The following is a 230,686-nucleotide window of genomic DNA, read 5'->3' on the forward strand; positions in this document are numbered from 1 at the left end:
AAAAACCTGAGCCCGGTGGAATACCGGACGCAGGTTCTAAAGGTCGCCTAACGAAACTATTTAGTGTCTAACTTTTTCGGTTCAGTTCAAATGTGTCGACCTTTTTTTCATTCACCATCCGAATCGGCGTTATCTTCAGCTGATTGATCGGCTTCTTGTTGGGCCTCTTCTTCAGCTTGAGCCTCTTCTTCAGCTTGAGCCTCTTCCTCAGCTTTTTTCTTCGCTTCTTCTTCCGCTTTTTTCTTGGCAGCAGCATCAGCTTCAGCTTTTCGTTTAGCTTCTTCTTCGGCTTTTTTCTTCGCTGCAGCATCGTCAGCAGCTTCTTGTTTCTTCTCTTCAGCTTCTTTCTTAGCTTCCTCAGCCTTTTTCTTGGCTTCTTCTTCTTTTTTCTTCTCTTCCTCTTCTTTTTCTTTCTCTTCTATTTTCTTCTTCTCAGAGAATGAACCAGAATCTGTGAAGTCTTTTGCAGAGACGCTTGAAGGTTGCGAGAAGCGTGCGCTGACGTTTAGTGCTTTAGGGTTATCTGCATATACACGATTCATCGTTTGTGACCAAATGCGTTGCGTTCGCTGATAGTAACGCCCATATTCCCAGCTGTCTAGCATCGAGGCAAGTTGTGAATCATAACCAGACCAGACAGCGAGTGTGACGTTCGGGTTCGATCCAACTAAATAAGAATCGCGTTGAGCGTTCGTTGTACCGGTTTTACCCATCCAGTCGCCAGGGACGTTGAGTAAGGATTGTGCGTATGTCGCAGTACCTGACGTGTAAACATCACGCAACATATCGAGCACGAGATAAGAGGTACGTTCCGTGAAAATACGAGTTTTCTTCGGTTTCGCTTCGTAAATCACTTCACCTTGATATTCGATTTCTTGGATGAAGTAAGGCTCTACATGCTCACCGTAGTTAGCGAGCATCGCATACGACGCTGCCAAATCGATTGGCTTTACTTCTCCTGTACCGAGGGCCATTGCTGATGCGTAACGATTTCCTTCGGATACAGGAATCCCCATATCCACTAGTTTCTGTGTATCGGCAGGTTTTTGATTACGTTCCTCATAAATTTTAACGGCCGGAACGTTCAATGAAAGCTTGAGTGCATCGCGCACTGTGACGACTCCGCGATACGTCTTCCCTTCGTTTTGAACTTGTTTTTTCGGTTGTCCCGGACCAGTGAACTGATAGTAATATTCTTCGTCAATAATTTGAGTGGCTGGTGTGATCATGCCAGCTTCGATTGCGTTTGAATAGACGAGAATTGGTTTTGCAGTCGATCCGATTTGACGTTCAGCCCAGAAAGCACGGTTCAAGTCATCCGTCTTACCGTTGATATATCGACCTCCGACGAATCCAAGTACTTTCCCAGTTTTGTTTTCAATCATAACCGAAGAGGTTTGTTCAGGAAGTGTACGGTCCTCTTCTTCGACATATTGATTCGGACCAAAGTTTCCGGCATTTTTAGCCGGTTGTTGCATCGCTTCGTGCACTTCTTTATCGAGTGTCAAACGGATGTTGAAACCACCTTGACGCAACATGTTATGCGCACGCTTGGCATAAGTGGATTGGACAGAGTCTTTTTCTTTAGAACTCAATTCATCAATTTCAATTCCATCTTGCTCCAATAAATAATCTGTCACAATCTGACGTGCTTGTAGTTCCGCTTCATCAACAACATACGGATATTTGTCACGGGGCTTCGTCTGTGTCTGCATGAAGTCTTGCGTAATGTCATAGTTGTAAGCTGCATCATACTCTTCTTGCGTAATCTTCCCGGCGACGTACATCCGGTTCAATACCGTTTTCATTCGATTGACTGCACCCGATACGTCTTCTTTAATGACACCACCTTGATAGTAGGGTGTATAGAAGAACGGGTTTTTCGGAATCCCGGCAAGAAAGGCGGCTTGAGGGAGCGTTAACTTCTCTGCCGAAGTATTGAATACACCACGAGAAGCTGCTTCAATTCCGGAGATATTGCGTCCCATCGAGTTACGACCGAAAGAGACGACGTTCAAGTAGGCATTTAAAATTTCATCCTTATCCATCGCTTTTTCAAGTCGTAGGGCAAGTAAAATTTCTTTTGCTTTTCGTTCGAACGAAACTTCATTCGTCAACATTTGGTTTTTGATCAATTGCTGGGTGAGGGTTGAACCACCCGTACGATCTTCTGATCCGGTTGCTTCTTGTAAAATCGCGCGTAATGTTGCTTTCGGAACGACTCCGTCGTGCTCGTAGAACTCGACATCCTCTGTCGCAAGAAGCGCGTCGACGACGTAAGGGGATACTTTCTCTACCGGAATCGGGATTCGGACTTCATCGGTCGTATAGTTCCCGATGCGTTCCCCGCTCCCGAAGAAAATATTTGAGGTCGATGTGTACGTATTGATTTGTGACGTCATCGTCTTGTATGCAGGGGTAGGCATATCTTTGACAAGGGATGCGAAATATCCGACACCGATTCCAGCACCTAAAAACCCGATTAACATAACAGAAATGATGGTCAGAAGCAGAACGTTCCACGACACATCATACATAACATTTGCATAGCGACGTACTTTCAATGACGTCGGATTATTCCATAAGTCTCGAATCTTCTGCAGCATGACAGCCTCCTTAAATATGGTGTAAAACTATTTTAGACAGTAATATATTCGATTATAGCACAATTCAACCTACACCTTACCGTGAAACCGATGTCTCGTGCAAGTTTCGATATGGGAGTTGACAAGTCGAAAACGATGCTTATAAAATGAATAACATAGTCAACAATATCATGACGCCTTGAAGAAAGCGAAGTAGTCGGTCGGCCTCTTGTCCAGAAAGCTAGTGGTTGCTGTGAACTAGCCAACGCCAAACGATGAATTACACTTTCAGAGCGTGCCATTAGGCCGGTTCGAGACCGTTATCTCTCGCTCAAAGCGGTCGCATCATATTGCGACAAGTAGGGTGGTACCACGGAATCTCCGTCCCTTCTCATATTGAGAAGGGACGTTTTTTTATGTCAATTGAAGGAGTGGAACAAATGGAACTATTAAAAGATTTAGAGTTTAGAGGGCTTGTCAACCAAATGACAGACGAAGAAGGATTGAAGGAACAACTCAAGGGTCCGACGACGTTGTACACGGGATTTGACCCGACAGCGGATTCGCTTCATATCGGGCACTTATTGCCGATTTTGACGTTAAAACGTTTCCAACAGGCAGGTCATCAGGTCATCGCGCTTGTCGGTGGGGCGACAGGTATGATTGGAGATCCGTCCGGGCGTTCAGACGAGCGTTCTCTTAACACATTGGATACGGTCAAACTCTTTTCGGATCGTATCAAAGACCAGTTAAGCCGATTCCTCCCGCTTGAAGGAGAGAATCCGATCACAATCCGTAACAACTACGAATGGACAGAAGAGATGTCGATTATCGACTTCCTTCGCGATATCGGTAAACATTTCCCGATCAGTTACATGTTAGCGAAAGATTCGGTGGACTCGCGCATGGAGAGCGGGATCTCTTACACTGAATTTTCATACATGTTGCTGCAATCATACGATTTCTTGAAATTATATGAGACTGAAAAATGTCGTCTTCAAGTCGGAGGCAGTGACCAGTGGGGAAACATCACAGCAGGTCTTGAATTGATCCGTCGCTTCGGCCATTCGGAAAAAGCGTTCGGACTCACGGTGCCGCTCGTCACGAAGTCGGATGGTCAGAAATTTGGGAAGACGGCCGGCGGTGCAGTTTGGTTGGATGCTGACAAGACTTCACCGTACGAGTTCTACCAGTTTTGGATTAACGTCGACGATGCCGATGTCATCAAGTTCATCAAATACTTCACGTTCATGTCTCATGAAGAAATCGAAGCACTTGCAGCTGAAGTGACGGAAGCACCGGAGAAACGTGTGGCACAGCGACGTCTCGCAGAAGAGATGACGAAGCTCGTCCACAGTGAAGCAGGGCTTGAGCAAGCTGAACGCATCACGAGAGCATTCTTCAGTGGTGATCTGACATCACTTCAACCGGAAGACATGGAGGACGCATTCAAAGGAATGCCGCAATTTGAACTTGACGGGGAACGTAACCTTGTCGACCTCCTCGTCGAAGCGAAGATTTCACCATCGAAACGTCAGGCACGAGAAGACGTGACGAACGGGGCGATTTACTTGAACGGCGAGCGTGAACAGGCACTTGATAAAGTCATCACGCGTGCTGACACACTCGGCGAATTTACAATCATTCGTCGTGGTAAGAAAAAATACTTTGTGATTCGTCACGTATAATCATCATGTCCGTCCGTTCCTTTTTTGTTGAGGAATGGACTTTTTTAACCCTTTTTCAGCTATGGTGATTTGATAAAATGATGAGGTAGGAGGGATGATAATGGAAATAGAAGAGTTTTTCGGTGATCAGTTCCATCAATGGCGCGAACATTTTCGATACTATGAGATGGCCATCACAGAACTTGAGAGCGACCTCGGGATCATCGACTTAGATTGGCAGACGCGACTCGGGTATTCACCGATTGAACATGTGAAGACGAGGATGAAGACGTTGCCGTCCATCGTACGCAAGATGAGGCGCAAAGAATTGCCGTTAGAAATCGAGGCGCTTTGGGAACATGTGCATGATGTAGCGGGAATACGGATTGTTACGAGCTTCCGAGATGATATATATGCGATTTTACGTCATTTAGAGGCGCGGGATGATTTGGAGATTATCGAAGTCAAAGATTATATCGAGCATCCGAAGCCAAGCGGGTATCGCAGCTTACATCTCATTGTGAAGACAAAAGTCTATTTGGCCGAACGAATTATCTGGGTGCCGGCCGAGATTCAGATTCGGACGCTCGCCATGGATTTTTGGGCAGCGACGGAACATAAGCTTCAATACAAATATCAGCATGCGATACCGGAATCGTCCAAAGAAGAGCTCATTGAGGCTTCTTTTATGGCCGATGCCCTCGACACACAGATGGGACGTATTCGACAAGAAATCTTAAAGAAATAAAAAAATCCCCTTCTCGAAGAAGGGGATTAAAAGCATTAACGTGAGTAGTACTCGACGATGAGTTGCTCTTTGATTTGGTCGTTAAGTTCAGCGCGTTCTGGGAGACGTACGAATGTACCTTCGAGTTTCTCAGCGTCAAACGATACGAAGTCTTTTGTAGCTGGTGCTACTTCAAGAGCTTCAGCGATTGCTTTAACGTTTTTCGATTTTTCGCGAACTGCAATAACTTGACCAGGTTTTACGCGGTAAGACGCGATGTCTACGCGTGATCCGTCAACTGTGATGTGACCGTGGTTGACGAGTTGGCGTGCTCCACGACGTGTGCGAGCGAGACCGAAACGGTAAACGAGGTTGTCAAGGCGTGATTCGAGCAAGAACATGAAGTTCTCACCGTGGATGCCTGGCATTTTACCAGCATCGTTGAAGATGCGGTTGAATTGCTTCTCGTTCACTCCGTACATGTGACGAAGTGCTTGCTTCGCTTGAAGTTGAAGACCGTATTCTGAGATTTTCTTACGACCATTTCCGTGTTGACCTGGTGCGTAAGGACGTTTTACTAATTCTTTACCCGTTTCGCTAAGCGAGATGCCTAAGCGACGCGAGAGTTTCCAAGCTGGACCTGTGTAACGAGCCATGTTTGGACTCCTCCTTGTTGTTCATGTATTTTGCACAAAAGAACAACGGTGTCAAAGACGAGTAACGCCCCTTTCAAGGTGCAAGCACCTTCACTTGATAGCGAAGCTACGAGATGCCCCTCCGACTAAGTCGAGGCCCGAAAGGTGGATACGTTTGTCAGTGACTGCTATCGTCATTTCATGCACAAAGATGAGTATACGATGAAACGTGATGCTTGTCAATCAAATATAGTGAAGTAATGTCTCACAAAAATGTTCGAGTCCTTGACGATCGACTTCGGAGAATCGATTAAATTCAGGGCTGTCGATATCGAGGACGCCGATTGTTTTACCGTCGCGCACGAGAGGGACAACGATTTCCGAGTTTGAAGCTGCATCACAAGCGATATGTCCCGGGAATTGATGGACATCGGCCACAAGCTGAGTTTTTTGTGTAGACGCTGCCGTTCCACAAACGCCTTTTCCAAATGCGATGTGCACACAGGCCGGTAGCCCTTGGAAAGGACCTAAGATGAGACTCTCCTCAGAATTTGTCACATAAAATCCAACCCAGTTGATGCGATCTAAAAATTGATTCAGTAAAGCACTCGCATTAGCTAGGTTAGCCACTTCATTTGTCTCACCTTCTAATAGTGCAGCGAGTTGCTTATTTAATAGTTCATAACCTGCAGCTAAATCACCTGAATACGATGTCGTTTGGAACATAGCAAATCCCCTCCGTCTTTCATGTTTTTAGAATTTAGCATTATGGTACACGCAAATTAGTGATTTGTCTTGCGGAAAAGTTCTGAAAAAATGAACAATCTCCATTGAAACCATTGGAAAACCTATGCAAATCATTGGTTCTATAATATGATTAAGTATATCTATTCTTATAAAATACTTCTTTTTAATATAAGGTACATAAGTCCACGAAAGCGGCTTGGAGGTTGTGACAAAGATGGATTACGGAATTTATGGATTGATCATTGGAATCATCGTCGTCGTATTAGGCGGTATGTTGGGCAGTATGCTCATTCGAAGGAACTTTTATCAAAAAATTGATGACTTGGATATGAGGAAACAAAGTGTGCTCAGTGCGAGCGTACCTGTTGAACTCCAAAAGTTCAAACAATGGCCGATGGAAGGGGAAACAAAGGAAAAGTTTGATCGTTGGCATCAGTCTTGGGATGAGCTGGTCAGTGTGCATACAGGTCAAATTGATGAAGCGTTATATGGAGCTGAAGAAGATCTTGATAAATATCGCTTTATGAAAGTGAAGACCGACTTAAATGCAACAGAGCAACTCATCGAAGAACTCGAGGCGATGGTACACGCCATGCTCGATGAGATGGATGAGTTTACAACACACCACACTTCGCTAATGGATATTGTGAAGCAAGATGAGAAAGAACTGTATCAGTTCCGCAAAACATTGAACTCTCAAAACCATGCATTCGGACCGACTTATGCTCTTGTCGAACAAGAGATTGCAACCGCTGAGGCGAAGCGAAGTGAGATGATCAATTTAAAGCAAGTCGGTCAAGTATCTGAAGCATTTGAAACCGGACAAGCACTTTCGGACAAAGTCGGACATATCCGTGAGTTGATTCGAATCATTCCCCAATTTGTACGAACGGTTCAAGTTGAGTTAAAACAACAACTTCAACAGTTGCGGGCTGGACATAAAGAAATGCAAATGGACGGATATGCGCTCGAACCGCTCGGGCTGATGGATGAAATCGACCAAGCGGAAGAACGTCGTGAGGAACTGATGACTCGAATCGAGCGATTGGAATTCGATCATTTCGAAGAGGACATGCAACAATTGAGTTCGGATATCGACCAACTATTTGAAGCATTCCGAACGGAAGTCGATGCTCGTCAATACGTGAAAAAAGAATTTGCAGCGATTCAGGAACGAGAACGTCAATCCACTGAAATCATGAACAACCTACAAACTGAAATGTCTCGACTCGTCAGTAATTATGAAATCAATGCCCGCGTCGGTGAAGAGTTTGAACAACTAGAACGTGAACTGACGGAGCTTACGGCCAACGTCCTTGATATCGAACAAGCTCTTGTCGCTCAAATGTTGCCGTTTAGCATGATTAAATCTAAAGTGCAGGAAGCGAAACGATCACTCGACCAATTCAATGCGATGCACGAACGGTTCATTGACGACACGAATTCATTAAGAAAAGAAGAACTTGAAGTACGACACAAGCTAGAGACGTGGAAGAAAGAATTGTCTGGCCACCGACGACTTTTGGCAAAAAGTGCGATGCCGGTTGTACCAAGCGACTTGTCGAACGACTTACGTCAACTTCAAAAAGGTGTCCAGTCGTTAGATGAACAGTTCGATAAGGCGCCGTTCAATATGACATACATCGTAGGGCTCAGTCATGACGTGGAAGAAATGATGGACCATTTCCGTGACCGTGTACATGCCCTCATTCGCCAAGTGACGTATGCCGAACAGTTATTACAGTATGCGAACCGTTTCCGTCGTCGTGACAACGAAGTGCACATTGCTCTGACGCTTGCAGAAAATAAATTTTTGCATGGTGAGTACGGTACTGCCGTTGAAATCGGTGAGCGGGTGCTTGGGCGATTTGAAGAAAACGGGGCGCATGAAATTCGTCAACGTGTGGATAAAGGGTTAGAGCAACAAGAGTTACTAAAAAAATAATCGATGCATGAAGATTGACGGAAACGGGAAAAACGTAGACGTCAATCTTTTTTCAATCAAGGAGGAATCGTCAGATGGGTACGTTATGGGTCAATGGGAACATCTATACGTTAAATAAACCAGGTGAGATGATGCGAGCCATGTTTGTAGAGCATGGTCGGGTCTTAAAAATGGGAGAAGAAGGACATCTTCGTCGTACATACGCCGGTCGGATTGAAGAGATTGTGAACTTGGAAGGGAAAAGTGTATATCCAGCCTTCACTGACTCACATATCCATCTCGTCGGCTACGGAGAAGCGTTAGAACGTGTCGATGCAAGCGAAGCGACCAACCTTCGAGAATTACTTGAGACGATGAAACAACAAGGGTCTGGGGACGAATGGATTGTAGCCGAAGGGTTTGATGATCGTTTGCTTGGCGAAATGCCGACGCGAGACATGATTGATGAAGTCATCTCGGATCGTCCTGTCGTCTTGAAGCGTGTCTGTCGTCATGTGGCGGTTGTGAACTCGAAAGGACTTGAACGCCTCGGTTTGATTCATCATACGGTCATCGAAGGTGGGAAACTCGGCCGAGACGAGGAAGGAAAGTTGAACGGCGTCTTATATGATACTGCCTTAGACCTTCTTTATAAAGAACTGAGTGGGAATCGAAAGAAAAATGCTACCTCGCTCCGTCGCGCAATCGATTCATTATTCTCGCATGGCATCGTGGGTGCTCACACCGAAGACTTATTTTATCATGGAGACCCACTTGAGACGATTCAAGCGTACGAGGATGTTTTAGAAGACCTCCCGTTTCAGGCGCATCTTCTCGTTCATGAGCAGGCGGTGGACCGTATTATTCAACAGGATGCGATGACAAAGCGAAAACGGTTTGATTTTGGGGCGATGAAGTTGTTTGTGGACGGTTCGTTCGGTGGACGCACCGCTCTTTTATCCGTTCCTTATGCGGATGATCAAAGTCAGCGCGGAATCGAAGTGCATCGACCGGACCATCTCGAAGCGCTCGTGAAAAAAGCGCGGACGTACGGAATGAATGTGGCGGCACATGTGATCGGGGATGCGGCGGTCGAACAGTTTGTCGGTTTACTCGAAAAATATCCTGCTAAAAAAGGAACGAGAGATCGAATTATTCACGCTTCGCTATTAAATGATTCACTCATCAACCGCATCAAATCGCTACCCGTGTTGATTGACGCACAACCTGTATTTTTATCGGATGATTTAGATATGTTATTCGAACGGTTAGGGAATGAACGCGTTCATGATGTGTATCGGTTCAAATCATTACTAGATACGGGGGCCCTCTTATTAGGAGGAAGTGATGCTCCGATTTCATCCGTCGATGTTCGAAAGGGGTTGTTCGGTGCAGTGACGAGACAGTCGTTCAAAGGGTCGAGCACGCTAAATCCAAACGAACGCCTATCGATGTATGAAGCACTCCGTAGCTTCACTTATTCACCTCATGTTGCAACCGGTACACATGGTAGGAATGGGCTGTTGATTCAAAGTTACAATGCCAATTTCACAGTATGGGATGAGGATTTCTTTAAATTAAGCGGAGAAGACATTCTTCATAATCGTCTCGTCATGACGGTCGTCGAAGGAAAGCCGGTATACGAGGCAGAAGTCATCACATCGTAAACTATTAAAGAGGAGTCGATTCATCCAGGTCGGATGAATCGACTCCTCTTGTTTATTAGAAGAATGAACGTTGTACTTTGTGCCAGAACGAGTTGGTCCGGAGTTTGACGGTCTTGATGACTTGGTCTGAAAGCTCGATATCAATTCGGTCTGTATATTTTAAACTAAGTGCCTCGTTATCCATACCGATGATCGGATAGTCATTTCCGTCTTCGACGATACGAAGCGATAGCTTACGTGAGTCGTGGACGATGAAAGAAGAGCCAAGCGTACGGTATCGATTATTGTTGACCGATGCGATTTCGCTCACTTGCATGCAAGGGATGAGTGGATCGACGACCGCACCGCTCAATGATTTGTTATAGGCAGTCGAACCGGTCGGAGTCGAGACCACCATTCCGTCCCCACGGAATGTTTCGAAATGTAAGTCGTCGATATATACCTCGATGGCAAGTGATTTGATGATACTAGATTTAATCGAAGCTTCATTTAAACAGAGAAGCGGTTTCGATTCGTTGATTGATGAAGAGAGAAGCGGATACTTCCGTACTTCGATGCCTTCTTCGATCCGTGTCGAGTTGTCTGAGAAGAGTCGGTCAACTTCATCGAGTTTATGTATATCAAAATCACAATAAAACTCGTTCAATCCGCGTCCGAATCCGACATAAATGGCATCTTGACGGAAACCGGTGTAACGAACAGCCTGCAAGAATGCGCCGTCCCCGCCGACTGCTGCGATAATGTTCGCGTCCTCAGGTTGATTCACGATGTTAAATCCGTGTTTTTCTCCAATTTCTTTTAACTTTTTCACTTCTTTAGTGAATTCGTTGACGTTACGATGGTACAAATAGACGTTGTTTCTCATCTGAGTCATCCCCTTTGTCAATGGTGTCTCCTTTATTATAACGTGTTTCTTCTGACCAATATAGGGAAAACTGAAACAGAGCCAAAAGCAGGAAGTTTGTCAAAGGCTCGAATTCATCGATATGATGAACAAGTAACTACAACAAAGGGGATGAGTTTATGCCAACATTTAAAGGGAACAACGTGACATTACAAGGGAATCCAGTGAAAGTGGGAGACGAAGCTCCTGATTTCCGTGTTTTAACGACCGCTTTAGAAGAAGTGACATTAGCAAGTTACCCGGGTAAAAAACTGATCAGCGTCATTCCTTCGATTGATACAGGCGTATGTGACGCACAAACGCGTGAATTCAATGAGAAAGCTTCTTCACTTGGCGGAACGGTCTTGACCGTGTCGAACGACTTACCATTCGCACAGCGCCGTTGGTGTTCAGCATCTGGTCTAGATAACGTGGTCACACTCTCCGACCACCGCGATCTTTCATTCGCGAAAGCGTACGGAGTCTTAATTGAAGAAATGCGTCTTCTCGCACGTTCTGTGTTCGTCGTCGATTCAAATGGAACTGTGAAGTATGTTCAATATATGGATGAAATGACAGATGAAGTCGATTTTGAAGCGGCATTACAAGCGTTCGAACAAGCGAATTGATTCGTTTGGCGAAATTGATTAAAATAGCTTACACTAGTATGTGAACCGACCGGTCCTCTTATGGGGGCCGGTTTTGTATGGAAAGGATGAACGAAAAATGGAACGTTTTGAACAACTGTATCGTGATTGGAAAACAGAAGCGAAAAAGCTCGTCAACGACTTAGATGTATTACCGATTGAGGCGCTTGTACAAGTGTTTGACCACGTCGAAATTGAAAAAGAAAAAATGGATGATGTGCGCAAAGCCATCAGCTTGCTCGTGCTTGAAGAAACGACACAACTTCCGCTGAACAATCAACCGACACCAGATGCGGTCAGTTTGTTCATAGGCTACTTGGCAACAAAGCTACTTAAGGACGAGGCGACAATCCTTGATCTTGGTAGCGGAACGGGTACACTATCGCATGCCGTCCTTTCTCAGTTGAAAGATGCGACAGCGCAAGCAGTCGAAGTCGATGAATTGTTACTCCGCCTTTCCTATTCTATAAGTAACTTATTAGGGGAGCCGGTATCGTACTTCCATCAAGACGCCCTCGCTCCTCTATTTGTCGAGCCGAGCGATCTTTCGATTGCCGACTTACCAATCGGGTATTATCCGAACGATGAAGTCGCCGCCGAATATGATATGGAGCGAGAAGAAGGTCATTCGTACTCTCATTTTCTTATGATGGAACAAGCGATTCGTCATACGAAACCGGGTGGTCATGGATTGTTTGTCATTCCGAACAATTTGTTTGAACAGGATGATGAAGGGAAATTAAAACAATGGATGGACCGCGAGGCCGTCGTCAAAGGGGTCATCCAGCTCCCGACAACGATGTTTAAAGATGAACGTTATGCGAAAAGTTTGTTGCTCCTTCAAAAAGTAGGGGAAGGCGTCACGCGTCCGAAACAAGCACTATTTGTTGAACTTCCATCGTTCACAGATGTAAGAGCAGTTGCCAATGTGGTGAAACAGATTGACGAATGGTTCAAAACAACACAAAAATAATGGACAAAATACTTGAAAAAGGTATGCAAAATCAAGTATCTTCATTATGATACAGTTATCAGTTTTAAATTGAACAGATAAATAAAAGCGTTTAAAACGAAAGTTAAGAGGTGTATGACATGACGAAAATTATGGCAGTCAATGCTGGTAGTTCATCGCTCAAGTTCCAGTTACTCGAGATGCCTTCTGAAGAGTTGCTCGCAGTCGGACTTGTTGAGCGTGTAGGGAAAGAAGATGCAATTTTTACAATCAAGTATGGTGAAGGACAGAAGTTCAACGTGGTCACGCCACTTCACACACATAAAGAAGCGGTTGAATTGGCGTTGGAGAAATTAATCGAACTCGATATCATCCAATCGTTCGACGAGATTTCTGGCGTAGGTCACCGTGTGTTACACGGAAAAGAGTTGTATGCTGATTCGGTCGTCATCGACGAAGAAGTGATGAAGAATATCGAGTCTTTCACAGAGCTCGGACCACTTCACATCCCGCCGAACTTGACTGGGATTCGTGCTTTCCAAACAATCTTGCCAAATGTTTCACAAGTTGCAGTGTTCGATACGGCATTCCACCAGTCGATGCCAGAAGAGAACTTCTTGTACAGTCTTCCGTATGAATACTACACAGAACACGGTGTTCGAAAGTATGGTTTCCACGGTACTAGCCACAAGTATGTCACACAACGTGCGGCAGAACTTCTCGGCCGTCCGCTCGAAGATTTACGTTTAATCTCATGTCACCTAGGTAGCGGTGCATCAATCGCAGCCGTCGCAGGTGGTCGCTCAATCGATACAACAATGGGCTTCACACCACTAGAAGGAATTACAATGGGAACTCGTTCAGGTTCATTGGACCCTGCGCTCATTCCCTTCTTGATGCAAAAAACAGGGAAGTCTGCTGAAGATGTGTTGAATGTCATGAATAAAGAGTCCGGTGTTTATGGTCTTTCTGGTATTTCAAGTGACTTGCGTGACATCGAGCAAGCTGCTGCAGAAGGTAACCATCGTGCAGAAGTTTCGTTGAAAATCTTCTCGAACCGCATTCATGGTTATATCGGACAATATGCCGCTGAAATGAATGGTGTCGACGCCATTATCTTCACAGCAGGTGTCGGTGAGAACTCTGACGTCATCCGTGAGCGTATCCTTCGTGGTCTTGAATTTATGGGAGTGTACTGGGATCCTTCACTTAACAGCGGTGCACGTGGTAAAGAATTGTTCATCAACTATCCACACTCGCCAGTTAAGGTCATCATCATCCCGACAAACGAAGAATTGGTTATCGCACGGGACACGGTTCGCATCGCGAACCTCGTCGAAGAACACGCATAAAATAAATCTGCCCCACGTTACTTCAAGTAATGTGGGGATTTTTTTAGGTCTTTTTTCCTAATTAAACGAAGCGTGAATAGGAAAAAGGATTTTTTGTATGTAACATAAGGCGTATTATTTTGATTGTTTTGTAATGTTTGAGTCATGAACGAACCATTTATTGGATGTTAATTATATAAAAATCTCTCTTTCGTTACAGACGGTCGGTTCAACGTAACAAATCGTTCGTTTTGACATCAATTTGTAATGTTCGTGTCACTCAAATGAACAGGAAGTGTAACGGCACTAACGGATATTTCATCATATAGTTATTTGGACGAAATATTCATTAGAGCACAAAGTTCATCTGTCATATAAGTGATGATATCGAATCTTAAACAAATTGACGAAGAGAGGACGAAAAACGTATGTTGAAAAAAATCATGACGCTATTACTTCTCGCCATCGCCGTGTTTGCATTTGCCTTACCAACTTCACCAGTGGAAGCAGCTACAAAAAAAGTATATGTTGCAACGAAATCAGGATCGAAATTGGTATATGCAGAGGGGAAATCGAATGCACGAGTGATTGGGAAGATTAAGGCGAGTGATCGTCTTCAACGAACGGGCTCTCGAGGTGCTTGGATTCGCGTGAACTATAATGGGAAGGCCGGATGGATCCCGACAAAAAACTTACGGACGGTGAGTGCTCCAAAACCAATCAAACCAGCAAGCGTTAAAACATATACGATGAAAGCATCGGCATATACTCCGTATTGCAGGGGATGTTCTGGTAAAACGGCACTCGGTTGGAATGTCCGCACTCAAAAGCGTAACGTCATCGCAGTGGACCCTCGTGTCATTCCACTCGGTACTAAAGTTCAAGTATACGTGGGAAGCAAGTTGTTAGGCACATATACAGCGGCTGACACAGGCGGCGCGATTAAAGGGAATAAAATCGATATCTTAATGTACTCACACAGTGCTGCGATTCAATTTGGTCGCAAAACGGTTACCGTAAAGGTGCTATAATTCCACATAAAAAGGGTCTTGCGATTGCGCAAGACCCTTTTTAAAATAAATGAACAGTTATTGGCGGACGATGAGAACGTCACACTTCGCATAACGGACGATGCTCTCAGATACGCTTCCGATAAAGAATCGTTCGACCGCGTTCAAACCGGTCGCGCCACAAATAATAAGGTCAATATCATGGTTAGGCGCAATCTTTTTAGAGATAGTTACTTTAGGGGAACCATATTCTATTACGGTTTCAACTTCTTTTACACCACGTTCTTTAGCTCGATTCACATAGTCTTCAAGCAATTCTCTGGCATATGTCTCAGCACGTTCAGTGATTGTCCGATCGTATGCTTCGACAGTCGCAAACGTTCGTGTATCAATGACGTGACCGACGTACAGTTTTCCTTCGTTACGAATCGCGACATCGATTGCTGTCTCAAATGCGCGTTCCGCCTCTTTAGAGCCGTCAACGGCAGATAAAATGTGTTTGTATACAATTGCCATGTGAATCCCAACCTTTCGCTCGAAATATACGTTCGGCTTACATATATAGTATACCACTTCTTTCAGTTTTCACGCTTTTTCGTTATGAAAATGAGTGAATTTTTTCATGATGTCGTTCACGACATGTCCAAGTTTGGAATTCGTGTGTTAGAACGGGTAAAATAAGGCGGAGGAGGTAAGGCGATGAAACATGTGATGATTACATCTGGTGCGAAAGGAATCGGTCGCGTCGTGACAGAACGTCTTATACAAGATGGTTGGTACGTCAGCATCTTGCAACGAAACCCAATCGACTGGGAGCACGAACATATACATATGATCGAGGCGGGATTGACGGACCGCGAACAACTGCTCTCGGCCTATGAGGAAGCGGTCGAACGCTTTGGTGAACCGGACGCCTTGATTTTAAATGCAGGTCCATACATCTTTGAGCGCAAGCCGCTCGTTGAGTTGACGGATGAAGAGTGGGACGAAGTGCTCACCGGCAACCTATCTGCCTCATTTTGGTTGATGCGACGTGCGATTCCTTCAATGCGAACGAATCGGTTCGGACGCATCATCTCTTATGGTTTTCCGGAGAGTGGGTCGGCACCTGGTTGGATTCATCGTTCTGCGTTCGCTGCTGCAAAGACGGCGCTCGTCAGCTTGACGAAATCGGTCGCGTTAGAAGAGGCCCCGTTCGGAATTACGGCGAACATGGTCAACCCGGGAAATATCGTCGGGTCTCAAAAAGAGATGCGAATCGAGGAAGCTGAAGTGGATGAAGGAACGCCAGTAGGCCGGCACGGTACGGGAGAAGATATCGCCCGTCTGATTTCCTTCTTGTTACAAGAAGAATCGGATATGATCACTGGTGCCGTCATCGATGTGACAGGCGGGGTCAACGTCGTGCATCAGTATCGGAAGTGAGGAGTAGAAGGATGAAGATTGGGATTGTGACGGATGTTCACGGAAATCTAGAAGCGTTACAGGCGGTGCTTCACGCAATGGATGCACAACGAGTTGACGTCGTTTGGTCACTTGGTGATATGATTGCGATGGGACCGGACTCCAATGCGGTCATGGAGCGATTGCTGGAACGGGGAGCGCATATGATTTCTGGAAATCATGACGAAGCAGTCATCTCGCTTTTGGCTGGACACGGTCACCCAGACAGTTACGCCCATACGCGTCCTCATCATGAGTGGGTCGCGCGTCACCTTGATACGAACTATATGGACGTATTGGAGTCGCTACCTCGAACGATCACTACCGAGTTAGCGGGGCAAACGGCATTCGGTATCCACTACCACATCCCTAATGAGAAGTGGGAAGCCACGATCGTCGAAGAACCATTTCACGATATTCTTGAACCAACACTTGAAAATATGCAACGACTATACGGTGAATACGCTGGAGATGTCATCTTATTCGGACATCACCATCCCGTTCATTTGTTTGAAGATGATACGAAATGCTATGTCAATCCCGGTGCGCTCGGTGTTGCGCGGGATGAACTTGCTCGCTTTGCTATATTGTCAGAAGGAGAGACCGGAATCCGACTTGATTTAAAAGCAGTCCCCTACGATAAACGTACATTTTTAGAAAAGATGGAACGCCATGAGGTTCCTCAACGAGATGTCATGATGCGCTTATTCTATTAAAAGAAGTCATGTAAAAAAGTGCGATCCTTGAATGGACCGCACTTTTTGTCATTCAATCTCTTGCAGTGTTTTGGGATAGCTCGTCAATGTGATCGGACCGCTCTCGGTCATAACGAGGTCATCTTCGATGCGGACCCCGCCGACTCCTGGTAAATAGATCCCTGGTTCGACTGTGAAAGTCATACCGACTTGGGCGGTCGTGTCATTGTTCGCTGCCATCGATGGGTGTTCATGCACTTCGATTCCGATTCCGTGGCCAATTCGATGGGTGAAGTATTCGCCATATCCGGCAGATGTAATGACTTGACGGGCTGCAATATCGATTGCACCGAGTGTCGTTCCGACATTCGCCATCTCGATTGCTGCTTCTTCAGCTTGTAGAACCGTTTCATAAAGTTCACGTTGTTTCTTACTCGCTTCGCCGAAAACGACTGTACGTGTGATATCGGAGCAATATCCTTGCCAGACGACACCGAGGTCAAACAATGCGAAATCTCCTTTTTTCAAACGGTTATTGCCCGGCACACCATGAGGGTCAGCGCTATTCTCGCCGAACAATACGAGCGTATCGAATGACATTTCACGAACCCCTTGCTGTTTCATGGCGTACTCGATGTCGGCGATGACTTCGAGCTCAGTCACGCCTTCGCGCAGGGAGCGAATCCCAGCTTCGATTGCCATATCTGCTAGCTCAGCAGCCCGTTTCATAACGCGAACTTCATCCGGTGATTTGATCATACGTAACGTTTGAAGTTCGTCAGTCAAATCAATGATAGACAAGCCGGCAAAACCGGCGCGGAGTTGTTCGACTCGATTGAATGTCAAATGCTCCCCTTCGATACCGATTCGTTCAGGAACGATTTGGTTGTCGAGGAATAACTTAACGATTTTGTCCCATGGATTCTCATGATCCATATACGTCACGATCTCACCTGACCAGTCACTCGCTTCGACGATCCCTTTTTCAAGAGCAGGGCAGATAATGGCAGTTGTCCCGTTCTTTAAGACCAAGACGGCGATTAATCGTTCATGGGCTTCCGCATATACTCCCGAGAAATAAAATACGGACGCTTTCGATGTAATAAATGCCGCATCTAAGCCTTTTGTTGCTAGAGATTGTGCAATTTGATTAGTGCGTTGATTCAAGATGAATCCCTTCCCTTCTACCTCTTACGTTGACTTCTCGTCTATTATAGCTGTTTCGGAAACAGAAAGGAAATGTTCCAATTTTATTGGTACAGTTTGAACATGTTTGACTGATACAGTATAATGAACATAGTAGAAAATGTATTGAGAGAAGGGACTCCGCGTATGACCACAAAACATGAACAGATCATAGCACATATCGAATCACTCGATGTTGGGTCAAAAATATCGGTCCGTCAAATTGCAAAAGAATTGGCTGTGTCTGAAGGTACGGCTTACCGGGCCATCAAAGAAGCTGAGAACCTGGGCTTCGTTTCTACCATTGAACGTGTGGGGACGATTCGAATCAAGCGTAAACAAAAAGAGAATATCGAGAAACTCACATTTGCTGAAGTCGTTAATATCGTGGATGGACAAGTGTTAGGTGGACGGAACGGATTGCACAAGACGCTATCAAAATTTGTTATCGGTGCTATGAAGCTTGAGGCGATGATGCGATATATCGACGTCGACTCGCTTGTCATCATCGGGAACCGAGAAAAAGCGCATGAACTTGTCTTACAATCAGGCGGGGCTGTGTTGATCACGGGTGGGTTTGATACGACGGACGAAGTGAAGCGAATGGCAGATAAGTACGACATGCCTGTGATTTCTACATCGTATGACAGTTTTACCGTCGCTACGATGATCAACCGCGCCATTTATGACCGACTGATCAAGAAAGAGATTTTACTTGTTTCGGACATTGTCATCCCACTCCATGACACGTTTTATTTGAAGGCTGATGACACTTTGAAACGTTGGCATGAATTGAACGAACGGACGAAGCATAATCGTTATCCGGTCATCGATGAACAGATGAAAGTGGTCGGTGTGATTACTGCGAAGGATGTGATTGACAAATCACATGATCATGATATCGAGAAGGTCATGACAAAAAGTCCGATTACGGTCGGGGTGCAGACTAGTGTGACCAATGCGGCGCACCAGATGGTTTGGGAAGGGATTGAGATGCTTCCTGTCGTCGATAACTACGGGCGCCTCCTCGGCATCATCAGTCGTCAGGATGTACTGAAGGCGTTGCAGCTGGCGAACCGTCAACCGCAAGTCGGCGAAACGTTCGATAATATGATCACGAATCAACTAAAGGAAGACCCTGCATCGAACGGAACGGCCTTCACGGTTGAAGTCGCACCACAAATGACGAGTCATATGGGGACCGCCTCTTCTGGTGTGTTGACGACCTTGTTGGTAGAAGGGGCGACGCGTAGTCTGCGTCACATGAAAAAAGGGGACCTGGTGGTGGAGAACATCACAGTTTATTTCATGAAACCAATTCAGATTGAAAGTCAGATTCGGGTGTCTGCGAACGTCTTCGACCTTGGGCGAAAGTTCGGGAAAGTCGACGTAGAAATGACACAAGGTACACAACTTGTTGCCAAGGCACTCGTCACGGCACAATTGATTGATCGTTAACGAAAAGAGCACCTGCTACATTTGTAGCGGTGCTCTTTTTATGAAGGTGTATTCGTAGGTTCTTCCGCGGCGTGCGGATAGATTTTTCGGTAACGTATAAATCCGACAATCGCATTACCCAAGCCAACGACCAACATGACGATACTGACAATCCAACCGACAGTCGAATTCAGTCCGAATCCACCAACCATTTGGTTCGCAGCGAATAACGCAAGGAATAAACTTAACCAGATTAAAGCTTGTGTGTTGAACAAAGCCTTACGGTTTGGCGTCTTTGTCAAAAAAGCACGGCGCTTGAAGACAAGGTACGCTCCGAGCGCGAACAAAATGAGTCCAATCATGACAAGTTGCAAGTGAAGGAACCCCTTTCTATCTCATAATCTGTTATCATCATACCATAATAGTGTGTAGGAAAGTGAGGAATCATCATGACGCAATGGCACGAAGCGGATACAATCAAATCCGAAATAGAGAAGGCAAGCACCATTTTCATTCACCGCCACGTCCGACCGGATCCTGATGCATTAGGGAGTCAGCTTGGGTTACAGCGTATTTTAAAATCGGTTCATCCGGAAAAACAAATTTATGCGGTCGGTGGTATGGTTCCTGACCTCGAGTTTTTAGGGAAGATGGAGCACGTCGAGGAAGAGATGTACCGGGACGCGCTCGTCCTCATTTTGGATACGGCAAATCAAGAGCGAATTGATGGACCTTTTGCGTTGAATGGTAAGTCGATCATCAAAATAGACCACCACCCTGATGAAGACCCGTATGCGATGACACAAATTGTAGACACATCGGTCAGCTCAACGTCTGAAATGATTGTGGAGCTTGCCAATCTTTGGGGTTATCCAATCGATCAAGAAGCGGCATTTTTACTTTATGCCGGAATCGTGGGCGACACGGGGCGCTTCCAGTTCCGAAATGCAACGGCGCGAACGTTTGAAATTGCTTCGTCGCTCATTGCAAAAGACATCGACACAAACAAGTTGTATCGCCAAATGTATAAGACCAACTTAGCGACTCTTCAATTACAAGGTTACGTGCTACAGCATGTCAACGTCACTGATGAAGGTGTCGGTTATGTGAAGATTGACAAGGATGTACTAAGGGCGTTTCATGCTTCCCCAGAAGCGGCGTCTCAACTCGTCAATAGTTTTTCGGGTCTTGAAGGATTGAAATGTTGGGTCATGTTCGTAGAGAACAAAGAAGAGATTCGTGTTCGGATTCGTTCTAAAGGCCCTGTCATCAACGAAGTGGCTAAACGATACCGTGGAGGTGGCCATCCGATGGCGGCTGGAGCTACGGTTGATACGTGGGAAGAGATGGATGACGTCATTGCTGCTCTGAATGAAGTAGCGGACGGATTCACGTTTGAAGAAAATGAAGAGAGCTGACCGCGGTCAGCTCTCTTCATTTGTCTCCATTTTCTTTTGGAATGAACCATGTGCCGCGGTCGGTCACGTCTTCGACGACATCGAGTTGATACTCTGTAATATACTTTCGAAGCCGGTCGATGATTTCCGGACTGTCCGCAAAAACGGTTTGGCCGTTCTGTAATTTCTCTAACTTATCGCGTGCAATCTGTCCCCGATTGATAATCATACGCTTTTACCCCCTTTTGTCGTGAGTTTTGTCTATAATTATTGTATCAGAGAAGTGATGAATTGAGTTTGACAATTCAATTGATATAGAAAGGAGGACAACGATGATTCATCTGAATGTCAGAACTGCTTATAGCTTACTACAAAGTACAATTCGACTAGAACAATACGTCTTGCAGATGACCGAGCGTGGAAGTCGTTCAGTTGCGATTGCAGATGATGCCTTTTATGGTGTCCCGACATTTTTATCCTATTGTAAACGATATGGGGTGAAACCGCTCATTGGACTGAGGACAATCCTCCGTTTAGACGGACTAGATGTTTCGGTGCTTGCATATGCGTCGAACGAAGCAGAGCTTCAGGAACAATATCGAATCATCAAAACGGGAGGAATTGAAGACCGAACGACGATGCCGCTCATTATCCTTCCTGAAAATTGGAAGGCGAATGATCCGGTTCATCGGCGTCGCCTTTATCATCAACTGCTCTCCTATGTAGATGAAGATAAGCTCTGGCTCGGACTCCCAGCACCTCAGACGACTGAGCAAGTGCAAGTGTTGAAGCAACTTCGTCTCATGCGCGAAGAGCTTGCTGTTCAATTGATTCCTGCCCCTGAAACAAGGTATATGCGACCGGAGGATATAGAAGGGTTTCGAGCCGTCTCTGCCATTCGTGAGGGGGATGTGATGTCGAATGAAGACGTGCGACAAAAAGGGTTACATGTCCGTCTTCCGAGCGAGATGAACGACTGGTTCACAATAGAAGAGTTAGCGGAACTCAATCGATTTGAATCACGTATTCAACTCGATCAACTTCCTCGTGCGGAAGGGGCGATTCCAGAACTGCCTGATGCTGATCAAAACTTGAATCGACTGGTGGGTGAACGTCTGAAATCGATGGAACTCTTAAAGGAACCTTATATCGAGCGTGCAAAGTTCGAACTGGATGTCATTGCAAAGACCGGATTTTCTTCCTATTTTTTGATTGTCGAAGACATCATTCGATTCGCCCGAGAATCTGGTATTGAAGTGGGACCGGGTCGGGGATCGGCGGCAGGTTCACTCGTTAGTTTTGCCCTCCATATTACAGAAGTCGACCCGGTTCATTACGGATTGTTATTTGAACGATTTTTAAATCCTGAACGCGTGTCGATGCCAGATATTGATTTAGACTTTGAAGATGAGCGTCGAGAAGAAGTCGTATCGTACGTGTTGTCAAAATACGGGGAAACGCATGCGGCACAAATCGGGACGCTCGCGACGTTTGGAGCAAAGGCAGCGATTCGAGACGTCGCCAGAGCGCTCGGCATGACATTAGAAGAAGGGCAGGCTGCGAGTAAACAAGTGAAATCGGGTGGGTTAGACGAATTGATATCGAACCCGAAACAGATGAAATGGTTCGCTGGTAGTCAAAAGCGGCAGCAATTGTTACAAATTGCGAAGCAGTTAGAAGGTTTGCCTCGCCAATCATCGGTTCACGCGGCCGGTATCGTTCTTAGTCGCCAGCCGATTGAAGAAGTGACGCCGCTCCAACCTGGAATAGAAGAGTATGTAACACAATATAATATGAAGGATTTGGAAGAGGTCGGGCTGCTGAAAATCGATTTACTCGGGTTGCGGAACTTGAGTCGCTTACGAAAGATGGAAGATTTGATTCGAGAAAGTGATGCCCTGTTCTCACTGAAAACCATTCCGTTACACGATGCCCGGACATATCGTTTGTTAGCTAAAGGAGAGACAAATGGCATCTTCCAGTTCGAGTCGACTGGGATGAAACAAGCGCTTCGGCAAGTGAAGCCAACTGAGTTTGAAGATATCGTTGTGACGATGTCACTCTATCGCCCGGGACCAATGCAGTTCATCGAAACGTATGCCAAACGAAAGCATGGTTTGCCTTACCAACAAATTCATCCAGCCGTAGAAGACGTCATGAAACCTACGTACGGGGTACTCGTTTATCAAGAACAGGTCATGAGACTACTTCGAAAGCTTGGAGGTTATTCATACGCTGAGGCGGATTTGGTCAGACGAGCGATTGCTAAAAAAGATATTGGCACGATTGAGCGAGAACGGGAACGATTTTTAAAACAGGCAGAAAAGAATAACCGGGATGTGTTGACGCAAATTTTTTCTTGGATTGAAAAGTTCGCGGGATATGGATTCAACCGATCCCACGCTGTCGCCTACAGTTTGATCAGCTACCGGTTGGCTTATGTCAAAGCACATTTCCCTCGTGTCTTTCATGTGGTGACATCGGAAAAGACGAGTGAACTCGTCAGATTGTTGCGAAAAGATCAAATTCCGGTGTATCCACCAGACGTCTTACACGGTCACGCCGAGGCGACGCTTGAAGGACCTGGCGTCCGACTCGGGTTAAAAGCAATCCAAGGCTTGACCAAACGTGATGTCGAACGTCTGATTGAGCTGAATGGGCAATTGAAAGATGTCAGAACTCTTCAAGAAGCTATGGAGTGGAAGAATAAAGACCAGTTTAAATTACGTCGTTTACTTGGTGCGGGCGCGCTCGACCGGATGTATCACGGCGACCGGACAAGTGCTTTTGAAGCAGTCGAACGTTTGCGAGAAGAGGCAGGAACGCATTTTTTGCCCGACGAACTGTCATCGCTTGGACTCAAACAGAAGAAAGTAAAAGAACCAAATTGGTCTGAAGAAGAGAGGGAAGCGCTCGGAACATGGGTGGTGCACTCTCCACTGACCGCTATTTCGAATGTTGGGATTGAACCGTCTACAATTGACAACATCATAAACGGGACGAATGGTTACCTTATCGTTTACGTAGATGACGTACGCACATTTCTAACAAAAAAGCAGGAACGAATGGGAATCATCATGGTTGACGATGGTATGACACAAGAAGAAGTCGTCGTATTTCCACGAACATTTAGTCAATTCGGACGCTCCCTTTATGTCGGTAATATTTTATTGCTTGAGGTTCATACGAATGAACGCGATGGACGAAAACAACTGATTGTCGAACGGATACGTCCGTTGCATGGGCAGGCATTGTTTGTAAGGCTTACATCAGATCGATTCCCCGAACTCGAAGAGTGGATACAACGTGCTCAGGGAGATGTCCCGGTTGTCTGTCGATTCACGGATTCAAAGGAAGTGAAACAGTTGGCGTCAGCCTACTCAATCAACCCGAATGAGGAGTACGTGGCTGAGGCGAAGAAAAAATTCGGCGAAGAAAATGTTGTGTTAAAACGAATCGATACGAAAATGGATGGTCCGAAAACTAGTACCAAGTCCTAAAAAGTGATATAATCGTACTAATTGGTCTGACCACTTGAGTGTGATAAGTGATTCAAAAAGGGAGTTGAACGGTCAGATGCATGAAAAATACGCATCCTCATTTCACGAAAATATTTCAAAAATACGAATGTTAATCGTTCAATCGTCTTTAGTTCCAGGTGATCGGCTTCCGTCCGAACGTGAACTCGCCGAAACACTGTCGATTAGCCGTGCTTCTGTTCGCGAAGCGTTACGAGCATTGAGCTTTTTAGGCATCGTGGAGACGAGACGTGGTGGTGGCACATTTTTATGTGAACAAGACCGACACCGTTACATTGAGATTTTATCAGAGTTCATTGTGACCAAACAGACGAAAGAGTCCGATATTATCGAGATGCTTCGCTTGTTAGAACGAATGGCGTTTTCAGAAGTTGAACCGACAATGGAACGGCTGACTCAATTAGAAGCCGTGATTGATAATGATCGATCGTTTCGTCAGCAAATCATCTTTCAATTAAAGAATGAATTGTTTATTCGAATTTGGAGCGAACTCAATCGATTTTTTGACGGACTAGACGCTGGAGATCTATATACCCTCGAGGAACGAAAACGATTTCTCGAGATGTGGCGTGGAATGGGGATGCCGGAATGAACGAGGGGGAAGCGATGACTGCTTTTTTCAAGAAACCAAAACGATACATGCCATTGCGTCAAAGAGAGCCAAAGATTGACGCACCACAGGGATTAATGACGAAATGTCCATCTTGTAAATATATGCACTATACAAAACAGTTAAATGAAAATCATAAAGTATGTGACTGTGGTTATCATTTTCCGCTTCATGCACAAGAACGGATTGATATGCTTGTCGACAAAGGGTCGTTTGAACGTTTTGCAGGACCTTCTGTCAAAACGAATCCGCTCAATTTTCCTGACTATGAAGAAAAGTTGGATAAAGACCGGGAACGGACCGGAATTGAGGAGGCAGTCATTTGTGGAAGGGCGACGATTGATGGACTACCGCTTGTCATCTGCGTAATGGATGCCAGATTCAGAATGGGGTCAATGGGGGCCTACGTGGGAGAAGCTATCGCTTCCGCTGTCCGTACAGCAACATCTCTCGGTCTACCGGTTGTCTTATTCACGGCGTCAGGCGGAGCTAGGATGCAAGAAGGAATGGTCAGCTTGATGCAAATGGCGAATACATCCATTGCATTAAAAGAACATGATGAGGCCGGGCTTCTATATATCGCGTATTTGACACATCCGACGACAGGCGGCGTCTCAGCAAGTTTCGCGATGCTCGGCGATTTGAACGTCGCAGAACCAGGAGCGCTGATCGGGTTTGCAGGACGCCGAATCATCGAACAGACGATTCGGGAAAAACTCCCGGAGAACTTCCAGACAGCAGAGTTTCTACTCGAGTCGGGGCAACTAGATGCGGTTATTCATCGCGAACAGATGCGTTCGTTCTTGCTGAAAATGATTGGATTACACGATGGGGGTGTTCGTCATGTTTGACCCAATCAAAGAAGTGACTGAACAATTAAATAAACTACGTGAAACGGCCGAAACAAAAGGTATCGATCTGTCCCGTGAGATTCGCCATCTCGAGTTAAAGCTCGACCGATTAGAAAAAGATATTTATGGGAATATGAAACCGTGGGACCGCGTTCAACTGGCTCGAAACCCGAAACGACCGACAACGCTCGATTATATTCAGCATCTGTTCCCTGATTTTTTGGAACTCCATGGAGACCGGCATGGGTATGACGATGCAGCGATTGTTTCGGGACTTGCGACATTTGAAGGGGTGCCGGTTACGGTCATCGGTCACCAGCGTGGTCGGAATACGAAAGAGAACATGAGGCGGAACTTTGGGATGCCACATCCGGAAGGATACCGAAAAGCATTGCGTTTTATGAAGCAAGCTGAGAAGTTCAATCGCCCGATTTTAACATTTATCGATACGAAAGGGGCTTACCCCGGAAAAGCCGCTGAAGAACGCGGTCAAAGCGAAGCAATTGCTCGAAACTTGTTTGAGATGGCGACGCTGAAAGTGCCGATCGTGTCCGTCGTCATTGGAGAAGGTGGTTCTGGAGGCGCACTTGGAATTGGCGTTTGCGATCGTTTATTGATGCTTGAGAATAGTACGTATTCGGTCATCTCGCCAGAAGGTGCAGCGGCACTTCTATGGAAAGATGCGAAGCAAGCGGAACGCGCGGCAGAAACGATGAAAATTACAGCGCAAGATTTGCTCAACTTAGGGATTGTAGATGAGGTTGTGGGAGAAGTGTATGGGGGTGCACATGTTGATGTGTCATTACAGTCATCGCTCTTAAAGACTGTATTATTACAGCATATGAATGAGTTGCTCGGTCAGTCGACTTCTCAACTGATTCAAGGGCGGGCGACCAAATATCATCAAATTGGCACAATTAGTGAGTGAAAACGGTATCAATGGCTTTGAATATGGCTTTATTCATTCATGAAGTGACTGCTTTATAACATACCCTATGCATTTTTTTCACATACTTGTGTTGTAAAACAAAGGTCAGACATGGTATTTTATTTTCAGATTTCGTTAAAACACATAAGAGGTGAGTGACGTGAATTTAAAACGTATTGCGGTATTAACAAGCGGAGGAGACGCTCCTGGAATGAACGCAGCTGTCCGTGCAGTGACTCGAAAAGCGATTTTCGAAGGTCTTGAAGTATATGGTGTATATAACGGCTATCAAGGATTAATCGAAGGTGATCTAGTCGAGTTAAACCTTGGATCAGTCGGCGACATCATTCAACGTGGAGGTACGTTCCTTCGCTCTGCACGCTGTCCTGAGTTCAGAACAGAAGAAGGTCGAGCAAAAGCAGTTGAACAGTTGAAGCAATTCAACATCGATGCTCTCGTGGTCATCGGTGGAGATGGCTCTTATCGTGGAGCTCAAAAATTAACAGATCTTGGATTCCCAACAATCGGCCTTCCGGGTACAATCGATAACGATATCCCGGGAACGGATGCGACAATCGGTTTTGATACAGCGCTCAACACAGCACTTGATGCGATTGACAAAATTCGTGACACGGCTTCATCTCATGAACGTACGTATGTCATTGAAGTGATGGGTCGCGATGCTGGTGATATCGCACTCTATTCTGGTCTTGCTGGTGGTGCAGAGTCGATTCTCGTTCCAGAACGTCCAGAAGATTTGAGCGCAATCGTGGAACGAATTAACCACGGAATTGCACGCGGTAAGAAGCACTCAATCGTCATCGTTGCTGAAGGTGCGGGAAGTGCGGAAGAAATCGGTAAATTGATTGCCGAGAAGACGAACTCAGAAACACGCGTCACGATTCTTGGACACATTCAACGTGGTGGTTCCCCAACTGCTGCTGACCGTGTACTTGCAAGTCGTATGGGCGCATACGCTGTTGAGATTTTACTTGAAGGAAAAGCGGGCCGGGTCGTCGGAATCCGTAACAACAAGATGATGGATCTTGACATCGATGAGGCGCTCGACAACAACAAGCACACGATTGATATGCAATTGATCGACCTTGTCAATCAGTTGTCGATTTAAACGATTCACCATGTAGGGAGACGGGAACCGGTCAAAGGCTCCCCGTTTTCCATATGTAAGTTGCACCATATCCCCTAGGAGGTTTTTATATTATGCGTAGAACGAAAATTGTATGTACGATTGGACCCGCTTCAGAGAAGCGTCTTCCTGAAATGATTGAAGCTGGAATGAATGTTGCCCGTCTCAACTTCTCACACGGTGACTACGAAGAGCACGGCGCACGTATCCGTGACATCCGTGAAGCTGCAAAAACTGCTGGTAAAGTGGTAACAGTCCTTCTTGACACAAAAGGTCCAGAAATCCGTACTCATACGTTTGAAGATGGAAAAGCACTTCTCGAAAAAGGAAAAGAAGTCACAATCGTCTCAACTGAAGAAATCGTCGGAACGAAAGATCGTTTCTCTGTGACGTATGAAGGACTTTACGATGATGTAGAAATCGGTTCGCACATCATGCTCGACGACGGTCTCATCGGACTCCGTGTCGTTGAAAAACTTGAAAACCGTGACCTCCGCTGCGTCATTGAAAACGAAGGAATCATCAAGACGAAGAAAGGTGTAAACTTGCCAAACGTCAAGGTAAACCTTCCTGCCCTTACAGATAAAGATATCGCGGACATCGAGTTCGGGATCTCACAAGATATCGACGTCATCGCAGCATCGTTCGTACGTCGTGCATCAGACGTGGTAGAAATCCGTCAACTTCTTGAAAAACATAATGCATCACACATCAAGATTTACCCGAAAATCGAGAACCAAGAAGGTGTTGACAACATCGAAGAAATCTTGGCAATCTCTGATGGTTTGATGGTTGCCCGTGGTGACCTCGGAATCGAGATCCCGACGGAAGAAGTAACACCGGTTCAAAAAGAACTAATCAAGAAGTGTAACGACCTTGGTAAACCTGTTATCACAGCGACACAAATGCTCGATTCGATGCAACGTAACCCGCGTCCAACGCGTGCGGAAGCATCAGACGTAGCAAACGCAATCTTGGATGGTACAGATGCGGTCATGCTTTCTGGTGAGACAGCAGCAGGTGACTACCCAATCGAGTCAGTTCAAATGCAAGCGGCCATCGCTGAGCGTACAGAACGCATGCTCGACTACAAAAACTTGTTGAAAGATCGTCAGAAACGCAGTGAGCACACGGTGACGGATGCAATCTCACAAGCGGTTGCCCACACAGCAATCAACTTGAACGCAAAAGCAATCTTGACGCCGACACAATCAGGCTACACGGCTGCTCGTACGGCGAAGTATCGTCCTGAAGCGAACATCATTGCGGTAACTGAATCTGAGCGCGTAGCACGTCAATTGAACCTCGTATGGGGCGTATACCCAATCGTGGCTGAGACGATGCCAAACAACACGGATGAAATGTTGGTTCAAGCATCTGAAGCAGCTCGTCACGAAGGATTTGTTACTGACGGTGACCTCGTTGTCATCTCAGCCGGAATTCCTGCGGCAACAGCTGGTACGACGAACATGATGAAAGTCCACATCGTCGGTCATGCTCTTGCTGACGGACGTGGTATTGGCGAGCGCGGTGTGGTCGGTGAAGTCGTGGTCGCGAATAATGCGGATGAAGCAAACGCAAAAGCGAAAGACGGAATGATTCTCGTCGCACCATTCACAGATAAAGAAATGATGCCTGCAATCGAAAAAGCGGCTGGAATCATCACAGAAGACGGTGGATTGACGAGCCATGCAGGTATCGTTGGACCATCACTCCGTAAACCGGTCATCGTAGGTGTAGAGGCAGCAACATCTTCACTTCGTGACGGTCAAATGATTTCAATCGACCCACTTACAGGTAAAATCTACAACGCATAATTGAACGACAATCGAACCGGCCTTCTTCAAAGGTCGGTTTTTTTCCGTTCAAAGAAAGGAAACATAATGAGTGCTTATCTTTTTTTATTGATGCTCGTATTAATCGGTGTCATTTCAAATAATCAATCGGTTATTATCGCAAGTAGTGTTTTGCTAATTATTAAAGCGATCGGTTTCGGAGATCAATTATTCCCCACACTCGCATCCAAAGGAATCAGTTGGGGCGTGACCATCATAACGATTGCTGTCCTTGTTCCAATTGCAACCGGAGACATCGGGTTTAAAGAATTGTGGAATAGTATTAAAGGGCCGGTCGGAATCGTGGCATTTGCTTCAGGAATGTTCGTCGCCATTGCAGCGGGACAAGGTGTGCAGTTGATGCGTGTCGATCCTGTCGTTACGACAGCCCTCCTCGCAGGTACGATTCTAGCGGTTGGATTCATGAAAGGGATACCGGTCGGACCGCTTGTCGGAGCTGGGATTGCAGCATTGATTTTAGGTGGATATCAAATCATTGAAAAATGGTTTTGATATTTTCTGACAACTGAAGCCGCTTACATTTCTTTTTTGCAATAAATTGTTTATACTATATAAAGGACAGGGTAAACGGAGACTGGGCGAATGAAGGGGAAAGGCCCATCCCGTATCCTTATTCCCTACAAACAGACTGTTTTTACGGTCGATCACTTTTAAACAAGACTGAGGGGGAGTTATGAATGTCAACGACAAAAGGGTTAGAAGGTATTGTGGCAGCAGCCTCAAAAGTCAGCTCAATTATTGACGGTCAATTGACTTATGGAGGATACACCATTGATGATTTAGCGGACCACGCCACATTTGAAGAAGTAGTTTTCTTATTGTGGAACAACCGCTTACCAAATGCAGAGGAATTGACAGCGCTATCAGAATCGCTTGTAAAAGAAGCGACATTACCTGAAGAGGTGATTGATACGTTAAAACGTGCACCGAAATCAGCCAATGCGATGGCGACGATTCGTACAGCACTCTCACAACTCGCTCTATATGATGAAGAATCTGAAGACATGAGTGACGAGGCGAACATGCGTAAAGCGATTCGTCTGCAAGCTCAAGTTGCGACAATCGTGACAGCTTTCGCTCGTCTTCGTAAAGGGGAACAACCGGTTGCCCCCAAACAAGGTCTTTCTTATGCGGGTAACTTCTTGTATATGCTAAACGGGGAAGAGCCGAACGAAGTAGCAGAAAAAACGATTGATAAGGCACTCATTTTACATGCAGACCATGAATTGAACGCCTCGACATTCACAGCACGCGTTTGTGTGGCGACACTATCAGACATGTACTCTGGCGTCACGGCGGCGATGGGAGCACTCAAAGGACCACTTCACGGTGGGGCGAACGAAGCAGTTATGAAAATGCTTCACGAGATTGACTCGGTTGATCGAGTTGAAGAATATGTTCGTGGTAAATTCGAGCGCAAAGAAAAAATCATGGGCTTCGGTCACCGTGTTTATAAGGACGGCGACCCGCGCGCGAAGCATTTGAAAGAAATGAGTCGCCAATTGACTGCTCAAATCGGCGAACCGAAATGGTATGAGATGTCTGAGAAAATCGATCATCTCGTCGAAACAGAAAAAGGATTGAAACCGAATGTCGATTTCTATTCAGCTTCGACGTATTATGCGCTCGGTCTTGAAGAAGATTTATTCACACCAATCTTCGCTGTATCTCGTATGTCTGGATGGATCGCACATATCCTTGAGCAATACGCGGACAACCGTTTGATTCGTCCACGTGCGGAATATGTCGGTGAAACGAGCCGTAAATATGTTCCTGTGAACGAACGTTAATTCGGGACACATTTTAGACAAAAGTTTGGTAAACTAACAAGTGACGTAGGTCGGCGCACGCGTCGACCTACAGTAATGTACTTAGGGGGATTCATTATGTTGACACAAGGACAAAAGATTACAGTTGAAAACGGTGTATTGAACGTACCAAACGTACCGACCGTACCATTTATTATCGGTGACGGCACGGGCCCTGACATTTGGAATGCGGCTGTTCGTGTATTTGACGCTGCAGTTGAAAAAGCATACGGCGGCGACAAGAAAATCGAATGGATGGAAGTATACGCTGGTGAGAAAGCATATAACGAAAAAGGCGAATGGCTTCCGACAGAGACACTCGATCAAATCCGCGAGTACTTGATTGCGATCAAAGGACCACTCACGACACCAGTCGGTGGTGGGATTCGGTCATTGAACGTTGCGCTTCGTCAAGAACTTGACTTGTATACTTGCCTTCGTCCAGTTCGTTACTTCACAGGTGTACCATCACCAGTAAAACGTCCTGAAGATACAGACATGGTCATCTTCCGTGAGAACACAGAAGATATTTACGCGGGAATCGAATACGCTTCAGGAAGCGATGAAGTGAAAAAGCTCATCAACTTCTTGCAAGATGAGATGAACGTCAATAAAATTCGTTTCCCAGAGACATCAGGGATTGGCATCAAGCCGGTTTCTTCTGAAGGAACAGAACGTTTAGTCCGTGCTGCAATCGAGTATGCGATTGCGAACGACCGTAAATCCGTTACACTCGTTCACAAAGGGAACATCATGAAGTTCACAGAAGGCGCATTTAAAAACTGGGGCTATGCTCTTGCTGAAGCGGAGTACGGCGACAAAGTCTTCACATGGGCACAATACGACCGCATTAAAGAAGAGTCTGGTGAAGCGGCTGCGAACGAAGCACAATCAAAAGCAGAAGCTGAAGGGAAAATCATCGTCAAAGATTCAATCGCTGATATCTTCCTTCAACAAATCTTGACACGACCACGTGAGTTCGATGTCGTTGCGACGATGAACTTGAATGGTGACTACATTTCAGATGCCCTTGCTGCACAAGTGGGTGGAATCGGGATTGCACCTGGTGCGAATATCAACTACATCACAGGACATGCAATCTTCGAAGCGACACATGGTACGGCTCCGAAATATGCAGGTCTTGATAAAGTAAACCCATCGTCAGTCATCCTTTCTGGTGAGATGATGCTCCGTCATATGAACTGGAACGAGGCGGCTGATCTCATCACCCGTTCGATGGAGAAAACAATTGCTTCGAAAGTCGTCACGTATGATTTTGCTCGTCTCATGGACGGAGCGACAGAAGTGAAGTGTTCTGAGTTCGCTGATGAATTAATCAAAAACATGTAAGTCATTCGAAAGAGTCAATTGAGGGGGAGAGCTCATGATTCGTCGTAACAAAATTTCTGTAATTGGAAGTGGCTTCACCGGTGCTACTACTGCACTGTACTTGGCTCAGCGCGAGCTAGGGAATGTCGTTCTGCTCGATATGGAAGAAAAAGTTGGACCGACGAAAGGAAAAGCGCTCGACATGCAAGAAACGGCTCCGATTCAAGGGTTTGATGCTTGGGTCACAGGGACATCAGATTACGCCGATACGGCCGATTCAGACGTGGTCGTGATTACTGCAGGGATTGCCCGCAAACCAGGGATGAGCCGGGACGACCTCGTCGCAACGAACGCAAACGTCATGCGCTCGGTTGTGAAAGAGATTGCCATCCATTCTCCAGAAGCCATTCTGATTGTTCTGACCAATCCCGTCGATGCGATGACGTATGCTGCGTTTAAAGAGTCGGGGTTCCCGAAAGAACGTGTCATCGGACAATCTGGGGTTCTGGATACGGCTCGTTTCCGTACATTTGTAGCACAAGAGTTAAACGTATCCGTCAAAGATGTATCGGGGTTCGTTCTCGGAGGACATGGGGACGATATGGTTCCTCTTGTACGCTACTCATACGCTGGGGGAATCCCGCTCGAAAAACTCATCTCAGATGAACGAATCGAGCAAATTGTGGAGCGAACGCGCAAAGGCGGTGGCGAGATCGTCCAACTATTGGGGGATGGCTCGGCGTATTATGCGCCAGCTGCTGCTATCGTGGAGATGGTCGAAGCGATTGTGAAAGATCAGCGTCGGATTTTACCTGCCATAGCATACCTTGAAGGGGAGTACGGATTCAATGACTTGTATCTTGGTGTCCCGACGATTCTTGGTAAACATGGAATTGAGCAAGTGCTTGAGCTCGAATTGACAGATGAAGAAAAAGCAGCACTTTCGAAGTCTGCTGACTCTGTCCGCTCGGTATTAGGCGTCTTATAAGAGGAAGATGCTTCCTGCAAATATGCAGGAAGCATTTTTTTTTGCGTTTTGTATCTTGTAGGGCATGCTACACTGAAAGTGGATTTGTTTTGTTTTTGTAAAGATTTGCTTTGAGGTTGGTCGTATCAAGGTTTGATTTGTAAAATAGAGAGTGACATTTGATGGATCAAGAGGAGGAAGAAGTGTGGCTGATAAAGTAATTGTTGTCGACGATGAAGTATCAATCGCGACGTTATTAAAATTTAATTTAGAACAAGCTGGCTTTGAAGTAGAAACGGCACATGATGGAAAAACCGGGTTGGAACTGGCTGAAAAAAAGGACGCCGTGCTCATTGTGCTCGATTTGATGCTCCCAGAAATGGACGGACTTGAAGTTTGCAAGCGACTTCGACAACAAAAAGTCAATACACCGATTTTGATGCTGACGGCAAAGGACGATGAATTTGATAAAGTCCTCGGTCTTGAGCTTGGCGCAGACGATTATTTAACAAAACCGTTTAGCCCACGTGAAGTGGTCGCCCGTGTCAAAGCGATTTTACGACGTTCAGGCCCACAAGAGGCGGTTGTTGAAGAGGATGTCATCCAAATCGGTGACGTTAAAATCGTAGCTTCAAACTACGAAGTGTTCAAACAAGGAGAACGACTCGAATTGACGCCGAAAGAGTTTGAACTGTTAGCCTATCTGGCAAAAAACAAGGGTCGTGTGCTGACACGGGACCAATTACTATCGGCCATTTGGAATTATGACTTTGTCGGTGACACGCGGATCGTCGACGTCCATATTAGTCACCTTCGTGAAAAAATTGAACCAGTGACCAAGAAACCAACCTACATTAAAACGATTCGCGGACTCGGGTATAAGATGGAGGAGCCGATTTCGGAATGAAGACGTATCGTTCTAGATTCATGACGACACTTATTCTGCTCGTCACGGGCGTCCTTCTTATGCTCGGCATCGTGCTCGGACAACTGTTCAAAGACTTCTATTTAGATTCCGAACGAGACCGATTGAAAGAGGACGCTCAGCTAGCAGCCCTTTATCTAGAAGACGGAGAACTGGATGAAATACGTGAGTATGTCGGTCAAATCGATGATGGGAGTAGTTTTGATATTTTACTCCTTAACAGCAGGATGGAAGTAATTGCAGGAACACCGTTTCGTGTCGGTACAATCGATTATCAAATTGATCCGAATTTAGTACCGGATGACGGAACATTTGGTGAGGCGGATGAAGATGCATTGATTCAATTCACGAAACCGATTGATCTCGCTACAGGTGATACCGTATACCTGACATTTATCCGTTATGTGTCTGACCTAGAAGGGGTATATGATCGGATTTGGTTGACGATTGCGCTCGCGCTCGTCTTCTCGTTCTTCATCATCTTGTTCGTCCTACAGCATTTGACGAACCAATTCATTCGACCGATTGACGAGGCGACCATCGTCTTACGAGAGTTAGCGGATGGGAATTATCGCGCTCGTGTGTATGAACTGCGAAATGATGAGGAGACTGGCAGTCTGGCAGGTTCCATTAACGTCCTTGCCCGAAGTTTAGAGTCTATCTCCCTTGGAGAATCGGTTCAACGGGCGAGACTTGAGTCGCTCATCGAATATATGGGAGCGGGGCTTCTTCTAGTTGACGAACGCGGCATCGTCACATTAGTCAACCGATCGTATCGGGAGATGTTCCAATACGATGATTTATCAATTGGACAATTTTATCATGGGATATTGCCGAGTCCTGATGTCGAATCGCTCATTGAGGATGTCTATCTGACAGAAGAGGTTAACCGTCGTCAATTGTCGATTCGAACAGGTTTCAATCAGAAAACGTATATGGTGTCCGCTGCACCGATATTCAGTGACACAGGGATGCTTCGCGGGACAACGTTACTATTCAACGACATCACAGAGCTAAAGCGGCTCGAGAAGATGCGGAAAGATTTTGTGGCGAACGTCAGTCATGAACTGAAGACACCCCTTACGTCCATTCGTGGATTTAGCGAAACGCTTCTTGACGGGGCAAAAGAAGTACCTGAACTTCGTGACCAGTTCTTAGACATCATTCAAAAAGAAGCGACGCGAATGCAGATGCTTGTCGAAGATCTCCTTGAACTTTCGAGATTGGAGCGAGATGATTTCCAAATGGAGCTGGTGTCCGTCGATTTGAATCAACTCGTCGACGAAGTGTGTCTCCTACTCAGTCAAAAGGCGAACAAGAAGTCGATTCATCTAGAGACACAACACAATGGAGAAGTTGTATTGCAGGCTGATTTGAACCGAATGAAACAAGTGATCATGAATTTGGTCGCCAACGCGATCAACTATTCACCGGAAGGAAGTCGCGTTGAGATTTCTGTAGAGGCGAATCCGGATTCATACAAACTTCGAGTGCGAGACAACGGAATCGGAATTGCCGAAAAAGAAGTGAGTCGAATCTTTGAGCGCTTCTATCGTGTCGATAAGGCGAGAAGTCGCAACTCCGGTGGAACCGGGCTCGGGCTTGCCATCGTGAAGCACATCATCGATTTGCATCATGCGACCATCGATGTCGATAGCGTTGAGGGCAAAGGAACGACGTTCACCATCACGTTTCCGCGGGTTTAACGATTCCTTTATCGTTCATTCATATTTACTTTACAAAACCTTGCTATTCTATGAGTGAGACCTCTTCATCATCTCGTGACTCGATCGGTGCTCATCTCCACATGGTCGAGAATTTGGCCCTTTTCTATTCGTAGAAAAGGGCCTTTTTTTTCGAACGCATGTACCCGTATGGTATGATGGACGAAGAGAAGAATGGAGGTCGATTGGATGAATAAACTACTAATCCTGGATGGGAATTCCTTAACATATCGTGCATTTTTCGCACTGCCTCCGATGTCGGACGCGTCGGGTCGGAATACGAATGCGGTGTATGGCTTTACGATGATGTTGTTAAAATTGATGGAGGACGAACAACCTACGCATTTCGCTGTTGCGTTCGATGCGTCGAAAAAGACGTTTCGTCATGATACGTTTGCTGAGTATAAAGGTGGACGTCAAAAAACTCCTGGAGAATTACGAGAACAGTTCCCGCTCGTACGTGACGTCTGTCGCGCGTTCGGCATCTCTGTCCTTGAGCTTGAACAATATGAGGCGGATGATATCATCGGGACACTCTCGAAAGATACATCATTTGATCAAGTGACGATTGTGACGGGAGATAAAGATTTACTACAGCTCATCAATGAGCGAGTGACCGTTTATTTGACGAAGCGGGGCATCACGGATGTCGAGAAAATGAACGAGGCGGCTTTCCAAGAGCGATATGAAGGTCTACAGCCGATTCAGATGATTGACTTGAAAGGATTAATGGGCGATAAGTCCGATAATATTCCCGGTATTCCAGGTGTTGGGGAGAAGACGGCGTTGAAGTTGATTTCAACGTATGGCACGGTCGAAGCCCTTTACGAACATACGGATGAGCTAAAAGGGAAACAAAAAGAAAAAGTTGAGGCGAACGAGCGAGAAGCAAAAATGTCAAAACAGTTGGCAACGATTTATACGGACGTTCCATTGAATGTGTCTGTAGACGATCTCGTCTTTAAATCGTATGACGCTTCCGTCGTGAAGCCTTTATTCATGGAACTCCAATTCAAATCGTTAATCGGAAAACTGTCGGACAGCGCTACAGAAGAAACGGTCGAAAAAGAAGCGCGGCCGACAATCGACCTTTCTGAACAAGATTTGTCTCGAGCGGTCCTGTTTCTTGAGCAACTGCACGATGATTATTTCGAAGAAGAAATTGTCGGGGTGGCGATTGCATCAGAACGTGGGGTGACGATTGGTGACGTGACTTTGTTACAAGAAGAGCCGGTCAAGGAATGGATTGAAGATGAATCTAGGGCGACGGTTTGTCTCGATTCCAAACAGACAATCATTCAGTTGAAACGTCAACAGCTATCGCTTCAAGGGTACGAGGATTTACTCGTTGCCGGATACTTACTAAATCTATCTGGTGGAACGTCACTTAGTTCGATCGCTTCTCATTTCGCCTATCATCTTGAAGAAGATGAAATGGTTTATGGGAAAGGTGCAAAAATTAAAGTTCCTGAGGAAGATGCGTTCCATTCACATCTCGCTGAAAAAGCACATGCGATTTATACGTTATTTGAACGTGTCCTCTCCGAGTTGAAGGATAATGAACAGACAGAACTGTATGAGGCACTCGAAAAACCGCTCGTGTCTGTTTTAGCAGAAATGGAATGGGCAGGCATACATGTTAATATCGAAACGCTTCAACATATGGAGGCGGACCTTCGAGAACGTCTTAGTACGCTTGAGGTGACGATTCATGAGTTGGCCGGAGAACCATTCAACATCAATTCACCAAAGCAACTAGGGGTCATCTTGTTCGAAAAATTAGCGCTTCCTCCCGTGAAAAAAACGAAGACGGGATACTCGACAGCGGCTGATGTGCTTGAAAAGTTAGCGCCGCTCCACCCGATCATCGAGAAAATCATGCATTATCGAGAACTTGGTAAATTGCAGTCGACCTATGTCGAGGGATTACAGAAAGTCGTGAAGGAAGACGGCAAGATCCACACCCGATACACACAGACGTTGACGCAAACTGGACGACTCTCGTCGGTCAACCCGAATCTTCAAAACATCCCGATTCGATTAGAAGAAGGACGACGCATCCGCAAGGCGTTCACTGCAAGTGAACCAAACTGGGTACTCTATGCGGTCGATTATTCGCAAATCGAACTTCGCATCATGGCGCACATGTCTCAAGATGAAAAAATGATTGCGGCATTCTTACACGACGAGGACATCCATACATCGACGGCGGCGAACGTCTTTAAAGTCTCGAAAGAAGAAGTGACTTCGCTTATGCGTCGTCAGGCGAAAGCAGTTAACTTTGGAATCATCTATGGAATCAGTGATTATGGACTTTCGCAAAATCTTGGAATTACACGTAAAGAAGCACAAACGTTTATTGATACGTATTTCGAACAGTTCCCTGGTGTAAAGACATTCATGGATGCGGCTATTGAACGTGCTCGAGAACACGGATTTGTTGAAACGATGTTAAAACGCCGTCGAAACATACCGGATATTCACTCTCGTAATTTCAACTTGCGTGGATTTGCTGAACGTACTGCCATCAATACCCCGATTCAAGGAACGGCAGCCGATATTATCAAAAAAGCGATGATTGATGTCAATCATGCCCTCAAAACGTCGCACCTTCAGTCAAAACTATTGTTACAAGTACACGATGAATTGATTTTTGAGGGTCCTGCTGAAGAGATGGAAGCATTAGAAAAACTGGTGACCGAAGCGATGGAACATACGGTTACACTCGATGTACCATTACGCGCTGACGGTGCAGTAGGAACCACTTGGTTCGATACGAAATAAGAGGATAGGAAGGTAGTAAGTATGCCAGAATTACCAGAGGTTGAAACAGTCTGTCGTCGACTGCGACCTGTCGTTTCAGGAAAGACGATTCAGGCTGTCGATGTGCTCGACTCTAAAATTATTCGTGGACTCGATGCAGAAGAGTGGGTTCACCACTTGGTTGGAGAGACCATTATGGATGTAGAAAGGCGAGGGAAATTCATCTTGTTTAAATTAACGAACGGGTACCTCGTCTCACATCTACGCATGGAGGGGAAATTCTTTCCGTACGAGACATTCACAGAACCGGTGAAACATACACATATCGTCATCACATTCACTGACCAATCTACCCTGCATTATAATGATGTACGTAAGTTTGGTACGATGGAGTTGCGGACAAACGAAACGATTCATACAACACCGCCACTTTCATTGCTTGCTTACGAGCCGTTTGACGAGCGTGTGACCGGAGAGGCACTACATCAGCGTTTAGGGCGGATGAAGTCCCGTGCCATCAAGACCGCCCTCCTCGATCAATCGATTTTTGTTGGATTGGGTAATATTTATGTAGACGAAACGTTATTTCGTGCTGGTATTCATCCGATACGAACGGCCGCGAGTCTATCAGGTGAAGAAGTAGAGCGTGTACGGGTAGAAGCGGTCGCCGTCCTAACAGAGGCAATCGAGCGTGGGGGAAGTACGATACGTAGTTATACGAACCCCGACGGTGTGACTGGAACGTTCCAAGAGAGGCTGTATGTATACGGGCGAGCCGGTGAGCCGTGTCGTCGTTGTGGTCATGAAATTGAAAAGATGAAACTAGGCGGGCGTGGTACGCATTTTTGTCCGAACTGTCAACAACGTTAAGGGGTGGGCGAATATGTTGAAAATTGGATTAACGGGTGGGATTGCAACCGGAAAGTCCACAGTGTCTCGATTGTTTCGAGAGCGAGGGATTCCGATTATCGATGCTGATTTGATTGCGAGAAAGGTCATTGAGCCTGAGGGAAAGGCAATCGAAGGTGTAAAGGCGGCATTCCCGAAATGTTTTGATGGTGATCTATTGAATCGCCCTGCATTAGGACGTGAAATCTTTCATGATGAAACGAAGCGTCAGCAATTAAACCAACTAATGCATCCTGCGATTCGCGAAGAGATGAAAGAACAGATGCGAACACACGAGACAGCCGGTGAACCGGTCGTCATTTTTGACATTCCCCTTTTATTCGAAGGAACAATGCTTGACCTCGTCGACTATTCGGTTGTCGTCTATTGTCGCGAAGAAATTCAATTGATGCGTCTCATGGAACGGAATGGGTTGACAAAAGAAGAGGCGCTCGCACGCATCCATTCGCAAATCCCGATTGAAGATAAAAAGCATCAGGCTGATTATCTTGTGAATAACAACGGGGCATTGGGGGAGTTACCTTCCCAAATTGACCGCTTAGTCGATCAATTTAAATCCATACAAAAAAAAGCCGAATGATTGAAGGCGCTGAAAAATCCTAAATGATTCTAAACAGAGGAGCGTCGTCCCAATCAGGGATGACGCTCCTCTGTATTCCTTGCTTTTTCTCTGTTCCTGTAAGGCAAGAGCAGAGGTTTTTCAGTGCCATCGAATGATCGCCTTTTTTTAATTCAAAGGGTCGGATTCAGGCGATCCTTTTTTCCATGTATCATAAATCGCTCGGCCGTCACTTGGGTGACCACTTGAATAATAAATTGGATAGAGAGAGAAAAAGATATAGTAGAACGAGAAATAGGCGAATTGATACGTGTAAAGAGTAGGCTCGATTTCTTGTTGAAGAATAAATCCGTTTAAAATGAGAATGCTCGCCAAGTTGAAAATTGCGCCCCCACCGTAAACGAGAGAGCGAGTAACTTTATTGCTCCACTTCAAATCTGAAAACTGACACCATGCATCATAAAAGTAGACACGATTCACTTGTAGATGCCCTATTTTGAACAATTTTTTTCCGGTCCCGATTTGCATATCGAGAGTGCCTCCGAATAATCTTGCGAAGAAATAATGTCCTAACTCGTGAATCAACGTCACAATCGGTAAAATGATGAAGAACGAAATGAAAAATTTATCGATATCTCCCCAATCAAACATCACGACGCCTCCTTTCTCTTTTGCTTTACGAGAAGAAATTTCCCTCATTTTCAAAAAATAAACAAAGAAAAGTGAAAGAAATGTGACGATTCATAGTGAAAACGCTTACAAGTATCCGTTATAATGAAACCGTAATGTAGAAAAAGGGGGATCTAGCATGGGGACAAAAGTGGCGATTAATGGATTTGGTCGAATTGGGAGAATGGTATTTCGGAAATTGATGATCGAGGGGCGTCATGAAGTGGTGGCGATTAACGCAAGTTATCCGGCGGAAACACTCGCGCATCTCATCAAACATGATTCTATACATGGACCATTTGAATTGACCGTTCGCGCGCATGGGGATACGCTCGAAGTCGATGGGAAACGAATTGAACTGATTTCAGAACGCGATCCGTCATGTTTGCCTTGGGCGGACCTTGAAATCGATATCGTGGTTGAAGCGACAGGGAAGTTCAACTCTGATGTCGGAGCTAGACTTCATCTGGACGCAGGGGCAAAAAAAGTGATTTTGACTGCGCCGGGTAAAGGAGATTTGCGTACGATCGTGATGGGGGTCAATGATCGTGATTATCGTCCTGAAGAAGACCATATTATTTCAAACGCATCGTGTACGACGAACTGTCTCGGACCGGTCGTGAAAGTCTTGCATTCGACGTTCGGTATTGAGACGGGACTAATCACGACCGTACACGCCTATACGAATGACCAAAATAATATTGATAACCCGCATAAAGACTTACGGCGGGCGCGTGCTTGTGGTAGTTCGATTATCCCGACATCGACGGGAGCGGCGAAAGCGATTGGGCTCGTATTGCCCGAACTTCAAGGGAAATTGAACGGAATGGCGCTCCGTGTTCCGACTCCGAACGTATCACTCGTCGACTTGGTCGTGGAACTCCACCGAGATGTAACAATCGATGAAGTCAATAAAGCGTTCGAACGGGCAGCGTTCGGAGAAATGACGGGTATTTTAGGTGTTTCCCAAGAACCGCTCGTCTCCATCGACTTTAACGGGGACGACCGCTCATCGATTATCGACATGGATTCGACGATGGTCCTCGGAGGAAATCATGTCAAAGTACTCGCATGGTATGACAATGAATGGGGCTACTCATGCCGTGTCGTGGACTTATTAGACATGGTGGCTAGCTATCTACAAATTGGACAACGAGAAACACACGTATAAAAAATATTACGGACAAAAAAATATTTCTAATTTTTTTAATCAAATGTCTTGTAACGATGTCCTAAACACGTTACACTCAGTTTCGTGAACTTCAATTGGTCTGACAAACGCAACTTAAAGGGTTAGGACCTCTTAGGACTAACTTTCCCCCGTGGTTGTGGGCGATTCAGGCACAAAGTGAGTGATCATCAACTACTTTGAGACCATTGATGTAAAGGGGGATCCACTAATATGGATACTATGGGACGTCACATTATTACAGAACTTTGGGAGTGCAATCCCGACAAATTAAATGATATCGACTACATCGAGCGTTTGTTCGTCGATGCTGCTCTTCGTTCGGGCGCTGAAGTCCGCGAAGTCGCATTCCACAAATTTGCGCCGCACGGCGTGAGTGGGGTCGTCATCATTTCAGAATCACACTTAACGATTCACAGTTTCCCTGAACATGGGTACGCGTCAGTTGACGTGTTCACATGTGGAGATCGAATCGATCCGGCTACGGCATCGCAGTATATCGCCGAAGGCTTGGATGCAAAAGTACGTGAAGATGTTAAACTTGAACGTGGAATGGGACCAATTCGTGTTCCTGAAGCACAAGTTGCATTAACTAAATAATTCTGAAGAACCTTTTGAGGCTGGCCGTTTGACGGTCAGCCCTTTTAAATGTTTTGTTGTCGCCTTAATTTTGATATGCTTAACGTATATAACTCAAGCGTTGAGGTGAATTATGGGACTGTTAGATAAGTTACAAACACATATTGAAACGAAAGACACTCATAAAAACGAGTCATTGCAGACACGCTACTATGCGGCATCTCCGAATGCCATCATACAGTGGCTAGAAGAACTCATTCAATCAAAAGGTCAGTTGGTACGTCGAATCGATACGAACCGTGGAGAACTTTCATTCATCGGAGAAGGATGGGATGGACTCGTCACAATCGTACAAGTTGACGGCGGGCGTACAGCGGTTGACTTCACTCTGAATCGTGAACAGCGACTCGGTGTAGACCTTGCACAAATTGTAGCTCACTATTACGAGGCACTCTCACAGCAATTCCCGCTACGTGCTATAGGAAATAAAACTGTCGAACGATAAGGAGGCTTGAGCATGCGTTGTCCGAAATGTGATCACAATGGAACGAGAGTGCTCGATTCCCGACCGGTGCAAGACCATTATTCGATTCGACGTCGTCGTGAATGTGAAAAGTGCGGTTATCGGTTTACGACATTTGAGACAGTCGAACAGACACCTCTCATTATTGTAAAGAAAGATGGAAATCGTGAAGAGTTCAGTCGTGAAAAAGTACTCCGCGGCATCATTCGGGCGTGTGAAAAACGACCGGTTACCTTAGAACAACTTGAAGGAGTTGTGACAAAAGTAGAACAGCAACTTCGAGCCCTCGCGCAGTCAGAGATTCCGAGTGAGCAAGTGGGGGAGCTGGTGATGAATGAACTGGCGCGTGTAGATGAAGTCGCATATGTTCGATTTGCCTCAGTTTATCGCCAATTTAAAGACATCACGGTGTTCTTTAAAGAACTTGAAGATTTAATGAAGCAAGAAAATTCGACCAACTAAAGGGCGGCCTGCTGGTCGCCCTTTTTCAAGGGAGAGAGCCATGGAGAAAGAACGTACAATTTTTGGGACAGACGAACTATTGATTATGAGTACGGGTCTTGTCGACCGTGAATCGTATCAGTCCCTCTATCACCTATATCAACCGGTTATCGGGGTGAAGGCGCTCGCGCTTTATCAGACGCTATGGAGCGAATTGAAGCCCGGTAAAATGAAATCGAACTATATGTCACACAGTGCATTGTGTGAGATGTTAGAGTACTCAATCAATGAATTGACCGATAGTTTATTCCGGCTAGAAGCAATCGGATTAGTACGTACCTACAAAACGAAAGATGCCCGATTAACTCAATACGTTTATCAGTTGCGAGTTCCGCTCGCACCGCACACGTTTTTAAATGATGGGCTGTTATCAAGCTTCCTTTTTTATAAAGTTGGAGAAGTGCGTTTTAAGCAACTGCAAGGACGTTTTACAATCGACCCATTGCCGGCCGGTATCGTCGAGGTGACGAAAGACTTCAATGAAGTGTTCGACGTCAAAGGAGTCAATCACCGGGCGTTCACTCAAAAAAATTACGAAAAACCGGATCGTGCGAAGATTGAAATTAACTATTCGTTCGATATGGGCATTGTGAAAAAACTGACGAATTTCCCAGTTGGCTTTTTTACAAAAAAATTAGATGAAACAATTACGAAACTTGCGTATGTTTCTCAACTCGATGAAGAGACGATGGCTGAGATGTTGAAAGAATATTTTGTCCACGAAGCATATCTTCCGCTCAGTGAACAAGAAAAACGGGACGGCTGTCGTCAAATGGTATTGCAGCTGAAGAAGAAACAGACCCGTCACCGAAAAGAGAAAACGGTGGAACTTGAGGAGACGAAGCTTGGGGATCTTCATGACCCAGAGGTGATGGAGTCCGCGCACCCTCATCAATACGTGTCTACTTTACGAAAGACGCCACAACTCTCTAAAAGTGATGAGCAGTTAGTCATCGAACTTGTCGATACACTCGGTCTCGCTCCGGGTGTCATCAACGCGCTCTTCTATTATTGCATTGAAGTGAAGAAGCAGACTCGTCTGAACGAGAACTACGTCCTTCGCATTGGGACAAGCTGGAAGACAGCAGGCTATACGAATGCGAAAGAAGCGTTAGAGCGTGAAGAGACACAAGATGCACTGATTGAGAAGAAACAGCAAAAACGAGAAAATGGGCAACGAACGACTGTTGGGTCACGTCGTAAGAACCACCAAGGAGACATGCCGAAGTGGCTCGAGGATGAAGCGAAACAACAACGGTCTTACGATCAGGCAAGGAAGAAGGAACTCGAATCGTCCGTCCCAGATGATGCGGAGCTTGTGAAACTATTGAATGAATTGAAAGAGAAGGGGTGAGGGGATGGAACGAATCAACCAGTCGCTGTCTCAGTTGATGAATCGAAAAGAAGTACGTGAGGCGTATGAGTCGATTCGCAAACGAACTTTAAATCACCCGGGTGTGATTGCCTTTTTAAACGCTCATCCTGAGTTAGAGGAGAAAGCGATTGAAATCGGATTCACGAAACTGAGTGAGTATGCTGAACAGATGGATGGCAAAACGTTCATCGACGAACAGGCTGTCATCCCGGGTCATCAACCTGTGCTTTATGTCGATTTAGGGCAGATCGCGATTCGTTATGAAGAAACGGTCGCCCATCGGCAAGCAAGACGACAAAAGGAGATGGACCGGAAGTTTAAGAGTTTATTTTTGCCGGAGGAAGTGCGCGAGGCGAGCTTCGAATCATTTGATTGGGCAGATGATGCACGTAAAATCGCACTTCGTGAAGCCATGCGCTTCGTAACGGGAATGAAGTCGGGACAAAAAGTGAACGGCCTCTATCTACATGGAAGCTTCGGCGTAGGAAAAACGTATCTACTCGCAGCAATCGCCAACGAGTTGAAAGTGGCGGATGTCGAGACGATTTTGGTCCACGCCCCTGGCTTTGTATCAGAAGCGAAACGGAAAATCCGCACAGACTCGTTCGATTCGTTTTTAACATCGTTTCAACATGTTCCTGTTTTGTTGATTGATGATATCGGGGCTGAGGCGATTAGTCCTTGGGTACGTGATGAGCTGTTTGGGATCATTCTTCAATATCGAATGATGCATCGATTACCGACGCTCTATAGTTCGAATTTTAGTGGAGAAGAACTTGAAACACATTTTTCAATCGATGGGTCCGCGCAAAATAAAATGAAGGCGCAGCGTCTCATGCAACGGATTTCAACGACGACGACCCAAATTGAACTAAAGGGTGAAAATCGCCGTCGGTAAAGGATTGTATTTATTGGCCGAGTTGACTATACTAAGAACCATATAAGTGATGCATAGAAGAGGATATGAATCATTGAGACGAGTTTTAGCGAGGGAAGGGCGGTGCAAGCTTCCTAACGACGACGATGTATTTACTCCCTCCGAGCACCGTACGGGCTAATCGTGCGGCGATTCACACTCGTTATCGTGTGTTCGAGCCAAGCATATTGCTTGGGAACGAGGGTGGTACCACGAGAATCAAAGCTCGTCCCTTTTTGAGGGATGGGCTTTTTTTATATTCTTTTTTGAGAGGGGACAAGATGTACATGATTCAATTAGCATTTCCAGATGGCGCCGTAAAGGAGTTTGAGGCCGGTATCACAGCAGAAGACGTCGCAGGCTCAATCAGCCCGGGACTTCGTAAAAAAGCAATCGCAGCAAAGATTGACGGGAAACTCATTGATTACCGTCGCCCGATTGAACATGACGGAAAAATCGAACTCGTCATGCCAGATTCAGAAGATGGGCTCGATTTGATGCGTCACTCTTCAGCACACTTGATGGCACAGGCAATCAAGCGTCTGTATGGGGAAGACAACAATATCTATTTTGGAATCGGTCCAACAATTGAGAACGGATTCTATTACGATATCGAAATGGACCGTCGAATCAACGAGGAAGACCTTCCTGAGATTGAAAAAATGATGAAACGCATCGTCGATGAAAACTTAGAGATTACACGTGAAGTTGTCTCTCGCGATGAGGCGCTCGCTCGTTATAAAGAGCTCGGAGATCCACTTAAGATCGAATTGATTGAAGACATTCCAGCTGAGGAGACACTCACAATTTATCATCAAGGTGAATTCTTCGACCTTTGCCGAGGGCCACACGTCCCATCGACTTCGAAGTTGAAAATCTTTAAATTGATGAGCGTGGCCGGTGCATACTGGCGTGGTGACTCTGACAACAAGATGCTACAGCGTATTTATGGAACGGCTTGGGCGACGAAAGAACAACTCGCAGAACACTTGCGTCTTCTTGAAGAAGCGAAAGAGCGCGATCATCGTAAACTCGGAAAGGAACTCGACCTTTTCTTCGTCTCACAAGAAGTAGGTCAAGGTCTTCCAATGTGGCTTCCGAAAGGAGCAGCGATTCGCCGTACGGTTGAACGCTATATCGTCGATAAAGAACTTGAACTCGGATATCAACACGTGTACACGCCGGTTCTCGGTTCGGTAGACTTGTATAAGACTTCTGGGCACTGGGACCACTACCAAGATGACATGTTCCCGAAAATGGAGATGGACAACGAAGAACTCGTCCTTCGTCCGATGAACTGCCCGCATCATATGACGATCTACAAACACGAGCCACGTTCGTACCGTGAACTCCCACTCCGTATCGCTGAGCTCGGGGGAATGCACCGTTATGAGATGTCTGGAGCACTCACAGGATTACAACGTGTCCGTTACATGGTCTTGAATGATGGGCATACGTTTGTCACACCAGAACAGATGAAACAGGAGTTTAAAGACATCGTTCATTTGATTCAAGAAGTATATGCTGATTTCGGTATTAAAGATTATCGTTTCCGTCTCTCGTATCGCGATCCCGCCGATAAAGAGAAGTACTTCGATAACGATGCGATTTGGGAGATGGCGCAGAGCCAATTGAAAGAGACGATGGACGAGCTTGAGCTTCCGTACTTCGAGGCAGAAGGAGAAGCGGCATTCTACGGACCGAAACTTGATGTACAAGTACGTACGGCGCTCGGGAAGGAAGAGACACTCTCGACTGTCCAACTCGACTTCTTACTTCCAGAACGTTTTGATTTAACGTACACTGGTCCGGACGGGAAAGACCACCGTCCGATCGTATTGCACCGGGGTGTCGTCTCGACGATGGAACGTTTTGTTGCATACTTGATTGAAGAATACAAAGGTGCATTCCCAACGTGGCTTGCACCGGTTCAAGTGAAATTGATTCCTGTCTCGCATGTTCACGACGAATACGTCGCTGAAGTGAAGGCAGAACTCGTCAAACGTGGCGTCCGTGTCGAAACGGATCTCCGTGACGAAAAACTCGGCTATAAGATTCGCGAAGCACAAATGAAGAAGATTCCGATGACGCTCGTTCTTGGAGACAAAGAGCGTGATGAACGTGCGGTCAACATTCGCCGCTACGGTCAGCAGGAACAAGTTTCTGCGTCACTTGATGAATTCATCGCATCGCTCACAGAAGAGATTGCGAATCGTTCACGCTAAGTGAGGGACCACCTTTCCAACCAGAAAGGTGGTTTTTTTCGGTCTATAGACGGATGTGTATTTGGTCATCTACACGTATCGTAAACATAAGGAGTGATAATTGATGAATTATATGAAGCCGGTATTGGCACTTACCATCGGGACCATCGTCTTTACGGGTGCGCTTCCGAAAGTCGGGGCGGAAGCGATCGTCAACGACACGATTGTGACGCTTGGTGAATCTTTATCTTCAGAACAAGAGAAATGGGTACTTGAGCGCATGGAAGCACCAGAAGGAATCGAACCGATTATCGCGACTGCCGCGGATGAAGAGAAATATTTAGGAGACTCCGTCCCACAGGCGCAACGTGGGGGCGGCATGTATTCTTCGGCCCGAATCAAATTGACAGATGGGACCGGCCTCGATATTCAAACGGAGAATGTGACGTGGGTCACGAAAGATATGTATGCGAACGCCCTTGTCACAGCTGGTGTAACGGATGCGGATATCTATATCACGTCGCCAATTAACGTGACGGGTACGTCCGCATTGACAGGAATCATGAAGGCGTATGACCAAACTGCGGCCGAAACGGGGATCAAATTGTCTGATGAACGAAAAGAGCTCGCGCAAGAAGAACTTGCGGTCACGTCTGAAATCGGTAAGACGGTCGGTCAAGAGGATGTGGCCGGTCTCATGAATGACATTAAGGCTGAAATCGCGAACCAAATGCCGGAGACCAATGTTGAGATTCGTGACATCGTCATTCAAGTATTGAATCAAAATAACGTTCAGCTATCTGAAGGGCAGCTCGATCAATTGACAACCCTGTTCGAGAATATGCAACAAGCAAATTTAGATTGGTCATCAATCAGTAATGGATTGAAAGATGCGGGACAAGACGTTCAGGCTTTCCTCGAGCAAGAAGAAGTAAAAGGATTCTTTGCTCGTTTGTTTGAGGCAATCAGTAACTTCTTCAAATCGCTCACGAACTAAAGGGTATTAAAAAAAGGGCGTTGCCCTTTTTTAATACCACCGTTTATGAATATAATTTTGTGCCGACTCGTGATCATCGACGATTTTCAATGTGATACGATTCATTTCTTCTAATAAGTCCGTTAATACAGCTTGCAATTTTTCGTTCTCTAAGCCGTGTGCTTGCATTGTTTTACTGACAATCTGCTGAACTTGCTCGTGATAGTCATGTTCTCGCGAGACGTCTTTTCGCCAATTCATGTAAATCCCTCCTTTGATATTTGATTATTCCCTTTGAAAAGGTATTGCGAAACGAGAGAATGACTGGTATCATCATAAAAGTGTGAGCTACCAATTATTCATGCGCGACATCTTGACATCTTTTCCTGCTAGTGCTAAGATGACATAGTGATTAAAAACAACAAAGTAGAAGCACCCGCTTTTCACCTCGTCTGAGAGTCATCAGGCAGGTCCATCAAGTTCTTGGTTCATTCGGCGTCGTGTGCCGTTTTATGACCTCAACTGATGTGTGGGTGGGAAACTGCCGACGCTTTTTTTATTGCCATGTTGTCTTGTCAATCTAAATCTCGTGCAATTGCACGATGGAGGTGCTAACCATTAGCAAAGAGCTCTTTATCAACGAAAACATTCGTGCCCGTGAAGTACGTCTCATTGGCGCAGACGGTGCACAACTCGGTGTACAATCACGTAACGATGCGTTACGTTTAGCTGAAGAAGCGGAACTAGACTTGGTCTTAGTCGCGGATAAAGCAAATCCACCGGTCGCTAAAATTATGGATTACGGGAAGTACCGTTTCGAACTCCAGAAAAAGGAGAAAGAAGCGCGTAAAAACCAAAAAGTTATCCAAATGAAAGAAGTACGTCTCAGTCCAACAATCGAGGACAACGATTTCCAAACAAAATTGCGTAACGCACGCAAGTTCCTTGAAAAAGGAAATAAAGTGAAGGCTTCGATTCGTTTCCGCGGACGTGCCATCACACACTCGGAAATCGGGAAACGTGTTTTGGACAAAATGGCAGTGGAATGTGCCGATTTGGCAACAGTTGAACAAAAGCCGAAGATGGAAGGACGCAGCATGTTCTTAGTGCTGGCTCCGAACAAAGAAGATTAATCATCGATTCTCAGTGGGGAGGAAATACTCATGCCGAAAATGAAATCGCACCGCGGTGCTTCAAAACGTTTCAAACGTACAGCATCAGGTAAACTCAAGCGTTCACACGCTTACACTAGTCACTTGTTCGCGAACAAATCGACTAAAGCGAAACGTAAGCTCCGTAAAGGCGCTATCGTATCAGCTGGAGACTTCAAACGCATTCGCAACATGATCGCGAAGTAATACAGAAACAATTTAGGAGGGAATCCATATGCCACGCGTAAAAGGCGGTTATACGACTCGTCAACGTCGTAAAAAGCAAATTAAACTTGCCAAAGGATACTTTGGTTCGAAACACATTCTATTTAAAGTAGCAAAACAACAGGTCATGAAATCACTCATGTACGCTTACCGTGACCGTCGTCAAAAGAAACGTGATTTCCGTCGTCTTTGGATCACACGTATCAATGCGGCAGCACGTACAAACGGTCTCTCATACAGCCGTATGATGCACGGCCTCAAGCTTGCAGGAATCGACATCAACCGTAAGATGCTTGCTGAGCTTGCTGTGACAGATGCACAGGCATTCGCGTCACTCGCTGAAACAGCTAAATCAAAATTGAACGCGTAATCGTTCAATCGACAGCGCCGAGACACTCTCTCGGCGCTTTCTTTTTTCTTAAAAATTTTTTAGAATGAAGAGAAGGAGGAACGTTTATGAATCAATCGATTGTGGCAATCGTTGCAATTGCGCTCATCGTCTTGAACATATACACCTATATCCAAGCCAAACGGTATACGCACGGCAATGGCGATTTCAACGTACTATACGCTTATGCGGGAGGAGCCATTGGTGCCTTGTTCGGTCTTCATTTGACTCGCAAAAAGACTGTTCATGCCCCAAAATTGCTCCAATTACAAGTATTGATTTTAGCGGTGGGCTGGTCTTTAATGATTTTAGTACTGCTATAAGTTGAAATAGGGGAGGAACATCCGGTGAACTGGACAACATTGTTTGATCGACAGCGCGAATTAGACGAGCGGATCAAAGAACAACATGGATTAACCGGTAATCAATTCGATGAACGGTTAGTGGCGCTGCTTGTCGAGCTCGGTGAACTGGCTAACGAAACACGTAGCTTTAAGTTTTGGTCGAAGAAAGGACCGTCGCCTCAAGATGTGATCTTAGAAGAATATGTGGACGGTATTCATTTCTTATTATCACTTGGACTTGCGCTCGGATATGAACGAGACGTCTTTCCTGCAGGAAGCTCATATCTTGATGCGACTGATGCTTTTTTAGATATTTATCGAAAAGTGACGAACTTTGGTCTTTCGAAAACAGAAGCCATGTACGAGACGCTGATGGCAGCTTATCTTGAACTTGGTTATACACTCGGTTTTAATGAGCAACTCATATTAATGGCGTACATGAATAAAAACGAAGTAAACCATGAGCGACAAAATCAAGGATATTAATATAAAGGAGCGGATGGGTATGAATGAATCGTTACATATGTTAAAGCGTTTGACGGATGCGACGGGAGTCCCGGGAAATGAGGGGGAAGTTCGTCAATTGATGCGTGAATACCTCGAGCCGCATGTCGAGTCGTTTGAACAGGATGGGCTCGGCAGTCTGTTTGGACAAGTGACAGGAGACGCTGAAGGTCCGCGTGTCATGATTGCGGGTCATATGGATGAAGTCGGCTTTATGGTGACGCGTGTGGAAGAAGGCGGTTTCCTTCGTTTCCAGGCGCTCGGTGGCTGGTGGAACCAAGTTCTCTTAGCACAGCGAATGAATGTCGTGACACGTGCTGGTGAAAAAATTCCAGGAGTGATCGGTGCGAAACCACCGCATGTGCTTCCGCCTGAAGCACGTAAAAAGCCGGTTGAAATCAAAGATATGTTCTTAGACATCGGAGCAACGTCTAAAGACGAAGTAGCTGAATGGGGAATTCGTCCGGGTGACATAGTCGTTCCACATTGTGAATTCACAGTCATGAAAAATGAAAACTTCTTGATGGCAAAAGCATGGGATAACCGCATTGGATGCGCGATTGCGATTGAAGCTGCGAAACGGTTGAAAGAAGAATCGTTCCCAGGTGTCGTCTATACAGGGGCAACCGTACAAGAAGAAGTCGGATTACGTGGAGCCGTAACGGCGGCTAACTTGATTCAACCAGATGTAGCAATCGCAGTCGATACGGGCATTCCAAGTGATACGCCAGGAATGACGCAAGCAGAAGGCTTATCAAAACTTGGTGACGGGGTTCAAGTCATCTTCTTTGATGCGACTACTATAACGAACCCACGCCTTGTCGATCTCATCGTTGACGTGGCCAAAGAGCAAGACATTAAGTATCAATTGGACTTAACGCCAGGTGGCGGAACGGATGCTGGGCGATTCCACCTTTCTGGAATCGGGATGCCAACCATCGCATTGACAGTGCCGGTCCGCTATTTACACACGAACGTGTCAATCATCCATCAAGATGATTACGAGGCAGCCGTACAACTCGTCGTCGCATTGACGAAACGTTTAGACCACGAGACGGTCCAATGGTTGAAAGAGGGATAATATGACGAAGATTACGTCTACGAAGAGCGAGACGATTAAGCGATTAAAACGACTCATGACAAAAAAGGGTCGTCAAGAAACGGGTCAATTCCTTGTAGAAGGAGAACATTTAGTAGATGAGGCCATTCGTGCCGGTCGACTCGTTCAACTCATCATGGCTGAGTCGTATGCACCAAAAGGAACGTGGCGACTAGAAGATATGCCGGTTCTCGAGTTATCCGATCACGTCGCCGACCTTCTTTCAGAAACGGAGAAGACACAAGGTGTGTTTGCCGTTGTCAAGATGACACCGGTTGAACGGAAGATGAAGAAAGTACTCGTATTAGACCGAGTACAAGACCCGGGTAATCTCGGTACGATGATTCGGACGGCAGATGCTGCCGGGTTCGATACGGTGTTACTCGGGAAAGGGACGGTCGATCCGTTCAACGCTAAAGTTGTACGCGCCACACAAGGGTCCTTGTTTCACGTGAACGTGACCTCGGTCGACTTGCTTGAAAAATTGCCCGAGCTGAAAGAGGATGGATTCCACGTATATGGGACAGCCCTCTCAAAAGCGACATCGTATGAACAAGTTGCATTCGAAGACAAGGTGGCCCTAGTCATCGGGAACGAGGCGCAAGGTGTGCACAATGATGTGTTGTCACTCTGTGACACCCGTGTGCATATTCCGGTGCTCGGTGACGCAGAATCGCTCAATGCAGCGGTCGCTGCCGGTATTTTAATGTATCGCATCGCGTTACAATAATCTTGTCAGCGCGTGAAAAACGTGATAGGTTAAACACATCGATGAATAGGATATGACGTTGAAAGAACATAGTAAGCGAATGACCGATTCCGTTCAGGGAGCAATGGCCGTGACTGAGAGCCTTTGCCGGATTCGTCGCTGAATTCACTCTGGAGTCGTGTTGGAGACAACACCGGTTTGGCATCACGATATCGATGCTGTTCAAGTGGGCCATGAATTGGCCAAGTAGGGTGGTACCGCGATGATTCGTCCCTTCAGTCAACGACTGAAGGGACTTTTTTATGTAGAGGAGGAAGCAAACACATGAAAGAACAATTAGAACAGTTACAGGTGGAAGCGTTAGAAGAAATCAAACAGGCATCCACACAAAAATCATTAAATGATGTCCGTATCAAGTATTTAGGTAAAAAAGGACCGATGACTGAGGTACTTCGTGGTATGGGCAAGTTATCTGCTGAGGAACGTCCTGTCATCGGTGAGTTGGCCAATACAGTTCGTACAGCGATTCAAAGCACACTAGATGCTCGAATTGAAGAAGTGAAGGCGATTGAACTCGAAGAGAAACTAAAAGCGGAAACGCTTGACGTAACACTTCCAGGGCGTACATCGACTCCTGGACAAAGTCATCTCTTACAACAAATCATCGACGAAATGGAAGACTTGTTCGTTGGACTCGGGTATACAATCGCAGAAGGTCCTGAAGTCGAGACAGATCTTTACAATTTTGAAATGCTCAATTTACCAAAAGACCACCCGGCACGAGACATGCAAGACTCGTTCTACATCACGGAGGAGACGTTGCTCCGTACCCATACGTCACCTGTGCAGGCTCGGACGATGTTAGAGGCGAACGGGAAGCCAATTCGTATCATTTGCCCAGGCAAAGTGTATCGTCGTGATGAGGACGATGCGACGCATTCGCATCAGTTCATGCAAATCGAAGGACTCGTTGTCGATGAATCCATCTCGATGGCAGATTTAAAAGGGACGCTTGAAGTATTCGTGAAGCAGTTATTCGGTGAAGCGCGCGAGATTCGTCTCCGTCCGAGCTTCTTCCCGTTCACGGAACCATCGGTCGAAGTGGATATCTCTTGCTTCAAATGTGGTGGGAAAGGCTGTAACGTCTGTAAAGGAACCGGATGGATTGAAATTCTTGGAGGCGGGATGGTCCACCCACATGTACTAGAGATGGCCGGCTATGACTCATCAATTGTGTCAGGATTCGCATTCGGAATCGGGGTTGAGCGTATGGCGATGCTCAAACACGGTGTCGATGACATCCGCCATTTCTACACAAATGACTTACGTTTTATCGAGCAATTCTAAGGAGGAAGACAGATGTTACTTTCAAAAAAATGGTTGAATCAATATATTGATGTATCCGATTTAAGCGGAGAAGCGCTCGGTGACTTGATCACGAAGAACGGGATTGAAGTCGAAAGTGTGACGAATCGCGGAGAGGGACTTTCTGGTATCGTCGTCGGTCGTGTCCTTTCATGTGAGAAACATCCAGAAGCAGATAAATTAAATGTGACGAAAGTAGACATCGGGGAATGTGACCCTGTTCAAATCGTCTGCGGTGCACCGAACGTACGCGAAGAGCAACATGTGATCGTGGCCAAAATTGGCGCGCGCTTACCAGGACTTAAAATAAAAAAAGCCAAACTTCGTGGTGTCGAATCACAAGGGATGATTTGTTCACTCGAGGAGCTTGGATTCGAGAAGAAACAAATTCGGGAAGACGAGCAGGACGGGATTCATACATTCCGTGAATCTGTACAAGTCGGTGCGGATGTACTCGATTTACTAGACTTGAACGATGAGGTCATCGAACTCGGTTTGACTCCGAACCGTTCAGATTGCTTGAGCCTTTATGGAATCATTCATGAGGTTGCGGCCATCTTGGAACGTCCATACACGTTGCCGACAGCAGATGTCACATCGTCATCACCATCTGATGTGTCCATCGAACTCGCTACACCGAACTGTCCGTACTATGCAGCTCGTGAAGTGAAAGGAGTAACGATTTCAGAATCGCCACAATGGCTAAAAAACATCTTGATTGCAGAAGGTGTCCGTCCAATCAACAACATTGTCGATGTGACGAACTATGTGATGCTTGAAATCGGGCAGCCGCTTCACGCATTCGATGCGAAAAAACTCGGCAACTCGATTGTGGTCCGTCAAGCTGAAAATGGAGAAGAGATAATCACACTTGACGACGTGACACGCACGCTTGATTCATCGATGATGGTCATCACGGACGGGCAAGCCCCGGTCGCAATCGCAGGCGTCATGGGTGGTGCCAACACAGAAGTGGATGCCAAAACGACAGATATCGTCCTAGAGTCAGCATACTTTGATTCGGCATCCGTTCGTAAGACAAGCCGTACGCTCGGTCTTCGTTCAGATTCAAGTGCTCGCTTCGAAAAAGGGATAGACCCAGAACGTGTCATGCTCGCGCTTGACCGCGCTGCGCAATTGATTGTGGAACTCAGTGGAGGGACCATTCAAGATGCGGTACGTTCGGGTGAAGCAGAATCACGTGCCCGCCAAATCGAAGTGTCGATTGACTATATCAATAAGCGCTTAGGAATGTCACTCGATCGTCAGACGATTGTTCAAATCCTGGAGCGTCTCGGTCTCACGACAGAAGGGGATGACGTGTTGACGGTTCACATTCCTTCACGTCGTCCGGACTTAGAACTTCCGGCTGACATTACAGAAGAAGTGGCGCGTCTATACGGATATGATAGTCTCCCGTCGACGTTACCTGCCTCTCAATCGAAAGGCTACTTGCCAGCAATCAACGGATTGCGCAGACAGACACGTCGCTTGTTGCAAGGTGTCGGCTTATCACAAGCCATCACTTACTCGTTAACGAGTGAGGCACATGCGACACGCTTCGGAGGAGAAGCCAGTCAGCTTGTTCGTCTGGCGATGCCGATGAGTGAAGAGCGCTCTGTCCTTCGTACGTCGCTCGTTCCAGGGTTGTTGGAGACGGCACGTTATAACACGGCGCGTCAACAATCGAACGTCACACTGTACGAGACGGGACGAGTCTACACGGAGCATGGCGATACGTTACCGCGTGAAAAAGAAAGAGTGGCTGGCGTTGTCACAGGTCTTTGGATGGACCATCGTTCGCAAGGAACACGGGTCCCGGTTGACTATTTCGTCGCAAAAGGGATTGTCGATACGTTAGTCCAAACGCTTCGCCTTGATGTCACGTATGAGGCCGTAGCGATGCCCGATATGCACCCAGGCCGTACGGCGAACATCTTGATGAACGGAGAGGTCATCGGATATGTTGGACAAGTACATCCAGGAACTTCGAAAGACGTCTACGGTATGAAAGAAGTGTATGTATTCGAACTCGACCTGTTAGCACTTCGCGGGGACGAAACGCTTCTTTATCAAGACGTACCACGGTATCCATCGATTTCACGAGACTTGGCACTCGTCTTACCACGTGCGATTCCGGCTGGGACAGTGGAACAAACGATCCGCCAAGCGGCTGGGCCACTCTTGATTGACCTCGTCTTGTTTGACGTTTATACAGGTGAGAATGTTGGAGAGGATGAGAAGTCGATTGCCTTCTCACTCAAGTTCCAAGACCCGTCAAGAACGTTACAAGACGAAGAAGTAACGGCAACATATGAAACGATCGTTGAGGCAGTACGTGCTGAGCACGGGGCTGAACTACGAGCATAAAAAATAAGGAGCGTTGTCCACATGTGACAACGCTCCTTATTTTATTGGATTTCGAGTGCGAGGTTACCGAACTTCGTCCATATTAGCTCATTTTTAACGAGAGTGCTTGAATCTGATCATCGATAAAGTTCATCGACAATGTATTGAATTGATCGGGCTGATCTACGTTTACGACATGTCCAGAATCTGTAACAATCTCAACATTTGCCGTAGGCTGATGTTTTGCCGTTCGTTCGACAGCTTCGAGGAACATATAGTCCTCGTCCCCCATTATATACAGAATCGGTACGTTCGTTTGTATCGATGTGAACTGATTCAATAATGGGTTGATATTTTCCGTCATCTTGAACCAACGGATAAATTCACGCTGACACAAGTTCGCTGCGTCGCGAACGAACATCATCCGTGATTTTTTATGACGTTTTTTAGGAAGTAAAATCCACGCAAATAACTTGTATAACCACATATAAGGGACGAAATTTTGGACGAGACTGCCGAGACGGATGAGCATCGTGGAGCGGACATTGAATTTGACGATCGCTCCTCCGAGGATGACTGAAGCGATGCGATCCGGATAATGTTCGAACATCGCTTGAATCACAATCGTCCCTAAAGAGAGACCGACCATGTGACCTTTCTCGATATCTAAGTGGTCCATGACTTCGATTACATCTTTTGCAACGACATCAAATGTATAGGCGTTCAAGGGTTGATTAAGCGATTGTTCCTCATCATAAGAACCACCATGACCACGCAAATCGACGAGTAACACATTATATTTTTTACGGAATGGGCGAAGTTGACGATACCAATGTGACAAACTTCCACCGGCGCCGTGTATGAAGATGACCCAAGGATGGTCATCACTAATCGTATAGGTTTTATAATGCAACATGAACGCTATCCTCCAAAAATTTTAAGTTCATTTAACCGTAAAATGAGTATATCATATTTGATGCTGTACCTCTACAAGCGACGTTCGTTCAAGTTGATTGCTTTTTTTGTATTTGCAAAATGGACTTTGGCAATCTTTTGTAAATAGTCTTGGCCATGACGTTGGATGATTTTTGCGGCCACTTGATCGACTTTGGCGCCTGCTCCTTTGGGGAGAGTGACACCGACTTGTTTACTTAACTTGTCCATCTCTTTTAAGAAGAATGCACGAGCTAAAATCGAAGCGGCTGCGACCGAGACGTGAAGACCTTCAGCTTTCGTTGAAAAGTAAACATCATCGCGAACGACATCGTGTTCTGATCGCAGGTGTTGATAGTAAACCGGTTTTTCAGCAAACTGGTCGATTAAAATGGCATCAGGTTTTTGTTCGAGTTTTTCAATCAATGCATGAAGCGCAGCATTATGGGCAATTGCGGTTATCTTCCCTTGCGTCATTGTCCGTTGCATCTTGTTGTAGGTTGAATTATGAAGCGTAGCTTTCTGATAAGGAATCGTGGCGTGCAAATCTCTGGCGATGCGGATAATTTCCGGGTCAGATAACTGTTTCGAGTCTTTGACACCGAGTTCTTTGACGAGAGCGATTTGATTGCGTGAGACAAATGCTGACACGACCACGAGCGGTCCGAAATAATCTCCTTTTCCGACTTCATCGCTTCCGATGACTGACCAATCTGAAAATCCTTCAGGCAATATCGTGTTTGGTGCGGATGCTTTTTTCTTCTCGGCTGGCGTTCCCCATTTGACTGCCTCGGTCTCAGCATCTTTTCCTTGGAACATCACTTTACCCGACTGGTAAATCGTCACAACAAATCCGGGTGTCTTTGCACTGAATGTCGCATATGGTGGTGGCGTGACAGCATACTTATGATACAGATTTTTTAATTTTTCTTGTGATGCGGTTGATAGTTTAATGACTTGGTTGCCCAAAATGAGCACTTCCTTTCTTCCTGGCAAATTCATTTTACATTTTTTTATGTTTTTTTGAAACCGAAGATGAAGTTTTAACGTATATGAAAGTGATTAGAGAAAAGTGAGGTGAGGTGGACGTGTGGTGGCGCGATGACACGCATCAAGATGAGGTAGAGGAATTATACAAGCACATTCTCGAACTCGAGGCGAGGATTGCTAAATTAGTGGCTCATCAAGTGAGAGTGCGTCGGCTACTGATGCAAGATTCTTCTGAGGACGTGACGGAACAAGTTATTCAAGTTCAAAAAGAAGTTGAATATTTTTTAAACATGATGCGACTTGAACGTCAAGAACTTGTCGACCTTTACAATCGACGACGTATTGAACGGTCCATCGGTCGGGCTCGGGAAGCGAACGACTTATCCACGTCACCGCTTTCAGAATGGGATGCGATTGAAGATAAGCTCGCACTAGAAGTCGAACAACTTCGGCGTGTGTTGATGATGGAACGAAGACGTCGACAGGAGGAGTGGTAATGGAAGCAATCGATCAACTGTATTGGTGGGTGTTGATCATCGCTGGTTTTGGAACCTTTATTTACATGTTGTTCTCCGATGCGTTCGATATGTTTGAGGGATGGTTTAACCCTGCGGTTATCTTATCTTTCTTGGCGCTTGGAGCAGGAATCGGACTTATTTTAAATGCTTTGGCGCATGTCTCTCCGATGATTGGACTCGCTGTCGCGTTAGTTGGATCTTTCGCATTGACAACGCTGCTTTACTTGTTTGTCCTGTTACCACTATCAAATGCTGAAGAATCAATCGGTTTGACGGATGAGGCATTAATTGGACGAGTCGGTCGACTGACTGTCCCTATTCCTGAAGGGGGATACGGCGAAGTCATGATTGAGACGGTGACTGGATCTCTTTTGAAGACAGCCCAAAGTATGGACGGGACAACGATTTCGACTGATCATCGAGTAGTCATCATTGAAGTGAAAGGCAATATTGCAATCGTCATGATATATGACGAACCTACGATTCGAGAGGAGAAATAACACATGAATACGGCTATTTTAGTCAGCATCATCGTCGGGGTCATCATCCTCGCACTCGTGTTTGTATTCGTATTGAAATATCGCACAGTCGGACCTGATGAAGCTTTGATTGTAACAGGTAGTTATTTAGGCAAAAAAAATGTACATAGTGACGCATCCGGAAATCGTGTCAAAATTATTCGCGGTGGCGGTACTTTCGTCCTTCCCGTATTCCAACAAGCAGAACCACTCAGCTTGCTCTCGAGCAAATTAGAAGTCACGACACCTGAAGTATACACAGAACAAGGTGTACCGGTCATGGCGGATGGGACAGCCATCATTAAAATCGGCGGTTCAATCAGTGAAATTGCGACAGCGGCTGAACAGTTCCTCGGTAAACCTAAAATTGAACGTGAGAACGAAGCGCGAGAAGTACTTGAAGGACATTTACGTTCGATTTTAGGGTCAATGACGGTCGAAGAGATTTATAAAAATCGTGACAAGTTCTCTCAAGAAGTGCAACGCGTTGCATCACAAGATTTGGCGAAGATGGGATTGATCATCGTATCGTTTACCATCAAAGATGTTCGAGATAAGAACGGTTATTTAGAATCACTCGGAAAGCCTCGTATTGCACAAGTAAAGCGTGATGCCGATATCGCGACAGCGGAAGCGGACAAAGAGACGCGTATCAAACAGGCGGAAGCCATGAAAGATGCGAAGAAGGCAGAGCTCGAGCGCGCGTCTGAAATTGCTGAGGCAGAAAAAGAAAACCAGCTCCGGATTGCGGCTTACCGTCGTGAACAAGACGTCGCCAAAGCTAGGGCCGACCAGGCGTATGAGCTTGAAGAAGCACGTGCGAAACAAGAAGTTACTGAACAACAGATGCAAGTTCAAATCATCGAGCGTCAAAAACAAATCGAGCTCGAAGAGAAGGAAATTATGCGTCGTGAGAAGCAATACGATTCAGAAGTGAAGAAAAAAGCCGATGCGGACCGTTACTCGATCGAACAATCAGCAGCTGCGGATAAAGCGCGTCAAATCGCAGGCGCCGATGCAGAAAAATATCGCATTGAAGCCCAAGCGAAAGCGGACGCTGAACGTGTTCGGTTGGCCGGTCTTGCTGAAGCCGATTCGGAACGTGCGAAAGGTGAAGCGGAAGCTGAAATTATTCGCTTGACCGGTCTTGCTGAAGCGGAAGCGAAAGAGAAAATTGCCGAAGCCTTCTCTCAATACGGACAAGCTGCAATCCTCGATATGGTCGTCAAGATGCTTCCTGACTATGCGAAGGAGATTGCTGCGCCACTTGGTAACATCGATCAAATCACAGTCGTCGATACAGGCGGTGGTCAGAATGGTGGTGCTGGGAAAGTGACAGGATATGCTACCGATCTTATGGCATCGCTACAACAAACATTAAAAGCATCATCGGGCATCGATATGAAAGACTTGCTCGAAAACTTTGCCGGAAAAGGGAACGTTGCGAAGACACCAGTATCTGAGCAAGGGTTAGTCGATTCAACAGTCGCTGCATCAAAAGAATAAACAACATGAGTCATGGACAATGTCTATGGCTCATTTTTATTCCCACAACTTTTAAAAAAAAGCATGGAGAACAAAGCCCTCTCGGTCGATATAAGAGTTGTCAGACCAATAGAGAGGGAGAATGGAATACATGAAGAAAAACATAATGTTTAGTACGATCATGGCGAGTGCACTCTGGTTATCCGGCTGTCAGTCGGTAATTGACGACCCGAATGCCACTGTAGAGGAACGTCAGTCGATGGGTGTCGTCTTATCTGATGTGGGTCTCGGGGACCAATCATTCAGTGATGCTGCGATGCGTGGTATGGGCGAGTTACGTGAAACGGGCGGTTGGTTCGTTGATTATCGTGAATTATCAGAGACAGAGACGTATCAAGTCGGGTTCGAAGAGCTGGTAAAAGAAGGACATGATGTGATCGTCGGTCTTGGCTTTGCTTGTCAGGAAGAGCTAGAAACGGTAGCGGCAGAGCATCCGAATCAACAATTTGCTCTCATCGATGGCGTGTCAGCACTTCCGAACGTCTTGAACATCACATTTGAAGAAGGTGAAGGCAGTACGCTTGCCGGCGCAGTTGCTGGTCTTGAGACAGAGTCTGAGACAATTGGTTTTATCGGTGGGATGGATATTGAACTCATTCAGAAATTTGAAGCAGGATTTGAACGTGGGGCGAAATCTGTGAACGAGGACGTTGAGATACTCGTTGATTTCTCAAATGATTTTGCTTCACCAGAACTCGGTCGTGAACTTGCCGAGAAACAGATTGAAGAAGGAGCAGACGTGCTCTATGCTGCGGCCGGGTTGACAGGTGTTGGCGTACTCGAGACAGCTGAAAAATATGGGGTTAAAGCAATCGGGGTCGATAGTGACCAATCCATGATTGCCCCCGATGCGGTCGTCACTTCGATGTTAAAGCAAGTCGATTTGGCGATTGTAGAAATCGCTGGTCGTGTTACCGAAAAACCATTTAATGACCATATCATTCTTGGGATTGAAGAAGGCGGCGTCGGATTAGCCCCACTTCGCCGCATTCAGTGGGATGAGAAAGAAGCATCCGAGTATGAATCGGTAGAACGTCAGTTGAAGGAGGGGACACTGTAATGAGTTTGCGTAAACGATTTATCTTTTCAACCGTGTTCACTGTCGTCTTGATCGTACTTATGATGACTTATGTCTTGTCGACCTTGAACCGTTTACAGACTTACAATGAACAGTATGGAAGTCAAATGATTGAATTGTCCCAGCTAGAGACGTCGCTCTTACAGGAACAGTCGCTCTGGACGTCACTCGGAGAGCAATCGAATCAATCTACACTTACACAACTTGAACGCATCCGTGTGACGAACGCGGAGACGTTTGAAGACTTGAAACAATCTTACTTGATTCCGGCATTTTCGAATCATTTAGACCGTGCAACCATGAAGTATGAGAAAGCGAACGAAGATGTGGAATCTGCCCTTGAAGGGGGCATCGCTGCCCGAATTCAGGCAGCAAAATTGGAAGGCTTATTAAATGATGTGAATACGTTGATTGCGAAGAACGGTTCATTTTATGAAGCACTTCAAGTTGAAGCAGCAGATGAGACTGAACGTCTATTGTTGATTTCTGTTCTCCTGACAATCCTTGTCATCTTAACGCTCGGGATTTATAACTTCTTCTTTGCTCGTTCGATCACTCGACCGCTCAAGCGTAACGTGAAAGTGGCGGAAGCCATCGCAGCGGGACGTCTCGTCACGTTGCCTGAGTCTACTCGCAATGATGAAATTGGACGTCTAGAGCGTGCGATGCGCGATATGACGGCGTCACTTCAAACGGTAATCGGCTCCATTCGTGTCACGTCTATGAAAGTGAATGGCATGACAGAAACAGCAGCTTCTGAAAATGAAGCGGTCGTCAGTACGACCTCGAACATTACAAACGCGGTTGATGAAATGGCACACGGTGCGCAATCCATCGCCAATGAATTGCAGGAAACGCTCAGTTCAGTTCACACGATGGCGACTTCGTTTGAGACGAGTTTGAATCAAACGAAACAGACGACTGAAGAAACGTCAGAAATGACACGTGAAGTAGCGACGGGGATTGATACATTAACCGATCAAGAACAGATCTTAGACCGTTCAAGTGAACGAAATGAAGTGCTTGTCACGCGTATGGATCACTTTGCAAGACAAACAGCAGAGATTGAAGCGATGGCGAAGCTTGTCGAAGATGTCGCGGCTCAGACGAACTTACTTGCCCTCAACGCGGCAATTGAAGCGGCCCGTGCAGGTGAAGCGGGACGAGGGTTTGCTGTTGTAGCAAGTGAAGTGAAGAAGTTGGCGGAAGAGAGTAATAAGGCGACCCGTTCGATTTTCCATGTCGTTGAGACAATCCAACAAGAAGTTGTTCGTTTGACAGAGACGGTGAATGAGTCGAAGCGTGAGCAGGAAGCGCAACTCGAAGCGTTTGGATTGACGAAAGAAGCGTTCAATCGCATCCATGAACGTACAGATCATGTCGCTTCATTTGTCCGTACGATTGAACAAGAGATGCTCACATCAAGTAACGAAGTAAACAATGTCTTACGTCGTGTCGAAGAAGTATCTGGCGTGACGGAAGAATTGGCGGCTGGTAACGAAGAAGTGGCAGCCTCGATGAAAGAGCAACAAGCGAGCTTCGATCAAATCTTTACGTTAATGCAAGAGTTAGAAGGACAAGCAGCAGCACTCGCTGACCAGGTTCAGCATTTCGAAGAAGAATAATCATCCGTATGCAGAAGGACCGAAGACCACTCATTGGTTTTCGGTTTTTTGTTGTCTCGAATGTTTCGGGTCCTTAATTTATTGTAGTAAGAAAATGGATGATTATCTTTCAGATTGTATGAAGGTCGGGTACATAGCAGGCAGTCAAACGACTTTGTTGAGAATAGATTAATATCGAGAACGGGAAAAGTGTAGTCACTCTGGATTCGGCATACTAGATTCAATAGTCGAAACAGGGGGAGAATCGTCTTGGAAAAGTGGAAGCAGGTCATCATCGGTGTTGTCGTCGTCCTGTTTTTAGGTGTTGGTTATTTATTTTATAATAAAGAATCAGAAGAACGTGTCGTCGATGAATTCGTTGTAGAATCAGAAGAAGTGGTTCCGTCTGAGACAGTAGAGCGATTAGAAATCGTCGTCTATGTCACAGGCGCGGTCGAGTCTCCGAACGTCTATACCGTGCCAGAAGGCGCAAGAGTCGGGGATGTTCTCTCATTGGCAGTATTAACAGATGAAGCTGACCCGGAACAGTTAAACTTGGCGCAACTACTCGTGGACGGGGTGAAAATCATCGTACCGAAAAAAGGGGATGCCCCTGTTGCGCAAGAGGTACCAAGCACAGAGCTGGAACCAAATGGGGTACACGTGAATAGTGCCACGAAAGACGAGTTAATGTCGGTCCCTGGAATTGGTCCTGCTAAAGCAGACGCGATTCTGAACCACCTGAAAGAGAATGGTCCATTTAAATCATACGAGGACTTAGGTAATGTGAAAGGATTTGGAGAGAAGACATTAGAAAGTATGAAACCTTACTTATTGGTACCATGAGATGCCGTTATTTCCACTATTTGCGGTATTGATGGTGATCGGATTGACTGAAGGAGTCTACATCGTCACAATCGTCTCCGGTGTGTTATACGTTGCGTCACGAGGCGGACAACATCTGTACGCGAAACTCGGTGTTATTCTCTTCGTCCTGATTGCATGGTTGCACGCCGATACAGCGGAATGGACACCGACAGACAAAGTGGTGTTTTCGATTGAAAGTCGTAAAGAGAACGGGAAAACGACCCGATTATATGGGAACGTGGCAACTCATCAAGGTGTGTTGCGGGGGAGAGATCTCTCTATTGGTAGACCTGGTGAGACTTGTCTCGTAGAAATTGAACACGAACCGTTTCAGCCGCTACGGAACATCGGAGGATTTGACGAACAGAAATTGGCGGCAAGCGCGAACTTATCCTTTAAAGGAAAGATCAAGCGAATCGACGAGTGCCGTCCGACAGCAGGGATGGACGGTTGGATGCTGAGGTGGAAAGAAAGACGTCTCCAACAGATTGAACAACAATATCGCGGTGATGTCGCGCTATACATAGAGGCCTTATTGTTCGGTGAGAGTCGGATGCTTGATGAACAAACCTCTTTTTCATATCGAGTGACGGGTCTCCTGCATCTTCTCGTCATTTCAGGTTCACACATTGCCCTGCTGATTGTTGCCCTTCAAACAATGTTTCGACCAATCCCGATTCGACGAGAGACGAAGACGATGTTGACTCTATTGACGATTACGGCGTTCGGATGGCTGACAGGCTTCTCACCACCGGTCGCAAGAGCTGTCCTCGTGGCAGATGTGTTGCTAATCCTTTCTTTATTTGGTGTATCGGTAAGGGACCCAATCCGCCTGCTAAGTTGGTGCGCGACCGCCATGCTTGCCTTTCAACCACACCTTCTCTCAAACTTAGGGTTTCAATTAACGGTAGGCATGACTTTTTTCTTATTAGTCACGAGAAAAATCTGGACTGGGTTGTTGGAATTGTCTGTATTCGCGCAGTTGTTTGGTTTATTGGTCCTCTGGCAAGTTCAACCGATTTTATCTATCGTTGCACCGTTATTAAATATCGTGATGGCTTTTTGTATATCATGGGTAATGATACCTCTGGCTCTCGTCAGCTGGTTGGTTCCGAAGACCGCCCCTTTGTTCATGAGTGTTTTGGATGCGATAAACGGGATTTTCTCAATCCACAATGCTGGTCGACTGTGGACGCCGTTGCACGAACTCACATTCCCGTACCAAGTCGTTTTATGGGTTGGGATATGGATAAGCTTCATTATCATCGAACAAAAACGATGCATTGGATGGATAGTGGCGATTATGACGTGTGGATTAGTCGCTGGATGGTCCGACTGGTCAGAGTCTCCACGGGTGACATTTTTAGATGTCGGTCAAGGCGATGCGATTGTTGTAGAATCAGGGGAAACAATCGGTGTAATTGATGTCGGTGGAGTATTCCAAGACCCGAATGAGCAAAAGCGAACGGTATATGACCCAGGGGCAGACGTTGTAGCTCCTTATATATGGAAGCGAGGAGAGCGGTCACTCGATTTCGTCATGCTTACCCATGCAGACCATGATCACATCGGTGGTTTAGAGGGGTTATTAAAGTTCGTCCATGTTAAGGAAATATGGTTATCGAAAGAAGTGGTGAATGCAGAGAAACGTGAAGAGATTCTTCGGTTAGCGGCAAACTATGGATCGTCCATCCGCTATCTCGAGGCAGGAGATCGACCAATGTCTTGGATGTGGATTGTTGCACCGGATAAACCACATGAAGACGAAAACAGTCATTCGATCAGCCTTTATATGAACGTAGGAGGCATGAAATATCTATTGACAGGTGATTTGCCGATTGAGGAAGAGGAAGCACTACCAAAACTCGACGTCGATGTATTTAAGTTAGGGCATCATGGGTCGAATACGTCTTCAGGCGAAGCGTTGCTTGCACGCACCAATCCGGAATGGGTAATCGCGAGCGTCGGAGCAAACAATCGCTATGGCCATCCACATGAGGAGACGTTACAAAGGCTTGCGGGACGACGTTTATTACGAACTGACACAAATGGGATGATCGTCTGTGAAAAAAAGATGTGTCGGGGGATCATCGAGTAGCATGTGATTAAATGTGATACACTAAAAAACGATTGCTCCCCCGGGGCAATCGTTTGAAAACTTATAGGCTTAAGAATTTGATGATGACACCGATGAAGAAAATCGTAAAGAAAAATCCAAACGGGACGATGAAGCCGATCGCAGAGTCGATGGCGTCGTTACGTTTGCATTGAACGTCATTTTCAAACGGGTTTTCACTCGGTGGGCGAACTGAGTTAATTTGCATATTAGGTCCCTCCTTATCATACTTCCTTTATAAGTATAGCGAATCATGGGAAGATAATCTATGTTTAGATGAGAATAAATTGTGAAAGTGGTGTGTGTTTTGAATGAACCGTGGTTACATAATGGAAAACTGGCGAGCGTCTATGTTCTCCATGGCACCGAAAAATATTTGTTAGAGACGTGGGAACGTGAAATCATGAAGGCAGCCAACCCATCCGGTGATCAATTTGATGTCATGCAATTAGATCTTCAAGAGACGTCACTCGATACGGCACTTGATGAAGCGGAGACGGTCCCTTTCTTTAGTGAATATCGCACGGTTATCGTGAAAAATGCCCAGTTCTTGACGGGTACGAAAGAGAAGCAAAAGCAAAATGTTGATCGGCTGGCGGAATATGTTGTGCAACCGGCGACCTACTCAGTTCTTGTCTTGATCATCGAGTCGGAAAAACTCGATGAACGGAAGAAAATCGTGAAGCGTCTGAAAGAACGTGCCATCGTATTAGAAGCGAAAAAGCCGAGCCAAGCTGAATTGATGCGATACGTGAACGATGCTTTGAGTCGTGAACAACAAAAAATGGAGCGCGCGACAATGGAGCGACTTTTATTTTTATGTCAGGATGACTGGGGAAAATTAGTCCGAGAATTAGAGAAGCTACAATTGTATGCAGGGCCAGGAGCCATGATTCCGATTGATATCGTGAATGATTTGGTGCCAAGAACGCTAGAGGATAACGTGTTTCAGTTATCGGAGCTTCTCGTCAAACGTCGTGCCGATGCAGCACTTCGGTTAGTACGTGACTTAGAGAAGCAAGGGCAAGAGTTGATTGGACTTCTCGGCTTGTTGGCAAGACAATATCGAAACATGTACTTGGCGAAGCAGTTGACGGAAGCGGGGTACGGAGAGAAACAGATCGCATCAAAAATCGGTGCTCACCCGTACACCATCAAACTGGCGACACAAGCGAGCCGCGGCTTTTCTGAAGCGCAACTCGCCCAAGCCTTGACCTTGATCGCAGATGCGGACGAAGCGATGAAGACGGGTCGCGGCGACAAGCAAATCGTGTTCGATACGCTTGTTTGTCAGTTGGCTTTATTGTGAGGTGAGAAGATGGGATTCAAACAAGTAGCCATTGAGGATGTGATTCCGCTTCGGCATGTTGTGCTCAGACCAGGTAAAGGGATTGAGGCTTGTTATTTTGAAGGGGATGAAGCTTCGACGACTCGACATTTTGCTTGGGTGGTCGAAGGGCATGTACAGTCTGTTGCGACTGTCATGACGTCACCGAGACAAATTGATGGCGAATCGGTGCCGCTCCAGCTTCGCGGAATGGCGACAGATCCGTGTCTGGCAGGGCAAGGCATTGGCTCTCGTTTTTTACACGCTTTGCATGAAGAGTTAGATGACTCATGGTGGTGTAACGCCCGTGAAGTGGCCGTTCGTTTTTATGAGCGGAACGGTCTTGTGCGAATCGGAGAGGCGTTCGACATCCCTGGAATCGGTACACATTACGTCATGGTGTACAAAAAAACAGCCGGCTCCGGATAGGAGGCGGCTGTTTCGTGTGGTCTCTAATTAGAGAGCAGCGATACGAGCTGCGAGGCGTGATTTATCACGACCTGCTTTGTTTTTGTGGATAAGGCCTTTTGATGCAGCCTTGTCGAGCTTCTTCGTAGCGAGGACGAAAGCTTCTTGAGCAGCTTCTTTGTTTCCTTCGAGTACGAGAGCATCAACACGTTTTACTGCTGTACGCATTGCCGCTTTCTCATGTGAGTTTGCAACACGACGCTTTTCAGAAGTTTTTGCACGTTTGATTGCTGATTTGATGTTTGCCATTGTTTGTCACCTCCTGAAACAAGAAAGTGTATGTTCTTATTACTTCAAGTAATCATTCAACAGAACAAGCACAATTGTAGCAAACGGTTATATGAAAAGCAACCACTTGATGATTATTCTGAAAACTATCTGTGGTATTGTTGTAGTAGGTCGTACACATTACTTTAGGATTTTGATATAATGACACGGTATGTATGAGAAGGATAGGTGAACCCATATATGAACAAACAAGAATTAGAGAATCGTCAGAAGAAGATTCGTAACTTTTCCATCATCGCGCACATCGATCATGGAAAGTCGACACTCGCTGACCGTATTCTTGAGAAAACTGGTGCACTCACAGCTCGTGAGATGAAAGAGCAGACACTCGACGCAATGGATTTAGAGCGCGAGCGAGGTATTACGATTAAACTGAACGCCGTCAAATTGAACTATACCGCAAAAGATGGAGAAGAGTATATCCTTCATTTGATTGACACGCCAGGACACGTCGACTTCACGTATGAAGTGTCACGTTCGCTTGCGGCATGTGAAGGTGCGATTCTCGTCGTCGATGCTGCACAAGGTATTGAAGCACAAACACTTGCGAACGTTTACCTAGCACTCGATAACGACCTTGAAATCATTCCGGTCATCAATAAAATCGACTTGCCATCAGCGGATGTGGAGCGCGTTCGTCAAGAAATTGAAGATGTTATCGGACTTGACGCGAGTGATGCCGTCCCGGCTTCTGCAAAAGCAGGAATCGGAATCGAAGAAATCCTTGAACAAATCGTCGAACTTGTCCCACCTCCAACGGGTGACCCGTCAGAACCGTTACAAGCATTGATCTTCGACTCATACTATGATGCCTACCGTGGTGTTGTCGCTTCGATTCGAATCGTCAACGGCTCAGTCAAAGTAGGGGATAAAGTTCAAATGATGGCGACAGGGAAAACGTTCGAAGTGACTGACCTCGGTGTGTCGACGCCTAAGCCGGTCTCGGTCAAAGAATTGAATGTCGGTGATGTTGGTACGCTCTCTGCATCCATCAAAACGGTCGGGGATGTTCGGGTCGGAGATACGATTACATTGGCGAAGAACCCGTCAACCGAACAACTTCCTGGTTACCGTAAGATGAATCCGATGGTGTACTGCGGATTGTATCCGATTGATGCAGCCAACTACAACGACCTACGTGAGGCGCTCGAAAAGCTTCAACTTTCCGATGCGGCCCTCGAGTTTGAGCCTGAGACGTCACAAGCGCTCGGATTCGGTTTCCGTTGTGGGTTCCTCGGAATGCTCCACATGGAAATCATTCAGGAACGGATTGAACGTGAATTTGGAATTGACTTGATTACGACGGCACCATCGGTTATCTATCACGTGACGACGACTTCAGGCGAAGTCATCCATGTCGATAACCCATCAAAAATGCCGGAACAACAAAAAGTTGAATCGATTGAAGAACCATACGTCAAGGCAGCGGTCATGACACCGAATGACTATGTTGGTGCCATCATGGAGCTTTGTCAGAAGAAACGCGGGACGTTCATCGATATGCAATACATCGATACGACACGTGTTAAAATCACTTATGAGATTCCACTTAGTGAAATCGTTTATGACTTCTTCGATCAGTTGAAATCTAGCACGAAAGGCTATGCGTCTCTCGATTATGAATTGATTGGCTATCGTCAATCGCGTCTCGTGAAGATGGACATCTTGCTCAATAACGAAGTTGTCGATGCCCTCAGCTTCATCGTTCACCGCGACTTCGCTTATGAGCGTGGGAAGGTCATCGTTGAGAAGCTCAAGGCACTTATCCCGCGGATGCAGTTCGAAGTTCCGGTTCAAGCTGCCGTCGGTACAAAAATCGTGGCCCGTTCTACGATTAAAGCCCTTCGTAAAAACGTTTTGGCTAAATGTTACGGAGGAGATATCTCGCGTAAGCGGAAACTCCTCGAGAAGCAAAAAGAAGGTAAGAAACGCATGAAGATGGTCGGGTCGGTCGAAGTCCCACAAGAAGCGTTCATGTCTGTACTTTCCATGGACGAAGAATGATTATAGCCAGTCGCCTTGATCTCCGGATCAGGGCGTTTTTTTGTTTTAGGCAGGAAATAGCACTTCATTTAAGGAAGGTTACACCCTTAGACAGTCTATAGAGGAGGTAACACTGTGTCGACGTATACATATTCCGCGGGCCCAGGCATGCTACCAAAAGAAGTGATGCAAGAGGTGCAACAACATCTACTGACGTTTGAGCACGAAGGAATTTCGATTATTGAAACGAGTCATCGCTCCGAGTCATTTCAACAAATAGTCGACTCGCTTGAAGAGAGACTCAGAAGAGTCATGAAAATTCCTGAGAATTATGCGGTCTTATGGCTTCAAGGTGGGGCGACCCTTCAGTTTTCAATGATTCCGATGAACTTGCGGAAGCGAAATCGATTTGCCTATGTCGATACAGGCATCTGGTCTAAAAAAGCGATTAAAGATGCTCGACTCTTCGGACAGGTCGATCTCCTCTATCCACGTATAGACGAAACGGGTGAGATGTCATTTGACCAAAGTCTGGTTCAAGAGGTGGATTATCTTCATGTGACACTCAATAATACGATTGAAGGAACCCGGTTCACCGACATTCCGGAAACGAACGTCCCGCTCATCGCAGATGCGTCATCCAATATTCTCGCCGAACAGATCGACGTCGAACGTTTTGGCATCATATATGCCGGAGCCCAGAAGAATATCGGACCTGCAGGACTGACGGTCGTTATTATACGTCGAGATTTGATTCAATCCGCTGAATTACCAAGCTATCTTCATTATGCGTCGCATGTCGATACGTTATTTAATACACCGTCGACGTTCAGTATGTATGTGGCCGAACGTGTGTTGAAGTGGATAGAGGACTGTGGAGGCGTTGAAGCGATGGAACGATTGAACCGTAAAAAAAGCGAGACGCTCTATACGTTCCTTGAGCAATCGAATCTGTTTTCTTCTCTTGTGTCGGGGAAGCGTCGTTCGTTGACGAACGTCCCGTTCACGACAAGTGACAGTGAAAGTGATCGACGTTTCGAGCAATTTGCACGGGAACGTGGATTGCATGAACTGGGTGGGCACCGTTCCGTCGGTGGACTGCGCGCGAGTTTATATAACGCGATGCCAATCGAAGGTGTAGATCGCCTTGTCGAAGTCATGAAAGCTTTTGAGGAGGAGACGTATGTATCACATCAAAACATTTAACCAAATCGCTGCTGCCGGTCTGAAGCGTTTTGGGTCGAGTGAGTATGTCATCAACGCATCAGACCAAGCAGATGCCTGGGTGTTGAGAAGTCATAATGTACACGATGAAACCATTCCACCTCACTTGCTTGCCATCGCAAGGGCCGGGGCAGGTGTGAACAATCTTCCACTCGACCGACTCGCAAAACAAGGCATCGTCGCTTTTCATACACCAGGAGCGAATGCGAATGCCGTGAAGGAACTCGTCCTTGCTAGCATGGTTCTCTCAGTACGTCCCATTCTTAAGGGATTTACTTGGGTGAACGAACAAGTATCAGAGTCGCAATCTCAATTAGAGGAAGCGATGGAACGACAAAAGCGACAGTTCCTCGGAGCAGAGTTGAGGGGGAAAAAAGTAGGCATCATCGGTCTCGGAGCTATCGGTGCGTCACTTGCCAACGATCTTCTCCAACTTGGGGTCGATGTCATCGGATACGATCCCCATCTCTCGGTCGATGCCGCTTGGAATATCTCAAAACATGTAACACGTGCCAAACATTTGAGTGAGGTGCTCGGAGCGGTCGACTTGTTATCGATTCATATGCCATTGACAGAGGAGACGCGGTACAGCATTGATTTAAGTTGGTTTGAACGGATGAAACCAGGCATGACCGTCTTAAACTTTGCGCGTGGTGAGCTCGTGAAAGATGATGATCTACTAAAGGCGTTTCATCACCATGTCGGATTGTATGTGACCGACTTCCCGCGTCATGCGCTCATCGGTCATCCGCAAGTGATGGCACTGCCTCATCTTGGCGCATCGACAAGGGAATCAGAAGTTAACTGTGCAATTCAAGCCGCCGAAACGCTAAAATTGTATCTTGAGACAGGGAACATTCGATCATCTGCCAATTTCCCGAACGTTGAACTTCCGTATACTGGAAAACGTCGCCTTGGAATTTTACACCGGAATGTCCCGAATATGGTCGGTCAAATCACAGGTGAGCTCGCATCACACGGAGTGAATATTGATAATATGGTCAATCGCAGCCGTGGGGAAATGGCATATACGTTAATCGATTTAGACAACTTCGAACATGAACCGTTATCGATTCACGCACTGTACGAAATCAAGGGCGTCATTCGCGTCCGAGAATTTTAAGGAGGAAACTATGGTCGTATTTAAACCGTTCAGCCCATACATGCCAAAACATCCAGAAAATGTCGCCGCAGACCCGTATGATGTCGTATCGGTGGAAGAGGCACAAGCAATCCTTTCAAAAAACCGTGACTCATTTTTAGCTGTCGATAAGCCGGAAGCACTCCAGTCAGACCTTCCACTTGATGAATGGGGAAAACTTGCACGAGAAGAGTTAGAACGCTTGTATGAACACGAATTAACAGATCACCCAAACGGATTTTATGTGTATCGGCTGACATCAGAGCAGCATCAACAGACCGGGTTGGTCGCCACGTTTTCAGTGATGGACTACGAAGCGGGTCGAATCAAGATTCATGAACATACCCGTGAGACGAAGGAGCGGGAACGAATCGAGCATGTCCAGACGACAAAAGCACACACTGGACCAATTTTACTCAGCCATCCCTCTCACGCGAGCCTGAAACAGATTTTACATGGTGCGACAGAGGGTCCCCCGCTCTTTTCATTTACGGATGAGCGTGGTGTAAAACACGAAGGCTTCATGATTCCGAACCGCGAACTTGCGCGAGTCATGATGATTGGAGCGACGATTCCGTCCGTCTATATTGCAGATGGACATCATCGTGCGAAAGCAGCGGCAGTCGTGGCGGGGATAAATAAAGACGATGCGCAAAAAAACGAGCGGTCGCATTTCTTGGGTGTGCTGTTTCCGAGCGATGAGTTGATGATTTTGCCTTATCATCGACTGTTGTCGCATATTGCCCCAGAAGAAGTAGAGCATATGCTAGAAGGACTGTCATTTTCTTACGAGGTGAAGCCCGAGGATAGCCTTGTCCTTCCAAAGGAACACGGAGTATTTGGAGCTGCATATCGAGGGAAATTTTACAGGATAACGAAACGAAAAGAGGATGCGGCTCTCGATGTCGCAATCTTACAGCGTGATATCCTCACTCCATATTTCAACGTCGCAGATATTCGTACTGATGCCAGAGTCGACTTCGTTGGGGGGAACCAATCGATAACAGAGCTGGAGCAATTGGTGAAGTCACCAGATCGCTTACTCCTTACGTGTCATGAAACGACGATGTCTCAGCTGATGCGTGTGGCTGATGACGGGGGACAGATGCCTCCAAAATCGACTTGGTTCGAACCGAAATTGAAGAGCGGTCTGTTCATTCACCGATTCGATTGATGGTGCAGGCTGGAAAGAATGAACGAAAAGCGTTATAAATGGAATGAGAAGAAAGGGGTGGCCGTATTGGCTAAAGCCGTATATCTTCACATTCCATTTTGTGAACATATTTGTTATTACTGTGATTTCAACAAGGTGTTTTTGAAAAACCAACCTGTTGAGGAATATTTAGATGCATTAGAACGAGAAATGATGTTAACACTTGAAGCATTTCCGACAGAGCGAATCGATACGATTTTCATCGGAGGCGGGACACCGACCGCACTTAACGAAGCGCAGATGGTCCGGCTCATGGACATGGTCCGTCGACACCTGCTACCGCTCGCGTCGGATGACCTTGAATATTCGGTGGAAGCGAACCCGAATTTCGTAAGCGCGGAAAAACTTGATGCGATGAAAGCCGGGGGAGTCAATCGGCTTAGCTTCGGGGTGCAAACATTCGATGATGGTGGACTAGAACGAATCGGTCGAACACATCGGGCGGAAGATGTGTTTGAAACCGTGAACGAGGCGGCGAAACGCTTTGAGAATATCTCGATTGACCTCATGTTCGGCTTACCGGAACAGACGCTCGAGCAGATTGACCGCGATTTGACGTTAGCCCTTCAACTGCCGATTCAACATGTATCCTCTTATTCTTTGATTCTCGAGCCACATACCGTGTTTGCGATACAAGACCGAAAAGGCAAGCTCCGTTTACCGGGGGAAGACGTCGAAGTAGAGATGTATCTAAAGGTGATGGAGACGCTTGAGCGTCATGGGCTCAAGCAGTATGAGATTTCGAATTATAGTCTGCCTGATCGGGAGAGCCGTCACAACCAGGTCTATTGGCGAAACGAAGAGTACTACGGATTCGGTGCAGGCGCGCACAGCTACTTGAACGGGACGCGGCGTGCCAATATTGCCCCGATCCCTCACTATATTAAAGCAGAGGGAATCCCGGTGAAGCGGGCGAATGAGCTTGAAGAAGTGGAAAAAATGGAAGAAGAACTATTTCTTGGACTACGCATGCGCTCTGGAGTCTCGCTTCAGACGTTCGCCGAGAAATATGGTCGAACACTCGATGATGTGTTTGGTCACGTAATCGATGATTTAGTGAATAAAGCACTGATTGAGCGTACGGATTCACACATCCGTTTGACGGCGTCTGGTCTCCCGCTCGCCAATGAGGCATTCGCTGCCTTTATCGGGGAAGCGAAACTCGATCACGCCACTTCATAAAAAATGGACAAGTCCCTTATTTAAGAGGAACTTGTCCATTTTATTGTAGAATTATAAGACAAGGTCGCGATAGAGCGGTGTGAGTCGACCGAACGTATCTTCGACCAACGCAAGAAATGCATCCTCATTTTGAAGAATCGATGCATCGGCCGGTAGTTGTCGCCCGATTAAGAAATCAGCCTTTTTGACGTTTCCGAATCGTTCTAGTAATGCTTGAACGTCTTCATTTGACGTATCTTCAACGAGGAACGCCTCTTTTTTCATATGGTCTCCCGCGATGTGGAAATCGGGGAAAGTTGATTTGAAATCAACCTGCTGTAATCGCTTCGCAATCGCGTTTTTATTCGGCATCTCATAGATAAACGCGAGCCAGATGAACACACGATCGTCGAAGAGGCCGACTTGTAGGTGAGGATGCTTCTTGTAGCCGCGCTTATCATGGCAGATTGCCATCCATGTATCTTTTGGTGGATTCACAGTCCTGCGCGCATGTTTTGCGACATGCAAATAAAGAGGGATACCGATATCCGCCTCAAGCTCTGGCCCGACCTCGTCATAAATCCTGTGGAAAAGCGGTTGAATATCAGAACGAATTCCTGACATCCTCGAATCGAGTCCTTCACGCTTAAATACTTCAAATTGTTTTGTTGTAAACATTTTATCACCTCATATTCTATCATAACGAAACGGTTCTTCTTTTTCAGGTTTGCAGTCCAGAAAAAAGTGAAAAAATCGGAGTGTATGAATTGACAAATAGTGAGAACATGATAATATTTGAAGTGTGATTAGCACTCGTTAAATATGAGTGCTAATAAATCGAGGTAACTTTTATCAGAGAGGAGTGATGTTGTGCTGACAGATCGCCAATTGCTCATTCTTCGAGCAATTATTGACGATTACATTCAGACGGCTCAACCAGTCGGTTCACGTACATTGTCGAAACGAGACGACTTAACGTTTAGCTCAGCGACGATTCGGAACGATATGGCCGATTTGGAAGACATGGGGTTGATTGAAAAACCGCATACTTCTGCAGGTCGTATCCCGTCTGAAGTCGGATATCGATATTATGTGGACCATCTTGTTGAGAAGCGGATTATCGACGAGCGGGAGACTGGTCGTTTAGAAGAACGTTTAAAACAATCTTCAAAAGAGTCTGAGATTCTGATTCGCCAAGCTGCAGACCTCCTTTCTGATTTGACCAGTTACACAACGGTCGCCCTCGGTCCAAATAGCCAAATGGAGAGGTTGGCACGTGTGGACTTTATGCCATTAGATGAGCGACGAGGTGTCGTTCTCATTGTCACGGACCAAGGCCATGTCGAACATCGAACGGTCATATTTGAATCACGTGTAGCTCCTGAAGTCATCGAGGAAACGATTCGATTATTAAATGATCGTCTCGTCGGAACGTCGATTGGACAATTGAAAGTCCGAATCGGGGAAGAAGTTGCGAAATTGCAACTCGCTCAGCGACAACAATACGAAAATATGATGCAACTGATTCAATCAACCGTCGGTATTCAAACGCCGTCCTCGCTTTATCTCGGAGGCAAAAAGAATATCTTTAACCAGCCTGAATTCCAAACCATTGACACGTTACGACCGTTTCTGGAATGGATAGATGAGCAGGAACGGCTGACCCACTGGCTCGAATCGTTGCCAAATCGCGAGATTTATGTGAGCATTGGGAGCGAGAATGGAATTGTCGCCCTTCAGAATTGCAGTGTCATCACTTCGGATTACACACTCGACGGAAAAACATTCGGAACGATTGCTATGATCGGTCCGACTCGAATGGATTATCGTCATGGGGTCCAAATGATGGGGCAAATCATCGAAGCGTTGCGACGAACGAAACTAGATGAGTGACGGAAAGGAGTTTTACTATGACAGCAGATCATCAAAACGGGCGCGAGCAAGAAGACGTGCTTGAAGAAAAATCTGTAGACCCGACACAAACAGAAGAGAACGGGTCAACTGAATCAACGGAAGACGAGGTTTTAAATGCTGAGATTGTGGAAGAAAGTTCTGAGGGGACGGACTTACAAAAAGAAATCGAAGCGTTGAAAGCGAGCGAGCTCCGAATTCGCGCCGACTTTGACAACTTCCGTCGTCGGACGAACGAAGAGAACGCTAAGCGCGTCAAATTTGCTTCACAGTCTGTCATTGAAAAATTGATTCCGCTTATTGATAACTTTGAGCGAGCACTTCAAGTAGAGGCAACTTCAGAAGATGCGAAGCAACTTCAAGCGGGCGTTGACATGGTTCATCGTCAATTACTCGACGTCTTGAACGTTGAGCAAGTCGAAGCAATCGAGGCGGTCGGACAGCCGTTCGACCCAAACTACCATCAAGCAGTCATGCAAGAGCCTAGTGATAAGTATGAATCAGGCATCGTGACGATGGAGCTTCAAAAAGGATACACGATGCACGGTCGAGTTATTCGTCCGAGTATGGTAAAAGTTGCAGAATAACATTACTTAACGAGATGGAGGAATGAACGATGGGTAAAATTATCGGTATTGACTTAGGGACTACAAACTCATGTGTGGCAGTAATGGAAGGTGGCGAAGCGGTCGTCATCTCAAACGCAGAAGGGAACCGTACGACGCCTTCTGTTGTCGCGTTCAAAGGTGAAGAGCGCCAGGTAGGTGAGGTCGCAAAACGTCAGGCCATCACAAACCCGAACACGATCCAATCAATCAAGCGTCATATGGGAACATCACACACGGTTGACGTAGACGATAAGAAATTCACACCACAAGAAATCTCAGCAATCATCTTGCAAAAGTTGAAGAAAGATGCTGAAGACTATCTCGGTGAAACGGTAACGGAAGCAGTCATCACAGTTCCTGCATACTTCAATGATGCAGAACGCCAAGCGACAAAAGATGCAGGTAAAATCGCTGGTCTCGATGTAAAACGTATTATCAACGAACCGACAGCGGCTGCGCTCGCATACGGTTTAGACAAAGGTGAAGATCACACGATTTTGATTTATGACCTCGGTGGCGGTACGTTCGACGTGTCAATTCTTGAACTTGGTGACGGTGTATTCGAAGTTGTCGCAACAGCAGGTGACAATCGTCTCGGTGGAGATGACTTCGACCAAAAAATCATCGACTACCTCGTTGCAGAATTCAAAAAAGAGAACGGAATCGACCTCGGAAAAGATAAGATGGCGCTTCAGCGTTTGAAAGATGCGGCTGAAAAGGCGAAGAAAGACCTTTCAGGTGTCACAAGTGCGCACATCAGTCTTCCGTTCATCACAGCTGGTGAAGCAGGTCCCCTCCACTTGGAGATGACACTCACGCGTGCGAAGTTTGAAGAGTTGACGGCCGATCTTGTCGAACGCACGATGGAACCGACTCGCCGTGCTTTGAAGGACTCAGGACTCACACCATCTGATCTTGACAAGATCATTCTTGTCGGCGGTTCGACACGTATTCCTGCCGTTCAAAAAGCAATCCACGACTTTACGAAGAAAGAGCCGTTCAAAGGGGTTAACCCGGATGAAGTTGTTGCACTCGGTGCAGCCATCCAAGGTGGGGTTCTTGCAGGTGACGTGAAAGATGTCGTTCTTCTTGATGTGACGCCACTCTCACTCGGTATTGAAACAATGGGCGGCGTGATGACGAAATTGATTGATCGTAACACGACAATCCCAACATCAAAATCACAAGTCTTCTCGACTGCAGCGGATAACCAACCAGCTGTTGATATCCACGTCCTTCAAGGGGAACGTCCGATGGCGCCTGATAACAAGACGCTCGGTCGCTTCCAATTGACGGACATCCCGCCGGCACCACGCGGTGTGCCGCAAGTCGAAGTTAAATTCGACATCGATGCTAACGGAATTGTTCACGTATCGGCAAAAGACCTTGGTACGAACAAAGAACAATCGATTACGATTCAATCCTCTTCAGGTATCGATGAAGCGGAAATCGAGCGCATGGTGAAAGAAGCGGAAGCGAACGCGGAAGCTGATAACCAACGTAAAGAAGAAGCTGAGCTCCGCAACGAAGCAGACCAACTCGTCTTTGCGACTGACAAGGCAATCAAAGACCTTGGCGAGCAAGTCGAAGAGGCAGATAAAGAAAAAGCGGAAGCTGCGAAAGAAAAAACGAAAACGGCTCTCGAAGGTTCAGACCTTGAGGAAATCCGGACAGCCAAAGACGAATTATCAGCTGTCGTTCAAGAGTTGACACAAAAAGTATATGCTAAAATGGCTGAACAGCAAGGTGCTGAAGGTGCAGAACCACAAACAGAAGCGAAACAGGACGATGATGTCGTGGACGCAGAGTTTGAGGATCTCGACGACCGTAAATAACCAGCCGTTGTAAAGGAGAGCGCCAAAGCAGGTTTCTGCTTTGGCTCTTTCCATGTTAAGGTAGAATCGGTAAAATCGATACGAAGTTAGTGAGGATAGGAGCGATAAAAGTGGCGAAACGAGATTATTATGAAGTGCTAGGGCTCGACAAGTCGGCCTCAGCACAAGAAATCAAGCGGGCATACCGTAAGTTGGCCCGTCAATATCATCCAGACATCAACCAAGAGGCAGATGCTGCTGAAAAGTTCAAAGAAATCGGTGAAGCGTATGAGGTGCTTTCTGATGAACAGAAACGGGCTCAATATGACCGATTCGGTTTTGAAGGAGCTAATCAATTCGGAGGCGGTGGCGATTTCCAAGGCGGATTCGGAGATATTTTTGATATGTTCTTCGGAGGCGGCGGACGCCGTCAAGACCCAAACGCACCTCGACGAGGAGAAGACTATCAGTACGTGGTCGATCTTGATTTCATGGAGAGTGTGACCGGGAAGACTGAGACGATTGAACTCGAAATCGAAGTCGAATGTGATACGTGTATGGGAAGTGGGGCAAAACCCGGAACAAAACCAGAAACGTGTAACCGATGTGGCGGCAGTGGAGTCGAAACAGTCGAACAAAATACGGTTCTTGGTCGTATGGTCAATCAACGTCCTTGTAGTCAATGTCATGGTACAGGTAAGACGATTAAAGAAAAATGTTCGACTTGCCATGGTTCAGGTCATGTGAAGAAGAAGCAATCGGTTGAAGTTAAAATTCCTGCTGGTATCGATAACGGTCAGCAGATTCGTTTATCTGGAAAAGGCGGCCCGGGTGTGAACGGTGGACCAGCGGGAGACTTATACGTTGTTATTCGTGTAAGAGCCCACGAAATTTTTGACCGTGTCGACCAACACATTTCAATGGAAATGCCGGTCACGTTCGCCCAGGCGGCTCTCGGTGCAGAAATCGAAGTCCCGACTGTTCATGGCAACGTGAGTTTGAAAGTACCTGCGGGAACACAAACCGGTTCAAAATTCCGTTTACGTGGAAAAGGGATGCCGAGCCTACGCGGAGGCGCAAACGGTGACCAATTTGTCAGTGTCATCGTGATGACACCGAAACATATGACAGATCGTCAAAAGGAATTGCTTCGTGAATTTGAAGAAATTAGCGGTGAGTCTGGGGTAGAAGAGGAACATGGTATGTTCCAAAAAATGAAAAAGTTCTTTAGTCACTAAAAAAGGAGTGTGCAATCGATGAAATGGTCTGAAATTTGTGTCCACACGACACAACTTGCGGTAGAAGCCGTATCAAATTTACTACACGAAGTGGGGGCACAAGGTGTCGTCATCGAGGACGTCGAAGATTTTGACCGAATGATGGCCGAAGACCATTTCGGAGAGATTTGGGACGTTTCAGATCGTGAAACATATCCTACTTCTGGTGTACACGTCAAAGCATATGTGCCAGCTTCAAGTGATTTTCAAGATGTGCTTTCGAACTTGAGAAAAGAAATCGAACGACTTCGCAGTATGCTTGATATTGGTTCGGGTGAAGTCACGGTCGCTGAAATCGACGAAGAGGACTGGGCGCACTCTTGGAAACAATACTATAAGCCAGTCAAGATTTCACAACAGTTGACGATCGTCCCTCTATGGGAAGAGTATACACCGCAACCGGAAGAGAACGTGATTCTCCTCGATCCGGGAATGGCGTTTGGAACTGGAACACATCCGACGACAATGCTCTGCATCCAGGCAATCGAGAACTATATCCAAAAGGGTGACCATGTCATCGATGTTGGTACAGGTTCAGGAGTATTGTCGATTGCGGCTGCTAAACTTGGAGCAACGAGTGTAAAGGCGCTCGACTTAGATTCAGTCGCAGTAGAAGCGGCTCGTCAAAATGTAGAGACGAACGGTGCCGAACAGCTCGTTCAAGTGACGACGGGAGATCTATTAAAAGGTGTAGAAGGAGAGTACGATTTGGTCGTTGCGAATATTCTCGCCGACGTCATCCTTCTCTTCATCGAAGATGCTTACGCGCGTACGAAATCTGGTGGGCACTTCATCACTTCTGGAATTATCGGAGAGAAACGAGCTGAAGTAACGAACGCCTTGGTCGCTGCAGGCTTTGAGATTGAAGAGACACGCGTGATGGAAGATTGGGTCGCGATTATCGCTAAGAAGGGGTAAATCATGCAACGTTACTTTTTGACACGAGAATCATTTGCAGGTGAAACGGTGAGGCTTCCTCCAGATGTGGTTCATCATATCGGTACAGTCCTAAGGCAAGGTCCCGGATATGAGATGGTCCTTTTGGACGGTGCGGGGAATGAATATGCGTGTGTCGTGACATCGCTTGAGGGGAAATCTGGAGAAGCGAAGGTTCTATCGACACGACAGGCGACGACTGAGTTACCAATTGAGGTTACGCTCGCCTACGCGCTTCCTAAAGGTGATAAGGTCGAACTTGTCGCTCAAAAAGCGACCGAACTTGGCGTTCACCATCTTTTGTTGTTCGAATCGACCCGTTCTGTCGCCAAGTGGGACGGGAAAAAAGCTCCGAAAAAAGTGGAACGGATTCAAAAGATTATGCAAGAAGCGGCTGAACAATCATATCGTGCCGTGGTACCGACTTGCGCGTACATCTCTCCTAAAGAGCTCAATCAGAAAATCGATGGCTATGATGTCGTCATCATCGCTTATGAAGAGTCGGCAAAAGAAGGTGAACAGTCTGCGTTCGCGCAATTATTAAACCAACTGAAACCGAAACAACGCCTTCTCGTCATCACGGGACCTGAAGGTGGATTCGATGTGACAGAAATCAAGCAATTGATTGATGCGGGAGCGACAGCCTGTGCTTTCGGTCCACGCATTCTTCGGTCTGAAACGGCGCCGCTCTATGCATTGTCTGCAATCTCTTTCGCGCTTGAACTAAACAAATGACACTAAAACGGATGACCTCAATCGGGTCATCCGTTTTTTGGTGTCGCTTATTTTTTGTTGATCGTAATCACTTTCTTCGTGACGTTCCCACCAAGGTCGGTCACTTCAAATGTGAAGGTATTTGTTCCTTTTGTTGTCACAGGGAGTGTGATTGTTCCAGTTCGTGAGGAAGCTCTCATCGCATATGGTTCTTTCATGGATTGGCTCCATTGCAAGTCACCATTGACACGAAGTTTAATTTCATCAAAATTGTCAGTCACTTTGACTTTGACTTTTACAGAGTTCTGCTTAGCCGAAACGTTCTTCGGCACGTTTGTCACGGATAATTTTGCTTTCGTCGAATCGACAAAGATTGGACGGACGAAGTTTGTCATGTTTCCTGCAGTATCTTCTGCGATGAAGCGAACTTTATGGAATCCATCTTTATATGTTCGAGTCGTATTGAACGTGTATTGTTCTGATGTCGCATCATATTTGAGTGGCACTTTGACTCCGTCTACTGTAAACGAGGCGATTTCAGAGGCATCCTTGATTTGACCGATTAACGGTACAATTGATGTACCATATGGAGACAAGGCGAGTGGTGCATCGACAAAGACTCCAGGTTTGGCCGCATCATTTTCTGTAGAAACATTTCGAGTGATCACATTTCCAGCATTATCCGATACACGAACAGCGAGTTGGTCTGTTGATTCGATTGGAGTATCGAGTGTGAAGGTAGCTGTATCGTCCGCTTCTTTCTCAACGACTTCACCGTTAAGAAGGAATTCAATCCCATTGATTCCCGCAAAGTCATCCGATGCTTTTACGCTTGCTACGTTATCGTCCCAACGAAGGGTGAAGCGTGGGTCTGTGTAATCCACTTTGACAGGGATGCGCAATGTTTGAGCTTGTTTCTTCATGTAATCAATGCTTGCTTCAATCTCATAGTAATATGTGCCTTTTGGCGCCATCTTTCCATTCAATTTTCCATCCCAAGCGTTATCCGCTGCGTAATAGTAATAATCGCCACTTCCACCGTCGAAGTAATTCTTTCTCAATTCGTCTTCCATCTTGAGGGTGCGAAGGACGTTCCCTTTCTCATCTACGACCCGATATTTGATGTCTTTCGCATTACGTAATAGCGAGAAGACTGGAGTTGCAGTGTCTTTCGATCCGTCTCCATCTGGTGAGATGGCAACCGCTTCACCAGCCACAGATTCATCTAGTTTTTCACCTAAGTAGTTTCCTTCTGCATCGACCAATCCAGAGACGCCGTAGAATGCGCCTTCTCCATAAATCGTCTCGTCAAAGATCGGTGCTTTTCCCCAGTCTCCTTCGAATCCAACGAACGGAACGACGAGTGATGGATGACCGTCTGTCCCACGTGGGTCTGTCAAACGAAGGAATCCATCAACGAAATAGCCGTTCTCAAAGACGGATTTAGCAGATACGGCTCCGTCCAATGTTTCAGGGTTGAGTACTTTTGCTTTCGATACATCGATTGAGACTGTAATCTCTTTCTTCTGTTTTGCTTTCAACGTGACTTTACTCGTGTTGGCACCGTTGATTTTAATGATCGCTTGTTGAAGAGCCTGGGCTTCCATTGCATTTTGGATGACCCCGTCTTTGTTTTTGACAGCGAGATCAGTTTGCAGAGATGCTGCCACATCATACGTCAATGATTCGTTTGACATATTCTCAACGACGATTTTGAATGAGGCTTTACTCTTCGATAATTCTTTTAAAGCAACTTTTGCTTCTTTCGTCTTCTTCTCATACGCGACAGCTGGGGACGTGACGGCCGCATGAAGTTGCATGAGACCGGCTCCGGCACGACGTGGTGAGTACGGAAGAGACTGTTTCAATTCCTGGTTATATGGTCCGATATCCGTGACAGGCTTTGATGTGTTGAGTAACAAGTTCTTTGCCATCGTGACACGATTTTTTCCACTCAACTTGAAGTCGCGGTCCACACGCTCAAGAACGAGGGCTGCCCCTCCGGCAACGTGCGGTGCTGCCATTGATGTTCCACTCATCAACCCATATTGGTTGTCGTTGAACGTAGAGAAAATTTGACCGCCTGGTGCAGAAAGTTCTGGCTTGAAGTCAAGGTTTGGTGTGACACCCCATGAGGTGAAATCAGACATCGCACCGGCTGAACGGTTGTTGACACTGATCCGGTCACCGGCAAACGTCACTTGAAGTGGACCTTCGGCTAATTTGTCTTTAAGTTCATTCCCATCCTGAATGCTGAGTGAAGCCATTGGGATTTGAGGTTGATCGAGTGCCATCGATACATAATCACCATGTGAGACAGCGCCTCGAACGATGACACCTGCTGCGCCTTGTTCCTCAGCAGTTTTTTGAATCTTCGAATAGAAGTATCCGCCGTCACGCACGGCGAGGACGAGTTTTCCTTTTACGTCTTTCCCTTCATAATTTTCCGATTGTCCGTCTCCGACATATACGATGTCATATGTACCTTCCTTGAAAGCAGGACCGTCTTGCTTCTTCCATCCGATTTTTTCATTCCCGACGCGAAATGCATCCAATTGAATTTGATCGTTCTCAAGAGACGCAACCGATGTTGACGCTTGACTGACACTTGGTGCCCCAACGACGCCCGTATCTGGGTTTGAAGCGGTCGGCAAGTCGAATCCGTGACCGAAGTATGCGGAGTTCCCTGCGGAAATCGACATGAAGATTCCGTTGTCGACGGCGCGTTGAACGGCTTGTTGCTCTGGAGAATCAGCATTCACAAATCCAGCGGTAGAACCGAGGCTCATGTTGATGACGTCCGCTCCGAGCTTGATTGCATCATCAATCGCTTTAATATAAATATCACCATATGTAGATGCGTAATTTGGATCGTTACTGAATACTTTCAAACCTAAGATTTGTGCTTCTGGAGCGACACCTTTGATGCCTCCATTTTCCAAGTCACCATTCGCGGCAACCGTTCCTGAGACGTGTTGACCGTGCATCGATGCGCCTGGAGAATCATCCTTAATATCATCGTTCTCATCGTAATAGTTATAAGCGTATGGAACTTTCTCGTTCACAAAAGCTCCAGGTAAATCGAATGATGCAATTGCCTGATTGACTTCTGATTTCGTCAATTCTGCCGTTTTTGCGTCTGTGATTCGGTAGTCACGATGCTCAGCGTCAATTCCTGAGTCGATGACAGCGACGACTGTCCCTTCGCCTGCAAATCCATAATCGCCCCATGTTTGCTCGGCTTGGACCATCCCGTTACTCGTGATCATATCTGGCTTCACTTCTGGACGCTCATATTCGTTGACGATGTGAACGGTCGAGACTTCAGGTAACGCTTCGACTTTAGCAATTTCACTTGTTGACAGGAACGTTGAGAAGCCGTTAAAGACAGTTGTGAACTCTTCAATCGGAGAAGCGGTCACCCCTTGTTTCTTGAGAGCAGACTTGGCCCGTTTTTGTTCGGACTCCACAGATTCTTGAGCCTTGTTTTGTTCCGATTTTGTTAATTCATTAAATTTTTTTCCTTTTTGAGCAGCTTCTGCAATCGCTGGGTCTCCTACGAGTTCAACCACGACCCTTACTTTTTTCTGCTTCTTTTCGAGCACAAGTTTTGGTTTTACGGATGCTTCTGCTGAAACAGATGATGTACCAGCTTGAATCAGTGCTGGTGATAATGCGATACATGTGGCGAGTGATGCGTTCAGATAGATTTTTTTACGTGACAACGTGTTAGCCCCCTGTGATTTGTTATTATCTGTAAAAAAAGCGATTCCTAACATTGAAGACTATCATAACGCTATTTAACATAATAGCAGTGGATTTTTTTGTAAAATAGGGGAGTGTTTTTGCACAAATTTTAATGTTCTGACAATTACTAAAGACCTAACACATAAGACCTATATCCTTTATAGATAGAAAAAAAATCTAGCTAATGACTTGATACGAGTAAAAAAACCTGGTAATCTAGCGTTAATGTTAAATGCCGATAATACATATCAAATTAGTAAGAATAAAGATTGGGGTGGCGCTATGAACTTACCATTCATGGACATCTTTAAAGATTGGGCAAAAGATTACGATACGGCTGTCGAAGGTCATGACGAGCAATATCATGAGGTGTTTGTTGAGTATGAACAAATGTTGGATGAAGTTGCGCTACATGTTGAAGGAACGGTGCTTGAGTTCGGTGTAGGGACGGGTAATCTGAGTAGTCGCATTCTAAAAGGACATCCGTTGATCGCGATTGAACCGTCTCCGGAGATGCGACAGATTGCGATTGACAAATTAGGTATTGAAGTTCAGGAAGGCGATTTTCTCCGATATCCAGACTTTTCACAAGTCGATACGGTCGTGTCGTCGTATGCTTTTCATCATTTGAAGGATTCTGAAAAGGAGACGGCGATTCGTCAATATGTCGGAGAATGGGTACATCCGAAGTTCGTGTTGCTCGACACGATGTTTGAATCTCCGGCATCCCGTCAGGACATCATCGATTGGGCGAAGGCTAACAATTACTCAGACCTAGTTGAAGACTTGAATCGTGAATACTATCCATATACGACAACGATTCGTTCTATGTTAGAAGCGAATGGTTATAATGTGATGATGACGCAAAAAAATAAGTTCGTATGGCTCGTAGTAGCCACTAAATATCGAGGAGGAATTACACATGGAAACATATAACGTTGAAAGTTTTAACTTAGATCATACGAAAGTTCAGGCTCCGTATGTTCGTCTGGCTGGCGTGAAAGAGGGGTCAGCTGACACGATCTATAAATATGATATTCGTTTCATTCAACCGAACGAAAGCCTCATGCCAATGCGTGCGGTTCACTCACTCGAACATTTGATTGCGGAAAACAGTCGTAATCATTCAAATGATATCGTTGATGTTTCACCTATGGGATGCCAGACAGGATTCTATTGGACGATGTTGAATGACGGGGATTATGACCGAATGCTCGATTTGGTGGAAGCCACTTTACGCGATGCGATGAACGCAGAGGAATTGCCGGCACAAAACCCCGTACAATGTGGAAGCGCAAACCATCATGATTTTGAAGGAGCAAAGAAGTTAGCTTCAGATATGCTCGCAAAGCGAGACGAGTGGCATATTATCTTTAAGGACGAAGCGTAAGATGATTGTCCGTGACGTCTACGAGCTCATCGGGGATACACCGCTCATTGAACTCCATTCACTTCCCGTACCCGCAAATGTCAAAGTGTACGGAAAGCTCGAGATGATGAATCCGGGTGGAAGTGTGAAAGACCGACTCGGCATGAATTTGATTGAACGAGCAATTGAGCGCGGAGATGTCGCACCAGGTGGCACGGTGATCGAACCGACAGCCGGGAACACCGGGATTGGTCTCGCCCTTGCTTGCCAACGGTTCGGGATTCGTCTTTTTACCGTAACCCCTGAAAAGTTTAGTCAAGAGAAACAAGCGCTCATGCGACTCTTGGGGGCCACGGTCGTCAACACGCCGACAGAACTTGGGATGAAAGGCGCAATCCATCACGCGGTCGAATTGGCGAAAGAGCATGACGCCTATGTCCCGGAACAGTTCTCAAACCGGGACAACCCGGACGCATACGTTGACATTCTATCTCGTGAACTTCTAAACGACCTGCCTCGGATTGACGTGTTCATAGCCGGAGCTGGTTCGGGAGGAACGTTCACTGGTGTCGCGCAAACGCTGAAACCTCTCGGTACGAAAACTGTCGTTGTGGAGCCGGTCGGATCGGTTTTAAACGGTGGTGAACCGGGCCCTCATAAAACGGAAGGAATCGGCGTTGAGAAATGGCCACCATTTTTGGAGCGGTCTTATGTGGATGCGATCCATACGATCACGGATGAAGAAGCGTTCTACTATGTGGCACATTTGGCGAAACAGGAAGGACTGCTCATCGGTAGTTCATCAGGTGCCGCCATCGCAGCGTGTGTAAAGGAAGCAAATCAATTGACGGAAGGCACGATTGTGACAATCTTGCCGGACAGTGCAGAGCGATATTTAAGTCAAGGAATTGTCAAGGAGGCAGAACATGCGTACAAAGACAGCACTCATTCACGGCGGTAAGACGACGGATCCATTGACAGGAGCCGTCACACCACCGATTTATCAAACGAGCACATACAAGCAAGACGGGATCGGGAACTTACGAGAAGGATACGAGTATTCTCGGTCGGCAAACCCGACGCGAACAGCGCTCGAGACACTCATTGCCGACATTGAAGGCGGTGTACAAGGCTTTGCATTTGGTTCTGGGATGGCAGCCATCTCGACGGTGCTCATGCTACTAAAATCAGGAGACCACGTCATCGTCGGATCTGACGTGTATGGAGGAACATACCGTGTATTCAATCGAGTATTTCAGTCACGAGGCTTGGAAGCAACTTTTGTCGATACATCCGATGAAACAGCGGTTCGGAATGCGCTTCAAACGAACACGAAAATGATTTATGTCGAAACACCGACCAACCCGCTTCTAAATGTGACGGACATTCGCGCGATGCGCACGATTGCAGATGAGGCAGACGTCCTACTCGTCGTGGATAACACGTTCATGACGCCTTATTTCCAAAATCCAATCGATCTTGGAGCAGACTATGTCCTCCACAGTGCAACGAAGTACTTGGGTGGACATAGTGACGTCGTGGCGGGAGTAGTTGTCGCTCGTACGGAAGAACAAGGCGAGGCTTTGGCCTTCCTTCAAAACTCTGTTGGGGCAGTACTCGGACCACAAGACAGCTTCCTTGTTGTTCGAGGCATCAAGACGCTGGCCGTCCGGATGGAGGAAATTGAATCAAATGCTCGTGCATTGGTCGAATTTTTACAATCTAAAAAGAGCGTGTCCCGTGTGCTCCACCCAAGTGTTTCAAGTGAAGAAGCGAAACGTATACATTTATCTCAAGCGCGCGGGTTCGGTGGGATGATTGCATTCGATGTTGGTTCAGCGGAAGCGGCGGAAATGATGGTCGCGAAGACGAAATACTTTACGCTTGCTGAGAGCTTAGGTGCAGTAGAGAGCTTGATCAGTGTTCCGGCCCGCATGACACATGCGTCGATTCCGGCTGAACGTCGAGCGGAACTCGGAATCACCGATGGGCTCGTTCGTATTTCGGTCGGACTCGAAGACATTGATGACTTGATGGAAGATTTGGCGCAAGCTTTGTCGGCGATCGAGCAAGTGAAGCAATAAACAGTCAGGGCGCGTTTTCGCGTCCTTTTTTCATGAGAAAAAAGTCTTGTATCGGAAGTCTTTCATCGACTAAACTGTTTTTAACTTGAAAGAGAGCGGGTGAACGTGTGAATAAGGGAGTGTTGACGACAATCGGGGCCTACGTCATGTGGGGCGTCCTTCCGATTTATTGGAAATTTTTACAAGAAGTGCCGAGCGGTCAAATTTTGGCGCATCGAATCGTTTGGTCATTTTTATTTATCTTACTCGTCCTGAGATGGACAAATCAGTGGAAAGAGTTCGGTTACGCCCTTCGACATCGTGCTACGCGAAACGCATTCATGTTAAACGGATTCATCGTTAGCGCAAACTGGTTTGTGTACATATGGGCAGTCAATCACGGATATATTATCGAAGCGTCCCTTGGGTATTACATAAATCCACTTGTCAGTATGGTGTTAGGGGTGCTCGTATTTCGGGAATCATTAAACCGAGTCCAATGGATAGCTGTCGGAATTGCCTCGGTTGGGGTACTCGTATTGACGTTAGGATACGGCTCGTTCCCTTGGATCTCATTCGTTTTAGCGAGTACGTTCGGATTTTATGGGATGGTGAAAAAACGACGCCCCCTTGCCTCGACAGTCAGCCTAGGGATTGAAACGTTAGCAGTCGTCCCTGTGGCGCTGCTCTTCCTCGGGAATCAAGTCGTCACCGACAACATCGCTTTTGATGTGTCTCCTGTGATTTGGGTTGCGCTCCTCGGGACGGGCGTAGTCACGGCGTTACCACTTCTTTTGTTCGGGTATGGGGCACAACAGATTCCATTCACTCTCGTCGGGTTTCTTCAATTTATCGCACCGACACTTAGCTTGATTATCGGGGTCGTCATGTACCATGAACCGTTTACGTCGTATCATATCTTTGCCTTCACCTGCATTTGGCTCGCTATTTTCTTCTTCAGTTGGAACAGTTGGGTCGTTGCCCGTAAACGTCGTCAGTTAATTTGAATTTGAAAGCTGTTACATCTCAAAAAAACATGGTAATATGTTAGATGTCAGACTTATATGTCAGAGGAGGAAATGAATAATGGAATTAGCCCGTTATATCGATCACACAGCATTGAAAGCTGAAACAACAAAAGACCAGGTTACAAAACTATGTGCAGAGGCGCTCGAGTACAAATTCGCGAGTGTTTGTGTCAACCCGACTTGGGTCAAGTATGCTGCGCAAGAGCTCAAATCAGATGATGACGTCAAAGTATGCACGGTCATCGGTTTTCCGCTTGGAGCGAACACACCTGAGGTGAAAGCGTTCGAAACAAAAGACGCGATCGCAAATGGTGCAGATGAGGTTGACATGGTCATCAACATCGCAGCACTCAAAGACGGCGACTACGATCTCGTAGAGCGTGACATCCGTGCGGTTGTTGAAGCGGCAAACGGTACACTTGTCAAAGTCATCTTTGAAACATGCATGCTTACTAAAGAAGAAATCAAGAAAGCTGCTGAACTTTCAGTTAAGGCTGGAGCAGATTTCGTGAAAACATCAACTGGTTTCTCAACTGGTGGAGCAACTGTCGAAGACATTCACCTCATGCGCGAAACAGTTGGACCAGACCTCGGCGTAAAAGCTTCAGGTGGTGTTCGTGACTTCGAAGGTGCAAAGGCGATGATTGATGCTGGAGCTACACGAATCGGTGCATCAGCAGGTATTGCGATTGTCACTGGTGGACGTTCAGACAGCGACTATTAATAAGTGGTTGACCACACGACTTAATTTCACTATAATATGATATGACGTGTGAAACACGTTTCCTTAGTCGTGTAATTCGGAGGGAGGGAAAACTAGTGGAAACTCGTGTCCGTAAAAACGAATCGCTTGAAGACGCTCTTCGTCGTTTCAAACGCGGTGTTTCGAAAGATGGCACACTTGCCGAAGTTCGTAAACGTCGTCACTACGAAAAGCCAAGCGTAAAACGTAAATTGAAATCAGAAGCTGCGCGTAAGCGTAAGAAATTCTGATTCCAGTTTCATTTGTAGAGAGGGTGTTGGCTCATGAGTCTTCAAGAACGCTTGACGGACGACATGAAGCAAGCCATGCGCGCTAAACAAAAAGATCGTCTTACGACGATCCGAATGGTGAAAGCGTCGCTCCAAAATGAGGCTATCAAACTAGGCCGTCAAGATCTTACCGAGGAAGAGGAACTCACGGTGCTCAACCGAGAGATGAAACAGCGCAGAGACTCCCTCCGAGAATTCGAAAGCGCTGGTCGTGAAGACCTTGCTTCCAAAGTAGCAGAAGAAATTGTCGTCCTAGAAGCCTATATGCCTGAACAACTCTCAGAAGATGAAGTGACTAAGATCGTCCAAGCAGCAATTGCTCAAACGAACGCATCTGCTCCATCGGATATGGGTAAGGTGATGGGCGTCGTCATGCCGCAAGTAAAAGGCAAGGCAGACGGTGGTCTTGTGAACCGAATCGTCAAACAACAGTTGACGAATTGATGAAAAAGCAGAAACTTTTTGGGAAACCGAAAGTTTCTGCTTTTTTTGCGTATTCTGAAACCACATTCAATCTTGTTTCGTATACACTAGAGATAGGAGATAGCTTTGAATTTGGAAGGGGGTAGCAAGACGATGACATTTGGTCTCGGAGTGATTCTGACAGTCTTTTTCGTCGGAGTCGTCCTTCTTGGAATTGAAGTGTTCGTAGCAGGCTTTGGATTGTTCGGTTTGCTTGGTATTGGGGCGGTTGTTGCCAGTTTGATTATGGCTGGTGCGACAATTGGTCAGCTGTGGCTTTCGGTTGGTCTGGCGGCAGCGGTGCTCACAGGACTTGGATTTTGGGCGTATCGCCGCTTGAGTACGAATCGTCCGCTCATTTATAAAGGGTTGATCTTAACCGATTCGACATCTACCGAAAAAGGTTACCTGTCCCATGAAGACCGAAAACAACTTCTCGGAAAGGTGGGTGTCACCTTGACCCCACTTCGCCCAGCAGGTACTGCTGAGATTGACGGAGAACGAATCGACGTCGTGACAGAAGGTAGCTATCTCGATCAGCAGACAAAAATTCAGGTATATAAAGTGGACTCAGGGCGAATTGTCGTTCGAAACTTTGTAGAACCGAAGGAGGATGTAACAGAATGACACCAGAATTACTGACGACGTTACTCATTACAGGTGGAGGATTAATTGCACTTGCCATATTCTTCACGTTCGTACCAGTTGGATTATGGATCAGTTCGTTTGCTGCAGGCGTTCATGTCTCAATCTTCACATTGATTGGGATGCGCCTTCGTCGCGTCGTTCCATCAAAGATTGTCAACCCGTTGATTAAAGCGGTCAAGGCGGGAATCGAGTTAAACACAAATCAGCTAGAGAGTCACTTCTTGGCAGGTGGTAACGTCGACCGCGTAGTGAACGCGTTGATTGCCGCACACCGTGCAAATATCGAATTATCATTTGAGCGCGCTGCAGCCATCGATTTGGCAGGTCGGAACGTACTTGAAGCCGTACAAATGTCGGTTAACCCAAAAGTCATTGAAACACCATTTATCGCAGGTGTAGCGATGGACGGGATTGAAGTGAAGGCAAAAGCACGCATTACGGTACGGGCCAACATCGACCGTCTCGTCGGTGGTGCAGGGGAAGAAACGATTATCGCCCGTGTCGGAGAAGGTGTCGTATCGACGATTGGTTCTCAAAACAATCATAAACATGTATTAGAGAATCCAGATTTGATTTCGCGTACCGTTCTTACAAAAGGATTAGATTCGGGGACAGCGTTTGAAATACTATCGATTGACATTGCAGACATCGACATCGGTAAGAATATCGGTGCGGTTTTACAAACTGACCAAGCCGAAGCGGACAAAAAGATTGCGCAAGCGAAGGCGGAAGAACGCCGTGCGATGGCGATTGCCCGCGAACAGGAAATGAAATCTTCTGTTGAAGAGATGCGCGCGAAGGTCGTCAGTGCGGAAGCGGAAGTCCCGCTCGCGATGGCCGAAGCATTGCGTCACGGAAAGCTAGGTGTCATGGATTACGTGAATTACTTGAACGTTCAAGCGGATACAGAAATGCGAAAAGCGATTGGATCACCTGTCGATTCTGAATCAGATAGCGAGTGATTGATATGGATGGACTTTGGGTACTTTTGTTAGCCGCCTTCGGTATTGCCTCGGCAGTGATGAAGCGGCTTGAAAAGTCATCGTCCTCTGACGACCGTCCTCAAAGCAGTGAACTGAAACGCTACTTGGATTCGGTCGGGGACGTGATGAAAGAAATTGAATCGTCGTTTGATGACTCCGAATCAGAGAAGAAGCCTGTATCACAAAAGGTGAGACGACGAGTGGCGCGAACGGAAGAGCGACAACTTCCTCGTGAACGTCAAGTCGAGATGCCGAAAGTGAGTGCTCAGTTCGAGCAAGCGGTTAAAATTCCACCGATTCCACAGGAAATAAAACCGAGAAAAACGAAAATTTCGAAAAAACGGATGCGGGAAGCTGTCATTTGGAGTGAGGTTTTACAACCTCCAGTCTCGAAACGAAAAAAGTAACAGGAAGGCAGTGACGTGATGTTACTGCCTTTTGCATGTGGAAATTACGCGGTCTTTCTTTCACGATAGGCGTGATAGTGCTAAAGTAAAAGAGGAATATCTGATTTTATGAGGGGGCAATGCATCCATTGATTATGACTGATAAAATACCATTCGTAATGGAACAAGCGAATGAAGCGCAAGCTTTACTCGGACCGAAAGATGAAGTGTTCCAGGCGGTTGAAACAGAATTAAAAGTAGCGCTCATCCCTAGAGGTGAGGAGTTGATTATCCAAGCCGATTCGAGTGAAGCGTTAGAGGTGACGAAACAAGTTATTCTTACTTTGCAAAAATTGGTGAAAAAAGGTGCGCGTCTAAATGAAAGTGACGCCATTAGTGTCATCCAACATATCCAAGTCGGAAAAGGGGATGAACTGCTCGAACATTATGAGCGGGTCGTCTTCACGACGAACAAAGGGAAACCGATTCGTGCTAAAACTGTTGGGCAAAGTCGGTATGTTCGTGCGATTGAACGACGGGACCTCGTTTTTGGAATCGGACCTGCCGGGACAGGGAAAACGTATTTGGCGGTCGTTCTAGCCGCTCGAGCGTTAAAAGAAGGCCAAGTCAAACGAATCATCCTGACACGCCCTGCCGTTGAAGCTGGTGAAAACCTAGGTTTTTTACCAGGAGACTTAAAAGAAAAAGTAGATCCATATCTTCGTCCATTATATGATGCCTTATTTGATGTATACGGGGTTGAACAGACGAACCGTCTGTTAGAACGAGGAACGATTGAAGTGGCTCCTCTCGCTTATATGCGTGGACGGACGCTAGAAGATGCGTTCGTTATCTTAGATGAGGCTCAGAATACGACAAAAGAACAAATGAAGATGTTTTTGACACGACTTGGTTTTGGATCAAAAATGGTGGTCACAGGGGATTTGACACAAGTCGATTTACCAAAAGGGAAGGCGTCGGGATTACAAGAAGCACTACACCTCTTAGAAGGCGTGGACGGGATTCATTTCGAACACTTCAGTGCCTCGGACGTAGTTCGCCATCCACTCGTCAAGAAAATTATCAATGCTTATAGTACAGATATCACATAAGCAGACAAAAGAGGTCATAAATCGTGAAAGGGGGGGCACGAATGCAGCAAGCTAAAAACTGGACCGTCGCGACCATCTCGCTTATTTTCTTCCTACTATTAGGTGCCATTCTTTATTTCACAGTGCGACCATCCATCATCAGTGTGGAACCGCTAGGGATTGCCGAACAAGATATTCGGTCTCCTATCACTGTCGAGGATCGAGTGGCGACCGAACGGTTGAAGCAGGAAGTGACGAACGGTGTGGGGAGCCAGTTCTCGCTGAGACGGGAATTCGCTGATCAACAAATTGCAAAAGTCGAGCAATTGTTCGCAGCTTTTGACAAAACCGATGACGAGACGGAACTTGCAGATATTAAGAATCGTCTGAATTCTACTGAGGCAAATGGGGCTCTCGCTGATGAAGAATTAAATTCGCTTCTTGAAGCCGACAAAAATACCCGTCAAACGGTCGAGGATGTGACGGTGACCGCACTACAGCAAGTGATGGACGATCGGATTGAAACGAGTTCCGAGGCGGTTGCCGAGGCTCGGGACCGAGCGGCTGCGATTATCGATCAATCGCCGCTCTCGTTTGAATTCCGGGCCATCTCAAAAACATTAAGCGATGAACTCATCGTGCCAAACTATGTATTCGATTCCGAGGCGACCCGTCAAAAGGAACAGGAAGCCGTCGATGCGGTCGATCCAGTCATCATTCAGGAAGGGCAACTTCTCGTAAACCAAGGAGAAGTCGTTACGCGAGAGGTGTATCGAAAGCTTGAACTCTCTGGAGCGATTGATCCGAACCGTTCGCTTGCACCGTTATTTGGGTCATTCTTACTCAGTGCGTTGTTGACCGGTGGATTTTTGTTTATGCTCATCCGTTCAAAGATTAAAGATCTATTGCTGAGTCCAAAAATCTTAGTAACGGTGTATGGGCTATTACTCTTACAACTCGGCATTTTCTTTGGTGTCGGATACATCGGGGTCGACTATACGACATACGCATATATCTTGGCACCGACCGCGTTCGTCGTATTATTGTTGCGGATTCTCATCGATGAACGAGTGGCGCTCGCATCGGCATTTATAACGATGATTGCCGGGAGTATCGTTGTCACTTTTGGACAAAGTACGAATTTCATGACCTTGGTGTACGTTGCGACAGGAAGTTTCTTAGCTGTCTTTTTGGTCGAACCTAAAATTCAGCGGAAGCGTTTGTTCTTGTCAGGTGTGTTGCTCGGTCTCGTGAACATCATCATGGTGATTGCCTTGCTCTTGTTGCGGAACGTGCAAATCTCATGGGAAATGGCGATGTATCTATCGGGATTTGCCGTAATCAGCGCCCTTTTATCCATAGTCTTGACGTTCGGGTTCTTACCTTTTCTAGAGCCGTGGTTTGGGGTCTTATCGTCTAGTCGACTCATCGAGTTGATGAGCCCGACGCATCCATTATTACGAAAATTATTAATGGAAGCACCGGGCACGTATCATCATAGTATGATGGTGGCGAACTTGGCGGAATCTGCCTGTGAAGCAATTGGAGCAGATGGCTTGCTCGCGAGGGTCGCAAGTTATTATCACGACCTCGGGAAGACGGAGCGACCGCTTCACTTCATTGAAAACCAGCAAGGTGGAGGAAATCCGCATGACCGGCTGACACCTGAAGAATCTGCGGATATCATCATGGCTCACCCTTACGATGGGGCCGATTTGTTGCGGCGCTATAAGTTACCGAAAGAAATTATCGATATTGCTGAACAGCATCATGGAACATCTTTATTGAAATACTTCTATGTGAAGGCGAAAGAAGATCAAGAGAAGGACGTTTCGGAGTCTCGCTTCCGTTACCCTGGTCCGAAACCTCAAACTCGTGAAGCGGCAGTCGTCATGATTGTCGACTCGATTGAGGCAGCCGTCCGTTCGCAAAAACAGCCGACACCGGAGAAAATTCGGATGCTCGTCCGATCCATCATCCGTGATAAGTTAGCGGATGGACAATTTGAAGAATGCGAGTTAACGACAAAGGAGATTTGGTTTGTCGGAGAAAGTGCGTGTGAGACATTGACCGGTTTGTTCCATGAACGAATTGAATATCCAGAATTAAAGAAAGAGGGAGAACTACATGCAAATCATCTCGAACGATGAACATGAACTGTTAACAACATCTCAAATTGAGCTCGTTGAATCGATTTTACAACATGCCGCTCAATTAGAAGAGGTGGAAGAGCCGAGCGAATTATCGGTCACTTACTTAACAAATGCGGAAATTCATGAGGTGAACCGGGAATGGAGAGGGAAAGATGCCCCGACCGACGTCATTAGCTTTGCCTTTGATGAGATGGGCGAAGATGAGTTGGACTTCACACTCGACGAAGACGAGCCGCACCTCCTTGGTGATTTGGTCATCTCGGTAGAACGTTGCCGGGAGCAAGCCGCTGACTATGGTCATTCGTTCGAGCGAGAGCTAGGCTTCTTGGCTATCCATGGATTCCTTCATCTATTAGGTTACGATCATATGACACCGGAGGATGAAGCGGAGATGACTGCAAGGCAAGAGGCAGTCCTCACTCACTTCGAATTGAAGCGGGGCAACGTGTGAGACCGTTCCGAGTGGCGTGCGAAGGAATTCTGCATGCCGTTCGCGCAGAACGGAATATGCGTCTTCATCTCATATCGGCCCTACTCGTATTCACCTTTGCGATATGGCTACAAACGTCGGTGCGTGAAAATTTGATTCTGCTCGGTTGGGTGGTCGCAGTCATTAGTTTAGAGCTGATGAATACATCCATCGAGCGTGCGGTCGATCTCGTCACGAAAGATGTCCATCCGCTCGCGAAGCAAGCGAAAGATGTTGCCGCAGGAGCCGTACTAGTCGCCTCTATAGGTGCTGCCGTAACGGCACTCATTATATTCGGTCCAAGGCTATGGAACGTGCTATACTAAGAGTTCTGAAATTGAGAAAGCAGGTGCACTATGTATCAAGAAGATTTTAAATCTGGATTCGTGTCGATCATTGGCCGACCGAACGTCGGAAAATCAACATTCCTCAACCACGTGATTGGTCAAAAGATTGCCATCATGTCGGATAAACCGCAAACGACACGAAATAAAGTACAAGGCGTATACACGACGGATGATTCACAAATCATATTCATCGATACTCCGGGAATCCATAAACCGAAACATCGTCTCGGTGACTTCATGATGAAAGTAGCGACGAATGCCCTTCGCGAAGTCGATGCGATTCTTTTCATGGTGAATGTGACTGAACCTCGTGGTGCCGGGGACGATTTTATCATTGAGAAGCTTAAAGGGCTCGATACACCAATCATCTTGGTTATGAACAAGATTGATTTAATTCATCCCGACGAACTACCAAAGGTGATTGAACAGTATACGAATGAACTGGATTTTGCAGCGTACGTCCCGATTTCGGCGCTACAAGGCAATAACGTCGAACCGCTCTTAGGTGAAATCAAAAAGTTATTGCCGGAAGGACCGATGTATTATCCTGCCGATCAAGTGACCGACCATCCGGAGCGTTTTATTATCTCTGAGATGATTCGTGAGAAAGTGTTGCATAAGACACGCGATGAAGTGCCACACTCAATCGCTGTGGCCATCGAATCGATTAAGAAACGTGAAAACTCCGAGATGATCGACGTCGAAGCCGTGATCATGGTGGAACGGGATTCTCAAAAAGGGATCATTATCGGGAAAAAAGGGACGATGCTTCGCGAAATCGGAACAGATGCCCGCCACGATATCGAGGCTCTTCTCGGTACGAAAGTGTATTTGAACCTTTGGGTCAAAGTTCAGAAAGACTGGCGTAACAAGATGGGTCAGCTACGTGACCTCGGTTTCCGCGACGACGAGTATTAAGCCATGTTACAAAAAGTCACGGGAGTCGTCATTCGTACCGTCAATTATGGTGAATCGAATAAAGTCGTGACATTGTTTACAGAAGAACTCGGCAAAGTTGCGATTATGGCACGAGGCGCAAAGAAACCGGGCAGCCGATTTCACGCTTCGAGTCAGCCGTTCGTAGAAGGTATATATATTTTTCCGTCTAGCCGGGGACTGGCTCAGTTAAAATCGTCCGATGTCGTCACCTCCTACCCGGAGATTCGAAAAGATGTTGTGCGGATGTCGTATGCGATGTATTGGTTAGAGCTTGTCGACCGCTCTGTGGAAGATCGGGTGCAGAATCGTCCACTGTTTCGAATTTTACAAGATGCTCTCCAAGCGTTGAATGCGGGGATGGATGCAGACGTAATCACCCATCATATTGAATTACGCATTTTACATCTGTTAGGTGTTTCCCCTGTATTAACGGGTTGTGTGCGATGCGGGGACGTAACGGACCCGATGTACTTCTCTGTTGCATCTGGTGGCTTTTTATGTGCAAGACATCAAGAAGAAGGAACGATTCGGCTGTCGGAACGACTGGCGAAACTTCTCTATTTGATGAGTAAGCACAATCTATCAGAATTTCGAAACGTACCGCTATCAGACGAGTCAAGAATTCTTTTACGTCAGCTATTTGATGCATATATGGAATCGTATAGTGGGTTGCGATTGAAGACAAAGCGTGTACTCGACCAAATGATTCGACTTCATCTGAATGAGGATTGACTTTTTATAGTGAATTCGATACGATGAGTTATGATTAGACAAATGAAATAGCGTGCGCGATGAAGGAAAAAAGTAACTCTTCCTGTCATGAGTTAAGCGAGTTCGGGATAGTGTGAGCCGAACGTCATGAGAAGGGTGAACGGCGATTCCAGAGCGCCCACATCTTTAAGAGTGGCCCCGATGTTGGGGCAAGTAGGGTGGAACCGCGGGAATCAATCCCGTCCCTATGTGCTAGGCACATAGGGGCGTTTTTTGTCGTTTCAATACTATTGGAGGTGTCATTTATGAAGCATATGACTATGCAAGAAATCATTCTCACGCTACAAAACTTTTGGGCATCAAAAGGTTGTTTGACGATGCAAGCGTACGATGTTGAAAAAGGGGCAGGAACGCTGAACCCAATGACTACGTTAAGAACTCTAGGTCCAGAACCTTGGAACGTTTGTTACACAGAACCATCACGCCGTCCGGCTGATGGACGTTATGGTGAGAACCCTAACCGTCTGTATCAACACCATCAGTTCCAGGTGATCATGAAACCTTCTCCAAGCAACATTCAAGAACTTTACTTAGAAAGTCTCGAGTTGATTGGAATCAATCCGCTTGAGCACGACATTCGTTTCGTTGAAGATAATTGGGAAAACCCGACATTCGGAGCAGCTGGTCTCGGTTGGGAAGTCTGGCTAAACGGGATGGAAATCACGCAATTCACGTATTTCCAACAAGTCGGTGGAATCGAGTGTGACCCGATTGCCGTAGAAATCACGTACGGACTCGAACGTCTCGCCTCTTACATTCAAGAAGTGGAGAGTGTATTCGATCTCGTATGGACAGACGGCTTCAAATACGGTGATATTTTCTACCAACCTGAATTCGAACACTCGAAATATACGTTTGAATTATCGGATGTCGACATGCTGTTCACGTTATTCGACACATATGAGAAAGAAGCGAAACGTGCTCTTGAAGAGAATCTCGTCTTCCCTGCGTACGATTACATTCTGAAATGTTCGCACACATTCAATTTGTTGGATGCAAAAGGCGCCATTTCGGTGACGGAACGTACCGGATTCATTCAACGCGTACGTAACATGTCACGTACATGTGCTGCTAAATTTATTGAAGAACGGGAACGCCTTGGTTTCCCACTTTTGAAACAAGAGAAAGCAGGTGACTTGAATGCGTGACCTTTTACTAGAGATTGGATTAGAAGAGCTACCGGCTCAATACGTCTTGCGTTCAGAGAAACAATTGGCAGAACGTGTTGATGCGTTTTTAAAAGAAGCTCGTGTTGAATTTGGGTCGATTGACGTTTATTCTACACCGCGTCGCTTGTCCGTCATCGTTCGTGATGTAGCCGAAACGCAACAGGATTTGAAAGAAACACTCCGTGGACCTGCTAAGAAGATTGCTCAGGACGCGGAAGGGAACTGGTCAAAAGCGGCGCAAGGATTTGCTCGCGGTCGTGGATTGACAGTCGAGGACCTGTACTTCGCAGAAGAAAAAGGGGTCGAGTATGTCTTCGCAGAACGTCATGAAGAAGGTCAGGAAACAAGCTCATTGTTAAACGGTCTCGAAGACGTCGTTCGTAGCCTGACGTTCCCAAAAAACATGAAGTGGGGAACGAGTAGTTTACGCTACATGCGTCCGATTCGTTGGTTGATTGCTCTATTTGGTAAGGACATCATCGATTTTACAATCGAAGGCGTGAAAACCGGCAACGTGACGCGTGGTCATCGCTTCCTCAGTAAAGGAGACGTTGTCGTCGAATCACCAGCAGCGTATGTAGAGACATTAGAGTCTGCGTTTGTCATGGCAAACTACGAGACTCGTAAAGCTGAAATCGAACGTCAAATTAAGGAACTTGCCACAAAACAAGGATGGACAGTTCCGCTTGATGCTGACTTACTCGAAGAGGTCACAAACTTAGTCGAATGGCCGACTGCCCTCTTCGGAGAATTTGAGGAGGCGTATCTCGACCTCCCTGAGGAAGTACTCATCACAACGATGAAAGAGCATCAACGTTACTTCCCGGTTTATATCGACGAAACGTTGAAAAACTACTTTGTCACGGTCCGAAATGGAAATGCAGAGCACCTAGAAAACGTGGCGCGCGGGAATGAAAAAGTCATCCGTGCTCGTCTTGCAGATGCCGTCTTCTTCTATGAGGAGGACAAAAAGACAAAGATTGATGACCAACTCGCTCGTCTCGATCGCATCGTATTCCATGAAAAATTGGGGACGACTGGAGCGAAAGCACGTCGCGTGACTGAAATTGCGCAGATGCTCGCACCTTTATTTGACGCAGATATCGAAAAAGTCAGCCGTGCCGGTGCAATTCATAAATTCGACCTGGTGAGTCAGATGGTATACGAGTTCACTGAGCTTCAAGGAATCATGGGTGAGAAGTACGCGCTTCAGCAAGGTGAGGATCAGGAAGTGGCGGCAGCTGTTCGTGAGCATTATATGCCACGCTTCGCAGGAGATCAGTCCCCGGAGACGGCAACAGGTGCTGTACTTGCTCTAGCGGACAAGCTTGATTCGATTGTAGCATTCTTCGGAATCGGCATGATTCCAAGTGGTTCGCAAGACCCGTTCGCCCTACGTCGTCAAGCTCAAGGGGTCGTTCAAATTCTTGGAGATTGGAAAATTGATCTCTCACTCGACAAGCTGCTTTCAAAAATTGTCGAATTACAGCTGAAGGCAGGACTCTTTGAAGCCGATAAAGAACAAGTCAAGGATCAGCTGGTGGACTTCTTCAAACTCCGGTTGAAATACCGTCTACAAGAACAGAAGGTCCGCTACGATGTGATTGACGCGGTATTGACGACGACATTGACGATCAATCGCCTTGATGCTCGTGCACAAGCAATTCAACACTTCGTATCGACGAATGCAAAATCTTTGATTGAGCAATTGTCGCGCGTCGTCAACATTTCGAAAAAAGGTGAGCCAGGAGATGTCGACCCTTCATTGTTTGAAAATGATGAAGAGATTGCCTTACATGAAGCGATTGAACGAATAGCTCCTGAAACGAACAACGCTGTTCAGGCGGGAGATTATCAAAAAGCGTTAGAGCTCCTTCAAATGCTTGAATCACCAATTATGATGTACTTTGAACATACAATGGTCATGAGTGAGGACGAGGCAGTACGCCAAAACCGTCTCCATGAAATGAACCGACTTGCTACGACGATTAAGAGTGTCGCAGACTTCAACGCGCTCGTACTCTAAACAAACTAGAGGGGGTTGGCTATGCAACTGAATGAACGCCAACAAAAGATTGCTGAGATTGTGAAGGAGAACGGACCGATTACAGGGGAACAAATCGCGCAAGAATTGTCATTGACGCGCGCAACCCTGCGACCCGACCTCGCCATCTTGACGATGACAGGAATACTTGAAGCTAGACCTCGTGTCGGCTACACGTTCGTTGGCAAACGAAACTCGTCAATGCTCCGAGAAAAGCTAGATTCCTTGACTGTAGGGGACTTCATGTCATCTGCAAAAGTCGTTCGGGATGAAATGACAGTATATGATGCAATTGTCACACTATTTTTGGAAGATGTTGGGTCCTTGTTCGTAGTTGGACGTGATCGAGAGTTGGTCGGTGTATTATCTCGTAAAGACCTTCTCCGTGCTGCGATTGGAAATCAGGATTTGGACCAATTACCGGTCAACGTCATCATGACGCGTATGCCGAATATTACAGTATGTGAGAAGGGTGAAACGTTAATTCGGGCAGGTATGAAATTGATTGAAAAACAAATTGATGCCATGCCTGTCGTTGAAGAGAAGGATGGAAAATTGATTGTTCTCGGTCGAATGACGAAAACTAACATGACGAAGGTGCTCATTGCGTTAGCGAACGATGAGTCAATCTGAGGAGGAAATCGATTTGACTATGAAACAACTCGTGTTCGTTGTAAGTGACTCGGTCGGAGAAACATGTGAACTCGTCGTCCGAGCAGCGAGTATCCAATTTCACGAGAATGCAATTGAGACACTTCGCATCCCGTTCGTTGAAGATGAACAGACAATCATCGATGTGGTCACACAAGCGAGGGCTCAACAGGCGATTATCGCGTATACGCTCGTCAATGAGGAACACAGGGCTCTTCTCATGAGACTCGGAAAAGAGCATCAAGTAAAGACGGTCGACTTGCTCGGTGATTTACTCGACGTATTATCAGGACAATTGAAAGAAGCCCCGCGAGAGAAACCGGGGCTCATCTATCGGTTAGATGACGACTACTTCCGAAAAATCGAAGCGATGGAATTTGCCGTCAAGTATGATGACGGTCGGGATCCACGCGGGCTGAAAAAAGCCGATATCGTGCTTGTCGGGGTTTCCCGGACGTCAAAGACACCGTTATCTCAATATTTAGCACTCAAACGATATAAAGTCGCAAACGTGCCTCTCGTCCCGGAATCACGACCACCTGAGGAATTGTTTGATTTACCTGCAGAACGATGTATCGGATTGATCATCTCGCCAGAAAAGTTGATTTCAATTCGAATGGAACGCCTAAAGTCACTCGGGTTGAAGCCGGAAGCGGATTATGCACAACTCGAGCGAATCAATCGTGAGCTCGAGTATGCACGCGGGATTTATGAACGAGTCGGTTGTGAAGTCATCGACGTGACAAACAAGGCTGTCGAAGAGACTGCGGGAATCATTCTGCGTCACCTCGAACAATCTAAAGACGTCTGAAGTAAATAAGTGTTTCAATTAGTATTCGTTGCTTCGAGAGGGTATAATAGAGTATTGACAGTACAGTGAAACGGAACGTGATGAGCGTTCCGTTTCGTTGCGAGATTGGAAACAGGGAGTGGTCAAGATGCCACGGATACCAGATGAAGTTATCGCAGAAGTGAAACAGGCAACCGATATCGTGGAGTTGATTGGCGAACGTGTCGAATTAAAGAAACAGGGACATCGATTGGTCGGATTATGTCCCTTCCATTCCGAGAACTCTCCGTCCTTCTCCGTTTCGCCCGAAAAAGGGATGTATCACTGCTTCGGTTGTGGTGCCGGAGGAAATGTATTTACATTTGTGATGGAGACCGAAGGGTTATCCTTTCCCGAAACGGTCGAGCGCCTAGCAACGCGCGCGAGCATTTCAGTAGACGGCATCCAAGGTGACGAAGAATTGACACGTGAACAAGTATGGCGCAAACAGATGCGGGATGCGCATCGACTCGTTGCTGACTTGTATCATGAAGTATTGATGAAAACGGAAGCTGGCGAAGTGGGATTGTCATATTTGCGAAATCGCGAGTTAAACGAAGAGACGATTGCGCAATATAAGATTGGTTTTGCCCCAGATCAACGACGCTTTACTGTCGAGTTGTTGGAGCGACGAGGGTTCGATTTAGAAGTGATGGTTGAAGCAGGTTTGATTTCGAAGTCTAAATCCGGTGAATATTTTGACCGATTTGAAGGACGGGTCGTCTTTCCGATTGCGGATCGAGACGGCACCATCGTGGGCTTCAGTGGCCGTGCGATTGATGATCGACAGCCAAAGTACGTGAATACGGCTGAAACACCGTTATTCAATAAAAGTGAACTGTTATTCGGTTTCTCCCAGGCGAGGGCATTGATGCGAAAGAAAAAACGTGTCTTCCTCGTCGAAGGAAACGTTGACGTTTTGCAAGTGGCACAAGCGGGGACAAAAGAAGTCGTGGCATCACTCGGTACCGCATTTTCTCCACAACATGCAAGAGCCCTGTCTCGTATCGTGGAAGAAGTGGTCATCTGTTATGATGGGGACCACGCGGGACAAGAAGCGACTCAAAAAGTCATTCGCCTATTAGAAACGTCTCCACTTGATGTACAAGTTTTGCCGCTACCAGAAAAGACCGATCCGGACGATTATATCCGTCAACATGGGGCAACTCACTGGCAACAGTTTGTCGAAACTGAACAATTGAGTGTTCTTGATTTTATGAATCGGATGCTCAGGCGAGGGAAAAACTTGAATCGAGAAGGAGAACGGATTCGCTTTATTGAATCTATGCTTGAAGAGATTGGTAAGACGAATGATTCGATTCGAAGAGATATGTATGTGAAAAAGCTGTCGGATGAGTTTGAAATTCCGCTAGAGACGCTTCGTTCGAGAATTCCTCATCCGACGTCAAGCGAATCAAATCCAACTCGCACAGTTGACGCTGTGGAACCGATACGAAAACGTTCGAGTAAAACAGGTGAGCCTCGTTGGATGAAAGCTGAAAAGTACTTGTTGCGTGCGATGTTGACGGGACCGGAGCAGGTTCGTTTCGTGCGTGACCGCTTAGGGCTTCGTTATCAAGATGAAACCCATCGTATGCTTGGCTCTGCATTGTATGAAGTTGTATCCGAAACGATGACACAAGATGAATTTGATCAAGTTACGCTTCCTTTTATGGAGCGTTATTGTGATCAACGCCCCGATTATGCGATGCGCTTTGCGGAAATTCGACTGATGGCTGGACCGGATGAACTGTCTGAAGAGGTTTTAGACGAATACATTCGGGTCATAAACAGTTATGAGGAGCAACGTCAAATCGAGCGTGCAAAAAGGGAAATCGCTCAAGACGTCGAAAGTATAGTAGACCAGGCGTCCAAGCTACAAGAATTGATTGCCCGTAGTCGTCGTCTTCGAGAACGATGATCGTGGATGAAGTTTGGAAGGAGTTGAACTGCTAGATGGCAGAGAAGAAGAAAGAGGATTTATTTAACGCCATAGAAGAGCTTGAAAAGTTAGGAAAGAAAAAGGGCGTCGTCTCAATGCAAGCGATTCAAGATCGCCTCAGTCATTTTGAGGTGGATTCGGATTTCATCGATAACTTCATCGAAGATTTAGAAGCGAAAGATATCCGTGTCACAGAAGATGCAGCTGACGCAGAAGAAACCCCTGCGAAAAAAGAGGATGAGGAAGTTGATTTAAACGATTTGTCAGTACCACCTGGGATTAAAATCAACGATCCGGTTCGCATGTATCTGAAAGAAATCGGTCGTGTCGATCTTCTGAGCGCGAAAGATGAGACAGAGCTTGCTAAGCGAATCGAACAAGGAGACGAAGAGGCGAAGAAACGTCTCGCAGAAGCAAACTTACGCCTTGTCGTATCGATTGCGAAACGCTACGTCGGTCGTGGGATGCTCTTCCTTGATTTGATTCAAGAAGGAAACATGGGACTCATTAAAGCAGTCGAAAAGTTCGACTATATGAAAGGGTTCAAGTTCTCGACGTACGCAACGTGGTGGATTCGTCAAGCCATTACCCGTGCGATTGCTGACCAAGCCCGGACGATCCGTATTCCGGTACACATGGTCGAGACAATCAACAAGTTGATTCGTGTTCAACGTCAATTGCTTCAAGATCTCGGTCGTGAACCAGCTCCAGAAGAAATTGCCAAAGAGATGGAGCTCACACCTGAAAAAGTTCGTGAGATTTTAAAAATTGCTCAAGAACCAGTTTCACTTGAAACACCGATTGGGGAAGAGGACGATTCACATCTCGGGGACTTCATTGAAGACCAGGACGCGATGGCACCACAAGATGCAGCTGCATATGAATTGTTGAAAGAGCAATTAGAAGATGTCCTCGATACGTTGACAGACCGGGAAGAAAATGTCCTTCGCCTTCGTTTCGGGTTAGATGATGGTCGCACACGTACACTTGAAGAAGTCGGAAAAGTATTCGGCGTCACACGTGAGCGGATTCGTCAAATCGAAGCGAAAGCTCTTCGTAAATTACGTCACCCTAGTCGTTCCAAACGCTTGAAAGACTTCCTCGATTAATTTCATATTTGTATAAAGTGTGAAGTTTTAGAAGAAAGGAAGGAAAATGAGTGATTTTCCTTCCTTCTTTATTATTTTTTGAGTAAAATAGTGTTGGATAGAAATTTGGAATGAACATGAGGGGGAACTACAATGCGTAATCCATTGTTACCGTTTGCGGCAATCGCAATCGTCGCAATTATTGCCATGGTATCATTATCGTATTTTGGTGTGAATCAGGCGCAACAAGCGGCTGAAGGTCCAGCAGTCACTGAAATGAACCCAGAAGAGTTATACGCAGCGAAGGGTTGCACAGGTTGCCACGGCGGAAACCTTGAAGGTGGCGTAGGTCCAGCGCTTACTGGAGTAGGTGATCGCCTTTCACCAGAAGAAATCGCAAACATCATCGTCAATGGACAAGGATCGATGCCAGCAGGTCTTGCATCGGCTGAAGAAGCAGAAGTGCTTGCGAACTGGTTGATTGAACAATAAGAGGTTGCGCACTCCATAATGGGGTGCGTTTTTTGTTGTCGAAGTGCGGAGAATTCGATACGCTAAAGAAGAAGTAGAACAAAGGAGTTGTCTTGAATGCAAGAACGTATCATCTTAGACCGCCGCTTGAAGCAGGTTGTCGATTATATCCCTAAAGGAAGTGTGCTCGCCGATATCGGGTCGGATCATGCATACGTACCATGTTATGCCCTTCAACAAGGAATCATTTCAAAAGGAATCGCAGGAGAAGTGAATGTAGGTCCGATGGAGGCTGCAAGAGCACAAGTGGACCTGATTGAATCCCTTGATGCAATCGATGTGCGACTTGGTGATGGTCTCGCAGTATTGAAAGAGGATGAGGCAACTTGTATCTCGATTTGCGGGATGGGAGGGAGTTTGATTCGTTCCATCCTTGAAGCAGGTAAAGAGAAATTGGGTGCGGTCGAACGTCTCATTCTTCAACCTAACGTCGACGGGCAGCACGTTCGAAGCTGGTTGCTTGAGAATGGCTATGTCCTCGTCGAAGAGGCGATTGTGGAAGAGAACGATAAGGTATATGAGATTCTTGTGGGCGAAAAAGGGATAGAAACGATTTACAGTGAAGAAGTGAATGAACGGAATTGGCAATTGTTATTCGGTCCCTTTCTCATTCAGGAACGACCAGAACCATTCAAGCTCAAATGGAGTCGAGAAGCAGATAAGTTGGAGTACGTTCTCGGTCAAATGGCAGACGGGATTCAGTCAGAGGCACTGATTCAAAAACAAGTCGAATTTAAGAAAATGCGTGACAAGATGAGAGAGGTGAGTCAGTAATGGCGAATGGCAATCAAGTGATTCAATTATTTGAAGAGTTTGCACCGAAACATCTGGCAGTCGAAGGTGATAAAATTGGTTTGCAAATCGGTACGCTAAATAAAGAGGTTAAGCGGGTTATGGTGACACTCGATGTTCTCGAATCGGTCGTTGACGAAGCGATTGAGAACGAAATCGATTTGATTATTGCGCACCACCCCCCGATTTTTAGCCCGTTATCTCAAGTTAATGATCGCTCCACGGCAGGAAAAATTACGATGAAGTGCATTCAACATAACATTGCGGTCTACGTCGCACATACGAACTTAGACGTGTGTGTCGGTGGTGTCAATGACTGGATGAGTGAAGCAATCGGGTTGCGTGACACGAAAGTGCTCGTTCCGACGTATGAAGAGCCGGTCTATAAACTATCTGTATTCGTGCCAGAAACACACGCCCAGGACGTCTCCCGTGCCCTAGGAAAGGCAGGGGCAGGACATATCGGAGACTATGCGGATTGTCAGTTTCAGGTTTCTGGGACAGGACAATTTACTCCGCTTGATGAAACGACCCCGTTCATTGGGCGTCCGCATGAAACCGAGCAAGTGAATGAGATGAAAATTGAAACAGTCGTTCGCGAAAGTCAGAAAAAGCGTGTCTTGAAAGCGATGAAAGATGCACATCCTTATGAAGAAGTCGCGTATGACTTGGTCCGTGATGAGATTGACGGACATGTGTATGGTCTAGGACGAATCGGACGACTCGAACGAGCGCTGACACTCGAAAAGTTCGCTGATCATGTAAAGACAAGCTTTGGCGTAGAAGGCGTGCGAGTCGTTGGTGATTTAGAGCGGTCAATTGAAAAAGTAGCCGTATTAGGTGGGGATGGGAATAAATATGTATCAGCAGCTCATTTTAGAGGAGCGGATGCATATGTGACAGGTGACTTATACTTCCATGTGGCCCATGATGCGATGGCTTTAGGGCTTGCGGTAGTAGATCCAGGTCATCATGTCGAGAGTGTCATGAAACGAGGAGTCGTCGATATGCTTAGCGAGAAATTTTTGAAGGCAAAAATTGATGTCGACTTGATGATTTCCGAAGTAAACACGAACCCGTTTAAGTTTAGATAACCTAAAATCCCCCATCCTCATATAAGAGAATGGGGGATTCCTTCACTTCCGCAATGCTTTAACTTTTGGTAAGATACTTCGAAGCTCGAGATACGGCGTTTTATCGTGCGTGCTCAAATCTTCAGGTTCGTACTGTGACAAGAAGTCGATCACTTTTTTAGTAATTGGAGTAGGTGTAGAGGCACCGGACGTCACGGCAACGGTCTCCACACCTTCGAGCCAATCCATATCCAGTTCGCTCAAGTCACCGATGCGATACGCATTCGTACCGGCGATTTCTTTTGATACTTGTGCCAAGCGATTCGAGTTATTTGATTTAGGATCTCCGACGACAATTAGTAAATCGCAGTCACCAGCCTGTTCAGCAACGGCTTCCTGACGTACTTGTGTCGCGTTACAAATTTCGTTATGCACTTCAATATGCGGATAACGTGCCTGGATTTTTTCAATCAATGTGGAAACGTCCCATTGACTCATCGTCGTCTGGTTTGTCACAAGAATTTTTCGTTCAAACAATCGACTCGGTAACTGATCGATTTCATGTTCGTATTGAATCAAGTGAACATGGTCAGGTGCAACCCCGATTGCGCCTTCCGGTTCTGGATGTCCATGTTTTCCGATGTAAATGACATCATATCCTTCTGCTGTTTTTTCACGAATCAAATCGTGTGTGACAAGTACGTCTGGACACGAGGCATCAACAATCGTCAACCCTTTCTCGATGGCCCGTTTGCGAACGAGTGGTGAAATTCCGTGTGCCGTGAAGACGACCGTACCACAATCAATTGTTTCGAGTGCCTGCATCCGATCATCACCATCGACCGTTTTGACACCGAGATCCTCAAATGCCTGTGTGACGTGACGATTATGAACAATCATTCCAAGTATATGAATCGGGCGTGGCAAATCTGGATTTGCGACCGCCTCATTTGCGAGTTTCATGGCATCGACGACACCATAGCAATATCCGCGTGGACTAATTTTTTTAACTTTCATATGAAGACGAAGGCTCCTTTCGAAGTGCTTTCATACGTATTAGTCTAACATTGTTTCGAAAATACGAAAAGATTTGCGTGTATTCATGCTATAATTTTTAGGTTAGAAAGGAGGGACGCCGTGAATCGCATGAAACAATTGCATGAGCTTAGAAAATCTTACTTTTTCCAAATCACGTTCATTATTATCATTATTTTAGCACTTGTCATTTCATCGCTTGCCTTTTCTGCTGATCGCGTCACGGTGTCTCGAGCAGAAGAACTTGCAAAAGAACAATTTGATTATGCGATTGATGACAGTATTGAAAATATTGAGTCCCGAATCGGAAAATTGTATGAAGATTTAGTTTACCTTGGTGCTTATGTAGGAAACGAACCATGGATTGAAGAACGAATCCGAACAGGTTATTTGAATCAACGGACGAGTTTTACATCAATCTTTTATTATGATGCTAGGCAAGATTCGTTTAAATGGTACTCCGAACGGCAGGTCTCTTCATCTATTATTAAACGCGATCCTAAATTCATGGAAGTGTTGACTGCTAGTGGAAGAGAATTATATATGAGTGACCCCATCATGATCAGTGGAGATATGGGAACTTTCTTATATGTTCCTGTCATCGAAGACAATCGACCGGTCGGAATCTTTGGCGGGAGTATCAGTGTCTTGAACTCTGATTTGTATCGTCGTTCGTTAGAATCTGCTAATGATGATATGATCTTATACTTGTTAGACAATCAAGGCGAAGTATTGACTACCTCATTCAATCTGGTCACAGATGCGGAGCGTCGTGTTTCGCGTGAAGTCATTGACGAAACGTTAGGACGAAACACGCGGACCATTCTAAGTACGGATGAAGACACGTTGATGTATGAACCAGATGCCCGTGTCAGTGGATGGAGCATGCTCGCAAAACATCAGAATGATTCGGTGTACGAGACAGTGTATGATACGCGTTGGCAATACTTGATGATCGCACTCGTCACATTTTTCTTGAGTATTCTCGTTGGGTTGTTACTCTCCCGTACATTGACAAACCCCCTTGTCGAGCTGGTCAATCGCATCAAAAAGCAACAATCCCTCGGAACGATCTCATTGGAACGAACTGGTTCAAAAGAAGTGGAAACGTTACTCGACACATATAACGATTATGCGCAGCGGATGGAAACATCTCGACGTGAACAGTTGAGCCAGCAACAGCTAATCTTACATCAAGAAAAATTAGCTTCACTTGGTCAACTGGCCGCGGGGATTGCGCATGAAATTCGAAACCCTTTGACCCCAGTGCACATCACGTTACAAATGGTACGAGAAGGACAGGGCAGCAAGGATATGGTCGACGTTGCCATTAAGGAGTTAGAGCGGGCAAACAGTTTAATTTCGACGATGTTGACGCTCGCTAAGCCAGATCAGGCGGGGAAGTATGAAGAATGGATTAATATGATAGACTTTACGAAGCGTCTCGAATTTTTAATGGATGCTGAATGTTATAAGCGCCCGACTAAATGGGAATTACTTGTACCGAACGACATGCCACCATTTTATGCGTCATTTGATATGCTCGTTCAAATCATTTATAACCTATTCAAAAACGCTGTTGATGCCGTGGAAACGGAGGGTGCAAAGGGAAGTGTGGTTGTTACGATTCTCTTTACGGAACAGGAGTATCGTTTCTTAATTGAAGACAATGGGGTTGGCATGAGTGAGGAACAACTTAAGATGTTCGGTTCCGCTTTCCATACAACGAAAGAGAGTGGGAACGGTCTTGGCATTTACATGATTCAAGAGTACTTGAAAAGTGTGAACGGTATGATGGAGATTGATAGTTCGTTAGGCAAGGGGACGGCGATTTTAATCAAAATCCCAAGGAGACAACCATCATGAAGGGACTTAAACATTATTGGCTCTGGTTGCCAATTATTTGGGCGATGACTATTCTTCTCATTACATCGATACAGTTACCGGAGAAAAAAATAAGGGAAAAAGAAGTTGGGTTTGTGTTTGTCAGTGATAAGCATGAACATGCGAACAAATTATTAGACTCATTTGTGCATACGGCCAATCAAAAAGGGTTTACTCCGATTCCGACGACGAGTGAGGACTCACGTGTCCTTGAAAAAGAAAAGCTAGATTCTTTGATTGACCGAGGTGTCGAGGCAATCTTTTTAACGACGTTAGATGATACGTTTATTCAACCTTCATTAGAACGCGCTAAACGTGAAAACATTCCAATTATTGCAATTGATCGTATGATTGATCATTCGAGTGTCTTGACATCGGTCGTATCTGACAATGTCGATATCGGACGAATGGCAGCAGAACAGATTGCTGCGAAGTATAGTGATCTCGAACGACCGATTCGCGTGGTAGAGGTAAGGGGAACCCCGAAAGTCCGCTCCACGATGGACCGCAGCCTCGGGATTCGCGAATATGAGAAGGCAAATGCCGATCATTTTCAAATCATCGCATCGATCACTGGGAATTACGATACGTTTCAAGCAGAAATTGAGATGTCTCGTTGGCTAGAAGAAGATATCCCTTTTGATGCCGTCTTTTCGCACAATGACGATAATACGTTCGGTGTCGTCCGAGCTTTAGAAAGTCACGGTTTGACGGACAAGACCATCGTATCGGTGGACGGCATCTCAGATATCTATCCCCTCATTCAAAATGGGAAAGTCAATGCGACTGTCGTGCAGTCACCGAATGAGATGATGGAAGTCGGATTCAAAGCGCTCGAACTACATTTAAATGGAAAGAAAATTGCCAAACACTATTATTCAGCAAGTTATTTATACGAAGGTGTGGCAAAAGATTGATTGACAAATCATTTGATTCCGCTATGCTAGGAAAAGTGGAAAGAAACAGGAGGTGTATCGATTGAACAGCTTCCAACAGTTCAAATTGCTACCGTTTATGATTGATGCCTTAACAGAAAAGCGCATCACAAAACCGACCGATATACAAGCACGGATTATTCCGGCTGCATTAAATGGTCGAGATATTATTGGAAAATCACAGACAGGAACGGGTAAAACACTTGCGTTCTTGTTACCGATCGTCGAAGCGATCAACCCAGAAGAAGCATCAGTTCAAGCTATCGTAGTCGCCCCGACACGTGAACTCGCTTGGCAGATTCATGAAGAATTGAAATCGATTCTTATTAAAAATCCGGATTATATCAAATCAAGTTTGATTGTCGGAGGAACAGACCGCGAACGTCAAATCGATAAGATGAAAAATCCACCACAACTCATCGTCGGGACGCCTGGACGAATCCTTGACTTGATGAAAGTGCAGGCTTTGTTCTCGCACAAAGTTACGCATTTTGTCGTCGATGAAGCCGACCAAATGCTCGATATGGGGTTCTTACCGGAAGTTGACCGCATCGCGCAGTCACTCCCGGAAAAACTTCAAACGATGGTCTTCTCAGCGACAATCCCTGAGAAACTTGAGCCGTTCTTGAAGAAATATTTGCACGATCCGCGCTTTGCTGAAGCAAGCCCTGAAGATCGTGTCGCACCAAAAATCAAACACCATGTCATTCCGGTCCGTCACCGTGACCGCAAAGACTTGACTGTTGAAATTGCAAAAGCAATTAATCCTTTTGTTTGTCTTGTATTCACAAATACGAAACAAGAAGCGGATGAATTGGAAACATCGTTCCGTGAAGCAGGATTAAATGTAGGTACGTTACATGGAGACATGCAAGCCCGTCGCCGTAAACAAGCCATCAAAGATATTAATGATGCCAAGTATCAATATGTTATTGCGACTGATTTGGCGGCTCGCGGAATTGATATTTCAGGAGTTTCTCACGTCATCAACCACGGCATCCCGAAAGATCTTGATTTCTACACGCACCGTGTCGGTCGTACTGGTCGTGCGGGCGCATCAGGTGAGGCATATACGCTATACGAGGACCATGAAAATGGGCCGATCAATCGTCTCGAAGAGCGTGGGTTCGAATTCACACACGTCGATTTGCGTAACGGTTCGATTCAACCGATTAAAACACGTCGTCGTCGCCAAACAGACCGGAAAATGAAAGTTTCGCATACGGCACATAGCCGTATGGCTGGTGAAATTAAAAAGGCGAAGAAAAAAGTGAAGCCTGGCTATAAGAAGAAATTTAAGTATAAGTTAAAAGAGACCGCATCACGCGAGCATATGCAACAACAGCGCACGGATCGTCGGGCTGCACGCAAAAAAAACAAACGTTAATCATTTGAAGAATCGACTTCTTGGAGTCGGTTCTTCTTTTTGTGTAAACTAAAGAAAGAAGCATATGAAGGGAAGATGATGATGTTAAAAATAGGTTCACACGTTTCGGTATCAGGTAAAAAGATGTTACTTGCAGGTAGTGAAGAGGCCGTGTCGTACGGGGCGAATACGATGATGGTGTATACAGGTGCCCCCCAAAATACACGACGTAAACCGATTGAAGATTTGAACATCGAGGCGGCCCTGAAGCATATGTCGGCACACGACATCGAGGAGATTGTCGTACATGCCCCGTATATCATCAATCTCGGAAATACGACAAAGCCAGAGACGTTCGAGTTGGCCGTTTCCTTTTTGACACAGGAATTAAAACGGGCTGAAGCACTACAAGCAGCTCGTCACGTTGTCCTCCACCCTGGGGCACATGTCGGCGCAGGAGAAGAAGTCGGTCTCGCCCGAATCATTGAAGGACTAAATGAGGTACTGACGGGTGACGAACAAGTGAAAATCGCGCTTGAGACGATGGCAGGAAAAGGTAGCGAACTCGGAAAGACGTTTGAAGAGCTTGCGACTATCATCGACGGCGTAACACATAATGATCGTCTGTCCGTTTGCTTTGATACGTGTCACGTTCATGACGCTGGGTATGATTTAGTCGGTGATTTAGACGGTGTAATCGAAGAATTCGATCGCATCGTTGGAATCAATCGTCTCGGCGTACTTCATGTGAATGATTCGAAGAACGTTCGCGGTGCGAAAAAAGACCGTCATGAAAACATCGGATATGGCGAGATTGGATTTGATACATTAAATCGTATTGTTCATCATGAGGCGTTCGCACATCTACCGAAAATTTTAGAGACACCATATATCCCAATCAGTGAAAAAACGAAAATTGCTCCATACAAACAAGAAATTGAGATGTTCCGTGCGAATCAATTTGATTCTGAATGGCGTGATCAATTCACGCTAGCTCATCAATAAGTGATGAACGTCCTTCAGGTCGACCCGAATCGATACGACGTCTGGAACGCATTCCCGACTTATTTCCTTGAGCAAAGTCCGGTTTATGTAAAAGGGAAGGTAACGACTCCGACAGCGTTTATCGAAGTGATTGGACATGGGATTGTGGCGGAAGCGGAGATTTTGTTAGAAGAAAAGATTATGCGACCGGATGATCCATATTGGCTCGGTGGTGGGGTAGAAGGCTTGGCAACGTATAGCTTGGTGGATCTGCTACAACTTCACTTTCATCATCCGCTATTAAAGGTTGGCATGTATCAGGTGGATGAACCGTACGAGTCGATGCGGAAAAAGTGGAATGACGGCTATCACGTACCGTCGTCTAAATGGACGAAAGAGACTTATGAAGCGCATATATTTCGAGAAAAGCTATTCGCACCGTTGCCTCAATCGACCATGTGCTCGATTTGTCAAACTGACCTCGCAGTGCGTTACGGGAGTGATGCGACAAAATTGATGGAGTATCACCTTTCAGATGAGCATGGTATATGGATATGTCCGACCTGTCATAAAGCAATCCATACACTGTACTAAAAAAGATGTCCCTTTTTGAGGGACATCTTTTTTAGAATGGCCAGTTTGCCATAGCGAATTGATAGACTTTCATTCCAAGGAAGACCCCGAAGATGCCGACAACTCCTGGTAATACCGGTGGTGCCGGAAGTGGCAGTTTGAGTGCTGTAAAAATAGCACCGCAAATCAAACCAGCGAGTAATGATAGTAAAATTTCTTGCATGTATAATTCCTCCGTCTCTTTTATTGAAAGCGCTTTATAATGACGTAACCGAATTCATTATACAATGACTTTCTTCTTTTGAGAAGTCTAACATCAGTCATCTGTCATTTTCTCATTTTCAGATCGCAGACGGAGGACTTCACGTTCGGCCCAATTTGAAGGTTCCCGCTCAAAGACGCTTGGAATGTTATTCCAACGACCACCTGTATATTGATGAATGATGATTTGTGATTGGATCTCTTCTTCTTTGGCCTCTCCTTTCACATATACATATCGTCCGTCAGAACGCTGTCTTCTTGCCTTAACGTTATCAACGAGTTGAAGAGCCATCATGTCTTTGATATACGTCTTGTGCGATGTATTCAGGATAGGGAAGAGAATCTCAATCCGCTTCTTCATATTACGGGTCATCCAGTCAGCTGAAGAACAGTACAAGTCTTCTTTGCCATTTTGATAGAAATAAAAGATTCGTGAGTGTTCGAGATAGCGATCGATAATGGAAATGACTCGAATGTTTTCAGAGACACCTTTGATTCCTGGCCGCAAGCAACAAATTCCACGTATAATCAAATCGATTTTTACTCCTGCAGAGGAAGCATCATATAGTTTAGTGATGATAGCTCGATCTGTTATCGAATTCATCTTGGCGACAATTCGTCCATTGCCATACTTCTCATGTAATTTAATCTCTTCTTCAATCTTATTGAGGAAAAAATCTTTCATATCATCGGGAGATGTCTCAAATTGATGCCAGGACGGTCTTTCTCCATAACCGGACAACCAGTTGAAAAAGTTTGTGGCATCCTCAGCGAGTTCCTCATTTGTCGTGAGGAGCCCAACATCGGTATACAATTTTGCTGTAGAGTCATTATAGTTACCTGTTCCGAGGTGGACGAAGCGCTGCAATACTCCTCCTTCTAAGATTCGAACGACGAGTGTGATTTTAGAATGCGTTTTGAGTTCTTTATAACCGTAAATCACGTGAGCCCCGGCTTTTTCAAGTTGCTTCGCCCATTGAATATTTTTCTCTTCATCGAAGCGCGCCTTCAATTCAACGAGAACGGTCACTTGCTTCCCGCTTTCTGCAGCATCGGTCAACGCTTTGATGATTGGGGAGTCCCCTGAGACTCGGTATAGTGTCTGTTTGATGGCTAACACATTCGGGTCTTTTGCAGCTTGAGCGATAAATCGGACGATCGGATCAAACGAGTGATACGGGTGATGAAGCAGATAATCCTGTTTGGCGATGCTTTGGAATAAATCTTTTCCGGATTCTAGACCTTCGGGGATAAAGGGAATCAATGTCTCATTGATCATATCATCGTATTCCATCCCGATTTGGCTGTATATACCGAATAAAAAGGTCAGGTCGATTGGACCATCGACGATGAAAATGTCACGGTCGTGTAAATCGAGGACATCTTGTAGCATGAACAACAATTCTTTTCGTAATGAACGTTGTTGCACTTCGAGTCGGATGCCAACCCCGTAACGTCGTTTTTTCAGTTCTTTTTCGATTTGTTTCAAGACGTCGCGACTGTCTTCCTCATGAAACGGCATATCAGCATTACGGGTAATTCGGAATGGCATCGTTGATTCGACGACGAATCCTTTGAAGAGCGAGTCGATAAATTGAATGATTAAATCTTCTAGTAAAACCAAATCTGTATGTTCCTCATCATCGGTAGGCAGTTCCAGATAACGAGGAAGAACAGATGGAACTTGAACGAGGGCGAGTCGTTTCTTTCCTTCGCTGTTTGAAGCGATTTCGACGGCGATATTCAACGATTTTGATAAAAGCATTGGAAACGGCCGATAGGCATCAATTGCAATCGGAGTGAGGACCGGAAAAACATGTGTGCGAAAATACTCTTTCACAAAGTCCTGCTGTGTCTTGTTCAAATGTTTCGTGCGTAAAAAGCGGACATTCTGGTTAGATAGCTGTTTCGTGATTTTTTTATAGGTCGCATATTGGGTCTCGACGAGTTCCTGTGCTCGCATCGAAATCGACTTAATTTGTTGTTTCGGAGTTAGTCCCGTCTTATCTTCTGGACGGTTAAACCCGGCGAGTACCTCATCCTTTAATCCACCGACACGCACCATATAAAATTCGTCAAGATTTGAGCTGAAGATTGCTAAAAATTTTAAACGCTCCATTAGCGGATTTCGCTCGTCCATCGCCTCTTCTAGAACACGTTCATTGAAATCGAGCCAGCTGAGTTCACGGTTGTTGAAATGGTCATACGTATAGTCGGACATGTTTATTCCTCCTCACTTATAACGATCTCAATCGATTGGTCGATTGCGCGTTCTAAATGCTTTTTATGTCGTGTACTTCGTTGCAACTCAAAACGAGCAGACCCATTCGTCTCAAGAGAGAGTATAAGTCCGTCTTTTGACCTAGAAACATGTAGATCGGTGACGATTTGGCGTTCGGTCAAATCGAAGGCATCGACGAGCTTTACAATGGAACCGAGCAATTCAAGACTCTTTAACAACTTTTGATCAAACCACTTCGGAAAAGCTTCGATATGTTGTTCTAATACTCGTTTTGATTTAAATGATGTGACGAGAGCAAGGGCGAGACGGTCTTCGTTGTTTAGCCCTTTAAAATCGTTTGTAGTGATTAAATGGAACGTGTGGTCGCTCTTGTTGTTATGATCGATATACTCTCCGACATAAGCGAGGCGACAGGCCCCTTCAAGAAGCCCTGGTTCGAACGGTTTCGGTTTAATCACTTTTTCTTCAATCAATCCGGTATACAACTGACGGGCCAAGCGAATCAAGTGTTGATGGCGGGTGGGGTTCACATCATATTGTTTTTCAAAATGTCGGAAGCTCTCTTCTTTGACGTCGGCGAAACGGACTTTGTCGTGCTCATGTAAATAGTTTTCGTAGAAGAGGCCTTCACGAAGCCCATTGTTACTCATCGTAAATTCAGGAACTTTCAAATATTTTGCTAGTTCTCCGATTGCTGTGACAGCAGGTGCGATGATGTCGACGCGGTCTTTAGAGAGTCCGTCCAAGCGTCCGAGTTGCTTACTCGACATTCCGACGAGCTCGTCTACAACTTCCTCAAGTTGATCAGCAGAGATTGTATATTGATGAATTCCTTCAAGTGGAAAGTTAGATAGGGTCTGTTCAACACGAACTAAGTTTCGAGCTGTCCCACCAACACCGACAAGTGGGACGCCATGAGGTTCCAACCATTCAATTTCTTTGAATGCTTTCTTCAAGTATGAAATCAATGCCTTACGTTCGTCTTTCGTCATTGTATCGTCTTTCATAAACTCTTTTGTCAATGTGACGGCACCGAACGGGAAGCTGTGATAAAAGACGAGCTCTCGGTTCTGAAAATAGGTGACTTCCATTGATCCCCCGCCAATATCGACCGAGTAGCCATCTTCAACATAGGTCGAATTGACAATGGCTGAGTATCCGTAATACGCTTCTTCATAATCACTTAACAAACGGATGGTCATGTCAGTAGATAGCTTTACTTGTTGTAAAATTTCATCCGAATTATTAGCGTTCCGAATGGCAGCCGTCGCCACAGGGACTACATCGGTAACGGTGTGATAATCGTTTAATTCCTTAAAATGACGTAATGTATCGATGAGCGCAGCGATTCCTTCATCTGTCATTTCATTCGAATCATTAATATGACTGGATAAACGAGCGACCTCTTTCACGTTCAAACGCTCAAAGTATTGTCCTTCCTCGTTGACTTCAAAAATGACGTTCCGGATCGAGTTGGACCCGATATCAATGACTGCAAGTTTCTTTTCCATAAAACCATCCCCTTCATACTAATAGTGTAATCGACAAGCTTTTGAACGAACATATGATTTACGTGAATTTTAACATTTCGCTGAGGGGGAAACCGGTCTTGCTTGAAGACATGTCTAATATTTTGTATAATACAAACGCCTAGGAAGTAGAAATGATTACGATTTATCAAATGAGAGAAGGGATTAGATGACAAAATCCGTCGTCAAATTAAACGATGTGTCTTATTTCTATGATGGGACACCGGCCTTACAACACGTATCGATTGATATTCGACAAGGGGACTTTGTCGCAATCGTTGGAGAAAACGGTTCTGGGAAGTCGACCTTGATTCGAACCATTCTTGGTTTACTAAACCCACAACAAGGGTCTGTCGAACTTTTTGACAAGCCAATCTCGCAGTTTAAAGACAAGTCTCGTATCAGTTACGTTTCCCAAAAAGCGGCCTCGTTTAACTCGGGATTCCCGGTTACGGTGGAAGAGGTCGTAGCAATGGGAAGATATGGTCGCCTTGGTTTATTCAAACGTCTCAAAATAGAAGATCAAGCAGCGATTCAAAATGCTCTTGAAACGGTAAATATGTGGCAGTTTCGCCATCGTAAAATTGGAGAATTATCAGGTGGGCAGCAACAACGGGTCTTCATCGCACGGGCGATGGTTAACCAGCCCGATCTATTGATTCTCGATGAACCGACCGTTGGTGTCGACCAAAAGCATCTACAGGATTTTTATGAAGTATTGCATATGCTCAGAGAACATACGACGTGTACATTCGTACTCGTCACACACGATTTGAACGTTGTGACGGACCTCGTCACGAAAGTCGTCCATCTTGATCATGGAAAATTGGCGTGCAATTGTGGTTTAAGGGAATATAGTGAGCTCGGTGAACTGGCATCATCCATCAAACCATATCCTGTCAAAGTTCTCATTCACGAGGGTACAAGATGATTGCAGATCTCTGGACATATAGTTTTTTACGTTATGCGTTCATCGCGGCACTTGTCATCGGCTTCACTGCTCCTTTAATTGGTTCATTTGTTGTGGTCAGACGAATGAGCTTGATTGCCGATGCACTGTCACACATAACCCTTGCCGGTATTTCATTTAGCTTATTTCTTGGACAATATATTGCCTTGTTTGCTGGGCTAAACCCGCTTTATATGGGTACGTTAATTTCGGTGCTAGCGGCACTTGGGCTCAATTGGTTGCGCGGGAAATATATTCACTTTCAAGAACTGTCTATTCCAATTATGATGTCTGCAGGGATGGGACTCAGTGCAATCTTCATATCGCTCTCTAGAGGCTTCTCTATTGATTTATCATCACTCTTATTCGGATCGATTTCTGCAGTGAGCCAGTCTGATATATCATTGATTGTTGGTGTAGCAGTTGTGACCCTAGTTGTCATTATCATCTTTTATAAGCAATTGTTGTTCTTGTCATTTGATGAAGAGCAAGCAAAAGTCTCTGGACTGCCAAGTACGATGCTCCACACGCTGTTCATGTTCATCGTTGCGCTTGTCATTGCTGTGAGCATGCGAATTGTCGGTACGCTCCTCGTCTCTAGCTTGATTACCCTACCGGTCGCAGCTGCGTTACGTTTCACCTCAAGCTTCAAACAGACGATTCTTTGGTCCGTCATCTTTGGAGAGGTCGCGACAATCGGTGGACTTGTCCTTGCCTATGACCTCGATGTCGCACCAGGTGGGGTAATCGTGTTGATTGCTGTCAGCATTCTTGCCATCGTTATGTTACTTGAAAAAGTGATGAGTTTCAGGAAAAAGGAGGTATATCATGAATGAGACAGAAAGACTGGACCGACTTCGTTCGTCCTCTTTAAAAGTCACACCGAAACGTCTGGAAATGTATGCCTATCTCTCTGAAGAAGACCGCTATATCAGTGCGAAGGAAGTGCTTGAATATATGCGGGATAAGCATCCGACGATGAGTTTTGATACAGTCTATCGGAATCTCAAATCGTTTGCTGAAGAAGGTTTACTCGAAGCGACAGAGCTAGACGGGGAAAAGTCGTTCCGTGTCACGTGTAGTGCGAACCACCACCATCATCATTTGATCTGTCGAAATTGTGGGAAGACGAAGCTACTCGATTTATGTCCAATGAGATTCGTAGAAACGCTCGATCCTGAATTTGAAGTGGTCGACCATAAGTTTGAGATATATGGGTATTGTAAAGAATGTAAGCAAAAGGGATTGAATTGATTCAATTCCTTTTTTGTATCGAAAGGGGGGCTTCAAATGATTTATACAGCTGCAGAAATCAAACAGATTGATCAAACCGCTACTCAAAACGGGATGCCTGAGTCGGTATTGATGGAACGGGCGGCCTCGGCAATCGTGCCTAAACTTCCAATCGAATCGCATTCAACCATATTGGTGGTGTGTGGTACCGGAAACAATGGAGGGGATGGCTGGGTCGTCGCAAGAGAGCTCGCCGTAAAAGGACATGAGGTGAGTGTATGGTTACCACTTGGTGATAGTAAATCAGAGGCAGCTTCGACACACGCGGCATATGCGTCTTCGCTCGTTCGTGTGATTGAACAACCTGTAGCAACGGATATTGTCATTGATGCTCTTTTCGGAGTCGGACTGTCTGGTCCCGTGACTGGAAAAGCAAGAGACGTGATTGAATGGGTGAATCAACAAATGGCAATCGTCTTATCGATTGACCTTCCTTCAGGAATACCGAGTGACCATGCACGTGAGTTTGATGGTCTGGCGATTCAGGCAACACGCACATATTGTTTGCACGGATACAAACGTACTGCGTTTTTAAATCGTACGTCGACATATTACGGACAGATTGAACGAATTGATATTGGATTACCGCATACATCGGATTGGAGGGTGTTGACCGAATCCGATTTCAATCGGTCATTATTGGAGCGGGACCGATTTAGTCATAAAACAGACTATGGGCACGGTATACTTATCGGTGGAAGTCGTCATTTGTTAGGCGCACCATTTTTAGGAGGTCGTGCTGCGATTCGTTCGGGGATTGGTTTATTAAATCTCTCCATCCCACGAGAAGCAAGCCCGTTCATTTCAACATTGCCTGAAGCGATGTACAATCAACATTCGGATGTTCTAGAGCAATCATATGATGCGATTGCAATTGGTCCCGGTATGGTGGAAGGTGAGTGGATGGATACCATCTGGCAACAAGTGAAGCACCAGTCTTGTCCCATTATTGTCGATGCGGGTGCGCTCTCGACGAGACGTTTAGAAACACGAGGTCCGCTCATCTTAACGCCTCATCCTGGCGAATTTTCCAGACTGACCAATCAATCGGTTGAAGAAATCGAAGGGGACCGTTTCGCTGTGGCCAGCGAGTTCGCGAAACAACATCGAGTTCATTTGATTTTAAAAGGCACGTATACCCTCATCGTCACACCTGATGGGAAAGGTGCCGTCAATACCGTAGAAGCGTCTGCTTTAGCGAAAGGTGGGAGTGGAGACATATTGACGGGAATCTTACTTGCGCTCTGGTCAAGAAAAGGTGAGCTTCAATCTCCTAGTGAGCAAGCTGTATTGTGGCATGCGCTCGCCGCCAAATCGATTAGTCGAACGATACACCCCGCAAGTGTACTAGCAAGCGATGTGATCGAAGAGCTCGGACGAATTTAAAAAGGCAATCCCGATTGCGTCGGGATTGTCTTTTAACGTTGCTGTAGAACGATTTGTTTCTCTATTTGTGCGACATGATGGTACGCCTCGCGCCATGTCGAAATGCGGGTCACGCCCTCTGGTAACGTCTTACGATTATAAGGGGCATCGAATAGGAGTACCGGGATTAATGTTTCTTCATGAATCGAGATTGCATTCTCATATCGATCTTCCATAAACAGTTCGAGTGACAAGTCTTTGACGACATTGATTTTATCATGGGAACCGGTCATGACCAACGAATCGAGCGGAAGGCGATGCTGTTTGATCCATTCTTCCGTAACCGGTCGCACGGCCTCACTTCTGGCAGTGACGTAATGCAGATGATGTTGTCGCTTTAGCTCCCATAACACATTAAGCACATCGGAGTGCGGAAGGGAACGGCGGTAAATCGCTTCCTCATGCCCCTCTTCAATCATAAACTTCCAAAATTCATGTTGCTCCATTGTTGTATACGTATGCAACTCGTACTCGGTCGCACGATGATAATCAATCGAATAACCGAGTGATTCATTCATATATAGGAAACAACTTTTAGGATCTGTAACGGTTCCGTCCAAATCAATGCCGATTCGCATCTCATCACTCCTCCTCACATGCCCTCTATTCTATCAAAAACCCGTACGGTTGCAACCGTACGGGAATGAGATTTGTTAATTTGATTGATTTGCGAGTTCCTGTTCTTCGCGCTCACGTTCAGCCATTTTTTCAGCGGCGATGGCATCGATTTCTTTTTTCAATTCTTCGACCATCGTCGCTTCAGGCACTTTACGGATAATCTTTCCGTGACGGAAGAGGAGACCTTCGTTACGTGCGCCAGCGATTCCGATATCGGCTTCACGAGCCTCACCCGGACCGTTTACCGCACATCCGAGAACGGCCACTTTAATATTGACGTTAATATTTTGAATGTAATCTTCTACTTCTTTTGCAATCGAAATCAAATCGATTTCAATTCGCCCACACGTTGGGCAAGAAATTAGAGTCGCGGCATTCGCTGCAAGCCCGAACGACTTGAGTACTTCTTTTGCAACTTTTACCTCTTCTACTGGATCATCTGAAAGCGAGACCCGAACAGTTGAGCCGATACCGAGTGAGAGGATAGCGCCGAGTCCGGCCGCTGATTTGAGTGAGCCAGAGAAGAGCGGGCCAGACTCTGTGATTCCGACATGGAGTGGATAGTCGAATGTCTTCGCAGCGAGCGTGTACGCTTCGAGTGCGAGATTCACGTCAGACGCTTTGAGCGAGATGATCGTGTTGTAGAATCCGAGGTCCTCGAGAATCTTGACGTGGTGCATGGCACTTTCAACCATTCCTTGGGCAGTCGGATAACCATACTTTTCAAGGAATTGTTTTTCTAATGAGCCAGCGTTGACACCAATCCGAATTGGAATCCCTTTTGCTTTTGCTGCGTTTACGACAGCTTCTACTTTCTCACGGCGACCAATGTTACCCGGGTTGATGCGAATTTTATCGACGCCACTTTCAATCGCTTTTAAGGCAAGCTTGTAATCGAAGTGAATATCGACGACGAGCGGGATGTTGATGCGGCTCTTGATTTCAGCTAATGCGTCAGCTGCACGTTCGTCTGGACATGCCACGCGAACGACTTGGCAACCAGCTTCTTCAAGACGTTTGATTTCGGCGACTGTCGCCTCGACGTCATGTGTTTTCGTTGTGGTCATAGATTGGATAATGACTTCGTTAGATCCCCCGATAATCAAGTTACCGACACGAATCGGACGTGTTAATGAACGATGCAAAATTTCTGACATATACGTAATCTCCTTCTTTTGGAAAGAATCCAATCGATTTAAGATGATAAGGTTTCTTCATTATCATAACGAAAAGAATGTGAAAAAGCATCTAGGATGCGTAACGGATGTGTGCTCTTTACAAACTATAACGTTATCTTAACATCTACTTCATAATTTTCCACCGTCTCAAGACCGATATATAGGCGAGATTATAAAAAGAGGTGGCACACGTGAAGTGGAATTTCAAACGACATCTAATCAAAAAAGCCAGAAATGAAACCAAGAAAAATAAACGTCTAAAAATGGCACACCGTCTTCAATGGACACTGATGCCAATCGTCCTTCTTATCTTCATCCTCACATTTAGTTGGTTCGCACTAAAATCTGAACAACTGTTGTCAGCGGAGATTGAGCAACGTCTCCTGCGAGAAGTCACGGTTATGCGAGAATCAATTAAGACCTCATACAGTGCCTATGTCGCTAACGAGAAACAATTGAATCGTTCACTGAAGTCTACCTATATGCAACAAGCATCGATCTTATCGGGAGATGAGATGGATGCGGCTCAATTTTTAGTGAATGAGCAGTCGGTCGTGCAATTGACAGGGAAGAAAGGAATAACGGCAGACAGTTCTATAGAAGATATCTTTGAGAATTCTAAATCGGAAGTGATAGAAACAGAGCGATTATTAATTGCTTCCGTACCGATTCCTGAACTGAAAGCAGATTACGTTCTTGTCGTCACGAAAGAATCTGTTCTCGGTTCGATGAGTGAGTTACGGAGGCATATCGTTTACATCTTATTGATTGCGATGATTGGGATGACCTTTATGTTTACACGGTTCATTCACCGTGAAGTAAAGTCATTAAGTGTTCTAGCCAATTCGTTACGTCGCGCTGTCGAGTCGCGCCGATTCGACGATGTAATGCTTGGAGCAAAGTCAAAGGAAATACATATGTTAGAAACGGAATTCAATGCGTTCATTCATCTGTGGAATCAATCGATGACAATGATGGGGAAAACTGCAATAGCATTTAATAAGAGCTTGCCAGTCTTCAAACAAGAGCTATTGAACAGTCACCATCAAGTGGAACAGTTTAGAGAAGTCGCAGCCACTGTAGAGTCTACGAGTCACTCTTATCAATGTGTGACGAGCGGGTCTTCATCTAAAATGAGAGAAGTGACACAACAAATTGAAGTGCTCGAACAACAAATTACAAGTGTGGATGAACGAGGGAATCGATTAAAATCAATTTTACATGAAGAGCTTGAAACATTCTCTGCAGTGAAAGAAGTCAGTGCCTATGTCGAGCGTCAAGTTGAGTCTATTCAGCAAAAGCTTATGGAAAGTGAAGTGAACTCTTCAAAGGCAGATGAAGCGCTAAAGAGTATCCTCTCCGTCTCGACAGCGACAAAAATGCTGTCATTAAACGCATCAATCGAGGCGGCACGAGCTGGAGAACACGGCAAAGGATTTGCTGTCGTTGCGAATGAAGTGGGCAACTTGGCCAAAATGACAAATGAGGCAACGCTTCTAGCGGTCAGTGCCATTGAAGCGCTGAACATAGAACGAACAGACTTGCTATCTGAAGTCAATGACTTCATTGGGGAGATTCACCTTCTAAAAGATGCGGTCGATCGTGTCGAGACTGGTATCGAGACGATTGATTACGAGATTAAAGTTCAGCTAGACGAGTTTCAGGAAATTACTGTTCATACCTCTAGTACAGGGGAGCGGCTCGTTCAATTGATGGAATCGAATGAGAAGTTACGAGAAATCAGTTCATTGCTTGAGCGGAAATTGAGTGATTTAAATGAAGGGGTAGATCGTTGGTCGAATGTTCAACGCTCACTACAAGATGCTGGCACGAACTTAAGAGACCAAAGTGAGGCGCTGAATCAAACACCTGAGGAATTGTCACCGACATAAACAACGTCGAGCGTTCAAGAGGACGCCCGACGTTGTTTTTTTTGTGGCACTTTCGTCAGAGGATAGATAACATACCCTAATCCAATAATCAAACCAATAACTATGAAATTTGAATTGATATGATACAACGTGACTAACAGAACAGTCGGCACAAGAGTCGTCGACACGGCATATGGCCAAGATTGACGATAGGGTAACATATTTTTTGAATAGATTTTCGTAAACAATTGGACGAATAAAGCAGTGATGGATACCCAAATCAAATAGAAAAAGAAGATTGCGAAGCCGTGTAAAAATAGCCACATCGGAATAAAAAAGTCAGGACGAATTACTAAAAAATCTAACGTAGTGATGACAAGCGTCAGAATAAAAGCTGCGCCCATATAAGCATGTAGTGGCGCAAGACGAAGTCGTAACACTTGTTTTGAAGGGACTAGACTTGAGCGGAGAAACGTGAAAATCGTGGATAACATATAAAAACTCCAATCTGTTATATTACAAAGACTCATAAATAGACAATTTTGGTACAGCGTTTTAATAAAACTTTTACATAAAACGTGTTTACATGAAGTTGCCGATGAAGGCATAATGAGTAGGGCATTAAAAACCAAGCAAATCCAACCAATTCTTAATTAAAAGGAGTACAAAAATCGTGGAATACAATTTGCAAGAAATGTTATTCATGTTTTTTGGAGGTCTAGGGATCTTCCTCTTCGGGATCAAATCGATGGGAGACGGACTCCAAAAGTCTGCAGGGAATCGCCTGCGAGACATCCTTGATAAGTATACAACGAATCCTTTCCTCGGTGTACTCGCCGGGATTATCGTTACAGTATTGATTCAATCTTCTTCAGGTACTACCGTTATTACGGTCGGGCTGGTCAGTGCTGGCTTCATGACGCTTCGTCAAGCAATTGGAGTCATCATGGGTGCAAACATCGGTACAACGGTCACGGCATTCATTATCGGATTCGATGTCGGTGAATATTCGCTTCCGATGATTGCAATCGGTGCAGTCCTGCTCTTCTTCTTTAAGAAAGAACGTTTTCAACACCTTGGACAAGTCATCTTTGGTCTTGGGGCACTTTTCTACGGTCTTGAGTTGATGGGAGACGGGATGCGTCCACTTCGTTCAAGTGAGTATTTCATCGACTTGACACAATCTATGAGTGACAATCCGTTCCTCGGAGTCATCGTCGGTACAGTATTTACTTTCATTGTACAATCATCTTCCGCAACAATTGGTATCTTACAAGAGCTATATGCTGGAGGGTCAATCGACTTAGACGCTGCACTTCCAGTATTGTTCGGTGATAACATCGGAACAACAATCACAGCGATTCTCGCATCAATCGGTGCGTCAGTTGCCGCACGACGTGCAGCAGCAGCGCACGTCATCTTCAACTTGATTGGTACGACAATCTTCATGATTTTGTTAATTCCTTTTACAAATTATATCTATTGGATTACAGACTTCTTAGCAATTGAAGACAAGATGCAAATTGCATTCGCACACGGTACGTTCAACTTTGCCAATACATTCATTCAGTTCTGGTTCATTGGTTCGATTGCTTGGCTTGTGACGAAAATGGTGCCTGGCGAAGATTCAATCGTTGACACGAAAGCGCAACACTTAGATCCAATCTTCATTCAACAGTCACCATCGATTGCCGTAGAACAAGCAAAATATGAAGTCATCCGCATGGGAGATTTCGCAAAACTTGGTCTTGATGAAGCGCGTAACTATTTGACTACAGGCGACAAAAAACACTCTGAAAAGTCAGCTCATATCGAAGAAGCGTTAAATTCGTTAAATGCCAAAATTACTGATTATCTCGTGAAATTGGCCGCAGTTGATTTGACAGAACAAGAATCACAAGAGCACAAGACACTCATGCATGCAATCAACGACATCGAACGCATTGGTGATCATGTTGAAAACATCATTGAGTTAATCGATTATAAGACAGCTACGAAAGTCACACTGTCGGCTGATGCTCAAAAAGAATTGACTGAAATGTATGACCTTACACGTGAAACGTTAGAGAAATCACTTCAAACGTTGGCGAGCAGTGATATGGTCGAGGCACGTAAAGTCATTGAAATGGAAGCGAAGCTTGATATGCTCGAGCGTCAATTCCGTAAAAACCACGTCGTCCGCTTGAACAAAGGGACTTGTGATGGACAAGCAGGTATGTTCTTCGTTGATATGCTCTCAAACCTTGAGCGAATCGGTGACCATGCGATGAATATCACAGAAATCACACTAGAAGATGCAAACGAAGTAACCGTATAAGAACTGGGCACTCCAAATGAATTTTTGGAGTGCTTTTTTCTGTTCGGTAAGGAATTTCCCTTGACACTCTAAAATATATTCAGTATATTATTACTGTATAACAACATGGCGGTGTAGCTCAGCTGGCTAGAGCGTACGGTTCATACCCGTGAGGTCGTGGGTTCGACTCCCTCCGCCGCTATTTATAAGGACCCTTAGCTCAGCTGGTTAGAGCAGACGGCTCATAACCGTCCGGTCGTAGGTTCAAGTCCTACAGGGTCCATTTTCCGACAACTTTCATTTTGTGAAAGTTGTTTTTTTGTTTTCAATCTAAAAATCGTGGGTAAATACTCGTTAGCATTTTGTTTTTTGAAAAATATGAAATGAGGCGAACAAAATGGAACGAAATCACACCATGATGCAGTTTTTTGAATGGCATGTTGAGGCAGACCAAAAACATTGGAAGCGATTAAAAGAGAGAGCAGAAGACTTAAATAAAGCTGGAATCACGGCCCTTTGGTTACCACCTGTTACGAAGGGACAAAGTGGTGAGGACACTGGTTATGGTGTTTATGACTTATACGATTTAGGAGAATTTAATCAAAAAGGGTCAATCGCCACGAAATATGGAACGAAACAAGAACTACTCGAAGCAACAGCGTATTGTCAACAAGAGTTAGGTATGCAAATTTATATGGATGTGGTCATGAACCATAAAGCAGGCGCGGATGCAACCGAGAACTTTGAAGTATTAGAAGTCGATCCGAACGACCGAACAAAAGTATTGTCAGATGAGCCGTTTGAAATTGAAGGTTGGACGAAGTTTGATTATGAAGCCCGAGACGGGAAATATTCGAATTTCAAATGGGACTACACTCATTTTAACGGAACTGATTATGATGCGGCGACTGACCGTTCTGGTATTTACTTCATCGTTGGAGAGAATAAGCGGTGGAATGATAACGTTGATGACGAATTCGGTGTTTATGATTATCTCATGTTCGCAAATATCGATTATCACCACCCAGATGTGCGTGAGGAAGTGTTGAACTGGGGTAAATGGTTCATCGAGGAAACAAAATGTGACGGATTCCGTTTGGACGCAATTAAGCATATCAACTATGATTTTGTGAAAGAGTTCAGCCAAACGATGCGAGAAGAGAAGGGGGATGAATTCTATTTAGTCGGGGAGTTTTGGAAATCAGACCTCGATGCGTGTCGAGCATTCCTTGATAACATCGATTATCACGTCGACTTGTTCGATGTTCCCCTTCATTACAATTTGCATCGCGCATCGCAAGAAGGGGCTTCATTTGATATGCGAACGATTTTTGATGACACACTCGTTCAGTCACACCCCCTTCATGCGGTGACATTCGTGGATAATCACGATTCCCAGCCTGAGGAGGCGCTTGAATCGTGGGTAGAAGAATGGTTTAAACAAATCGCTTATGGTCTCGTCTTGCTTCGTAAAGATGGATATCCTTGTGTCTTCTATGGAGATTACTACGGTATTGACGGACCACACCCGACTGATGGCATGAAACTTGCTATTAACACGCTCCTATATGCTCGTCGTGAAAAAGCTTACGGCGATCAGGACGATTACTTCGATGAGTCGAATGTCATTGGATGGGTTCGCCATGGGGCAGAAGAGATTGAACGTTCAGGATGCGCCGTTCTCATTTCAAATTCCGATGAGGCTGAAAAGAGAATGTTCGTTGGTGAAGAGCGCTCTGGAGAAACATGGGTCGATTTGACGAATACCTTAGAGGACAAAATTGAGATTGATGATGAAGGATTTGGGGTATTTAAAGTGGCGGCGGGGTCTATTTCTGTCTGGGCGTTACCTGAAGAAGATGTCGAGTGAAGCATTAGAATTGAGTAGACCGTCACATATCTGTTACATTTAAGACGAACGTTGTTCAAAACACTTTTAAGGGGGATTTTAGTAATGGCTAAATTTGAATTACCAAAACTTAATTACGCATATGATGCACTCGAACCACACATTGATGCTCGCACGATGGAAATCCACCACACAAAACATCACAACACTTACGTCACAAACGTAAACAATGCACTCGAAGGGAAAGATGTAGAGTACTCTTCACTCGAAGACTTACTCCAAAAAATCGATTCACTTCCTGCTGACATTCAAACTGCTGTCCGTAACAACGGTGGCGGTCATTGGAACCATTCATTCTTCTGGAAGCTCTTGAAGAAAAATGAGAATGGTACGCCGTCTGGAGACCTGGCTTCTGCAATCGACGAGTCGTTCGGTAGCTTTGACGCATTCAAAGATGAGTTCACAAAAGCTGCAACAACTCGCTTCGGTTCAGGCTGGGCATGGCTCGTCGTGAAAAACGGGAAACTTGAAGTGACGTCTACACCTAACCAAGACTCACCGATCATGGAAGGCGTCTCGCCAATTCTTGGCCTTGACGTTTGGGAACACGCTTACTACTTGAACTATCAAAACCGTCGTCCTGACTACATCAATGCATTCTTCCATGTCATCGACTGGGATTATGTCGCGAAATTGTACGCTGACGCAAAATAAGTTGTTCTTACCTGGGACTCTTACATGAGTCCCGGGTTTTTTTGTGCTTTTCATTATTTTGTAAACAAATTATGATATAGTGAAAATCGGATAAAATGACAGGTTATGCTGTTCTCTATAATATAGAAGGAATCGATTGTGGAAGGAGTTAACGGACTTGGCTAAAAATCGTGTGAAAGTGCTGAAGAAACGGCGAAACCACTTACCGTTACGCTTGAATTTACTATTTTTTATCGTCTTCATTCTATTTGCGACTCTTATTTTTCGGTTAGGGGTCGTTCAAATCGTGAACGGGGAATTGATTGCTCGAGAAGTACAGAAAACGGAGTCGAGTAAAATCAAGTATGAGGTACCGCGAGGAAAGATTTACGACCGTAACGGTCAAGTGCTTGCGGATACGATTTCGAATTACTCGGTCATGTATCGCCGCTCGCAAGTGACGAAAACGGATGAACGGTTAGATGTTGCAAAAAAATTGGCAGAGATTGTCGATATTCCGAAAGAAGATCGTAAAATGACCGAGCGTGACCGCAAAGACTACTGGATTGCAACGAATCCGGAGTTAGCGCAAGAGCGCACTCAATCCTTGTTGGAGGCGTTATCGGAAGAGGAACGGGCGGCATTGTCTAACCAAGACGTGGATCGCCTTTTGCTTGACTCGATCACAGAAGAAGAGATCACGTTTGATGATGCGACAGAAGAAATCATCGCCATCAAGCACAATATGGAAAGCGGCTATGCATTAGACCCACAGGTCATCAAAATCGGAGCAAGTCCGAAAGAGATGGCGGTCATCGAAGAAAACCTAGAACGATTGCCAGGTGTTAGCGTTGAGCCATATTATCAACGTGACTATCCGTTCGATGAGACGTTCAAGAGCTTTTTAGGAAGTTACCGTCAAATACCGGCTGAGCAACGTGCTTCCTACCAAGCAAAAGGTTATGGGTTGAATGATCGGGTCGGAACATCTTATTTGGAACAACAATATGAAGACGTCCTTCGTGGAACGCCAGCATACGATGTGTTCACGACTTACAAAGGGGAACCAGTCGGGGAACCGACACGAGTCAGCGGAAACCCAGGGAAAGATATCGTGTTATCAACGGACATCGAATTCCAAAAAGAAATCGACGAGATTTTGAAGAAGGCTATTCGAGCAGGACGTTCTGGAAGTCCTCACTTTGATCGGGCTTTTGCTGTTGTCATGAATCCTCAAACGGGAGAGCTTCTTGCATTGTCAGGACAGGAACTTGATTTAGAGACGAACGAATTTAAGGACGTTTCGACCGGAACGGTGCTGCGTGCCAGCCAAATTGGGTCAACTATTAAAGGGGCGACGGTCGCCTATGGATTTGAAGAAGGTGTCGTCAAACCAGGTGAATATATTTATGATGCTCCGATTCGAATCGGATCGTCCGTCAAAGCCTCATATCGGAACATGGGGAACATCAACGACTTAGATGCACTCGCAATGTCATCGAACATCTATATGTTCCAAATTGCATTACGTTTGGCTGACTATTACTCGACAGGTCAAATCGTCGGAGAAAATGTCACACAAGCATTTGAAACGATGGAACATTATTATAAACAGTTTGGCCTCGGAGTCGAGACTGGAATTGACTTACCGTTTGAATCTACCGGATTTCGTAGCATCCCGGACCGTGTCACACTTCTTATGGATATGTCGATCGGGCAGTATATTTCCTACACGCCGATTCAATTGGCACAGTATACGTCCGCTCTAGCAAATGGTGGTTATCGTGTACAACCGCACTTGCTTAAAGAAATCATTGAGCCTGGTTCGCTTGATGAAAATAACAAGCAAGTCGTCAGCACGTTCCAACCAAATGCGTTAAATAAAGTCGATATTCAAGATGAGTACATTCAGCGAGTTCGCGAAGGATTTCGTCAAGGTGTTGAATCTTCATCAGGTTCATCTCGTATCTTGCAGCAGACAGGTATGACGGCTGCAGGTAAAACAGGTACAGCCCAGGCCATCGCTGAAGGTGAAGACGGTCAGGCGAAACGAAACGCCAGCGGGGAGCCGATTAAGACGCTGAACTCCAACCATGTTGGTTGGGCACCGTTTGATGACCCAGAAATTGCTTGGGCCATCATCATGCCTGGACTTGAGGCAGAGGGAATCAACACGCGTGTCGCTCATGACATCATGAAAGCTTACTTTGATTTAGAAGATGTGAATGCAATGCTTCAATGAAAGGGGTCACTTCGGTGACTTCTTTTTTTGTCTTTACAATTCTTTTACGTTCCGTTTATTTCTCGTTAATAGAAGTTCATTAGGATATTAATTGTAGGACATAACAACAGATCCACAACAAAAATCAAAGCAAACTCAAGGAGGACGTCACAAATGTCTTGGATGAAAAAATCAGCTGTACTCGCTTCAATCACTTCGGTCGCACTCGTAGGTGCTGCCTGTGGGAATAATGAAGAAGGTGGAGCTGCTGAAGGCGATGCGCTCTCAGGAAAAGTCGTCATGGACGGATCGTCAACTGTATTCCCAATCATGGAAGCAGTCGCAGAAGAATATTCAGCCGAACAACCGGAAGTTGAAGTGACGGTCGGTGTCTCTGGTACAGGTGGGGGCTTCAAACGTTTCGTGACGGGAGAGACAGACTTCTCAAACGCATCACGTGAAATCAAAGATGAAGAAGCAGCTGAAGCTGAGAAAAATGGTGTGGAATTCACACAACTTTCAGTCGCGCTTGATGGTCTATCACTCGTTGTAAACCCGGCAAACGATTGGGCACAAGATATCACGATTGAAGAATTGAAAAAAATGTGGACAGACACAAGCGTGAAAACGTGGAAAGATGTTCGCTCTGACTGGCCAGATGAAGAGATTTCATTCTTCGCACCAGGTAAGGATTCAGGTACGTATGATTTCTTCGACGAAAAAGTTCTTGATGAAGTCGATATTCGCCAAGACGCACAATTGTCGGAAGATGACAACGTACTCGTAACGGGTGTCGCAGGCACGGAAGGTGCAATCGGATTCTTCGGATTCGCTTACTACCTTGAAAACCAAGATACACTCCGTGCATTGAAAGTTGAAGGTGTAGAACCGACACACGATACAATCAACGATTTGTCATACCCGCTCTCACGTGAAATCTTCACGTACGTCAACAACGCATCATTGAAAGATAAAGAGCAAGTGGCTGATTTCGCACGCTTCATGAACGAAAACGCTGCTGATCTATCTGAAGAAGTTGGTTACGTGAAAATGGAGCAAGAACGTTACGATGAGAATATGAAAATGATTGATGAGATTGCTGGTGAATGATATTGACAGATGGCAGAAGGTGAGAGCTACTCTCGCCTTCTCGCCATGCTTTCTAGTATGAAGAGGTAGGGAGCGATACACGAGATGAACGAACAAAACAAAGAGCTCTCGATTCGAGAGATGATACAACAAAATAAACAAAAGAAATTCAGTACGACGAACGTGTTTGATAAAATCATGCCGTTCTTATTATTCTTGAGCGCATTCGTATCAGTCGTCACGACAATCGGTATAGCGTTCACGCTTGGTTTTGAACTGTTCAAGTTCTTTGAACGAGTGCCTGTCGCTGAATTTTTAGGGACGACAGAGTGGTACCCGCTTAGTGCAGATCAGCGCTTCGGGGTATGGGCACTTGTGATGGGGACACTCCAAATTACTGTAATTGCGATGCTTGTTGCGGTCCCGCTCGGATTGGCGTCAGCGATTTATTTAAGTGAGTACGCCTCAGAGCGAGCACGCCGGGTGTTAAAGCCGATTTTAGAAGTGTTGGCCGGTGTACCGACCATCGTCTTCGGCTTCTTCGCCTTATCATTCATCACACCAATTTTGCAATCACTTATTCCAGGACTTCAAATTTACAACGCTCTAAGCCCGGGGATTGTAGTCGGAATCATGATTATTCCGATGATTGCTTCCATCTCTGAAGATGCGATGAGTGCTGTTCCGAAGAAAATTCGAGATGGTGCGCTCGGTTTAGGTGCGACACGTCTTGAAGTGGCGACGAAAGTCGTCATGCCTGCAGCGACGTCAGGAATCATTGCCTCGATCGTTCTTGGAATGAGTCGTGCGATTGGTGAGACGATGATTGTGACCATTGCTGGTGGTTCGCAGCCAAACTTTGAGTTCAATCCGCTCAATGCGATTCAAACGATGACAGCTTACATCGTTCAAATCGCTAAAGGTGATGCAGGGTACGGCACAATTGAATATTACAGTATCTATGCGGTCGGTGCGTTGTTGTTCGTCTTCACTCTCTTGATGAACTTGCTCGCAAACTGGGTGACGCGCCGCTTCAGAGAGGAGTATTAAGATGGCTTTACCGAATAGTGAGTTCAAGAATAAAAAGAACCTGATGAATCGTGAAACGGTGTCTGAGCGAATCAAGCGTCGTTTACAACTGAATGAAATATTTAAGTATATCTTTTTGGCAGGGCTCGTCTTTGCGTTAGTCGTTCTGTCGACTTTGATTTATGACATCGTTTCGAAAGGGGCGGGGTGGGTCGACCTCGACTTCTTACGTAACTTCCCGTCACGTCGTCCCGAACAGGCTGGGCTATACCCCGCATTGATTGGCTCATTATGGTTGATGTTTCTCATCGTACCGATGGTGTTTATCATCGGCGTCGGTGCGGCAATCTACCTCGAAGAGTACGCACCAAAAAATCGTATGACTTCATTTATTGAAGTCAACATCTCGAATCTGGCTGGTGTACCTTCGATCGTCTTCGGATTGCTCGGTTTGACGATTTTCGTCCGCGTCATGGAATTGGGTAACTCTGTTATCGCTGGTGCCCTTACCCTAGGTCTCATGAGTTTGCCAATCGTCATCGTGGCATCACAGGAAGCGCTTCGATCAGTCAAAATGGAGTTACGCCACGCTTCTTTAGCACTTGGAGCATCAAAATGGCAGACGACGTTCAATGTCGTCTTACCATCGGCGCTACCAGGAATCATTACAGGGATTATCCTAGCTGTATCTCGTGCGATTGGTGAGACGGCACCATTGATCATGGTCGGTGCTGCCACGTTTATTTCAACAACACCTAGTGGCATTTTCTCTGACTTCACAGCGTTACCGATTCAGATTTATAACTGGACGAGCCGACCGCAAGCGGAATTCCAAAACTTGGCCGCAGCTGGAATCATCGTACTGATGACAATGCTCATTGCGATGAACTCGGTTGCAATTTATATCCGAAACAAATATACGAATCGACATTGAGTCGTTTTTGCAGATGAATGAGGAGGAAGCTCGAGATGATGAAACAACAAGAGCTCAATAAAGGAGATCAAAACGTGAACACAACTACGACAGAACCGACAATGACTGAGATGAAAAAAGATAGCGCTTATGTCGTCAACAATTTGAACTTGTGGTACGGAGAAGACCAAGCATTGATTGACGTCAACCTCGACATTAAACAGAATGAAGTTACGGCAATCATCGGACCGTCTGGATGTGGGAAATCGACATTCATTAAAACGTTGAACCGTATGGTCGAGCTCGTCCCGTCGGTTCGAACAAATGGTGAGATTCTGTATCACGGGAAAAACATTTTTGACCGCGGCTACAGAGTGGAAGATTTGCGTACATCTGTCGGGATGGTGTTTCAACAACCGAACCCGTTCCCAAAATCCGTTTATGACAACGTGGCATATGGTCCCCGTACGCACGGAATCAAAAATAAGAAAGTGCTAGATGAAATTGTCGAACGTTCGCTTCGCGGTGCTGCCATTTGGGATGAAGTAAAAGACCGTTTGAATGAGAATGCGTACGGTCTTTCTGGTGGACAACAGCAACGTCTCTGTATTGCTCGTACGTTGGCGATTGAGCCTGACGTTATTTTGATGGACGAGCCAACGTCAGCCCTTGATCCGATCTCTACGTTAAAAGTAGAAGAGTTAGTTCAGGAGTTAAAAGAGCAATATTCCATCATTATCGTGACGCATAACATGCAACAAGCTGCCCGTGTTTCAGATAAAACGGCATTCTTCTTGAATGGAGAAGTTGTCGAGTTCGATATAACAGATAAGATTTTCTCGAATCCATCTGACAAACGGACGGAAGACTATATTTCTGGCCGTTTCGGTTAAGGAGGAGACTAGATTGATGGCACAAAATCGTACATTTTTTGATATAAAGTTAACAGAGTTAGAAGATAAAGTAGTTCATTTGGCGAACTTGACGATGCGCCAAACGGCAACGGCAATCGAAGTGTTAGAAAAACATGATCTTGAATTGGCAAAAACCGTAATCGACAATGATAACGAGCTAGACGATTTAGAGTTAGCAATCAACGACGAAGCGATTCTATTGATTGCAAAGCAACAACCAGTTGCAACTGACTTACGCCGTCTAATTGTAACGATGAAGTCAGCCACTGATTTGGAGCGAATTGCGGATTATGCGACGAATATTGCTAAAGCAGTGACACGAATCGAGCATGTTCCGTATGTACATGACATCCAACCGCTTAAGCAGATGGCTGAACAGTTGATCGACATGCTTGAACTTGCGACTCGTGCATATCGGAAGGGTGAAGTGAGTCGTGTTCGTGAACTCAATGAAATGGACCGTGTGATTGACGAAATCAATTTGACGGTGATCAAACAATACATCGGTTCTCTTCCGGCTATGACGGTCGGTACGAATGATGTGTATGAATTCTCGAACATCGCTCGATACCTCGAACGCATGGGCGATCATGTGACAAACTTCGGAGAGCATTTGATTTTCCTTGAAAAAGGGAAACATTATGATTTGAACCAATAAGATTAGTGGTAAAGAACAACAAGACTGTTGTTCTTTATTTTTTTGGGCAGGAAAAGCAATCCAAAAAGCGAATAATAGTCTACATGGATTTTTACATGAAGGGAGCCTAACAGAGATGGAAGAGAAAATCGTATCCTTGAAACAACAAGGTTTTACGTTAAAACAGATTGCGGCAGAACTAGACGTCCCCATTGGCAAAGTCCAATACGCATGGCGAAAATGGAGAAATCAGCACCAAGAATCGGAGGACGTTATCCCTGTGAAACAAAAAAGCGACAAGAAAAAAGAAAAGACGTCCGTAACGGCATCACACAAACAAGTAGCATCAGCGAAAGAATCGGTTGATGTGAAGGCTTCACCACTCCTTGAGAAAGGTCCTGAAGGATACTGGCAGTTACCAGACCGATATAATGTAGACTTTTTACATGCGGTCGTCCAGTCTCCGAACTCAGTATATGTGTGCTGGGAAGTATCTGATTTGGTGAAAAAAACGTTAGAGCTTCAGTTCATGAGACGATGGGAAGAATTGCCGAAAGCGTTCCGTATATTAGATGTGACGTTGCTTGATTACGCTAGCGGGCACACGAACCGGTCCTACACGTTTGACCTCCCTGAGATGACGAATAGTTGGTTCGTTCGTCCTCTCGATCCAAATACGACATATGTGTTCGAATTTGGAATCCGCACGATGGAAGGGGAGTTTTTACCGATTGCGGCATCGACACCGCTTGATACGCCACGGGCAGAACCAGCCGGTGTTGGACGATTCGCAGAACCAGTAAGGCGTTGGCAATACGGAGAAGTTGATTCTCCAGAGTTATTGGATACATTACCAAAATATGCGGCATACCGTTTCGTACGTTAAGGAGGACTCTATACATGAAACCAGGATACTTTTCACTCGTCCTTCATGCTCATTTACCGTACGTTAGGCATGAAGAAAAACACCGTTTAGAGGAAAGATGGGTGTACGAGGCCATATCAGAGACTTATATCCCAATCCTTTGGCAAGTCGATCGATTGAAGCGTCCGTTACATTGGACAGTTAGTATTTCACCGCCTGTGGTAGAAATGCTTGCTGACCCACTCATTCAAGACCGCTACGCCGAGCATTTGGATGAAATGCTTGATTTGATTGCTTTAGAGCTCTCAGAAGGAAGAACGGATGCAGAGACGGCAACGCTTCAGTTTTATAGACAACGTTATCAAGACTTGAAAAACACGTTCCTTCATTGGAATAAAAACTTGAATGAGGCGTTCCGTACATATCGTGAGGCGGGCTATATTGATATGGTCACGTGTACAGCGACTCATGGATTCAACCCGCATCTGTTTACGGAGCAGGCTGCCCGAGCAGAAATCCGGACTGGCCTTAATTGTTTCGAACGTCATTATGGGTTCCGCCCTACAGGTATTTGGTTGCCGGAGTGTGCCTATACACCAGGAGTAGACCGGATTCTATATGAAGAAGGGGTGCGGTACACGTTCGTCGATGAGCATGCCTTATTAGAGGCTGATCCGACTCCTGACAAAGGGATTGGCGCGCCTGTTTATTCTCCGCATGGGGTCGCATTGTTCCCACGAGATCAAATCATCTCGGGCAAAATTTGGAGTTCGATGATTGGATACCCGGGTCATCCGGACTATCGTGAATTTTATCGTGATTTGGCCTATGATCGAGATTGGGACTATATTCAATCATTCATGCACCCTGAAGGTATTCGGTTTGATACGGGATTAAAAATGCATCGAATCACGGGCGACACGGATCAAAAAGATTTTTATGTCCGCGACTGGGCGGAACATCAAATTGAGAATCATGCGATGGATTTTGCGAAAACACTCGAATCACATCTTGAAGCCCATGGTGCTCAAACGTTCCCACCATTTTTAGTGACAGCACCGTTCGATGCGGAGTTGTTCGGTCATTGGTGGTTCGAAGGACCGGAATTTCTAGGGAAAGTGGCAGAGCGCCTTGTGGAATTTGGGATTGAGACCATCACACCGGCGATGTTCCTCGAACGTCACTTCAAAGATTTACAGACGGTTCACGTCTCGATGAATACGTGGGGGCGCAAAGGATACGGTGAAGTGTGGATCAATGAACGAAATGAATGGATGCTTCGCCACCTTCATATGATGGAGATGCAACTCGTAAAAGATGTGGCTGATTATCGCGGAAAATCTGATTTAACAAATCGTGCATTGAAACAATTGATTCGCCATTATGTGTTGGCTGTGTCGAGTGACTGGGCATTTATTTTAGATGGACAAACGACGGCACAGTACGCTGCTGAACGCTTCCGAGAACATACACGACTGTTTGCCGAACTTGAAACGGCGCTCTATCAGGATGAGCTCTCGGATCAATTGCTAAATGAACACTTCGCGGCCTACCCGTTCCTTCAAGACGGTGATATCGACATCGACTCATTCTTGTCACCCCATGATTATTACGTGACGACAGAGCGTGAACAAGAGAAGCCGGCAATCCTGCTGCTTACTCCCGAATATCACGGTCATATCGTCGGAGGACTTGGAAAGCGGGTCGTTGATGAGGTCGAAGCGAGAGCGAACGAAGGTGAAATCGTCTACGTGTTGACACCATACCACGATGAGTTACCAGCGTATGAGCGGCATGGGAACATACATGTGTATCGAGTGAGCCCGACTAGTACATTTTTAGAACATGTCATGAATCAGGTGGCCACGCAAAATATTGCGTATGTCAAACTAGTTCATGAATTGGCGAAACGGATCTCTTTCAAAGTGGTTCATCACTTTGATTGGATGACGATTCCTGCGGCAAGAGAACTTGCGCAATCCCTTTCGCTTCCGTTATACTCAACTATGTTGTCCTTCGAAGCGACACGCAATCCACACGGGCATGGTGGTTTATTCGATGCGATTCATCGCATTGAGAACAGTGTGTTCCCTGAAGCGGAGTGCGTTTATGTCGGTGAAGAGATTTCAATCCATGACTTGAAGCAATGGTACAAGGTGAGTGAGAATGTCAATACTTGCCTGCCTCTTGAATCTTCTCCGTATGGACAGAAACCAATGAAAAAGAACGTGAAATAACCTTGCTTTTTCAAAAGAAACTTGGTAGGATAATTGAGTATGCTTAGACTGTAAAGCAAAAGCACTTGATACAACATCATTGAGATGGGAGTGAAAGAAATGCGCGTTAAAATTACATTAGCTTGCACAGAAACAGGCGATCGCACGTACATCACGAAGAAAAACAAACGTAACAACCCTGAGCGCCTCGAGTTGCGCAAATACAACCCACGTCTCCGTCGTCACACGCTTTACCGCGAAGTGAAATAATGAGAGACCGGCCGTCACATATGTGGCGGCTTTTTTTATAAGGAGGGACGAGTTGTGGAAGAAAAAGCAACATTAAGACGCATCGTGCATCAATCCATCAAGCAAATGACGAATCGGCAACTCGTCGATCGAGCGATACACCAACGACTGTTTTCATCCTATATATGGAAAGAAAGTCAGACAATCGCAGTGACATCTTCACTTCCGCTTGAAATTGATACTTCTCCAATCATTCACGAGGCATTTGAAGCAGGAAAAACGGTTTGTGTCCCGAAAGTAACGAGGCAAGGACTTACATTTCACATCATTCATTCGGTCGATGATCTCGAGGCGGGAGTCATGAATATTTTAGAGCCGACGACTCTACCGACGACGAGGCCAATCGACCTCTGTGTTGTGCCAGGAAGGGTATTTGATCGGGCGGGATATCGAATTGGCTGGGGTGGAGGATATTATGACCGTTTTCTAAAAACATATAAAGGAACAACAATTGCTTTGGCTTACACGAATCAGCTTGTAAGTCATGTGCCGACTGAACCACATGATCTGCCTGTTGAATGGATCGTGACAGAAAAGGAGATGATCCAATGTTCGCCATATTTGTTGTAACTTGTATCGTCGCCTATCTCGGTTATCGGTTGCAGTCATTAACGTTTTTAGGAGCCATCTTGACAGTGCTGACAGGGACGTTGATTGGACTATCGTTTGGGTGGTTTGGGCTATATTTGCTAGGTGTGTTTTTCTCGACCTCCTCGCTCGCCTCGAAATATCGTTCACGCGATAAAGAAGGAGTGGATGATATCGTCGAAAAAACAGGCGATCGCGACGCCATACAGGTATTGGCCAACGGTGGAGTCGGTATTCTTTGTGCACTCGGGTATCTGCTCACAGAAAATTTTGTCTACGTTTATATGTACATTGTGTCTATTGCCGCGGCGACAAGCGATACGTGGGGGTCGGAGTTTGGTGTGCTCTCAAAAAATAAGCCGCGATTCATGTTCACGTTTAAGCGAGTCGAACCGGGGACAAGCGGTGCAGTTTCCACATTCGGCACATTCATGTCGATTATAGGGGCTTTCGTAATCGTGATCTCTTCTATCTTATTTGTCCAAATGGATGTGGCACTGCTCCTTATGTTATGGGGGATCGGGCTAAGCGGTAGCGTCATCGACACGTTACTTGGAGCGACTCTGCAACGCAAGTTTCGTTGTACTGTCTGTGGCAAATTGACTGAAAAAAAAGTTCATCACCAGGTCTCGACGACATACGTGTCTGGATGGCGCCTGCTCGGTAACGATGCGGTCAATTTCATCTCTATATTCGGAGCGACTTTGATTTGTTTTTTTGTGCTCGGATGAGGGTAGTACAGGAAATGAAGATGTTCCATTTGAATGTGAATATTGTCACAATATCGCCAAAGTGAAAACGGTTTCTATTGTAGTTAGGGTTTGTGAATGATGTTACAATCATGATGTAACAGAGATAACAAAAACATGAAACAGATTGTTCGAAGGGTGGAGAATCAATATGGAAACATTAAATCATGCTAAAGTAACACGTGTCGCACTCGTGGGTGCAGGTGCGGTAGGTGCGAGCTTCGCTTATCAATTAACAACAGCAAGTCTATGTGAAGAACTCGTCATTATTGATATCAATAAAGCAAAAGCAGAAGGGGAAGCGATGGACTTGAACCATGGCGTCTCATTTGCTTCATCACCAATGCGTGTCTGGGCAGGGGATTACACGGATTGTGGAGTAGCTGATATTGTCGTCATCACTGCCGGTGCGCCACAACGTCCAGGCGAAACACGTCTTGACCTCGTCGAAAAAAATGCGAAGATTATGAAATCTATGATTTCAGAGATTATGGACTCTGGTTTTGATGGAATCATTATTATTGCCTCAAACCCGGTTGACATCATGACACATCTCGCATGGAAATATTCGGGTCTTCCGAAACATCGAGTCTTTGGTTCAGGTACAGTACTAGATACATCTCGCTTACGTTATATGCTTGGTGACTACTTTAATGTAGATCCGCGCAACTGCCACGCATACATCATGGGCGAACATGGAGATACAGAATTCGCTGCTTGGAGCAACGCCCGCATTTACGGAAAATCGGTCGAGCAATTGCTTGAAGAGCATGACGAATATAACTGGCAAGATCTCGAAGATATTTATGTGAACGTTCGTGACGCGGCATATCATATCATTGAGCGTAAAGGTGCGACATACTACGCGATTGGTCTCGGATTACTTCGTTTGGTCAAAGCCGTCCTTCGTAACGAAAACACATTGTTGACAGTCGGTGCTCATCTCGACGGGGAATATGGCCTACATGATATCCATATCGGTGTACCAGCCATCATCAATCGTCAAGGAGTGCGGGAAGTCGTTGAGATCGAATTGTCAGAAGAAGAGCATCAAAAAATGCAACACTCTGCGAACGTGCTCATGAAAACAATGGAACCTGTCTTGTAACCTCTATATAGTGATGACCCGTAACCATCTGGTTACGGGTATTTGTGCATCCAGAACAAGTCCCGATTTTGTCGTGAGGTGCTCAGTGATTTACAATAGAATGGAGAGAATACTTGAGAGAGGAGGGAGTTCCATTGGCTACGACTTGTTTTTGGGAAGATATCTATCGGGCGGTTGAAAGCGGCGGGCGAATTGAAGGGATATTAGAGCCTTCACGCGCGGTCATTTTGTTCGACACGAAAGCGGGAGATAGCTATGATCTGTACATTCAGTCCGAAAAAGCATGGGCAAATCATGTCGGGACCGATATTCATGCTATCCTAAACGCATTTCGCCTATCTCGGATCGGACGGAAGCGATTGACGATTCATTTGTATGGCGAACGTCTCGTAGATGAGGAGAGGATTGATTCACTAACATTTCCAATCCCGGCAAAAGTAACAATATCTCGATCTATCTGCACGCCCACTATGGAAGAAGAACGGTTTCGAATGCTTGCTGTCTCCCTTGACCGCGAAAAAAAGTCTGAGTTAAAAAAGCGGTTCTCATTTGGTAAACCGCAAGTAGTATACGGTCTAATGTTTATCACATTTTTAGTCATGTGGTTAGCTGAATCTGTCGGCTCAACTCTTGACCCGAATACGTTGATCGCATTCGGTGCAAAAGTGAATCCACTCATTGAGCAGGGAGAATGGTGGCGCTTGATCACACCGATGTTTCTGCATATCGGATGGTTCCACTTTTCGATCAATATGTTTGCCCTTTGGTCACTCGGTCCACTCGTCGAACGAATGTATGGTTCGATTCGGTTCCTGATTATCTATGTGATTGGTGGGGTTTTGGCGACGACAGCATCATATGCATTCAGTGAATCAATTTCTGCGGGTGCCTCGGGTGCGTTATTTGGGCTTGTCGGTGCTTTACTTTATTTTGGACTACGAGATCGTTCTCTCTTTATGAAGACGCTCGGACCTCCGCTCTTTATTATGTTAGGATTAAATGTGGGACTAGCGTTTGTTTTAGGGGCAAGTTTGGATCATTTTGCGCACGCTGGTGGACTAGTTGGTGGATTTGTCGTCTCTGGAGTCGTAGGATTACCAGATGAAGATAATCGCGCACAACGAATTATATTTTCCGTGCTCACGATCATTTTATTTGGTCTACTATACGGGTACGGATCTTGGTGAGGAGAGATTTCAATGATTGATACACTAAAAACATTAGTAAACATTCCGAGTCCGTCTGGGATGACGGAAGAGGCCATTCGATTCGCAGAGCGAGAATTACAAGCACTCAATGTCAGCACGTCTCGGCTACATAAAGGGGCATTACTTGCAACATTTCCTGGGCGTTCAAAAGAGGCGCGGCTCTTGACGGCGCACGTTGATACGTTAGGTGCGATGGTTAAAGATATCTTGCCGAGTGGACGCTTGCGTTTGACGCAAGTTGGAGGATACGCTTGGACAGCGATTGAAGGTGAGAATTGTCTCATTCATCGAGAAGAAGGCGATGCGATTGAGGGAACGATCCTCATCCATCAGTCGAGTGTACATGTTTATAAGGACACGAACTCAGCTGAACGTTCTGCTTCGAATATTGAAGTTCGATTGGATGAAAAGGTGCATTCGCGGGAAGACGTGACAGCACTCGGAGTCGAAGTGGGTGACTTTGTCTCGTTTGACCCCCGCTTCAAGGTGACGTCTTCAGGATACGTGAAATCACGCCATTTGGATGATAAAGCATCTGTCGCCATTTTATTGGATCTCGCAAAAGACCTGGTCCGTTATGACTTACCGCACACCGTACACTTCTTGATTTCCAATTATGAAGAAGTCGGGTTTGGAGGCAACGCGGGCATCCCGGAAGACGTCGTAGAATACATTGCCGTTGATATGGGTGCGCTTGGGGATGGACAACATTCAGATGAGTATACTGTCTCGATTTGTGCCAAAGACTCTTCGGGACCATACGATATCGAACTTCGAAGAACATTTACGTCTCTCTGTAAAAAACATGAAATCGCTTATAAAGTAGATATTTATCCGTACTACGGCTCAGATGCGTCCGCTGCTATTCGTGCAGGCTATGATGTGAAACATGCATTGATTGGCCCGGGGATCGAATCAAGTCATAGTTATGAACGGACACACACGTCATCAATGGAAGCGACACGTGATTTGTTGTATCGTTATGTATTGACAACGATGGAGGAAGAAGCATGAAAAATTTTTATGATGTCCAACAGTTTTTAAAATCGTTCGGGACCATTATTTATATTGGGGAGCGGGATGCTGAAATCTCACTCATGATGATGGAACTAGACGAAATGTATGAAGGGGGCATCATCGAACAACGCGTTTATGATACGGCCAAAATCATTTTGACTCACGAATTGAAAAATTCAATAGATTGACAGAAATCCCCTTAGTGCAAAGGGTTGCACTAAGGGGATAATAGTGTACACTAGTCAATGAAAGCGATTTAGTTGAGATGAGGAGTGAACGGTATGAAATGGTTATTAGGTATCGACATCGGTGGTACAACGGTGAAGATAGCTGTTTTAGACATGAACGGCATCATTTCTGATAAGTGGGAAGTCAAAACGGATATTCGGGAGAATGGTGTACATATTCCAAAGGACATCGCAACGTCTTTTGAAACATATCTTGAGACATCCGGGAAGAAAAAAGAGGATTTCGCGGGTGCGGGGATTGGAGCGCCTGGATTCATTAACTTCTCGGAAGGAGTTGTCGAATACTCGCCGAACATCGGGTGGAAAGATTTCGCCCTTGTCAGTGAGTTCGAACAAGCGGTTGGACTTCCGGCTGTTCTCGAAAACGATGCAAACGCAGCAGCCCTCGGTGAAATGTGGAAAGGTGCCGGTGAAGGTGCATCTGAACTATTGGCAATCACGCTCGGAACGGGTGTCGGTGGTGGCGTAATCACAAATGGAAATATTGTTCACGGAACAGCGGGCATGGCTGGAGAAATCGGACATATTACAGTGGAGCGAGATGAAAATAAGGCTGTTAAGTGTGGTTGTGGTCGTCTTGGATGTATTGAAACGATTGCCTCTGCGACCGGTATTTCACGTTTAGCCCTACAGAAGCGAAAAAATCAAGACACCACGTTGAATGAATTGAAAGACGTAACAGCGCGTGACGTGTTTGAGGCATATAAAGCCGGTGACTCGATTGCGGCAGAAGTAATCGATGAGATGACCGAATATCTCGGATTGACCATCTCAAATATCGCAAACACACTCAACCCGAAAATGATTGTCATCGGTGGTGGCGTTTCTAAAGCGGGTCACGCGTTACTCGAACCACTTGATGCTCAATTCAAACGTTTCGCGCTCGAACGCGTATACGAGTCGACGTCGTTTAAAATTGCAGAACTTGAAAATGATGCCGGTGTGATCGGATGTGCTTGGCTAGCACGGAAACACTTCCTTCCAACACGCGTATAACACGAGCACGTCTGCACTTTGCAGGCGTGTTTTATTATGGAAAAGGGTATGGTAAATTGTAAAATTTGTAACGCCACAGTTGATTTTTTATTAAAAAAGGAGTAAGATTTGAACTTGATACTGGATCTGTACTATTCAATCCGAATTGTACAATATGTAAACAAATATAAAAAATAATGGCTAAATAAACCCATGCCGAAAACTGAAAAGAGGAGGAGACCGTCAGATGAATTCATCTCAACGCTTCTCGAAGCTATCAACGAGACTGAACGACACGGTCCGCGCTTCGTTTCAAGAATATCGTCTATTTTGGATTTTTACGTTATTGCTTTGGACGAAGACGTATATCGTCTATCAATTTTTCTTCAACATTCCGATCGAAAACACTGCACAAGCTTTTATCTTACTGATTAGCCCAATCAGTTCGACACTATTCTTGTTTGCCTTCCACTTCTTTTTTAAAGGGAACAAACAAAAATGGGTGCTTTACACGCTTTACGCAATTGCATCGTTTATCTTGTTTGCAGATGCCGTGTATTATCGGGAATTCACGGACTACTTGACGATGCCTGTCATTATGCAACCGTCGAACATGGAAACGTTATCGACTTCGTTCACTTCACTTCTTGAATGGAAAGATTTAATCGTTCTTGGTGATGTGTTCGTCTTACCATTCATCTTATGGCGGATGAACATGAAAGAGAACGCTGCCTCACACCGACGTGCGCTCGTCACATTCGTTGTAGCTGTGTCAGTATTCTTGTTCAACCTTTCGCTCGCAGAAACAGAACGTCCTGAATTGTTGACTCGTTCATTTGACCGTGAACTACTCGTGAAAAACATCGGTACTTTCAACTTCCACGTATACGATGCGATGCTCCAAACGAAAACATCGGCTCAAAAAGCGATGGCTGATGAATCAGAGCTTGCGACGATTGAACAGTTCACACGTCAAAATTATGCTGCACCGAATCCAGATTTGTTCGGTAAGTATAAAGGGAAGAATGTCATTGTCGTTTCGTTCGAATCGGCACAGAACTTCACACATAACATGAAGGCGCCAAACGGAGAGTATATCACCCCAAACTTAAACAAACTGATTGAGGAGTCTCACTACTGGCCGAACTATTACCACACAGTTGGTCAAGGGAAGACTTCGGACGCTGAGTTTGCACTCGATAACTCGCTATACGGTCTTCCACGTGGTGCCGTATACTTTACAAATGCCGATAATGAATACCAAGCACTTTCTGAGATGATCAAAGAAGATAATTATTATTCAGCTGTGTTCCACGCGAACAATAAATCGTTCTGGAACCGTGATCAAATGTATAAAAACGTCGGGGTCGATCAGTTCTTTGATGAGAAGAGTTATGACCTTGGGAATCCAGAAAATATGACAGAATGGGGTCTTTTGGATGATAGTTTCTTCGAGCAATCTATTCCAATGCTCCAAGAACTACCAGAGCCGTATTATGCGAAGTTCATCACATTAACGAACCACTTCCCATATACGATGCCAAGTGAAGACTATGAGCTCGTTCCAAAGTTTGAAACAAGTTCGACAACATTGAATAATTTCCCGCAAGCACTTGCGTACCAAGATTATGCACTCGGTCTCTTTATTGAACAATTAAAAGAGAACGATATGTGGGATGACACGATTTTTGTCGTCTATGGTGATCATTATGGAATCTCAACAAACCACAATAGTGCAATGGCAGAGTTGCTTGGAAAAGAAGAATTAACACCTTTCGATGTTGCGAAATTACAACAAGTACCATTCGCTATTCATTTACCGGATCAGAAGAATGGTGAAGTGCATGAAACAATCGGAAGTCATGTTGACATGAAACCGACAATCTTGCATTTACTTGGAATCGATACGTCGGACACAATCGGTTTCGGGAATGATTTATTCTCAGAAAACCGAAACAGTCGTGCAATCTTCCGTGATGGTACGGTCGTGACGGATGAATATGTCTGGACACAATCGACATGTTATAATGCTACATCTGGTGAAGTTGTAGAAGACACGTCACTATGTGGTCCGATCACAGAGGAAGCGGAAAAGATATTACAGATGAACGATGATTTAATCTATTCTGACTTACTCCGTTTTAAAGAGCAGACGAAAGAATAAGCGATTAGTTGATGAAGAACCGAATCACTTTATGTGATTTGGTTCTTTTTTTGTAGAGGACAGTGTTTCTATCCTTTTCTTAAAAATGAATCAGGTGAGTCAATCGAAAACTGTACATCAGGTTGATTTTTGACACAAAAAAAGCGACCGAAGTCGCTTGCTGATTTCTTGCTGCAAATCATTAACCTGGAATTCCGCCGTAAATCAATGTGGCGATCCCAAAGAATCCGAATACGAGTACAGTTAAAGCTGCAAATACGAGCGGAAAGAATTGGCGTTTTTGGAATGAACGAAGCATTCCCCATACAGCCACAATGGCGACGATGACGGAAATCCATCCGAACGGTTCATACAAATGCATGACGAGTTCCCCCTTTAATTATACGTCATGAAATTCATAAAAATTTCACTGAAATATCATTATTATTTTATCCGATTATTGGGGCGCTGTCGAGCAAAGGTTGACATCGATACAATTTTGCCACAATATTGTTTTGAACAAGAAGGGGATGAATCAAATGCAAATTAAGAAGATTACGTCTGGCTTAGCACAAGAGAATGGATATGTTCTTGAAAAAGACGGAACTGTCGTTGTAATCGATCCAGGAACAGATGATCCAAGGTATTTTGAAGTGATCGAACATTTCGGTAAACCTTCTGCGATTTTATTAACTCATGCGCATTTTGATCATATCGGTGGAATTGATGCACTTCGTGAGCGCTATCAAATACCCGTATACGTGCACCGTTTTGAAACAAGTTGGTTGACGGATGGAGAAAAGAATGGGGCGGCCGCATTCAATCTACCAGTTCCGGCAATGAAACCGGCAGAAAAGACATACGAAGGCGATATGCTGGTCGTTGGGAGCATCGCATTCCGGCTCTATCATACGCCGGGTCACTCCCCGGGAAGTGTTGTCTTGTACATGAAGGATGAAGAAGTTGCATTTTGTGGTGATTTGATATTTAAACAGTCTGTTGGACGAACCGACTTGTTCGGGGGGGATCAAAAGGCGTTAATGGGATCAATCGATCGGATGAAGCAATTGCTTCCTGATTCGACAGTTCTCTACTCTGGACATGGTCCTCGGACAACGTTAGAAGATGAGAAGCGGACAAACCCTTTCTTCAAACAGTAAAAAAAGATTGTCTCCGGTGAGACAATCTTTTTTTACATTTGGAAGTTGCTCCAATACGTAAAGACAACGAAGAAAATTGTCAAATACGCCCCAAAGACATATACATACGTTTTTTCAGTTAACTTTAAGTAACCTAGAGCGACAAAGAAAATCGTTTGTGCTAAGAAGACAAGTCCCATAACGATAAAGTCACCAGTATGTTCACTACTACTTTGGTCGCCGCCTAGTGCGCCTACGAAAGCAAGTGCCGCCACTAGCCCAGTCCAAAAGCCTAGGACACGAAACATTCTTGCCATGTTAATCCCCCCATGCGTGCATTATTCCATTCTCATTCACTATTTTACCAACACATTCGAAAAAATGCTATGGAAACGTGAGAATTGCGCAAAATAATCGTGAAAAATATGTGAAATCATTCTGATAAAAAAGTTGTACAAATTTTTAATAAAGTTGTACAAAACATATACAAAGTGGGTGTATAAGTGTATAATCAACTTATACAAACTGAACGAAGTAAAAAGTTGAATGAGGGAGGATTATAAAAATGTCATCAGAACTAATGTTTTATACGTATCCAAGCTGTACTTCTTGTAGAAAAACGAAAGCGTTTTTACAGGATCAAGAGCTTCAAGTGAGTGAACGTCATATTTTCAGAGATGCACCGACTGTTGATGAGTTGTTACAATTACTTGCAATTAGTGAAGAAGGTGTTGATTCCCTCTTAGCGACGAGAAGTCAAGCCTTCAAGCAACTCGACGTTGATGTAGAAGATTTGAAGTTAAGCGAGCTACTCAAATTGATGAGCGAAAATCCGAAATTGTTGAAACGTCCGATTCTAACGGATGGAAAAGAAGTGATTGTCGGATATGACAAGGTTTCAATCGAAACATATGCGCGTCGCCATAATACGGTTTCGGTTCAAGTTTCTTAAGACAAGCCCACTTTCGACATAGTGGGTTTTTTTTTATGCTTGAACCGAGGTGAACGAGATGAAAGAATTCATTGAAGAACTGATGGTCGCAGCCCGGCAAGCCGGTGCGACCGATCTTCATTTTTTACCGGATGCTCATCGGGTGAAGGTTCAAGTCCGATCGGCCATGAGATTAGTCGAATTTCAGTCAATGGACTTAGGTCAATACAATCGACTCACGTGGCATATGCGCTATTGGTGTTCATTACCTGAAACGAATCAACGGCTTCCTCAGTCAGGCGTATACGAATTAAATCAAGAAGTAATTCGTGTGACTTTTCTTCCTTCATTTGAGCAAACGTTGATGTCATGGAGGATTCCACATCAGACGTTCAATCTCCCTCAATTATTGCAATCACAAGATGTGGAACGTTTACAAAAAATGACTGCTTCACGAGAACGAAACGGACTTTTATTTATTGGTGGCTCTACAGGAGCGGGTAAGACGACAGTGATGTATGCATTGTTAAATTATTTAAAACAAGAACGGATTGTTACCATTGAAAACCCTCCTGAACAAATGGTCGACGGCGTGATTCAATTGGAAGTGAATACTAAAGCAGGACTAAGCCATCGACAATTATTGAAAGAAACATTGAGGGCGGATCCGGACATTATCGTGATTGGGGAAGTACGAACCGTTGAAGAGTTGACTGTCGCATACGATGCGGCACTAAGTGGACATTTGACAATCACCACTTTTCATACAGCGTCCATTCAAGATGGAGAGAGAAGAATTGAACAATTACTTGGGAAGACTTCCATCCAGAGACATTGGTGTGTGCTGACCCGGAATCAGGGGGTGACTTGTGAATGGGCAACTCATCAATGAATCCTCCGATTCAATTGATTCACCGCTTTCTGCGATTGCAATCCCGAGGTGTGTCACTGAAAGTGACGATGGAAACACTCGAATACCATGAAAAAGGAGCGAAAAAAGACAAGGTTCGGGATATGAGGGCGTTACTTGAAACAGGTACGAATTTGGCTGAAGTGTTCTCGGTAATCATCACTAATCCGCAAATGCGAGAGATTTTGAACACGGCAGAGCGAAGTGGTCGGTTTATTGATGGGTTACATCAAGTCGCCTTAGTGTTGGAGATGCGTCAACGACTGAAAGAAGAATTAAAAAGATTGATTCGCTATCCATTGATCATTTTTTTTATTCTCCTTTCTCTAGGGATGATTTACGCGCTATATATTTTTCCGAAACTGATGGGAATGGTCGATGTCTCGTTGCAAAATGGTGTAGCTTCGATTCTATTGTCACGGTGGTTCTTCCCAACACTATTTTGTGTAGTTTTAACGTCTGGGGCACTAATGTTCGGAATGTATCGACGAGGGATTGAGCTTCCCTTTTACACATGGAACCATGGAAAGACGCTGTATTTGACGTATGTATTTGTTAGTGAGTTATCACTACTCCAAAATACTGAAACGAACATCAGGCAGATCATCAGTCGTCTAGCAGATGAAGATGGGGAGATGGCTAAGATGGCTAAACGAATCCATTGTCGCATGTCAGATGGAGAAGGTCTTGAAGCCGCCGTGAAATGTGAGCCGTTTATTGATTATGAGGTCGTCGGTCTGTTAGGGGTAGGAGCGATGAGTGGTGAACTTGGTGAACTCATGTCGCTTCACCGAGAACTTGTATTCGAAGAAATGGAACTTTACAGTCGTAGTTTGATTGAAAAAGTGGAGCCGATATTGTATGGCGTAATTAGTATGATGATTGCAGTTTTATTTTATACATTGTATTTACCGGTCAAGCTCATCATGGCTCAATTATGAAGGGGGAAAAGGAAATGAAGGAAGAACATGGATTCACACTAGTTGAGATGGCGGCTGTCCTTTTGATTATATCGGTTCTGCTCTTATTACTCGTCCCATCCCTAACAGAAGGGAAATCGCGGGCAGACCAAGTTAGTTGTGAAGGCAGTGTACGTATCGTCGAGTCAGAAATCAACTTATACTATGCCGAGCATAAATCTTACCCTGCAACATTAGAAGTGATAAAACGCGACTCCTCAACAGACCCACTCGTATACAGCTGTCAATCGTCAGAGTATACATATTCACCTCTTGATGGTTCTCTCATAAAGCGATGAAAGGATATACACTCGTCGAAATAACATGGGTCCTTGTTATATTATCGTTTCTCCTACTAATCAGTATCCCGGTAGCAAAACCGTTTGAGCGACTAGAGCTCTATGATTTCACAGATTCCTTAGTTGCCAATATTCAAGAAGCGGGGCAGTACCCCTATATTTCTGAAAATGGGAGTTGTGTTCCGAAGTTGATTTGGATATCCCAACAGCAAACCTATCTGATCGTGTGTGGTCTGACGTTAATTAGAGAGGTAGACGTACCATCGGGAATAACTCTATATCTCCCGACGTATAATACTTTGACATTTTCACAAGCAACGGCTTCCTATGCAGGGCAATGGAAGTTTGTAAGTGGAAAGACGTCTGTGACGCTCAAATTTCGAATCGGAACGTATGAGCCGGAGGTGATTATTCGTGAGGAGGAATGAAGCGGGTTTTTCTTTATGGGAATTGAGTGTAAGTCTAGCAGTGATAATGGGATGGGTCTTCATTTTGACATCATTTGTCGTGCAGGGGAACGAGCGGATCGACCGAATGAGTGAAACGTTGTTCACCTATGAACGTTTACAAGGAGAGGTGCTACTTGAAGCTGCTGAACCGTCTGGTCGCGAGCAAGTGTGTGAAAAAGGATTCTGTTTGCCGACGTTGTGAACAAGGGTTTACTATGATTGAGATGACGGCAGTATTGCTGATTCTTCCGATATTTATCTTATTGTTAGCGGAATTGATGCTGCTTGGTCAAAAGCTCTACGAACAGCCTAAATGGAATCATCATACGACACCGCAACTGATTGTACGACGTTTGATAAACAGTGAAAATTGCCGTGTAGACGCCGGTCGCTTACGAGGAGAATTTGTTAAGTCGGATGATGAGGTATGGCCATGGACGATTAAACAGTTGAATGGGAATTTGGTCATGGTTGGAGACGGAGGGGGGAACTTGCTATTTTTAAGAGGAATCGATCAGTACCATGTCGAATCGATTGGAAAAGGATTTCGAATTTCATGGACCGATTCGTCGTTCAAAAGAGAGCGGCACGTGATGTGTATGAACGGGGATTCTTCCTCATTGTCACCTTGACAATCGTTGTATGGCTACTTGGGGCCGCGTTATTTTGGTATACTGATATTGAACGAACGACGAGACGAATCTCAGATGAGATATTGGCCATACGTTTTGAATCCCACTTGTTGTTGGCAAAAGAACGTTGTGGCAATCAACCAGTAACACTCACTAAACCGACGGGGACGGTGACATGTCGTCCGATTGCACCGAATCGAACGGAAGTGGAGATGGTGTTGACATCTGGTGAACGGCATAAAGAGGTGATGGCTTATGAATGACAAACCGTTTTACATTGTAGGATTTATGGGTACAGGTAAGTCTACCTTGCTTTCTTTTTTCAAAGAATCTGGTGAAGTGGCGGACCTTGATTCGGTAATCGAAGCCATGACTGGGATGGACATCGCTACATATTTTGACCGATATGGTGAGAAGGCGTTTCGTGATGTCGAAACAGAGGCACTGCAACGAGTTGATGCTGATTACGTTTTGACAGGTGGCGGAGTAGTTGAACGTCCTGAAAACATAAGTTGGATGCGCGAACGTGGCACGATGATTCATTTGAATCTGCCGTTTGAAGACTGCTGGGAACGCATCAAGGATTCTAATCGACCACTCGTGAAAAAAGGACAAGTAGAAGTTCAATCATTATATAAACGACGTGACGCGTTGTATCGGGAAGCGGACGAGTCGGTCGATGCGTCACGTACACCTCAAGACATCGCTGAACACATTATCCGTTTGAAGGAGGGAAAGGCATGATTTGGATCAATCTCGCAATTATTGTACTGTCATTAATCGGTCTTGGCATCTATGGTTATCTCTTGTTCAAAAAGCAGATGAAGTCAGAAATCGGTCGGTTGAATCGATTGACGGAACGGTTTAACATTCGAGCAGACGTGATTGGACAGCAAGTCAATGAGATTCAAGGACATGTGGATGCGGTCAACCGATCTATTACTCAAATAAAGGACTTCGGAGTTAAGGCAAAAGACGAATCAATCGAGTTGAAGCAGGCGGCGGTTGGGCTGACGCATGAAATCAAACGAACGGCGGGAATCGAACGCTCTGACGTTTCCACCGAGACAAAAATATGAAATAATGAGGATGAAAACGTTTTCGTTTTTCATCCTTTTTCTTTTTCTCTTTTTTAACTATGCAGATAGATTAAAAATTGTTAAAGTGAAATGGAAAACGAAAGATTTCAAATACAATATCATTTATGTTCGGGATTGGGGGATATTATGGAAAGGGTTACTTTGAAACGTACGCCTTTATTTGAATTGATTGAACCGAAGGCGAAGATGGTTGATTTTGCAGGATTCGAAATGCCGATTTTGTTCTCTTCGATTAAGGAAGAACATCTGGCTGTGCGTCAAAACGTGGGGATGTTTGATGTATCTCACATGGGAGAGATTCGGATTGAGGGACCAGACGCACTTGAACAAGTACAGAACCTCGTGACGAATGACGTCTCGAAAATTAAAGTTGGTCAAGCTCAGTACAACCTTCTGTGCCTTGAAGATGGTGGAGTGGTGGATGATTTGCTTGTCTATCGCTTAGATGAGGACGCCTATTGGCTCGTCGTCAACGCCTCGAATATCGAAAAAGATGAAGCGCATATTCGCAGGTACGTCAATGGTGACGTGACTGTGACAAATGAGTCTGACGAGTACGGTCAAATTGCCATCCAAGGACCGAACGCAGAAACAATTCTTCAAAAAATCACAAATGTAACACTCAAGGAAATCGGGTTCTTCAAGTTTATAAACGGTGATGTGGCAGGCGTCCCGTCTGTTATCTCACGTAGTGGATATACAGGGGAGGATGGTTTCGAAATCTATGCTCGGGCTGAAGGAATCTCTGCCGTTTGGGAAGCTCTTGAATCAGAAGGCGTTATCCCTTGTGGACTAGGTTCACGAGATACACTTCGTTTTGAGGCGTGCTTACCGCTCTATGGACATGAGCTAGATGAGTCGGTTACACCGTTTGAGGCGAATCTCAACTTTGCTGTTAAGTTAGACACGGATTTTATCGGGAAAGATGCGCTTGTCTCTCAAAAAGAGAACATTCCGACTCGATTAGTAGGCTTGAGATTACTCGGGCGAGGGATCGCTCGTCAAGGAGCGCAAGTCGAAGTCGATGGTGATGTGGTAGGTGTCGTCACGACCGGTACGATGCCTCCGACGGTTAATGAATCCATTGCTTGGGCACGAGTCGATGCACGCTATAAAGATGAAGAACGATTCGTCATCGACATTCGGGGCAAAAAGATTGAAGCGGAACGCGTACCGACACCTTTCTATAAACGGACGAAATGAAACAGGGGGATTCAGAATGAATAGAATGGAATTTCGTTATTTACCGATGACTGAACAAGACGAGCGAGACATGTTGCAGACAATCGGAGTGGATTCGATTGAGGGGCTACTCGCAGATATCCCAGAATCGCTTCGTGAAAAAGCATCACTTGCGGCAATCGGCTCACCACTTCCCGAGGTTGATCTCGTACGTCATATGACGAAATTGGCTGACAAAAACAAGCATACGAAATCATACCCGAGCTTCCTTGGAGCAGGGATGTATGATCACCTTTCGCCGACCGTAATGAACCATATGCTTTTGCGTTCTGAATTCTATACGGCATATACACCATACCAACCTGAGATTTCACAAGGTGAACTGCAAGCAATGTTTGAGTTTCAGACGATGATTTGTGAATTGACAGGTATGGATGTCGCAAACTCATCGATGTATGACGGAATCACTGCGCTTGCCGAGGCTACGTATTTAGCTAGTGCTCAAACGAAGAAAAAACGTGTCGTCGTTTCAGGAGCAGTTCATCCTGAAGCCAAAGATGTTATTCGCACGTACGCTGATGGGCCTGGTCTTTCAGTTGAATACACAGACGTAGTGAATGGTGTAACGGATCTATCTGATTTCGATTTGACGGATGCGTCATGTCTCGTCGTGCAATACCCAAACTTCTACGGTCGAATTGAAGACCTCGAGCAATTGGCGAAACAAGCGCATGACGCCGGCGCACTCTTTGTCGTATCAAGTAACCCGCTTGCCCTTGGGATTTTAGAGTCACCAGGTGCACTTGGTGCGGATATTACAGTCGGAGATGCACAACCGTTCGGGATTCCGCAAAGTTTTGGTGGTCCGTCATGTGGTTACTTCGCGGTGAAAAAATCGTTGATGCGTAAACTACCTGGTCGACTTGTTGGACAAACAGTGGACGAGGATGGAAAACGTGGATTTGTCTTAACGTTACAGGCACGCGAACAGCACATTCGGCGAGATAAGGCAACGTCAAACATCTGTTCGAACCAAGCGCTCAATGCATTAGCTGCTTCGATCACAATGTCGGCTTTAGGAAAATACGGAATTCGTGACATGGCCGTTCGAAACATCCAAACAGCCCATTACATGAAAGAAGCATTAAAAGCTTCTGGATTCAAAATCGTTGATGAAGGTCCAATGTTCAATGAGTTTGTCGTTGACTTCGGACATGACGCGGAGGAAGTGTCACGTCATCTTCTCGAACATGGAATGATTGGCGGTTTACCGCTTGGTACGTACGAAGCGGAACGTCAGACTCAAATGTTAGTTTGCGCGACGGAATTACGTACAAAAGAAGAGATTGATCAGTTTGTCGAAGTGGTCGGGGGGATGAAATGATGCAACATGAACAAACGCTAATTTTTGAAGTATCACGTGAAGGACGAACAGGATATAACTTACCGACTCCAACCGTTCCGGAAGTTGATCTCGAGTCATTATTGCCGGCGACGATGATTCGAAAAGAAGTAGCTGAACTTCCGGAAGTGTCTGAGCTTGATGTCGTCCGTCACTACACAGCGCTCTCGACACGAAACCACGGGGTAGATTCAGGGTTTTACCCGCTCGGTTCGTGTACGATGAAATATAATCCAAAGGTGAACGAAGATATGGCTCGTCTTCCTGGATTTGCGCATATTCATCCGTTACAACCGGCGGAAACGATTCAAGGTGCACTTGAACTCATGGTGGACTTACAGGAGCAACTCGCTGAAATCACAGGTATGGACGAGGTCACGTTGCAACCCGCAGCTGGAGCGCATGGTGAATGGACGGGTCTCATGTTGATTAAAGCATTCCACGAGCGCAACGGGGATACGGCTCGTACGAAAGTTCTCGTCCCAGATTCTGCCCATGGAACGAATCCGGCCTCTGCAGTAGTTGCTGGATTCGAGACAGTGACGGTCAAATCGGACAATCGTGGACTCGTTGATTTGGATGATTTAAAAGCGAAGGTCGGAGCGGATACAGCGGCGCTCATGCTTACGAATCCGAACACACTTGGACTATTTGAAGCAGACATCCTTGAGATTTCAAAAGTGGTCCATGAAGCTGGTGGAAAATTGTATTATGACGGCGCGAACTCGAACGCAATCCTAGGTATCGCGCGTCCGGGAGACATGGGCTTTGACGTCGTCCACTTAAACTTGCATAAGACGTTCACAGGTCCACACGGTGGAGGTGGACCAGGTTCAGGTCCTGTCGGTGTCAAACGCGATTTGATTCCATTCTTGCCAACCCCGATCGTAACTAAGACGGAAAATGGATATGGTCTAGATTACGACCGTCCACAATCGATCGGTCGAATCAAACCGTTCTATGGGAACTTTGGAATCAATGTTCGGGCTTACAGCTATATCAAGACGATGGGTGCCGAAGGGTTGACGCGTGTTTCGCGAGAAGCTGTACTCAACGCCAACTATATGTTCGCTCGATTAAAAGATGCGTTTGACGTACCGTACGATACGTATTGCAAACACGAGTTCGTTTTGTCAGGTAAACGACAAAAAGCACTCGGAGTTCGTACGCTCGATATCGCAAAACGTCTTCTTGATTTCGGCTATCACCCACCAACCATCTATTTCCCGTTGAATGTCGAAGAGTGTATCATGGTGGAACCGACTGAAACCGAATCAAAAGAGACACTCGATGCTTTCTGTGATGCGATGCTTCAAATTGCAAAAGAAGCGGAAGAAAATCCGGAAATCGTTCAGACGGCTCCGCATACGACGGTCGTCAAACGTATGGATGAGACGCTCGCTGCTCGGAAACCGATTTTAAAATACGAACGTCGCGAAGCATCGTCAGTTAAATAAAAATGAGCGGGTCGACTCAGTCGTCCCGCTCATTTTTATGCTTTTTTAATTTTGCCTTTCCAGTTTTTGAATCCACCTTCGAGCATGTAGATGTTGTTGTATCCGTTCTTCATGAGAAGCTTGGCTGCTTGGTTAGACCGTGAGCTTCCTTGACAATAAATAAGGATCGGTTGATCTTTACGCAATTCTTTCATACGCATTTTCATTTGTCCGACCGGGATGTTTCGTGCGCCGACGATATGACCAGCTTTATATTCTTTCGGTTCACGTACGTCGATCAATTGTCCTTTACGGAGTGAAGCGCGGAATTCTTCTTGTTTCATTTTTTTCAACCCGCGAGCTGGCATGAAGCGCCATACGATGTAGGCGATCAAGGCAACCCATAGGAGGATGACGAGGATTGTTTCGAGTCCCATAGATGTTCTTCCCTTCTCTTTCAAAGTTACCATCTCTCATTATAATGAATTTGAGGTCATGAGACAATGATTGACTCAATCAATCAATGCTTTCCCTTTCGATTTCATTCTAGTTAGGATAAAATAAAAAGTGGAAACCGGAACATTAGGGGAGGTCGTGCCCATGCCGACACCGAGTATGGAAGATTATTTAGAACGTATTTACTTATTGATGTCAGAAAAAGGATATGCGCGAGTATCTGACATTGCCGAACATTTAGGAGTACATCCCTCCTCTGTCACGAAAATGGTTCAAAAGTTGGATCGTGAAGAGTATCTCGTATACGAAAAATATCGTGGACTTATGCTTACGAAAAAAGGTCAAAAAGTAGGGAAGCGATTGGTCGAGCGTCATGCGATGCTCGAGTCTTTTTTACGTCTCATCGGAGTGGATGAGGCAGACGTCTATGAAGATGTTGAAGGAATCGAACACCACCTCAGTTCAAATACACTCGATTGCATGACTCAGTTTGTGGAATTCTTTGAGGATAAACCGGAGCTCATGAATCAATTTAAAGAGTTTCGTGAACAAGAGAGGGCTGCGGAAGAATAATTTAAAAAAACGCCAATTTTAATCGATTGGCGTTTTTTTTATCGCTTCGTTTCTTCAAAACACGAACGAATTATTGTTAGTTGCGAATGAATGTATATATTTTGGTTAGGAATATGTTAAGATAAATCGTGGATTGAATATTGAGGGGGTGGCGGCGAACATTCGCTGATATTATGGAGATTCAAATTAAAGGGAAGTTATTTGACGAACAACAAATTCGAGACCGGGTAAAAGAATTGGCAGAAGAAATTGAGAAAGATGCCAATGGGACACCGATTGTCATCGTTGCCGTGTTGAAAGGGTCGATGGTCTTTGCTGCCGATTTGATGCGCTACATGAAAGGCAGTGTGCAACTCGATACAGTCGCAACATCTTCATACGGGAAAAAGACCGTTTCGAGTGGCAGTGTACAACTTCGGAAAGATCTTGATTTAGATGTCGAAGGAAAGTATGTCGTCATCATCGAAGATATCATCGATACGGGGCAGACGTTGAAATTTCTGTGCAAACATATGGAACTCCATCAACCGAAACAGTTGAAAATCTGTACGCTTCTCGATAAACCGGCTCGCCGTCTCGTGCAATTAGACGCAGACTATGTTGGCTTTGAGATTCCGGATGAATTTGTCATCGGTTATGGCATCGATTATGCGGAGCAGTATCGCAACTTACCTTATATCGGGTATGTAGAAACAACCTAAAAAGGAGCGCCGCGGCGCTCCTTTTACATGTTCGCTTTCTTTTTCTTCTTGCCTTTCTTCCCTTCGATTACCGTCAAATGTGGAGGATTGCTTCGATGTACGTTCGGGCGTTTCGACAACTTTGTAACGTTCGAACCTGGTTTTTTGCTTTTTTTGATTTTTGCAGATGCGGAAGGTTTGACTTGAGGGCCGCGGTTTCCTTGCATCCGTTTCTTAGAGGCTTGTGCGGTTTTACGGTAACGCATATCCTCTGGAGACATACGTCGACCGATGAAGAAACGATAGATCACATAAAAGACTAACCCGAATATTCCGATGAACAACAACTGTCTAAACAAGCGACCTGGATCGGTGGCGAGCATATGTCCGACCCCGATGAAGCCAAGGATAAACACGATGGTTGCTGCGGTCGAACCAATTCTTTGTCTGATCATGGTGCTTCCTCCTCTTATCCCTCTCTCTGAACGACCGATTCTCCTAACTCTTTTCGTTCCCACGTTTCGAATGCTTCAATCGCAACTTGAATCTGTTCATCATTTGGTTCCCGGGTCGTCAATAACTGAAGCGAAAGACCTGGTTTTCCGAGGAATGACAAAAAGCGATGATCGCGGAAGCGATTGGTGAATTGAAGGACTTCAAACGAGATTCCGATGACGACTGGCAAGAGTGCGATTCGGCTGACGAGTCGCAGCCAAAGCGGATCGATTGGCACAATCATATACACGCCAATCCCCACGAAGACAGTGAACAAAATAAAGCTTGATCCACAGCGATAATGAAGACGTGAGCTTTGACGAACATGTTCGACTGTGACCTGTCGTCCGGACTCATAACAGTTGATGACCTTATGCTCAGCCCCATGATATTGAAAGACACGTTTGATGAGTGGCGTCAATGAAATCAAGTAGAGGTAACTAAGCAACAATACTAATTTTATTCCCCCTTCAAGGAGGTTTTGAATCACGTGTCCAGAAAATATCGGTACGTCTTGAAACATTGCGGCGAGCAGTGCTGGTGTCACGTTAAAAATCAACTTGCCGAAGACGTATGAAATGACGCCGATGATGGCGACGAAGGCAATCATCCAAATGCTCTGCTTTTGTTCATCGTTCGGGCTCGCGTCTTCACTTGGGTCAACGTCATACCGATCACTCGCAAAATTCATATGGGCAGACCCATTCTTTAACGACTCATAGAGTGCGACGATTCCTCTTAGAAACGGTACTTTTTTTAAGGACTGAACCCATGGGACGAGGATGCGTGCTTGCTCGAACGTTTCGATGGACCCATCTTTTCGTCGAATGGCAGATGCGCTCTCGGAACGGCCTTGAAACATGACCCCTTCCACAAGTGCCTGTCCCCCGACAGGGATAGTTTGTTTAGAATTCATTCACTTTCCTCGATTCTTACAGTGTTGTACTTGAATTATACCGTGATTTATCAAAAAAACGAAAGGGTAGAAGGCTCGATTCACGTTCTTTCGATAAATTTGTTACAATAGATAAGACTTGACGAACGAGGGGGAAGAAGATTGCGAATTTTAGTGTTGAATGGGCCAAATTTAAACTTGTTAGGTCGCCGTGAACCAGACGTGTATGGGAACGTGTCGTTAAAAGGCTTAGCTGCCGAATTAATGCTCGTCGCACCGGAGGGCGTCGAACTCACGTTCAAACAATCGAATCACGAGGGAGAGTTGATTGACGCCCTTCACGACGCCTACGATTTCGAAGGTGTTGTATTGAATGCGGGAGCCTACACGCATACGTCAATCGCGATTCGAGATGCCATCTCCGCTATCGCTGCCCCGGTCGTTGAAGTACATATCTCGAACGTGCATGCCCGTGATGTGTTTCGTCACGAGTCAAAACTCGCAGGCGTTTGCTTAGGAGTAATCACCGGATTTGGGCTCACTAGCTATACGTTAGCATTGCATGCACTAATCGAACATTGGAGGAATCGACATGATTGAACGCGTAAACAAACTGCAAGCACAGTTAGAATCAAACGAGATTGACGCATTGCTCGTCACAAAACGTGAAAACATTCGCTACTTATCTGGTTTCACCGGATCGAGTGGCGTTATCGTCATCACGTCGAAAACCGCAAGCTTTATCACGGATTTCCGATATACGGAACAAGCGAACGATCAAGTAAAAGGATACGACATCGTTGAATTGGATACATCGCTTATTAAATCGGTCGCTGACGTTGTATCACGTGACTCGATCACACGTCTTGGAATCGAGCAAGACGCAATGACGATCGGTCAGTATCGGACATATGAAAAAGAAGTAGATGCACATCTCATCGAGACGGCAGGAATCGTAGAAAAACTGCGCTTGATTAAGGATGAATCAGAGATTAAGATTATGAAGGAAGCTGCGGCAATCGCTGATGCAGCTTATGCCCACATCCAGACGTTCATCCGTCCTGGTCGTACCGAAAGAGAAGTTGCGAACGAACTCGAGATGTTTATGCGTTCAAAAGGCGCTGACTCGTCATCATTTGATATGATTGTCGCTTCAGGTCTCCGTTCGGCACTTCCGCACGGAGTCGCAAGCGATAAAGTCATCGAATCAGGTGAACTTGTCACACTTGATTTTGGAGCATACTATAAAGGGTACTGCTCTGATATCACGCGTACACTCGCGGTCGGAGAAATCTCAGATGAATTACATCAAATTTACGATACGGTTCTTCGCGCTCAACTCGCTGGTGTAGAAGGTACTCGTGCCGGTATCACAGGTATTGAAGCTGACGCGTTGACACGAGACATCATTAAAGAAGCTGGATACGGTGAATACTTCGGTCACTCGACGGGCCATGGTCTCGGCATGGAAGTGCACGAGGCACCAGGATTATCATTCCGTTCTGAAACGGTGCTAGAACCTGGGATGGTCGTCACAATCGAACCGGGTATTTACATTAACGGTGTCGGCGGTTGCCGAATTGAAGACGATGTCGTCATTACGGAAGATGGATGCTACCGTCTAACGCAGTCGCCAAAAGAGTTAATTACGATTGAGGCGTGAGTCTCGTCTGAATTTAGGAGGAAATTAACATGGTATCAGTTAACGATTTAAAAACAGGATTGACAGTCAAAACGTCTGACGGTTCGATTTGGCAAGTCATCGAATTCCAACATGTAAAACCGGGCAAAGGTGCGGCGTTCGTACGTACGAAGATGCGCAACTTGCGTAACGGTGCGATTCAGGAAACAACGTTCCGTGGTGGAGAAAAAATCGAACGAGCGCATATCGAACGTAAACGTATGCAATATCTCTATCCAATGGGTGACACGTATGTATTCATGGACAACGAATCATACGAGCAACTTGAATTGACAAGCGAACAAGTTAAAGCGGCTCTTCCTTACATGCTTGAAAACATGGAAGTTAGCATCGCAGACTATGAGGGTGAGATTCTTGGAATCGAACTTCCTACAAGCGTCGTCTTGACAATTGTCGAAGCGGACCCGGGCGTTAAAGGGGACACGGCATCAAACGTGAAGAAAAATGCGACAGTGGAAACAGGACATGTGATCCAAGTACCACTTTTCATCGAACCAGGTGAAAAAGTAACGGTTGATACACGTACTGGAGATTTCATGGGTCGTTACAACGGTTAATCAAAGAGAGTGTTCATTCGAATGAATGAACGCTCTTTTTTCTCGTTGCATTCATTGGTCTGACCAGTTATAGTGAAGTAGAGATTAGTACCAGGTATAAACAGGGGGTAAGAAAGATGCAAATCGATCAAATTAAAGAGCTCATTCAATTATTAGATCAATCATCTGTCCATGAAATGGAGCTTGAGACATCTGATTTCAAACTGTCATTGAAGAAAGAAACGCAACAAACTGGAAGCGTGCCAGTCATGCAGACACAAGCAATTGCATCACCTGCGCCTCAAGTAGAAGAAAATATAGAACAATTGGCGCCAGAAAAAGCGTCTTATCGTACAATCACATCACCGATGGTCGGAACATTTTATTCGCGTCCGGCCCCGGATAAAGAGGCTTTTGTCAACGTTGGAGAACGCATAGAGTCTGGGCAAGTTGTCTGTATTTTAGAAGCGATGAAATTGTTTAACGATGTCGAAGCGGAAATCAGTGGCGAAATCGTAGAAGTGCTAGTCACCGATGGCGATCTCGTCGAGTTCGGTCAACCGCTCTTCAGCGTGAAGTGAGGTCGTTATGAAATTATTAATCGCTAACCGTGGTGAAATCGCGGTTCGAATCATACGTGCTGCAAAAGAATTGAATATCCCGACGGTCGCCGTCTTTTCTGAGGCGGATCGTGAGGCATTACATGTTCATTTGGCCGATGAAGCCTATTGTATCGGTCCGAATCCTTCGAAGGACTCCTATTTGAACATCCCGAATATTTTATCTGTCGCATGTGCTGTTGATGCGACGATGGTGCACCCGGGATACGGTTTTTTAGCTGAAAATGCAGAGTTCGCCGAGATGTGTGAGGCGTGTGGCATTCAATTCGTTGGACCGAGTAGCTATGCGATTCGGAAGATGGGGATCAAAGACGAGGCAAAACGAACAATGATCGAGTCCGGTGTCCCGGTCGTTCCAGGTTCGAGTGGTGTCGTCACCGACGAAGAAGCCACCGAACTCGCAAGTGAGATGGGCTATCCGGTCATTATCAAAGCGACGGCAGGTGGAGGGGGACGCGGTATTCGTGTCGCCCGTGACGAAGAAGAACTGACTCAAGGGTTGATTGCGACACGTAAAGAAGCGAAGCAGGCTTTCGGTAACGGAGACGTTTATCTCGAGAAGTTCATCGAGTCGTTCCGTCATGTTGAAGTGCAAGTCCTTGCCGACCAATTCGGTAACGTCATCCACTTAGGTGAACGCGACTGTACGATTCAACGACGTATGCAAAAACTAGTCGAAGAGGCACCATCACCTGCGATTGATGAAACGACCCGGCAAATGATGGGAGATGCGGCCGTCAAAGCGGCAAAAGCCATTCAGTATTCAGGAGCGGGAACAATCGAGTTCATCTATGTCCCTGAATCGAACGAGTTCTACTTCATGGAGATGAACACACGGATTCAAGTCGAGCACCCGGTCACGGAGATGATTACAGGATTCGACCTCGTCCAAGCGCAACTAGAAGTGGCGCTCGGACATCCGTTAGCCATCTCCCAAGAAGACATCACCTTCTCAGGACATTCAATCGAATGCCGAATCAATGCAGAAGATCCGTTTATGGACTTCCGTCCGATGGCAGGGAAGATTGACCAATACATCGTCCCGGGAGGCATGGGTGTCCGTGTCGATAGCGGGCTATACGCTGGTGCGATGATCCCGCCATTCTACGACTCGATGGTAGCTAAATTAATTGTTCATGCGCCAACACGTGACGAGGCAATTTTGAAGATGTTGCGTGCATTGGATGAGTTCACGGTTTCAGGGGTCAAAACGACGATTCCGTTCCATCAGCAAGTCATGGCCCATGAACAATTCCGAATCGGTACATTTGATACGAAATTTGTCGAAAAAGAAATGTCATTGGCGAAATAACAACAACCAGGAAGCCCGAACATTATTTCGGCTTCCTGGTTTTTTGTACTGAATTTATGAGTGCTTTATGCTAAACTATCACAATGAAAGCATGTAAAAGGAGAGTAACTGAATGAAACGTCATGAAGCACGAGAGAAAGCGATTCAAACGCTTTTTCAAATCGAAGTATCAAAATTAGAGGTAGATGAAGCAATCGAATTCGCATTAGATGGAGAAGAATCTGATCCGTTTTACGAACAACTCGTCACAGGGACGCTAGAACATATTGAAGATATCGACGTATTGCTCGTTGAGAACTTAAAAAACTGGCGCTTAGATCGCCTCGGTAACGTCGAGCGTACGATTCTACGAATGGCAACGTATGAATTGTTATATGTCGAAACGATTCCAGAGAACGTCACAATTAACGAAGCGGTCGAACTCGCGAAATCGTTCGCGGATGAAGAGGCCGGTAAACTTGTGAATGGCGTACTCGGCAATATCATTAAAGAAGACTAAAAAATAGAGATAAGACACCAGACCAACTACAGAAAAACCTAAAGACAACGGGGGATGAGAGAGATGGCAGTAGTGATCGACGGGAAACAAGTGGCAGCATCATATCGAGCAACGTTAAAAGAGCGTGTAACGGAACTTCGTGCACGCGGCATCGTACCGAAATTGAAAGTAGTGTTGATTGGGGATGACCCAGCAAGTCATAGCTATGTACGCGGGAAGGAACGGGCGGCAGAGGAAATCGGAATCGATTCTCAAGTGCTCCGTTTTGATGAAACAATTAGCGAAACAGAATTGCTCGACTTGATTGACTTGATGAATGAGGATGAGGAAGTCCATGGTATTCTCGTGCAGCTCCCTTTACCGAAACACATCGACGAGTCGCGAGTCATCATGCGCATCTCTCCTAAAAAGGATGTAGACGGATTCCATCCCGAGAACGTCGGGAAGATGATGCTCGGTCTAGACACATTGCTCCCATGTACGCCTCACGGCATCTTACATCTCGCGAAGACACAAACCGAGATTTCCGGAAAACACGTTGTCGTCGTAGGTCGCAGTCAAATCGTCGGCAAACCGGTCGGGATGTTGTTCTTGAATGAATCTGCTACGGTCACGTATTGTCATTCAAAAACGGCTGATCTCGGTGCGATGACGCGGCAGGCCGATATTTTGATTGTCGCGGTAGGGCGCGCAAGTCTCGTCACTGCAGATATGGTCAAACCAGGGGCAGTCGTCATCGATGTCGGTGTCAACCGGGTGGAAGGTCGCCTCGTCGGGGACGTGGATTACGCGGCCGTGAAAGAAAAGGCGAGTGCGATCACGCCTGTTCCGGGTGGTGTCGGCCCGATGACCATTACGATGCTCATGCATAATACGATCGAGGTTGCATCACGTGGCTAACCCCCTTCCGGTTTCAGAGGTCGTTCGGTATGTGAAGCGACAACTCGATGATGATATACTGCTTCGACAAGTCGCAGTCATCGGTGAAATCTCAAATTTCAAACGATATTCCTCGGGTCATTGTTATTTCACGTTGAAGGATGACGCGTCTCGTATGAAAGCCGTCATATTTTCTCGCGATGCCAAACAACTTCAATTTGAACCGAAAGACGGGATGAAAGTCATCGCTGTCTCGAGAGTGACAATGTATGAGGCGACGGGTGATGTTCAGCTATATGTCGAATTGATGCGTCAAGATGGCGTTGGTCTGTTGTTTGAGCGGTATGAGGCGAGAAAGCGTGAACTCGAGGAAAAGGGTTGGTTCGATTCGGAAAGCAAGCAAGCACTACCCACATTTCCAGAACGAATCGGGATTGTGACGTCTCCTAAAGGTGCAGCACTCCACGATATCGCGACAACCCTTCGACGTCGTGCGCCTCATGTGGCCATTACGTTCGCCCCGGTTGCCGTGCAAGGTGAGATGGCAGCCCCGCAAGTTGCATCTGCCATTCAATGGATGAATGAGCGCACTGATTGTGATGTACTGATTGTCGGACGAGGTGGCGGTTCCATCGAAGAACTGTGGGCATTTAATGAGGATGTCGTGGTGGAGGCGATTTATTCGTCCACCATTCCGATCATTTCTGCTGTCGGTCATGAAACGGACTATACACTTTCCGACTTTGTCGCAGATGTAAGAGCAGCTACTCCAACGGCTGCAGCAGAACTCGCTACAGCAATGATTGATGCGCAACGTAAAGATGTGGAGCGCCTTCACGTGCATTTGCACAAATCGGTCTCGAACCAACTCGATGATCTTCGGAGCAGAGTCAATCGAATGGTCAACAGCTATGGGTTAAGATCGCCGCGTTATACCATTTCACAAAAACGTGAACGATTCGCACAATCTGAAATCCGACTCGAACAAGGGATGAGACGTCATCTAACCCAAGCCACGCATCAACTTCATCAAGTCTCACAACAGCTTGATTTGAAACGATTCTCGAAAACGTTGACACAGCAGGGTGAAGAGGTCAATCAAATGACCGCTCGACTCCGTCGTACAAAACCATTAGAACAGCCAAAACAACAGTTTGCTCAACAGGTGGGGCGATTGCATTCGGTCAGTCCGCTTGCTGTCTTATCACGTGGCTATGCGTTCATTGAGCAAGACGGTGCATATGTGCAAAATGTGAAACAATTACGCGATGGAGACATCTCGATTCGTTTTCGGGACGGTCATGCAGTCGCTGAAGTGAAGGAGAGGGTTGTCGGTGACAAAAAAAGAACAGACGTTTGAAGCCGCGCTAGAGCGACTCGAACAGATCGTCGCTCAGCTCGAAACCGGTGATGTGCCGCTAGAGGAAGCCATGACGCTCTATGAAGAAGGTGTCCGCTTGTCTGCTTTGTGTCAGACAAAACTCTCGGCAGCCGAGAAAAAGATGGACGAAATCCTGGAACTCGATGGTACCCTTCGTGAAAAAGGAGGCCCCTCATGAATCGTACCGATGATTTGAAGAAGTGGAAGTTGGCTGTTGAAGAAACGATGCAGGAACTTATCAAATCAAGTGACATGCCGACTAGACTCCGTGATGCGATGTCGTATTCATTAGAGGCGGGAGGGAAGCGAATCCGTCCTGCGCTCGTTTATGCAGTTCTTGAAACGTATGGCATTGCAATCGAGCGCGGGCGGGAAGTCGCTTCGACACTCGAGATGGTTCATACATACTCACTCATTCATGACGACTTGCCAGCAATGGATGATGACGACCTTCGGCGCGGCCGTCTGACGAACCATCGTCAGTTTGATGAGGCGACTGCCATTTTGGCGGGGGACGCGCTATTAACCGATGCGTTTCGCATCCTTTCGGAAGCGAACCTCCCTGCGGAAGCAATCGTCGAGATTATTCGCGCTTTCGGACTTGCCGCCGGAAGTACGGGCATGGTCGGTGGACAATTAGATGATATGCTCGCTGAAAAGCGGGATGATGTCACCCTTCAGGAACTTCAGTCGATTCATGAACGGAAGACGGGAGCACTGCTCGTCTATGCGCTTGAAGCAGGTAGTATTCTTGCAGGTGTGTCTAAAGAAGACCGGCTTCAACTCAAACAGTTCGGCCGCCATCTAGGTATTGCCTTTCAGATTCAAGATGATATTTTAGATGTCATCGGGGACGAACAGGCAATCGGGAAACGCGTCGGCTCGGATGAAGAGAATGAAAAAACGACTTATCCGAAATTACTCGGACTAGATGGGGCGAAGCGTGCACTTGATGCAGAGGTAGATGCGGCGACCTTTGCAATCCAGTCACTTTCGGTTCAAGCACCGTTACTTGTTGACCTGTTGACGTTTGTAGTGAAACGAAATTATTGACCTCGGTGACACGATGAGCACATCGTGTCACCTTTGTTTTGGGGAATGTGTGGCATCTACCGTCACATTCTTGTAAAATGTAAGGTACGAATCAGTAAAATGTGAGGAGAAAGGATGGTCATTATGGACTTGACATCCATTCAAGACCCGTCATTCCTGAAAAGGTTGTCTGTAACCGAACTCGAATCACTCGGTTCTGACATTAGACGGTTCTTGATTGAAAAATTGGCAGTGACGGGAGGGCATTTGGCGCCAAACTTAGGTGTTGTAGAGTTGACGCTTGCCTTGCACCGTGTATTTGACAGTCCGAAAGACCAACTTGTATGGGACGTCGGTCATCAGGCGTACGTTCATAAAATTTTGACAGGACGTACGGATCAGTTTGATACCCTGCGACAGTACAATGGATTATGCGGTTTCCCGAAACGTTGTGAGAGCGAACATGACGTTTGGGAAACAGGCCATAGTTCGACATCACTTTCGGCAGCGATGGGGATTGCAATCGCAAACGAGTTGAAAGGTCGCGCAAACGATCGTGCCATTGCCATCATCGGGGATGGTGCGCTGACTGGGGGAATGGCACTTGAAGCGCTGAATCATATTGGTGCCGAAAAGCAAAATGTCATCGTCATCCTGAACGATAATGAGATGTCGATTGCACCGAACGTCGGTGCCATGCACAACATGCTCGGACGTATTCGTGCATCACGAAAACTGAAGCATGCGCGTGAAGAAATGGAATCCATCATTAAGCACATTCCTCTCGTTGGCAACTCGCTTGAACGAAGTGGGGAACGGGTGAAAGATTTATTGAAGTCTGCACTTATTCCGGGCACTTTCTTTGAAGAACTTGGGTTTACTTACTTCGGCCCGACAGACGGACACGATTTGAAAGATTTGCTCGAGACGCTCGAGTATGCGAAGAAGATCGACGGTCCGGTTCTCGTTCATGTCATCACGAAAAAAGGCAAAGGTTACCGTCCGGCAGAACTAGATGGTATCGGAACGTGGCACGGGCTTGGGCCATATAAAATTGAGTCTGGTGAAGTCATCAAAGGGAAGCCGAAAGGACCAAGTTATTCGAAAGTGGTCGCTGAAACGATTACGAAAGTTGCGGAGTCTGATGAACGGGTCACGTTGATCACGCCGGCAATGAGCGTCGGATCAAAACTTGACTGCTTCACGAAAAAATTCCCGGAACGCATGTTTGATGTCGGGATCGCTGAGCAGCACGCGGTCACGCTCGCTGGTGGACAAGCGACACAAGGATTAAAACCCGTCGTCTCGATTTATTCGACGTTCTTCCAACGTGCGTATGACCAACTCGTCCATGACATTTGTCGTCAAAACCTGAACGTCGTGTTCACGATTGACCGGTCCGGACTCGTAGGGGCGGATGGAGAGACGCACCAAGGTGTGTTTGACATCGCCTTTATGCGTCATGTCCCAAACATTCGCATCTTGATGGCGAAAGACGAAGAAGAGTTGCAACGACTCGTTTATTCTGCTCTTCGTTACGATGGCGGGCCGATTGCGATTCGGTTCCCACGTGGTGAAGGAATCGGTGTTCCGATGAGTGACACGCTTCAGGAGATTTCACTTGATGATTGGGAAGTCGAGGCGGAAGGAACGGATGTCGCGATTTTGACGTTCGGTCCACAAGTTCAAGACGCTCTTGAAGTACGGTCTTTGTTAGAAGGCACGCTCAGCGTTCGGGTCATCAACTGCCGTACGATTAAACCGCTCGATGAGGCCATGCTTGCTTCATTATATGCAGAAGGTATCCCGCTCGTGACACTCGAAGAAGCGGCACTTGCCGGTGGTTTTGGAAGTAGTGTGTTAGAGCATGCGAATGAAGCTGGAACTTTCCCGCGGATTCAACGTCTCGGTATTCCGGATCGCTATATCGAACATGGAGGGGTCAACCAACTCTTAGAAGAGATTGGACTTCGACCTACCCAAATGGCGGAATCGATTGAACGATTCGTCATGGAAACAAATCGACAGAATGTGTGAGGGATTATGGAAAAAAGAACGAAAACTAGATTAGATGTATTGCTCGTCGAACGTGGACTCGCTGAAACACGAGAAAAGGCGAAGCGGTCTGTCATGGCCGGTCTCGTCTATAGTGGGACCGAACGCCTAGACAAGGCGGGCGATAAAGTGTTTGATGATATCCCTCTCGAAGTGAAGGGACAAGCCCTACCGTATGTCGGCCGGGGGGGCTTGAAGCTCGAGAAAGCGCTCGAAGTATTCCCGCTTGACGTAAACGGACGTGTCGGAATCGACATCGGGTCTTCAACGGGAGGGTTTACTGACTGTGCGCTTCAAAACGGTGCGAGCCAAATGTATGCGGTCGATGTCGGGTACAACCAGCTTGCCTGGAAACTTCGGAGCGATGATCGCGTTGTCGTCATGGAACGGATGAATTTTCGTCATGCGACGGCCGATCAATTCCCGATCAAACCAGACTTTGCGACGATTGATGTCTCGTTCATCTCACTACGCCTTATGGTGCCGCCGCTCAAAACTATTTTAAAGCAGGACGGCGTCGTTATGGCACTCGTTAAACCTCAATTTGAAGCCGGTAAAGCCGACGTCGGGAAAAAAGGGATTGTACGAGACCGTGGCGTACATGAGCGTGTGGCGAGCGATATGGTTCGCTATTTTGCATCGGAAGGGTTCTTCGTCGAAGGATTGGATTACTCCCCAATCACAGGTGGAGACGGAAATATTGAATTCCTCTTATTCGCCCGTTATAAGGGGATAGGTGGAGTCGAACCATCCCTACGAGTCGAAGACGTGGTGGATGCGGCACATACCAAACTAAAGGGATAAGCAATGGCTACAGACAGATTTGTCTGTAGCTTTTTCTTATCGATAAAGAAGAGATGGGGAATGGTGGAAATACCCACTGGAATGCTAGACCTTTTTTCGACAATACTTTAGAATGATAATGTGTATGTGAAACGAAAAATGAGGTGTCAGCGCTTATGAACAAAGGACAGCGATTGATTAAAATTCGAGACATCGTGACGAATCGTGAAATCGAAACGCAAGATGAACTGGTAGATGAACTACGTCGCTCCGGATATCCGGTCACACAGGCAACTGTGTCTCGGGATATTAAGGAGTTACATTTAGTCAAAGTGCCGTTAAACGACGGACGATATAAATACAGCTTGCCTGCGGATCAGCGCTTTAACCCATACGGTAAAATGAAGCGAATCCTTAGCGACAGCTTCGTCTCGGTCGATTCTGCTCAAAATTTGGTCGTCATGAAAGTGCTTCCGGGAAATGCTGATGCAATCGGCGTCTTAATCGACCATTTGTCATGGGATGAATTGATTGGGACGGTTTGTGGCGACGATACGATTTTAATGATTGCGCGCGATGAAGATAAAGCGAAGCAGATTATCGATCGATTAATCGGAATGTTATGAGGTGAAAGTACGTATGTTAGCAGAACTATCAATCAAACAGTTTGCGATTATCGACGAGTTAAACATTACGTTTAATCGAGGTATGACCGTTCTCACGGGTGAAACGGGTGCCGGTAAATCAATTTTGTTAGATGCGATTGGGTTGCTTGTTGGAGGACGAGGCTCGAGTGAGTTTGTTCGCTACGGTCAGGACAAGGCCGAAATCGAAGGGTTGTTCATGATTGAACCAAATCATCCCGTCATTGAAGCGGCCAATCAATATGGAATTGATGTTGAGGACGGGACTGTCATACTACGTCGAGACTTACATAGTAGTGGAAAAAGTGTCTGTCGGGTGAACGGGAAAATGATGACGCTCTCGACGTTGCGTGAATTCGGGCGACTTCTCGTCGATATTCATGGGCAACATGAGCATCAACATCTGATGGAAGCGGAATTTCACTTAGGAATTCTCGATCACTTTGCCGAGAAGGAAGTAGGCCCTCTATTAGAGGAATATCAAGCAGCATATGCAGCTTGGAAAAAAATCGCCGATGAACTGAAGCGCCTCAGCCAAAGTGAGCAAGAACTCGCGCAGCGGATGGATTTGTTGTCGTTCCAAACAAAAGAGATCGAGGCGGCAGAATTAAAGCCGGGTGAAGAACAGGCGCTGACGGAAGAGCGTGATGAATTAGCCAACTTTGAGCGCATCCATCAACATATCCGTCTTTCTTATGAGGCGGTTGCCGAGGACTCGAACGGACTTGACCAAATTGGCGTTGCGATGCGTGAAATGGGCGAGGCATCACAGCTTTCCACCTCTCTTGCTTCTGTATCCGAGACAATCTCCAACGCATACTATCTGCTAGAAGACGCGAAATTTCAATTGCGCGATCAATTAGATTCGCTAGAGTTTGATCCGATTCGATTGGATGAGATCGAGTCGAGATTAGCCCTTTTCCAGCAGCTAAAACGAAAGTATGGAACGACAATCGAAGAAGTCATCGCATATGGGGAACGAGTTTCCGAGGAACTTAAATCGATGACGAATCGAGAAGAACATTTGCAGACGTTGTCAGATGAGCTTGTTCGATTAGAGAAGGCTGCAAAAGAGACTGGAATAAAACTATCTACAGCCCGCAAAGTTGCAGCAAAGTCGCTGGAGCAGGCGATACATCGTGAATTAAAAGAACTGTACATGGAAAAAACAGCATTTGAAGTTCGTTTCCGCTCAACGTCTCTAAAACAAGACGGATTAGATGATGTAGAGTTTTACATGATGACAAATATCGGTGAACCGTTTAAACCGCTTGCGAAAGTCGCTTCAGGCGGTGAGCTTTCCCGCGTCATGCTCGCACTCAAGTCCATCTTTTCGAGAACCGTCGGAGTGGCCTCGATTATTTTTGATGAAGTCGATACTGGTGTATCCGGCCGTGTCGCCCAAGCGATGGGGGAGAAGATTTTCCGTCTATCTGTCGGGTCACAGGTGCTGTGTATCACTCACTTGGCACAAGTCGCCGCGATGGCAGATCAACACCTTTACATTACGAAAACAGAAACGGATGACCGAACGAAAACGAATGTCGACTCTCTCAATCATGAGAGCCGAATCGACGAATTGGGTCGAATGATTGCTGGAGCTCAAATGACGAACTTGACGAAACAACACGTTGAAGAGTTACTTGAGATGTCACAGCAAGTAAAACAGAAGTTCATCAAAGGAGTGTCATAAGTGATTACATTATGTATTGCGGACGACAATCGAGAAATCGTCGATTTGTTGAGCCGACAACTAGAATCTGAGCCTGATCTTCGTGTCGTGGGAACGGCGCACGATGGTGAAACGTGCTTGGATGTCGTCAAGACACACCAACCGGATGTACTCTTACTCGATATTATCATGCCGCATTTGGATGGAATTGGAGTATTACAACGTCTTAATGAAGAGTTCGGTGACGAGAAGCCGGAAGTGATCATGCTCAGTGCGTTCGGGAAAGATGAAGTGACGAAACAAGCGGTTCAACTCGGTGCCTCTTATTTTCTCGTCAAGCCATTCAATATCCAACAGTTGTTAACGAAGATTCGAGAATTGTCGGATGGGACGAATCGGGAGTTTGAAGGGATGACACCCGAAGAGATCGAGATTTCACTCTTACTGCAACAAATGGGCATTTCTCCACGAATCAAAGGATTCAAGTACATCCGTCAAGCGGTCATCTATGTGAGGGAGCGTCAAGACTTGCTCGGTCTAATCACGAAAGAGTTATATCCAATGGTTGCGAAAGAACATGAGACGACTTCGTCGCGTGTGGAGCGGGCTATGCGTCACGCGATTAAGACGGCCTGGGGTAACGGGATGCAGGACCATGAAATGTTTGAAGGACGACCGGAGCGTGAGCGAAGCCCGAAAAACTCGGAGTTCATCTCTTACTTCGTCACGTATTTATCGTTTAAGAACAATTAAAAAATTCGATTTGGACTGAGTCATGATCGGCTTAGTCCTTTTTTATTCAGTTTAAGAAAGAAAGCGCTTGCAAAATACTCGTTCTTTGTTATAATAAAGGTGTACCAAGTTACTTGGACAAGCGTCAGATGAACGCTTTTCAAACTTGTTCCGGAGCATGTTTGAAGAAATATAATCATCTCGGTTCGCTATCCGATTATAGCTCAGAGGTGGGGACGACACCTCAAGTCGTTAATGTCCCGACGTGAGGTCGCGACAGTCGCTCATTTGCGAGACGATTCTATCATCAGCTCGAAGCTAGGGGTTGGTATAGGGAAAACGAATCGTTCAGTTAACCAAAAGGAGTGTTGTCAACCGTTGAACAGTTTATGGCAAGCGCTCGACTTCACAATGGATGGTTGGACATGATCCGATAATCAAAAAGTTAGTAACTCGAATGGAAGCGTTCCGTTCACGCAAGACGGCAGTTACTAAAATTCTTTCATACTTCTTCATTAAGAAGACGTTGGATATCATGTCAAAGCAAGCAAAGTAGTTAGAAAGGAGATCATCCGTAGTGATCACAATTCAATACGAATAAAAGGTTCCGCACTTGAAATGAAGTCAAGTTAGGGAACCTTTTTTTGTGTACTTATGAGTCGAATCGTTGAACTTTTCCTGATTTCTTGTCGCGGTTAAAAATATAGCCAGCTACAAATCCGATCCCACCCATGGCGAGCAGAAGTCCAAAGGTCCCCTGCAACATAGAGGCGGCAGCGAGTGAATCAATCCATGTGAAGGGTGTGCTCGTCTTCAAAAAGAAGCTGTCGCGGAGCAATTTGATTCCGTAGACACCTAGTAGTCCGGGGATGATTAAGATTAGAAGTGCGATGAAACGCATGCAATCTCCTCCTTTACCATACATTATTTTAACAGAAATCATTTCGCTCGACACTGTCTATTTTTAGGCGACTTGCGAATCAACATAGGATTCAGTAGCATGAAGAAGAGAAGAGAGATGATGGGGGAATAAGTATGAATAAACGATTGATGATTGTCGGGGCCGGAAAAGGCGGGTCAGAGGTCCTTCATATGTTGATGGATTCACCACTTGCGACTATTGTGGCAGTCGTTGACTCTGATGTATCGGCTGAAGGAATCGCTCTTGCGAAAAGTTACGGCATCGCTGTGACAGATGATTGGACAAAATATGCTGAAGCTAAGCTAGACTTTGTCATCGAAACAACCGGACAGCATCAAACGTTCGAAGAGTTGAAAGACCATTTTAAAGAGGCGGTCGTGTTACCAGGAGAGTTTATTCGTATCGTTGTCGAGCGGTTGAAGCAGAATCAACAAATGCTTGAAGCAATCATTGAATGTACGAGTGAAGCCATTTCGGTAGCCGACCATCATGGGAACACGATATTGATCAACCCATCATATACTCGTTTGACGGGATTTAAAAAAGAAGACGTTGTCGATAAGCCGGCAACGGCTGACATTGGAATGCAAGAAAGTGTCCATTTGAAAGTATTGTCTACCGGACAAGGCGTCAGGGACATCAGAATGCAAATCGGTGCGACTCGACGGGACATTCTCGTGAACGCGGAACCAATCATCGTGGAAGGTAAATTACGCGGCTCGGTCGGGGTCATCCGAGATGTGTCTCAAATCCGTGCGCTTCGAGATGAATTACAGGAAGCGAAAACACGCATTCGGAATCTAGAGGCGAAGTATCAGTTTGCCGATATCATCGCGACGAGTGATGCGATGCGATTTGTCATTGAGCAGGCAAAACTTGCTGCGGTGACCCCTGTGACAGTATTGATTCGTGGAGAATCGGGAACTGGGAAAGAATTGTTCGCCCATGCCATTCACGGGGAGTCCCCCCGGAAATATAAGAAGTTCATTCGGGTCAACTGTGCCGCCATCTCGCCAACGCTTCTTGAGAGTGAGTTGTTCGGCTATGAGGATGGCGCGTTCAGCGGTGCCAAACGTGGCGGGAAAACGGGTTATTTCGAGGAAGCGGACGGTGGTTCGCTCTTTTTAGACGAAATTGGTGAATTGCCGCTCGATGTTCAAGTGAAACTGTTACGTGTCCTACAGGAAAATGAAATCGTGCGAGTTGGAGGGACAACGGCGATCCCAATCGATGTCCGCATTATTGCCGCAACGAATGCCGATCTTGAGCAAAAAGTGGGGGATGGGTCCTTCCGTGAAGATTTGTATTACCGGATCAATCGTATGCCAATCCACATACCACCTTTACGTGAACGGTTGAATGAACTCGAAGCGCTGTGTGACCGAATCGTACGGAAGTTGAATCAGGAATATGGTCGCAGTGTACGTGGGGTAGACGAAGATGCGTTGATTCTACTGAAAAGTCAGCATTGGAAAGGGAACGTCCGAGAACTTGAGAACGTGATTGGGCGAGCGATGATTTACATGGCGAGCACCGACCAGTGGATCGCGCCTCACCACTTACAATTATCAAATCGGTCTACAAGTCAAAAAGTAGTTGAGTCCGGGACATTCCATGAGGCCGTAGCGAAATATGAGCGAGATTTGATTGAACGAACGATTGAAGAAGCCGGTGGGAACAAATCAGAAGCAGCCCGCCGATTAAAGATTTCGATTCGGACATTATATAACAAACTAGACACCACGCAATAATCTGCATGAATTTTTCTGCATGGTAAGCATTAATCTGCATGGTCACCCGCATTATAAAGCGCTTACATTTTTGGAATTAAACTTGCTTATGATATAGTGTAGAGGTCAAGGGGGGACAATGATGAATTTTGAACGGATGCTGACGAACGCGAAACAACTAGAAGGTTGTACCGTGTCCATTGCGGGTGCAGCGGACGAAGAAGTTATTCGGGCCGTAAAACTTGCTACGAATCATGGCTTGTCTCGCTTCATTTTGTTCGGCGAAGCTAGAGAAATCCGGAAGTTATGTGAGCAGTATGAGATCGATGAGTCAAACGTCGATATTTTACATGCGAAAGGTGATGTAGAGATTGCACGCCGCGCCGCGCTAGCCGTGAAAAACAAAGAAGCGGATGTACTCATGAAAGGAATGGTGTCGACATCTACTTTCATGAAAGCCGTCCTCAATCGAGAGGCTGGTCTTCGGACGAAACGAACGCTCAGTCATGTGGCTTTATTTCAAATTCCGAATCGAGAGAAGCTGATCGGTGTGACTGATGCTGCGATTCATATTGCGCCGACGCTTGAAGAAAAAGTTGAAATCATCCACAATGCTGTCGAGGCGATGCATGACATTGGTTACGCATCACCAAAAGTTGCAGCAATCGGAGCGGTCGAAGTTGTCAATCCACAGATGAATGCGACACTCGATGCCGCGTTACTCAGTCAAATGAATCGTAGGGGTCAAATCAAAGGCTGTATCGTAGACGGACCACTCGCACTCGATAATGCGGTCGATATGATTGCGGCCAAGCAAAAAGGAATCAACAGTGAAGTAGCCGGTCAAGCTGACTTATTAGTCGTACCATACATAGAGGTCGGCAACGTCCTTTATAAATCAATCATGTATTTTGCAGAGGCGAGCGTAGCGGCGATTGTCGTCGGCGCATCAGCCCCTGTCGTGTTGACGAGTCGTGCCGATACTGCAGAAGCGAAACTATATTCACTCGCATTCGCTTTGTTACATGCCAAAAATTAATCGTATTTAACAGGAGGAATTAACCATGATGGAAACAAACACAGAACCACGCTTCCGTATTTTTGATGTTTTACAATCTGAGGACTATGAACAAATCGTATTTTGTCAGGACCAAACTTCAGGACTAAAGGCAATCATCGCGATTCACGATACGACACTCGGTCCAGCGCTCGGTGGACTTCGCATGTGGAACTATGAATCAGAACAAGAAGCACTCACAGACGTCTTGCGCCTTGCAAAAGGAATGACGTATAAAAATGCGGCAGCCGGTCTCAACCTTGGAGGCGGAAAAGCTGTCATCATCGGAAATGCGAAGACGGATAAGTCAGAAGCGCTCTTCCGTGCGTTCGGTCGTTACGTACAGTCACTTAGCGGACGCTACATCACGGCTGAAGATGTCAACACGACAGTTTCAGATATGGATTTCATTCATATGGAGACAGACTACGTAACAGGCGTTAGCCCAGCATTCGGCTCGAGTGGTAACCCTTCACCTGTAACAGCATACGGTGTGTATCGTGGGATGAAAGCGGCTGCTAAATGGAAGTTTGGTACCGACTCGCTCGCTGGGAAGACGGTTGCTGTACAAGGTGTCGGAAACGTCGCCTATAATTTATGCCGCCACCTCCACGAAGAAGGTGCGCATTTGATCGTGACAGATATTAACGAGGAAGCACTCAAACGTGCGGAGACTGACTTTGGTGCGACTGTCGTCAAGCCGGATGAAATTTACTCTGTCGAATGTGACATTTTTGCCCCATGTGCACTCGGTGCGGTCATCAACGATCAAACGATTCCACAGTTAAAAGCTCAAATCGTCGCAGGTGCTGCGAACAACCAATTGGCAGAAGATCGTCACGGTGATGTGCTCGACGAGAACGGTATCCTCTATTCACCAGATTTCGTCATCAACGCTGGAGGTGTCATCAACGTCGCCGACGAACTCGAAGGATACAACCGAGAACGCGCGATGAAAAAAGTCGAACTCATTTATGACAACATGATGCGCGTCTTTGAAATCGCAGAACGTGACGGTGTACCGACACACGTCGCGGCCGATAAGATGGCTGAAGAGCGTATTCAGATGATGTCGCGTTCACGCAGTCAATTCCTAAAAGTCGAAAAAAGCATTCTAGGGAGACGCTAAGATGACGAAACGGCTAATTCTTGCAATCAACCCAGGGTCGACCTCGACGAAAGTTGGATTGTTTGATGGGAAGGAAGAAGTGATGACTCGCACGGTTCGTCATGAGATTGACGTGACCGGCCTCACTCTTCCGGAGCAATTGCCTCATCGTGAGCAAGAAGTACGTGCCTTGTTAGAAGAGACTGGCATCGCGGTCAACGATTTGACCGCGGTCGTCGGTCGTGGTGGCTTACTTGCGCCAATGACATCGGGAACATATACCGTCAATGAACTCATGCGTGAGGATTTGACGAGCGGTCGTTTCGGTATGCACGCATCCAACCTTGGTGGATTGATTGCTTCTAAAATTGGTGAGCACGAAGGAGTCCCGAGTTTCATTGTCGATCCAGTCGTCGTCGATGAGATGCATGAGTTGGCCCGTAAGACGGGTATATCAGAGATTGATCGTCGGAGTATTTTCCATGCTCTTAACCAAAAGGCCGTTGCGAAGCGATTCGCATCTGAAAATGGAAGCGATTACAACGAGCTGAATCTCATTGTTGCGCATCTCGGTGGCGGAATCACTGTCGGTGCACATGCGGCCGGCCGCGTCGTTGATGTGAACAATGGACTGGACGGGGACGGTCCGCTTGCACCAGAGCGTGCCGGTTCAATTCCTGTTGGACAGGTAGTAGAACTATGTTATAGTACCAGGTATAAAGAATCGGAAATGAAGAAGAAAATTGTTGGTCAGGGCGGACTGTTCGCTCACCTCGGAACATACGATGCGATTGAGATTGAACAACGCTTAGAAACAGGTGACGATGAGGCGAGACTTTTGTATGAGACGATGGCTTATCGCGTCGCTCAAGAGATTTCTAAACATGGGGCGACATTATGTGGTCGTGTAGATGCCATCTTACTGACGGGCGGGATCGCATATTCCGACTGGCTGACTGACAAGATAAAGGAGCGTGTCACTTATCTCGCGCCGGTACACATTTATCCGGGAGAAGATGAACTAAAAGCGTTGGCTGAAGGTGCGCTTCGCATCATCGAGAAGGAAGAGACCGCACGAGTTTATGAGGGGGATACACATGGCACAAGAATTTGATGTTGTCGTCATCGGTGGAGGACCAGGAGGATATGTGGCCGCGATTAAAGCGGCCCAGGCAGGAAAATCTGTCGCAATCGTCGAGGCGAAGAAGTTAGGCGGAACCTGCTTACATAGAGGATGCATCCCGACGAAGGCGCTCTTAAAAGCGGCACACGTTTATCAAACGGCGAAACAGAGCGCGACGTATGGTGTGGAAACGGGAGACGTGACGTTCAACATGGAACGGGCCCAAACGTATAAGCGCGATCTCGTCGCTGGCCTAGAAAAGGGAATCGAGCATTTGATGAAACAAGGAAAGATCGAAGTGTTTCGGGGGAAAGCCTCCATTCTTGGACCAAGTATCTTCTCACCACAACCAGGGACCGTATCGGTTGAAGATGAAAGCGGTGAGTCGGAACTCATCTTGCCGAACCAATTGATTATCGCCACAGGATCGATTCCACGTGAGCTTCCTGGGTTACCGTTCGATCACGAGCGCATTTTAAACTCAGACGACTTGCTCAATTTCGAGACACTACCTGAATCGATTGCGATTGTCGGTGGTGGTGTGATCGGAGTCGAATGGGCATCGATGCTCGTCGATTTGGATGTGAATGTGACGTTGATTGAAGTAGGCGATCGTTTACTCCCGCTCGAGGACAAGGCGGTCTCCCGTGAAGTGGAGCGGTTATTGAAGAAGCGCGGTGTTCGTGTGAAGAAAAGTGTGACAGTCGATGCGGAACGGACATTGATTCATGAAGATGCGGTGGAACTTGCTGTTGGGGAAGACATGTTGAACGTTGACTGTGTCCTCGTCTCAGTGGGTCGTGTCGCTAATACAGAAGACCTGGGGCTACAAAATACGTCCATCGTCGTCGAGAACGGAATCATCCAAGTCGATAGTCAATATCGGACAAAAGAACGTCATATCTTCGCAATCGGTGACTGTATCGGGAAGCTACAACTCGCCCACGTCGCTTCAGCAGAAGGAGTGAAGGCCGTCGAGACGATTCTTGGTCTTGAGCCGACACCACTCGATTATATGCTCATCCCACGCTGTGTATACAGTGTCCCTGAAGTCGCCTCGGTCGGTCTGACAGAAGAAGCAGCAAAAGATGCGGGACATGACGTGAAGACAGGGACGTATCGCTTCAACGGTCTCGGGAAAGCGCGCATTGAAGGGCAAGCCGACGGATTCGTCAAACTCGTTTCGGACAAAGAAACAGATGACCTGCTCGGTGTCCATATCGTCGGACCGAAAGCGACTGAACTCATCACTGAAGGCGGGCTCGCACTCGTCTTGAACGCGACGGCTTGGGAGATGGGGCAACTCGTGCACCCACACCCTGCACTAAGTGAGGCTTTCCAGGAGGCGGCGCTCGCCGTCGATGGATTACCGATTCACGCCTAAGGAGGAACAAGGATGGAACAGATGACTGTAAACTCATATGAAGAGCTCGGCTTAACAAAACAAGATTTATTGGCGATGTACGAAACGATGGTCCGCGCCCGTAAAATCGATGAACGGATGTGGAAATTGAACCGCGCCGGGAAAATCCCGTTCGTCGTTTCGTGTCAAGGTCAAGAGGCTGCCCAGGTCGGGGCGGCGTTCGCCCTCGAAAAAGGTATCGACTATGTCCTCCCTTACTATCGTGATGTGGCGGTCGTCCTGCACTTCGGTCAAACTTCAAGAGACTTGATGCTGTCGGCGTTCGCGAAAGCGGAAGATCCGAACTCGGGCGGTCGTCAGATGCCTGGACACTTCGGCTCGAAAGAGCATCGCATCGTGACGGGTTCATCTCCGGTTACGACACAAGTCCCTCATGCTGTCGGAATCGCACTCGCGGCGAAGATGAAAAAAGAAGAGCTCGTCACGTTCGTCTCGTTCGGTGAAGGGTCTTCCAACCAAGGAGATTTCCACGAAGGTGCAAACTTTGCCGGTGTCCACAAGCTTCCGGTCATCTTATTCTGTGAGAACAACAAATATGCGATCTCGGTTCCACTCACGAAGCAGTTGGCATGTGAAAGAGTATCTGACCGGGCGAAAGGTTACGGGATGCCAGGTGTGACAGTCGACGGGACCGACCCGATTGCCGTTTATGCGATCGTGAAAGAAGCGCGTGAACGTGCTCTGCGCGGAGAGGGACCGACACTCATCGAAGCAGAAGTGGAACGCCTCGTACCTCACTCATCAGATGACGATGACAAGGCCTACCGCTCAGCGGAAGAATTGGCTGGATTGAAAGAACGGGACGGCATAAAACTGTTCCGTCAACGCCTCATTAACGAGGAGGTCGCTACGTCCGATGCGCTCTCGGAAATTGACGAGAAGATTGATTTAGAAGTGAACGAAGCGACGACGTATGCGGATAAGGCACCGTACGCTGCGCCTGAATCTGCAATGGATTACGTCTACGAGGAGGAAAAATGATGAAAACGTTTATCGAAGCGATCAACGAAGCGATTCATGAGGAAATGGAGCGCGACGAAAACGTCTTCGTCGTCGGAGAAGACGTCGGCGTTCGCGGCGGGGTATTCCGTGCCACACAAGGGTTGATTGAGAAGTACGGGGAAGGTCGTGTCATCGATGCACCGCTCGCCGAGAGTGCGATTGCTGGTGTCGGTGTCGGAGCTGCGATGTATGGGATGCGACCGATCGCAGAAATGCAATTCGCAGACTTCATCATGCCAGCAGTGAACCAAATCGTATCGGAAGCTGCGAAAATTCGTTACCGCTCGAATAACGATTGGACATGTCCGATGGTCATCCGTGCGCCTTTTGGTGGAGGAATCCACGGGGCCCTCTATCATTCGCAATCGGTCGAGGCGATGTTTAGTTCGACGCCAGGTCTTAAAGTCGTCATTCCATCAGACCCGGTCGATGCGAAAGGATTATTGAAAGAGGCGATTCGTTCAAACGACCCGGTGCTCTTCTTTGAACATAAGCGTGCCTATCGTCTTTTGAAGGCAGATTTGCCGACGGACGAATATACGGTCGAAATCGGTAAGGCGGCAGTCAAACGTGAAGGCGATGACATCACAATCATCACATACGGTCTCTGTGTACACATGGCACAAGAGGCAGCGAAAACGCTCGAAGAGGAAGGGATTAGCACGCACATTCTCGATCTTCGTACTGTCTACCCACTCGACCAAGAAGCCATCATTGAGTCGGTCAAGAAGACTGGTAAAGTGCTACTCGTGACAGAGGACAACAAAGAAGGAAGCATCATTGGAGAAGTCGCGGCGATTATTGCAGAGAAAGCGCTTTTCGAACTCGATGCACCGATTGAACGCTTAGCGGGGCCTGATGTTCCAGCTATGCCGTACGCACCACCGATGGAAAAATTCTTTATCGTATCCCCAGAAAAAATTGCCGAGCGGGCACGCCAGCTCGCGGCGTTTTAAGGAGGCTTCTCCATGGAACAAACGATTACAATGCCCCAACTCGGGGAGAGTGTGACAGAAGGAACGATTACGACTTATCTCGTCAAACCGGGCGACCGTGTGGAAGAATACGAGCCACTCGCTGAGGTCATGACGGATAAAGTCACTGCTGAAATTCCGGCGACTAGTGCGGGAACCATCAAAGAATTCCTCATTCCAGAAGGGGAGACGGTCAGCGTCGGGACACCGGTACTGACGATGGAAGTCGAAAGTGCCGAGGAATCAGCGGTTGAGACGAAGACCGAACCGATCGCAGAAACGACTCCTGCAGAACCCGTGGCGAAGCAAGCAGTCGCTGTCGCTCCGAAAAAACAAAGTGGCAACGGGCGTTTCTCTCCTGCAGTCATCCGACTCGCCAATGAGAACGACATTGACTTGAATGACTTAAGTGGGAGCGGTCTAGGTGGACGTATTACCCGTAAAGATATTTTACGTTACCTTTCGGATGGCCGCCCTTCGACTCCAGATCAAGCGACGCAGGCACCCGTTCAAGAGACGATGGTACAGACGAAGATGGACGTTCCGACTGAGGCACCACGTCCTGTCGTCGAGCCGTCGCAACCGGTCGCATCGACATCCACTTCTTCTGGACGCTATGAATCCATTCCGACAGCAGGTGTACGTCAAGCGATTGCGAACAATATGGTCCGCTCAAAACACGAGGCCCCGCACGCATGGCTCATGATTGAAGTCGACGTGACGAATCTCGTCGACGCCCGGGCAAAACTGAAAGACGAGTTCATGAAACGGGAAGGTGTCAAATTGACATTCATGCCGTTCTTCATGAAAGCGGCGATCGAGGCATTGAAGAAATATCCGATGATGAACTCAGAGTGGGCGGGCGATCATATCAAAGTTCACCAAGACATCCATCTTTCTGTGGCTGTCGCGGCAAACGACGCCCTTTATGTACCGGTCATTCGTCAAGCGGATGAGAAGAACATCAAAGGACTTGCTGTTGCACTTCAAGACGTGGCAACGCGAGCGCGTGAGAACCGTTTGAAGGCAGAAGAGATGCGTGGCGGGACGTTCACGATCAACAACACAGGTGCGTTCGGCTCAATTCAGTCGGCACCGATTTTGAATTACCCACAAGCTGCCATCCTATCGGTCGAGTCGATCGTGAAGCGTCCGGTATGGATGAATGGAATGTTTGCGGCACGCGATATGGTCAACCTTTGCATGTCGGTCGACCATCGCGTCCTTGACGGTCTCGTCGCAGGTCAGTTCTTGCAAGCAATCAAACAATCGCTCGAGTCGATTGACCCGAACACATATACCGTATATTGAAAAAATGGAGGCGCTCTCGATCGAGTGCCTCCATTTTTTATGAGTTATAGCCAATGAATAGCGTGAAAAAGAAACTGACGGCTGAGATCAATAGGAGAAGGAACGACAAGGACATGCCCATTGTGACGAGTCCTTTGGAGAGTCGTGGTTTGGATTTATAGAGTGAAAATGCAAACACGAGACTGAATAGGCCAAGCGTCGCGAATAGTGTAAGCGGGATTGCTCGGTCTTTTAGTAACTGAAGTAAATGCAACGTTGAATCATCCTTTCTAATCAAGCGCCTACTGAAATCGTCGTTGATGGACACGGTACGTTAATCTGGTAATCAGAACGAAAATGAGAAGGAGCACCCAATATACGAATATATAGTTTATTGCAAACCCGGGAATCCCATCGTGTCTGACTGAGGAAACCCAAAGCAGGCAGAGAGAGGCCGGGAAATGGAGGAAGAGTACAAGATAAGGTACGAACTTCAGGAATGATAAGGCATTTGTCGACGGATTACGCATTAAACCCATTGCAATCAAACCGATCAACACCTCGAGCCCACCAAGCGTGAAATAGGCGAGTGAATCAGTAAAACTAGTCTCTAGAATGGGTAAGGCAAATGGCGCAAGGCCGAAACTCCCGATCATTATTAAAGCGAACAAGATGTAGTCACCTCCTGAAAATTTGACTCCTTATAACGATTGTAAGATATTGGATGTAAGAACTCAACGTCCCACTAAAAAAACACGCCATTCCTATGAATGACGTGTCGGCTAGTTCCTTAAATCGATTGTTCGATCATCGTTTCGATGTCACGACGAACTTTAGCTAATGATAAACGTGCGACGTCGTAGCGCACACGATGAGTCGATTCGTCTGAACCCGTCAAGTCGGCAAAGAGACTTCCGAGATCGTGGACACTGCGGTCGACTTGAATGAGAAGTTCAATCGTGTCCTCGTTCTGTAACATCACGACTTCGACCTCATCTAACTGGCGACCGAAACGCGAACCGTTCGCTGAATACTCGAGTTCTTGTGCAATCGGAAGGCGACCGGACCGGTGGCGTGCCGGAAGCATCTCTGTATCGGCTTTCTTCAGGCGGAAACCGAGCTCGTCCATCGCATCTAAAATGACTTGTTGGGCGGCGTTCGGTTGCACGGTGATCGCATCTTCATCTTTCGGGTCTACGGCTTGGGCGATATCTAGCCCCGTCTCAATCCATGATTTCGATTGGCTGACAGAAAGAGGTGTGTTGAACGGGACGTTGACTGTGAATTGGATTTCTTTCACTTCCCTTGGTCCAATCATAAACGGCGCCTCATTCAATAAAATCTTTTCAATCGTAAACGTCGAGTGTGTGATTTTGTCGTTCACTTCATGTTTATATAACGTGTTGAAGAACAGATAGATACTATCAACCGATTGTTCGACAGAACCGCCTTCGATATGGACGACCCCGTTCAGTTCCCCGCCGGGCGTACAGTGGCTTTCATTCAGGCGCGTATCAACTTTTGCGGCACCGATTCCGATTGAAGATAAAATCTTTTTAAACATATGTGTGTCCTCCTTTGACGTAACGCCGTCTTCGTGTAATAGTATGTACGGACAGGTGAAACGATATGTTTCAAAATTTCTTAAAAAGGATTGAATCCATTGGAATATACAGCATTATTAGAACGTCTCGAAGACGTTATTCAATCAAATCATCTCGTGTCAGCGACCATCAGTCAACCCCGCCAAAAATCAAGTGATTTAAGACGGGTCAAATTGAAACCGGTCCTGATTCGGAATGCATATCATATCCAGTTCGAGTATCAGTATGAGCGTGTGATGAATCATAAAAATTTGACACCAGACGAGGCCGTATCGGAAATAATCGAGCTCCTCGAAACGTTCAGACAAGGTCAGTTTCAATTAAAAGAATCTGATCTTCAGTTCCAGTTATCGAAAAAGTTCAAAGTGACATTGAAAGAGAAACATACGGCTCAAAAAGAAGTTCAATTGAGCCATAATCGAGAAAAACAGTACGTGCTGCCACTTGACGAACCGGTCCCATTCTTGATTCGCCTAGGAATTCAATCTACAGACGGGAAAGTGAAACGACAAAAGTACGACAAATTCAAACAAATCAACCGCTTCCTCGAGTTCATCGAGGATTCACTCAAACATTTACCTACGGATCGCACTGTCCGTATTCTCGATTTCGGTTCGGGCAAATCGTATTTGACGTTCGCGCTCTATCACTTCTTACATGAGATGAAAGGGTATGACGTCCACATCACGGGACTCGATTTGAAGAAAGAAGTCATCGAAGAGTGTGCATCCATTGCGAAGGATCTTGGCTATGAACGGCTGGAGTTTTTAGTCGGGGACATTAATGAATATGAAGGGGAGACGGCCGTCGATATGGTCGTGACGCTCCATGCATGTGACGTGGCGACCGATATGGCATTGGCACGTGCCGTCCGTTGGGGCGCAAACGTCATCTTAAGCGTCCCGTGTTGCCAAAAAGAATTGAATCGTCAAATCCAAGCACCGAACTTGGACGTGATGCTCCAACATGGACTGATCAAGGAACGTTTCGCCTCCCTCGCGACAGATTCGATTCGGGCAGAACTGCTTGGACTTGTCGGGTATGATGCACAACTGCTCGAATTTATCGATCTCGAACACACACCAAAAAATATTATGATTCGTGCCTATTTGACGAACCGCGTGGCAACCGCTGAAACGAAAGCGCGTTATCTCGCCTTCAAGCAAATGATACATGCCGATCCGTTCTTAGAACGAGAATTGAGCGATAGACTTGTCCTCGAGGTGGAACAAGACGTAAAATAGGAGAGTATAGACGAATGTCGAAAGGGGAAACAACATGGATTTTCAATTATATTTTCAAGATGTAGTCGAACAAGCGCGTAACGAAGTACGTGCTGCAGGATACACAGAGCTCACGACACCGGAAGAGGTAGACGGGGCACTCAAAAAAGAAGGGAAGACACTCGTCCTCGTCAACTCGGTATGTGGCTGTGCAGGCGGCATCGCGCGTCCGGCCGCTGCGTATGTAAACAAGATGGAAGGTGTAAAACCTGACCACTTCGTTACTGTGTTTGCCGGTCAAGACCGTGAAGCGACTGACCGTGCACGAGAGTATTTTGAAGGATATGCACCGTCTTCACCGTCAATTGCTCTTCTTGAAGATGGAAACATCGTGACGATGGTAGAACGCAGTGAAATCGAGTCAGCTACTGCTGAAGAACTCGTCGATCAGTTGCAAACATTGTTTGACATCTATTTTTCATAATCACACATCGGCGCAAAGGCCCTGCCTTTGCGTTTTTGCAAAAAGGGGCAATGCATATGGAACCAGTCATCAAAATCATGACGGAGGCAGAATATATGATTGCCCTGTCACGCGGTGAAATCAATGAACCATCACTTCAATCCGAAGGGACAATCAAATGTTGTACACCGCAGCAAATAGGAAAAGTGGTAAAACAATCTTTTTTTGGAGAGTCGGTCGTGCTCGTCTCGCTCCACGTTAACCGACTAGGACAGCTGTTACATTATGAACTAGATGAAGACGGGGAGCGCTATCCGCACGTGTATAGTGCCATCCCTATGTCTTCTGTTAAACAGGTTCAACCATACGGGTCTCGCGACAATGGAACGGTCACATATTTCGCTTTCGAGCGGATGTGACCTTCTTTTTTTAAAAATGAAATGCATGAATATACTTTACAATTAATAATTATGTGTATATAGTGGTTGAAGATACAAGTTGGACAACTGATGTGTCATTAAACAGTTGAGCTGCAATGACACATATGTCATAATTTTTTTAAAGTTCTGATAATTGTCATTTAACTACGAAAGGAAGATGGAGATGAAAAAAGGTTTTCTAGCATTATGTTTAGCAGGACTAGCCGCGTTTTCGGTCGCATGTGGGACAGACGAGAACGAAGGAGGATCGTCATCGACCGATGGGGAAGATGACAAAGTCATTGTCATGGGAACGAGTGCCGATTACTTCCCATATGAGTTCGTCGATACGGCGAATGGCGACGACATCGTTGGATTTGATATCGATATCGCCAAAAAAGTGGCGGAAAACATGGGATATGAATTGAAAATTGAAGATATGGATTTTGGTAGTTTACTTGGAGCACTCAATGCAGGGCGTGTCGATTTCGTCATGGCTGGGATGACACCGACTGAAGAGCGTAAAGAGAATGCTGATTTCTCGGATATTTATTTCACTGCGGTGAACTTAATCTTATCGAAAGATGACTCACTTCAATCTCTTGAAGACTTGAAAGGCAAAAAGATTGGTGTCCAACTCGGTTCGATTCAAGAAGGAATCGCACAAGACCAGATTCAAGACGCAGAAATCGTATCGTTGAACAAGATTCCTGAGATTATTCAAGAAATCAAGACGGGACGTATTGACGCGATGGTCATTGAAGACACGGTCGCGAAGAAATACCTCGATCAAGACAGTGAGTTGACAACATTTGAAATCGTGGACGAAGAAGAAGCGGGTTCTGCTGCTGCATTCCGTAAAGACGATGAGCTCCGTGATCAATTCAATGAAGAGTTGAAGAAGATGATCGACAATGGAGACATTGACGAGTTAGCACAAAAATGGTTTGAAGAAGAGGCTGCACCAGCCGAATAATGAATCGTACGGGGCTGACTGAAGAGAACTCGGTCAGCCTTTTTTAGGAGGAACTTACAATGGATTTTAGTCGGATTTATGATTCTATCCCTTACATACTCGAAGGGATTCCAGTCATGTTCCAAGTCGTCATCGTCTCGGCATTGATCGGGATCACGCTTGGGATTGTTGTTGCTACGTTGAAGATTGTGCCGAACCGCTTGATTAACTTCCTCGGTCATGCTTATACGGCCGTGTTTCGTGGAACACCGCTCATCTTACAACTCGCCATCATCCACTTCGGATTGCCGCAACTGACCGGCTATATCACGACACCTTATCAGTCGGCGGTTATCGCCTTCTCACTGAACTCGGGGGCGTATATTTCAGAAATCATCCGTGCCGGTATCCAAGCAGTCGACAAAGGTCAATGGGAAGCATCGGATGCCCTCGGTGTCCCTTATGTGAAACAATTACGTTCCATCATCTTGCCGCAGGCATTCAAGAATATCTTGCCTGCTTTAGTGAACGAGATGATCACGTTGACGAAAGAGTCTGCCCTCGTCTCGACGGTCGGAGTGCTTGACATCATGCGCCGCGCACAAATCGTCGGTGGGCAGAAGGCAATCTACTTCGAACCGCTTCTATTTGCCGGTGTGATATACTTTACAATAGTGATGATCTTGACGTATCTTGGACAACGTCTTGAAAAACGGTTAAGAAAGAGTGATGGAAGATGATCGAGGTAAAAGACCTATACAAACAATTTGGTGACTTAGAAGTATTGAAAGGAATCACGACGACGATCGAACGTGGTGAAGTGGTCGCTGTCATCGGACCGTCCGGGTCTGGTAAATCGACATTTCTACGTTGCTTGAACATGCTTGAGATTCCAACGAGCGGGACGGTCAGTGTCGACGGGTTCGAGCTAACGAAAAAAGGTGCGAACGTCGCCAAGGCTCGTCAAAATATCGGGATGGTGTTTCAACAATTCAACCTGTTCCCACATATGAGCGTATTGGATAATTTGACGTATGCGCCGGTCAATGTGTTGAAGGTGAGTAAAGCTGAAGCACTCGAACGTGCGAAAAAATTACTTGAACGCGTCGGACTTTCTGAGAAAATCGATGCCTATCCGAGCCAACTTTCAGGTGGACAAAAACAACGTGTCGCGATTGCTCGTGCCTTGGCGATGGAACCGAACGTCATGTTGTTCGATGAACCGACGTCAGCACTTGACCCGGAAATGGTTAACGAAGTACTCGATGTCATGAAAGGCTTGGTTGAGACGGGAATGACGATGGTCGTCGTCACACATGAAATGGGCTTCGCTCGTGAAGTGGCGGACCGCGTGCTCTTCCTCGACGAAGGGATCCTCATGGAAGAGGGCAAGCCGGCTGACCTGTTGTTAAACCCGCAAACAGACCGGGCAAAACGCTTCTTGGAGAAAGTGTTGTAATCTGATCTCACGAGGGAAGGATGAATGCACATGAAAATCACGTATTATGGACATGCGACAGTAGGATTTGAGGTAGATGGTGTGAACGTGTTGATTGACCCATTCTTGACGAGTAATCCTCATACCGAAGTAGACCCTTCTACACTGCGGCCCGATTATTTGTTGCTCACGCATGCTCATTTTGATCATATCGAAGATGTCGAATTGATTGCGAAAGAGACGGGTGCGACGATTGTGGCGACGCATGAGCTTGCGAGCTACTATGAGAAGAAAGGGTATTCTGTACACGGTATGAATATCGGCGGCGGACACGATTTCCCGTTCGGCCACGTCACGATGACGCAAGCCTTCCACAGTTCAAGTTTGGATATGGGAGACACGCCGGTCTACATGGGGATGCCAGCTGGATTCATCATTGAAACGAATGGGTTGACGCTTTATCACGCAGGAGACACGAGTCTCTTCTCAGATATGAAGATGTATGGTGAACGTTTTGAAATCGATGTCGCCTTCCTTCCGATCGGGGACAATTTCACAATGGGACCTATAGACGCATTAGATGCGGCACAGTGGCTACAAGCGAAACGTGTCGTCCCGATCCACTTTGATACGTTTCCGCCGATTAAACAGGATGCTCAGGCGTTTTGTGACCAACTGCACCGTCGCGGTCTCTTGATTGAACCGAATACGACCATCGAGATTTAATCATGAATGTGATTCAGGAGACGAAGCAGTTCATCGAAACGATTCATGAAAATGACTCTTCAGGTCATGATGTTGCTCACGTTGAGCGTGTCGTTCGAATGGTGGAGCGTTTAATGGAGAATGAACCGGTCAATCGGACAGTTCTTCTCCTAGCGGCATATCTACACGACGTGGAAGATCATAAGCTCGGTCGTCCGAAGGGTCTCGTCAAACAGCATCTGTCCTCAATTGATATCACTGAGGAGCAAGCGAATTTAGTGATGGCGGTGATTGATGAGGTCTCCTTCTCAAAAGGAAAGACGCCGACGACCCGGGAAAGCGAAATCTTGCAAGACGCCGACCGTCTTGATGCGATTGGTGCTATCGGAATTGCGAGGACATTCCAATATGCAGGTTCTCTCGGTACGCCGCTTGATTTGGCAGAGACGAGTGCCATTCAACATTTTCAAGATAAGTTGTTGAAATTGGCGGGAAATATGCATACGGAAAAAGCCAAACGCTTGGCGATGTCACGCCATACTTTCATGCAGCAGTTCCTAGAACAGTTTCATGCAGAATGGGACGGGATCGATACATGAAAAAGACGACCGAGTATATTCGGTCGTCCTTTTGCTTAGAACGGATGTTTATTGAGCCAATGACCACCGTCAAGAGAGATGCAATCCCCGTTTAAATAGCGCATCTCGTCTGATGCCATCCAGTAAGCCAAGTCCGCAATCTCTTCCGGTGTTCCAAACCGTCCGAGTGGGACGTTACGGCGAATGCGCTCCACTTCTTTCACGTGGGAGACGAGCTTTTCAGCGCCGCCTGTCCGTTCAATCGGTCCCGGACTGATCGCGTTGACGCGAGCGCCGAACTGATAACCCCATTCGACTGCGAGCGTTCGTGTCAAGTTCAAGACCCCCGCTTTCGCTGCAGCACTCGGTGCGACACCAGGGCCGGCCTGCCACGCATACGAGGCGACCATGTTGATGATTGACCCGCCACGGAGTTCTTCTGCTTCCCAATGTTTCCCGAGAACGTGGGTGCAGTTGAATGTCCCGTTCAAGACGATGTCGATGACACTCGCCCAACCGTTTGGAGATAAATCAAGGGTCGGACACACAAAGTTTCCAGCAGCATTGTTGACGAGTGCGTGGACCGGACCGTAGGCGGATACGATGTCAGCGAGTGCTTGAGCGCATCCTTCATAGTCACGAACGTCATGTTGCACACTCATCGCCTGACCCGCATTGATTGCATTCAATTCGCTCATCGCTTCTTGCAGCCGTTCCTCGTTTCGACCACTGATGGCGACGTTCCACCCTTCCTGTTTAAATTTTAATGCCATGGCTTTCCCCATGCCAGATGATCCCCCGGTAATCCAAATCGTTTTCATCCTGTTTCCCCCTCAAAAATGAATGATCGTTCATTTTACATATTCGTCTAATGATGTAAAACTCCTTCTACAAAGTGTCATTCGATGTTGAAACATTCTTTTAACTCGAGACGTATACACAAGATGTAACGATTGATATTCAAAACCATGACGTGTATCTACAATAGGAGATGATGGAATATGAAGCGCATTACAGGATTGACCCTATTCATTCTTATCATTGTCGGGATGTTTGTACTCATCGATCGGTCTGATTCAAAGAAAATGTCTGAACAGGTCGAAAATGAGATGTTCACCCAAACGGAAACGAAGGTTTATCCTGAGTCGACGGTCGAAGAACTGAAGGAGATGCTTGCTGCGTTTCAAAACGATGTGGCTCCTCGAATCAATAACGATTTCGAACGAAAGTTGGCAGAACGGATGTACGTGGAGATGAAGATGTTTGATGAAACCATCGATGTGAAGCAACTTCTAATCCGCGCTAAAGACCAAGCTGATTTTGAACGTGCATGGTTGGACCATGCGAAAAGTGACTATGGCATCGTAGTAACGGGTGACGAAGTCGATGAATGGATTGAAAAAGGACCGGATGCGACGGTAGTCGAGTCACAAAGACGATATGCCGAGGCAAAAGAGATGAGCGTGTATGAGCTCAATCATGATTATTATCGCGATCAATACGTCAAATGGGTCGTATGGGAAGATTTGATTCCGCTCGTCACAGAACGGTACGAAGCGTCAAGTGAGCAAGTGCTCGACAACAATCGACTCATCGAATTGTACGAGCAAGAGGTGGAAAACACGTTATAATCGAACGAAGCGTCAAGTAGCCCGACTCATATGAGCCGGGCTACTATTCATTGGATTTGCTTCAACTGTTTCAAACCGAGCTCACGATCAATCGTATACATCGTACCGGCGACCTTCTCGCCCCAGTATGGGTCCGAAGCATAGAAGATATTGATGCCTTCCTGTTTGTTACCGGGGTAATCTCCGCGAGCGTATGGACCTTTGACATATTTAGTCGCAAACAGTTCTGCAGCAGCCTGAACGCTTGCATCGATTGTTTTAAACATTGTGGCATTCTCACTCGGGTTGTCGTCCGTCGCCCGGAATCCAAATAGGTTTCGCTTTTCCCGTGCGATGTCGGACGTTCCAAATCTTGACTCATGCCCGGCAACCGCAAGTAAGAACAGAGCATTGATTCCGTACGTATCCTCTGCCCGTTTAAAGGCCTTTCCTTCCCCTGCGAGCGGAGAATCGATGGACCGTAAATATTGATCAAACTCTTTCGTGGTATACGGAGAGGACGAACGAATCGATGCAAATTGATAAGGAGAGTCGAAGACGTCTTGGACGCGTTCCGTATAGTAACGATCATCCGAGCGCTTTTTCGTTGGTCCGACGAGGAACTTGCCGGCGAGATGACCGTTCGCTTCGACCGAATGGTAGACATCACCATCCCGGATTTCATAATATCCCCTTCTTTCCACGACTGCTTCAGGGAATAACGCCATCTGATCCGGTTTGACATAGACGTCAGCTCCTGAGATGCGAACTTTTAAATGACCGTTTCCTCGTTCGATTAACTGAAGTCGTGTACCGCCGGCGACATATGATTGTCGCTTTTTAAACGCCTCATCTTCATATAAATTTGTGATTGCATCACTTGGGGTGACGACGATCCCGGTACCCGTGAAATCGAGGACTTCACCGGAAGGAGAGAACAGGGTGCGGTTCTTACCAGAAGTCATGTATCGTTTCGCTTCATCGAGAGATTCGAATGACCGCGTGACGCGATCGCCATTCGTCATGGTCTCGACGGTATACATGTCTTCATGTCCGGATTGAATCCATAAAAATGCGGCGACTGCGATACTTAGTGTCGCGACCATCGGCCATATTGTACGTTTTTTCTTTCGTTTCAATTAGATCACTTCCAAACTTTTGAATTGCCAAACGAGTTAATTTAGTCAACAATTTGATGAAGAAGGGGGAAATGAATATGAAAATTGGAACGCGGACGTTGAAGACCGCGGTCGCAGCGGGTATCGCGATGCTCATTTCCGAGACGATCCATCTTGATTATTTTGTATTCGCAGCCATTATTGCCATCTTGAGTATTCAAGAAACACGAAAAAAATCGATTCGAGCATCCTATGAGCGCGTCATGGCGAGTCTCCTCGCTATCGGAATGGGCGCGGCGATGTTCACCTTACTTGGTTATTCGCCAGTGACACTCACTCTTTATTTTGTCATCTTCATTCCGCTCGTACAACAATTGAAACTGCAGGACGGATTGATCACGAGTGTTGTCATCTTGACGCATCTTTATACCGAAGCACAATTTTCAGTAGAGCTGTTCATTAACGAGCTCTTATTGATTGTCATCGGTGTTGGTGTCGGGCTCGTCGTCAACATGTATATGCCGACGCTCGACCGTGAAATCGAGCGCATCAAAGATAGTATCGACCGCTCGCTCGCGGTACTGTTTTACGATGTGGCGGCGTGTGTCGAGACCGGTGTGTATAACAATCATTCGATGATGCTCATCAAGACGCGAGACTATCTGAAGGAAGGGAAGGACTTATCCCTTCGACGTATGGGTAACTCGATTGGGAAGCGTAACGAAGACATGGATTATCTATACTTCCGGATGCGTGAGCGACAATATGATATTTTGAAGCGTGTCGCCGATAACGCAAGAGAGATCACGATGGTCGTCAATGAAGCGAAACCAGTTGCGACGTTTTTGCGTCGGGTCGGAGACCACGTGAACGAACAGGCGGACGCCTCGGTCTTCCTGCAAGAACTTGAAGAGATAATTGAGCACTATCGAAAAAACGTACCTCTCCCCACGACTCGTGAGGAATTTGAGGTACGCTCATCCTTATTGAATATTTTATCTGATGTGAAAAGTTACTTGATCTTAAAAGAGCGATATATCCTGCTCTTAAAAGAACATGGTCATGCTCGAGAGAAACGTGCTGATCAAAAAGATTGAGACGATGACGACGACGCCGATTTGAATGATGCGTTGTCGTTTTTTCTGTTTTTTCTTCATGGCTTGCCTCCAGAAACGTGTTTGCCATCATTGTACAGAATGGAAAAGATTCGTGCAATCTAAGGGAGTTTGTTATAATGGTCAAGAAATGTTTGGATGGAGGGATGTTGTTTATGGTAAACGAGACACGTGTGCTCGACACTTTCTTAGGGTTGGTCGGCATCGATTCAGAAACGAAGGAAGAAGCGGTCATCTGTGAACACTTGAAAGGTGTCTTCACTGAGCTTGGTTGCGACGTCTATGAGGATGACGCATCAACGAAGACGGCGCACTCTGGTAACAACTTGATCATCACGTTGCCTGCAACGAAAGAAAATATCGATCCGATTTACTTCACGGCTCACATGGACACTGTGACACCAGGTAAAGGAATCAAGACGAGTATTAAAGATGGGTATGTCGTCACAGATGGCACGACCATTCTCGGAGCAGATGATAAGACGGGACTCACGGCAATGATTGAACTCGTTCGTGTGTTGAAAGAAAAACAGATTCCACATGGCCAAATCCAATTCGTGATTACGGTCGGAGAAGAATCAGGTCTCGTCGGTGCGAAAGTGTTGGACTTGTCGAAGATCGATGCGAAGTTCGGCTTTGCGCTTGACTCGGATGGACCGGTCGGTGACATCATCGTTGCGGCACCGACACAAGCGAAAGTAAACGCGAAGATTTACGGAAAAACGGCTCATGCGGGTGTCGCGCCAGAGAAAGGCATCTCGGCGATTCAAATCGCAGCTAAAGCCATCGCGAAGATGCCTCTCGGCCGAATCGATGAAGAGACGACTGCGAATATCGGGCGCTTCGAAGGCGGACGCGCGACAAACATCGTGTGTGACTACGTCGAAGTACTCGCAGAGGCACGCTCGCTCATCCACGAGAAGATGGAGAAGCAGGCAGAAACGATGAAGCAGGCCTACATTGAAGTCGCTGAGTCGTTTGGTGCTCGTGCTGAGGTCGACATCCATATCATGTATCCTGGATTCAAGTTTGAAGAAGGCGACGAGGTCGTTGAAGTCGCGAAACGCGCGGCTCAAGCAATCGGACGCCCGACACGTATCTTACATTCAGGTGGCGGATCGGATGCCAACGTGATTGCGGGTGGCGGAATCCCAACGGTCAACTTAGCGGTCGGATATGAAGAGATTCATACGACGAACGAACGGATGCCGCTCGAAGAGTTGTACAAACTTATCGAATATGTCGTGACAATCGTCGAAGAAGTCGCATCAACCGAGCAATAAAAAAAGAGCCGACCATTCGTCGGCTCTTCGTATGTGTTCGTACTCGTTATGCTGCGAACTCCAATGATTCTAAAATCAATTCGTCTGTGCAATGAAGTTCGATCGCTATGTCGTGAATGCGGATAGAGGTGCCTTGTTCTTTTTGGTGCAAGCGATTCATCAAAGCTGCACGTTCTCGAATCGTTTCATAGATCGATTCGGTTTGTTCTGCCTTGGTCATCACAAATCACATCCTTTTCAGCGATTACTTTATTATAGCATGGAACGGCTTGGAGAAAGGACTAAAATATTTATGAAGTTACAGTTTTTAGGAACTGGTTCAGGAATGCCATCGAAACAGCGCAATGTGTCGGGACTCGCGATCGATTTACCGAAAGTCACCTGGTTGATTGACTGTGGTGAAGGGACACAACATCAAATGCTCTACACGAAGACCAAACCGAGGAAAGTGACGGCGGTATGGGTGACCCATCTCCACGGAGACCATGTTTTCGGCTTACCTGGATTCTTATCGACTCGCTCTGCCCTAGATGGAACGGACACTGTGACTGTTTATGGGCCGAAAGGATTGAAAAAATGGCTTGAAGCGACATTTCGTATCACGGGTTCTCATCTCGGTTATGAGTTGAACGTTGTCGAGTTCACGGATGGAGATACATTAAAACAAGACGGTCATCTCGTCACTGTGAGAAAATTAGAGCATCGTTTCCCATCTTACGGTTTTCGCATCAACGGTCCAGAAAAACGTGGAACGTTACGCGTTGACAAGGTGAGGGAGCTTGGAATCCCGAGTGGACCCATCTATAAAACAATCAAAGAAGAAGAACGGTTTGAATATGAAGGAAAATGGTATGATTCTAAAGAATATGTCACTGAACCGATTCCGGGTAAAGTCGTTGCAATTCTCGGTGATACGACCCCTTGTGAGAACGCTCGAATCTTAGCGGAAGGTGCGGACCTTCTCGTTCATGAGGCGACATTTATGGAAAATGAACAGGCGCTCGCACGCAAATACGGGCACTCGACGACACGTGAAGCGACAGCGCTCGCGAAAGCGTGTTCCGTCGGCAAGCTGATCGTCACGCACATCTCCGCTCGCTACGTCGGACGAGAAGAAGAGTTTGAACGAGAAGTCGTATCGGATTTTCCATCGAGTTTAGTTGCGACCGACTTTTTAGAATATACAGTGGGGGATTGATGTGACCATTCAACTCTATGTATGGGCCGCGTTTTTAGCAATCAGCATTCTGTTAGGGATTCGATTGAATCAATTAAAAGAGCCGGAAGCCAATTTCTTTCCGAAGTTCTTGTTTTATTCTTTGCTTGGAATCGTCTCCTTTCCAATCGGCGGTTTTCACATCCCGATCGGATTCTTATTGTCTTTTTTATTCTTTCCAAAGCAGAACAGCCGCTATAAATGGTATGGGGCGCTAATAGGCTTCTTCTTCTTTATCGTCTTACTCTTTGTCCCGTTGTTTGATCAATCGTTATTCCGAGCCGAATCCCAACAGATTGGTGCCGTCTCCGTCGCGGACGAATCATTTGACGACATGACAGAGAAATTATTGCAGCGGATCAACAGTGATTCGATTAAATTAGACCGGGGCAAGCTACAAATTGACCGGGTAGGAAACGTCAAGTCCATTGAATACTTACTGATGGTGGAGAGAGCCGAGTCGTTCCAACAGATTCGTGTGACATACGAGTCTGGACAACTCGCCTATGAGCAGGTTGATGAACTACGAAAAGAATCTGGACAGGCGTTCTTTGAAAAACTCGTTGAATTTGACCATATGTTGTCGACTTTACGAGAACCGTCATGGGAGGAATACACTGAAGTTGTAGCTGCGCCAATCTTACAACTCTCTTATGATGGATTGTACGATATGTACACGTTCGAAAACGAGTCGATGCTCATGCTCAATCGGGACGATGAGCTCGTCAAGTTCTGGCTACAGCGGGAACCAGTCCTTGCCAACAGCATTCAACTCGTTGGACTGACACAAGAAGGGCGTAGTTCTGGGGAACGTTATGCGATTCTATATAATTATTCGATACATCAACGAGAGGATTTGACAGAATGATAAAACCATATATAAGCATTTCTCTATTAACGACTGCACTCCTTGTCGGATGTGGCGGTGAAGAAGCGCAACGTGAGGCATGTGATGTAAGTCCGACCATCTCAGTATACAATGCAGCGACCGAAGAGACGATCTATCAGGAAAAAAGCGTCTGCCTTGAAGAGGACGCGACCGTGCTCGATGCGTTGAAGGCGACTGGGCTTGACCTCGAAGTGACAGGAAGCGGTGACATGTCATACGTGACGGCAATCGAGGGAATCGAAGAAAAATCAGAAGGACAATCGTCAGGATGGGTATTTGCTTTTAACGGTGCTCCGGGAGATGAAGGTGCCGGTGCGAAAGAAGTAGAATCGACCGATGTCATTCAGTGGCGGTTCGAAGAAGATGCGATTGCTTTCTTCGAATGAGGCAGATTGGGAGCGGAGACATCCTGTCACGCTCTTTTTCTTTCTCCTTAGCCACCTATACGTGCTGACGAATGTCGATGACATCATTATTTTTGTCATCGCCCTTGTCATTCTACTTATTCTCGAACGCCGTTTTCCTTGGGCGATGTTAGGGGTATTGATTGCTTTCGGATTGGTCTCGGTACTGCCTGGATTATTCGGATGGGACATTTCACTCTCGTACATATGGCGTCAACTAGTGAGCTTGGCCGCCTTTTTACTAGGCATGTTGTGGATCGCTCGCATTATTCGTCTGGAGCGCCTGCTTCCACTGTTATCCAAGTGGCCTAGATCATCGTCGCTATTGTATGGGGCGTGGGCACTCATCCCATCGATGGAACAAGCAGTGCGCCAATCGATTAGGAGTCATCCGAAAAAATTATGGCGAGAAGGGGTACGGATTGGAATCGAGAGTCAGCAACAGGAGCCGAGATTTGCCTCTGAACCGATGCGTCCCTTTCGAGTAGAGGATGCTCTTCAGATTATCTTGATTGTAGTGACTTGCTGGGTAGCGCTCCAGTGGACAATTATACTTTGGCTCATTTATCCGTACGTTACGAAAGGAGGTTTGCGTGATGCAATGGCTCTCTACCGCTGACGGGACGTTCGAAGAATATGTCGAACGCTACCGACCACGCGTCATCGAGATGAACCAACCGTTCTCAGGGAAAGTCGGGCATTTATTATCGAGTGGGGACCCGTTTCGAGGGGCAGAGCTTGCTACACTGTTACAAATCGATGCACTCTATCCGAAGCGGTTCGACACATGTTCGAGTGGTGAACAACAGATCGTTCGTGTTGCCTTTGCACTAGTGGACCGACCAGAATCAATTGTTCTCATCGAACCGTTTCGGCATCTTGATCAATTTCGTAAAGAACACCTTGAGATGTTGCTCCGCCGTATCTCCGGGCTCGGTGTTCAAATCGGCTATACGGAAAGGGCGCGTGAGCAGTCAGGCGATGTGACGTTCACATTCACCGAATCGAATAGAGCACCAATAATCGATGCGCAAGATGTATCTTATCGGCATCCGCTTCAAGCGGTGTATGCGATTGAGGATGTGACCATTCAGATGAACGAGCCAGGACTCACGGTATGTATCGGGACGAACGGGAGCGGGAAGTCGACCTTGCTCGAGTTGTTGGCTAAAAGCAGACGCCCGCTCAAAGGACGGGTGAAGCGAGGCGAACGAGCTGTCTATCTTTCTGCCGAACCAGAATACGGTCCAAGCCAGAAGGAAGAAAGACGACGGGTCGCGCAACTGCAAGGCGTGCTTCATGATCCGTCGAGCGTCCTTTTGCTCGATGAACCGACTGTAGATTTAACGGGGCAGGAACGTGAAGCATTCGTTGAAGCAGTACGACAGAAGGCTGAGACGGCAAGGGTCGTTTGTGCGACACACGACATGGAGCTGATTGACCGATCGACAGATGTCATTTACCTTGCGAGCGGTCGGGTCGTCTTTCATGGGACACGTTCACTCTTCCAAGAACGGAGTACGTTATGGTCACTTACGTCCTCGCCATCTTGATTGCCATCGCCGTCTTGTATCGATTCGAGAAATCCTCGCTTCCGATTCAACCACTTGTCCAACTTTTAGCGCTCGCGGTGATTGGTCGTTGGCTCTTTATGACAATCCCGAACGTTCAACCGACGACGGCGATTTTGATGTTGACCGCTCTACTCGTCAGCTTGAACGGTGCAGCCATCCTCGCACTCTTCGTGCCGATCTTGTCAGGACTCTTGCTTGGGATTGGACCGTTCGTCCTTTATCAATTTTTAGGGTGGCTCCTTGTCGTATTGCTCGTCAGCCTGTTTCGACCGCTTTTATTAAAGTCGCCCGTACTCTTCCTCGTACTAGGATTTCTATCTGGTTTTTTATACGGATGGACGACGAACGTCGCGTTTATCGAAGTGATTGGTGCAGACTTTTTGAAATTACTTTTGCTCAGTTTCCCATTTGATTTCGTCCACGGCATTTCTAACGTCGTCTTCCTCCTATTGATTCGTCCGTTATTTGAGCGCATATTCCTTCGTCAACTCGGGTAAATATACAATATTCCTATCATGTTGAGTGAGGTGAACGACGGATGGATGCTTATGTCAATGTCACGGAAGTCGGTATGTTTCTACTCGTAGGGTTATTGTTTATCGTGTTAAACCTTGTTCTTTTAGCGAAGCGTTACACGAGAGCCCGTTTTGCAATGCTGAGTATTCTGGCAACAAGCGTGTGGCCGGCACTAATGATTGTTCTTTCGGTAAATCAATTGAATGTGATGGATCAACTCACTTCGGGAGAATGGACGTTAAACGCTGTGATCGCGTGGGCGGTCGTCCTCTCGACTGCGCTCATGACGATGATTCCAGCAGGAGTCTTTCTTCATCGGCTTGTGACTGTGTCTCGATTGCATTCTGAATTATAAAAGGAGCGACCTACGCGGGTCGCTCCTTTTTCATGTCGTCGATTCAGCGGCTTTACCGTCTGTTGGCTTTTGAACACGACGTAATACTTCGAGACTGAGAGCCCGTGGCATCAACTTCGCGAACCCGACCAACAGCTGGTTCGAGAGGCCAGGTACAATCACCCGTTTGTTGCTCATGACACCTTTATATCCGAAAAAGGCGACGAGGTGAGATGGCATTTTTGAGAATGACAATTCACTTCCGGCGCGATCGAAGAAGTTCGTGTCAGTCGGGCCAGGGCAGAGGACACTGACGTGAACACCGCTTCCTTTCACTTCGGCATGGATCGCCTCGGTGAAGGAAAGGACGTATGCCTTCGTCGCGTAATAGACGGCCATATACGGTCCTGGTTGGAACGCGGCGACGGAGGCGACATTTAATACATGACCGTGGTCACGCTCGAGCATGCCAGGTAGATAGGCTTTCGTCAGTTCGGTCAACGTGTTGACGTTCAATCGGACCTCGTCCGCCTCCGTCTCGGCATCGAGGTCGGCGAATGCACCGGATGTACCAAAACCGGCATTGTTGATTAAAAAGTCGACGGAAAGTCCCGCCTCGGCGATCATACTAGTCAATCGGGCTGCGGCGTCATGCTTTGCCAAATCAAGCGCGAAGACATGGACGTTGATGCGATATCTCGTCTCCAGTACTTTTTTCAATTCGTGTAAGCGCGGCTCGTTTCGAGATACGAGGATACAGTCGTACCCATCTCGTGCGGCGAGTACGGCCAAGTCTAAACCGATGCCCATCGAGGCCCCGGTGATTAAAGCTGTCTTTGACAACATGATCCACTCCTTTGATGAAAAGTCATACATTGTTACTGAATTCTTCACGAGTTGTTAAAATCCTGCCTCGTTTACACATTGAAACGTATGCTAAAGTATAGCAAGAAAATGTGATTAGACTCACAAAGTAAGGAGAAAAACAATCATGATGATTCAGCTCGTCACTACGGCACAAAGCGTCGATCAAGCAGAAGCGTTAATTAAAGCGGGCGCTGACCGACTGTATATCGGGAATTCACGGTTCGGGTTACGACAAAAAGGAGAGTGGACTATCGATGCTGTGAGGGAAGTCACACAACTTGCCCATCGATACGGGAAAGAAGTGACGGTGGCCGTCAATAATTTGATGCATAACGACCAGATTGATGAGTTGCCCGAATATTTACAGGAACTGAGGGCGATCGGAGTCGATGATGTGACGGCTGGAGACCCTGGAGCGATCCGTCTGATTCGACAAGCGAAGATTCCTTATTGGTACGATGCCCAAACGCTCGTCACGTCCGCCAAACAAATTCAGTTTTGGGGCAAACGGGAGGCAATCGGAGCGGTCGTCGCACGCGAAGTGACGCTCGAGGAACTCGCTCTCATCCAGCAACAAATCGGACTGCCGGTAGAAGTACAGGTGTATGGTCCGACTTGTATCCATCACTCCAAGCGTCCGCTCGTGACGAACTATTTCAACGAACTCGGTCGCACTTCTGAAGAGGCGAAACAACGCGAGTTTTACATGAGCGAGCCTGCTGATGCATCGAGTCGATACCCGATCTATGAAGACGAGAACGGGACGCATATTTTCTCTGAAGATCTGACACTCATGGGGCAGCTGCCAACGCTAGTCAAACACGGGCTTCATACGTGGAAACTTGACGGATGGCATGCGGGCGACCAGTTTGTCGAAATCGTTAAATTGTTTACGTTCGCCCGTGCGAATCTATTGAACGGTCGATTTGACCGTGTTGAGATGGAAGCTCGTCTCAACGACCTGCAACCGGAAGGATTCCGTCTCGGAACGGGATTGTTGCTACGCAAGCCAGAAGAGATCAAGTGAGGGATAAACATGAAACGACGTCCAGAATTATTAGCGCCAGCAGGTAACTTAGAAAAATTGAAGATGGCGATTCACTACGGGGCCGACGCGGTCTATATCGGCGGACAGCAATTTGGTCTGCGTTCACGTGCCGGTAACTTTAGTTATGAGGAGATGCGAGAAGGTGTCGCGTTCGCCCATGCTCGCAATGCGAAAGTATACGTCGCCGCGAACATGGTGACGCATGAAGGCGATATCGAAGGTGCCGGTGAATTCTTTCAGACATTGCGAGATATCGGGATTGACGCGGTCATCGTCTCCGACCCGGCGATGATCGAGACGTGTCTCAGGGAAGCTGAAGGACTGCCGGTCCATCTGTCGACTCAAGCCTCGGCGACCAACTATGAGACACTTCGTTTTTGGAAAGACGAGGGCCTTGAACGGGTCGTCTTGGCTCGTGAAGTATCGATGGATGAAATCGTGCAAATGAAACAAGAAGTCGATGTCGAGATTGAGACGTTCGTCCATGGAGCGATGTGCATCTCTTATTCAGGACGCTGTACGTTGTCTAACCACATGACACTACGTGATGCCAATCGTGGAGGCTGCGCCCAGTCATGCCGCTGGAAATATGGATTCTTCGAAGAGGGTGCACTGTTGACAGAAGAGATGGAAGCGCGCGACGAAGAACCGTTCACAATGAGTTCAGTCGACTTATCGATGGTCCGGCATATCCCCGACCTCGTGGACGCGGGAGTCGACAGTTTGAAAGTCGAGGGGCGGATGAAGTCGATTCATTACGTCGCGACCGTATGTAACGTCTATCGTCAAGTGATTGACGCGTACTGTGAGGACCCGGAGAATTTTGTCTTCGACCCGGCATGGGAAGAAGAGATTTGGAAAGCGGCCCAACGTGAACTGGCGAGCGGATTCTATTACGGCATTCCAACCGAAAAAGAGCAGTTGTTCGGGAAACCGCGTTCGATTCCGCAGTACGCCTTTGCCGCACGGGTCATCTCATACGACCCGACGAGCGGGATGGCGACACTAGAGCAACGAAACCATTTCTCGGTCGGGGAAGAGGTCGAATTTTTTGGCCCCGGATTTAAACGCTTCTCGCAAGTCATCGAGGCGATTGAAAATGTGGACGGACAGCCGCTCGAGTCAGCCAATCAAGCGATGATGACGATTCGCGTGAAAGTAGATGAACCGGTCGCGACCGATTTTATTATGCGTAAGCGAAAAAGCGTACCCGCACGCGTAGTCGTCTGACACATCCTTCGAGCCAACATAGTCGCCCGGACCGTCCAATCCTGCTACCCTAAGAGGTAGAGACGGAGGGATGGAAGGATGAACCAAAACACAGAGCAATTACGGACTGAGCCCATCGGCCGACTCCTCTTCAAATTATCGCTTCCGGCGATGATTGGGATGCTCGTGACGGCGCTCTATAACATCATTGATACGATTTTTGTCGCCCGTGGGATCGGCGCCTCAGCCGTCGCCGCCATCGGGATTGCGTTTCCGATTCAGATGATCTTGATGGCCGTGTCCAGTGCGGTCGGACTCGGCGGGGCGTCCATCAGTTCGAGGAAGCTCGGGCGCGGGGACGATGCCGGTGCGGCCGTCACGTTTTTAAACGTGCTCGTCCTCGTCGGTCTGTTTGCGGCGTTCGCGGTCAGTTCTGCCTTCTTTATGCTGGATGAGATATTAATGGTGTTCGGGGCGACATCCGAAATCATGGAACTTAGCCGACAATACTTATCGGTCGTATTGATCAGTTCACCCTTCTTTATGTTCACGCTTGCTTCAAGTGCGATGGTACGTGCTGAAGGACAGGCGCCGTATCAAATGAAGGTCATGTTGACGACCGTCCTCGTCAATCTCGTGACGACCCCTCTTTTTATCTTCACCTTTGGGTGGGGAATGTACGGGGCAGCCATTTCGACGGCACTCGCACAAGTCGTCGGTTCCATATTGATGCTTCGCTTCTTTTTTGCCCGTAAACCAAAAACGGAACTGCGCTTCAAATGGCGACAGTTCCGGATTCGGTTTGATGAGATCAAGGAAATCATGGCAATCGGTTCGTCCTCATTCATCATGATGGTATCCCAATCGATTCTGTTCGTCGGCGTCAACGTGATGCTTGGGACGTACGGTGGGACGGATGAGTTGGCGACTTTCGCCATCATCAATAAGTTCATGGCGCTCGTCGGTATGCCGATCATGGGTATTGTCCAAGGGATGCAACCGATCGTCGGGTACAACTATGGAGCCGCCCAGTTTGATCGCATGCGTGAGACGATTTGGACGGCGATGCGTGCCGGAATTGCAATCGCCGTGGTCATCTGGCTCGTCTTGCAGTTGTTCCCGCATACGCTCATGGGATGGTTCTCGACGGATGATGCATTAATCGCAGGAGGCGTGACCGCGATTCACATCCTGTTCGCGGTCTCCTTCTTACCGAGCGTGCAGATGCTCGTCAACGGGATTTATCAGTCGCTCGGAAAGGCGCGAGTCGCCATGTTCCTCTCGCTTTCCCGTCAGACGCTCTATACGATTCCGCTCGTCTTCATCCTACCATCGTTTCTCGGGGTGTTCGGCGTCTGGCTCGCATTCCCGATTGCGGATGCGATGACGTTTTTGACGGCGGTCGCTCTGGCGTTTTGGGACCGTAAGCTGTTGTTCCGTCCTTCAGAAGAGGATGCAGAAGATCGTCCGGGGGACCCGAAAGCTACGAATCTATAATCAGACGTCCGCTCGAGTCGAGCGGGCGTCTTCTTTTAGGAACAGATAGATCCCTGCGAGGAGGATGATGGCACCGGTCCACTGCAACGGACCGAGCCGTTCTCCGAAAAAGGCGTACCCGAACAGCATTCCCCATAGTGCCTCACCGAGAATCGTGATGCTGACGACTGTCGCACTGACCCGTGCGAGCGCATAATTGAACAGATTGTGCCCGAGGATCGTCGGAAAGAATGCGAGTGCGAGGAAGTACCACCAGTTGACCGATTCGAATGCCGTGAACGACGTGTCGCGTACGAGCAACATGAAACAAAGAACGACCGTCGCAACAAGGTAGACGCTAAATGAATACGTGTTCGTCTTCATCTCGGTACGGACGTGTTGTCCGACGAGCCAATATCCGGCGATGAGGAGAGCGGCGAGCAAGGCGAGCATGTCCCCAAAGAGCGCTTCACGACCGAGTTGAACATCTCCTGCGGCGACGAGCATACCCCCGAGGACAGCGACGAGTGCGTAAGTGAGTCCTTGTTTGGTCGGATTTTTTTTGAAGATGACGGCATTTCCAATCAAGACAAAGATTGGGCTCGATGTGACGAAAAGAGTCGAACTGGCGACTGTCGTATAATCGAGCGATAAAAACCAGAGCCAAAAGTGAAACGCGAGAAGCGTCCCGCTAAGGAGTAAGGCATATCGAGTCATGAGACGTGTTCCGATGAGTGATTTGAAGTCAACGAACGGCAATAGCATCAGACACGTAATAAGCATGCGGTAAAAGGCGGCCGTCTCGGCCGGAGCGGACGTCCATTTGACGAATAGGACGCTCGTCGACAAGAAAAAGACAGCGGCGAACAAAATGAGATAAGACATGGCGACACTCCTTCACTTATGTATTTCTTAGTCTAATGATAGCGGAAAATAGTATACACGGGAATTTCATATTTCGTATACATGAAAGAAGAATGAAAATGGGATTGTTAGCTTAACGTATAAAGATGACGAGAATGCCGAAATCATTCAATCTGCTCTCGGTCAGGCAACGATATACTATAATGAAAATGATTTAGTGAAGAAAATCATTACACCGTGCAATGAAGAGTTCCAGTTCTCCTATACCACGTCGGAGTTAATCAAAAAAATCAGGGGACCGAGACTGACTCATGAGATGAATTATGGTCCGAATGAGAAGATGACCCAGATCCAGACGAATAAGAAGGACACGGAGACGGTCATTTTCTCTGAAACGTATGAGTATAACAAAGATGAGCAAATCATCAAGGCGACAAACAATGATTCCGAGCAAAAAACATATACCTATACGAAGGAAGGGTTCTTGCAATCTGTCACTCGAGGGAGCGACACGATAGACTATACGTATGACTTGAGCGGGAATATGCTGAAATCAGAATACCAGTCCGGCAAATTGATCTCTGAAAATAAGTACCTACAAGGAAACCGTATCGATACTTCAATTCAGTACGACAAAGAGACGAACACTTATCGCCACATCAGCTATGATTTTAGAGAGAATGGATCATTAGCAAAAGAAACGATTCGTAAACCGTCAAGCACATCGAGTAGCGCGAAACAGGCTGCGGTCGATGTGGTGAAAGAATATCACTATTCTTCGTTCAACCTGTTGATGAGTATCACAACGAAGCAAGGAAGTAAAGTCACCGAACGCATCGAGTATACGTACGACAGCGAGGACAATCGTTCTTCGAAGAAAGTGACGAACGCTGAAGGCGACCGTTTTGAGTTCTACTAGTACGATTCAAACGGGGATCTCGTCTCTGTATCGCGCAAAACGGGAGACGATTTGCTTGAGAACACGATGAATTTCTATCGAGATGCAAGTGGTAAGCTCCTTAACTTTGAGTATAAAGGGACGACTTTCGACTACGTCTTCAACCAACGTGGTGACGTTGTTGCAATCACGAACGAGATTCAGGAAGTGATTGCCCGCTACAGTTATGACGAGTGGGGAAATTTGATTGCGCTTGAGGGTCTGACGCCTCTCGGTCAAGAGGTGGCAGAAGAAAACCCGTATCGCTATGTCGGCCATTACGGCGTTTAGTCATTTCTAGAAACGGTCGTGGCTGTAAAGCGATACGTAGGTCTCGAAGGACGATGTGAGTCCGCTAGAGGCTTAGAGCTCACGCAAGTTGTACATCTCCACTTTCAGGGTATCTCAAAAGCCTCGAATGAGTCGTACTCGGGACAACGTCCGACCCGGGACATGTTGTGGGTCAGTCTCGCGTCTTCGATCCGTTCGAATCCTCTCTCGATGTGTCCATCTATGACTTGATATAGTAAAATATATTGAAGACGCAATCGAATCAGGTACGTCTTGACTCGAATTAAGAGGCGAAGTAAGGAGTTCTTATTATGAGACTAATCATCGCGGAAAAGCCATCACAAGCACAAAAACTGGCCGCTCCCTATCCATCTAAAAAGCGAAAAGAGGAGATCGAAATCTCTCCGTGCTCCCGTTTTCCTGAAGGGGCGATCGTCGTATGGGCGGTCGGTCACCTTTGTGAGCTCCAGGAACCGTCACACTATCGACCGGAGTGGAAGTCATGGAAATATGATGCGCTCCCGATCGTACCCGAGCGGTTCGACTACCGTATCTCAAAAGGCAAATCAAAGCCATTTTATGCAATCAAAAAATGGTTGCACGATCGCTCCATCACAGACGTCATCATCGCCTCGGATGCCGAACGGGAAGGGGAGGCGATTGTCCGTCTGATTTTAAGGCTCGCGGGAAACAAAAAACCGCTCGCTCGGCTATGGATTTCAAGCTTGACGGAACAAGCGGTCGACCGTGGGTTCTCTGAACTACTGCCGGGTGAGCAGACGGTCCCGTATTACCATGAGGCGATGAGCCGCGCCTGTGCCGATTGGCTCGTCGGGATGAATGCCTCACGCGCTTATACGACCTTATTGAAGACGATCGGAATCGAAGATGTCTTCTCGCTCGGTCGTGTGCAGACACCGACACTTGCTCTAATCGTCAATCGTGAACGGGAAATCAAACAGTTCGTACCGGAACCGTACTTCGAAGTCGAGGCGACGTTACTTAAAGGTCGAAGCACGTTCAAGGCGAAGTACACCATCGGAAAGACGACGAAACTGAAGACGCGCGATGAGGCAGATGCGGTCGTCAGGCGCGCTTCCGGCACCGCTACAGTCCAAGCGATCGACAAAGAAGAAAAAATCGAACAACCTCCATTTTGGTTCAGTCTATCCGGATTGCAGGCAGAAGCGGGGAAACGATTCGGTTTCGGGGCGAAAAAAACGCTCGATATCGCGCAAAAGTTATATACAAAAGGATGGATCAGCTACCCGCGGACCGATTCTGGATTTGTCACACCGGACGAAGCGACTCTGTTCCCTCAAACGAAGGCGAGGCTGCTGAAGTCGGATGCCTACGGCGGACTCCGTGAGTTGTTGACCGAGGACCCGTCCAAAAATCGTCGTTACGTCAACGCAAAAAAAGTGAGTGACCACTATGCGATCATCCCGACGGAAGCATGTGGCGATGTCAATCGGCTCGCTGGGGATGAGGCAAAACTGTATGATCTCATCATTCGGCGTTTCCTCGCGGCGTTCGCACCTGCTGCGACGCTTGAAAAGACGACGGTCGACCTGTTAGATGGAACGGATCTCTATCGGGCGAAAGGGACCGTCGTCGTACGTCCAGGCTATCGGGATGTCGTCGAAATGAAATCCAAAGACGTCGAGCTCCCTTTACTGACTGTCGGGGAAGTGTTGAAGGAGAAGACTGTCGATGTGCTGTCGAAACAGACGGAACCGCCCAAACGCTATACAGAAGGGGCACTCATCATGGCGATGAAAGTCGCCGGGAAACAGCTTGATGATGAGGCGTTGATTCACATCATGAAAGAAGTAGAGGGTCTCGGGACCGAGGCGACACGCGCCAATATCATTGACGGGTTGAAAAAGCGCGGATATGTCCAGCTTCAGAAAAAAGAGCTCGTCCCGACAGACAAGGGTCGTCTTTTAATCGATGTACTCGGAGACAGCATTTTGGCCTCGCCCGTCATGACCGCGAAATGGGAGAAGCGACTCCATGAGATTGGACAGGCGTCCGCATCTGCCGCAGAATTTATCGAACAAGCCAAAAAAATGTCGATCCATCTCGTCGAGGAAGCGAAATCGCGCGTTGAGGCGGCGAATCCTGAAGGATATACGATTGAAGCGAAGCGATATGGGAAGAAAGGGGCGGCACGGCCGAAAGCGTCGTTCGGGGTCTGTCCGAGCTGTGGCAAAGGACTTGTCGAACATCCTAAATTCATCGGCTGTAGCGGATATCGTGAAGGCTGTCGTTTCACCGTCTCTAAGCAGGTGCTCGGCGTCGGACTCGTCAAGGATGAGTTGAGACAGATGATCAACGGGGGGCAATCGAACGTCCATACGTTTAAAAAAGGCGAGAAAACGTTTAACGCTTCGTTATATTTAGAAAAAGGTGAGCTCCGATTCGAGTTCAAATAAAAAGAAGGGTCTTAGTGAACACCCCATAAAAGTCGGACATGACAATCCAACTTTTATGGAGGGAGTTCAGCGTGCCCCTTCTGACTGGTCTGTCTTTTCTTGTGTTTTTTCGGACTCGATCCGACGATTGATTTCGTCATAGTCGAGGACGATATCATCTTTATTGTCTTTATACGCGTACCCTTTTTGGATGACGACGATGGACGCGATAAGGACGAGTAAAATAATCAAGCCGCTGACGGCGAAGATCCAGGCCATAAAAATCCCCCACTTTCTAACTTAAGTATGCCAAATGATGGTCCGGTTCATCAACTGGAATGAACGGACGGTTGTGTCGTGTAAGGTCAAGAAGATATGGTACAATACGATATAGATTACTACATAGAGAAGGAAGGGATAGTCATGGCGATTTTGATTGTGGACGACGAACCGGTCAATACGCTCGTACTCGAGCAATTGCTTCACCAGCACGACTATGAGACGATTTCGGTCTCAAGTGGGGAAGAAGCGCTCGATTTACTGATGGCACCACAAGCCGCATCGCTGTATGATCTCGTCCTATTGGATGTCGAGATGCCCGGGATTTCAGGGATTGAGACGTGTAAACGGATTCGACAGATGGCAGAATATGAAGAGTTGCCGGTCATCATGGTCTCCGGACGTACAGATGAGAAGCAAATTGCTGAAGGACTTGACGCAGGAGCATCTGACTATACGACCAAACCGATTAAAGTGACGGAGCTCCTGGCCCGAATTCGCTCTGCGCTTCGCTATAAGGCAGCGGTCGACGAGCGGAAGATTTATGAGGCCCGTCTCCAGTATGATTTGGACCTTGCCCAAAAGATTCAACAAAGTGCACTCACTCCTCCCATCAGTAACGAAGAGATTGATGTTCGCGCCCTTTATTTGCCATCAAAAAAATTGGCAGGGGACATGTACGCCTGGTTTCAGGTCGCCCCGGACCGTTACGGGGTCATTATCTTTGACGTCATGGGACACGGGGTCTCATCGGCACTCATCACGATGGGAATCCGGTCGATTCTTCCGGGTCTTGTCGGAAACGTGCAATATCCGGTAGACGTCATGACCGAGTTGAACCGTCAGATGACGTTCCTGTTCTCGGGTGACGATATGCATAGCTACTTTACGGCGGTCTATTGCTACATCGATACGACGAAGCGTCGAATCGAATATGTGAATGCAGGTCATCCGCCGGTCATCGTGACGTCTGAAGCGGGGAATTGCCGACTTGAGACGACAGGGGTGCCGGTCGGCATGTTCGATGAACCGAACTATGAGTCGAAAGAGATTGCCATCACACGAGATATGAAGCTACATATGTATACAGATGGGCTTATGGAATGTTACAGCAAAGATATCGATGACGGGATTCGATGGCTTGAAAAAGATGTCGCCACATACGGGCTTGACTATAGTCGTCATGTTGCCGAACAACTCGTACCTAAAATTGAAATCGATGACGACCTGTGTCTCGTCACCGTCAAAATCACATGACAAGAGCCTGACGCACCCTGCGTCAGGCTCTTGTTCGTTAGAAATATCGTTTTCGCCAAAGGATATAAAAGGCGAGACCGGAAAATCCAATCATCATCGCAATCGCCATGATGAATCCGAACGGATCCCCTTCCCATGGGACTTGGACGTTCATCCCAAAGATTCCAGAGATCATCGTCGGGATACTAAGGACGATCGTGATCGATGCCAAAAACTTCATGACGAAGTTGACGTTGTTTGAGATGATCGACCCGAACGCCTCCATCTTGATGCTGATGATGTCGTTATAAATCGATGCCATTTCCATCGCCTGCCGATGCTCGACGAAGACGTCCTCTAATAGCTCCTCGTCCTCTTCATGTTTCTCCAAACTCGGCGTCTTGACGATTCGGTCAAGGACACTGTCGTTCGCCTTCAAGGAAGTCATGAAATAGACGAGCGATTTTTGTAGGTTCATCAATTGAAAAATCTCTTGGTTTCGCATCGAACGCTGCAACTCTTGCTCGAGCTCATCCATTCTTCGGTCGATTTGGCGCAAGAAGCGCAAATACGTCATACTCACCCGGTGTAAAATCTGAAAGACGAAACGGCTCCGATAGTTCGTTCGGAACAATCGTGCCTTCCCGTTAGCGAATAGATTCAAGACATCAAGGTCACGTGAGCAGACGGTGATGAAATGTCTTCCGGTCACGATGATACCAAGCGGGATCGTATTATAGGCACGACCTGTGTCATCTTCTTCTACATATGGAACGTCGATGATCATGAGAAGCCCTTCATCATCTTTTTCAAAACGCGGTTTTTCTTCGATATCAAGTGGGTCATAAACAAAGTCTTCTGGAATGCCGGACGCCTCGATGACTTGATCGGCCTCATCTTTTGTCGGATTCACGAGTTGAATCCAGCTCCCTTTATCAAAGTCTTCGATTTCATCCACATGGCCCGATGCGTCAGTACGGTAAATCGTCAGCATGCATCTTCCTCCTACCTTAACTCAATCTTATTATAGGTAGCCAAAACTTAGAGTGCAATCCAAAGCAGGAGTTTTTTTGTTTTCTCTCGAAAACGTGTTACAGTGAGAGGGAATGATTGGATGATTGTTTATTGAGGAGGGGTTATATTGACAAGAATGCCCGAGAACGCTCTGTTCAATGAAGATAAGTTAACGGAGCTCCACCAAATCGCAAACGGAAACATGGATTTTTTAAATAAAATTGCAACCACATATATTCAGCAGTTCGAGGCGAAATATCCCGAACTAAAAGCAGCTGTCGAATTGAAGGATTATGAGCGGATCGAACAGCTCGCCCACCTACTAAAAGGGGCCTCGTATTCGGTCGGCTTAGAACAGACTGCCCTTCTTTTCCACGATCTTGAAGTCGCAGGCGAGAACGCCCATCTGGACGGAGCAGACGAGACGTTGGCGACAATTGAGTCCCACAGTAAGCGCTTTTTAGCCGAATGGACCAACCACTTCGAACAGTTGACGTAAAAAAAGTTTGCACCCAGTTTGGGAGCAAACTTTTTTTATTAGCCTACAAATTCGTCAAGTGTCGCAATCAGGAGACCGATCTCTGGTTTCGTAATTTGGGCGTTCGCTCCGACCGCTTCACCTTTATGTTTCAAGTCGTCCGAGATGAGTGACGAGAAGATGATAATCGGAAGTGTTGCGTAGCGCTCCATCTCGCGAAGACGCTTCGTTAAATGGAGTCCGTCCATCTGTGGCATCTCAATATCCGTGATGAGAAGATCACATTCGACACCATCCTGTTCAAATGCATCAAGCGCCTCTTTACCATTATTAAAGACGGTCGTGTTGAAGTAGCCTGCATCATCTAACGTATCGAGAATAAGTGTCCGAAGCATCTCCGAATCCTCGGCGATCCAGATGTTTTTGTTCGAACGTTCACGAGCACCGAGACGTTTCACTGACTCACGCGCCATGATGTCTTTACGAGAAAGTTCTAACGCGATGCGCTCATAGTCAAGTAAGATAATCATCTGATCACCTGTTTTGACGACACCGTTCGTGATACCTTGGACACCGCGGGCGAGATCTGAAGGCGTGTCAATCTGTTCCCATGAGATACGTTTAATCTCGGTCACTTGGTCGACTCGAAGAACCGATTTCTCACCGTTGAACTCGCAGACAATCAAGCGGTCGTCACTGCCGACTTCACGCGGATGACTGATGACCATCGGAAGGTCGATGACGGTCATGACTTCTCCACGTAACTCGATGAGACCCATAATGGCCTCCGGTGTACCTGGGAGCGGAGTCAGTGGGAGCATCGTAATGATTTCGCGTACTTTCATGACATTGATGCCGAATAAGAATGGGCCAGCTTGGAAAATCACGATCTCAAGTTCGTTCGTTCCTGCTTCAAGTAAAATATTATGATCATTGTTCAATGGTAGTCCCTCCTATTTCACGTACTCTCTTCTTTACTATCGGTTTCGAATCATCAAATCTACAGTAAAAATATGTCGAACTCACGTCAGAATTCACAAAAAGTTTCATAGTAACCGTTTACATCTCATAAACTGAATCGTTATAGTTGTCCAACGCAAAAAAATCTGCATACAATGGGGTTGGCAACGAGATATTACAGCTTACTCAGGAGGCAGATAGAGATGATGAGTATGAACACGTATCCTTATTTATTGAATGGTCAATGGCAGGAATCTTCAAGTCAGGAAACGATTGAACTCGTTTCACCATATAAAGACGAAGTCGTAGGTCGCGTTCAAGCGATGTCACGTGACGAAGTAGACGAAGCCATCCATGGCGCCAAACGCGCACAACAGGAATGGGCTGCGCTTCCGGTCAACAAGCGCGCTGAACTGTTGTATGCATGGGCAGAAAAACTCGAAGAACGCGTTGATGAGATCGGTCAAATCATCATGCAGGAAGTCGGGAAAAACTTGAACGACGCGAAGAAAGAAGTCGTTCGCACAGCTGAAATCATTCGTTACACGGCAGAAGAAGGAATTCGCTTCAACGGTGGATTCATGCAAGGGGACTCATTCCCTGGTGGCTCGAAAAACAAGATGGCCATCATCAAGAAAGAGGCACTCGGTGTCGTTCTCGCTATTTCACCGTTCAACTATCCGGTGAACTTAGCGGCTGCGAAGATTGCACCTGCGCTCGTTACAGGAAATGCGGTCGTCTTCAAACCAGCGACTCAAGGTGCAATCAGTGGAATCAAGATGGTCGAGGCATTACATGATGCAGGTCTTCCGAAAGGTCTCTTGAACCTTGTGACAGGACGTGGTTCGGTCATTGGAGATTACTTGACTTCACACCCTGGTATCGACATGATCACGTTCACAGGTGGGACAGGTACGGGTCAACACTTGTCGCAACAAGCGTCGATGGTACCGGTCGTGCTCGAACTCGGTGGGAAAGACCCAGCCCTCGTCTTAGAGGATGCGGATTTGACGTTGGCTGCAGAGCAAATCATCAGTGGTGCGTTCTCATACTCGGGTCAACGTTGTACGGCAATCAAGCGCGTCTTCGTGCTCGAAGACCAAGCAGATGAGCTCGTTGGCATGTTGAAAGAACGTGTCGAGAAACTCTCAGTCGGCTCACCGGAAGACAACAGTTTCATCGTGCCGTTGGTCGACGAAAAATCAGCGGATTATGTCCAAGGTTTGATTGACGATGCGGTCAACAAAAACGCAACCGTCATAAACGGCAATGAACGTGTCGGAAACTTGATTCACCCGACGCTACTTGACAACGTGACGACAGACATGCGCGTCGCATGGGAGGAACCGTTCGGACCAGTCCTTCCAGTGATTCGTGTGAAATCGCTCGACGAGATGGTCGCGCTCACGAATGAATCAGAGTTTGGTCTCCAAGCGAGCGTATTCACACAAAACGTGAATAGCGCCTTCACAGTCGCTGACAAGTTAGAAGTCGGTACGGTTCAAGTGAATGGACGTACGGAACGTGGTCCAGACCACTTCCCGTTCATCGGAGTTAAACAATCAGGGCTCGGCGTTCAAGGAATCGGCCGTAGTCTCGAGACGATGACGCGAGATAAAGTGACGGTCATCAACTTATAAGAATCATTTTTGTGAGGGGGAGATGTCCCCCTCTTTTTTTGTTTGATTGAAAACGCATCTTTCAGACGGGTATAATAAAGAAAGAATGGATGAAAAGGTGGTGATGACGTGGCGAACTGGATTTCAAGTCAACTGGCAAGACTCGATATTCCGACACCGTTCGAAGTAGGGAACGTGAACGTCTATATCGTCGAACATATGAACCGATTTTTCATGGTCGACTGTGGACCGGATACAGAAGAAGCATGGACCGCGTTGAATCTGCAACTTGAAGAGCTTGAACTCTCGTTGTCTGACATCGACTTTTTATTTTTGACACATCATCATGCCGATCATGCGGGGCAGGCTTGGCGTCTTCGTGACGCATCGATCCCGGTATACGGACACGAAAAGCTTGTTCGATACTTAGAACAAACTCCGAATTTTTTGAAACGCGGCAACCATTTTTTACATGAATTGGCCGTCTCGTTCGGGGCACCGGCTCCACTTGTAGAAAAGTTACCGGATTACCGTGAAGCGCTTCGTTGGATCGGACCGACGACCGTCACGACGACTTTCAATGACGGTCAGGATATCACACCAGACGGAGCGTGGCAGACGATTCATTTGCCGGGTCATGCGAGTGATCAACTTGGATTGATTGGACCTGGGGGTGTCTTGATTGCGGGTGATCATTTGATTGACAAAGTTGAACCAAATCCTCTTATCGAGCAACCGTATGAAGATGAAGGTTTCGCCTCACCCGTCCTCCTCTATATCGACTCGCTCAAAAAATTGCAGGGTGTCGATTTGAAACTTGTCGTCAGTGGACACGGTGAACCAATTCACCACCCGAACGATTTAATTGAGAACCGGATTCGTCAACGGTATGAGCGTAGTGAGCAATTGCTCGTCGATTGGGAAGACGGACTTAGCGTGTTTGATTGGTCGATGAAGTTATATGGAAGAAAGATGCGACGAGGGATGCCGCTCGTCTTCAGTGAGGTGTTTGCGCGCCTCAGCTTACTCGAAGAGCGAGGCGACATCGAGAGACGCCGCGATGACAATAAATGGATCTACGTAAAGAAAGAAGCGATGTTATGAAACGGGTAGTCATTACAGGTGCGTCAAGTGGGCTCGGGGCCGCATTGGCGCATTCTTTTTATGAACAAGGAAATAAAATTTTATTGATTGGACGAAACGAAGAACGATTGAAGAAGATGGCGGAAACGTGCGGTGGCAACTGGATGTGCACGGATGTTGCGAATTCAGATACCCTAGTCGAAAATGTGTTGAAGCAATTTGGGACGTTTGACATATGGATCAATAATGCGGGCATGGCCGAATTCGACTTGGTCACCGATCAATCGACTGATGTGATGGAAGAGACGATGCGGATAAATGCAGTCGCCCCGATGCTTTTATCGAGAGATTGTGCCCGCATCATGAAACAAGGAGATGTCATCGTCAATATATGTTCGCAAGCAGCTAAAGTACCGACACCGAAGTCTGCCGTCTATGCGGGGTCAAAGGCAGCGCTCTTACAGTTCTCGAATGCTCTACGATTAGAGTTGAAACCACGTGGGATCCACGTCATGACCGTCAATCCGGGACCGATTGCTACACCATTCTTCGATCGGGCCGATAAAAGTGGTACATATACCGAAAGTGTTCAGGGAATTATGCTTGACCCGAAGCGATTGGCTGACGCGATTGTCAAAGGGAGTTTTACGCGCAAACGCGAAATCAATGCACCGTGGTGGATGAATATCGGTGCGAATGTGTATGCAATCTGCCCAAATATGTTCGAAATGCTCGCGAAACGGGGATTTGAGAAAAAGTAAAAAAGGGGGAGAACGATGAAGGCAATCAAATTATTTTTAACGACGGTATTACTGATCTTTGTTGCAGCATGTGGGAATGAACAGGCGGTTGAGTTCTCGGATTCATTCGATGCTGCGACTGAGTCGGCAAAAGGATCGACCGTCAACCTATATATGTGGGGTGGAGACGAGGGGATCAATAGCTATATTGATGACTATGTGGCACCACGACTCGAAGAATCGTACGAGGTTGAGTTGAACCGGGTCGCGATGGATGCGGCCGAATTCGTGCGCCAGCTGTCACTCGATCAAAAAGCGGATCGAGAGGTCGGGACGATTGATGTCGTTTGAATCAACGGTGACAATTTCCGAAATGCAAAAGAAGCTGAATTACTCCGTGATGGATTGATGGAACGTATCCCGAACGCCAAGTTGTTGAATGAGACGGCTCAACAATCAGATGCCGGCACCCCTACGGATGATATGGAACTCGCTTGGGGAAATGTTCAATTCATCTTGCATTACGACGCAGCGAAAGTTGACAATCCTCCACAATCGTTTGAGGAATTACGTCGCTGGACCGAAGACAATCCGGGTCGTTTCACGTATCCTGAAGTCACTGATTTCACCGGTAATGCATTTATTCGTCATCTTTTATTTGAACGCTACGGTGCTGAATTAGAAGAGAATGCGACCATTGAGGAGTCGTTCTGGGATGACTTGAAAGCGTGGTCCCCGAATTTATGGAAAGAAGGACGGACATATCCAAAAACGCTTGAGCAGCTCGATCAGCTCTACGCTTCGGGGGATGTGTGGATGACGATGGGATTTAATGAACGCCGAGCCGAAGCAGAAGTGGCAAATGGCATCTTCCCAAAAGAGACACGTGCCCTCGTCCTCGATCACTCGATCGCGTCGACACACTTCTTAGCGATACCGTTCAATGCGCCGAATCCGGACGGAGCGCTCGTCCTCATCGAAGAACTGCTATCACCGGAAGCCCAACTCGTGAAACAAGGGCCTGACTATTGGGGAGACGGGACATCGCTTGACTTGACCAAACTGGATGAAGCGGACCAACAAGCATTCGAAGCACTTGGAGATGGCAAGACGTATCCGGACACAGAGCAGTTACAGGAACGTTCCATTCCAGACTATGGACCGGACGTGATTGATGCCGTACGTGAGGAATGGTCACGTGTTGCGAAGTAGTGTCGCATTGACGATTGTCCTATCACTTTTATCACTCGTATCCATCGTCTTTTTGGGAATGGAAGCGGTTGGTACAGATTGGGCATCGCTTCTGACGGATGAGACGTGGCGGGACAGTCTGTTCATGACGCTATACGTTGTCAGTGTATCGACCATCCTGTCGCTCATCATCGGGACATGGCTTGCGAGGACCGCCGTTCAACAGAAGTGGCGCATCACGTCGTCGGTCATCCGAATCCCGATGTTCGTCCCTCATATTGCCGCTGCTTATTTGATCTTATTATTTTTCAGTGGACCGTTCGGCAGTGGCTGGATCGAGGCGAATGAAAGAGACTATGTGACGGTCATCCTGACATACATATGGAAGGAGACCCCGTTTGTCTTTTTGATGATGCTCGGTACGTATGAACAATTGAATCGGGGATATTTAGAGACGGCGAAGACGCTCCAACTCTCCCCAGTCGAACAATTCAAGCATGCAGAATTTCCATTTTTGATTAAACCACTGCTTGATGCGACTTGGATTATGATTGCGTTCGTTTCGTTCGCGTATGAAGTACCTGCATTACTTGGAGTGACCTATCCAAAACTACTTGGAGTACTCGCATATGAACGGCTGTCGACAGGCCTCTATTTGGAAGCGAGTGAGCCGTATGCTGTGGCGCTTGTCTGGACATGGGTTGTCGGATGTGGTGTGTGTATTTCATATTGGCTGACCTCTTCCATTCGTCGTCGAATTGAACGCGGGGTGAAACGATGATTCGTCAGCTTATCATCATCTGTTTCATCTTGATTCCGTTCATCACCCTATTCCAAGCGGTACCGACAGCTGAAATCGGGAACGATATGACGATGCTAAATACGATCGGGTTGACGGTCATCTTATCCGCGGTCAACGTGTGGTTATCAATGGCATTCGCCTGGTGGCTTCTTTGGACAGAATCGAGATGGCGTCACGTTCTAGAGTGGCTCGTTTTTTTACCACTGTTCATCCCAATGCTCGCGATGCTGTTCGGTCTTTACTTGATCTTGGCGGAAGCGGGTTTGATTGGGACGTATATCGGTGTCGTGATTGCCTTACTTATCGTGACATTGCCGTATTCAATCCGTCTCGCTTATAACGGGATGGCGGTCATCGGTCGTCCACTCTTAGAACAGGCACGGCTTTTGACGGTAAAGCGTCGTCTCGTTTATGTACTATTTCCGCTTTTCTCACAAACGATGCGAACCATCGTATTATTTACGACGGTCATTCTGCTCAGTCAATTCGCGTTAGTCCAATTGATTGGTGCAGGATTGATTCCGACGGTAACGACTGAACTGTATCAATCTTATGCGGGGAATAACCGAAACCTCGCGCTCTCGAACACTTGGATGCTCATCATTATCCCTGTTCTCCTCTATTTCCTGCTCTCAGGATTGAGTCAGTGGACGGTGCGCTTCCTGAAAGGACGTCTTCAATGAGTTTGAAAGTACAAGCATTACGTAAACGGTATGGAACGAGACAAGTGTTAGATGGTATTGATTTTGAAGTCATTCCACATGACATCCACGCCATCGTTGGAGTCAGCGGCTCTGGGAAGTCAACCATTCTACGAATCATTGCAGGACTTGATACGAGTGATGAAGGAGAAGTGTTCTGGAATCACCGTTCTTTGTTAAAGGTTCCTGCACACAAGCGGCGTGTGACGATGTTGTCCCAGTCCGCTTTATTGTTTCCGCATTTGACAGTGGGTGAGAATGTCACACTCGCGACCCGTTCGCGTTCCCGGGAACAGGCAGAGAGGTGGTTGAACGTTGTCCGTCTCGGTGACCGTTACGATGCGGAAGTTCACGAATTATCAGGTGGTGAGCAACAACGCGTCAGTCTCGCACGTGCGCTGGCTGCTGAGCCGGAAGTCCTTTTATTGGACGAACCGTTCACGAACCTCGATCCAAACCTGAAGTTCGACCTGCAACGGTTCATTCGTGATTTGGTCAAGGAGCTCGACCTCACGGCGGTTTTGGTCACACATGACCGTGAAGAGGCGATGCTGATGGCTGACCGAGTGACACTACTTGAGTCAGGTAAAGTGACATCAACAGGGACGGCGAAAGAGTTGTATGAAAGCGCACCAGGGTTTGGTGACTTTCTCATGATTGATGGGGAATTGCGGCCACTGTCCGACGTCATGGTGTCGGAAGCGGTCGGTGAGCCCGTACGATTGATGAAAAAAATCTATCGGTTCGGTCAAAGTTTTGGTGAATATCATTTCGAGGATGGACGTTCGGTCATGTTACCGACGCACGAATCATTCCAAGTCGGGACGATGTACCGAATTAAACGAAAGGAGGGATAACATGCTCGATACTTATGGAAGTCGATACGTCAAACCGGTCATTGAACGAGGAGCAGACCGATTGCTCAAGTGGAATTTCACACCGAACGAGGTAACAATTCTAGGGGGAATTATTGGGATTTCAACAGGCATCTTTATTTACAACGATATGCACTGGACAGCCGTGATTCTACTGTGGATTTCCGGACTATTTGACGTCTTAGATGGAACGATGGCTAGAAAGTCGAAAACGAGTGGGTTTGGGACAGTGCTTGATCTTGTGCTCGATCGATTCGTCGAGTTGTCTGTAGTGATTGCGCTTGCACTTCGATATCCGGAATATATGCCGATCTTTCTCATTCTGATCGCTTCTTTTGTGATCGCAATGACGCTATTCCTCGCAGTAGGAGCGAGTAGTTCGAGGCGGTCGGAAAAGACGTTTTATTACCAACCTGGAATCATTGAACGGACGGAATGTTTCATCCTATTTACCTTGATGATTCTCTTCCCGAACTGGGTCGGTGGGATTGCCCTCATTTTTCTCCTACTCGAAGTGATGACGATTACACAACGATTCATTGAGGCGCGGAGGATTTTGCGATGAAACCGACATTGGTATTGGCCGGGCTCGGTCATGGTCAGCTTGAAATTCTCGATCGGATTGAGGAGATTCGTGAACATTATGAAGTTCTCTTTATTGGAAAATGTCAAACGGTGTACACAGGAGCGTTTCCGCAAGTGATCGCCGGACTCATGAATTCCGCAACGGTCCGACTGCCTCAACTTGAACCGGCCGCAGAACGGATTCTCGCGATCGATCCTCATTTACAGACCGTTCAAACAGAAAAGGGGCCGTTTCATTACGACCGACTTGTGCTGGCAACTGGTGCAGTGAGCCGAGGAATCGGGACCCCGCTTAAACCGATGTCACAAGCTTTACTTGACCGCATCGATTCGAGTTCACAAGTAACCATCGTCGGCGGTGGAAAAGCGGGCGTTGAATTGGCATTTACGTGCGTCCGGACGAAAAAAGTCACGCTGTATGCGAAGCGAGTCTTACCCGACGTGTCGACCCGCCGACAGAAACAGATGGAACGCTTATTGGTAAGGTCTGGAGTAGTGGTCATAAAACAAAGGAAAAACGATGAGTCCTCTGAAGGACTTGTGCTTGATGCAACAGGGGTCGTTCCAGTGAACTGGTGGTCTGAATCGGGCCTCGCAAAACAGGATCAATTTATTGAGACAGACGCGTATTTGCGTCATCATCAGTTCTCAACGATTTATGTGACGGGAGACATGTCCTCCACTTTAAACGGTGGGGTCGATGCTGTCCGATCTGGTCGATACGTTGCGGAACGATTGCTCGGTGAAACGACGCGACCGTTTCGGAAACGTCAATCGATGAACATTTTATTGACGACAACGGGACACGCACTGTTGACGTTCGGACGTTTCAGTTGGCATGGACGACTTCCATATTATTTGAAGCGATTCATCGACTCGCGGTATGTACGTCATTACAATTGAAAAACTCCTGCAGCCGAATGGTCTGCAGGAATCAGTTCATGCTTGAATCGTATCGAGGAATGAACGGATTTGCATCTCCGTCTTGGCGTTTGCCGAGTGGAGGTGTTCTTGTTTTGCCCCGTCTTTATAGTAGAGAAGTGAAGGGATGCCGCGAACTTCTTGTGCATCAGATAAATCTGGGAGTTCGTCGCGGTCGACGACATGCCAGTTGAACTGTGGATAGTCTTTGACGAGCTCGTCGACATACATGTCCAGACGTTTGCAGTCCGGGCACCATGATGTGGTGAAGACCACCATTCCATGATCTTTTGTAGCTTCGTCAAATTGTTGTGATGAATGAATCGGTTGCATAGACAACTCTCCTTTCTTCTATCTATTTTGTCGGGTTTTAAACAAGTCGTCAACAGATTGGCATTCTCGAATCCGTGAGAGAATGTGATACACTTATAAAAATAGTATGATAAGGAAAAGGTGATGGATATGGCGTTACGTCACGCATTGCTCGGGTTATTGACCCATCAGCCTGCGACCGGGTATGCCCTGAACGCGACGTTCAAGGCGCAGATGATTCATTTTTGGAACGCACATCATACACAGATTTATCGGGAACTGTTGAAGATGGAAGACGACGCGCTCGTCTCGGCGGAGCACATTTCACAGCAAGAGTTACCGGATAAAAAAATATACTC

General features: G+C 46.4%; 235 protein-coding genes, 2 tRNA genes and 1 other annotated feature (1 of these 238 cut by a window edge). Of the genes, 197 read left to right on the forward strand and 40 right to left on the reverse strand.

Translation table 11 applies throughout. The features are described from left to right. Window positions 1–107 precede the first annotated feature (107 nt). Entirely contained in the window at window positions 108–2,606 is a 2,499-nt protein-coding gene (locus tag KNO96_RS00005; RefSeq protein WP_214701774.1) for a transglycosylase domain-containing protein, read from the reverse strand. A gap of 169 nt (window positions 2,607–2,775) precedes the next feature. Beyond that, window positions 2,776–2,977: a binding site (T-box leader), on the forward strand. Window positions 2,978–3,025: 48 nt separating this feature from the next. Between KNO96_RS00005 and tyrS the strand changes: the two genes are divergently transcribed. Both tyrS and KNO96_RS00015 read left to right on the forward strand, forming a co-directional pair. Then, window positions 3,026–4,273, forward strand: a complete 1,248-nt coding sequence (gene tyrS / locus KNO96_RS00010; protein ID WP_214701775.1) for a tyrosine--tRNA ligase — start codon at window positions 3,026–3,028, stop codon at window positions 4,271–4,273. 100 nt (window positions 4,274–4,373) lie between these two features. Continuing rightward, window positions 4,374–5,000: a GTP pyrophosphokinase gene (locus KNO96_RS00015; RefSeq protein WP_026825584.1), complete on the forward strand. Its 627-nt coding sequence runs from the start codon at window positions 4,374–4,376 to the stop codon at window positions 4,998–5,000. A gap of 35 nt (window positions 5,001–5,035) precedes the next feature. Here KNO96_RS00015 and rpsD read toward each other — a convergent pair whose 3' ends face one another. Both rpsD and KNO96_RS00025 read right to left on the reverse strand, forming a co-directional pair. Then, entirely contained in the window at window positions 5,036–5,635 is a 600-nt protein-coding gene (gene rpsD, locus KNO96_RS00020) for a 30S ribosomal protein S4 (protein WP_026825585.1), read from the reverse strand. Window positions 5,636–5,857: 222 nt separating this feature from the next. Further along, window positions 5,858–6,340: a GAF domain-containing protein gene (locus tag KNO96_RS00025; RefSeq protein WP_214701776.1), complete on the reverse strand. Its 483-nt coding sequence runs from the start codon at window positions 6,338–6,340 to the stop codon at window positions 5,858–5,860. 235 nt (window positions 6,341–6,575) lie between these two features. Here KNO96_RS00025 and ezrA point away from each other — a divergent pair, with 235 nt between their 5' ends. Further along, on the forward strand, window positions 6,576–8,306 hold the full coding sequence (ezrA, locus tag KNO96_RS00030) for a septation ring formation regulator EzrA (protein WP_214701777.1): 1,731 nt from the start codon (window positions 6,576–6,578) through the stop codon (window positions 8,304–8,306). A 74-nt stretch (window positions 8,307–8,380) separates the two neighbouring features. Continuing rightward, window positions 8,381–9,952, forward strand: a complete 1,572-nt coding sequence (locus KNO96_RS00035; protein ID WP_214701778.1) for an amidohydrolase — start codon at window positions 8,381–8,383, stop codon at window positions 9,950–9,952. 55 nt (window positions 9,953–10,007) lie between these two features. Here the strand turns inward: KNO96_RS00035 and KNO96_RS00040 are convergent, their stop codons facing one another. Next, window positions 10,008–10,826, reverse strand: a complete 819-nt coding sequence (locus tag KNO96_RS00040) for an NAD kinase (RefSeq protein WP_214702815.1) — start codon at window positions 10,824–10,826, stop codon at window positions 10,008–10,010. A gap of 149 nt (window positions 10,827–10,975) precedes the next feature. Here KNO96_RS00040 and tpx point away from each other — a divergent pair, with 149 nt between their 5' ends. From tpx to KNO96_RS14380, 4 genes are all read left to right on the forward strand, one after another. Then, the gene (gene tpx, locus KNO96_RS00045; protein ID WP_026825590.1) at window positions 10,976–11,464 is read left to right on the forward strand and encodes a thiol peroxidase; all 489 of its coding nucleotides are present in this window, start codon (window positions 10,976–10,978) and stop codon (window positions 11,462–11,464) included. Window positions 11,465–11,561: 97 nt separating this feature from the next. After that, on the forward strand, window positions 11,562–12,455 hold the full coding sequence (locus tag KNO96_RS00050) for a class I SAM-dependent methyltransferase (protein WP_214699195.1): 894 nt from the start codon (window positions 11,562–11,564) through the stop codon (window positions 12,453–12,455). Between the two features lie 119 nt (window positions 12,456–12,574). Further along, window positions 12,575–13,786 (forward strand): acetate kinase, encoded by a 1,212-nt coding sequence (locus KNO96_RS00055; RefSeq protein ID WP_026825592.1) that lies wholly within the window; start codon window positions 12,575–12,577, stop codon window positions 13,784–13,786. A gap of 407 nt (window positions 13,787–14,193) precedes the next feature. Next, the gene (locus tag KNO96_RS14380) at window positions 14,194–14,796 is read left to right on the forward strand and encodes a 3D domain-containing protein (protein WP_026825593.1); all 603 of its coding nucleotides are present in this window, start codon (window positions 14,194–14,196) and stop codon (window positions 14,794–14,796) included. A 57-nt stretch (window positions 14,797–14,853) separates the two neighbouring features. Here the strand turns inward: KNO96_RS14380 and KNO96_RS00065 are convergent, their stop codons facing one another. Then, window positions 14,854–15,291: a universal stress protein gene (locus tag KNO96_RS00065; protein WP_026825594.1), complete on the reverse strand. Its 438-nt coding sequence runs from the start codon at window positions 15,289–15,291 to the stop codon at window positions 14,854–14,856. Between the two features lie 183 nt (window positions 15,292–15,474). Here KNO96_RS00065 and KNO96_RS00070 point away from each other — a divergent pair, with 183 nt between their 5' ends. After that, window positions 15,475–16,200: an SDR family oxidoreductase gene (locus tag KNO96_RS00070; RefSeq protein ID WP_214701779.1), complete on the forward strand. Its 726-nt coding sequence runs from the start codon at window positions 15,475–15,477 to the stop codon at window positions 16,198–16,200. Between the two features lie 11 nt (window positions 16,201–16,211). Then, window positions 16,212–16,934 carry a metallophosphoesterase family protein gene (locus KNO96_RS00075; RefSeq protein WP_214701781.1) on the forward strand — a complete coding sequence of 241 codons (723 nt, stop codon included), beginning with the start codon at window positions 16,212–16,214 and terminating at the stop codon, window positions 16,932–16,934. Window positions 16,935–16,982: 48 nt separating this feature from the next. On the opposite strand, the gene KNO96_RS00080 is transcribed toward KNO96_RS00075, so the two are convergent. Further along, entirely contained in the window at window positions 16,983–18,080 is a 1,098-nt protein-coding gene (locus KNO96_RS00080; RefSeq protein WP_214701782.1) for a M24 family metallopeptidase, read from the reverse strand. A 165-nt stretch (window positions 18,081–18,245) separates the two neighbouring features. On the opposite strand from KNO96_RS00080, the gene KNO96_RS00085 reads away from it, so the two are divergent. After that, a complete protein-coding gene (locus KNO96_RS00085) occupies window positions 18,246–19,556 on the forward strand; it encodes a DRTGG domain-containing protein (protein WP_026825598.1) in 1,311 nt (436 codons plus the stop codon). 38 nt (window positions 19,557–19,594) lie between these two features. Here KNO96_RS00085 and KNO96_RS00090 read toward each other — a convergent pair whose 3' ends face one another. Continuing rightward, complete coding sequence (locus tag KNO96_RS00090) at window positions 19,595–19,909, reverse strand: YtpI family protein (RefSeq protein WP_034770953.1); 315 nt, start codon at window positions 19,907–19,909, stop codon at window positions 19,595–19,597. A gap of 75 nt (window positions 19,910–19,984) precedes the next feature. Between KNO96_RS00090 and KNO96_RS00095 the strand changes: the two genes are divergently transcribed. Then, entirely contained in the window at window positions 19,985–20,953 is a 969-nt protein-coding gene (locus KNO96_RS00095) for a DHH family phosphoesterase (protein WP_214701783.1), read from the forward strand. Window positions 20,954–20,969: 16 nt separating this feature from the next. On the opposite strand, the gene KNO96_RS00100 is transcribed toward KNO96_RS00095, so the two are convergent. Then, on the reverse strand, window positions 20,970–21,161 hold the full coding sequence (locus tag KNO96_RS00100; protein WP_026825601.1) for a YtzJ family protein: 192 nt from the start codon (window positions 21,159–21,161) through the stop codon (window positions 20,970–20,972). Window positions 21,162–21,264: 103 nt separating this feature from the next. Here KNO96_RS00100 and dnaE point away from each other — a divergent pair, with 103 nt between their 5' ends. From dnaE to coaE, 15 genes are all read left to right on the forward strand, one after another. Beyond that, the gene (gene dnaE, locus KNO96_RS00105; protein WP_214701784.1) at window positions 21,265–24,432 is read left to right on the forward strand and encodes a DNA polymerase III subunit alpha; all 3,168 of its coding nucleotides are present in this window, start codon (window positions 21,265–21,267) and stop codon (window positions 24,430–24,432) included. Between the two features lie 76 nt (window positions 24,433–24,508). Then, window positions 24,509–25,063 carry a FadR/GntR family transcriptional regulator gene (locus tag KNO96_RS00110; RefSeq protein ID WP_034770955.1) on the forward strand — a complete coding sequence of 185 codons (555 nt, stop codon included), beginning with the start codon at window positions 24,509–24,511 and terminating at the stop codon, window positions 25,061–25,063. A 14-nt stretch (window positions 25,064–25,077) separates the two neighbouring features. After that, window positions 25,078–25,932 (forward strand): acetyl-CoA carboxylase, carboxyltransferase subunit beta, encoded by an 855-nt coding sequence (gene accD, locus KNO96_RS00115; protein WP_214699943.1) that lies wholly within the window; start codon window positions 25,078–25,080, stop codon window positions 25,930–25,932. Continuing rightward, window positions 25,925–26,860 carry an acetyl-CoA carboxylase carboxyltransferase subunit alpha gene (locus KNO96_RS00120; RefSeq protein ID WP_214699156.1) on the forward strand — a complete coding sequence of 312 codons (936 nt, stop codon included), beginning with the start codon at window positions 25,925–25,927 and terminating at the stop codon, window positions 26,858–26,860. Before accD ends, KNO96_RS00120 begins: the two co-directional genes overlap by 8 nt. 160 nt (window positions 26,861–27,020) lie before the next feature. Continuing rightward, complete coding sequence (pfkA, locus tag KNO96_RS00125) at window positions 27,021–27,989, forward strand: 6-phosphofructokinase (RefSeq protein WP_214701785.1); 969 nt, start codon at window positions 27,021–27,023, stop codon at window positions 27,987–27,989. A gap of 92 nt (window positions 27,990–28,081) precedes the next feature. Continuing rightward, window positions 28,082–29,824 carry a pyruvate kinase gene (gene pyk / locus KNO96_RS00130; protein WP_214701786.1) on the forward strand — a complete coding sequence of 581 codons (1,743 nt, stop codon included), beginning with the start codon at window positions 28,082–28,084 and terminating at the stop codon, window positions 29,822–29,824. A 66-nt stretch (window positions 29,825–29,890) separates the two neighbouring features. Next, window positions 29,891–30,355: a DUF441 domain-containing protein gene (locus KNO96_RS00135; RefSeq protein WP_026825607.1), complete on the forward strand. Its 465-nt coding sequence runs from the start codon at window positions 29,891–29,893 to the stop codon at window positions 30,353–30,355. Between the two features lie 185 nt (window positions 30,356–30,540). After that, window positions 30,541–31,653 carry a citrate synthase gene (gene citZ, locus KNO96_RS00140; protein WP_214701788.1) on the forward strand — a complete coding sequence of 371 codons (1,113 nt, stop codon included), beginning with the start codon at window positions 30,541–30,543 and terminating at the stop codon, window positions 31,651–31,653. Window positions 31,654–31,752: 99 nt separating this feature from the next. Then, on the forward strand, window positions 31,753–33,021 hold the full coding sequence (gene icd / locus KNO96_RS00145; RefSeq protein WP_026825609.1) for an NADP-dependent isocitrate dehydrogenase: 1,269 nt from the start codon (window positions 31,753–31,755) through the stop codon (window positions 33,019–33,021). A gap of 34 nt (window positions 33,022–33,055) precedes the next feature. Next, window positions 33,056–33,988 (forward strand): malate dehydrogenase, encoded by a 933-nt coding sequence (gene mdh, locus KNO96_RS00150; RefSeq protein WP_026825610.1) that lies wholly within the window; start codon window positions 33,056–33,058, stop codon window positions 33,986–33,988. Window positions 33,989–34,172: 184 nt separating this feature from the next. After that, window positions 34,173–34,874, forward strand: coding sequence for a response regulator transcription factor (locus KNO96_RS00155; protein WP_026825611.1), 702 nt, complete (start codon window positions 34,173–34,175; stop codon window positions 34,872–34,874). Beyond that, window positions 34,871–36,598, forward strand: a complete 1,728-nt coding sequence (pnpS, locus tag KNO96_RS00160; RefSeq protein ID WP_026825612.1) for a two-component system histidine kinase PnpS — start codon at window positions 34,871–34,873, stop codon at window positions 36,596–36,598. The genes KNO96_RS00155 and pnpS overlap by 4 nt, the downstream gene beginning before the upstream one ends. A gap of 207 nt (window positions 36,599–36,805) precedes the next feature. Beyond that, window positions 36,806–39,400, forward strand: a complete 2,595-nt coding sequence (polA, locus tag KNO96_RS00165; RefSeq protein ID WP_214701790.1) for a DNA polymerase I — start codon at window positions 36,806–36,808, stop codon at window positions 39,398–39,400. A gap of 21 nt (window positions 39,401–39,421) precedes the next feature. After that, a complete protein-coding gene (gene mutM / locus KNO96_RS00170) occupies window positions 39,422–40,249 on the forward strand; it encodes a DNA-formamidopyrimidine glycosylase (protein ID WP_026825614.1) in 828 nt (275 codons plus the stop codon). A 13-nt stretch (window positions 40,250–40,262) separates the two neighbouring features. Next, window positions 40,263–40,868 (forward strand): dephospho-CoA kinase, encoded by a 606-nt coding sequence (coaE, locus tag KNO96_RS00175; RefSeq protein ID WP_214701791.1) that lies wholly within the window; start codon window positions 40,263–40,265, stop codon window positions 40,866–40,868. A gap of 147 nt (window positions 40,869–41,015) precedes the next feature. Here coaE and KNO96_RS00180 read toward each other — a convergent pair whose 3' ends face one another. After that, window positions 41,016–41,498 carry a site-2 protease family protein gene (locus KNO96_RS00180; RefSeq protein ID WP_026825616.1) on the reverse strand — a complete coding sequence of 161 codons (483 nt, stop codon included), beginning with the start codon at window positions 41,496–41,498 and terminating at the stop codon, window positions 41,016–41,018. A gap of 157 nt (window positions 41,499–41,655) precedes the next feature. Here KNO96_RS00180 and KNO96_RS00185 point away from each other — a divergent pair, with 157 nt between their 5' ends. From KNO96_RS00185 to KNO96_RS00220, 8 genes are all read left to right on the forward strand, one after another. Then, window positions 41,656–42,687, forward strand: a complete 1,032-nt coding sequence (locus KNO96_RS00185; RefSeq protein WP_214701792.1) for a glyceraldehyde-3-phosphate dehydrogenase — start codon at window positions 41,656–41,658, stop codon at window positions 42,685–42,687. A 231-nt stretch (window positions 42,688–42,918) separates the two neighbouring features. After that, window positions 42,919–43,305, forward strand: a complete 387-nt coding sequence (speD, locus tag KNO96_RS00190; protein WP_026825618.1) for an adenosylmethionine decarboxylase — start codon at window positions 42,919–42,921, stop codon at window positions 43,303–43,305. A 112-nt stretch (window positions 43,306–43,417) separates the two neighbouring features. After that, window positions 43,418–43,789: a hypothetical protein gene (locus KNO96_RS00195; protein ID WP_214701793.1), complete on the forward strand. Its 372-nt coding sequence runs from the start codon at window positions 43,418–43,420 to the stop codon at window positions 43,787–43,789. A gap of 12 nt (window positions 43,790–43,801) precedes the next feature. Continuing rightward, complete coding sequence (nrdR, locus tag KNO96_RS00200; RefSeq protein ID WP_012726705.1) at window positions 43,802–44,269, forward strand: transcriptional regulator NrdR; 468 nt, start codon at window positions 43,802–43,804, stop codon at window positions 44,267–44,269. Between the two features lie 40 nt (window positions 44,270–44,309). Further along, window positions 44,310–45,662 carry a DnaD domain protein gene (locus tag KNO96_RS00205; protein WP_214701794.1) on the forward strand — a complete coding sequence of 451 codons (1,353 nt, stop codon included), beginning with the start codon at window positions 44,310–44,312 and terminating at the stop codon, window positions 45,660–45,662. A gap of 4 nt (window positions 45,663–45,666) precedes the next feature. Then, window positions 45,667–46,581, forward strand: coding sequence for a primosomal protein DnaI (gene dnaI, locus KNO96_RS00210; protein ID WP_214699128.1), 915 nt, complete (start codon window positions 45,667–45,669; stop codon window positions 46,579–46,581). Window positions 46,582–46,880: 299 nt separating this feature from the next. Further along, the gene (thrS, locus tag KNO96_RS00215) at window positions 46,881–48,824 is read left to right on the forward strand and encodes a threonine--tRNA ligase (RefSeq protein ID WP_026825622.1); all 1,944 of its coding nucleotides are present in this window, start codon (window positions 46,881–46,883) and stop codon (window positions 48,822–48,824) included. 103 nt (window positions 48,825–48,927) lie between these two features. Then, window positions 48,928–49,800: a DUF1002 domain-containing protein gene (locus KNO96_RS00220; protein WP_214699121.1), complete on the forward strand. Its 873-nt coding sequence runs from the start codon at window positions 48,928–48,930 to the stop codon at window positions 49,798–49,800. A gap of 30 nt (window positions 49,801–49,830) precedes the next feature. On the opposite strand, the gene KNO96_RS00225 is transcribed toward KNO96_RS00220, so the two are convergent. Beyond that, complete coding sequence (locus KNO96_RS00225) at window positions 49,831–50,040, reverse strand: hypothetical protein (RefSeq protein ID WP_214701795.1); 210 nt, start codon at window positions 50,038–50,040, stop codon at window positions 49,831–49,833. Window positions 50,041–50,381: 341 nt separating this feature from the next. Here KNO96_RS00225 and infC point away from each other — a divergent pair, with 341 nt between their 5' ends. From infC to pheT, 9 genes are all read left to right on the forward strand, one after another. Next, window positions 50,382–50,912 carry a translation initiation factor IF-3 gene (infC, locus tag KNO96_RS00230; protein ID WP_034770961.1) on the forward strand — a complete coding sequence of 177 codons (531 nt, stop codon included), beginning with the start codon at window positions 50,382–50,384 and terminating at the stop codon, window positions 50,910–50,912. A 30-nt stretch (window positions 50,913–50,942) separates the two neighbouring features. Continuing rightward, the gene (gene rpmI / locus KNO96_RS00235; protein WP_012726697.1) at window positions 50,943–51,137 is read left to right on the forward strand and encodes a 50S ribosomal protein L35; all 195 of its coding nucleotides are present in this window, start codon (window positions 50,943–50,945) and stop codon (window positions 51,135–51,137) included. Window positions 51,138–51,165: 28 nt separating this feature from the next. Then, complete coding sequence (gene rplT, locus KNO96_RS00240; RefSeq protein WP_012726696.1) at window positions 51,166–51,525, forward strand: 50S ribosomal protein L20; 360 nt, start codon at window positions 51,166–51,168, stop codon at window positions 51,523–51,525. A gap of 86 nt (window positions 51,526–51,611) precedes the next feature. Beyond that, window positions 51,612–51,866 carry a hypothetical protein gene (locus KNO96_RS00245; RefSeq protein ID WP_214699119.1) on the forward strand — a complete coding sequence of 85 codons (255 nt, stop codon included), beginning with the start codon at window positions 51,612–51,614 and terminating at the stop codon, window positions 51,864–51,866. Window positions 51,867–51,890: 24 nt separating this feature from the next. Further along, window positions 51,891–52,373 carry a dUTP diphosphatase gene (locus tag KNO96_RS00250; RefSeq protein ID WP_214701796.1) on the forward strand — a complete coding sequence of 161 codons (483 nt, stop codon included), beginning with the start codon at window positions 51,891–51,893 and terminating at the stop codon, window positions 52,371–52,373. A 19-nt stretch (window positions 52,374–52,392) separates the two neighbouring features. Continuing rightward, on the forward strand, window positions 52,393–53,472 hold the full coding sequence (locus KNO96_RS00255; protein WP_214701798.1) for a M42 family metallopeptidase: 1,080 nt from the start codon (window positions 52,393–52,395) through the stop codon (window positions 53,470–53,472). A 1-nt stretch (window position 53,473) separates the two neighbouring features. Beyond that, window positions 53,474–54,220 (forward strand): TrmH family RNA methyltransferase, encoded by a 747-nt coding sequence (locus tag KNO96_RS00260; protein ID WP_026825629.1) that lies wholly within the window; start codon window positions 53,474–53,476, stop codon window positions 54,218–54,220. 303 nt (window positions 54,221–54,523) lie between these two features. After that, complete coding sequence (pheS, locus tag KNO96_RS00265; protein WP_026825630.1) at window positions 54,524–55,546, forward strand: phenylalanine--tRNA ligase subunit alpha; 1,023 nt, start codon at window positions 54,524–54,526, stop codon at window positions 55,544–55,546. Window positions 55,547–55,558: 12 nt separating this feature from the next. Then, a complete protein-coding gene (gene pheT / locus KNO96_RS00270; protein WP_214701800.1) occupies window positions 55,559–57,934 on the forward strand; it encodes a phenylalanine--tRNA ligase subunit beta in 2,376 nt (791 codons plus the stop codon). Window positions 57,935–58,016: 82 nt separating this feature from the next. Here the strand turns inward: pheT and KNO96_RS00275 are convergent, their stop codons facing one another. Further along, the gene (locus tag KNO96_RS00275; protein ID WP_026825632.1) at window positions 58,017–58,829 is read right to left on the reverse strand and encodes an alpha/beta fold hydrolase; all 813 of its coding nucleotides are present in this window, start codon (window positions 58,827–58,829) and stop codon (window positions 58,017–58,019) included. Window positions 58,830–58,900: 71 nt separating this feature from the next. Then, window positions 58,901–59,815, reverse strand: coding sequence for a ribonuclease HIII (gene rnhC / locus KNO96_RS00280; RefSeq protein ID WP_214701802.1), 915 nt, complete (start codon window positions 59,813–59,815; stop codon window positions 58,901–58,903). Window positions 59,816–59,934: 119 nt separating this feature from the next. Here rnhC and KNO96_RS00285 point away from each other — a divergent pair, with 119 nt between their 5' ends. The 7 genes from KNO96_RS00285 to KNO96_RS00315 all read left to right on the forward strand — a co-directional run bounded on the left by KNO96_RS00285 (window position 59,935) and on the right by KNO96_RS00315 (window position 68,064). Next, window positions 59,935–60,333, forward strand: coding sequence for a hypothetical protein (locus tag KNO96_RS00285; protein WP_026825634.1), 399 nt, complete (start codon window positions 59,935–59,937; stop codon window positions 60,331–60,333). Further along, a complete protein-coding gene (locus tag KNO96_RS00290; protein ID WP_026825635.1) occupies window positions 60,333–60,854 on the forward strand; it encodes an NfeD family protein in 522 nt (173 codons plus the stop codon). The genes KNO96_RS00285 and KNO96_RS00290 overlap by 1 nt, the downstream gene beginning before the upstream one ends. Before the next feature lie 3 nt (window positions 60,855–60,857). Beyond that, window positions 60,858–62,378 carry a flotillin lipid rafts scaffold protein FloT gene (locus KNO96_RS00295; protein ID WP_026825636.1) on the forward strand — a complete coding sequence of 507 codons (1,521 nt, stop codon included), beginning with the start codon at window positions 60,858–60,860 and terminating at the stop codon, window positions 62,376–62,378. A gap of 130 nt (window positions 62,379–62,508) precedes the next feature. Further along, window positions 62,509–63,477: a BMP family lipoprotein gene (locus tag KNO96_RS00300; RefSeq protein WP_214699096.1), complete on the forward strand. Its 969-nt coding sequence runs from the start codon at window positions 62,509–62,511 to the stop codon at window positions 63,475–63,477. Beyond that, the gene (locus tag KNO96_RS00305) at window positions 63,477–65,120 is read left to right on the forward strand and encodes a methyl-accepting chemotaxis protein (RefSeq protein ID WP_214701804.1); all 1,644 of its coding nucleotides are present in this window, start codon (window positions 63,477–63,479) and stop codon (window positions 65,118–65,120) included. Before KNO96_RS00300 ends, KNO96_RS00305 begins: the two co-directional genes overlap by 1 nt. A gap of 249 nt (window positions 65,121–65,369) precedes the next feature. Next, the gene (locus tag KNO96_RS00310) at window positions 65,370–65,945 is read left to right on the forward strand and encodes a helix-hairpin-helix domain-containing protein (protein ID WP_214699093.1); all 576 of its coding nucleotides are present in this window, start codon (window positions 65,370–65,372) and stop codon (window positions 65,943–65,945) included. 1 nt (window position 65,946) lies between these two features. Next, window positions 65,947–68,064 (forward strand): DNA internalization-related competence protein ComEC/Rec2, encoded by a 2,118-nt coding sequence (locus tag KNO96_RS00315; protein WP_214701806.1) that lies wholly within the window; start codon window positions 65,947–65,949, stop codon window positions 68,062–68,064. 61 nt (window positions 68,065–68,125) lie between these two features. On the opposite strand, the gene KNO96_RS00320 is transcribed toward KNO96_RS00315, so the two are convergent. Beyond that, entirely contained in the window at window positions 68,126–68,290 is a 165-nt protein-coding gene (locus KNO96_RS00320; protein WP_012726678.1) for a YqzM family protein, read from the reverse strand. 90 nt (window positions 68,291–68,380) lie between these two features. Between KNO96_RS00320 and holA the strand changes: the two genes are divergently transcribed. Continuing rightward, a complete protein-coding gene (holA, locus tag KNO96_RS00325; RefSeq protein WP_353047583.1) occupies window positions 68,381–69,391 on the forward strand; it encodes a DNA polymerase III subunit delta in 1,011 nt (336 codons plus the stop codon). A 9-nt stretch (window positions 69,392–69,400) separates the two neighbouring features. Then, window positions 69,401–69,838 carry a GNAT family N-acetyltransferase gene (locus KNO96_RS00330; RefSeq protein ID WP_026825642.1) on the forward strand — a complete coding sequence of 146 codons (438 nt, stop codon included), beginning with the start codon at window positions 69,401–69,403 and terminating at the stop codon, window positions 69,836–69,838. A gap of 27 nt (window positions 69,839–69,865) precedes the next feature. Here the strand turns inward: KNO96_RS00330 and rpsT are convergent, their stop codons facing one another. Next, the gene (gene rpsT / locus KNO96_RS00335) at window positions 69,866–70,126 is read right to left on the reverse strand and encodes a 30S ribosomal protein S20 (protein ID WP_026825643.1); all 261 of its coding nucleotides are present in this window, start codon (window positions 70,124–70,126) and stop codon (window positions 69,866–69,868) included. A gap of 219 nt (window positions 70,127–70,345) precedes the next feature. On the opposite strand from rpsT, the gene lepA reads away from it, so the two are divergent. The 5 genes from lepA (at window position 70,346) to hemW (ending at window position 76,908) form a co-directional block, all read left to right on the forward strand. Next, window positions 70,346–72,169: a translation elongation factor 4 gene (gene lepA, locus KNO96_RS00340; RefSeq protein ID WP_214701810.1), complete on the forward strand. Its 1,824-nt coding sequence runs from the start codon at window positions 70,346–70,348 to the stop codon at window positions 72,167–72,169. A 147-nt stretch (window positions 72,170–72,316) separates the two neighbouring features. Then, window positions 72,317–73,354: a 3-phosphoserine/phosphohydroxythreonine transaminase gene (gene serC / locus KNO96_RS00345; protein WP_051546015.1), complete on the forward strand. Its 1,038-nt coding sequence runs from the start codon at window positions 72,317–72,319 to the stop codon at window positions 73,352–73,354. Beyond that, entirely contained in the window at window positions 73,332–74,495 is a 1,164-nt protein-coding gene (locus tag KNO96_RS00350) for a phosphoglycerate dehydrogenase (RefSeq protein ID WP_026825646.1), read from the forward strand. Before serC ends, KNO96_RS00350 begins: the two co-directional genes overlap by 23 nt. 10 nt (window positions 74,496–74,505) lie before the next feature. Next, entirely contained in the window at window positions 74,506–75,687 is a 1,182-nt protein-coding gene (locus KNO96_RS00355) for a DUF1015 domain-containing protein (RefSeq protein WP_214701812.1), read from the forward strand. A gap of 18 nt (window positions 75,688–75,705) precedes the next feature. Further along, window positions 75,706–76,908 carry a radical SAM family heme chaperone HemW gene (gene hemW, locus KNO96_RS00360; protein ID WP_051545966.1) on the forward strand — a complete coding sequence of 401 codons (1,203 nt, stop codon included), beginning with the start codon at window positions 75,706–75,708 and terminating at the stop codon, window positions 76,906–76,908. Window positions 76,909–76,959: 51 nt separating this feature from the next. Here the strand turns inward: hemW and KNO96_RS00365 are convergent, their stop codons facing one another. Beyond that, entirely contained in the window at window positions 76,960–77,565 is a 606-nt protein-coding gene (locus tag KNO96_RS00365; RefSeq protein WP_214701814.1) for a DUF1054 domain-containing protein, read from the reverse strand. 192 nt (window positions 77,566–77,757) lie between these two features. Between KNO96_RS00365 and hrcA the strand changes: the two genes are divergently transcribed. From hrcA to KNO96_RS00395, 6 genes are all read left to right on the forward strand, one after another. After that, window positions 77,758–78,780, forward strand: coding sequence for a heat-inducible transcriptional repressor HrcA (gene hrcA, locus KNO96_RS00370; RefSeq protein ID WP_026825650.1), 1,023 nt, complete (start codon window positions 77,758–77,760; stop codon window positions 78,778–78,780). Between the two features lie 17 nt (window positions 78,781–78,797). Continuing rightward, window positions 78,798–79,385 (forward strand): nucleotide exchange factor GrpE, encoded by a 588-nt coding sequence (gene grpE / locus KNO96_RS00375; protein ID WP_026825651.1) that lies wholly within the window; start codon window positions 78,798–78,800, stop codon window positions 79,383–79,385. Between the two features lie 29 nt (window positions 79,386–79,414). After that, window positions 79,415–81,241, forward strand: a complete 1,827-nt coding sequence (gene dnaK / locus KNO96_RS00380; RefSeq protein ID WP_026825652.1) for a molecular chaperone DnaK — start codon at window positions 79,415–79,417, stop codon at window positions 81,239–81,241. Window positions 81,242–81,351: 110 nt separating this feature from the next. Next, a complete protein-coding gene (gene dnaJ / locus KNO96_RS00385; RefSeq protein WP_026825653.1) occupies window positions 81,352–82,458 on the forward strand; it encodes a molecular chaperone DnaJ in 1,107 nt (368 codons plus the stop codon). 18 nt (window positions 82,459–82,476) lie between these two features. After that, window positions 82,477–83,415 (forward strand): 50S ribosomal protein L11 methyltransferase, encoded by a 939-nt coding sequence (prmA, locus tag KNO96_RS00390; RefSeq protein WP_214701816.1) that lies wholly within the window; start codon window positions 82,477–82,479, stop codon window positions 83,413–83,415. 3 nt (window positions 83,416–83,418) lie between these two features. Beyond that, window positions 83,419–84,168 carry a 16S rRNA (uracil(1498)-N(3))-methyltransferase gene (locus tag KNO96_RS00395; RefSeq protein WP_026825655.1) on the forward strand — a complete coding sequence of 250 codons (750 nt, stop codon included), beginning with the start codon at window positions 83,419–83,421 and terminating at the stop codon, window positions 84,166–84,168. A gap of 47 nt (window positions 84,169–84,215) precedes the next feature. Here KNO96_RS00395 and KNO96_RS00400 read toward each other — a convergent pair whose 3' ends face one another. Beyond that, a complete protein-coding gene (locus KNO96_RS00400; RefSeq protein ID WP_214701818.1) occupies window positions 84,216–87,872 on the reverse strand; it encodes a S8 family serine peptidase in 3,657 nt (1,218 codons plus the stop codon). Window positions 87,873–88,176: 304 nt separating this feature from the next. Between KNO96_RS00400 and KNO96_RS00405 the strand changes: the two genes are divergently transcribed. The 26 genes from KNO96_RS00405 to KNO96_RS00530 all read left to right on the forward strand — a co-directional run bounded on the left by KNO96_RS00405 (window position 88,177) and on the right by KNO96_RS00530 (window position 111,775). After that, a complete protein-coding gene (locus KNO96_RS00405) occupies window positions 88,177–88,830 on the forward strand; it encodes a class I SAM-dependent methyltransferase (protein WP_214701820.1) in 654 nt (217 codons plus the stop codon). Beyond that, a complete protein-coding gene (locus KNO96_RS00410; protein ID WP_214701822.1) occupies window positions 88,817–89,284 on the forward strand; it encodes an S-ribosylhomocysteine lyase in 468 nt (155 codons plus the stop codon). Before KNO96_RS00405 ends, KNO96_RS00410 begins: the two co-directional genes overlap by 14 nt. A gap of 1 nt (window position 89,285) precedes the next feature. Next, complete coding sequence (locus KNO96_RS00415; protein ID WP_026825659.1) at window positions 89,286–90,224, forward strand: PLP-dependent cysteine synthase family protein; 939 nt, start codon at window positions 89,286–89,288, stop codon at window positions 90,222–90,224. Next, window positions 90,190–91,347 carry a bifunctional cystathionine gamma-lyase/homocysteine desulfhydrase gene (locus KNO96_RS00420; protein ID WP_214701824.1) on the forward strand — a complete coding sequence of 386 codons (1,158 nt, stop codon included), beginning with the start codon at window positions 90,190–90,192 and terminating at the stop codon, window positions 91,345–91,347. The genes KNO96_RS00415 and KNO96_RS00420 overlap by 35 nt, the downstream gene beginning before the upstream one ends. Window positions 91,348–91,454: 107 nt before the next feature. Then, entirely contained in the window at window positions 91,455–92,333 is an 879-nt protein-coding gene (gene rarD / locus KNO96_RS00425; protein WP_026825661.1) for an EamA family transporter RarD, read from the forward strand. A 79-nt stretch (window positions 92,334–92,412) separates the two neighbouring features. After that, complete coding sequence (gene deoC / locus KNO96_RS00430) at window positions 92,413–93,078, forward strand: deoxyribose-phosphate aldolase (RefSeq protein ID WP_214701826.1); 666 nt, start codon at window positions 92,413–92,415, stop codon at window positions 93,076–93,078. A 74-nt stretch (window positions 93,079–93,152) separates the two neighbouring features. After that, window positions 93,153–93,347, forward strand: a complete 195-nt coding sequence (rpsU, locus tag KNO96_RS00435; protein WP_029334745.1) for a 30S ribosomal protein S21 — start codon at window positions 93,153–93,155, stop codon at window positions 93,345–93,347. A 33-nt stretch (window positions 93,348–93,380) separates the two neighbouring features. Then, on the forward strand, window positions 93,381–93,830 hold the full coding sequence (locus KNO96_RS00440; protein WP_026825663.1) for a GatB/YqeY domain-containing protein: 450 nt from the start codon (window positions 93,381–93,383) through the stop codon (window positions 93,828–93,830). A gap of 105 nt (window positions 93,831–93,935) precedes the next feature. After that, the gene (locus tag KNO96_RS00445) at window positions 93,936–94,475 is read left to right on the forward strand and encodes an NfeD family protein (protein ID WP_235181834.1); all 540 of its coding nucleotides are present in this window, start codon (window positions 93,936–93,938) and stop codon (window positions 94,473–94,475) included. Then, window positions 94,472–95,458, forward strand: a complete 987-nt coding sequence (floA, locus tag KNO96_RS00450) for a flotillin-like protein FloA (RefSeq protein ID WP_026825665.1) — start codon at window positions 94,472–94,474, stop codon at window positions 95,456–95,458. Before KNO96_RS00445 ends, floA begins: the two co-directional genes overlap by 4 nt. A 5-nt stretch (window positions 95,459–95,463) precedes the next feature. Then, window positions 95,464–95,886: a hypothetical protein gene (locus KNO96_RS00455; RefSeq protein WP_026825666.1), complete on the forward strand. Its 423-nt coding sequence runs from the start codon at window positions 95,464–95,466 to the stop codon at window positions 95,884–95,886. Between the two features lie 119 nt (window positions 95,887–96,005). Further along, window positions 96,006–96,977: a PhoH family protein gene (locus KNO96_RS00460; protein WP_026825667.1), complete on the forward strand. Its 972-nt coding sequence runs from the start codon at window positions 96,006–96,008 to the stop codon at window positions 96,975–96,977. Between the two features lie 41 nt (window positions 96,978–97,018). Beyond that, window positions 97,019–99,106 (forward strand): HD family phosphohydrolase, encoded by a 2,088-nt coding sequence (locus tag KNO96_RS00465; protein ID WP_214701828.1) that lies wholly within the window; start codon window positions 97,019–97,021, stop codon window positions 99,104–99,106. Beyond that, entirely contained in the window at window positions 99,084–99,560 is a 477-nt protein-coding gene (gene ybeY, locus KNO96_RS00470; RefSeq protein ID WP_026825669.1) for an rRNA maturation RNase YbeY, read from the forward strand. The genes KNO96_RS00465 and ybeY overlap by 23 nt, the downstream gene beginning before the upstream one ends. Then, a complete protein-coding gene (locus tag KNO96_RS00475; protein ID WP_084483583.1) occupies window positions 99,557–99,904 on the forward strand; it encodes a diacylglycerol kinase family protein in 348 nt (115 codons plus the stop codon). The genes ybeY and KNO96_RS00475 overlap by 4 nt, the downstream gene beginning before the upstream one ends. A gap of 30 nt (window positions 99,905–99,934) precedes the next feature. Continuing rightward, window positions 99,935–100,843: a GTPase Era gene (gene era, locus KNO96_RS00480; RefSeq protein WP_026825671.1), complete on the forward strand. Its 909-nt coding sequence runs from the start codon at window positions 99,935–99,937 to the stop codon at window positions 100,841–100,843. A gap of 3 nt (window positions 100,844–100,846) precedes the next feature. Further along, on the forward strand, window positions 100,847–101,596 hold the full coding sequence (recO, locus tag KNO96_RS00485; protein ID WP_026825672.1) for a DNA repair protein RecO: 750 nt from the start codon (window positions 100,847–100,849) through the stop codon (window positions 101,594–101,596). Window positions 101,597–101,889: 293 nt separating this feature from the next. Then, the gene (glyQ, locus tag KNO96_RS00490) at window positions 101,890–102,783 is read left to right on the forward strand and encodes a glycine--tRNA ligase subunit alpha (RefSeq protein ID WP_200868294.1); all 894 of its coding nucleotides are present in this window, start codon (window positions 101,890–101,892) and stop codon (window positions 102,781–102,783) included. Next, on the forward strand, window positions 102,776–104,830 hold the full coding sequence (gene glyS / locus KNO96_RS00495; RefSeq protein ID WP_214701830.1) for a glycine--tRNA ligase subunit beta: 2,055 nt from the start codon (window positions 102,776–102,778) through the stop codon (window positions 104,828–104,830). Before glyQ ends, glyS begins: the two co-directional genes overlap by 8 nt. Before the next feature lie 21 nt (window positions 104,831–104,851). Then, complete coding sequence (ccpN, locus tag KNO96_RS00500; RefSeq protein WP_026825675.1) at window positions 104,852–105,481, forward strand: transcriptional regulator CcpN; 630 nt, start codon at window positions 104,852–104,854, stop codon at window positions 105,479–105,481. A 19-nt stretch (window positions 105,482–105,500) separates the two neighbouring features. After that, window positions 105,501–106,310 (forward strand): pyruvate, water dikinase regulatory protein, encoded by an 810-nt coding sequence (locus KNO96_RS00505; RefSeq protein WP_034770974.1) that lies wholly within the window; start codon window positions 105,501–105,503, stop codon window positions 106,308–106,310. A 127-nt stretch (window positions 106,311–106,437) separates the two neighbouring features. Continuing rightward, a complete protein-coding gene (gene dnaG, locus KNO96_RS00510; protein ID WP_214701831.1) occupies window positions 106,438–108,249 on the forward strand; it encodes a DNA primase in 1,812 nt (603 codons plus the stop codon). Window positions 108,250–108,284: 35 nt separating this feature from the next. Further along, the gene (rpoD, locus tag KNO96_RS00515; protein ID WP_026825678.1) at window positions 108,285–109,379 is read left to right on the forward strand and encodes an RNA polymerase sigma factor RpoD; all 1,095 of its coding nucleotides are present in this window, start codon (window positions 108,285–108,287) and stop codon (window positions 109,377–109,379) included. Window positions 109,380–109,511: 132 nt separating this feature from the next. After that, complete coding sequence (gene cccA / locus KNO96_RS00520) at window positions 109,512–109,850, forward strand: cytochrome c550 (RefSeq protein WP_026825679.1); 339 nt, start codon at window positions 109,512–109,514, stop codon at window positions 109,848–109,850. Between the two features lie 96 nt (window positions 109,851–109,946). Continuing rightward, a complete protein-coding gene (locus tag KNO96_RS00525; RefSeq protein ID WP_026825680.1) occupies window positions 109,947–110,663 on the forward strand; it encodes a tRNA (adenine(22)-N(1))-methyltransferase in 717 nt (238 codons plus the stop codon). After that, window positions 110,663–111,775: a Nif3-like dinuclear metal center hexameric protein gene (locus KNO96_RS00530; protein ID WP_214701832.1), complete on the forward strand. Its 1,113-nt coding sequence runs from the start codon at window positions 110,663–110,665 to the stop codon at window positions 111,773–111,775. Before KNO96_RS00525 ends, KNO96_RS00530 begins: the two co-directional genes overlap by 1 nt. Window positions 111,776–111,817: 42 nt before the next feature. Here the strand turns inward: KNO96_RS00530 and KNO96_RS00535 are convergent, their stop codons facing one another. Continuing rightward, window positions 111,818–112,771 carry a 4-hydroxy-3-methylbut-2-enyl diphosphate reductase gene (locus tag KNO96_RS00535; RefSeq protein WP_026825682.1) on the reverse strand — a complete coding sequence of 318 codons (954 nt, stop codon included), beginning with the start codon at window positions 112,769–112,771 and terminating at the stop codon, window positions 111,818–111,820. A gap of 129 nt (window positions 112,772–112,900) precedes the next feature. On the opposite strand from KNO96_RS00535, the gene KNO96_RS00540 reads away from it, so the two are divergent. The 5 genes from KNO96_RS00540 (at window position 112,901) to KNO96_RS00560 (ending at window position 118,552) form a co-directional block, all read left to right on the forward strand. Further along, window positions 112,901–114,655 (forward strand): sensor histidine kinase, encoded by a 1,755-nt coding sequence (locus KNO96_RS00540; protein WP_235181875.1) that lies wholly within the window; start codon window positions 112,901–112,903, stop codon window positions 114,653–114,655. Beyond that, the gene (locus KNO96_RS00545) at window positions 114,652–115,590 is read left to right on the forward strand and encodes a sugar ABC transporter substrate-binding protein (protein ID WP_026825684.1); all 939 of its coding nucleotides are present in this window, start codon (window positions 114,652–114,654) and stop codon (window positions 115,588–115,590) included. Before KNO96_RS00540 ends, KNO96_RS00545 begins: the two co-directional genes overlap by 4 nt. A gap of 61 nt (window positions 115,591–115,651) precedes the next feature. Further along, complete coding sequence (locus KNO96_RS00550) at window positions 115,652–116,995, forward strand: DEAD/DEAH box helicase (protein WP_034770978.1); 1,344 nt, start codon at window positions 115,652–115,654, stop codon at window positions 116,993–116,995. 81 nt (window positions 116,996–117,076) lie between these two features. Then, window positions 117,077–117,979, forward strand: coding sequence for a deoxyribonuclease IV (locus KNO96_RS00555; RefSeq protein ID WP_214702817.1), 903 nt, complete (start codon window positions 117,077–117,079; stop codon window positions 117,977–117,979). A 3-nt stretch (window positions 117,980–117,982) separates the two neighbouring features. After that, window positions 117,983–118,552 (forward strand): hypothetical protein, encoded by a 570-nt coding sequence (locus KNO96_RS00560; RefSeq protein WP_214701833.1) that lies wholly within the window; start codon window positions 117,983–117,985, stop codon window positions 118,550–118,552. Window positions 118,553–118,583: 31 nt separating this feature from the next. On the opposite strand, the gene KNO96_RS00565 is transcribed toward KNO96_RS00560, so the two are convergent. The 3 genes from KNO96_RS00565 to KNO96_RS00575 form a co-directional block, all read right to left on the reverse strand. Then, the gene (locus KNO96_RS00565; RefSeq protein ID WP_034770979.1) at window positions 118,584–118,754 is read right to left on the reverse strand and encodes a DUF1427 family protein; all 171 of its coding nucleotides are present in this window, start codon (window positions 118,752–118,754) and stop codon (window positions 118,584–118,586) included. Window positions 118,755–118,847: 93 nt separating this feature from the next. Next, window positions 118,848–121,013, reverse strand: coding sequence for an RNA degradosome polyphosphate kinase (locus KNO96_RS00570; protein WP_026825688.1), 2,166 nt, complete (start codon window positions 121,011–121,013; stop codon window positions 118,848–118,850). Window positions 121,014–121,015: 2 nt separating this feature from the next. After that, entirely contained in the window at window positions 121,016–122,545 is a 1,530-nt protein-coding gene (locus KNO96_RS00575) for a Ppx/GppA family phosphatase (protein WP_214701834.1), read from the reverse strand. Between the two features lie 187 nt (window positions 122,546–122,732). Between KNO96_RS00575 and KNO96_RS00580 the strand changes: the two genes are divergently transcribed. From KNO96_RS00580 to KNO96_RS00595, 4 genes are read left to right on the forward strand one after another with little or no spacing between them, the layout of a single operon-like run. Further along, window positions 122,733–123,494, forward strand: coding sequence for a metal ABC transporter ATP-binding protein (locus KNO96_RS00580; protein ID WP_214701835.1), 762 nt, complete (start codon window positions 122,733–122,735; stop codon window positions 123,492–123,494). Next, on the forward strand, window positions 123,491–124,348 hold the full coding sequence (locus tag KNO96_RS00585; protein WP_026825691.1) for a metal ABC transporter permease: 858 nt from the start codon (window positions 123,491–123,493) through the stop codon (window positions 124,346–124,348). Before KNO96_RS00580 ends, KNO96_RS00585 begins: the two co-directional genes overlap by 4 nt. Continuing rightward, window positions 124,341–124,766 (forward strand): Fur family transcriptional regulator, encoded by a 426-nt coding sequence (locus KNO96_RS00590; RefSeq protein ID WP_026825692.1) that lies wholly within the window; start codon window positions 124,341–124,343, stop codon window positions 124,764–124,766. The genes KNO96_RS00585 and KNO96_RS00590 overlap by 8 nt, the downstream gene beginning before the upstream one ends. A gap of 36 nt (window positions 124,767–124,802) precedes the next feature. Beyond that, on the forward strand, window positions 124,803–126,191 hold the full coding sequence (locus KNO96_RS00595; protein ID WP_214701836.1) for an NAD(P)H-hydrate dehydratase: 1,389 nt from the start codon (window positions 124,803–124,805) through the stop codon (window positions 126,189–126,191). Window positions 126,192–126,223: 32 nt separating this feature from the next. On the opposite strand, the gene KNO96_RS00600 is transcribed toward KNO96_RS00595, so the two are convergent. Continuing rightward, window positions 126,224–126,808, reverse strand: a complete 585-nt coding sequence (locus tag KNO96_RS00600; protein ID WP_214701838.1) for a hypothetical protein — start codon at window positions 126,806–126,808, stop codon at window positions 126,224–126,226. A 75-nt stretch (window positions 126,809–126,883) separates the two neighbouring features. Then, window positions 126,884–128,005, reverse strand: a complete 1,122-nt coding sequence (gene ispG / locus KNO96_RS00605) for a flavodoxin-dependent (E)-4-hydroxy-3-methylbut-2-enyl-diphosphate synthase (protein WP_026825695.1) — start codon at window positions 128,003–128,005, stop codon at window positions 126,884–126,886. 212 nt (window positions 128,006–128,217) lie between these two features. Here ispG and KNO96_RS00610 point away from each other — a divergent pair, with 212 nt between their 5' ends. Then, on the forward strand, window positions 128,218–129,918 hold the full coding sequence (locus tag KNO96_RS00610) for a methyl-accepting chemotaxis protein (RefSeq protein ID WP_214701840.1): 1,701 nt from the start codon (window positions 128,218–128,220) through the stop codon (window positions 129,916–129,918). 14 nt (window positions 129,919–129,932) lie between these two features. On the opposite strand, the gene KNO96_RS00615 is transcribed toward KNO96_RS00610, so the two are convergent. Further along, window positions 129,933–130,391, reverse strand: a complete 459-nt coding sequence (locus KNO96_RS00615; RefSeq protein WP_214701842.1) for a hypothetical protein — start codon at window positions 130,389–130,391, stop codon at window positions 129,933–129,935. A 179-nt stretch (window positions 130,392–130,570) separates the two neighbouring features. On the opposite strand from KNO96_RS00615, the gene KNO96_RS00620 reads away from it, so the two are divergent. The 22 genes from KNO96_RS00620 (at window position 130,571) to KNO96_RS00725 (ending at window position 152,985) form a co-directional block, all read left to right on the forward strand. Then, complete coding sequence (locus KNO96_RS00620) at window positions 130,571–132,214, forward strand: Na/Pi cotransporter family protein (protein WP_214701844.1); 1,644 nt, start codon at window positions 130,571–130,573, stop codon at window positions 132,212–132,214. A gap of 107 nt (window positions 132,215–132,321) precedes the next feature. Continuing rightward, window positions 132,322–132,395 (forward strand) — tRNA-Met (locus KNO96_RS00625). 7 nt (window positions 132,396–132,402) lie between these two features. Continuing rightward, window positions 132,403–132,476: transfer RNA gene (locus KNO96_RS00630), tRNA-Ile, on the forward strand. A gap of 114 nt (window positions 132,477–132,590) precedes the next feature. Continuing rightward, a complete protein-coding gene (locus tag KNO96_RS00635; protein WP_214701846.1) occupies window positions 132,591–134,063 on the forward strand; it encodes an alpha-amylase in 1,473 nt (490 codons plus the stop codon). A gap of 84 nt (window positions 134,064–134,147) precedes the next feature. Continuing rightward, window positions 134,148–134,756 carry a superoxide dismutase gene (locus KNO96_RS00640; RefSeq protein WP_214701848.1) on the forward strand — a complete coding sequence of 203 codons (609 nt, stop codon included), beginning with the start codon at window positions 134,148–134,150 and terminating at the stop codon, window positions 134,754–134,756. 157 nt (window positions 134,757–134,913) lie between these two features. Then, on the forward strand, window positions 134,914–136,977 hold the full coding sequence (locus KNO96_RS00645) for a peptidoglycan D,D-transpeptidase FtsI family protein (protein WP_214701850.1): 2,064 nt from the start codon (window positions 134,914–134,916) through the stop codon (window positions 136,975–136,977). 153 nt (window positions 136,978–137,130) lie between these two features. Continuing rightward, the gene (locus tag KNO96_RS00650) at window positions 137,131–138,066 is read left to right on the forward strand and encodes a PstS family phosphate ABC transporter substrate-binding protein (protein ID WP_034770981.1); all 936 of its coding nucleotides are present in this window, start codon (window positions 137,131–137,133) and stop codon (window positions 138,064–138,066) included. A gap of 84 nt (window positions 138,067–138,150) precedes the next feature. After that, complete coding sequence (gene pstC / locus KNO96_RS00655; protein ID WP_214699012.1) at window positions 138,151–139,095, forward strand: phosphate ABC transporter permease subunit PstC; 945 nt, start codon at window positions 138,151–138,153, stop codon at window positions 139,093–139,095. Window position 139,096: 1 nt separating this feature from the next. After that, window positions 139,097–140,008 carry a phosphate ABC transporter permease PstA gene (pstA, locus tag KNO96_RS00660; RefSeq protein WP_034770985.1) on the forward strand — a complete coding sequence of 304 codons (912 nt, stop codon included), beginning with the start codon at window positions 139,097–139,099 and terminating at the stop codon, window positions 140,006–140,008. A gap of 101 nt (window positions 140,009–140,109) precedes the next feature. Next, complete coding sequence (gene pstB / locus KNO96_RS00665; RefSeq protein ID WP_235181876.1) at window positions 140,110–140,880, forward strand: phosphate ABC transporter ATP-binding protein PstB; 771 nt, start codon at window positions 140,110–140,112, stop codon at window positions 140,878–140,880. A gap of 16 nt (window positions 140,881–140,896) precedes the next feature. Next, a complete protein-coding gene (gene phoU, locus KNO96_RS00670; protein ID WP_034770988.1) occupies window positions 140,897–141,559 on the forward strand; it encodes a phosphate signaling complex protein PhoU in 663 nt (220 codons plus the stop codon). A 115-nt stretch (window positions 141,560–141,674) separates the two neighbouring features. Next, a complete protein-coding gene (locus KNO96_RS00675; RefSeq protein WP_026825707.1) occupies window positions 141,675–142,424 on the forward strand; it encodes a DUF4912 domain-containing protein in 750 nt (249 codons plus the stop codon). Between the two features lie 14 nt (window positions 142,425–142,438). Next, on the forward strand, window positions 142,439–144,640 hold the full coding sequence (locus KNO96_RS00680) for a 1,4-alpha-glucan branching protein domain-containing protein (RefSeq protein WP_214701851.1): 2,202 nt from the start codon (window positions 142,439–142,441) through the stop codon (window positions 144,638–144,640). A gap of 84 nt (window positions 144,641–144,724) precedes the next feature. Further along, window positions 144,725–144,889, forward strand: coding sequence for a 50S ribosomal protein L33 (rpmG, locus tag KNO96_RS00685; RefSeq protein WP_255313299.1), 165 nt, complete (start codon window positions 144,725–144,727; stop codon window positions 144,887–144,889). A 54-nt stretch (window positions 144,890–144,943) separates the two neighbouring features. Next, window positions 144,944–145,498, forward strand: a complete 555-nt coding sequence (locus KNO96_RS00690; RefSeq protein ID WP_026825709.1) for a 5-formyltetrahydrofolate cyclo-ligase — start codon at window positions 144,944–144,946, stop codon at window positions 145,496–145,498. Next, entirely contained in the window at window positions 145,477–146,247 is a 771-nt protein-coding gene (locus tag KNO96_RS00695) for a DUF92 domain-containing protein (RefSeq protein WP_214701853.1), read from the forward strand. Before KNO96_RS00690 ends, KNO96_RS00695 begins: the two co-directional genes overlap by 22 nt. Window positions 146,248–146,416: 169 nt before the next feature. After that, the gene (locus KNO96_RS00700) at window positions 146,417–147,373 is read left to right on the forward strand and encodes an L-lactate dehydrogenase (protein ID WP_026825711.1); all 957 of its coding nucleotides are present in this window, start codon (window positions 146,417–146,419) and stop codon (window positions 147,371–147,373) included. A 134-nt stretch (window positions 147,374–147,507) separates the two neighbouring features. Next, a complete protein-coding gene (locus KNO96_RS00705) occupies window positions 147,508–148,560 on the forward strand; it encodes a rhomboid family intramembrane serine protease (protein WP_214699002.1) in 1,053 nt (350 codons plus the stop codon). A gap of 12 nt (window positions 148,561–148,572) precedes the next feature. After that, window positions 148,573–149,595, forward strand: a complete 1,023-nt coding sequence (locus KNO96_RS00710) for a M42 family metallopeptidase (RefSeq protein WP_214699000.1) — start codon at window positions 148,573–148,575, stop codon at window positions 149,593–149,595. Continuing rightward, window positions 149,592–149,786, forward strand: a complete 195-nt coding sequence (locus tag KNO96_RS00715; protein WP_026825714.1) for a YqgQ family protein — start codon at window positions 149,592–149,594, stop codon at window positions 149,784–149,786. The genes KNO96_RS00710 and KNO96_RS00715 overlap by 4 nt, the downstream gene beginning before the upstream one ends. A 93-nt stretch (window positions 149,787–149,879) precedes the next feature. Beyond that, the gene (locus tag KNO96_RS00720) at window positions 149,880–150,842 is read left to right on the forward strand and encodes an ROK family glucokinase (RefSeq protein WP_214701855.1); all 963 of its coding nucleotides are present in this window, start codon (window positions 149,880–149,882) and stop codon (window positions 150,840–150,842) included. 226 nt (window positions 150,843–151,068) lie between these two features. Continuing rightward, window positions 151,069–152,985: an LTA synthase family protein gene (locus KNO96_RS00725; protein WP_026825716.1), complete on the forward strand. Its 1,917-nt coding sequence runs from the start codon at window positions 151,069–151,071 to the stop codon at window positions 152,983–152,985. 181 nt (window positions 152,986–153,166) lie between these two features. Here the strand turns inward: KNO96_RS00725 and KNO96_RS00730 are convergent, their stop codons facing one another. Further along, window positions 153,167–153,346 (reverse strand): DUF2759 domain-containing protein, encoded by a 180-nt coding sequence (locus KNO96_RS00730; RefSeq protein ID WP_026825717.1) that lies wholly within the window; start codon window positions 153,344–153,346, stop codon window positions 153,167–153,169. 157 nt (window positions 153,347–153,503) lie between these two features. Between KNO96_RS00730 and KNO96_RS00735 the strand changes: the two genes are divergently transcribed. Next, entirely contained in the window at window positions 153,504–154,124 is a 621-nt protein-coding gene (locus KNO96_RS00735; protein ID WP_214701857.1) for an MBL fold metallo-hydrolase, read from the forward strand. Window positions 154,125–154,156: 32 nt separating this feature from the next. Here the strand turns inward: KNO96_RS00735 and KNO96_RS00740 are convergent, their stop codons facing one another. Then, window positions 154,157–154,420 (reverse strand): DUF2626 domain-containing protein, encoded by a 264-nt coding sequence (locus KNO96_RS00740; RefSeq protein WP_012726597.1) that lies wholly within the window; start codon window positions 154,418–154,420, stop codon window positions 154,157–154,159. A gap of 248 nt (window positions 154,421–154,668) precedes the next feature. Between KNO96_RS00740 and KNO96_RS00745 the strand changes: the two genes are divergently transcribed. From KNO96_RS00745 to gcvPB, 12 genes are all read left to right on the forward strand, one after another. After that, window positions 154,669–155,055, forward strand: coding sequence for a Spx/MgsR family RNA polymerase-binding regulatory protein (locus KNO96_RS00745; RefSeq protein ID WP_034770992.1), 387 nt, complete (start codon window positions 154,669–154,671; stop codon window positions 155,053–155,055). Window positions 155,056–155,113: 58 nt separating this feature from the next. Continuing rightward, entirely contained in the window at window positions 155,114–155,926 is an 813-nt protein-coding gene (locus tag KNO96_RS00750; RefSeq protein ID WP_026825720.1) for an ATPase, T2SS/T4P/T4SS family, read from the forward strand. Further along, window positions 155,908–156,885, forward strand: coding sequence for a type II secretion system F family protein (locus tag KNO96_RS00755; protein ID WP_214701858.1), 978 nt, complete (start codon window positions 155,908–155,910; stop codon window positions 156,883–156,885). Before KNO96_RS00750 ends, KNO96_RS00755 begins: the two co-directional genes overlap by 19 nt. Window positions 156,886–156,899: 14 nt before the next feature. Further along, a complete protein-coding gene (locus KNO96_RS00760; RefSeq protein WP_034770995.1) occupies window positions 156,900–157,202 on the forward strand; it encodes a prepilin-type N-terminal cleavage/methylation domain-containing protein in 303 nt (100 codons plus the stop codon). 492 nt (window positions 157,203–157,694) lie between these two features. After that, complete coding sequence (locus tag KNO96_RS00765) at window positions 157,695–157,853, forward strand: hypothetical protein (RefSeq protein ID WP_251125032.1); 159 nt, start codon at window positions 157,695–157,697, stop codon at window positions 157,851–157,853. Next, window positions 157,822–158,283, forward strand: a complete 462-nt coding sequence (locus KNO96_RS00770; RefSeq protein WP_353047582.1) for a prepilin-type N-terminal cleavage/methylation domain-containing protein — start codon at window positions 157,822–157,824, stop codon at window positions 158,281–158,283. The genes KNO96_RS00765 and KNO96_RS00770 overlap by 32 nt, the downstream gene beginning before the upstream one ends. Next, a complete protein-coding gene (locus KNO96_RS00775) occupies window positions 158,247–158,546 on the forward strand; it encodes a hypothetical protein (RefSeq protein ID WP_084483586.1) in 300 nt (99 codons plus the stop codon). The genes KNO96_RS00770 and KNO96_RS00775 overlap by 37 nt, the downstream gene beginning before the upstream one ends. Continuing rightward, complete coding sequence (locus tag KNO96_RS00780) at window positions 158,539–159,027, forward strand: shikimate kinase (protein ID WP_214698979.1); 489 nt, start codon at window positions 158,539–158,541, stop codon at window positions 159,025–159,027. Before KNO96_RS00775 ends, KNO96_RS00780 begins: the two co-directional genes overlap by 8 nt. After that, on the forward strand, window positions 159,024–159,362 hold the full coding sequence (locus KNO96_RS00785) for a hypothetical protein (protein WP_214701862.1): 339 nt from the start codon (window positions 159,024–159,026) through the stop codon (window positions 159,360–159,362). The genes KNO96_RS00780 and KNO96_RS00785 overlap by 4 nt, the downstream gene beginning before the upstream one ends. Before the next feature lie 147 nt (window positions 159,363–159,509). Continuing rightward, window positions 159,510–160,586 carry a glycine cleavage system aminomethyltransferase GcvT gene (gene gcvT / locus KNO96_RS00790; RefSeq protein WP_214701863.1) on the forward strand — a complete coding sequence of 359 codons (1,077 nt, stop codon included), beginning with the start codon at window positions 159,510–159,512 and terminating at the stop codon, window positions 160,584–160,586. 25 nt (window positions 160,587–160,611) lie between these two features. Then, window positions 160,612–161,949 (forward strand): aminomethyl-transferring glycine dehydrogenase subunit GcvPA, encoded by a 1,338-nt coding sequence (gene gcvPA, locus KNO96_RS00795; RefSeq protein WP_214702819.1) that lies wholly within the window; start codon window positions 160,612–160,614, stop codon window positions 161,947–161,949. Next, window positions 161,949–163,424 carry an aminomethyl-transferring glycine dehydrogenase subunit GcvPB gene (gene gcvPB, locus KNO96_RS00800; protein ID WP_483297747.1) on the forward strand — a complete coding sequence of 492 codons (1,476 nt, stop codon included), beginning with the start codon at window positions 161,949–161,951 and terminating at the stop codon, window positions 163,422–163,424. Before gcvPA ends, gcvPB begins: the two co-directional genes overlap by 1 nt. 35 nt (window positions 163,425–163,459) lie before the next feature. Here gcvPB and KNO96_RS00805 read toward each other — a convergent pair whose 3' ends face one another. Then, the gene (locus KNO96_RS00805; RefSeq protein ID WP_026825731.1) at window positions 163,460–163,840 is read right to left on the reverse strand and encodes a rhodanese-like domain-containing protein; all 381 of its coding nucleotides are present in this window, start codon (window positions 163,838–163,840) and stop codon (window positions 163,460–163,462) included. 163 nt (window positions 163,841–164,003) lie between these two features. On the opposite strand from KNO96_RS00805, the gene mntR reads away from it, so the two are divergent. Together mntR and hpt are read left to right on the forward strand one after the other, a co-directional pair. Continuing rightward, window positions 164,004–164,432, forward strand: coding sequence for a transcriptional regulator MntR (gene mntR, locus KNO96_RS00810; protein WP_026825732.1), 429 nt, complete (start codon window positions 164,004–164,006; stop codon window positions 164,430–164,432). Window positions 164,433–164,605: 173 nt separating this feature from the next. Then, a complete protein-coding gene (gene hpt, locus KNO96_RS00815) occupies window positions 164,606–165,133 on the forward strand; it encodes a hypoxanthine phosphoribosyltransferase (RefSeq protein ID WP_026825733.1) in 528 nt (175 codons plus the stop codon). A gap of 23 nt (window positions 165,134–165,156) precedes the next feature. On the opposite strand, the gene KNO96_RS00820 is transcribed toward hpt, so the two are convergent. Then, window positions 165,157–165,567, reverse strand: a complete 411-nt coding sequence (locus KNO96_RS00820) for an SA1362 family protein (protein ID WP_026825734.1) — start codon at window positions 165,565–165,567, stop codon at window positions 165,157–165,159. Window positions 165,568–165,581: 14 nt separating this feature from the next. Then, window positions 165,582–166,523, reverse strand: a complete 942-nt coding sequence (locus KNO96_RS00825; RefSeq protein WP_214701865.1) for a DUF1385 domain-containing protein — start codon at window positions 166,521–166,523, stop codon at window positions 165,582–165,584. A 141-nt stretch (window positions 166,524–166,664) separates the two neighbouring features. Here KNO96_RS00825 and aroQ point away from each other — a divergent pair, with 141 nt between their 5' ends. The 15 genes from aroQ to spo0A all read left to right on the forward strand — a co-directional run bounded on the left by aroQ (window position 166,665) and on the right by spo0A (window position 180,370). Next, window positions 166,665–167,102, forward strand: coding sequence for a type II 3-dehydroquinate dehydratase (gene aroQ / locus KNO96_RS00830; RefSeq protein ID WP_214701866.1), 438 nt, complete (start codon window positions 166,665–166,667; stop codon window positions 167,100–167,102). Beyond that, on the forward strand, window positions 167,098–168,165 hold the full coding sequence (locus tag KNO96_RS00835; protein ID WP_214702821.1) for a M24 family metallopeptidase: 1,068 nt from the start codon (window positions 167,098–167,100) through the stop codon (window positions 168,163–168,165). The genes aroQ and KNO96_RS00835 overlap by 5 nt, the downstream gene beginning before the upstream one ends. 29 nt (window positions 168,166–168,194) lie before the next feature. Next, window positions 168,195–168,761 (forward strand): elongation factor P, encoded by a 567-nt coding sequence (efp, locus tag KNO96_RS00840; RefSeq protein WP_026825738.1) that lies wholly within the window; start codon window positions 168,195–168,197, stop codon window positions 168,759–168,761. A gap of 116 nt (window positions 168,762–168,877) precedes the next feature. Beyond that, window positions 168,878–169,321 carry an acetyl-CoA carboxylase biotin carboxyl carrier protein gene (gene accB / locus KNO96_RS00845; protein WP_026825739.1) on the forward strand — a complete coding sequence of 148 codons (444 nt, stop codon included), beginning with the start codon at window positions 168,878–168,880 and terminating at the stop codon, window positions 169,319–169,321. 7 nt (window positions 169,322–169,328) lie between these two features. Next, the gene (gene accC, locus KNO96_RS00850) at window positions 169,329–170,672 is read left to right on the forward strand and encodes an acetyl-CoA carboxylase biotin carboxylase subunit (RefSeq protein WP_214701867.1); all 1,344 of its coding nucleotides are present in this window, start codon (window positions 169,329–169,331) and stop codon (window positions 170,670–170,672) included. Between the two features lie 112 nt (window positions 170,673–170,784). Next, window positions 170,785–171,171, forward strand: a complete 387-nt coding sequence (nusB, locus tag KNO96_RS00855) for a transcription antitermination factor NusB (protein WP_026825741.1) — start codon at window positions 170,785–170,787, stop codon at window positions 171,169–171,171. 63 nt (window positions 171,172–171,234) lie between these two features. Next, the gene (folD, locus tag KNO96_RS00860; RefSeq protein ID WP_026825742.1) at window positions 171,235–172,071 is read left to right on the forward strand and encodes a bifunctional methylenetetrahydrofolate dehydrogenase/methenyltetrahydrofolate cyclohydrolase FolD; all 837 of its coding nucleotides are present in this window, start codon (window positions 171,235–171,237) and stop codon (window positions 172,069–172,071) included. Further along, complete coding sequence (xseA, locus tag KNO96_RS00865; protein ID WP_214701868.1) at window positions 172,064–173,410, forward strand: exodeoxyribonuclease VII large subunit; 1,347 nt, start codon at window positions 172,064–172,066, stop codon at window positions 173,408–173,410. The genes folD and xseA overlap by 8 nt, the downstream gene beginning before the upstream one ends. Then, on the forward strand, window positions 173,385–173,609 hold the full coding sequence (xseB, locus tag KNO96_RS00870) for an exodeoxyribonuclease VII small subunit (RefSeq protein ID WP_026825744.1): 225 nt from the start codon (window positions 173,385–173,387) through the stop codon (window positions 173,607–173,609). Before xseA ends, xseB begins: the two co-directional genes overlap by 26 nt. Next, the gene (locus KNO96_RS00875) at window positions 173,606–174,484 is read left to right on the forward strand and encodes a polyprenyl synthetase family protein (RefSeq protein WP_214701869.1); all 879 of its coding nucleotides are present in this window, start codon (window positions 173,606–173,608) and stop codon (window positions 174,482–174,484) included. The genes xseB and KNO96_RS00875 overlap by 4 nt, the downstream gene beginning before the upstream one ends. 123 nt (window positions 174,485–174,607) lie before the next feature. Next, window positions 174,608–176,500 carry a 1-deoxy-D-xylulose-5-phosphate synthase gene (dxs, locus tag KNO96_RS00880; protein ID WP_026825746.1) on the forward strand — a complete coding sequence of 631 codons (1,893 nt, stop codon included), beginning with the start codon at window positions 174,608–174,610 and terminating at the stop codon, window positions 176,498–176,500. Between the two features lie 6 nt (window positions 176,501–176,506). Further along, window positions 176,507–177,322, forward strand: coding sequence for a TlyA family RNA methyltransferase (locus KNO96_RS00885; protein WP_214701871.1), 816 nt, complete (start codon window positions 176,507–176,509; stop codon window positions 177,320–177,322). Between the two features lie 155 nt (window positions 177,323–177,477). Beyond that, entirely contained in the window at window positions 177,478–177,927 is a 450-nt protein-coding gene (ahrC, locus tag KNO96_RS00890; RefSeq protein ID WP_026825748.1) for a transcriptional regulator AhrC/ArgR, read from the forward strand. 13 nt (window positions 177,928–177,940) lie between these two features. Next, window positions 177,941–179,638, forward strand: a complete 1,698-nt coding sequence (gene recN, locus KNO96_RS00895; RefSeq protein WP_214701873.1) for a DNA repair protein RecN — start codon at window positions 177,941–177,943, stop codon at window positions 179,636–179,638. Further along, the gene (gene spo0A / locus KNO96_RS00900; RefSeq protein ID WP_026825750.1) at window positions 179,639–180,370 is read left to right on the forward strand and encodes a sporulation transcription factor Spo0A; all 732 of its coding nucleotides are present in this window, start codon (window positions 179,639–179,641) and stop codon (window positions 180,368–180,370) included. It abuts the gene before it with no gap. Window positions 180,371–181,001: 631 nt separating this feature from the next. Here the strand turns inward: spo0A and KNO96_RS00905 are convergent. After that, window positions 181,002–181,250 carry a DUF2627 family protein gene (locus KNO96_RS00905; RefSeq protein WP_026825751.1) on the reverse strand — a complete coding sequence of 83 codons (249 nt, stop codon included), beginning with the start codon at window positions 181,248–181,250 and terminating at the stop codon, window positions 181,002–181,004. 134 nt (window positions 181,251–181,384) lie between these two features. Between KNO96_RS00905 and KNO96_RS00910 the strand changes: the two genes are divergently transcribed. The 8 genes from KNO96_RS00910 to KNO96_RS00945 all read left to right on the forward strand — a co-directional run bounded on the left by KNO96_RS00910 (window position 181,385) and on the right by KNO96_RS00945 (window position 190,999). After that, window positions 181,385–183,022, forward strand: coding sequence for a sigma-54-dependent Fis family transcriptional regulator (locus KNO96_RS00910; protein WP_026825752.1), 1,638 nt, complete (start codon window positions 181,385–181,387; stop codon window positions 183,020–183,022). Window positions 183,023–183,143: 121 nt separating this feature from the next. Then, window positions 183,144–184,040 (forward strand): phosphate butyryltransferase, encoded by an 897-nt coding sequence (gene yqiS / locus KNO96_RS00915; protein WP_026825753.1) that lies wholly within the window; start codon window positions 183,144–183,146, stop codon window positions 184,038–184,040. A 25-nt stretch (window positions 184,041–184,065) separates the two neighbouring features. Then, the gene (locus KNO96_RS00920) at window positions 184,066–185,187 is read left to right on the forward strand and encodes a Glu/Leu/Phe/Val family dehydrogenase (protein WP_026825754.1); all 1,122 of its coding nucleotides are present in this window, start codon (window positions 184,066–184,068) and stop codon (window positions 185,185–185,187) included. A 1-nt stretch (window position 185,188) separates the two neighbouring features. Then, window positions 185,189–186,280 (forward strand): butyrate kinase, encoded by a 1,092-nt coding sequence (gene buk / locus KNO96_RS00925; RefSeq protein WP_214701874.1) that lies wholly within the window; start codon window positions 185,189–185,191, stop codon window positions 186,278–186,280. Continuing rightward, window positions 186,264–187,673 (forward strand): dihydrolipoyl dehydrogenase, encoded by a 1,410-nt coding sequence (gene lpdA, locus KNO96_RS00930; protein WP_214701875.1) that lies wholly within the window; start codon window positions 186,264–186,266, stop codon window positions 187,671–187,673. The genes buk and lpdA overlap by 17 nt, the downstream gene beginning before the upstream one ends. 12 nt (window positions 187,674–187,685) lie before the next feature. Continuing rightward, window positions 187,686–188,693, forward strand: coding sequence for a thiamine pyrophosphate-dependent dehydrogenase E1 component subunit alpha (locus KNO96_RS00935; RefSeq protein ID WP_483297731.1), 1,008 nt, complete (start codon window positions 187,686–187,688; stop codon window positions 188,691–188,693). Then, window positions 188,693–189,670 carry an alpha-ketoacid dehydrogenase subunit beta gene (locus tag KNO96_RS00940; protein ID WP_214698947.1) on the forward strand — a complete coding sequence of 326 codons (978 nt, stop codon included), beginning with the start codon at window positions 188,693–188,695 and terminating at the stop codon, window positions 189,668–189,670. The genes KNO96_RS00935 and KNO96_RS00940 overlap by 1 nt, the downstream gene beginning before the upstream one ends. Before the next feature lie 12 nt (window positions 189,671–189,682). Continuing rightward, the gene (locus KNO96_RS00945; protein ID WP_214701876.1) at window positions 189,683–190,999 is read left to right on the forward strand and encodes a dihydrolipoamide acetyltransferase family protein; all 1,317 of its coding nucleotides are present in this window, start codon (window positions 189,683–189,685) and stop codon (window positions 190,997–190,999) included. Between the two features lie 37 nt (window positions 191,000–191,036). On the opposite strand, the gene KNO96_RS00950 is transcribed toward KNO96_RS00945, so the two are convergent. Both KNO96_RS00950 and KNO96_RS00955 read right to left on the reverse strand, forming a co-directional pair. Next, the gene (locus KNO96_RS00950; RefSeq protein WP_214701877.1) at window positions 191,037–191,252 is read right to left on the reverse strand and encodes a hypothetical protein; all 216 of its coding nucleotides are present in this window, start codon (window positions 191,250–191,252) and stop codon (window positions 191,037–191,039) included. 516 nt (window positions 191,253–191,768) lie between these two features. Beyond that, on the reverse strand, window positions 191,769–192,542 hold the full coding sequence (locus KNO96_RS00955; RefSeq protein ID WP_214701878.1) for a sporulation protein: 774 nt from the start codon (window positions 192,540–192,542) through the stop codon (window positions 191,769–191,771). A gap of 99 nt (window positions 192,543–192,641) precedes the next feature. Between KNO96_RS00955 and KNO96_RS00960 the strand changes: the two genes are divergently transcribed. The 8 genes from KNO96_RS00960 to KNO96_RS00995 all read left to right on the forward strand — a co-directional run bounded on the left by KNO96_RS00960 (window position 192,642) and on the right by KNO96_RS00995 (window position 198,384). Further along, on the forward strand, window positions 192,642–193,826 hold the full coding sequence (locus KNO96_RS00960) for a class I SAM-dependent methyltransferase (protein WP_214701880.1): 1,185 nt from the start codon (window positions 192,642–192,644) through the stop codon (window positions 193,824–193,826). Window positions 193,827–193,860: 34 nt separating this feature from the next. Then, entirely contained in the window at window positions 193,861–194,289 is a 429-nt protein-coding gene (locus tag KNO96_RS00965) for a BrxA/BrxB family bacilliredoxin (RefSeq protein WP_026825764.1), read from the forward strand. 56 nt (window positions 194,290–194,345) lie between these two features. Next, entirely contained in the window at window positions 194,346–194,687 is a 342-nt protein-coding gene (locus tag KNO96_RS00970; protein WP_026825765.1) for a DUF952 domain-containing protein, read from the forward strand. 184 nt (window positions 194,688–194,871) lie between these two features. Next, window positions 194,872–195,663 (forward strand): transporter substrate-binding domain-containing protein, encoded by a 792-nt coding sequence (locus KNO96_RS00975; protein ID WP_026825766.1) that lies wholly within the window; start codon window positions 194,872–194,874, stop codon window positions 195,661–195,663. Window positions 195,664–195,722: 59 nt separating this feature from the next. Continuing rightward, complete coding sequence (locus tag KNO96_RS00980) at window positions 195,723–196,382, forward strand: amino acid ABC transporter permease (protein WP_026825767.1); 660 nt, start codon at window positions 195,723–195,725, stop codon at window positions 196,380–196,382. Continuing rightward, window positions 196,379–197,101 carry an amino acid ABC transporter ATP-binding protein gene (locus tag KNO96_RS00985; protein WP_026825768.1) on the forward strand — a complete coding sequence of 241 codons (723 nt, stop codon included), beginning with the start codon at window positions 196,379–196,381 and terminating at the stop codon, window positions 197,099–197,101. Before KNO96_RS00980 ends, KNO96_RS00985 begins: the two co-directional genes overlap by 4 nt. Window positions 197,102–197,131: 30 nt before the next feature. Next, window positions 197,132–197,806, forward strand: coding sequence for a metal-dependent hydrolase (locus tag KNO96_RS00990; RefSeq protein ID WP_214701882.1), 675 nt, complete (start codon window positions 197,132–197,134; stop codon window positions 197,804–197,806). Between the two features lie 2 nt (window positions 197,807–197,808). After that, on the forward strand, window positions 197,809–198,384 hold the full coding sequence (locus KNO96_RS00995; RefSeq protein WP_214701883.1) for an HD domain-containing protein: 576 nt from the start codon (window positions 197,809–197,811) through the stop codon (window positions 198,382–198,384). Between the two features lie 35 nt (window positions 198,385–198,419). On the opposite strand, the gene fadH is transcribed toward KNO96_RS00995, so the two are convergent. After that, window positions 198,420–199,184, reverse strand: a complete 765-nt coding sequence (gene fadH, locus KNO96_RS01000; RefSeq protein WP_214701884.1) for a 2,4-dienoyl-CoA reductase — start codon at window positions 199,182–199,184, stop codon at window positions 198,420–198,422. A gap of 180 nt (window positions 199,185–199,364) precedes the next feature. On the opposite strand from fadH, the gene KNO96_RS01005 reads away from it, so the two are divergent. After that, window positions 199,365–199,994, forward strand: coding sequence for a hypothetical protein (locus KNO96_RS01005; RefSeq protein ID WP_214701885.1), 630 nt, complete (start codon window positions 199,365–199,367; stop codon window positions 199,992–199,994). 47 nt (window positions 199,995–200,041) lie between these two features. On the opposite strand, the gene KNO96_RS01010 is transcribed toward KNO96_RS01005, so the two are convergent. Next, complete coding sequence (locus KNO96_RS01010) at window positions 200,042–201,112, reverse strand: N-acetylglucosaminidase (protein ID WP_251125029.1); 1,071 nt, start codon at window positions 201,110–201,112, stop codon at window positions 200,042–200,044. 77 nt (window positions 201,113–201,189) lie between these two features. On the opposite strand from KNO96_RS01010, the gene KNO96_RS01015 reads away from it, so the two are divergent. Both KNO96_RS01015 and KNO96_RS01020 read left to right on the forward strand, forming a co-directional pair. Continuing rightward, window positions 201,190–202,188: an aromatic acid exporter family protein gene (locus KNO96_RS01015; protein ID WP_214701886.1), complete on the forward strand. Its 999-nt coding sequence runs from the start codon at window positions 201,190–201,192 to the stop codon at window positions 202,186–202,188. A gap of 173 nt (window positions 202,189–202,361) precedes the next feature. Next, complete coding sequence (locus KNO96_RS01020; protein WP_026825775.1) at window positions 202,362–203,489, forward strand: M20/M25/M40 family metallo-hydrolase; 1,128 nt, start codon at window positions 202,362–202,364, stop codon at window positions 203,487–203,489. A 46-nt stretch (window positions 203,490–203,535) separates the two neighbouring features. Here the strand turns inward: KNO96_RS01020 and KNO96_RS01025 are convergent, their stop codons facing one another. Further along, on the reverse strand, window positions 203,536–203,709 hold the full coding sequence (locus KNO96_RS01025; RefSeq protein ID WP_167330581.1) for a hypothetical protein: 174 nt from the start codon (window positions 203,707–203,709) through the stop codon (window positions 203,536–203,538). A 72-nt stretch (window positions 203,710–203,781) separates the two neighbouring features. Between KNO96_RS01025 and rnz the strand changes: the two genes are divergently transcribed. From rnz to KNO96_RS01060, 7 genes are read left to right on the forward strand one after another with little or no spacing between them, the layout of a single operon-like run. Beyond that, window positions 203,782–204,687 (forward strand): ribonuclease Z, encoded by a 906-nt coding sequence (gene rnz / locus KNO96_RS01030; RefSeq protein WP_214701887.1) that lies wholly within the window; start codon window positions 203,782–203,784, stop codon window positions 204,685–204,687. Between the two features lies 1 nt (window position 204,688). Then, complete coding sequence (locus KNO96_RS01035) at window positions 204,689–205,573, forward strand: hypothetical protein (protein WP_214701888.1); 885 nt, start codon at window positions 204,689–204,691, stop codon at window positions 205,571–205,573. Next, window positions 205,570–205,980 carry a DUF4430 domain-containing protein gene (locus KNO96_RS01040; protein ID WP_026825778.1) on the forward strand — a complete coding sequence of 137 codons (411 nt, stop codon included), beginning with the start codon at window positions 205,570–205,572 and terminating at the stop codon, window positions 205,978–205,980. Before KNO96_RS01035 ends, KNO96_RS01040 begins: the two co-directional genes overlap by 4 nt. After that, window positions 205,931–206,617, forward strand: a complete 687-nt coding sequence (locus tag KNO96_RS01045; RefSeq protein ID WP_251125028.1) for a hypothetical protein — start codon at window positions 205,931–205,933, stop codon at window positions 206,615–206,617. The genes KNO96_RS01040 and KNO96_RS01045 overlap by 50 nt, the downstream gene beginning before the upstream one ends. Next, window positions 206,595–207,551, forward strand: a complete 957-nt coding sequence (locus KNO96_RS01050) for an ATP-binding cassette domain-containing protein (RefSeq protein WP_214701889.1) — start codon at window positions 206,595–206,597, stop codon at window positions 207,549–207,551. Before KNO96_RS01045 ends, KNO96_RS01050 begins: the two co-directional genes overlap by 23 nt. Next, window positions 207,524–208,069: a hypothetical protein gene (locus tag KNO96_RS01055; protein ID WP_026825781.1), complete on the forward strand. Its 546-nt coding sequence runs from the start codon at window positions 207,524–207,526 to the stop codon at window positions 208,067–208,069. Before KNO96_RS01050 ends, KNO96_RS01055 begins: the two co-directional genes overlap by 28 nt. 41 nt (window positions 208,070–208,110) lie before the next feature. Further along, window positions 208,111–208,443: a hypothetical protein gene (locus tag KNO96_RS01060; RefSeq protein ID WP_026825782.1), complete on the forward strand. Its 333-nt coding sequence runs from the start codon at window positions 208,111–208,113 to the stop codon at window positions 208,441–208,443. A 30-nt stretch (window positions 208,444–208,473) separates the two neighbouring features. On the opposite strand, the gene KNO96_RS01065 is transcribed toward KNO96_RS01060, so the two are convergent. Then, window positions 208,474–209,268 (reverse strand): SDR family NAD(P)-dependent oxidoreductase, encoded by a 795-nt coding sequence (locus tag KNO96_RS01065; protein WP_214701891.1) that lies wholly within the window; start codon window positions 209,266–209,268, stop codon window positions 208,474–208,476. A gap of 151 nt (window positions 209,269–209,419) precedes the next feature. Between KNO96_RS01065 and KNO96_RS01070 the strand changes: the two genes are divergently transcribed. The 3 genes from KNO96_RS01070 to KNO96_RS01080 all read left to right on the forward strand — a co-directional run bounded on the left by KNO96_RS01070 (window position 209,420) and on the right by KNO96_RS01080 (window position 213,043). Beyond that, the gene (locus KNO96_RS01070) at window positions 209,420–210,316 is read left to right on the forward strand and encodes a peptidase U32 family protein (protein ID WP_353047581.1); all 897 of its coding nucleotides are present in this window, start codon (window positions 209,420–209,422) and stop codon (window positions 210,314–210,316) included. Between the two features lie 9 nt (window positions 210,317–210,325). After that, complete coding sequence (locus tag KNO96_RS01075) at window positions 210,326–211,567, forward strand: peptidase U32 family protein (protein ID WP_214701895.1); 1,242 nt, start codon at window positions 210,326–210,328, stop codon at window positions 211,565–211,567. A gap of 78 nt (window positions 211,568–211,645) precedes the next feature. Continuing rightward, the gene (locus tag KNO96_RS01080; RefSeq protein WP_214698898.1) at window positions 211,646–213,043 is read left to right on the forward strand and encodes an MATE family efflux transporter; all 1,398 of its coding nucleotides are present in this window, start codon (window positions 211,646–211,648) and stop codon (window positions 213,041–213,043) included. Here KNO96_RS01080 and KNO96_RS01085 read toward each other — a convergent pair whose 3' ends face one another. Further along, window positions 213,044–213,907 carry a DMT family transporter gene (locus KNO96_RS01085; RefSeq protein ID WP_214701897.1) on the reverse strand — a complete coding sequence of 288 codons (864 nt, stop codon included), beginning with the start codon at window positions 213,905–213,907 and terminating at the stop codon, window positions 213,044–213,046. Between the two features lie 196 nt (window positions 213,908–214,103). Here KNO96_RS01085 and KNO96_RS01090 point away from each other — a divergent pair, with 196 nt between their 5' ends. The 3 genes from KNO96_RS01090 (at window position 214,104) to KNO96_RS01100 (ending at window position 217,552) form a co-directional block, all read left to right on the forward strand. Further along, window positions 214,104–214,805, forward strand: a complete 702-nt coding sequence (locus KNO96_RS01090) for a hypothetical protein (protein WP_214701898.1) — start codon at window positions 214,104–214,106, stop codon at window positions 214,803–214,805. A gap of 66 nt (window positions 214,806–214,871) precedes the next feature. After that, window positions 214,872–215,114, forward strand: a complete 243-nt coding sequence (locus tag KNO96_RS01095) for a hypothetical protein (RefSeq protein WP_152538883.1) — start codon at window positions 214,872–214,874, stop codon at window positions 215,112–215,114. Between the two features lie 311 nt (window positions 215,115–215,425). Next, complete coding sequence (locus tag KNO96_RS01100) at window positions 215,426–217,552, forward strand: DNA topoisomerase III (protein ID WP_214701899.1); 2,127 nt, start codon at window positions 215,426–215,428, stop codon at window positions 217,550–217,552. A 66-nt stretch (window positions 217,553–217,618) separates the two neighbouring features. Here the strand turns inward: KNO96_RS01100 and ytzI are convergent, their stop codons facing one another. After that, window positions 217,619–217,810, reverse strand: coding sequence for a YtzI protein (gene ytzI / locus KNO96_RS01105; RefSeq protein WP_214701900.1), 192 nt, complete (start codon window positions 217,808–217,810; stop codon window positions 217,619–217,621). A 144-nt stretch (window positions 217,811–217,954) separates the two neighbouring features. On the opposite strand from ytzI, the gene KNO96_RS01110 reads away from it, so the two are divergent. Then, window positions 217,955–219,067 (forward strand): PP2C family protein-serine/threonine phosphatase, encoded by a 1,113-nt coding sequence (locus KNO96_RS01110; protein WP_026825792.1) that lies wholly within the window; start codon window positions 217,955–217,957, stop codon window positions 219,065–219,067. A gap of 37 nt (window positions 219,068–219,104) precedes the next feature. Here the strand turns inward: KNO96_RS01110 and KNO96_RS01115 are convergent, their stop codons facing one another. Further along, window positions 219,105–220,040 (reverse strand): magnesium transporter CorA family protein, encoded by a 936-nt coding sequence (locus tag KNO96_RS01115; protein ID WP_026825793.1) that lies wholly within the window; start codon window positions 220,038–220,040, stop codon window positions 219,105–219,107. Window positions 220,041–220,196: 156 nt separating this feature from the next. Between KNO96_RS01115 and KNO96_RS01120 the strand changes: the two genes are divergently transcribed. Continuing rightward, a complete protein-coding gene (locus KNO96_RS01120; protein WP_214702828.1) occupies window positions 220,197–220,559 on the forward strand; it encodes an Hpt domain-containing protein in 363 nt (120 codons plus the stop codon). A gap of 38 nt (window positions 220,560–220,597) precedes the next feature. On the opposite strand, the gene KNO96_RS01125 is transcribed toward KNO96_RS01120, so the two are convergent. After that, window positions 220,598–221,479, reverse strand: coding sequence for a chemotaxis protein CheV (locus KNO96_RS01125; protein WP_026825795.1), 882 nt, complete (start codon window positions 221,477–221,479; stop codon window positions 220,598–220,600). 222 nt (window positions 221,480–221,701) lie between these two features. On the opposite strand from KNO96_RS01125, the gene KNO96_RS01130 reads away from it, so the two are divergent. The 10 genes from KNO96_RS01130 to KNO96_RS01170 all read left to right on the forward strand — a co-directional run bounded on the left by KNO96_RS01130 (window position 221,702) and on the right by KNO96_RS01170 (window position 229,997). After that, complete coding sequence (locus tag KNO96_RS01130; RefSeq protein WP_026825796.1) at window positions 221,702–223,138, forward strand: NADP-dependent glyceraldehyde-3-phosphate dehydrogenase; 1,437 nt, start codon at window positions 221,702–221,704, stop codon at window positions 223,136–223,138. A 108-nt stretch (window positions 223,139–223,246) separates the two neighbouring features. Continuing rightward, the gene (locus KNO96_RS01135) at window positions 223,247–224,221 is read left to right on the forward strand and encodes an MBL fold metallo-hydrolase (protein WP_214701901.1); all 975 of its coding nucleotides are present in this window, start codon (window positions 223,247–223,249) and stop codon (window positions 224,219–224,221) included. Further along, window positions 224,218–224,961 (forward strand): SDR family NAD(P)-dependent oxidoreductase, encoded by a 744-nt coding sequence (locus KNO96_RS01140; RefSeq protein WP_214701902.1) that lies wholly within the window; start codon window positions 224,218–224,220, stop codon window positions 224,959–224,961. The genes KNO96_RS01135 and KNO96_RS01140 overlap by 4 nt, the downstream gene beginning before the upstream one ends. 15 nt (window positions 224,962–224,976) lie before the next feature. Next, on the forward strand, window positions 224,977–225,291 hold the full coding sequence (locus tag KNO96_RS14310) for a type 2 periplasmic-binding domain-containing protein (protein ID WP_251125027.1): 315 nt from the start codon (window positions 224,977–224,979) through the stop codon (window positions 225,289–225,291). Window positions 225,292–225,348: 57 nt separating this feature from the next. Further along, window positions 225,349–226,152 carry an ABC transporter substrate-binding protein gene (locus tag KNO96_RS01145; protein ID WP_251125026.1) on the forward strand — a complete coding sequence of 268 codons (804 nt, stop codon included), beginning with the start codon at window positions 225,349–225,351 and terminating at the stop codon, window positions 226,150–226,152. Further along, a complete protein-coding gene (locus KNO96_RS01150; RefSeq protein ID WP_214701903.1) occupies window positions 226,139–226,912 on the forward strand; it encodes an ABC transporter permease in 774 nt (257 codons plus the stop codon). The genes KNO96_RS01145 and KNO96_RS01150 overlap by 14 nt, the downstream gene beginning before the upstream one ends. After that, window positions 226,909–227,616 carry an ABC transporter permease subunit gene (locus KNO96_RS01155; protein WP_026825801.1) on the forward strand — a complete coding sequence of 236 codons (708 nt, stop codon included), beginning with the start codon at window positions 226,909–226,911 and terminating at the stop codon, window positions 227,614–227,616. The genes KNO96_RS01150 and KNO96_RS01155 overlap by 4 nt, the downstream gene beginning before the upstream one ends. Beyond that, window positions 227,613–228,491 (forward strand): ABC transporter ATP-binding protein, encoded by an 879-nt coding sequence (locus KNO96_RS01160; protein ID WP_214701905.1) that lies wholly within the window; start codon window positions 227,613–227,615, stop codon window positions 228,489–228,491. Before KNO96_RS01155 ends, KNO96_RS01160 begins: the two co-directional genes overlap by 4 nt. A 1-nt stretch (window position 228,492) precedes the next feature. After that, complete coding sequence (locus KNO96_RS01165) at window positions 228,493–229,074, forward strand: CDP-alcohol phosphatidyltransferase family protein (RefSeq protein ID WP_026825803.1); 582 nt, start codon at window positions 228,493–228,495, stop codon at window positions 229,072–229,074. Further along, window positions 229,071–229,997: an NAD(P)/FAD-dependent oxidoreductase gene (locus tag KNO96_RS01170; RefSeq protein ID WP_214701907.1), complete on the forward strand. Its 927-nt coding sequence runs from the start codon at window positions 229,071–229,073 to the stop codon at window positions 229,995–229,997. The genes KNO96_RS01165 and KNO96_RS01170 overlap by 4 nt, the downstream gene beginning before the upstream one ends. A gap of 36 nt (window positions 229,998–230,033) precedes the next feature. Here the strand turns inward: KNO96_RS01170 and KNO96_RS01175 are convergent, their stop codons facing one another. Then, the gene (locus KNO96_RS01175) at window positions 230,034–230,348 is read right to left on the reverse strand and encodes a thioredoxin family protein (RefSeq protein WP_026825806.1); all 315 of its coding nucleotides are present in this window, start codon (window positions 230,346–230,348) and stop codon (window positions 230,034–230,036) included. Between the two features lie 129 nt (window positions 230,349–230,477). On the opposite strand from KNO96_RS01175, the gene KNO96_RS01180 reads away from it, so the two are divergent. Further along, window positions 230,478–230,686, forward strand: partial view of a PadR family transcriptional regulator gene (locus KNO96_RS01180; RefSeq protein WP_026825807.1) — the start only. Its footprint extends 334 nt past the window's final position; the window shows 209 of its 543 coding nt (coding positions 1–209); it begins with the start codon at window positions 230,478–230,480; the stop codon falls past the right edge of the window.

It is taken from the genome of Exiguobacterium sp. s89 (assembly GCF_018617735.1).
Lineage (GTDB): Bacteria > Bacillota > Bacilli > Exiguobacteriales > Exiguobacteriaceae > Exiguobacterium > Exiguobacterium marinum.

Bases quoted from the DNA above. Each gene is read 5' to 3' on its own strand.
- infC (WP_034770961.1), top strand. From the start codon at position 50,382: ATGGAGGTGCTAACCATTAGCAAAGAGCTCTTTATCAACGAAAACATT.
- KNO96_RS00735 (WP_214701857.1), top strand. From the start codon at position 153,504: ATGCAAATTAAGAAGATTACGTCTGGCTTAGCACAAGAGAATGGATAT.
- KNO96_RS00025 (WP_214701776.1), bottom strand. From the start codon at position 6,340: ATGTTCCAAACGACATCGTATTCAGGTGATTTAGCTGCAGGTTATGAA.
- thrS (WP_026825622.1), top strand. From the start codon at position 46,881: ATGTACATGATTCAATTAGCATTTCCAGATGGCGCCGTAAAGGAGTTT.
- KNO96_RS01120 (WP_214702828.1), top strand. From the start codon at position 220,197: ATGCCCGAGAACGCTCTGTTCAATGAAGATAAGTTAACGGAGCTCCAC.
- nusB (WP_026825741.1), top strand. From the start codon at position 170,785: ATGAAACGTCATGAAGCACGAGAGAAAGCGATTCAAACGCTTTTTCAA.
- pstA (WP_034770985.1), top strand. From the start codon at position 139,097: ATGGCTTTACCGAATAGTGAGTTCAAGAATAAAAAGAACCTGATGAAT.
- floA (WP_026825665.1), top strand. From the start codon at position 94,472: ATGACACCAGAATTACTGACGACGTTACTCATTACAGGTGGAGGATTA.
- KNO96_RS00635 (WP_214701846.1), top strand. From the start codon at position 132,591: ATGGAACGAAATCACACCATGATGCAGTTTTTTGAATGGCATGTTGAG.
- KNO96_RS00315 (WP_214701806.1), top strand. From the start codon at position 65,947: ATGCCGTTATTTCCACTATTTGCGGTATTGATGGTGATCGGATTGACT.
- KNO96_RS00220 (WP_214699121.1), top strand. From the start codon at position 48,928: ATGAATTATATGAAGCCGGTATTGGCACTTACCATCGGGACCATCGTC.
- rpmI (WP_012726697.1), top strand. From the start codon at position 50,943: ATGCCGAAAATGAAATCGCACCGCGGTGCTTCAAAACGTTTCAAACGT.
- KNO96_RS00980 (WP_026825767.1), top strand. From the start codon at position 195,723: ATGGATTTTAGTCGGATTTATGATTCTATCCCTTACATACTCGAAGGG.
- KNO96_RS00570 (WP_026825688.1), bottom strand. From the start codon at position 121,013: ATGTCCGACTATACGTATGACCATTTCAACAACCGTGAACTCAGCTGG.
- KNO96_RS14310 (WP_251125027.1), top strand. From the start codon at position 224,977: ATGAAGGCAATCAAATTATTTTTAACGACGGTATTACTGATCTTTGTT.
- recO (WP_026825672.1), top strand. From the start codon at position 100,847: ATGTTACAAAAAGTCACGGGAGTCGTCATTCGTACCGTCAATTATGGT.
- polA (WP_214701790.1), top strand. From the start codon at position 36,806: ATGAATAAACTACTAATCCTGGATGGGAATTCCTTAACATATCGTGCA.
- KNO96_RS00650 (WP_034770981.1), top strand. From the start codon at position 137,131: ATGTCTTGGATGAAAAAATCAGCTGTACTCGCTTCAATCACTTCGGTC.
- citZ (WP_214701788.1), top strand. From the start codon at position 30,541: ATGTCAACGACAAAAGGGTTAGAAGGTATTGTGGCAGCAGCCTCAAAA.
- KNO96_RS01050 (WP_214701889.1), top strand. From the start codon at position 206,595: ATGCAATGGCTCTCTACCGCTGACGGGACGTTCGAAGAATATGTCGAA.
- KNO96_RS01055 (WP_026825781.1), top strand. From the start codon at position 207,524: ATGGTCACTTACGTCCTCGCCATCTTGATTGCCATCGCCGTCTTGTAT.
- KNO96_RS01175 (WP_026825806.1), bottom strand. From the start codon at position 230,348: ATGCAACCGATTCATTCATCACAACAATTTGACGAAGCTACAAAAGAT.
- KNO96_RS00275 (WP_026825632.1), bottom strand. From the start codon at position 58,829: ATGTTGCATTATAAAACCTATACGATTAGTGATGACCATCCTTGGGTC.
- KNO96_RS00975 (WP_026825766.1), top strand. From the start codon at position 194,872: ATGAAAAAAGGTTTTCTAGCATTATGTTTAGCAGGACTAGCCGCGTTT.
- pyk (WP_214701786.1), top strand. From the start codon at position 28,082: ATGCGTAGAACGAAAATTGTATGTACGATTGGACCCGCTTCAGAGAAG.
- pnpS (WP_026825612.1), top strand. From the start codon at position 34,871: ATGAAGACGTATCGTTCTAGATTCATGACGACACTTATTCTGCTCGTC.
- KNO96_RS00680 (WP_214701851.1), top strand. From the start codon at position 142,439: ATGAAACCAGGATACTTTTCACTCGTCCTTCATGCTCATTTACCGTAC.
- KNO96_RS00050 (WP_214699195.1), top strand. From the start codon at position 11,562: ATGGAACGTTTTGAACAACTGTATCGTGATTGGAAAACAGAAGCGAAA.
- dnaG (WP_214701831.1), top strand. From the start codon at position 106,438: ATGCCACGGATACCAGATGAAGTTATCGCAGAAGTGAAACAGGCAACC.
- fadH (WP_214701884.1), bottom strand. From the start codon at position 199,184: ATGAAAACGATTTGGATTACCGGGGGATCATCTGGCATGGGGAAAGCC.
- mutM (WP_026825614.1), top strand. From the start codon at position 39,422: ATGCCAGAATTACCAGAGGTTGAAACAGTCTGTCGTCGACTGCGACCT.
- hemW (WP_051545966.1), top strand. From the start codon at position 75,706: ATGAACGAAAAGCGTTATAAATGGAATGAGAAGAAAGGGGTGGCCGTA.
- grpE (WP_026825651.1), top strand. From the start codon at position 78,798: ATGACAGCAGATCATCAAAACGGGCGCGAGCAAGAAGACGTGCTTGAA.
- KNO96_RS00055 (WP_026825592.1), top strand. From the start codon at position 12,575: ATGACGAAAATTATGGCAGTCAATGCTGGTAGTTCATCGCTCAAGTTC.
- KNO96_RS00320 (WP_012726678.1), bottom strand. From the start codon at position 68,290: ATGCAAATTAACTCAGTTCGCCCACCGAGTGAAAACCCGTTTGAAAAT.
- KNO96_RS00695 (WP_214701853.1), top strand. From the start codon at position 145,477: ATGTTCGCCATATTTGTTGTAACTTGTATCGTCGCCTATCTCGGTTAT.
- deoC (WP_214701826.1), top strand. From the start codon at position 92,413: ATGGAATTAGCCCGTTATATCGATCACACAGCATTGAAAGCTGAAACA.
- gcvPB (WP_483297747.1), top strand. From the start codon at position 161,949: ATGCAACATGAACAAACGCTAATTTTTGAAGTATCACGTGAAGGACGA.
- ahrC (WP_026825748.1), top strand. From the start codon at position 177,478: ATGAACAAAGGACAGCGATTGATTAAAATTCGAGACATCGTGACGAAT.
- KNO96_RS00750 (WP_026825720.1), top strand. From the start codon at position 155,114: ATGAAAGAATTCATTGAAGAACTGATGGTCGCAGCCCGGCAAGCCGGT.
- KNO96_RS00780 (WP_214698979.1), top strand. From the start codon at position 158,539: ATGAATGACAAACCGTTTTACATTGTAGGATTTATGGGTACAGGTAAG.
- KNO96_RS00405 (WP_214701820.1), top strand. From the start codon at position 88,177: ATGAACTTACCATTCATGGACATCTTTAAAGATTGGGCAAAAGATTAC.
- KNO96_RS00305 (WP_214701804.1), top strand. From the start codon at position 63,477: ATGAGTTTGCGTAAACGATTTATCTTTTCAACCGTGTTCACTGTCGTC.
- mdh (WP_026825610.1), top strand. From the start codon at position 33,056: ATGATTCGTCGTAACAAAATTTCTGTAATTGGAAGTGGCTTCACCGGT.
- KNO96_RS00675 (WP_026825707.1), top strand. From the start codon at position 141,675: ATGGAAGAGAAAATCGTATCCTTGAAACAACAAGGTTTTACGTTAAAA.
- KNO96_RS00710 (WP_214699000.1), top strand. From the start codon at position 148,573: ATGATTGATACACTAAAAACATTAGTAAACATTCCGAGTCCGTCTGGG.
- KNO96_RS00455 (WP_026825666.1), top strand. From the start codon at position 95,464: ATGGATGGACTTTGGGTACTTTTGTTAGCCGCCTTCGGTATTGCCTCG.
- KNO96_RS00350 (WP_026825646.1), top strand. From the start codon at position 73,332: ATGTATCACATCAAAACATTTAACCAAATCGCTGCTGCCGGTCTGAAG.
- KNO96_RS00970 (WP_026825765.1), top strand. From the start codon at position 194,346: ATGGAACCAGTCATCAAAATCATGACGGAGGCAGAATATATGATTGCC.
- KNO96_RS00110 (WP_034770955.1), top strand. From the start codon at position 24,509: ATGCATGAAAAATACGCATCCTCATTTCACGAAAATATTTCAAAAATA.
- KNO96_RS00035 (WP_214701778.1), top strand. From the start codon at position 8,381: ATGGGTACGTTATGGGTCAATGGGAACATCTATACGTTAAATAAACCA.
- KNO96_RS00640 (WP_214701848.1), top strand. From the start codon at position 134,148: ATGGCTAAATTTGAATTACCAAAACTTAATTACGCATATGATGCACTC.
- KNO96_RS00410 (WP_214701822.1), top strand. From the start codon at position 88,817: ATGGAAACATATAACGTTGAAAGTTTTAACTTAGATCATACGAAAGTT.
- KNO96_RS00825 (WP_214701865.1), bottom strand. From the start codon at position 166,523: ATGAATTCTAAACAAACTATCCCTGTCGGGGGACAGGCACTTGTGGAA.
- KNO96_RS00120 (WP_214699156.1), top strand. From the start codon at position 25,925: ATGTTTGACCCAATCAAAGAAGTGACTGAACAATTAAATAAACTACGT.
- KNO96_RS00555 (WP_214702817.1), top strand. From the start codon at position 117,077: ATGTTAAAAATAGGTTCACACGTTTCGGTATCAGGTAAAAAGATGTTA.
- tyrS (WP_214701775.1), top strand. From the start codon at position 3,026: ATGGAACTATTAAAAGATTTAGAGTTTAGAGGGCTTGTCAACCAAATG.
- KNO96_RS01065 (WP_214701891.1), bottom strand. From the start codon at position 209,268: ATGTTGTCAAAGACAGCTTTAATCACCGGGGCCTCGATGGGCATCGGT.
- KNO96_RS01020 (WP_026825775.1), top strand. From the start codon at position 202,362: ATGGTAAACGAGACACGTGTGCTCGACACTTTCTTAGGGTTGGTCGGC.
- KNO96_RS01085 (WP_214701897.1), bottom strand. From the start codon at position 213,907: ATGTCTTATCTCATTTTGTTCGCCGCTGTCTTTTTCTTGTCGACGAGC.
- KNO96_RS00530 (WP_214701832.1), top strand. From the start codon at position 110,663: ATGGCGAATGGCAATCAAGTGATTCAATTATTTGAAGAGTTTGCACCG.
- KNO96_RS00545 (WP_026825684.1), top strand. From the start codon at position 114,652: ATGAAGGGACTTAAACATTATTGGCTCTGGTTGCCAATTATTTGGGCG.
- efp (WP_026825738.1), top strand. From the start codon at position 168,195: ATGGTATCAGTTAACGATTTAAAAACAGGATTGACAGTCAAAACGTCT.
- KNO96_RS00290 (WP_026825635.1), top strand. From the start codon at position 60,333: ATGGAAGCAATCGATCAACTGTATTGGTGGGTGTTGATCATCGCTGGT.
- KNO96_RS01100 (WP_214701899.1), top strand. From the start codon at position 215,426: ATGAGACTAATCATCGCGGAAAAGCCATCACAAGCACAAAAACTGGCC.
- prmA (WP_214701816.1), top strand. From the start codon at position 82,477: ATGAAATGGTCTGAAATTTGTGTCCACACGACACAACTTGCGGTAGAA.
- coaE (WP_214701791.1), top strand. From the start codon at position 40,263: ATGTTGAAAATTGGATTAACGGGTGGGATTGCAACCGGAAAGTCCACA.
- rpoD (WP_026825678.1), top strand. From the start codon at position 108,285: ATGGCAGAGAAGAAGAAAGAGGATTTATTTAACGCCATAGAAGAGCTT.
- KNO96_RS00300 (WP_214699096.1), top strand. From the start codon at position 62,509: ATGAAGAAAAACATAATGTTTAGTACGATCATGGCGAGTGCACTCTGG.
- KNO96_RS00180 (WP_026825616.1), bottom strand. From the start codon at position 41,498: ATGTTTGATTGGGGAGATATCGATAAATTTTTCATTTCGTTCTTCATC.
- pstC (WP_214699012.1), top strand. From the start codon at position 138,151: ATGAACGAACAAAACAAAGAGCTCTCGATTCGAGAGATGATACAACAA.
- KNO96_RS00945 (WP_214701876.1), top strand. From the start codon at position 189,683: ATGGAACAAACGATTACAATGCCCCAACTCGGGGAGAGTGTGACAGAA.
- KNO96_RS01080 (WP_214698898.1), top strand. From the start codon at position 211,646: ATGAACCAAAACACAGAGCAATTACGGACTGAGCCCATCGGCCGACTC.
- mntR (WP_026825732.1), top strand. From the start codon at position 164,004: ATGCCGACACCGAGTATGGAAGATTATTTAGAACGTATTTACTTATTG.
- KNO96_RS01110 (WP_026825792.1), top strand. From the start codon at position 217,955: ATGGCGATTTTGATTGTGGACGACGAACCGGTCAATACGCTCGTACTC.
- KNO96_RS01170 (WP_214701907.1), top strand. From the start codon at position 229,071: ATGAAACCGACATTGGTATTGGCCGGGCTCGGTCATGGTCAGCTTGAA.
- KNO96_RS00565 (WP_034770979.1), bottom strand. From the start codon at position 118,754: ATGCAAGAAATTTTACTATCATTACTCGCTGGTTTGATTTGCGGTGCT.
- KNO96_RS00040 (WP_214702815.1), bottom strand. From the start codon at position 10,826: ATGACTCAGATGAGAAACAACGTCTATTTGTACCATCGTAACGTCAAC.
- serC (WP_051546015.1), top strand. From the start codon at position 72,317: ATGCTACCAAAAGAAGTGATGCAAGAGGTGCAACAACATCTACTGACG.
- pstB (WP_235181876.1), top strand. From the start codon at position 140,110: ATGACTGAGATGAAAAAAGATAGCGCTTATGTCGTCAACAATTTGAAC.
- lpdA (WP_214701875.1), top strand. From the start codon at position 186,264: ATGGCACAAGAATTTGATGTTGTCGTCATCGGTGGAGGACCAGGAGGA.
- KNO96_RS00590 (WP_026825692.1), top strand. From the start codon at position 124,341: ATGAATGAGACAGAAAGACTGGACCGACTTCGTTCGTCCTCTTTAAAA.
- KNO96_RS00875 (WP_214701869.1), top strand. From the start codon at position 173,606: ATGAATCGTACCGATGATTTGAAGAAGTGGAAGTTGGCTGTTGAAGAA.
- KNO96_RS00600 (WP_214701838.1), bottom strand. From the start codon at position 126,808: ATGCGAATCGGCATTGATTTGGACGGAACCGTTACAGATCCTAAAAGT.
- KNO96_RS01165 (WP_026825803.1), top strand. From the start codon at position 228,493: ATGCTCGATACTTATGGAAGTCGATACGTCAAACCGGTCATTGAACGA.
- KNO96_RS00725 (WP_026825716.1), top strand. From the start codon at position 151,069: ATGAATTCATCTCAACGCTTCTCGAAGCTATCAACGAGACTGAACGAC.
- lepA (WP_214701810.1), top strand. From the start codon at position 70,346: ATGAACAAACAAGAATTAGAGAATCGTCAGAAGAAGATTCGTAACTTT.
- KNO96_RS01060 (WP_026825782.1), top strand. From the start codon at position 208,111: ATGGATGCTTATGTCAATGTCACGGAAGTCGGTATGTTTCTACTCGTA.
- gcvT (WP_214701863.1), top strand. From the start codon at position 159,510: ATGGAAAGGGTTACTTTGAAACGTACGCCTTTATTTGAATTGATTGAA.
- KNO96_RS00065 (WP_026825594.1), bottom strand. From the start codon at position 15,291: ATGGCAATTGTATACAAACACATTTTATCTGCCGTTGACGGCTCTAAA.
- KNO96_RS01015 (WP_214701886.1), top strand. From the start codon at position 201,190: ATGAAAATTGGAACGCGGACGTTGAAGACCGCGGTCGCAGCGGGTATC.
- buk (WP_214701874.1), top strand. From the start codon at position 185,189: ATGACGAAACGGCTAATTCTTGCAATCAACCCAGGGTCGACCTCGACG.
- pheS (WP_026825630.1), top strand. From the start codon at position 54,524: ATGAAAGAACAATTAGAACAGTTACAGGTGGAAGCGTTAGAAGAAATC.
- KNO96_RS00745 (WP_034770992.1), top strand. From the start codon at position 154,669: ATGTCATCAGAACTAATGTTTTATACGTATCCAAGCTGTACTTCTTGT.
- phoU (WP_034770988.1), top strand. From the start codon at position 140,897: ATGGCACAAAATCGTACATTTTTTGATATAAAGTTAACAGAGTTAGAA.
- KNO96_RS01075 (WP_214701895.1), top strand. From the start codon at position 210,326: ATGAAACGACGTCCAGAATTATTAGCGCCAGCAGGTAACTTAGAAAAA.
- nrdR (WP_012726705.1), top strand. From the start codon at position 43,802: ATGCGTTGTCCGAAATGTGATCACAATGGAACGAGAGTGCTCGATTCC.
- KNO96_RS01140 (WP_214701902.1), top strand. From the start codon at position 224,218: ATGAAACGGGTAGTCATTACAGGTGCGTCAAGTGGGCTCGGGGCCGCA.
- speD (WP_026825618.1), top strand. From the start codon at position 42,919: ATGGATACTATGGGACGTCACATTATTACAGAACTTTGGGAGTGCAAT.
- KNO96_RS00910 (WP_026825752.1), top strand. From the start codon at position 181,385: ATGAATAAACGATTGATGATTGTCGGGGCCGGAAAAGGCGGGTCAGAG.
- yqiS (WP_026825753.1), top strand. From the start codon at position 183,144: ATGAATTTTGAACGGATGCTGACGAACGCGAAACAACTAGAAGGTTGT.
- KNO96_RS00700 (WP_026825711.1), top strand. From the start codon at position 146,417: ATGGAAACATTAAATCATGCTAAAGTAACACGTGTCGCACTCGTGGGT.
- KNO96_RS01160 (WP_214701905.1), top strand. From the start codon at position 227,613: ATGAGTTTGAAAGTACAAGCATTACGTAAACGGTATGGAACGAGACAA.
- glyQ (WP_200868294.1), top strand. From the start codon at position 101,890: ATGACTATGCAAGAAATCATTCTCACGCTACAAAACTTTTGGGCATCA.
- KNO96_RS00355 (WP_214701812.1), top strand. From the start codon at position 74,506: ATGGTCGTATTTAAACCGTTCAGCCCATACATGCCAAAACATCCAGAA.
- rnz (WP_214701887.1), top strand. From the start codon at position 203,782: ATGAAGTTACAGTTTTTAGGAACTGGTTCAGGAATGCCATCGAAACAG.
- KNO96_RS00365 (WP_214701814.1), bottom strand. From the start codon at position 77,565: ATGTTTACAACAAAACAATTTGAAGTATTTAAGCGTGAAGGACTCGAT.
- rpmG (WP_255313299.1), top strand. From the start codon at position 144,725: ATGGGAGTGAAAGAAATGCGCGTTAAAATTACATTAGCTTGCACAGAA.
- ccpN (WP_026825675.1), top strand. From the start codon at position 104,852: ATGCAACTGAATGAACGCCAACAAAAGATTGCTGAGATTGTGAAGGAG.
- KNO96_RS00595 (WP_214701836.1), top strand. From the start codon at position 124,803: ATGATTTATACAGCTGCAGAAATCAAACAGATTGATCAAACCGCTACT.
- KNO96_RS00255 (WP_214701798.1), top strand. From the start codon at position 52,393: ATGAATGAATCGTTACATATGTTAAAGCGTTTGACGGATGCGACGGGA.
- KNO96_RS01115 (WP_026825793.1), bottom strand. From the start codon at position 220,040: ATGCTGACGATTTACCGTACTGACGCATCGGGCCATGTGGATGAAATC.
- hpt (WP_026825733.1), top strand. From the start codon at position 164,606: ATGGAGATTCAAATTAAAGGGAAGTTATTTGACGAACAACAAATTCGA.
- KNO96_RS00820 (WP_026825734.1), bottom strand. From the start codon at position 165,567: ATGATCAGACAAAGAATTGGTTCGACCGCAGCAACCATCGTGTTTATC.
- KNO96_RS00295 (WP_026825636.1), top strand. From the start codon at position 60,858: ATGAATACGGCTATTTTAGTCAGCATCATCGTCGGGGTCATCATCCTC.
- KNO96_RS00575 (WP_214701834.1), bottom strand. From the start codon at position 122,545: ATGGAAAAGAAACTTGCAGTCATTGATATCGGGTCCAACTCGATCCGG.
- KNO96_RS00015 (WP_026825584.1), top strand. From the start codon at position 4,374: ATGGAAATAGAAGAGTTTTTCGGTGATCAGTTCCATCAATGGCGCGAA.
- glyS (WP_214701830.1), top strand. From the start codon at position 102,776: ATGCGTGACCTTTTACTAGAGATTGGATTAGAAGAGCTACCGGCTCAA.
- rpsT (WP_026825643.1), bottom strand. From the start codon at position 70,126: ATGGCAAACATCAAATCAGCAATCAAACGTGCAAAAACTTCTGAAAAG.
- KNO96_RS00075 (WP_214701781.1), top strand. From the start codon at position 16,212: ATGAAGATTGGGATTGTGACGGATGTTCACGGAAATCTAGAAGCGTTA.
- KNO96_RS00615 (WP_214701842.1), bottom strand. From the start codon at position 130,391: ATGTTATCCACGATTTTCACGTTTCTCCGCTCAAGTCTAGTCCCTTCA.
- tpx (WP_026825590.1), top strand. From the start codon at position 10,976: ATGCCAACATTTAAAGGGAACAACGTGACATTACAAGGGAATCCAGTG.
- KNO96_RS01095 (WP_152538883.1), top strand. From the start codon at position 214,872: ATGAATTTCTATCGAGATGCAAGTGGTAAGCTCCTTAACTTTGAGTAT.
- accD (WP_214699943.1), top strand. From the start codon at position 25,078: ATGACTGCTTTTTTCAAGAAACCAAAACGATACATGCCATTGCGTCAA.
- KNO96_RS00805 (WP_026825731.1), bottom strand. From the start codon at position 163,840: ATGGGACTCGAAACAATCCTCGTCATCCTCCTATGGGTTGCCTTGATC.
- KNO96_RS00760 (WP_034770995.1), top strand. From the start codon at position 156,900: ATGAAGGAAGAACATGGATTCACACTAGTTGAGATGGCGGCTGTCCTT.
- gcvPA (WP_214702819.1), top strand. From the start codon at position 160,612: ATGGAATTTCGTTATTTACCGATGACTGAACAAGACGAGCGAGACATG.
- KNO96_RS00460 (WP_026825667.1), top strand. From the start codon at position 96,006: ATGCATCCATTGATTATGACTGATAAAATACCATTCGTAATGGAACAA.
- KNO96_RS00720 (WP_214701855.1), top strand. From the start codon at position 149,880: ATGAAATGGTTATTAGGTATCGACATCGGTGGTACAACGGTGAAGATA.
- KNO96_RS00920 (WP_026825754.1), top strand. From the start codon at position 184,066: ATGATGGAAACAAACACAGAACCACGCTTCCGTATTTTTGATGTTTTA.
- KNO96_RS00935 (WP_483297731.1), top strand. From the start codon at position 187,686: ATGGAACAGATGACTGTAAACTCATATGAAGAGCTCGGCTTAACAAAA.
- dxs (WP_026825746.1), top strand. From the start codon at position 174,608: ATGGACTTGACATCCATTCAAGACCCGTCATTCCTGAAAAGGTTGTCT.
- KNO96_RS00195 (WP_214701793.1), top strand. From the start codon at position 43,418: ATGGGACTGTTAGATAAGTTACAAACACATATTGAAACGAAAGACACT.
- KNO96_RS00580 (WP_214701835.1), top strand. From the start codon at position 122,733: ATGACAAAATCCGTCGTCAAATTAAACGATGTGTCTTATTTCTATGAT.
- rpsD (WP_026825585.1), bottom strand. From the start codon at position 5,635: ATGGCTCGTTACACAGGTCCAGCTTGGAAACTCTCGCGTCGCTTAGGC.
- KNO96_RS00070 (WP_214701779.1), top strand. From the start codon at position 15,475: ATGAAACATGTGATGATTACATCTGGTGCGAAAGGAATCGGTCGCGTC.
- ybeY (WP_026825669.1), top strand. From the start codon at position 99,084: ATGCAAATCATCTCGAACGATGAACATGAACTGTTAACAACATCTCAA.
- accB (WP_026825739.1), top strand. From the start codon at position 168,878: ATGCAAATCGATCAAATTAAAGAGCTCATTCAATTATTAGATCAATCA.
- rplT (WP_012726696.1), top strand. From the start codon at position 51,166: ATGCCACGCGTAAAAGGCGGTTATACGACTCGTCAACGTCGTAAAAAG.
- KNO96_RS14380 (WP_026825593.1), top strand. From the start codon at position 14,194: ATGTTGAAAAAAATCATGACGCTATTACTTCTCGCCATCGCCGTGTTT.
- ezrA (WP_214701777.1), top strand. From the start codon at position 6,576: ATGGATTACGGAATTTATGGATTGATCATTGGAATCATCGTCGTCGTA.
- recN (WP_214701873.1), top strand. From the start codon at position 177,941: ATGTTAGCAGAACTATCAATCAAACAGTTTGCGATTATCGACGAGTTA.
- KNO96_RS01045 (WP_251125028.1), top strand. From the start codon at position 205,931: ATGTCATTCAGTGGCGGTTCGAAGAAGATGCGATTGCTTTCTTCGAAT.
- KNO96_RS01155 (WP_026825801.1), top strand. From the start codon at position 226,909: ATGATTCGTCAGCTTATCATCATCTGTTTCATCTTGATTCCGTTCATC.
- KNO96_RS00560 (WP_214701833.1), top strand. From the start codon at position 117,983: ATGAACGTCCTTCAGGTCGACCCGAATCGATACGACGTCTGGAACGCA.
- KNO96_RS00100 (WP_026825601.1), bottom strand. From the start codon at position 21,161: ATGATTATCAATCGGGGACAGATTGCACGCGATAAGTTAGAGAAATTA.
- KNO96_RS00440 (WP_026825663.1), top strand. From the start codon at position 93,381: ATGAGTCTTCAAGAACGCTTGACGGACGACATGAAGCAAGCCATGCGC.
- KNO96_RS00715 (WP_026825714.1), top strand. From the start codon at position 149,592: ATGAAAAATTTTTATGATGTCCAACAGTTTTTAAAATCGTTCGGGACC.
- era (WP_026825671.1), top strand. From the start codon at position 99,935: ATGTATCAAGAAGATTTTAAATCTGGATTCGTGTCGATCATTGGCCGA.
- KNO96_RS00535 (WP_026825682.1), bottom strand. From the start codon at position 112,771: ATGAAAGTTAAAAAAATTAGTCCACGCGGATATTGCTATGGTGTCGTC.
- folD (WP_026825742.1), top strand. From the start codon at position 171,235: ATGGCAGTAGTGATCGACGGGAAACAAGTGGCAGCATCATATCGAGCA.
- KNO96_RS00990 (WP_214701882.1), top strand. From the start codon at position 197,132: ATGAAAATCACGTATTATGGACATGCGACAGTAGGATTTGAGGTAGAT.
- KNO96_RS00940 (WP_214698947.1), top strand. From the start codon at position 188,693: ATGAAAACGTTTATCGAAGCGATCAACGAAGCGATTCATGAGGAAATG.
- KNO96_RS00420 (WP_214701824.1), top strand. From the start codon at position 90,190: ATGCGTACAAAGACAGCACTCATTCACGGCGGTAAGACGACGGATCCA.
- KNO96_RS00465 (WP_214701828.1), top strand. From the start codon at position 97,019: ATGCAGCAAGCTAAAAACTGGACCGTCGCGACCATCTCGCTTATTTTC.
- KNO96_RS00135 (WP_026825607.1), top strand. From the start codon at position 29,891: ATGAGTGCTTATCTTTTTTTATTGATGCTCGTATTAATCGGTGTCATT.
- KNO96_RS00330 (WP_026825642.1), top strand. From the start codon at position 69,401: ATGGGATTCAAACAAGTAGCCATTGAGGATGTGATTCCGCTTCGGCAT.
- KNO96_RS00540 (WP_235181875.1), top strand. From the start codon at position 112,901: ATGAAACAATTGCATGAGCTTAGAAAATCTTACTTTTTCCAAATCACG.
- cccA (WP_026825679.1), top strand. From the start codon at position 109,512: ATGCGTAATCCATTGTTACCGTTTGCGGCAATCGCAATCGTCGCAATT.
- KNO96_RS00755 (WP_214701858.1), top strand. From the start codon at position 155,908: ATGGGCAACTCATCAATGAATCCTCCGATTCAATTGATTCACCGCTTT.
- KNO96_RS00955 (WP_214701878.1), bottom strand. From the start codon at position 192,542: ATGTTTAAAAAGATTTTATCTTCAATCGGAATCGGTGCCGCAAAAGTT.
- ispG (WP_026825695.1), bottom strand. From the start codon at position 128,005: ATGTCAGAAATTTTGCATCGTTCATTAACACGTCCGATTCGTGTCGGT.
- KNO96_RS00260 (WP_026825629.1), top strand. From the start codon at position 53,474: ATGACGAAGATTACGTCTACGAAGAGCGAGACGATTAAGCGATTAAAA.
- KNO96_RS00005 (WP_214701774.1), bottom strand. From the start codon at position 2,606: ATGCTGCAGAAGATTCGAGACTTATGGAATAATCCGACGTCATTGAAA.
- KNO96_RS00095 (WP_214701783.1), top strand. From the start codon at position 19,985: ATGACGCAATGGCACGAAGCGGATACAATCAAATCCGAAATAGAGAAG.
- KNO96_RS01025 (WP_167330581.1), bottom strand. From the start codon at position 203,709: ATGACCAAGGCAGAACAAACCGAATCGATCTATGAAACGATTCGAGAA.
- KNO96_RS00785 (WP_214701862.1), top strand. From the start codon at position 159,024: ATGATTTGGATCAATCTCGCAATTATTGTACTGTCATTAATCGGTCTT.
- KNO96_RS00905 (WP_026825751.1), bottom strand. From the start codon at position 181,250: ATGCGTTTCATCGCACTTCTAATCTTAATCATCCCCGGACTACTAGGT.
- KNO96_RS00415 (WP_026825659.1), top strand. From the start codon at position 89,286: ATGATTGTCCGTGACGTCTACGAGCTCATCGGGGATACACCGCTCATT.
- KNO96_RS01040 (WP_026825778.1), top strand. From the start codon at position 205,570: ATGATAAAACCATATATAAGCATTTCTCTATTAACGACTGCACTCCTT.
- KNO96_RS00205 (WP_214701794.1), top strand. From the start codon at position 44,310: ATGGAGAAAGAACGTACAATTTTTGGGACAGACGAACTATTGATTATG.
- accC (WP_214701867.1), top strand. From the start codon at position 169,329: ATGAAATTATTAATCGCTAACCGTGGTGAAATCGCGGTTCGAATCATA.
- ytzI (WP_214701900.1), bottom strand. From the start codon at position 217,810: ATGGCCTGGATCTTCGCCGTCAGCGGCTTGATTATTTTACTCGTCCTT.
- KNO96_RS00505 (WP_034770974.1), top strand. From the start codon at position 105,501: ATGAAACAACTCGTGTTCGTTGTAAGTGACTCGGTCGGAGAAACATGT.
- KNO96_RS00085 (WP_026825598.1), top strand. From the start codon at position 18,246: ATGACCACAAAACATGAACAGATCATAGCACATATCGAATCACTCGAT.
- dnaE (WP_214701784.1), top strand. From the start codon at position 21,265: ATGATTCATCTGAATGTCAGAACTGCTTATAGCTTACTACAAAGTACA.
- KNO96_RS00730 (WP_026825717.1), bottom strand. From the start codon at position 153,346: ATGCATTTGTATGAACCGTTCGGATGGATTTCCGTCATCGTCGCCATT.
- KNO96_RS00985 (WP_026825768.1), top strand. From the start codon at position 196,379: ATGATCGAGGTAAAAGACCTATACAAACAATTTGGTGACTTAGAAGTA.
- KNO96_RS01145 (WP_251125026.1), top strand. From the start codon at position 225,349: ATGGAACGTATCCCGAACGCCAAGTTGTTGAATGAGACGGCTCAACAA.
- KNO96_RS00525 (WP_026825680.1), top strand. From the start codon at position 109,947: ATGCAAGAACGTATCATCTTAGACCGCCGCTTGAAGCAGGTTGTCGAT.
- KNO96_RS01130 (WP_026825796.1), top strand. From the start codon at position 221,702: ATGATGAGTATGAACACGTATCCTTATTTATTGAATGGTCAATGGCAG.
- dnaK (WP_026825652.1), top strand. From the start codon at position 79,415: ATGGGTAAAATTATCGGTATTGACTTAGGGACTACAAACTCATGTGTG.
- KNO96_RS01005 (WP_214701885.1), top strand. From the start codon at position 199,365: ATGAAGCGCATTACAGGATTGACCCTATTCATTCTTATCATTGTCGGG.
- dnaI (WP_214699128.1), top strand. From the start codon at position 45,667: ATGGAACGAATCAACCAGTCGCTGTCTCAGTTGATGAATCGAAAAGAA.
- KNO96_RS00885 (WP_214701871.1), top strand. From the start codon at position 176,507: ATGGAAAAAAGAACGAAAACTAGATTAGATGTATTGCTCGTCGAACGT.
- KNO96_RS00395 (WP_026825655.1), top strand. From the start codon at position 83,419: ATGCAACGTTACTTTTTGACACGAGAATCATTTGCAGGTGAAACGGTG.
- KNO96_RS00245 (WP_214699119.1), top strand. From the start codon at position 51,612: ATGAATCAATCGATTGTGGCAATCGTTGCAATTGCGCTCATCGTCTTG.
- KNO96_RS00965 (WP_026825764.1), top strand. From the start codon at position 193,861: ATGGATTTTCAATTATATTTTCAAGATGTAGTCGAACAAGCGCGTAAC.
- KNO96_RS00585 (WP_026825691.1), top strand. From the start codon at position 123,491: ATGATTGCAGATCTCTGGACATATAGTTTTTTACGTTATGCGTTCATC.
- KNO96_RS00185 (WP_214701792.1), top strand. From the start codon at position 41,656: ATGGGGACAAAAGTGGCGATTAATGGATTTGGTCGAATTGGGAGAATG.
- KNO96_RS00740 (WP_012726597.1), bottom strand. From the start codon at position 154,420: ATGGCAAGAATGTTTCGTGTCCTAGGCTTTTGGACTGGGCTAGTGGCG.
- KNO96_RS00225 (WP_214701795.1), bottom strand. From the start codon at position 50,040: ATGAATTGGCGAAAAGACGTCTCGCGAGAACATGACTATCACGAGCAA.
- KNO96_RS00995 (WP_214701883.1), top strand. From the start codon at position 197,809: ATGAATGTGATTCAGGAGACGAAGCAGTTCATCGAAACGATTCATGAA.
- pheT (WP_214701800.1), top strand. From the start codon at position 55,559: ATGTTACTTTCAAAAAAATGGTTGAATCAATATATTGATGTATCCGAT.